General features: G+C 68.9%; 217 protein-coding genes and 1 pseudogene (1 of these 218 running past the window's edge). 127 read left to right on the forward strand and 91 right to left on the reverse strand.

The window, feature by feature from the left end:
• Positions 1-113: 113 nt before the first annotated feature.
• Positions 114-1,505, forward strand: coding sequence for an MFS transporter (locus H4W30_RS19425; protein WP_192744165.1), 1,392 nt, complete (start codon positions 114-116; stop codon positions 1,503-1,505).
• Between the two features lie 59 nt (positions 1,506-1,564).
• On the opposite strand, the gene H4W30_RS19430 is transcribed toward H4W30_RS19425, so the two are convergent.
• Entirely contained in the window at positions 1,565-5,857 is a 4,293-nt protein-coding gene (locus tag H4W30_RS19430; protein ID WP_192744166.1) for a GH92 family glycosyl hydrolase, read from the reverse strand.
• A gap of 215 nt (positions 5,858-6,072) precedes the next feature.
• Here H4W30_RS19430 and H4W30_RS19435 point away from each other — a divergent pair, with 215 nt between their 5' ends.
• Positions 6,073-7,701, forward strand: coding sequence for a tannase/feruloyl esterase family alpha/beta hydrolase (locus H4W30_RS19435; protein WP_192746715.1), 1,629 nt, complete (start codon positions 6,073-6,075; stop codon positions 7,699-7,701).
• A 63-nt stretch (positions 7,702-7,764) separates the two neighbouring features.
• Here H4W30_RS19435 and H4W30_RS19440 read toward each other — a convergent pair whose 3' ends face one another.
• From H4W30_RS19440 to H4W30_RS19455, 4 genes are all read right to left on the reverse strand, one after another.
• The gene (locus H4W30_RS19440) at positions 7,765-8,427 is read right to left on the reverse strand and encodes an ABC transporter ATP-binding protein (protein WP_192744167.1); all 663 of its coding nucleotides are present in this window, start codon (positions 8,425-8,427) and stop codon (positions 7,765-7,767) included.
• Positions 8,427-9,119, reverse strand: a complete 693-nt coding sequence (locus H4W30_RS19445; protein ID WP_192744168.1) for an ABC transporter ATP-binding protein — start codon at positions 9,117-9,119, stop codon at positions 8,427-8,429. Before H4W30_RS19445 ends, H4W30_RS19440 begins: the two co-directional genes overlap by 1 nt.
• Complete coding sequence (locus H4W30_RS19450; protein WP_192744169.1) at positions 9,112-11,688, reverse strand: FtsX-like permease family protein; 2,577 nt, start codon at positions 11,686-11,688, stop codon at positions 9,112-9,114. The genes H4W30_RS19445 and H4W30_RS19450 overlap by 8 nt, the downstream gene beginning before the upstream one ends.
• Before the next feature lie 147 nt (positions 11,689-11,835).
• On the reverse strand, positions 11,836-15,018 hold the full coding sequence (locus H4W30_RS19455) for a BTAD domain-containing putative transcriptional regulator (protein ID WP_192744170.1): 3,183 nt from the start codon (positions 15,016-15,018) through the stop codon (positions 11,836-11,838).
• A gap of 95 nt (positions 15,019-15,113) precedes the next feature.
• Between H4W30_RS19455 and H4W30_RS19460 the strand changes: the two genes are divergently transcribed.
• Both H4W30_RS19460 and H4W30_RS19465 read left to right on the forward strand, forming a co-directional pair.
• Positions 15,114-15,989: an NAD(P)-dependent oxidoreductase gene (locus tag H4W30_RS19460; RefSeq protein WP_192744171.1), complete on the forward strand. Its 876-nt coding sequence runs from the start codon at positions 15,114-15,116 to the stop codon at positions 15,987-15,989.
• An 11-nt stretch (positions 15,990-16,000) separates the two neighbouring features.
• A complete protein-coding gene (locus H4W30_RS19465) occupies positions 16,001-16,861 on the forward strand; it encodes an NAD(P)-dependent oxidoreductase (protein ID WP_192744172.1) in 861 nt (286 codons plus the stop codon).
• Positions 16,862-17,189: 328 nt separating this feature from the next.
• Here the strand turns inward: H4W30_RS19465 and H4W30_RS19470 are convergent, their stop codons facing one another.
• Positions 17,190-18,071, reverse strand: coding sequence for a LysR family transcriptional regulator (locus tag H4W30_RS19470; protein WP_192744173.1), 882 nt, complete (start codon positions 18,069-18,071; stop codon positions 17,190-17,192).
• Between the two features lie 79 nt (positions 18,072-18,150).
• Here H4W30_RS19470 and H4W30_RS19475 point away from each other — a divergent pair, with 79 nt between their 5' ends.
• Together H4W30_RS19475 and H4W30_RS19480 are read left to right on the forward strand one after the other, a co-directional pair.
• Positions 18,151-19,053: an EamA family transporter gene (locus tag H4W30_RS19475; RefSeq protein WP_192744174.1), complete on the forward strand. Its 903-nt coding sequence runs from the start codon at positions 18,151-18,153 to the stop codon at positions 19,051-19,053.
• Positions 19,050-19,670: an NAD(P)-dependent oxidoreductase gene (locus H4W30_RS19480; protein WP_192744175.1), complete on the forward strand. Its 621-nt coding sequence runs from the start codon at positions 19,050-19,052 to the stop codon at positions 19,668-19,670. The genes H4W30_RS19475 and H4W30_RS19480 overlap by 4 nt, the downstream gene beginning before the upstream one ends.
• Here the strand turns inward: H4W30_RS19480 and H4W30_RS19485 are convergent.
• Positions 19,664-19,909 carry a hypothetical protein gene (locus H4W30_RS19485; RefSeq protein ID WP_225949772.1) on the reverse strand — a complete coding sequence of 82 codons (246 nt, stop codon included), beginning with the start codon at positions 19,907-19,909 and terminating at the stop codon, positions 19,664-19,666. The genes H4W30_RS19480 and H4W30_RS19485 overlap by 7 nt on opposite strands.
• 61 nt (positions 19,910-19,970) lie before the next feature.
• On the opposite strand from H4W30_RS19485, the gene H4W30_RS19490 reads away from it, so the two are divergent.
• From H4W30_RS19490 to rraA, 3 genes are all read left to right on the forward strand, one after another.
• On the forward strand, positions 19,971-20,570 hold the full coding sequence (locus tag H4W30_RS19490; protein ID WP_192744176.1) for a TetR/AcrR family transcriptional regulator: 600 nt from the start codon (positions 19,971-19,973) through the stop codon (positions 20,568-20,570).
• A 100-nt stretch (positions 20,571-20,670) separates the two neighbouring features.
• A complete protein-coding gene (locus H4W30_RS19495; RefSeq protein WP_192744177.1) occupies positions 20,671-21,039 on the forward strand; it encodes a hypothetical protein in 369 nt (122 codons plus the stop codon).
• Positions 21,036-21,521 (forward strand): ribonuclease E activity regulator RraA, encoded by a 486-nt coding sequence (rraA, locus tag H4W30_RS19500; protein ID WP_192744178.1) that lies wholly within the window; start codon positions 21,036-21,038, stop codon positions 21,519-21,521. The genes H4W30_RS19495 and rraA overlap by 4 nt, the downstream gene beginning before the upstream one ends.
• A gap of 7 nt (positions 21,522-21,528) precedes the next feature.
• Here rraA and H4W30_RS19505 read toward each other — a convergent pair whose 3' ends face one another.
• A complete protein-coding gene (locus tag H4W30_RS19505; RefSeq protein ID WP_192744179.1) occupies positions 21,529-22,422 on the reverse strand; it encodes an NADP-dependent oxidoreductase in 894 nt (297 codons plus the stop codon).
• Between the two features lie 70 nt (positions 22,423-22,492).
• On the opposite strand from H4W30_RS19505, the gene H4W30_RS19510 reads away from it, so the two are divergent.
• Both H4W30_RS19510 and H4W30_RS19515 read left to right on the forward strand, forming a co-directional pair.
• On the forward strand, positions 22,493-23,071 hold the full coding sequence (locus H4W30_RS19510) for a TetR/AcrR family transcriptional regulator (RefSeq protein WP_192744180.1): 579 nt from the start codon (positions 22,493-22,495) through the stop codon (positions 23,069-23,071).
• A gap of 73 nt (positions 23,072-23,144) precedes the next feature.
• Positions 23,145-23,984, forward strand: coding sequence for an MBL fold metallo-hydrolase (locus H4W30_RS19515; RefSeq protein ID WP_192744181.1), 840 nt, complete (start codon positions 23,145-23,147; stop codon positions 23,982-23,984).
• On the opposite strand, the gene H4W30_RS19520 is transcribed toward H4W30_RS19515, so the two are convergent.
• The 4 genes from H4W30_RS19520 to cmtR are packed head-to-tail and all read right to left on the reverse strand — an operon-like array spanning position 23,952 to position 26,040.
• Entirely contained in the window at positions 23,952-24,398 is a 447-nt protein-coding gene (locus tag H4W30_RS19520) for an LppU/SCO3897 family protein (RefSeq protein ID WP_192744182.1), read from the reverse strand. The genes H4W30_RS19515 and H4W30_RS19520 overlap by 33 nt on opposite strands.
• Positions 24,399-24,441: 43 nt before the next feature.
• Complete coding sequence (locus H4W30_RS19525; protein ID WP_192744183.1) at positions 24,442-25,053, reverse strand: class I SAM-dependent methyltransferase; 612 nt, start codon at positions 25,051-25,053, stop codon at positions 24,442-24,444.
• 10 nt (positions 25,054-25,063) lie between these two features.
• The gene (locus H4W30_RS19530) at positions 25,064-25,717 is read right to left on the reverse strand and encodes a cation transporter (protein WP_192744184.1); all 654 of its coding nucleotides are present in this window, start codon (positions 25,715-25,717) and stop codon (positions 25,064-25,066) included.
• Positions 25,714-26,040 (reverse strand): Cd(II)/Pb(II)-sensing metalloregulatory transcriptional regulator CmtR, encoded by a 327-nt coding sequence (gene cmtR, locus H4W30_RS19535; protein ID WP_192744185.1) that lies wholly within the window; start codon positions 26,038-26,040, stop codon positions 25,714-25,716. The genes H4W30_RS19530 and cmtR overlap by 4 nt, the downstream gene beginning before the upstream one ends.
• Positions 26,041-26,494: 454 nt before the next feature.
• On the opposite strand from cmtR, the gene H4W30_RS19540 reads away from it, so the two are divergent.
• From H4W30_RS19540 to H4W30_RS19555, 4 genes are read left to right on the forward strand one after another with little or no spacing between them, the layout of a single operon-like run.
• Positions 26,495-27,916, forward strand: coding sequence for a family 2B encapsulin nanocompartment shell protein (locus H4W30_RS19540; RefSeq protein WP_192744186.1), 1,422 nt, complete (start codon positions 26,495-26,497; stop codon positions 27,914-27,916).
• Positions 27,913-29,301 carry a family 2B encapsulin nanocompartment shell protein gene (locus H4W30_RS19545; RefSeq protein ID WP_192744187.1) on the forward strand — a complete coding sequence of 463 codons (1,389 nt, stop codon included), beginning with the start codon at positions 27,913-27,915 and terminating at the stop codon, positions 29,299-29,301. Before H4W30_RS19540 ends, H4W30_RS19545 begins: the two co-directional genes overlap by 4 nt.
• A gap of 38 nt (positions 29,302-29,339) precedes the next feature.
• On the forward strand, positions 29,340-30,203 hold the full coding sequence (locus tag H4W30_RS19550) for a geranyl diphosphate 2-C-methyltransferase (protein ID WP_192744188.1): 864 nt from the start codon (positions 29,340-29,342) through the stop codon (positions 30,201-30,203).
• A 26-nt stretch (positions 30,204-30,229) separates the two neighbouring features.
• Positions 30,230-31,360, forward strand: a complete 1,131-nt coding sequence (locus H4W30_RS19555; RefSeq protein WP_192744189.1) for a family 2 encapsulin nanocompartment cargo protein terpene cyclase — start codon at positions 30,230-30,232, stop codon at positions 31,358-31,360.
• A 21-nt stretch (positions 31,361-31,381) separates the two neighbouring features.
• On the opposite strand, the gene ligA is transcribed toward H4W30_RS19555, so the two are convergent.
• The 3 genes from ligA to H4W30_RS19570 form a co-directional block, all read right to left on the reverse strand.
• Positions 31,382-33,373 carry an NAD-dependent DNA ligase LigA gene (ligA, locus tag H4W30_RS19560; protein WP_192744190.1) on the reverse strand — a complete coding sequence of 664 codons (1,992 nt, stop codon included), beginning with the start codon at positions 33,371-33,373 and terminating at the stop codon, positions 31,382-31,384.
• Between the two features lie 54 nt (positions 33,374-33,427).
• The gene (locus tag H4W30_RS19565) at positions 33,428-34,525 is read right to left on the reverse strand and encodes a calcium:proton antiporter (RefSeq protein WP_192744191.1); all 1,098 of its coding nucleotides are present in this window, start codon (positions 34,523-34,525) and stop codon (positions 33,428-33,430) included.
• Positions 34,526-34,677: 152 nt separating this feature from the next.
• Positions 34,678-34,929 (reverse strand): hypothetical protein, encoded by a 252-nt coding sequence (locus tag H4W30_RS19570; protein WP_192744192.1) that lies wholly within the window; start codon positions 34,927-34,929, stop codon positions 34,678-34,680.
• A gap of 334 nt (positions 34,930-35,263) precedes the next feature.
• Here H4W30_RS19570 and H4W30_RS19575 point away from each other — a divergent pair, with 334 nt between their 5' ends.
• Positions 35,264-35,695 carry a hypothetical protein gene (locus tag H4W30_RS19575; protein ID WP_318780624.1) on the forward strand — a complete coding sequence of 144 codons (432 nt, stop codon included), beginning with the start codon at positions 35,264-35,266 and terminating at the stop codon, positions 35,693-35,695.
• A 230-nt stretch (positions 35,696-35,925) separates the two neighbouring features.
• On the opposite strand, the gene H4W30_RS19580 is transcribed toward H4W30_RS19575, so the two are convergent.
• From H4W30_RS19580 to H4W30_RS19590, 3 genes are all read right to left on the reverse strand, one after another.
• Positions 35,926-37,389, reverse strand: coding sequence for a trypsin-like serine protease (locus H4W30_RS19580; RefSeq protein ID WP_318780625.1), 1,464 nt, complete (start codon positions 37,387-37,389; stop codon positions 35,926-35,928).
• Positions 37,390-37,513: 124 nt separating this feature from the next.
• The gene (locus tag H4W30_RS19585; protein WP_225949774.1) at positions 37,514-37,915 is read right to left on the reverse strand and encodes a hypothetical protein; all 402 of its coding nucleotides are present in this window, start codon (positions 37,913-37,915) and stop codon (positions 37,514-37,516) included.
• Between the two features lie 518 nt (positions 37,916-38,433).
• Complete coding sequence (locus H4W30_RS19590) at positions 38,434-39,474, reverse strand: DUF2891 domain-containing protein (RefSeq protein WP_192744194.1); 1,041 nt, start codon at positions 39,472-39,474, stop codon at positions 38,434-38,436.
• Positions 39,475-39,511: 37 nt separating this feature from the next.
• On the opposite strand from H4W30_RS19590, the gene H4W30_RS19595 reads away from it, so the two are divergent.
• Positions 39,512-40,195, forward strand: coding sequence for a class I SAM-dependent methyltransferase (locus tag H4W30_RS19595; protein WP_192744195.1), 684 nt, complete (start codon positions 39,512-39,514; stop codon positions 40,193-40,195).
• Positions 40,196-40,200: 5 nt separating this feature from the next.
• Here H4W30_RS19595 and H4W30_RS19600 read toward each other — a convergent pair whose 3' ends face one another.
• Positions 40,201-40,662 carry a nuclear transport factor 2 family protein gene (locus H4W30_RS19600; RefSeq protein WP_192744196.1) on the reverse strand — a complete coding sequence of 154 codons (462 nt, stop codon included), beginning with the start codon at positions 40,660-40,662 and terminating at the stop codon, positions 40,201-40,203.
• Positions 40,663-40,750: 88 nt separating this feature from the next.
• On the opposite strand from H4W30_RS19600, the gene H4W30_RS19605 reads away from it, so the two are divergent.
• A complete protein-coding gene (locus tag H4W30_RS19605) occupies positions 40,751-41,317 on the forward strand; it encodes a TetR/AcrR family transcriptional regulator (RefSeq protein ID WP_192744197.1) in 567 nt (188 codons plus the stop codon).
• Between the two features lie 17 nt (positions 41,318-41,334).
• Here H4W30_RS19605 and H4W30_RS19610 read toward each other — a convergent pair whose 3' ends face one another.
• A complete protein-coding gene (locus H4W30_RS19610; RefSeq protein ID WP_318780626.1) occupies positions 41,335-41,859 on the reverse strand; it encodes an SMI1/KNR4 family protein in 525 nt (174 codons plus the stop codon).
• A gap of 9 nt (positions 41,860-41,868) precedes the next feature.
• Entirely contained in the window at positions 41,869-42,606 is a 738-nt protein-coding gene (gene aztA, locus H4W30_RS19615) for a zinc ABC transporter ATP-binding protein AztA (RefSeq protein WP_192744198.1), read from the reverse strand.
• A gap of 48 nt (positions 42,607-42,654) precedes the next feature.
• On the opposite strand from aztA, the gene aztB reads away from it, so the two are divergent.
• From aztB to aztD, 4 genes are read left to right on the forward strand one after another with little or no spacing between them, the layout of a single operon-like run.
• Positions 42,655-43,506: a zinc ABC transporter permease AztB gene (aztB, locus tag H4W30_RS19620; RefSeq protein ID WP_192744199.1), complete on the forward strand. Its 852-nt coding sequence runs from the start codon at positions 42,655-42,657 to the stop codon at positions 43,504-43,506.
• Entirely contained in the window at positions 43,503-44,699 is a 1,197-nt protein-coding gene (locus H4W30_RS19625) for a hypothetical protein (RefSeq protein ID WP_192744200.1), read from the forward strand. Before aztB ends, H4W30_RS19625 begins: the two co-directional genes overlap by 4 nt.
• On the forward strand, positions 44,696-45,595 hold the full coding sequence (gene aztC, locus H4W30_RS19630) for a zinc ABC transporter substrate-binding protein AztC (RefSeq protein WP_192744201.1): 900 nt from the start codon (positions 44,696-44,698) through the stop codon (positions 45,593-45,595). The genes H4W30_RS19625 and aztC overlap by 4 nt, the downstream gene beginning before the upstream one ends.
• 27 nt (positions 45,596-45,622) lie before the next feature.
• Positions 45,623-46,795, forward strand: coding sequence for a zinc metallochaperone AztD (gene aztD, locus H4W30_RS19635; RefSeq protein ID WP_192744202.1), 1,173 nt, complete (start codon positions 45,623-45,625; stop codon positions 46,793-46,795).
• Positions 46,796-46,983: 188 nt separating this feature from the next.
• Here the strand turns inward: aztD and H4W30_RS19640 are convergent, their stop codons facing one another.
• Positions 46,984-47,619 carry a response regulator gene (locus H4W30_RS19640; protein ID WP_192744203.1) on the reverse strand — a complete coding sequence of 212 codons (636 nt, stop codon included), beginning with the start codon at positions 47,617-47,619 and terminating at the stop codon, positions 46,984-46,986.
• Complete coding sequence (locus H4W30_RS19645) at positions 47,616-48,782, reverse strand: sensor histidine kinase (RefSeq protein ID WP_192744204.1); 1,167 nt, start codon at positions 48,780-48,782, stop codon at positions 47,616-47,618. Before H4W30_RS19645 ends, H4W30_RS19640 begins: the two co-directional genes overlap by 4 nt.
• A 171-nt stretch (positions 48,783-48,953) precedes the next feature.
• Between H4W30_RS19645 and H4W30_RS19650 the strand changes: the two genes are divergently transcribed.
• The 4 genes from H4W30_RS19650 (at position 48,954) to H4W30_RS19665 (ending at position 51,891) form a co-directional block, all read left to right on the forward strand.
• Complete coding sequence (locus H4W30_RS19650) at positions 48,954-50,036, forward strand: ABC transporter permease (RefSeq protein WP_192744205.1); 1,083 nt, start codon at positions 48,954-48,956, stop codon at positions 50,034-50,036.
• Complete coding sequence (locus H4W30_RS19655) at positions 50,033-50,716, forward strand: ABC transporter ATP-binding protein (RefSeq protein WP_192744206.1); 684 nt, start codon at positions 50,033-50,035, stop codon at positions 50,714-50,716. The genes H4W30_RS19650 and H4W30_RS19655 overlap by 4 nt, the downstream gene beginning before the upstream one ends.
• Before the next feature lie 80 nt (positions 50,717-50,796).
• On the forward strand, positions 50,797-51,603 hold the full coding sequence (gene map, locus H4W30_RS19660) for a type I methionyl aminopeptidase (protein ID WP_192744207.1): 807 nt from the start codon (positions 50,797-50,799) through the stop codon (positions 51,601-51,603).
• 138 nt (positions 51,604-51,741) lie between these two features.
• Positions 51,742-51,891 carry a hypothetical protein gene (locus tag H4W30_RS19665; protein WP_185927105.1) on the forward strand — a complete coding sequence of 50 codons (150 nt, stop codon included), beginning with the start codon at positions 51,742-51,744 and terminating at the stop codon, positions 51,889-51,891.
• 14 nt (positions 51,892-51,905) lie between these two features.
• Here H4W30_RS19665 and H4W30_RS19670 read toward each other — a convergent pair whose 3' ends face one another.
• The gene (locus tag H4W30_RS19670; RefSeq protein ID WP_192744208.1) at positions 51,906-52,583 is read right to left on the reverse strand and encodes a hypothetical protein; all 678 of its coding nucleotides are present in this window, start codon (positions 52,581-52,583) and stop codon (positions 51,906-51,908) included.
• Positions 52,584-52,826: 243 nt separating this feature from the next.
• On the opposite strand from H4W30_RS19670, the gene H4W30_RS19675 reads away from it, so the two are divergent.
• On the forward strand, positions 52,827-53,192 hold the full coding sequence (locus tag H4W30_RS19675) for an ArsR/SmtB family transcription factor (protein ID WP_192744209.1): 366 nt from the start codon (positions 52,827-52,829) through the stop codon (positions 53,190-53,192).
• Between the two features lie 423 nt (positions 53,193-53,615).
• Here the strand turns inward: H4W30_RS19675 and H4W30_RS19680 are convergent, their stop codons facing one another.
• Positions 53,616-54,590 carry a GlxA family transcriptional regulator gene (locus H4W30_RS19680; protein ID WP_192744210.1) on the reverse strand — a complete coding sequence of 325 codons (975 nt, stop codon included), beginning with the start codon at positions 54,588-54,590 and terminating at the stop codon, positions 53,616-53,618.
• Positions 54,591-54,709: 119 nt separating this feature from the next.
• On the opposite strand from H4W30_RS19680, the gene H4W30_RS19685 reads away from it, so the two are divergent.
• Both H4W30_RS19685 and H4W30_RS19690 read left to right on the forward strand, forming a co-directional pair.
• Complete coding sequence (locus H4W30_RS19685) at positions 54,710-55,300, forward strand: isochorismatase family protein (RefSeq protein WP_192744211.1); 591 nt, start codon at positions 54,710-54,712, stop codon at positions 55,298-55,300.
• Between the two features lie 231 nt (positions 55,301-55,531).
• Positions 55,532-57,271, forward strand: coding sequence for a pyruvate dehydrogenase (locus tag H4W30_RS19690; protein WP_192744212.1), 1,740 nt, complete (start codon positions 55,532-55,534; stop codon positions 57,269-57,271).
• A 10-nt stretch (positions 57,272-57,281) separates the two neighbouring features.
• Here the strand turns inward: H4W30_RS19690 and H4W30_RS19695 are convergent, their stop codons facing one another.
• Positions 57,282-58,478: an epoxide hydrolase family protein gene (locus H4W30_RS19695; protein WP_192744213.1), complete on the reverse strand. Its 1,197-nt coding sequence runs from the start codon at positions 58,476-58,478 to the stop codon at positions 57,282-57,284.
• The gene (locus H4W30_RS19700) at positions 58,475-58,927 is read right to left on the reverse strand and encodes a nuclear transport factor 2 family protein (protein WP_192744214.1); all 453 of its coding nucleotides are present in this window, start codon (positions 58,925-58,927) and stop codon (positions 58,475-58,477) included. Before H4W30_RS19700 ends, H4W30_RS19695 begins: the two co-directional genes overlap by 4 nt.
• 127 nt (positions 58,928-59,054) lie before the next feature.
• Here H4W30_RS19700 and H4W30_RS19705 point away from each other — a divergent pair, with 127 nt between their 5' ends.
• Positions 59,055-60,017 carry a quinone oxidoreductase family protein gene (locus tag H4W30_RS19705; RefSeq protein WP_192744215.1) on the forward strand — a complete coding sequence of 321 codons (963 nt, stop codon included), beginning with the start codon at positions 59,055-59,057 and terminating at the stop codon, positions 60,015-60,017.
• 47 nt (positions 60,018-60,064) lie between these two features.
• Positions 60,065-60,646 (forward strand): TetR/AcrR family transcriptional regulator, encoded by a 582-nt coding sequence (locus H4W30_RS19710; protein WP_192744216.1) that lies wholly within the window; start codon positions 60,065-60,067, stop codon positions 60,644-60,646.
• 19 nt (positions 60,647-60,665) lie between these two features.
• Here H4W30_RS19710 and H4W30_RS19715 read toward each other — a convergent pair whose 3' ends face one another.
• Complete coding sequence (locus H4W30_RS19715; RefSeq protein ID WP_192744217.1) at positions 60,666-61,241, reverse strand: TetR/AcrR family transcriptional regulator; 576 nt, start codon at positions 61,239-61,241, stop codon at positions 60,666-60,668.
• A gap of 224 nt (positions 61,242-61,465) precedes the next feature.
• Here H4W30_RS19715 and H4W30_RS19720 point away from each other — a divergent pair, with 224 nt between their 5' ends.
• The 4 genes from H4W30_RS19720 to H4W30_RS19735 all read left to right on the forward strand — a co-directional run bounded on the left by H4W30_RS19720 (position 61,466) and on the right by H4W30_RS19735 (position 65,343).
• On the forward strand, positions 61,466-61,918 hold the full coding sequence (locus H4W30_RS19720; protein ID WP_192744218.1) for a (2Fe-2S)-binding protein: 453 nt from the start codon (positions 61,466-61,468) through the stop codon (positions 61,916-61,918).
• A complete protein-coding gene (locus H4W30_RS19725) occupies positions 61,905-62,867 on the forward strand; it encodes an FAD binding domain-containing protein (RefSeq protein WP_192744219.1) in 963 nt (320 codons plus the stop codon). Before H4W30_RS19720 ends, H4W30_RS19725 begins: the two co-directional genes overlap by 14 nt.
• Positions 62,864-65,038, forward strand: coding sequence for a xanthine dehydrogenase family protein molybdopterin-binding subunit (locus tag H4W30_RS19730; protein WP_192744220.1), 2,175 nt, complete (start codon positions 62,864-62,866; stop codon positions 65,036-65,038). The genes H4W30_RS19725 and H4W30_RS19730 overlap by 4 nt, the downstream gene beginning before the upstream one ends.
• A 74-nt stretch (positions 65,039-65,112) precedes the next feature.
• Positions 65,113-65,343 carry a hypothetical protein gene (locus tag H4W30_RS19735; protein WP_192744221.1) on the forward strand — a complete coding sequence of 77 codons (231 nt, stop codon included), beginning with the start codon at positions 65,113-65,115 and terminating at the stop codon, positions 65,341-65,343.
• A gap of 74 nt (positions 65,344-65,417) precedes the next feature.
• On the opposite strand, the gene H4W30_RS19740 is transcribed toward H4W30_RS19735, so the two are convergent.
• The 5 genes from H4W30_RS19740 to H4W30_RS19760 all read right to left on the reverse strand — a co-directional run bounded on the left by H4W30_RS19740 (position 65,418) and on the right by H4W30_RS19760 (position 69,486).
• Entirely contained in the window at positions 65,418-65,852 is a 435-nt protein-coding gene (locus tag H4W30_RS19740; protein WP_192744222.1) for a DUF6389 family protein, read from the reverse strand.
• Between the two features lie 31 nt (positions 65,853-65,883).
• Entirely contained in the window at positions 65,884-66,330 is a 447-nt protein-coding gene (locus H4W30_RS19745) for a GreA/GreB family elongation factor (RefSeq protein ID WP_192744223.1), read from the reverse strand.
• 90 nt (positions 66,331-66,420) lie between these two features.
• Positions 66,421-66,591 (reverse strand): hypothetical protein, encoded by a 171-nt coding sequence (locus H4W30_RS19750; RefSeq protein ID WP_192744224.1) that lies wholly within the window; start codon positions 66,589-66,591, stop codon positions 66,421-66,423.
• Entirely contained in the window at positions 66,591-67,853 is a 1,263-nt protein-coding gene (locus tag H4W30_RS19755; protein ID WP_192744225.1) for an NAD(P)/FAD-dependent oxidoreductase, read from the reverse strand. The genes H4W30_RS19750 and H4W30_RS19755 overlap by 1 nt, the downstream gene beginning before the upstream one ends.
• Before the next feature lie 109 nt (positions 67,854-67,962).
• Positions 67,963-69,486 (reverse strand): PucR family transcriptional regulator, encoded by a 1,524-nt coding sequence (locus tag H4W30_RS19760; RefSeq protein ID WP_192744226.1) that lies wholly within the window; start codon positions 69,484-69,486, stop codon positions 67,963-67,965.
• A gap of 174 nt (positions 69,487-69,660) precedes the next feature.
• On the opposite strand from H4W30_RS19760, the gene H4W30_RS19765 reads away from it, so the two are divergent.
• The 3 genes from H4W30_RS19765 to H4W30_RS19775 all read left to right on the forward strand — a co-directional run bounded on the left by H4W30_RS19765 (position 69,661) and on the right by H4W30_RS19775 (position 74,272).
• Entirely contained in the window at positions 69,661-71,229 is a 1,569-nt protein-coding gene (locus tag H4W30_RS19765; protein ID WP_192744227.1) for a discoidin domain-containing protein, read from the forward strand.
• Positions 71,230-71,663: 434 nt separating this feature from the next.
• Positions 71,664-73,223 (forward strand): discoidin domain-containing protein, encoded by a 1,560-nt coding sequence (locus tag H4W30_RS19770; protein ID WP_318780627.1) that lies wholly within the window; start codon positions 71,664-71,666, stop codon positions 73,221-73,223.
• A 17-nt stretch (positions 73,224-73,240) separates the two neighbouring features.
• Entirely contained in the window at positions 73,241-74,272 is a 1,032-nt protein-coding gene (locus H4W30_RS19775) for a TolB-like translocation protein (RefSeq protein WP_192744228.1), read from the forward strand.
• On the opposite strand, the gene H4W30_RS19780 is transcribed toward H4W30_RS19775, so the two are convergent.
• The gene (locus tag H4W30_RS19780; protein WP_192744229.1) at positions 74,253-75,242 is read right to left on the reverse strand and encodes an Lrp/AsnC family transcriptional regulator; all 990 of its coding nucleotides are present in this window, start codon (positions 75,240-75,242) and stop codon (positions 74,253-74,255) included. The two genes, H4W30_RS19775 and H4W30_RS19780, sit on opposite strands and share 20 nt — an antisense overlap.
• Before the next feature lie 160 nt (positions 75,243-75,402).
• Between H4W30_RS19780 and H4W30_RS19785 the strand changes: the two genes are divergently transcribed.
• The 6 genes from H4W30_RS19785 to H4W30_RS19810 all read left to right on the forward strand — a co-directional run bounded on the left by H4W30_RS19785 (position 75,403) and on the right by H4W30_RS19810 (position 81,157).
• On the forward strand, positions 75,403-76,911 hold the full coding sequence (locus tag H4W30_RS19785; RefSeq protein WP_192746721.1) for an AbgT family transporter: 1,509 nt from the start codon (positions 75,403-75,405) through the stop codon (positions 76,909-76,911).
• Positions 76,912-76,961: 50 nt separating this feature from the next.
• Positions 76,962-78,056: a M20 family metallopeptidase gene (locus H4W30_RS19790; protein WP_192746722.1), complete on the forward strand. Its 1,095-nt coding sequence runs from the start codon at positions 76,962-76,964 to the stop codon at positions 78,054-78,056.
• Positions 78,057-78,145: 89 nt separating this feature from the next.
• A complete protein-coding gene (locus H4W30_RS19795) occupies positions 78,146-78,802 on the forward strand; it encodes a phosphoribosyltransferase (protein ID WP_192744230.1) in 657 nt (218 codons plus the stop codon).
• 73 nt (positions 78,803-78,875) lie between these two features.
• Positions 78,876-79,823, forward strand: coding sequence for a universal stress protein (locus H4W30_RS19800; RefSeq protein ID WP_225949778.1), 948 nt, complete (start codon positions 78,876-78,878; stop codon positions 79,821-79,823).
• A 96-nt stretch (positions 79,824-79,919) separates the two neighbouring features.
• Positions 79,920-80,861, forward strand: a complete 942-nt coding sequence (locus tag H4W30_RS19805; protein WP_192744231.1) for a glycoside hydrolase family 43 protein — start codon at positions 79,920-79,922, stop codon at positions 80,859-80,861.
• Between the two features lie 62 nt (positions 80,862-80,923).
• Positions 80,924-81,157, forward strand: coding sequence for a DUF6480 family protein (locus H4W30_RS19810; protein ID WP_192744232.1), 234 nt, complete (start codon positions 80,924-80,926; stop codon positions 81,155-81,157).
• Here H4W30_RS19810 and H4W30_RS19815 read toward each other — a convergent pair.
• Both H4W30_RS19815 and H4W30_RS19820 read right to left on the reverse strand, forming a co-directional pair.
• Positions 81,144-81,872, reverse strand: a complete 729-nt coding sequence (locus tag H4W30_RS19815; protein ID WP_192744233.1) for a dienelactone hydrolase family protein — start codon at positions 81,870-81,872, stop codon at positions 81,144-81,146. The genes H4W30_RS19810 and H4W30_RS19815 overlap by 14 nt on opposite strands.
• Before the next feature lie 10 nt (positions 81,873-81,882).
• On the reverse strand, positions 81,883-83,226 hold the full coding sequence (locus H4W30_RS19820; RefSeq protein WP_192744234.1) for an MFS transporter: 1,344 nt from the start codon (positions 83,224-83,226) through the stop codon (positions 81,883-81,885).
• A gap of 564 nt (positions 83,227-83,790) precedes the next feature.
• On the opposite strand from H4W30_RS19820, the gene H4W30_RS19825 reads away from it, so the two are divergent.
• The 12 genes from H4W30_RS19825 (at position 83,791) to H4W30_RS19880 (ending at position 93,334) form a co-directional block, all read left to right on the forward strand.
• The gene (locus H4W30_RS19825) at positions 83,791-84,285 is read left to right on the forward strand and encodes a YbaB/EbfC family nucleoid-associated protein (RefSeq protein ID WP_192744235.1); all 495 of its coding nucleotides are present in this window, start codon (positions 83,791-83,793) and stop codon (positions 84,283-84,285) included.
• An 18-nt stretch (positions 84,286-84,303) separates the two neighbouring features.
• Positions 84,304-84,615: a type VII secretion target gene (locus tag H4W30_RS19830; protein WP_192744236.1), complete on the forward strand. Its 312-nt coding sequence runs from the start codon at positions 84,304-84,306 to the stop codon at positions 84,613-84,615.
• On the forward strand, positions 84,612-85,856 hold the full coding sequence (locus H4W30_RS44530) for a CdiA C-terminal domain-containing protein (RefSeq protein ID WP_192744237.1): 1,245 nt from the start codon (positions 84,612-84,614) through the stop codon (positions 85,854-85,856). The genes H4W30_RS19830 and H4W30_RS44530 overlap by 4 nt, the downstream gene beginning before the upstream one ends.
• Before the next feature lie 26 nt (positions 85,857-85,882).
• A complete protein-coding gene (locus H4W30_RS19840; RefSeq protein ID WP_192744238.1) occupies positions 85,883-86,365 on the forward strand; it encodes a SitI3 family protein in 483 nt (160 codons plus the stop codon).
• 95 nt (positions 86,366-86,460) lie between these two features.
• On the forward strand, positions 86,461-87,930 hold the full coding sequence (locus tag H4W30_RS19845) for a 2-hydroxymuconic semialdehyde dehydrogenase (protein ID WP_192744239.1): 1,470 nt from the start codon (positions 86,461-86,463) through the stop codon (positions 87,928-87,930).
• Positions 87,927-88,712: a 2-keto-4-pentenoate hydratase gene (locus H4W30_RS19850; RefSeq protein ID WP_192744240.1), complete on the forward strand. Its 786-nt coding sequence runs from the start codon at positions 87,927-87,929 to the stop codon at positions 88,710-88,712. Before H4W30_RS19845 ends, H4W30_RS19850 begins: the two co-directional genes overlap by 4 nt.
• The gene (locus tag H4W30_RS19855) at positions 88,709-89,638 is read left to right on the forward strand and encodes an acetaldehyde dehydrogenase (acetylating) (protein ID WP_192744241.1); all 930 of its coding nucleotides are present in this window, start codon (positions 88,709-88,711) and stop codon (positions 89,636-89,638) included. The genes H4W30_RS19850 and H4W30_RS19855 overlap by 4 nt, the downstream gene beginning before the upstream one ends.
• Complete coding sequence (gene dmpG / locus H4W30_RS19860; RefSeq protein WP_192744242.1) at positions 89,638-90,645, forward strand: 4-hydroxy-2-oxovalerate aldolase; 1,008 nt, start codon at positions 89,638-89,640, stop codon at positions 90,643-90,645. Before H4W30_RS19855 ends, dmpG begins: the two co-directional genes overlap by 1 nt.
• Complete coding sequence (locus H4W30_RS19865) at positions 90,642-91,400, forward strand: 2-keto-4-pentenoate hydratase (RefSeq protein ID WP_192744243.1); 759 nt, start codon at positions 90,642-90,644, stop codon at positions 91,398-91,400. Before dmpG ends, H4W30_RS19865 begins: the two co-directional genes overlap by 4 nt.
• Positions 91,397-91,825: a RidA family protein gene (locus tag H4W30_RS19870; protein ID WP_192744244.1), complete on the forward strand. Its 429-nt coding sequence runs from the start codon at positions 91,397-91,399 to the stop codon at positions 91,823-91,825. The genes H4W30_RS19865 and H4W30_RS19870 overlap by 4 nt, the downstream gene beginning before the upstream one ends.
• Positions 91,822-92,343: a 3-hydroxyanthranilate 3,4-dioxygenase gene (locus tag H4W30_RS19875; protein ID WP_192744245.1), complete on the forward strand. Its 522-nt coding sequence runs from the start codon at positions 91,822-91,824 to the stop codon at positions 92,341-92,343. Before H4W30_RS19870 ends, H4W30_RS19875 begins: the two co-directional genes overlap by 4 nt.
• Position 92,344: 1 nt before the next feature.
• Positions 92,345-93,334 carry an amidohydrolase family protein gene (locus H4W30_RS19880; RefSeq protein ID WP_192744246.1) on the forward strand — a complete coding sequence of 330 codons (990 nt, stop codon included), beginning with the start codon at positions 92,345-92,347 and terminating at the stop codon, positions 93,332-93,334.
• On the opposite strand, the gene H4W30_RS19885 is transcribed toward H4W30_RS19880, so the two are convergent.
• Entirely contained in the window at positions 93,331-94,254 is a 924-nt protein-coding gene (locus tag H4W30_RS19885) for a LysR substrate-binding domain-containing protein (protein WP_126733025.1), read from the reverse strand. The two genes, H4W30_RS19880 and H4W30_RS19885, sit on opposite strands and share 4 nt — an antisense overlap.
• Positions 94,255-94,280: 26 nt before the next feature.
• On the opposite strand from H4W30_RS19885, the gene H4W30_RS19890 reads away from it, so the two are divergent.
• From H4W30_RS19890 to yicI, 5 genes are all read left to right on the forward strand, one after another.
• A complete protein-coding gene (locus tag H4W30_RS19890) occupies positions 94,281-95,456 on the forward strand; it encodes a carboxylesterase family protein (RefSeq protein WP_192744247.1) in 1,176 nt (391 codons plus the stop codon).
• Between the two features lie 285 nt (positions 95,457-95,741).
• A complete protein-coding gene (locus tag H4W30_RS19895; RefSeq protein ID WP_192744248.1) occupies positions 95,742-97,019 on the forward strand; it encodes an ABC transporter substrate-binding protein in 1,278 nt (425 codons plus the stop codon).
• Positions 97,016-97,900: a carbohydrate ABC transporter permease gene (locus tag H4W30_RS19900; protein ID WP_192744249.1), complete on the forward strand. Its 885-nt coding sequence runs from the start codon at positions 97,016-97,018 to the stop codon at positions 97,898-97,900. Before H4W30_RS19895 ends, H4W30_RS19900 begins: the two co-directional genes overlap by 4 nt.
• Positions 97,897-98,709: a carbohydrate ABC transporter permease gene (locus tag H4W30_RS19905; protein ID WP_318780628.1), complete on the forward strand. Its 813-nt coding sequence runs from the start codon at positions 97,897-97,899 to the stop codon at positions 98,707-98,709. Before H4W30_RS19900 ends, H4W30_RS19905 begins: the two co-directional genes overlap by 4 nt.
• Positions 98,706-100,991, forward strand: coding sequence for an alpha-xylosidase (yicI, locus tag H4W30_RS19910; RefSeq protein ID WP_192744250.1), 2,286 nt, complete (start codon positions 98,706-98,708; stop codon positions 100,989-100,991). The genes H4W30_RS19905 and yicI overlap by 4 nt, the downstream gene beginning before the upstream one ends.
• A 91-nt stretch (positions 100,992-101,082) precedes the next feature.
• Here the strand turns inward: yicI and H4W30_RS19915 are convergent, their stop codons facing one another.
• A complete protein-coding gene (locus tag H4W30_RS19915; RefSeq protein WP_192744251.1) occupies positions 101,083-102,093 on the reverse strand; it encodes a LacI family DNA-binding transcriptional regulator in 1,011 nt (336 codons plus the stop codon).
• Entirely contained in the window at positions 102,093-104,321 is a 2,229-nt protein-coding gene (locus tag H4W30_RS19920) for a glycoside hydrolase family 3 C-terminal domain-containing protein (RefSeq protein WP_192744252.1), read from the reverse strand. The genes H4W30_RS19915 and H4W30_RS19920 overlap by 1 nt, the downstream gene beginning before the upstream one ends.
• Before the next feature lie 215 nt (positions 104,322-104,536).
• On the opposite strand from H4W30_RS19920, the gene H4W30_RS19925 reads away from it, so the two are divergent.
• Genes H4W30_RS19925 through H4W30_RS19935 form a run of 3 tightly spaced genes read left to right on the forward strand, consistent with a single transcriptional unit; the run spans position 104,537 to position 108,501 of the window.
• On the forward strand, positions 104,537-107,524 hold the full coding sequence (locus tag H4W30_RS19925) for a glycoside hydrolase family 3 protein (RefSeq protein WP_225949780.1): 2,988 nt from the start codon (positions 104,537-104,539) through the stop codon (positions 107,522-107,524).
• Between the two features lie 38 nt (positions 107,525-107,562).
• A complete protein-coding gene (locus H4W30_RS19930) occupies positions 107,563-108,258 on the forward strand; it encodes a glycoside hydrolase family 12 protein (protein WP_192744253.1) in 696 nt (231 codons plus the stop codon).
• Positions 108,259-108,276: 18 nt separating this feature from the next.
• Positions 108,277-108,501 (forward strand): hypothetical protein, encoded by a 225-nt coding sequence (locus H4W30_RS19935; protein ID WP_192744254.1) that lies wholly within the window; start codon positions 108,277-108,279, stop codon positions 108,499-108,501.
• On the opposite strand, the gene H4W30_RS19940 is transcribed toward H4W30_RS19935, so the two are convergent.
• On the reverse strand, positions 108,491-108,784 hold the full coding sequence (locus H4W30_RS19940) for a hypothetical protein (protein WP_192744255.1): 294 nt from the start codon (positions 108,782-108,784) through the stop codon (positions 108,491-108,493). The genes H4W30_RS19935 and H4W30_RS19940 overlap by 11 nt on opposite strands.
• A gap of 178 nt (positions 108,785-108,962) precedes the next feature.
• Between H4W30_RS19940 and H4W30_RS19945 the strand changes: the two genes are divergently transcribed.
• From H4W30_RS19945 to H4W30_RS19960, 4 genes are all read left to right on the forward strand, one after another.
• Positions 108,963-110,678, forward strand: coding sequence for a cation:proton antiporter (locus H4W30_RS19945; protein ID WP_192744256.1), 1,716 nt, complete (start codon positions 108,963-108,965; stop codon positions 110,676-110,678).
• 415 nt (positions 110,679-111,093) lie between these two features.
• Positions 111,094-119,406, forward strand: coding sequence for a SpvB/TcaC N-terminal domain-containing protein (locus H4W30_RS19950; RefSeq protein WP_225949781.1), 8,313 nt, complete (start codon positions 111,094-111,096; stop codon positions 119,404-119,406).
• Between the two features lie 625 nt (positions 119,407-120,031).
• The gene (locus H4W30_RS19955; RefSeq protein WP_192744257.1) at positions 120,032-120,343 is read left to right on the forward strand and encodes an ArsR/SmtB family transcription factor; all 312 of its coding nucleotides are present in this window, start codon (positions 120,032-120,034) and stop codon (positions 120,341-120,343) included.
• Between the two features lie 3 nt (positions 120,344-120,346).
• The gene (locus tag H4W30_RS19960) at positions 120,347-121,228 is read left to right on the forward strand and encodes an SRPBCC domain-containing protein (protein WP_318780629.1); all 882 of its coding nucleotides are present in this window, start codon (positions 120,347-120,349) and stop codon (positions 121,226-121,228) included.
• A 74-nt stretch (positions 121,229-121,302) separates the two neighbouring features.
• Here the strand turns inward: H4W30_RS19960 and H4W30_RS19965 are convergent, their stop codons facing one another.
• Both H4W30_RS19965 and H4W30_RS19970 read right to left on the reverse strand, forming a co-directional pair.
• Positions 121,303-122,118, reverse strand: a complete 816-nt coding sequence (locus H4W30_RS19965; protein ID WP_192744258.1) for a hypothetical protein — start codon at positions 122,116-122,118, stop codon at positions 121,303-121,305.
• Entirely contained in the window at positions 122,115-122,507 is a 393-nt protein-coding gene (locus tag H4W30_RS19970; RefSeq protein ID WP_192744259.1) for a hypothetical protein, read from the reverse strand. The genes H4W30_RS19965 and H4W30_RS19970 overlap by 4 nt, the downstream gene beginning before the upstream one ends.
• Before the next feature lie 199 nt (positions 122,508-122,706).
• On the opposite strand from H4W30_RS19970, the gene H4W30_RS19975 reads away from it, so the two are divergent.
• Positions 122,707-128,262, forward strand: a complete 5,556-nt coding sequence (locus H4W30_RS19975; protein ID WP_192744260.1) for a CHAT domain-containing protein — start codon at positions 122,707-122,709, stop codon at positions 128,260-128,262.
• Between the two features lie 95 nt (positions 128,263-128,357).
• Here H4W30_RS19975 and H4W30_RS19980 read toward each other — a convergent pair whose 3' ends face one another.
• Complete coding sequence (locus H4W30_RS19980) at positions 128,358-129,752, reverse strand: KamA family radical SAM protein (RefSeq protein WP_192744261.1); 1,395 nt, start codon at positions 129,750-129,752, stop codon at positions 128,358-128,360.
• Positions 129,753-129,894: 142 nt separating this feature from the next.
• Between H4W30_RS19980 and H4W30_RS19985 the strand changes: the two genes are divergently transcribed.
• The 3 genes from H4W30_RS19985 to H4W30_RS19995 are packed head-to-tail and all read left to right on the forward strand — an operon-like array spanning position 129,895 to position 133,901.
• A complete protein-coding gene (locus tag H4W30_RS19985) occupies positions 129,895-131,505 on the forward strand; it encodes an amidohydrolase (RefSeq protein WP_192744262.1) in 1,611 nt (536 codons plus the stop codon).
• A 9-nt stretch (positions 131,506-131,514) separates the two neighbouring features.
• Positions 131,515-133,107, forward strand: a complete 1,593-nt coding sequence (lnt, locus tag H4W30_RS19990) for an apolipoprotein N-acyltransferase (RefSeq protein ID WP_192744263.1) — start codon at positions 131,515-131,517, stop codon at positions 133,105-133,107.
• A 26-nt stretch (positions 133,108-133,133) separates the two neighbouring features.
• Positions 133,134-133,901, forward strand: a complete 768-nt coding sequence (locus H4W30_RS19995) for a polyprenol monophosphomannose synthase (RefSeq protein ID WP_126733016.1) — start codon at positions 133,134-133,136, stop codon at positions 133,899-133,901.
• On the opposite strand, the gene H4W30_RS20000 is transcribed toward H4W30_RS19995, so the two are convergent.
• Entirely contained in the window at positions 133,855-134,652 is a 798-nt protein-coding gene (locus tag H4W30_RS20000) for a DeoR/GlpR family DNA-binding transcription regulator (protein ID WP_126733147.1), read from the reverse strand. The two genes, H4W30_RS19995 and H4W30_RS20000, sit on opposite strands and share 47 nt — an antisense overlap.
• A gap of 51 nt (positions 134,653-134,703) precedes the next feature.
• Here H4W30_RS20000 and H4W30_RS20005 point away from each other — a divergent pair, with 51 nt between their 5' ends.
• The 3 genes from H4W30_RS20005 to H4W30_RS20015 all read left to right on the forward strand — a co-directional run bounded on the left by H4W30_RS20005 (position 134,704) and on the right by H4W30_RS20015 (position 137,243).
• A complete protein-coding gene (locus tag H4W30_RS20005) occupies positions 134,704-135,078 on the forward strand; it encodes a DUF4406 domain-containing protein (protein WP_225949782.1) in 375 nt (124 codons plus the stop codon).
• 44 nt (positions 135,079-135,122) lie between these two features.
• Positions 135,123-136,388, forward strand: coding sequence for an RNA polymerase subunit sigma-70 (locus H4W30_RS20010; protein ID WP_192744264.1), 1,266 nt, complete (start codon positions 135,123-135,125; stop codon positions 136,386-136,388).
• 69 nt (positions 136,389-136,457) lie between these two features.
• On the forward strand, positions 136,458-137,243 hold the full coding sequence (locus H4W30_RS20015; RefSeq protein ID WP_192744265.1) for an SDR family NAD(P)-dependent oxidoreductase: 786 nt from the start codon (positions 136,458-136,460) through the stop codon (positions 137,241-137,243).
• Here H4W30_RS20015 and H4W30_RS20020 read toward each other — a convergent pair.
• A complete protein-coding gene (locus tag H4W30_RS20020) occupies positions 137,136-138,128 on the reverse strand; it encodes a LysR family transcriptional regulator (protein WP_192744266.1) in 993 nt (330 codons plus the stop codon). The genes H4W30_RS20015 and H4W30_RS20020 overlap by 108 nt on opposite strands.
• Before the next feature lie 73 nt (positions 138,129-138,201).
• Between H4W30_RS20020 and dapA the strand changes: the two genes are divergently transcribed.
• A complete protein-coding gene (dapA, locus tag H4W30_RS20025; protein WP_192744267.1) occupies positions 138,202-139,095 on the forward strand; it encodes a 4-hydroxy-tetrahydrodipicolinate synthase in 894 nt (297 codons plus the stop codon).
• 357 nt (positions 139,096-139,452) lie between these two features.
• Here dapA and H4W30_RS20030 read toward each other — a convergent pair whose 3' ends face one another.
• From H4W30_RS20030 to H4W30_RS20040, 3 genes are all read right to left on the reverse strand, one after another.
• Positions 139,453-139,800: an RNA polymerase-binding protein RbpA gene (locus H4W30_RS20030; protein ID WP_005151365.1), complete on the reverse strand. Its 348-nt coding sequence runs from the start codon at positions 139,798-139,800 to the stop codon at positions 139,453-139,455.
• A 226-nt stretch (positions 139,801-140,026) separates the two neighbouring features.
• Complete coding sequence (locus H4W30_RS20035; RefSeq protein WP_126733012.1) at positions 140,027-140,785, reverse strand: thymidine kinase; 759 nt, start codon at positions 140,783-140,785, stop codon at positions 140,027-140,029.
• Positions 140,786-140,815: 30 nt separating this feature from the next.
• Positions 140,816-142,216 carry an MFS transporter gene (locus tag H4W30_RS20040; RefSeq protein ID WP_192744268.1) on the reverse strand — a complete coding sequence of 467 codons (1,401 nt, stop codon included), beginning with the start codon at positions 142,214-142,216 and terminating at the stop codon, positions 140,816-140,818.
• Between the two features lie 270 nt (positions 142,217-142,486).
• Between H4W30_RS20040 and H4W30_RS20045 the strand changes: the two genes are divergently transcribed.
• Positions 142,487-143,161 carry a transglycosylase family protein gene (locus H4W30_RS20045; RefSeq protein WP_192744269.1) on the forward strand — a complete coding sequence of 225 codons (675 nt, stop codon included), beginning with the start codon at positions 142,487-142,489 and terminating at the stop codon, positions 143,159-143,161.
• A gap of 58 nt (positions 143,162-143,219) precedes the next feature.
• On the opposite strand, the gene H4W30_RS20050 is transcribed toward H4W30_RS20045, so the two are convergent.
• Positions 143,220-143,999: a glycerophosphodiester phosphodiesterase gene (locus H4W30_RS20050; RefSeq protein WP_192744270.1), complete on the reverse strand. Its 780-nt coding sequence runs from the start codon at positions 143,997-143,999 to the stop codon at positions 143,220-143,222.
• A 66-nt stretch (positions 144,000-144,065) separates the two neighbouring features.
• Between H4W30_RS20050 and H4W30_RS20055 the strand changes: the two genes are divergently transcribed.
• Positions 144,066-144,449 (forward strand): hypothetical protein, encoded by a 384-nt coding sequence (locus H4W30_RS20055; protein WP_192744271.1) that lies wholly within the window; start codon positions 144,066-144,068, stop codon positions 144,447-144,449.
• Between the two features lies 1 nt (position 144,450).
• Here H4W30_RS20055 and H4W30_RS20060 read toward each other — a convergent pair whose 3' ends face one another.
• A complete protein-coding gene (locus H4W30_RS20060) occupies positions 144,451-145,431 on the reverse strand; it encodes a tyrosine-type recombinase/integrase (protein WP_034320667.1) in 981 nt (326 codons plus the stop codon).
• 778 nt (positions 145,432-146,209) lie between these two features.
• Here H4W30_RS20060 and H4W30_RS20065 point away from each other — a divergent pair.
• From H4W30_RS20065 to H4W30_RS20085, 5 genes are all read left to right on the forward strand, one after another.
• Positions 146,210-146,536 (forward strand): ArsR/SmtB family transcription factor, encoded by a 327-nt coding sequence (locus tag H4W30_RS20065; protein ID WP_192744272.1) that lies wholly within the window; start codon positions 146,210-146,212, stop codon positions 146,534-146,536.
• Entirely contained in the window at positions 146,533-147,015 is a 483-nt protein-coding gene (locus H4W30_RS20070) for an SRPBCC family protein (RefSeq protein ID WP_192744273.1), read from the forward strand. The genes H4W30_RS20065 and H4W30_RS20070 overlap by 4 nt, the downstream gene beginning before the upstream one ends.
• Positions 147,015-147,476, forward strand: a complete 462-nt coding sequence (locus H4W30_RS20075; RefSeq protein WP_192744274.1) for a pyridoxamine 5'-phosphate oxidase family protein — start codon at positions 147,015-147,017, stop codon at positions 147,474-147,476. Before H4W30_RS20070 ends, H4W30_RS20075 begins: the two co-directional genes overlap by 1 nt.
• 57 nt (positions 147,477-147,533) lie before the next feature.
• The gene (locus tag H4W30_RS20080) at positions 147,534-148,031 is read left to right on the forward strand and encodes a DUF4303 domain-containing protein (protein ID WP_225949785.1); all 498 of its coding nucleotides are present in this window, start codon (positions 147,534-147,536) and stop codon (positions 148,029-148,031) included.
• Positions 148,032-148,117: 86 nt separating this feature from the next.
• The gene (locus tag H4W30_RS20085) at positions 148,118-148,555 is read left to right on the forward strand and encodes a VOC family protein (protein ID WP_192744276.1); all 438 of its coding nucleotides are present in this window, start codon (positions 148,118-148,120) and stop codon (positions 148,553-148,555) included.
• Here the strand turns inward: H4W30_RS20085 and H4W30_RS20090 are convergent.
• Positions 148,521-148,892, reverse strand: coding sequence for a winged helix-turn-helix transcriptional regulator (locus H4W30_RS20090; protein ID WP_192744277.1), 372 nt, complete (start codon positions 148,890-148,892; stop codon positions 148,521-148,523). The genes H4W30_RS20085 and H4W30_RS20090 overlap by 35 nt on opposite strands.
• A gap of 89 nt (positions 148,893-148,981) precedes the next feature.
• On the opposite strand from H4W30_RS20090, the gene H4W30_RS20095 reads away from it, so the two are divergent.
• Entirely contained in the window at positions 148,982-149,821 is an 840-nt protein-coding gene (locus H4W30_RS20095; RefSeq protein ID WP_192744278.1) for an SDR family oxidoreductase, read from the forward strand.
• Positions 149,822-149,871: 50 nt separating this feature from the next.
• Entirely contained in the window at positions 149,872-150,693 is an 822-nt protein-coding gene (locus H4W30_RS20100) for a class I SAM-dependent methyltransferase (RefSeq protein WP_225949786.1), read from the forward strand.
• A 1-nt stretch (position 150,694) separates the two neighbouring features.
• Here the strand turns inward: H4W30_RS20100 and H4W30_RS20105 are convergent, their stop codons facing one another.
• Genes H4W30_RS20105 through H4W30_RS20120 form a run of 4 tightly spaced genes read right to left on the reverse strand, consistent with a single transcriptional unit; the run spans position 150,695 to position 153,387 of the window.
• A complete protein-coding gene (locus H4W30_RS20105) occupies positions 150,695-151,336 on the reverse strand; it encodes a class I SAM-dependent DNA methyltransferase (RefSeq protein ID WP_192744279.1) in 642 nt (213 codons plus the stop codon).
• A gap of 10 nt (positions 151,337-151,346) precedes the next feature.
• Entirely contained in the window at positions 151,347-152,105 is a 759-nt protein-coding gene (locus H4W30_RS20110; RefSeq protein WP_192744280.1) for a putative protein N(5)-glutamine methyltransferase, read from the reverse strand.
• Positions 152,102-152,869: an NAD(P)-binding domain-containing protein gene (locus H4W30_RS20115; RefSeq protein WP_192744281.1), complete on the reverse strand. Its 768-nt coding sequence runs from the start codon at positions 152,867-152,869 to the stop codon at positions 152,102-152,104. Before H4W30_RS20115 ends, H4W30_RS20110 begins: the two co-directional genes overlap by 4 nt.
• Positions 152,870-152,871: 2 nt before the next feature.
• Positions 152,872-153,387: a DinB family protein gene (locus H4W30_RS20120; RefSeq protein WP_192744282.1), complete on the reverse strand. Its 516-nt coding sequence runs from the start codon at positions 153,385-153,387 to the stop codon at positions 152,872-152,874.
• Between the two features lie 144 nt (positions 153,388-153,531).
• On the opposite strand from H4W30_RS20120, the gene H4W30_RS20125 reads away from it, so the two are divergent.
• From H4W30_RS20125 to H4W30_RS20150, 6 genes are all read left to right on the forward strand, one after another.
• Positions 153,532-154,065: an RNA polymerase sigma factor gene (locus H4W30_RS20125; protein ID WP_192744283.1), complete on the forward strand. Its 534-nt coding sequence runs from the start codon at positions 153,532-153,534 to the stop codon at positions 154,063-154,065.
• Positions 154,066-154,085: 20 nt separating this feature from the next.
• Positions 154,086-154,544, forward strand: coding sequence for a peroxiredoxin family protein (locus tag H4W30_RS20130; protein WP_192744284.1), 459 nt, complete (start codon positions 154,086-154,088; stop codon positions 154,542-154,544).
• Positions 154,545-154,576: 32 nt separating this feature from the next.
• Entirely contained in the window at positions 154,577-155,182 is a 606-nt protein-coding gene (locus H4W30_RS20135; RefSeq protein ID WP_192744285.1) for a TetR/AcrR family transcriptional regulator, read from the forward strand.
• A complete protein-coding gene (locus tag H4W30_RS20140; protein WP_192744286.1) occupies positions 155,166-156,785 on the forward strand; it encodes an acyl-CoA dehydrogenase family protein in 1,620 nt (539 codons plus the stop codon). The genes H4W30_RS20135 and H4W30_RS20140 overlap by 17 nt, the downstream gene beginning before the upstream one ends.
• A 339-nt stretch (positions 156,786-157,124) precedes the next feature.
• A complete protein-coding gene (locus H4W30_RS20145) occupies positions 157,125-157,556 on the forward strand; it encodes a hypothetical protein (RefSeq protein ID WP_192744287.1) in 432 nt (143 codons plus the stop codon).
• A gap of 444 nt (positions 157,557-158,000) precedes the next feature.
• A complete protein-coding gene (locus tag H4W30_RS20150; protein WP_192744288.1) occupies positions 158,001-158,648 on the forward strand; it encodes a DUF4865 family protein in 648 nt (215 codons plus the stop codon).
• Here the strand turns inward: H4W30_RS20150 and H4W30_RS20155 are convergent.
• Together H4W30_RS20155 and H4W30_RS20160 are read right to left on the reverse strand one after the other, a co-directional pair.
• Entirely contained in the window at positions 158,585-159,745 is a 1,161-nt protein-coding gene (locus tag H4W30_RS20155) for an SWIM zinc finger family protein (RefSeq protein ID WP_192744289.1), read from the reverse strand. The two genes, H4W30_RS20150 and H4W30_RS20155, sit on opposite strands and share 64 nt — an antisense overlap.
• The gene (locus H4W30_RS20160; RefSeq protein WP_192744290.1) at positions 159,742-162,459 is read right to left on the reverse strand and encodes a DEAD/DEAH box helicase; all 2,718 of its coding nucleotides are present in this window, start codon (positions 162,457-162,459) and stop codon (positions 159,742-159,744) included. Before H4W30_RS20160 ends, H4W30_RS20155 begins: the two co-directional genes overlap by 4 nt.
• Before the next feature lie 68 nt (positions 162,460-162,527).
• Between H4W30_RS20160 and H4W30_RS20165 the strand changes: the two genes are divergently transcribed.
• The gene (locus tag H4W30_RS20165; protein ID WP_192744291.1) at positions 162,528-163,322 is read left to right on the forward strand and encodes a TetR/AcrR family transcriptional regulator; all 795 of its coding nucleotides are present in this window, start codon (positions 162,528-162,530) and stop codon (positions 163,320-163,322) included.
• Positions 163,323-163,533: 211 nt separating this feature from the next.
• Here the strand turns inward: H4W30_RS20165 and H4W30_RS20170 are convergent, their stop codons facing one another.
• The 5 genes from H4W30_RS20170 to H4W30_RS20190 are packed head-to-tail and all read right to left on the reverse strand — an operon-like array spanning position 163,534 to position 167,015.
• Positions 163,534-163,764: a hypothetical protein gene (locus tag H4W30_RS20170; RefSeq protein WP_192744292.1), complete on the reverse strand. Its 231-nt coding sequence runs from the start codon at positions 163,762-163,764 to the stop codon at positions 163,534-163,536.
• A gap of 5 nt (positions 163,765-163,769) precedes the next feature.
• Positions 163,770-164,309, reverse strand: a complete 540-nt coding sequence (locus H4W30_RS20175; RefSeq protein WP_192744293.1) for a hypothetical protein — start codon at positions 164,307-164,309, stop codon at positions 163,770-163,772.
• Positions 164,293-165,693 (reverse strand): WXG100 family type VII secretion target, encoded by a 1,401-nt coding sequence (locus H4W30_RS20180; protein WP_192744294.1) that lies wholly within the window; start codon positions 165,691-165,693, stop codon positions 164,293-164,295. The genes H4W30_RS20175 and H4W30_RS20180 overlap by 17 nt, the downstream gene beginning before the upstream one ends.
• Complete coding sequence (locus H4W30_RS20185) at positions 165,690-165,977, reverse strand: hypothetical protein (protein ID WP_192744295.1); 288 nt, start codon at positions 165,975-165,977, stop codon at positions 165,690-165,692. Before H4W30_RS20185 ends, H4W30_RS20180 begins: the two co-directional genes overlap by 4 nt.
• A gap of 12 nt (positions 165,978-165,989) precedes the next feature.
• Positions 165,990-167,015 carry a coiled-coil domain-containing protein gene (locus H4W30_RS20190; RefSeq protein ID WP_192744296.1) on the reverse strand — a complete coding sequence of 342 codons (1,026 nt, stop codon included), beginning with the start codon at positions 167,013-167,015 and terminating at the stop codon, positions 165,990-165,992.
• 74 nt (positions 167,016-167,089) lie between these two features.
• On the opposite strand from H4W30_RS20190, the gene H4W30_RS20195 reads away from it, so the two are divergent.
• From H4W30_RS20195 to H4W30_RS20205, 3 genes are all read left to right on the forward strand, one after another.
• The gene (locus tag H4W30_RS20195) at positions 167,090-168,223 is read left to right on the forward strand and encodes a glycosyltransferase (RefSeq protein ID WP_192744297.1); all 1,134 of its coding nucleotides are present in this window, start codon (positions 167,090-167,092) and stop codon (positions 168,221-168,223) included.
• Positions 168,220-169,446 carry an RNA polymerase sigma factor gene (locus H4W30_RS20200; protein WP_192744298.1) on the forward strand — a complete coding sequence of 409 codons (1,227 nt, stop codon included), beginning with the start codon at positions 168,220-168,222 and terminating at the stop codon, positions 169,444-169,446. Before H4W30_RS20195 ends, H4W30_RS20200 begins: the two co-directional genes overlap by 4 nt.
• A gap of 72 nt (positions 169,447-169,518) precedes the next feature.
• Positions 169,519-170,292, forward strand: a complete 774-nt coding sequence (locus H4W30_RS20205) for an alpha/beta fold hydrolase (RefSeq protein ID WP_192744299.1) — start codon at positions 169,519-169,521, stop codon at positions 170,290-170,292.
• Positions 170,293-170,298: 6 nt separating this feature from the next.
• On the opposite strand, the gene H4W30_RS20210 is transcribed toward H4W30_RS20205, so the two are convergent.
• Both H4W30_RS20210 and H4W30_RS20215 read right to left on the reverse strand, forming a co-directional pair.
• Complete coding sequence (locus tag H4W30_RS20210) at positions 170,299-170,790, reverse strand: anthrone oxygenase family protein (RefSeq protein ID WP_192744300.1); 492 nt, start codon at positions 170,788-170,790, stop codon at positions 170,299-170,301.
• A gap of 32 nt (positions 170,791-170,822) precedes the next feature.
• Complete coding sequence (locus tag H4W30_RS20215; protein ID WP_192744301.1) at positions 170,823-171,650, reverse strand: Rossmann-fold NAD(P)-binding domain-containing protein; 828 nt, start codon at positions 171,648-171,650, stop codon at positions 170,823-170,825.
• An 80-nt stretch (positions 171,651-171,730) separates the two neighbouring features.
• Here H4W30_RS20215 and H4W30_RS20220 point away from each other — a divergent pair, with 80 nt between their 5' ends.
• A complete protein-coding gene (locus H4W30_RS20220) occupies positions 171,731-172,669 on the forward strand; it encodes an AraC family transcriptional regulator (protein WP_192744302.1) in 939 nt (312 codons plus the stop codon).
• Here the strand turns inward: H4W30_RS20220 and H4W30_RS20225 are convergent.
• Positions 172,648-173,601, reverse strand: coding sequence for a helix-turn-helix transcriptional regulator (locus tag H4W30_RS20225; protein ID WP_192744303.1), 954 nt, complete (start codon positions 173,599-173,601; stop codon positions 172,648-172,650). The two genes, H4W30_RS20220 and H4W30_RS20225, sit on opposite strands and share 22 nt — an antisense overlap.
• 115 nt (positions 173,602-173,716) lie before the next feature.
• On the opposite strand from H4W30_RS20225, the gene H4W30_RS20230 reads away from it, so the two are divergent.
• A complete protein-coding gene (locus H4W30_RS20230; RefSeq protein ID WP_192744304.1) occupies positions 173,717-174,355 on the forward strand; it encodes an SDR family NAD(P)-dependent oxidoreductase in 639 nt (212 codons plus the stop codon).
• A gap of 5 nt (positions 174,356-174,360) precedes the next feature.
• Here the strand turns inward: H4W30_RS20230 and H4W30_RS20235 are convergent, their stop codons facing one another.
• Complete coding sequence (locus H4W30_RS20235) at positions 174,361-175,164, reverse strand: pentapeptide repeat-containing protein (protein WP_192744305.1); 804 nt, start codon at positions 175,162-175,164, stop codon at positions 174,361-174,363.
• Between the two features lie 262 nt (positions 175,165-175,426).
• Here H4W30_RS20235 and H4W30_RS20240 point away from each other — a divergent pair, with 262 nt between their 5' ends.
• Positions 175,427-176,608 (forward strand): S8 family peptidase, encoded by a 1,182-nt coding sequence (locus H4W30_RS20240; RefSeq protein WP_318780630.1) that lies wholly within the window; start codon positions 175,427-175,429, stop codon positions 176,606-176,608.
• 170 nt (positions 176,609-176,778) lie between these two features.
• Here H4W30_RS20240 and H4W30_RS20245 read toward each other — a convergent pair whose 3' ends face one another.
• Positions 176,779-177,645 carry an SGNH/GDSL hydrolase family protein gene (locus tag H4W30_RS20245; RefSeq protein ID WP_318780631.1) on the reverse strand — a complete coding sequence of 289 codons (867 nt, stop codon included), beginning with the start codon at positions 177,643-177,645 and terminating at the stop codon, positions 176,779-176,781.
• Between the two features lie 110 nt (positions 177,646-177,755).
• On the opposite strand from H4W30_RS20245, the gene H4W30_RS20250 reads away from it, so the two are divergent.
• Positions 177,756-178,988, forward strand: coding sequence for a helix-turn-helix domain-containing protein (locus tag H4W30_RS20250; protein ID WP_192744306.1), 1,233 nt, complete (start codon positions 177,756-177,758; stop codon positions 178,986-178,988).
• Here H4W30_RS20250 and H4W30_RS20255 read toward each other — a convergent pair.
• The gene (locus H4W30_RS20255) at positions 178,938-179,774 is read right to left on the reverse strand and encodes a helix-turn-helix transcriptional regulator (protein ID WP_192744307.1); all 837 of its coding nucleotides are present in this window, start codon (positions 179,772-179,774) and stop codon (positions 178,938-178,940) included. The two genes, H4W30_RS20250 and H4W30_RS20255, sit on opposite strands and share 51 nt — an antisense overlap.
• 85 nt (positions 179,775-179,859) lie before the next feature.
• Here H4W30_RS20255 and H4W30_RS20260 point away from each other — a divergent pair, with 85 nt between their 5' ends.
• Positions 179,860-180,639 (forward strand): SDR family NAD(P)-dependent oxidoreductase, encoded by a 780-nt coding sequence (locus tag H4W30_RS20260; RefSeq protein WP_192744308.1) that lies wholly within the window; start codon positions 179,860-179,862, stop codon positions 180,637-180,639.
• A 99-nt stretch (positions 180,640-180,738) separates the two neighbouring features.
• Positions 180,739-182,385: a WXG100 family type VII secretion target gene (locus H4W30_RS20265; RefSeq protein ID WP_192744309.1), complete on the forward strand. Its 1,647-nt coding sequence runs from the start codon at positions 180,739-180,741 to the stop codon at positions 182,383-182,385.
• 9 nt (positions 182,386-182,394) lie between these two features.
• On the opposite strand, the gene H4W30_RS44535 is transcribed toward H4W30_RS20265, so the two are convergent.
• Both H4W30_RS44535 and H4W30_RS20275 read right to left on the reverse strand, forming a co-directional pair.
• Positions 182,395-183,000, reverse strand: coding sequence for a GNAT family N-acetyltransferase (locus H4W30_RS44535; protein ID WP_192744310.1), 606 nt, complete (start codon positions 182,998-183,000; stop codon positions 182,395-182,397).
• Between the two features lie 266 nt (positions 183,001-183,266).
• Entirely contained in the window at positions 183,267-184,172 is a 906-nt protein-coding gene (locus H4W30_RS20275; protein ID WP_192744311.1) for an NADP-dependent oxidoreductase, read from the reverse strand.
• Between the two features lie 93 nt (positions 184,173-184,265).
• Here H4W30_RS20275 and H4W30_RS20280 point away from each other — a divergent pair, with 93 nt between their 5' ends.
• Positions 184,266-185,225 carry an AraC family transcriptional regulator gene (locus H4W30_RS20280; protein ID WP_192744312.1) on the forward strand — a complete coding sequence of 320 codons (960 nt, stop codon included), beginning with the start codon at positions 184,266-184,268 and terminating at the stop codon, positions 185,223-185,225.
• Here the strand turns inward: H4W30_RS20280 and H4W30_RS20285 are convergent.
• Complete coding sequence (locus tag H4W30_RS20285) at positions 185,179-185,757, reverse strand: TetR/AcrR family transcriptional regulator (protein ID WP_192744313.1); 579 nt, start codon at positions 185,755-185,757, stop codon at positions 185,179-185,181. The genes H4W30_RS20280 and H4W30_RS20285 overlap by 47 nt on opposite strands.
• Positions 185,758-185,840: 83 nt before the next feature.
• On the opposite strand from H4W30_RS20285, the gene H4W30_RS20290 reads away from it, so the two are divergent.
• Positions 185,841-186,722 (forward strand): SDR family oxidoreductase, encoded by an 882-nt coding sequence (locus tag H4W30_RS20290; protein ID WP_192744314.1) that lies wholly within the window; start codon positions 185,841-185,843, stop codon positions 186,720-186,722.
• Here H4W30_RS20290 and H4W30_RS20295 read toward each other — a convergent pair.
• Both H4W30_RS20295 and H4W30_RS20300 read right to left on the reverse strand, forming a co-directional pair.
• On the reverse strand, positions 186,719-187,411 hold the full coding sequence (locus tag H4W30_RS20295) for a class I SAM-dependent methyltransferase (RefSeq protein ID WP_192744315.1): 693 nt from the start codon (positions 187,409-187,411) through the stop codon (positions 186,719-186,721). The two genes, H4W30_RS20290 and H4W30_RS20295, sit on opposite strands and share 4 nt — an antisense overlap.
• Complete coding sequence (locus H4W30_RS20300; RefSeq protein WP_192744316.1) at positions 187,411-187,977, reverse strand: CGNR zinc finger domain-containing protein; 567 nt, start codon at positions 187,975-187,977, stop codon at positions 187,411-187,413. Before H4W30_RS20300 ends, H4W30_RS20295 begins: the two co-directional genes overlap by 1 nt.
• 62 nt (positions 187,978-188,039) lie before the next feature.
• Between H4W30_RS20300 and H4W30_RS20305 the strand changes: the two genes are divergently transcribed.
• Positions 188,040-189,185, forward strand: a complete 1,146-nt coding sequence (locus tag H4W30_RS20305; protein WP_192744317.1) for an epoxide hydrolase family protein — start codon at positions 188,040-188,042, stop codon at positions 189,183-189,185.
• Here the strand turns inward: H4W30_RS20305 and H4W30_RS20310 are convergent.
• The 3 genes from H4W30_RS20310 to H4W30_RS20320 are packed head-to-tail and all read right to left on the reverse strand — an operon-like array spanning position 189,133 to position 191,035.
• Positions 189,133-189,477: a hypothetical protein gene (locus H4W30_RS20310; RefSeq protein ID WP_192744318.1), complete on the reverse strand. Its 345-nt coding sequence runs from the start codon at positions 189,475-189,477 to the stop codon at positions 189,133-189,135. The genes H4W30_RS20305 and H4W30_RS20310 overlap by 53 nt on opposite strands.
• Positions 189,474-190,265, reverse strand: coding sequence for a dienelactone hydrolase family protein (locus H4W30_RS20315; RefSeq protein WP_225949790.1), 792 nt, complete (start codon positions 190,263-190,265; stop codon positions 189,474-189,476). Before H4W30_RS20315 ends, H4W30_RS20310 begins: the two co-directional genes overlap by 4 nt.
• Before the next feature lie 2 nt (positions 190,266-190,267).
• Positions 190,268-191,035 carry an MBL fold metallo-hydrolase gene (locus H4W30_RS20320; protein WP_192744319.1) on the reverse strand — a complete coding sequence of 256 codons (768 nt, stop codon included), beginning with the start codon at positions 191,033-191,035 and terminating at the stop codon, positions 190,268-190,270.
• Positions 191,036-191,133: 98 nt separating this feature from the next.
• On the opposite strand from H4W30_RS20320, the gene H4W30_RS20325 reads away from it, so the two are divergent.
• Positions 191,134-191,724 carry a CGNR zinc finger domain-containing protein gene (locus tag H4W30_RS20325; protein WP_192744320.1) on the forward strand — a complete coding sequence of 197 codons (591 nt, stop codon included), beginning with the start codon at positions 191,134-191,136 and terminating at the stop codon, positions 191,722-191,724.
• On the opposite strand, the gene H4W30_RS20330 is transcribed toward H4W30_RS20325, so the two are convergent.
• Both H4W30_RS20330 and H4W30_RS20335 read right to left on the reverse strand, forming a co-directional pair.
• Complete coding sequence (locus tag H4W30_RS20330) at positions 191,715-192,848, reverse strand: FAD-dependent oxidoreductase (protein ID WP_192744321.1); 1,134 nt, start codon at positions 192,846-192,848, stop codon at positions 191,715-191,717. The two genes, H4W30_RS20325 and H4W30_RS20330, sit on opposite strands and share 10 nt — an antisense overlap.
• Positions 192,845-193,519, reverse strand: coding sequence for a TetR/AcrR family transcriptional regulator (locus tag H4W30_RS20335; protein ID WP_192744322.1), 675 nt, complete (start codon positions 193,517-193,519; stop codon positions 192,845-192,847). The genes H4W30_RS20330 and H4W30_RS20335 overlap by 4 nt, the downstream gene beginning before the upstream one ends.
• A 185-nt stretch (positions 193,520-193,704) precedes the next feature.
• Here H4W30_RS20335 and rox point away from each other — a divergent pair, with 185 nt between their 5' ends.
• Complete coding sequence (gene rox, locus H4W30_RS20340) at positions 193,705-195,132, forward strand: rifampin monooxygenase (protein ID WP_192744323.1); 1,428 nt, start codon at positions 193,705-193,707, stop codon at positions 195,130-195,132.
• 68 nt (positions 195,133-195,200) lie between these two features.
• Positions 195,201-195,272, forward strand: a pseudogene (locus H4W30_RS44730) (VOC family protein); the annotation flags it as partial.
• A 241-nt stretch (positions 195,273-195,513) separates the two neighbouring features.
• Here H4W30_RS44730 and H4W30_RS20345 read toward each other — a convergent pair.
• Positions 195,514-195,960, reverse strand: a complete 447-nt coding sequence (locus H4W30_RS20345) for an Lrp/AsnC family transcriptional regulator (RefSeq protein ID WP_192744324.1) — start codon at positions 195,958-195,960, stop codon at positions 195,514-195,516.
• Positions 195,961-196,053: 93 nt separating this feature from the next.
• On the opposite strand from H4W30_RS20345, the gene H4W30_RS20350 reads away from it, so the two are divergent.
• The 3 genes from H4W30_RS20350 to H4W30_RS20360 all read left to right on the forward strand — a co-directional run bounded on the left by H4W30_RS20350 (position 196,054) and on the right by H4W30_RS20360 (position 198,822).
• On the forward strand, positions 196,054-196,923 hold the full coding sequence (locus H4W30_RS20350; RefSeq protein WP_192744325.1) for an LLM class flavin-dependent oxidoreductase: 870 nt from the start codon (positions 196,054-196,056) through the stop codon (positions 196,921-196,923).
• Positions 196,920-197,348 carry a nucleoside deaminase gene (locus tag H4W30_RS20355; RefSeq protein ID WP_126732953.1) on the forward strand — a complete coding sequence of 143 codons (429 nt, stop codon included), beginning with the start codon at positions 196,920-196,922 and terminating at the stop codon, positions 197,346-197,348. Before H4W30_RS20350 ends, H4W30_RS20355 begins: the two co-directional genes overlap by 4 nt.
• 349 nt (positions 197,349-197,697) lie before the next feature.
• Positions 197,698-198,822, forward strand: coding sequence for a tyrosine-type recombinase/integrase (locus H4W30_RS20360; RefSeq protein ID WP_192744326.1), 1,125 nt, complete (start codon positions 197,698-197,700; stop codon positions 198,820-198,822).
• Here H4W30_RS20360 and H4W30_RS20365 read toward each other — a convergent pair.
• Entirely contained in the window at positions 198,813-198,986 is a 174-nt protein-coding gene (locus tag H4W30_RS20365; protein ID WP_192744327.1) for a hypothetical protein, read from the reverse strand. The two genes, H4W30_RS20360 and H4W30_RS20365, sit on opposite strands and share 10 nt — an antisense overlap.
• Before the next feature lie 25 nt (positions 198,987-199,011).
• Here H4W30_RS20365 and H4W30_RS20370 point away from each other — a divergent pair, with 25 nt between their 5' ends.
• The 3 genes from H4W30_RS20370 to H4W30_RS20380 all read left to right on the forward strand — a co-directional run bounded on the left by H4W30_RS20370 (position 199,012) and on the right by H4W30_RS20380 (position 201,314).
• The gene (locus tag H4W30_RS20370; RefSeq protein WP_192744328.1) at positions 199,012-199,524 is read left to right on the forward strand and encodes a CGNR zinc finger domain-containing protein; all 513 of its coding nucleotides are present in this window, start codon (positions 199,012-199,014) and stop codon (positions 199,522-199,524) included.
• 113 nt (positions 199,525-199,637) lie between these two features.
• Positions 199,638-200,441 carry an SDR family oxidoreductase gene (locus H4W30_RS20375; RefSeq protein WP_192744329.1) on the forward strand — a complete coding sequence of 268 codons (804 nt, stop codon included), beginning with the start codon at positions 199,638-199,640 and terminating at the stop codon, positions 200,439-200,441.
• Between the two features lie 21 nt (positions 200,442-200,462).
• Positions 200,463-201,314, forward strand: a complete 852-nt coding sequence (locus tag H4W30_RS20380) for a helix-turn-helix transcriptional regulator (RefSeq protein WP_192744330.1) — start codon at positions 200,463-200,465, stop codon at positions 201,312-201,314.
• Here H4W30_RS20380 and H4W30_RS20385 read toward each other — a convergent pair.
• Positions 201,311-202,531 carry a hypothetical protein gene (locus tag H4W30_RS20385; RefSeq protein ID WP_318780632.1) on the reverse strand — a complete coding sequence of 407 codons (1,221 nt, stop codon included), beginning with the start codon at positions 202,529-202,531 and terminating at the stop codon, positions 201,311-201,313. The two genes, H4W30_RS20380 and H4W30_RS20385, sit on opposite strands and share 4 nt — an antisense overlap.
• 152 nt (positions 202,532-202,683) lie before the next feature.
• Here H4W30_RS20385 and H4W30_RS20390 point away from each other — a divergent pair, with 152 nt between their 5' ends.
• Positions 202,684-203,439, forward strand: coding sequence for an SDR family oxidoreductase (locus tag H4W30_RS20390; protein WP_192744332.1), 756 nt, complete (start codon positions 202,684-202,686; stop codon positions 203,437-203,439).
• Positions 203,440-203,490: 51 nt separating this feature from the next.
• On the forward strand, positions 203,491-204,366 hold the full coding sequence (locus H4W30_RS20395) for a LysR family transcriptional regulator (RefSeq protein ID WP_192744333.1): 876 nt from the start codon (positions 203,491-203,493) through the stop codon (positions 204,364-204,366).
• Here the strand turns inward: H4W30_RS20395 and H4W30_RS20400 are convergent.
• The gene (locus H4W30_RS20400) at positions 204,363-204,827 is read right to left on the reverse strand and encodes a MarR family winged helix-turn-helix transcriptional regulator (RefSeq protein ID WP_192744334.1); all 465 of its coding nucleotides are present in this window, start codon (positions 204,825-204,827) and stop codon (positions 204,363-204,365) included. The two genes, H4W30_RS20395 and H4W30_RS20400, sit on opposite strands and share 4 nt — an antisense overlap.
• A 92-nt stretch (positions 204,828-204,919) precedes the next feature.
• Between H4W30_RS20400 and H4W30_RS20405 the strand changes: the two genes are divergently transcribed.
• Positions 204,920-206,005, forward strand: a complete 1,086-nt coding sequence (locus tag H4W30_RS20405) for an epoxide hydrolase family protein (RefSeq protein WP_318780633.1) — start codon at positions 204,920-204,922, stop codon at positions 206,003-206,005.
• A 106-nt stretch (positions 206,006-206,111) separates the two neighbouring features.
• Here the strand turns inward: H4W30_RS20405 and H4W30_RS20410 are convergent, their stop codons facing one another.
• Positions 206,112-206,819: a GntR family transcriptional regulator gene (locus tag H4W30_RS20410; protein WP_192744335.1), complete on the reverse strand. Its 708-nt coding sequence runs from the start codon at positions 206,817-206,819 to the stop codon at positions 206,112-206,114.
• A gap of 127 nt (positions 206,820-206,946) precedes the next feature.
• On the opposite strand from H4W30_RS20410, the gene H4W30_RS20415 reads away from it, so the two are divergent.
• Genes H4W30_RS20415 through H4W30_RS20450 form a run of 8 tightly spaced genes read left to right on the forward strand, consistent with a single transcriptional unit; the run spans position 206,947 to position 213,479 of the window.
• A complete protein-coding gene (locus H4W30_RS20415) occupies positions 206,947-207,918 on the forward strand; it encodes a phosphoglycerate dehydrogenase (RefSeq protein WP_192744336.1) in 972 nt (323 codons plus the stop codon).
• A complete protein-coding gene (locus H4W30_RS20420; protein ID WP_192744337.1) occupies positions 207,915-208,712 on the forward strand; it encodes a hydroxypyruvate isomerase family protein in 798 nt (265 codons plus the stop codon). Before H4W30_RS20415 ends, H4W30_RS20420 begins: the two co-directional genes overlap by 4 nt.
• Positions 208,709-209,317 (forward strand): hypothetical protein, encoded by a 609-nt coding sequence (locus H4W30_RS20425; protein WP_192744338.1) that lies wholly within the window; start codon positions 208,709-208,711, stop codon positions 209,315-209,317. Before H4W30_RS20420 ends, H4W30_RS20425 begins: the two co-directional genes overlap by 4 nt.
• Positions 209,314-210,549, forward strand: a complete 1,236-nt coding sequence (gene otnK / locus H4W30_RS20430; RefSeq protein ID WP_192744339.1) for a 3-oxo-tetronate kinase — start codon at positions 209,314-209,316, stop codon at positions 210,547-210,549. Before H4W30_RS20425 ends, otnK begins: the two co-directional genes overlap by 4 nt.
• On the forward strand, positions 210,546-211,193 hold the full coding sequence (otnC, locus tag H4W30_RS20435) for a 3-oxo-tetronate 4-phosphate decarboxylase (RefSeq protein WP_192744340.1): 648 nt from the start codon (positions 210,546-210,548) through the stop codon (positions 211,191-211,193). Before otnK ends, otnC begins: the two co-directional genes overlap by 4 nt.
• Entirely contained in the window at positions 211,190-211,888 is a 699-nt protein-coding gene (locus H4W30_RS20440) for a molybdate ABC transporter substrate-binding protein (protein ID WP_192744341.1), read from the forward strand. The genes otnC and H4W30_RS20440 overlap by 4 nt, the downstream gene beginning before the upstream one ends.
• Positions 211,885-213,234 carry a TRAP transporter large permease subunit gene (locus H4W30_RS20445; RefSeq protein ID WP_192744342.1) on the forward strand — a complete coding sequence of 450 codons (1,350 nt, stop codon included), beginning with the start codon at positions 211,885-211,887 and terminating at the stop codon, positions 213,232-213,234. Before H4W30_RS20440 ends, H4W30_RS20445 begins: the two co-directional genes overlap by 4 nt.
• 5 nt (positions 213,235-213,239) lie before the next feature.
• Positions 213,240-213,479 carry a hypothetical protein gene (locus H4W30_RS20450; protein ID WP_192744343.1) on the forward strand — a complete coding sequence of 80 codons (240 nt, stop codon included), beginning with the start codon at positions 213,240-213,242 and terminating at the stop codon, positions 213,477-213,479.
• An 87-nt stretch (positions 213,480-213,566) separates the two neighbouring features.
• Here H4W30_RS20450 and H4W30_RS20455 read toward each other — a convergent pair whose 3' ends face one another.
• Positions 213,567-214,292, reverse strand: coding sequence for a TetR family transcriptional regulator (locus H4W30_RS20455; protein ID WP_192744344.1), 726 nt, complete (start codon positions 214,290-214,292; stop codon positions 213,567-213,569).
• A gap of 86 nt (positions 214,293-214,378) precedes the next feature.
• On the opposite strand from H4W30_RS20455, the gene H4W30_RS20460 reads away from it, so the two are divergent.
• A complete protein-coding gene (locus tag H4W30_RS20460; RefSeq protein ID WP_192744345.1) occupies positions 214,379-214,834 on the forward strand; it encodes a glycogen operon protein GlgX in 456 nt (151 codons plus the stop codon).
• Positions 214,835-214,844: 10 nt separating this feature from the next.
• On the opposite strand, the gene H4W30_RS20465 is transcribed toward H4W30_RS20460, so the two are convergent.
• The 7 genes from H4W30_RS20465 to H4W30_RS20495 form a co-directional block, all read right to left on the reverse strand.
• On the reverse strand, positions 214,845-215,567 hold the full coding sequence (locus H4W30_RS20465; protein ID WP_192744346.1) for a VanZ family protein: 723 nt from the start codon (positions 215,565-215,567) through the stop codon (positions 214,845-214,847).
• 124 nt (positions 215,568-215,691) lie between these two features.
• A complete protein-coding gene (locus tag H4W30_RS20470) occupies positions 215,692-216,297 on the reverse strand; it encodes a TetR/AcrR family transcriptional regulator (protein WP_192744347.1) in 606 nt (201 codons plus the stop codon).
• A gap of 27 nt (positions 216,298-216,324) precedes the next feature.
• Positions 216,325-217,368 (reverse strand): hypothetical protein, encoded by a 1,044-nt coding sequence (locus tag H4W30_RS20475; RefSeq protein ID WP_192744348.1) that lies wholly within the window; start codon positions 217,366-217,368, stop codon positions 216,325-216,327.
• Positions 217,365-218,843 (reverse strand): FAD-dependent oxidoreductase, encoded by a 1,479-nt coding sequence (locus H4W30_RS20480; protein ID WP_192744349.1) that lies wholly within the window; start codon positions 218,841-218,843, stop codon positions 217,365-217,367. Before H4W30_RS20480 ends, H4W30_RS20475 begins: the two co-directional genes overlap by 4 nt.
• 207 nt (positions 218,844-219,050) lie before the next feature.
• Positions 219,051-223,409 carry a cation-translocating P-type ATPase gene (locus H4W30_RS20485; protein WP_192744350.1) on the reverse strand — a complete coding sequence of 1,453 codons (4,359 nt, stop codon included), beginning with the start codon at positions 223,407-223,409 and terminating at the stop codon, positions 219,051-219,053.
• 79 nt (positions 223,410-223,488) lie between these two features.
• A complete protein-coding gene (locus tag H4W30_RS20490) occupies positions 223,489-224,151 on the reverse strand; it encodes a hypothetical protein (protein ID WP_192744351.1) in 663 nt (220 codons plus the stop codon).
• Positions 224,152-224,153: 2 nt separating this feature from the next.
• Entirely contained in the window at positions 224,154-224,876 is a 723-nt protein-coding gene (locus H4W30_RS20495; RefSeq protein WP_192744352.1) for a helix-turn-helix domain-containing protein, read from the reverse strand.
• 113 nt (positions 224,877-224,989) lie between these two features.
• Here H4W30_RS20495 and H4W30_RS20500 point away from each other — a divergent pair, with 113 nt between their 5' ends.
• Positions 224,990-226,480, forward strand: coding sequence for an alpha/beta hydrolase (locus tag H4W30_RS20500; protein ID WP_225949792.1), 1,491 nt, complete (start codon positions 224,990-224,992; stop codon positions 226,478-226,480).
• A gap of 47 nt (positions 226,481-226,527) precedes the next feature.
• A protein-coding gene (locus H4W30_RS20505) for an SGNH/GDSL hydrolase family protein (protein ID WP_192744353.1) crosses the window boundary here: on the forward strand, positions 226,528-226,913 show its 5' portion. The gene runs 373 nt beyond the window's last position; the window shows 386 of its 759 coding nt (coding positions 1-386); it begins with the start codon at positions 226,528-226,530; its stop codon lies off the right edge, out of view.

Genomic DNA, 226,913 nt, shown 5'->3' on the forward strand with positions numbered 1-226,913 from the left:
CGAGTGCAGTAGGCTCGAGGCATCGGGGTAGAAACGTGCTCTCCTCGACTGGGCACGCGCATACGCGGTATCGAATGAACCGTCACTCCTTCTTTCCGAAGGAGTAGACCCCTTTGCGTACCCACGCTCTCACCGAGAAATGGCCCGCGCTGGCCGGGCTCTCGGCCGTCTTCCTGGTCGAGATGCTCGACAACTCGATCCTCAACGTCGCGCTACCGACCATCGCCCGTGAACTCTCCGCCTCCACGACCACCCTGCAATGGGTGACCGGCGCCTACTCCGTCGTGTTCGGCGGCCTGATGCTGGCCTTCGGCGCGCTGGCCGACCGGGTGGGCAGGCGCAAGATCATGCTCACCGGGCTCGTCCTGCTCGGCGCGGCGAGCCTGGCCACGTTGTTCGTCACCGCCGCCTGGCAGCTCATCGCCGTCCGGGCGCTCATGGGTGTCGCGGCCGCGATGACCACCCCGGGATCACTCGCCCTCGCGTTCCGCCTGTTCGACGAAGACGTACTGCGCATCCGCGCCACCACACTGATCTCGACCGTCGGTCTGATCGGTCTCGCCGTCGGGCCCACCGCCGGAGGGCTCGCGCTCGCCGTCGCGCCGTGGCAGGCGCTGCTGCTGGTGAACGTGCCGGTCGCCGCGCTCGCGTTCCTCGGTATCCGGGCCGGTATCCCCGCCGACGATCCCGCCGGCCTGCACCGCGATCCGATCGACGTCGCCGGCGCGGTGCTGGGAACCGGGACGATCGTCCTCGCGCTGCTCGCCCCGACGCTCTTCGTCGAAGCGGGCACGGCCTCGGGTCTGCCCTGGGGCGCCACCGTGGCCGCACTCGCCGCCGGAACCTGCTTCGTCCTCCGCGAGAAGACCGCCCGACACCCCTTGCTCGACCTGAAACTCATTGCCCGCCCGCTCGTGTCCAGCGGCCTGGCGCTCAAAGCCGCGGCGGGACTGGCGACCGCTGGGCTGAGCTATCTCGTGACGCTGCACCTCCAGTTCGGTCTCGGCTGGACGCCCGCGCAAGCCGCGTTGGGGATGCTGCCGCAGGTCGTCGTCCTCCTCGCCGGTGGCGCCCTCATCGGTCCGCTGATCACGCGCGTCGGCCTCACCAAGGCCGCCTGGGTCAGCGCCGCCGCGGTTGTGTGCGGGCTCGCGGTCTACACCGTGTTCGGCGGGCTCGGCTACGTCTGGATCGCTGTCGCGCTCGCCCTCGTCGCGGCGGGGATGCGCGTGGTCGGTGTCGTGGCGGGCACCAACGTCATGCGCGGCCTGCCCTCGAACCGGACCACCATCGGAGCCGCACTCGTCGACACCGCCAGCGAGGTCACGACCGGGATCGGTATCGCGCTCAGCGGCACCATCCTCGCGCTGGTCTTCCCCGGCGCGCTGACCGCGGCCCTGCATTCAGCCGACTTCCTGACGGCGACCACCTACGCGGGCCTCGCCCTCACCCTGCTCTCCGCGGCATTGGTCGGTTTCGGCATCCTGCGCGCCCGAAGCGCGTGAAGGCCCCCTTCCCTCGGCTCAGCCGAGGGAAGGGGGCCTTCACGCGCTTACCCGGAGGACTACAGCTTCGCGCACTGCCCGGCGGCCGGGCCGCGGACGGTGTTCTGCAGGTCGTAGTCCGTCGGAGCAGGGGAGTTGGCCGCGCACGCCAGAGGTCCGCCGATCGTGCTGGCAGTCAGCACCGGCCCCTTGTTGCCCGTCAACGCCACCGGCCCGCCGATCTCGGTCAGCTCGATCGAGACCGTCCCGGTCGTCCCGGTGATCGCCACCGGGCCGCCCACCTTCGTCCGGTCCAGCAAGACCTGCGCCGCGCCGTTCGCCGTCAGCGGACCGGAGATCGAACCGCCGCGGACGATCAGACTCGCCCCCGCCGACACCGACACCGGACCGGAGATCGTCGCACCGTCCACACAGGTCACCCCGTTCCGCACGGTCAGCGGCCCCTTGCGCTCGCCGGTGATCGTCTCCGTGCACGCCGCGTCGGGCTTGCCCAGCACCTCGAACTCCGACAGCGACGCCTCGCCACCCGTGGTCGCGGTGACCTCGAGCCGGTAGTAGGCGTAATGCGCCGGATTCGCGATCTTGAACGCCCTGGTCTGCTGACGCCACTGGAACGTCTGGTCGGTCCGCTGATCCGCGACCGCCCACGTCTTCCCGTCGTAGGAGCCCTTCAGCACCCAGCTCTTCGCGTCACCCGCGCCCTTGCCCGAAGTCAGCGTGTAGAACGAACCCGCCTCGTTCGTCGAGGGCACCTGGTACTGGATCGGCGCCTTGACCTTCGCCTCGGTCCGCGACGTGTTGTCGAAGAACGCGGCGTCCCCGCCGGAGACCGGCTTGGTGAGGTCGTGCACCGGGGTCGGCACCGCGTCGCCCTTGGTGATCGACTTCGGCGCGTCGTCCGGGCCGGTGCCCCACGACGACGGGTTCGGACCCATGTCGAAGTCGAGCGTCCCACCTCCTCCGATCGCCGAATGCGGCAGCGACGTCGACGTCTGCGCCTTGCCGTTGACCTTCAGGCCCTGCACGTAGACGTTCTTCGCGCTGTTCTTCGGCGCGTTGACCACGATCTTCTTGCCGCCGGGCAGGTTCACGGTCGCCTTGGTGAACAGCGGCGAGCCGATCGCGTAGTCCGAGCTGCCGACCTGCAGCGGGTAGAAGCCCAGCATGCCGAACAGCCACCAGGCCGACTGCTCGCCGTTGTCCTCGTCACCGCCGTAGCCCTGGCCGAGCTCACTGCCGACGTACAACCTGGCCAGCGCCTCGCGGACCTTCGCCTGCGTCTTCGACGGCTGACCCGCGTAGTCGTACATGTAGAGCGTGTGATGCGCGGCCTGGTTCGAATGCGCGTACATGCCCATCCGCACGTCCCGCGCCTCGGTCATCTCGTGGATGACGCCGGGGTAGGTGCCGAATTTGAGGCCCTGCTCCGGCTTGGCGAAGAACTCGTCCAATTTGGACGCCAGCCCCGCCTTGCCGCCGAAGAGGTTCGCCAGGCCCTGTCCGTCCTGCGGGACCGAGAACCGCATGCCGTAGGCGTTGGTCTCGGTGTAGTCGATACCCCAGACCTCCGGGTCGAACTCCTCCTTGCTCCGGGTGAACTTGCCCGCCGCGTCACGCCCCTGGAAGAAGCCGACACTCGGGTCGAACACGTTCACGTACTGGGTGGCCCGCTCGGTGAAGTACCCGTAGTTGTCCAGGTACTCCTGCTTGCGCGGATCGTTCGCCGGAGCCTCGTCGTGGAGTTTCTTCGACATGTTCGCGATCGCGTTGTCGTTGACGTAACCCTCGATCGCCCACGAGAACCCGTGGTCCGCGGTGTTCGGCGCGTACCCGAGGAACGTGCCCTCGTCGATACCCTTGCGGCCGACCGCGCCGTTCGGCGGGGTCACCGTGGCGTTCTTGATCGCCGAGTCGTAGGCCGACTGGACGTCGAAACCCTTGACTCCCTTGAGATAGGCGTCCGCGAACGCGGCGTCCGAGCTGGTCCCGGTCATCAGGTCCGCGTACCCGGGGGAGGACCAGCGCGAGATCCAGCCGCCGTCACGGTACTGCTGCACGAAACCGTCGACGAGCCTGCCCGCGGTGTCCGGGCTGAGCAGCGAATACGCCGACCACACCGTGCGATAGGTGTCCCAGAACCCGTTGTTGACGTAGAACTCGCCGTCGACCAGTTTCGCCCCGGTCTGCGTCGGCGTGTCCGGACCGGCCTTGGGCGACACCGGGCTCGCGTACTTCTTCACCGGCTTCTCGACGGTGCCGACGTTCTCGAAACCCGAGTTCGGGTACAGGAACAGGCGGTAGAGGTTGGAGTACAGCGTGATCAGCTGGTCCTTCGAGGCACCTTCGACCTCGATGACCTTGAGCTTCTCGTCCCACGCGTTCTGCGCGGCGCCGGCGACGGATTCGAGCGTCGCGTTCGGAGCGAGCTCCTGCTCCATGTTCTTCTTCGCCTGGTCCACGCTGATCAGCGACGTCGCGATCCGCATGTTCACCGTCTTGTCGGCACCCGCGTCGAACTTCAGGTACCCGAGGACGTTGTCCCGCTTCTGATCACCCGAACCGGTCGACAGCTTCGAACCCGCGGTCACCGGCTTGTCGAACGTGGCGTAGACGAACATCCGCGTCGCACCGGCCGACAGCCCGCTCTTCACGTCGCTGTACCCGGTGATCGACCGGCCCGCCGGGTCGAGGGTCAGCCCGCCGTTGTTGTTGACGTTGTCGAAGATCAGGTTCGAGTCCGCCCCGGGGAACTTGAAGCGGTACAACGCCGCGTGATCGGTCGGCGCGACCTCGGCCTTGATCCCGTTCTCGAAGTCGACGCCGTAGTAATGCGCCCGCGCGGTCTCGTTGGAGTGCTTGAACGGCAGCTTCCGCGCCTCACGGTCCGGATTCGGCACGCCGGACGCGGTCGAGGGCAGGAACTGGAAGGTCTGCCGGTCCGCCATCCACGGACTCGGCGCGTGGCTCGCGGAGAACGCCTGCAGCGCGGGGAGGTTCTGCTCGTTGTTGCGCGAGTGGTACGAGTACATCCAGCTCAACGTGCCCGCGTCGGTCGTCGGGATCCAGAAGTTGAACCCGTGCGGGACCGCGGTCGCGGGCATGTTGTTGCCGCGCGAGAACGACCCGTTCGACAGCGAGCCGCGCGTGGTCAGCACGTTGTCGGACGGGCGAAGGCTCGCCGGCGGCGTCGGCGTCGCCGAGACCTTGATGTCGTCCAGCCAGCCCTGCAGCGAACCGGGCCCGTCGGCGTTGTCGTAGCCGACCAGGATCCGGTCGACCGTCTTGCCCTTGGCGACCACGCCGATCTGCGAGCGCACCAGGTTCCACTGGTTGGTGTAGAGCACCTTGCTCGCGCCCTGGCCCTGCGGGGAGAGCCCGAAACCGTACTGGTCGACCGCGCCGAGCTGGCTCAGGTAGGTGCCGTCGGTGAACGCCAGATCCACCGCGACGTTCGTGCTCGGGTACTTGAGGTCGCCGCGGATGAACTCCGGCTGCACCTTGTACGACAGCTCCGAGGTCGCCGCCACCGGGATGTCGACGTCGAAGATCTTGTTGTACGACCAGCCGTGCCCCTGCGCCTTGTGGCTGCCGGAGTAGCGGAACGCGCGCAGGCCGGTGAACCCGACCCGGTTCTTGCTGGTGTAACCGCTGCCCGGACCGCTGTCGGTGAAGCTGCGCATGTTCGGCAACGCCGGCGGGGCCGGGTCCTCGTTGGCCAGCAGCAGCTCCGAGAGCTGCAGGATCGGGCCACCGTTGTTCTTGGTGATCTCGAGCCGGAAGAACTTGTACGCGGCGCTCGCGGCGGCGAGGCGGTACTCCTTCTTCTGGAACGGCTCGCTGAACTTCTGGCCGGTCTGCCTGTCCAGATCGGTCCAGGACTTGCCGTCGGCGGAACCCTGGAGCGTCCAGTCCTGCGGGTTGCGGTTGTCGAAGTCGTTCGCCGAGGACAACGCGTACCGGGTGATCGACGTCGGCTCGGACAGCGTGACCTGCGCCCAGCCGGTCGGGGTCCAGGCCAGCCACTTGGTGTCGGTCGACCCGTCGACCAGGTTCCCCACCCCCTCGTTCGGGGTGTTCTCGCTGTTCGCGGTGACCTCGGTGACCTTGCCGCGGATGTCACCGGGGATGGTGGTGGCGTTCGCGCCGTCGACACCGAACGCCTTCGGCTTGCCGGACGGATCGACGTCGACGGTGTCGCTCCACGTCGGCTGCGGTTCACCTTGCTCGAAGGACGAGTAGAAATCCGGTGGGGCCTCTTCGGCCGCGGCGGTGGCGGGGAGGGCTACCAGCCCGGACGCCACGACCGTGGCACTCAGAAGGCTGCAGACCCAGGGTCTGACGCTTCGGGGCATCGTTGCACCAATGCTTTCTCGCAGGGGGACCGGTGACGCCAAGAGAGAAAAACTCGGTTGTGACATCGATGTCAAGACACTCGGACAAACCTGGCCCGAACTGGACAACCCGGATGCCCGCAAACCCGGTGGACAACCGATGGGGCCAGGGCCAGAGTGAAGACACGACTGAAGCCGATCCGGGAAACTGGGGTGGGGAAATGCGGCGGTTGCCCATGCTCGGCGTGGCAGCGCTCATCACGGCAAGCTCGATACTCACGGCACCGGCGGCCACCGCCGGCGAAACCACCTTCCGTCCGGTGCGCACCTGCGCCGACCTGGTGCGGACCTACGACGTCCCCGGCGCGGTCACGCACGTCGAAACCGCGACCGTGGTGCCCGCGACGGCGACCGAACCGGAGAACTGCGACGTCCGCGGCTACGTCGAACCGGCGGTGCGGTTCCAGCTGCGGCTGCCGACCAAGACCTACGCGGGGCGGTACCTGCAGTTCGGCTGCGGCGGCTTCTGCGGGGTGGTGACCACGCCGCCGTTCGCCGACTGCGGCCTCCCGCACGGCGGTGACGTCGCTGTCGCGGCCACCGACGACGGGCACGTCGGCAAGACCCCGGCCATCGTCGACGACGGCAAGTGGGCCGAAAACGATCAGGCCGCGCGCGACGACTTCGCCTTCCGCGCGCCGCACGTGGTCTCGAAGGCGTCCAAGCGTCTGATCACCCAGTTCTACGGTGCTCCGCCGAAGAAGTCGTACTTCAGCGGCTGCTCCGACGGCGGTCGCGAGGCGCTTCTGCTCGCGCAGCGCTATCCCCGTGACTTCGAAGGCATCGTCGCGGGCGCGCCGGCCGGATACTGGGGGCCGCTGCTCGGTGTCTACCAGACCTGGCTCGCCAAGGTGAACACCGGCGCCGACGGCAAGCCGATCCTGACCGAAGACAAACTGCCGGCCCTGCACGCCGCCGCACTGTCCACTTGCGACAAGTCCGACGGGCTCGGCGACGGCGCCATCGACGATCCGCGCACCTGCCGCTTCGACCCGGCCACGATCGCCTGCCCGCCGGGCACCGACAACGCGGGCTGCCTCACCGCCGCGCAGGTCGAAGCCACCAAGAAGATCTACGCCCCGCCGACCGACGAACGCGGCCGCAAACTGTACCCGGGCGGCCAGACCGTCGGCTCCGAACTGTCCTGGTACGGCTGGATCATCCCGTCGCCGGAAACCGGCGGCATCCCGTTCGCCCACGCGCTCGCCGACAACTACCTGAAGTACATGGCCTACCCGATCGGGACACCGCATTCGTCGGTCGAGAAGTTCGGCTTCACCGCCCGTGAATTCGACAGGCTGACCCCGGAAGGCGTCCGCTCCAACGCGATGTCGACGGATCTGCGCGAATTCCGGCGCGCGGGCGGGAAACTCGTGATCTGGCACGGCTGGGCGGACCAGGCGATCCCCGCCGCGGGCAGCATCGACTACTACGAACGGCTCACCCGCGCCAACGGCGGCCCCGCCGCGACACGGGACTGGGCGCGGCTGTTCATGGTGCCCGGCCTCTACCACTGCGCGACCGGCGACAAGCTGACCGAATACGACCCGCTGAAGGAACTCGTCTCCTGGGTCGAGCGCGGCACCGCGCCGGACCGGACGATCGCCACCGGCCGCGACGCCGACGGCAAGGTCTTCCGCACGCGGCCGGTGTTCCCGTACCCGCTGCAGGCGAAGTACGACGGCACCGGAAGCGTCGACGACGCGGCGAACTTCGTGCCTGTCCCGCCTGCGCGGCCCTCGCACGATCTTGTGAACTGGGCGGGGAACGGGCTGTACGGGAAGGCGGGGCCGGTCGCTCCCTGAGAGGTGTCGTGGCGCGTCTCGTGAGTGGTAAAGACGGTTAGAACCGTCCTTACCACTCACGAGTCAGGAAAGGACGCCGTCCAGCAGCCGTACCCGCCGGTCCGCGATCCGGTGCACCTCGTCGTCGTGCGTCGCCACGATGACCGCCGCGCCCTCTTCGGCGCAGCGCCGCAGCAGCCGAAGCACGCGCGGCGTGCTCCCGGCGTCCAGGTGCGCCGTCGGCTCGTCGGTGAGCAGGACCCGGGGCCGCCCGCTGACGGCCCTGGCGAGCGCGACCCGTTGCTGCTGCCCAAAGGAGACCTCGAGCGGGTAGCGGTCCCCGAGGTCGCCGATCCCGAGTTCCTCCAGCAGCTCCGAAACCCGAGCGTGGATGTCCTTCGCGCTGGGCTTGGGGACGTCGGACCGGAGCCGCAGCGGCAGCGCCACGTTCTCCGCGATGGTCAGTTCGTTCGCGAGACCGAGCGCCTGCGGCAGGACGGCGCAGGTGTGCCACGGCGGCGCCCCCGCTATCGGGACGCCGTCCAGCAGGACACTGCCGGAATCGGGCGAGTCGAAACCGCACAGCAGCGCCAGCAGCGCGCTCTTTCCGGAACCCGACCGGCCGGACACGGTGACCAGTTCGCCCGGGGCCACCCGGAGTTCGAGCCCGCGCAGGACTTCGACGTCCCCGCTGGGATGGGGGAACCGGCGGCGCAACCCGACGGCCTCGAGGGCGGGTTCCGCCATCACGGCACGACCTCCCGTTCTTCGACGTCTTCCAGTCTGCCCTTGTGCATCCGCGCGACCCGGCTGCCGAGTTCGATGAGCCGGTCGTCGTGCGACGCGACGATGACGGCGAAATCCTGACCCGCCAGGTACTTCAGGGTGTCGAGCACCCGGTCGGCGGAGCCTTCGTCCAATTGGGACGTCGGCTCGTCGGCGAGCACGACGGTCGAGCGGCGGGCGAGGGTGCAGCCGAACGCGAGACGTTGCTGCTGCCCGCCCGACAGCGCGGAGATCCGCCAGCTGCCGGTCCCGCCGAGCCCCAGCTGTTCGAGGATGTCGTCGGGCAGGCATTCGGTCCCGGCCGATTCCGCCGCCGCGCGGAGATTGTCCGCGACGCTCAGATACGCGAGCAGGTTGTCGGTCGGGTTCTGGAACACCAGGCCGAGGTGGGTCCGCCGCAGTGCCCGCCGGTCGCGGTGCCGCAGCTTGCCGGTTTCGCTGCCCTGGAACGAGATCGTGCCCCGCACGGGCTGTTCGAAGAGGCCCAGAGTCCGCAGCAGGGTGGATTTGCCGGAGCCGGACGGGCCCGCCAGCACGGTGATCCCGCGCGCCGGGATGTCGAAGGTGACGTCTTCGACGCCGGTGACCGTGCCCGCCGGCGTCTGGTAGTCGACGCCGATCCCGCGCAGCCGGAAGATCGGTTTTTCAGGCACGGATCAACTCCGCGGTCCGGGCGGTGCGCACCGAGCGCATCGCGATCCAGCCCGCCAGCGCCACGACGAGCACACCGACGGCGAGCACGGTCAGGGCGAGCGGGGTCGGGTCGGGCAGCGCCGACTGAGGCGGGAGGAACGTCGCCGGATCGAACCGCGGCACCGAAAGCCCCGCGACCGAGACACCGCATACGACGCCGATGACCACGGCGAGCCCGCTGAGGGTGCCCAGTTCCATCAGATGACTCGCCAGCAGGGCCCGTGGCCGCATCCCCATCCGCAGCACCAGGGCCCCGGCGAGCGCGTTCTGCCGTCGCCGGACTTCGACGGCGACCAGCAGCGACAGCACGGCCACCACGCCGAGTACGGCCCCGAGCAGGGCCATGAACGAGAACGTCCACGACACCACGTAGAAGGGGAGCGCGTCGAGCGCGGACTCGCGGGTGACGCGGTTGACCGCGGTCATCACCCCCACGGAGGCCAGCGCTTCGGTCACCTGCGTCATCGACGAGCTGGAAAGCACGCTCCACTTCGGCACGGTGCGCAACTGCGCCTCGGTGAGCGATTCCCGTGAGATCACGTACCCGGCCTTGGTGCCGATGATCGGGAACATCGGCAGCTCACCGATCGCCTCGGCGTCGGCGAGACCGGCGGGCAGCTTGGTCTTCTGGGCGGTGTCGTGTCCGATCCGGATCGCCGGGACCCCGGCGCCCTGGCTCGACAGGCCGGTCATCAACCGGTCGACCTCGGCGCCGTCGAGCGGGCCGAGCGTGGCGGCCTGCCGGAAGGTCCGCGGGTCCACGACCAGGACGACGTTGCCGGTGCCGGTCAGCTCGCCGACGATCGTGGTGCTGCCGTCCAGCGAGGCGGGCAGCGCGACCTTCCCGGTGCCGACGACGCTTTCGGTGTCGACCCTGGTCTCGGCCCCCACGAAGATGGCGGACTTCGTCTGCAGGGCCTCTTCCTGACCGCGCGCGATGCCGATGCCGGTGGCCAACGTGCCGATGGCGAGCGTGCCGATCACGAGCACACCGGTGACCGGCGCGCGGGCACTGGCGAGCCGCCGGATGGCCAGCTGCAATGCGGGCCGGGACCACAGCCGCGCGCGATGCGACGCGTGCAGGGCGAGCCAGGCCAGCCGTGCGGCGACGAGCCCGACCGTCAGCACGACGAACACCGGATACGTGAGCGCGAGCGGGTCGACCTGGGGGAGCGGATTGCCGATCCGTGACCCCTTGCTGTAGTCGACGAGCCGGTTCCAGCCGAGCAGGGCGACACCGGCGGTGAGCAGTTCCCACGGGAAGAAGGCCAGGAACTTCACCTTCTTGCGCCGTCCGGAGCGGACCCGGCCGAGTTCGAACTCCCGATGGGTGCGGACGGAGATCACCCCGGCCAGCAGCGCCAGCGAGACGAGCAGGATCGCGGCCGCGACGAGCGATCCCCAGAACGTCGCGCCGTCGTCCAGTTCACCCGGTGGCCCGTAAAGCCCGAGCAGTAGCCGGGCGAGCACCGCGCCCGCCGCGCCACCGGCGACGATCGGGAGCCCGAGTTCGGCGACCGCGAGCAGCCCCAGCGCCCCGGGGCCGCTGCCCCGCGCGGACAGCAACCTCAGCTGCGGGTGCCGCCGCTGATACCACTGCAACGCGACCGTGCCGATCCCCGCACAGCCGACGAGGATGCTGATGGCCGCGAGCGGCAGGATCGAGATCAGGACGTTCGATTCCGCCTGCTTGCTGATCTGGACCGAGCGCTCGAACGGCAGCGACCCGACGATCGCGTCCCCGAGGCCGCGGGAGCCCAGATCCGCCTTGACCGCGGCGATGAGGGCCTTCCCCCGTTCCTCCAGGTCCTCGGCCTCGCTCACCGTCTTGGGCGGAGCCTCGTAGAACGACATGTGCAACGTCTTGATCATCGGGATGCCCAGCGCGCGGACCGTGTCGTCGAAGGTCTTCCCGTCGTTGGCGAACATGACCGAGTCGAGCGGGTCGTTGGCGAGCCTGCTGACGACGGCGTTCCGCTGCTGCGAGCACCACCAGCGCGGTGCCGGGTCGGGAAGGTCGCGGTACAGCCCGGTCACCGGAGGTATCGGCGTGCCCTGGATGCTCGGCGTGGCCCCGACCTTGATGTTCTCCGCCCCGGCGACGACGGTGCCCAGCAGGAAACCGGCACCCGCGGACCCGCTCGTCACGTCGAGATGGCCCTGCGCCGCCTGGTCGCGATGGGCGAGGACGACCTTGTAGTTGGGATCGCCGTTGAACTCGGTGCCGAAGAGATACGGCGTGTAGCGGGAGGTGACCGGGGCGGGGAAGCCGTGCGCCGGGGCGTTCCGGCGGACCGAGTCGACGACCTGCGGTGCCACCGCGGCGGGCACGTTGTCCTTGCTGAAGACCGGCCCGTAGTAGTCCGGGCACACGATGCCGGACTGGTACGTGACGGCCGCGCCACCCGAGGCCGATGCCTGCAGGATGGCGGCGGTGCCGAGAAAACAGGCCAGCAAGGCCGTCACCGCGGCGATGATCAAAGTCAGGGGACTGGTCAGTGCCGCTTTCGGAGCCGCTCGCCACGGCATTGTCACCCTGGGCCCGCCGGGAGCCCCCCACCTCACCCGCATGGATACGCACGCTACCGGTCACGGCGCTCCGGCGACAGGAAGGAATCACTGTTTGTTGCTGACGTGAAGTAAGGCCTGGTCCATTGTGGTGACACGGGTGCGTGTTCACTGACTGTCCGTCACCAATTGGTCGATCGGTGTCGTCTCACCCGCCTCACTCTCCGCCGAGAATGCGGTTTCTCCGAGTGCCGTGACGATCACGCCGCTGATCCTGTCGACGTCGACGCGTTCGGCCTTCGGGAGGGGAGCACCTACCGAGCGCCGCGCGGCCACCGCGGCACCGAGCAGCCGCGCGGCCAGCCGATACGAGCCGGCGGCCGCCTCGGCGCCGGCCAGACCCTCGAGACCGAGGGCGATCGCACGAGGGTCCTCGCTGTGGCGAGCGATCGCGAGACCGTCCAGGTGGAGCCGTTTCGCCGCCGCCGCGTCTCCGCGTTGCTCGGCGATGAATCCGAGTTCGGCGAGGATCAGGGTGCTGCCCGCTTCGGACTCCACCCGGCGATGCCAGTCCAATATGGACAGCAGCCGCCGCTCGGCCTCGTCGAACCGCCCCTGGCGCCGTGCGCCGAGCGCGAGACCTGTCTCGGCGTAGACCTCACCCGGTTTGAAGCTGTACTCGACGGCCAGCGTCCTGGCTCGCTCGTGGAACTCCTTCGCTTTTTCGAAGTCGCCAGTGAGCAGCGCCGTCCGGCCCAGCCACGACAGTTGGTAGGAGACCTCCGGCCACAGCTCCAATTCCTCCGCGCGGCGAAGGCTTTCCCGATGGACGCGGGCCGCGTGGTCGTAGTCCCCGGCGATCGAAGCCAGCATTCCGATCACGAAAGAGGCCTGCAACCAGCCCCAGCGTTCGCCGAGTCCGTCGAAAATGGCGGCGCTCTGCGCGGCGATCCGGCCGCCTCCGGTGAGGTCGCCGCCGGCGATCAGGTGGGCCGCCCGGTCGCTCAGCGCGGCGGCGGCGCTCCAGTCGTCACCGATGTCGCGGGCGGTCTCCAGCGCGCCGAGCGTGAACTTCTCCGCCCGGCACAGGTCGCCGACCGTGGACCACGCATAGCCGAGGAACCACAACGCCCGCGCCCGCACGAGAGGATCGGCGATACCCCACACGGTCTCGTCCGCCGCACCGCCGGTGCCGTCGAGCACGGCGATCCCGGTGCGCCAGGCGAGCGCCCGCGCGTACTCGTCTCCGGTGCCGGAATCGGTGCCGAGCACGAGGTCCAGCGAGCGCCGGGCCTCGGTGAGCCGTCCACGGAGGAACCAGAACCACGACGTCGCATTCACCAGCCGCAACGCGAGCCGATGCTCTCCTTGCCGTAGCAGCGTTTCCAGCGCGCGCCGGGTGTTGGCGCCTTCGGCGTCCAGCCTGTCGAGCCAGCGCCGCTGCTCTTTCCCGCGCAGGCCTGTGTCCCCGCGTTCGGCCAGCTCGATGTGGAAACGAGCATGCCGCAAGTGCAGGTCGTCGAGTTCGCCTGCCTGCTCGGCGTGACCCAAGGCGTACGCGGACACGGACTCCAGCAGCCGGAACCGCGGTTCACCCGACCGGCCTGGCCTGCTGACCACCAGCGACCTGTCGACCAGCCGGGACACGAGGTCCAGTACGTCACCGGCGGCGATCTCGCCGCCCGCGCAGACCGACTCGGCCGCGTCGAGCCCGCAGCCCTCGGCGTGGACGGCGAGCCTGCGCAGCACTATCTGCTCGGGCTCGCTCAACAGGCTCCAGCTCCAGTCGATCATCGCCCGGAGCGTCTGCTGGCGGCGCGGCCCGCCTCGTCTGCCCGAAGACAGCAGGGCGAACCGGTCGTCGAGGCGGGCGAGGAGTTCGTGCACGCCCAGCGTCCGGACCCGGGTGGCGGCGAGTTCGAGCGCCAACGGGATGCCGTCGAGCGTGCGGCAGATCCGCGCGACCACCGCCGCGTTCTCCGCGTCGAGCGCGAACCCCGGCGCGGCCGCCGCGGCACGGGCGGCGAACAGCCGGACGGCACTCGACTCCCGGACGGCGGCGAAATCCGGCAGATCGGGCAGCTCCAGCGGCGGTACCGCCCAGACGTTCTCTCCCGGCAACCCGAGCGGCTCCTGGCTGGTGGCGAGCACACGCAGCCGTGGCGCCGTCGCGAGCAGCTTCTCCACCAGCGCGGCGACCGGTTCGACGACCTGCTCACAGTTGTCCAGGACGAGCAGGATCTCCTTGTCCCGCAAGGCATCGGCCAGCGACTGGGTCAGCGGTCCGGCCGACTTCGCGTCCTCCCGGAGATCCAGCACGGCCGCCAGGACGACGGCGACGTGATCCTCGGGCGGGCACGTCGCGCACTCGACGTTGTCCAGCCCCGCCAGCTCGACGAGCCAGGTGCCGTCACCCATCGCGATCTTCGACGCCGCCTCGATGGCGAGCCTGGTCTTGCCCACACCGCCAGGCCCGGTCAGGGTGACCAGCCGGGCGTCGGTGACGAGCGCTCCGACCTCCTTGACCGCCGTCGTCCGGCCGATCAGCTCGGTCACCGCCTCGGGCAGATTGCCCCGTACCGGCGTGGCGGCGCGGACCGGCTCGATGTCCGGACTGCGGGTGAGGACGGCCTGGTGCACCGCCGCGAGCTCCGGACCCGGTTCGAGACCGGATTCGTCACGCAGGCGGGCACGCAGTTCGGCGTAAGTTTCGAGGGCTTCGCTGTGCCGCCCGGCCGCGTACAACGCGCGCATCAACAGCCCGCGGAGCCGCTCTCGCAGCGGATGCCGCGAGACCAGACCGGCCAGCTCCCCGGTGAGGACGCCGTGCTCTCCGAGTGCCAGCCTGGCTTCGGCTCGCTCCTCTTCGGCGAGCAGCCTCTCCTCCTCCAGCCGCTGAGCAGCGGCGACGGCGAACGGCTCGTCCTCGAATCCGGCGTACGCGGGCCCTCGCCACAAGGCCAGCGCGTCCGCCAGCAGAGCGGCACGGGCGCGCGGGTCGACGGTGTCGCGGGCACGGGCGGTGAGCGCGCGGAATCGATGGACGTCCAGGTCACCCGGCTCGACGGCGAGGACGTATCCGGCGGGTTGGTGCGTCACGAGATCCCGCGCGCCTGGCTCGGCGCGATCCAGCGCGCGGCGCAGCTGGGAGACCTTCGTCTGCAGGGTGTTGCCCGGATTGCCCGGCGGATGCTCGCCCCACAGGTCGTCGGTCAACGACGACACCGACGCCGCCCTGCCGTCGCGGCTGAGCAGCCCGGCGAGCAGCAGGCGGACCTTCGCCTCGGGCACGACGACGGGCTCGCCCGCGGTCGTCCACACGGCGAGTGGTCCCAGCACTCCGAATCGCACGAAACCGACGTTAGCGCGGACCACCGACAGGATCGTGCGCGAGGCCGTGCGCGGACCCGCAGCGATCCGTGCGCGGCCCGCGTCACGGTGGTCCCATGAGCGAACACGGCAAGACCCCGGTGACGGTACTGGGGCTGGGCGCGATGGGAACCGCGCTCACAGAGGCACTACTGGCCGCGGGCCATCCGGTCACGGTGTGGAACCGGACCGCGGGCCGCGCCGAGGCGGTGGCGGCGAAGGGAGCTTCGGTCGCTTCGACCGTCTCGGAGGCTCTCGCGGCGAACCAGATCGTGATCGCCTGCCTGCTCGACTACGACTCGGTCCACGAGGTCCTCGACCCGGTGGCTTCCGAGCTCAAAGGACGGCAGCTGATCAACCTGACCAACGGCACCCCCGGCCAGGCGCGCGAAATGAGTGCCTGGGCCGAGGAACTGGGCGCGGAGTACCTGGACGGCGGAATCATGGCCGTCCCGCCGATGATCGGCACTCCCGCGGCGTTCATCTTCTACAGCGGTTCGGGCACGGTCTACGGCCGGGCACGCACCGCGCTCGACACCTTCGGCGGCGCCAACTACCTCGGCGCCGACCCCGGGCTGGCGCCACTGCACGACATCGCGCTGCTCAGCGGGATGTACGGCTTCTTCATCGGCGTCATCCAGGCATACGCGCTCGTCGGCTCGGCGGGGGTCAAGGCGCGGGAATTCGCGCCACTGCTCCGCGCCTGGATCGACGCGATGGGCGGCTTCCTGGAGCGCTCCGCCGAACAGATCGACGACGGCGACTACGTGACCGACGTCGTGTCGAACATCGGGATGCAGGCAGCCGCCTACCCGAATCTGGCGCAGGCGGCGAAGGACCAGGGCATCAGCGCCGAGCTGCTCACGCCGCTGCAGTCGCTGATGGACCGGCGAGTCGCCGACGGACGCGGCGCCGAAGACCTGATCGGCGTCATCGAACTCCTCAAGAAGTAAAGGAAAACACAATGATCACACTGATCGGGCTCGGCCCGATGGGACAGGCCATGGTCCGCGTACTCCTGGAGAACGGCCACGGAGTGACCGTCTGGAACCGCACGGCCGCCCGCGCGGACGACGTCGTCGCCGCGGGTGCCGTGCGCGCCGGGACCCCCGCGGAAGCGGTGGCGGCCTCGGAGCTGGTGTTGCTGAGCCTCACCGACTACGCCGCGATGTACGACATCCTTGGCAAGGCCGAGGATGCCTTGGCGGGCAAGGTGATCGTCAACCTCAGCTCGGACACCCCGGAGAAGACCCGCGAAGCCGCGGACTGGGTCAAGGCCAGGGGCGGGCAGTTCGTCGCCGGTGGCGTGATGGTGCCCGCCGAACTGGTGGGCAAGGACGAGGCGTACGTCTTCTACAGCGGCCCGGCCGACGTCTTCGAGAAGCACCGCGAAACGCTGGCGCTGATCGGGCGACCGGACTTCCTCGGTGAGGACGTCCGGCTGGCGCAGCTGTTCTACCAGGCGCAGCTCGACATCTTCCTGACCTCGCTTTCGGTGTTCCTGCACGCGAGCGCGCTGGTCCGCTCGGCAGGCGTGCCCGCGCAGAAGTTCGTCCCGTACGCCAAGGACAACTTCAAGATGATGGATTTCTACCTGGACGCCGCGGCCGAACAGATCGAGAAGGGCGAGCACCCCGGGGACGACGCCAACGTGACCATGATGGGCGCGACGGCCGACCACATCGTCCAGGCGAGCCGGGACGCCGGGATCGATGTGCTCCTGCCGGAGGCGATCAAGTCGCACTACGACCAGGCGATCGCCGCCGGGCACGGACGTAGCTCGTGGACCAGCCTCTACGAGATCATCAAGGCGGACCAGAAGTAAGTGCCGTTGCTCGTGAGTGGTGAGGACGGTTCTAGCCGAGGGTGTCTTTTGTACCTGCTGGCTTCGGGCCGCCGTTGACCCCCGGGCCCGGTCTGTAGGGGTCTGGAGCCGGTGTCGCGAAAGCCACTTTCGGGACGTCAGACGTCTCGAAAGTGGCTTTCGCGACCTGATCACCAGGCCTGGCCACGGCCGACGTTGCGAAAGCCACTTTCGCAACGTCGAAGGTTGCGAAAGTGGCTTTCGCAACCCCCGGCAAGCCCAGCACCCGGCGGTACCGAGTGGGTCTGGTCTCGTGAGTGGTGAGGACGGTTAGAACCGTCCTCACCACTCACGAGGTCTTGTACTCGACGCCCAGTACCTCTAGAAAGGCCTTCGCCGCCGGAGTGACCGCGAAGCGGTTCCAGACGAGATGCTCGATCCGCGCGGGCGCGTCCCGCACCGGCACGGTGACCACGTCGGTCAGGTTCGGCACGAACTTCGACGGCAGCAGCGCCACCCCCAATCCCTGATGGATGAGCCGCGCCATGAAGTCGGCGGCCGTCACCTCGAAGGCGACTTCCCTGGTCACTCCCGCGGCGGCGAAGGCCTGGTCCGTCTGTGCCCGTCCCGCGGAGCCTGCCGGGAAATCGACGAACACCTCCGACGAGAGCCGCTTCAAGTCCACTTCGGACTCGACGGCGAGAGGATGCCCCGGAGCCACGACGGCGATCAGATCGTCCCGGCCCATTTCGCACGTTGCCACGCCGTCCGGCCGGTCGGTCACCGGAAGGCCGAGGAACGCGACCTCGATGGCGCCGTCCTTGATCTGCTCCACCAGCTGCTCGCTCGCCCCGACCCGCAGCCCGATCCGGACGTGCGGATACCGGCTACGGAAGGTCTGCAGCGCGGCCGGGACGTCGACCGCCGCGACGGTCGGGATGACGCCGACGGTGAGCCGCCCGCGGATCTCGCCGACGGCCGCCGCGACCTCCGACCCGGCCCGTTCGGCGGCCTCGAGACATTGCCGGGCCGCGGGGAGGAACGCCTCGCCGGCGGCGGTGAGCCGTACCCGGCGGCTCGTGCGCTCGAACAGCCGCGCGCCGAGTTCCCGTTCCAGCCGCGCGATCTGGTGACTCAGCGCCGACTGCACGACCAGACACCGTTGCGCGGCACGCGTGAAGCTGTTCGTCTCCGCGACGGCCACGACGTACCGCATCTGCTGAAGCTCCATTGATCCATCTTGAATCACGATGGATCAAGTGACAAACATGTGTTGGACTCATTGATCGTTGGCGCCGAAGCTGGGAAGCGTGAAAACGCTGACGACCACACCGCTCGCCGCGGGTCTCACCGGAACCGCGCTGACCGCTTTCGCCCCCATGGTCTGGGGGACGACCTACGTGGTCACGACCGAACTCCTTCCGCCTGGACATCCGCTGTTCGCGGGCCTCATGCGCGCCTTGCCCGCCGGACTGATCGCGCTCGCCATCACCCGCACCCTCCCGCGCGGCACCTGGTGGCTGAAGGCCGCCGCGCTCGGCGTCCTCAACATCGGGATGTTCTTCCCCCTGCTGTTCGTCGCCGCCGAACGCCTGCCCGGCGGAGTCGCGGCCACGCTCGGTGCCGCCCAGCCGTTGCTCGTCGCGATCCTCGCCGTGGCGGTACTGCGCCAGAGCCCGTCCGCGTGGCGCTTCGCCTGGGGGATCGTCGGGATCGTGGGTGTGGGCCTGGTCGTGATCGGGCCCGCGGCCGGCTTCGACCTCGTCGGCGTCGTCGCCGGGATCGGTGGTGCGGGCACCATGGCACTCGGCGTCACGCTCACCAAACGATGGGGACGTCCCGCCGACGTCGGGCCGACCGCGTTCGCGTCGTGGCAGCTCACCGCGGGCGGGTTGTTCCTGGTGCCGGTGACCTTCCTGTTCGAAGGCGCGCCGCCCGCCATCGACCTGAACGCGGCCGTCGGCTACCTCTGGCTCGGTCTGATCGGCGGTCTGCTCGCCTACGTGCTGTGGTTCCGCGGCATCACGTCCCTGCCGGTCACCTCGGTCGCGGTCCTCGGCCTGTTGTCGCCGATGGTCGCGGCGGTGCTCGGCGCCGTGCTGCTCGGTCAGTCGCTCGGCCCCATCCAGCTCGCCGGTTTCGCACTCGCGCTGGCCTCGATCGTCGCCGGCCAGATCACCCCGAAGAGCAAGCGGGACGGTGGCGTCCGATGAAGATCGCCGTTGTCGGAGCGTCGGGAATGACAGGTTCCCGGGTCGTCGCCGAGTCCGTTTCCCGCGGGCATCACGTCACCGCCGTCTTTCGCCGCACCCCACCGGACTTCTCGCATCCCGACGTGGAGGTGGTGCTCGGCGACGTCACCGATACCGGTCACATGCGCGCGGTGTTCGGTGGGGTCGACGCCGTCGTGGGCGCGACGAGACCCGCGCCCGGTGCCGAAGACACGGTCGCCGCCACGGTCACGGCGCTACTCGACGCCGCGGCGGGCAAACGCGTCCTGGTCGTCGGCGGCGCCGGGCCGTTGCGGTCGCCGTCCGGCGGGCTGGTGATCGACGACCCGGCGTTCGTGCCGGCGGCGTGGCGGGCCATCGCCTCGGCCAGCATGAGCCAACTTCGGGCGTGCGAGACCCACGCGGGCGACTGGGTGTACCTCAGTCCGCCCGCGATGCTCGAACCCGGCGTCCGGACCGGGAACTACCGGCGGGGAACGACGACCATCCTCACCGCCGAGGACGGGTCGTCCGGGATTTCGGCGGAGGACCTGGCCGTCGCGATCGTGGACGAACTCGAGAATCCGAGCCGGGACCGGCATTTCACCGTCGCCTACTGAGACTTGAGCCGCCACTTCAGCTCGGGCGGATCACCGGGCGACGGCGTCTCCGGGCTCCGTTCGGCCTCGATCTGGATCTCGATGTTGGTCTTGTGCGAGATCGGATCCCAGATCTCCTCGATCGGCGCCAGCAGCGATTGGCTGACGCCTGCCCGACGGGCACGCGCGGCGTACCACGCGAACCCGGCCAGGAAGAGGGGAAGGCTGAGGAACGCGGCCACGGGTGCCAGGAACTCCATGCGCCCGACGATACAGTAACGTCGTGTATCCAGAAACGATCTGTTACTGAACGGGCGGGCGATGACCAGGCTGACACGAGCCGAACAGCAACGGCGTACCCACGAACACCTGCTGGAGGCCGGTCGCCAGGTGTTCCTGCGGCGCGGTTTCCTGGCGGCGACGGTCGAGGAGATCGCGGCCGACGCCGGGTACACCCGCGGCGCCGTCTACAAGCACTTCGGCGGCAAGGAAGGGCTGTGGCTGGCGATCATCGAAGCCACCGCCGAAGGACACCTCGCGGAGCTGAGGAAGACCCTCTCCCTCGCCACCGGCAGGGAAGACGTGATCGCGGCGCTGGCCCCGGTCGACGTGGCGGACAAGGATGCCGCCAGATGGAGCGCGGCGGCCGCGGAAGTGCTCGCCGCGACGGCGCAGCAGCCCGAAACCGCCGCCCTCGTCGCCGCCATCCAGCGGCGGCACGACGACGAGGTCGTCTCCCTGCTCGCCGAGCACACCCGGCGGCTCCGCCTCGAACCCGCCTTGCCGCTCCACGAGGCCGTCGTGATGCTGGGCGCGCTGGGCATCGGGCTCGCCCTGCGCCAGGCGGTCGCACCGGCCGCCGACCCCGCCGCGATCCTCACGCACGTGCTGGACTCGGTGTTCCCGCCCGAGGCAACGTGACGGCAGGTCCGGACGTACTCCCGGTGACACCGGGGCGGGGTTCGATGCTGTGGGCCGGTCGGGCGCAGCACCCGCGAAGGGGTTTCCCGAGTACAGGGTGATGATCACCGCCATCGGGATGGTCGCCGTCCTGATCGTCTTCGGGCACCCGGGCTCGGCGTTGCCCTTCCACGCCGACATGTTGCTCGCGTTCGGCGTTTTTCTGGTCACCACTCAGCGAATCATCTTCGTCGCGAGCCGGCCCAACGGCACCGAATTCCGCTGGGTCTGGCTGCGTTACGTCCAGCTTCCGCCGAAGGTCAAAGCCGGGAAAGCAGGCGGCGGCGCGATCACTTTCGGCGGTTGTGTGGGGCCGCCGTCAGCTCCGGTCCTGGAGCTGAGGGCCATCGCCGATACCGCGAATGTGGCGAACCTGATCCTTCAGGCACAGCACCGGGCCGCCGGAAGGACCTACACTCAGGCGCCGTGATCGATTCCTTCACCACCGCCGACCTCGTGGACGACCACGGCGACCGGCTTCGCGTCTGCGACACCCAGTTCCGCCAGTTCGGCGGGCACCGGAAGTTCTCGGGTCCGATCCGCACCGTCTCCTGTCACGAGGACAACGGCCTCGTCAAGAAGCTCCTGGCCACCCCCGGTGAGGGCGCAGTCCTGGTGGTCGACGGCGGCGGCTCGCTGCACAGCGCGCTCACCGGCGACATGATCGCGAAGTCCGCCGTCGACAACGGTTGGGCGGTCATCGTCGTCAACGGCGCGGTGCGCGACAGCGCCGAGCTAGCCGGGCTCCCGCTCGGAGTGAAGGCGCTCGGCACCAACCCGCGCAAGAGTTCCAAGGCGGGCGCCGGCGCCGTCGACGTCCCGGTCGGTTTCGGGGGAGTGACGTTCACTCCTGGAGACACGCTTTACGCCGATGACGACGGCGTCGTGATCCTTCCCTCGACCGGATCCTGAACCGAGCTCAGACGACGATGACCCGGCGGCCGCGCGTGTGCCCGGCGCGGCTGTCGGCATGCGCGACCGCGGCGTCGGCGAGCGGATAGGCCTTCTCGACCGGGATGTGCAGCTTCCCCCGCGCGATGAGGTCGACGGCCTCGGCCAGCGCATCCGGCACGCTCCCGGCCACGCCGGAGAAGCGGACGCCGAATTCGGGCGCGCCGAGATCGGCGATGGAGACGACCTTCCCCGGATCCCCGGTGAGCTCGACCAGTTCGGCGATCACCCCGGATCCGGCCAGGTCAAGAGCGGCGTCGACCCGGCCGAACCGCCGCACCCGCTCCACCCAGCCCTCGCCGTAGGTCGTGGCGAGCGCGCCCAGGCCGCGCAGGTAGTCCTGGTTCGCGGCACCCGCCGTGCCGATCACCTCGATGCCGCGTTCGCGGGCGATCTGCAGCACCGCCGACCCGACCCCGCCGGACGCGCCGCTGACCAGCAGTCTCTCGCCGGGCCGTACCCCGACTTCGTGGATCAGCCGCAACGCGGTCTCGACTACGGAGGGGTATCCCGCCGCCTCTTCGAAGGACAGGCCGTCCGGCATCACGGCCCAGGCCGTCAGCACGGCTAACTCGGCATAGGTGCTCGCGCCCTCGCCGAACACGAAGTCGCCGACGTCGACTCCGACGACACCTTCGCCGACCTCGTCCACGATTCCGGCGGCGTCGAGGCCCACGCCGGACGGCAACACGGTCGGATGCGCGCCGAGGACCTGGCCTTCACGGATCCTCCAGTCGACGGGGTTCACCCCTGCGGCCCGCACCGCGATGCGCACCTGGCCTGGGCCGGGGTACGGGTCTTCGGCGTCGACGAGCTGCAGGACTTCCGGACCACCGAACTCGGTGAAGATCACTTTCTTCATGCGATCGACCGTAACACTAACGGTTAGCCTTTTGGAACTGTTGTGGTTTTGGATCTGATAGCGTCCCCGCATGACCGTGCCGACCGGACGTCGTGAGCGGAAGAAGGCCGCCACCCGTCAGAAGATCGCCGATACCGCGCTGCGGCTTTTCCTGGAACGCGGGTACGACGCGGTGGGCATCCGCGAGGTGGCCGCGGAAGCCGACGTCGCCGTCACGACGCTCTTCTCCCATTTCGCCTCGAAAGAGGCCTTGGTGTTCGAGCAGGACGCGAACTTCGAGCAGGGCCTCGCGCGGGCGGTCACCGATAGGGCGCCGCACGAGCCGCTCATTCCCGCGCTGTGTCGCGAGGTTCACGCGATGGTGCGCCATTGCACGGCAGACGGCGCCGCCCCGATCTGGCGCATGATCGACGAGTCGCCCGTGCTGCGGGAGTACGAGGATTCGATGCGCCTGCGCCACGCGGAGACGTTGGCGGCGGCCATCGCGGCGGATCCGGAGTCGTCGCGGTCCGCGACAGCCTGCCGGACCATCGCGAGATTCGTACTGGACGCCTACTCGCTCGGCCGGGAGGCCGCCGATCCGGAGGCCGCGGTGAACGAGATCTTCCGGATGATCGAAGCGGCCTGGGAAGCCACCGGCCCCGCCTAGTGCTTGCAATCTGCCACCAGCCGGGACTACCGTCTCCGCAAAGCGGTTGCAAATCACAATCGGAGGGATCGCCGTGCTGACACAGGTCGCGGAGGGTGTGCTGGTCCACCAGAGCGCGTTGCTCGAGAACAACGCGGTCGTCGTGGAGGGCGCGGACGGTGTGCTGCTCGTCGACCCCGGGCTCACGGGCGACGAACTGGCCTGCCTCGCGCACGACCTGGCCGATTCGGGCCGCCCGGTGGTGGCGGGTTTCGCGACGCATCCCGATTGGGATCACGTGCTCTGGCACGCCGAGCTGGGTGACGCACCCCGCTACGGCACCGCCCGTTGCGCGGAGTATCTGCGGGATCTGCGATCGAAGCCGGACTGGAAGACCGGCGTCGCCGAGGGGCTGCCACCGGAAATCGCCGGTGAGGTGCCGCTGGACCTGTTCGGCCTGATCACCGGCCTGCCCGCCGGGACCACCCGGATTCCCTGGGACGGCCCGCGAATCCGGATCGTCGAACACCCGGCCCACGCCCCCGGTCATGCGGCGCTGATGATCGAGGAACGCAGCGTGCTCGTCGCCGGCGACATGCTTTCCGACGTCCTGGTCCCGATGTTCGACGACGACGGCGATCCGGTCGAGGACTACCTCGCCGGGCTTCGGGTGATCGAAGACGTGGCGGCCGACGCCGACGTCGTCGTGCCCGGCCACGGGTCCGTCGGCGGAGCGGGTGCGGTGCGGGCGCGGATCGACCTGGACCGGGCGTACGTGCACGCATTGCGGGACGGCCGGGCTCCGGACGACCCGCGAATCGGCCCGTCCGCGAAGCCTGGTTGGGAATGGGTGAGCGATCTGCACGCCGGGCACTCCCAAAGCCTCGCCCGGAGACGGGCATCAGCCTCTCGGCATGACACACAGCTCCCGTGACTCCCCGGACTTGAAGTCGTAGACGACGGGATTGCCGTACTCGTAGCCGGGCACGGAGTTGCAGTCCGAGCCGGACGCGGACGCGAGCTGGGCGATCACCGAGTAGTTGGCCGAGCTGTCCGAACAGTGGACCCGGACGGCGCTGGCGCTGAACGCGCCGTTGCTGCCGGCGTCTTCGTCGGCCGAGAGGCAATCACCGGCCTGTGCGGAGAACGGGTCGGGGTCGACCGGGGGGACACTGGCACCGGACGAGCCGCCGCTCGTGGTGATCGCCACGGTCACCGCGATCGCCCCGCCGGTGACGATGACCGCCGCCGCGGCGATCCCGACGATCAGCCCGGTCTTCGGGGCCTTCTTCGGCGGCGCGACGGGATACTGCTGCCAGATCGGCGACTGTTGCTGGGGGTAGGTCACGCCATCAGGATCGGCCTCGCCGATGAAATTCCGATGACACGCTTCACTTGCGGGCGACGAGCCGTTCCACGAGCCCGAGCTTGAACCGTTCCCGGTGCTCCACGGCCAAGCCGAGACCGTCGATCTTCTCGAGCGGGCGGCGAAGGAAGTGTTCACCCGCCATCGGCACGGTGATCTTCTCGGCGATCCATTGCAGACCGCGGACCGCGCGCGACGAGCTCGCGATGTGGTCGAGCAGGATGAGCTTGCCTCCTGGCCGGAGCACCCTGGCCATCTCCCGTAGCGCCTTGCCGTCGTCTGGGATGGCGCAGAGCCCGAGTGTGCAGACCACCGTGTCGAAGGAATCGGCGTTGAAGGGCAGGTGGTGGGCATCGGCCCGCCGTAGCGTCACCGGGCGGCCGAGACGTTCGGCGCGAGCTCGGGCGATGGAGAGCATGCCGTCACTGAGGTCGATGCCGGTGAGCGTGACGCCGTCGGCATAGAGCGGCAGGTTCAGGCCGGTCCCCACGGCGACTTCGAGGACTTCGCCGGTGGCCCGGCCGCAGGCCCACGCACGGGAATCGCCGAAGAGCTTCCGGTCCAGGAACTGCATCTCCCGGTCGTAGTTGCGGGATTTGGTGTCCCAGTAACGGTTCCATCGGGCGGGCCGGGTCATGACGCTCCTTTCAGCAGCAGTGCTCACCGCGCCAGGCCTCACGGCCTTCCTTGATCGCGACGGCGGCGATGACGAGCGCGACCAGCGGATCCGCCCAGTACCAGCCGAAGAGGCTGTTGAGCAGCAGCCCGACGAGCAGCACACCGGAAAGATAGGTGCAGAGCAAGGTCTGCTTCGAGTCGGCGACGGCACTCGCGGAGCCGAGTTCGCGCCCGGCGCGACGCTGGGCGTAGGACAGGAACGGCATCACGAGGAGTGAGACCGCCGCGAGCACGATGCCGACGGGGGAGTGCTCGGCGGGGTCGGCGCCGAACAGGGTGCGGACCGCTTCGACGGTGACGTACGCGGCCAGCGCGAAGAAGGACACCGCGATGACCTTGAGCGCGGTGCGTTCGCGGGCTTCGGGGTCCTTCCCGGAGAACTGCCAGGCGACCGCGGTGGCCGAGGCGACCTCGATGACCGAGTCCAGGCCGAAACCGATCAGGGCCGTCGACGAGGCGATGGTGCCCGCCGAGATGGCGACGACCGCCTCGATGACGTTGTAGGTGATCGTGGCGGCGACGAGGAGCCGGACCCGCCGGGAAAGCACGGCACGGCGCTCCGGGGCCACTGTGGACTTCGCGGTGCAGCAGCCGTCCGCGCAGGAATCGCTCTCCACGCTCACCGGAGCACCTCGTCCATACAGGGCTCGGCGGTGTCGACCGCCAGCACGACCTGGACGAGTTCCCGCAGGGCGCGGGCGAGGTGCGCGTCCGCCAGCGAGTAGCGGACCTGCCTGCCTTCGTAGGTGGCCACGACCAGTCCGCAACCTCGCAGGCAGGCGAGATGGTTCGACACGTTCGAGCGGCTCAGCCCGAGTTGCCCGGCCAGAAGCCCGGGATAGCTCACGCCATCGAGCAGGGCGACCAGGATGCGGCACCGGTTCGGGTCGGCGAGGGCGCGGCCGAGCCGGGCGAGCGCGGCGCCCTGGGTCTCACATGTCAGCACAGCCAGGACAGTACAGCGAACGCTGACATGTCAGCAAGGGCTGAACCATTGACCCGACGGAGTGTCCGGACGCGACCCTCTGTTTCGTCGCGGTCTGTCAAGCCATCGCCGAACACGGGCACCGGAGCGACCCGAAAGAGTCCGGTGTGGCCACTCCAACGGTCGCACCCCGGGCACGCGGGGGAGTCCCGGCGCGCCCCGGCATGACACCTCAGCGCAATTGCTGGCCCGATTGCGTGGCCACGGGAAAACGTCGAGTCACGTTTCCGAAAGGTTTCCCATACAAAGGGAATTCGGCATTCGGGTGGCCTTGTCGCATTACCTGAAAGTGCGCTTGTGTGGGAAAAACCCCTTGCTATGTTGATCGTGCGGGGCCGCACTTCGGGGCATGACCGGCGCGCCGCGAATTGTGGATCTTGTTTGTTCACACGACTATCGAAGGGTGGACCTTGCTGTGACCGTGACCGAATCGGACACTTCCGCCGAAGGTGTCCAGGGGCCGGAAAATCCGCAGCTGAGTTTGGGCAGGGCCGCCGCGCGCAACCTGGCGACGACCACCAAATCCGTTCCGCAGATGCAGGGAATTTCGTCCCGGTGGCTGCTGAAATCGCTCGAATGGGTTCAGGTGAACGGCGGTGCCTACCGGGTCAACCGGCGGCTGAATTACGCGGTCGGTGACGGACGGGTGACCTTCTCGAAGGCGGGCGCCGAGGTGAGCGTGATCCCGGCGGAACTGGGAGAACTGAAGCCGCTCAAGGGATATGACGACGAAGAGGTGCTCGCCGAACTCGCCAGCCGATTCGAACAGCAAGAAGTGGCGGCCGGCGACGTACTGGTCGAATTCGGGCACCGGGCCGACCGGGTCTACCTCATCGCACACGGCAAGATCACCAAGACCGGCCCCGGTCACTACGGTGACGAGACCGCGCTCGGCGTGGTCAAGGACGGTGACTACTTCGGCGCGCAGACCCTCGTCTCCGACGACGGCATCTGGGAATTCACCGCCAAGGCGACCACCGCCTGCACCGTGCTCACTCTGACCCGCCAGGACTTCGAGCGCGTACTGGAACAGTCCGAATCGCTGCAGGCGCAGATCGAGCAGGCCGCACAGGACTCCGGACGCGCCAACGACTTCGGCGAGGCCGAGATCGACATCTCCTCCGGGCACGACGGCGAGCCGCTGCTGCCGGGCACGTTCGTCGACTACGAGACTTCGCCGCGCGAATACGAACTGAGCGTCGCCCAGACGGTGCTCCGGGTCCACAGCCGGGTGTCCGATCTCTACAACCAGCCGATGGACCAGACCGAGCAGCAGTTGCGCCTGACCATCGAAGCGCTGCGTGAGCGGCAAGAGCACGAAATGATCAACAACAAGGACTTCGGCCTGCTCCACAACGCCGACTTCACCCAGCGCATCGCGACGCGCACCGGTCCGCCCACTCCGGACGATTTCGACGACCTGCTCGCGCTGGTGTGGAAGGAACCCGGCTTCTTCCTCGCGCATCCGCGCACGATCGCCGCGTTCAGCCGCGAATGCAGCAAACGAGGGATCTACCCGACCGGCGTCGATCTTGGCGGGCACAAGGTCCCGTCCTGGCGCGGCGTGCCGATCCTGCCCTGCAACAAGATCCCGGTCAGCCAGACCAGCACCAGTTCCGTCCTGCTGATCCGCACCGGCGAGAAGAACCAGGGCGTCGTCGGCCTGCGGCAGATCGGCCTGCCGGACGAATACGAGCCTGGCCTGAACGTCCGGTTCATGGGGATCTCGGAGCAGGCGATCATCTCCTACCTCGTCAGCACCTACTACTCCGCGGCCGTCCTCGTTCCGGACGCGCTCGCCGTCCTCGAAGCCGCCGAACTCGGCCGCGAAGGATGACCGCCACGACGCCGGAGGCCGACCGGCGGCTCAGTCTCGGCCCCGCCGCCGCGCGCAACCTGGCGACGACCACCAAAACGCGGCCGCAGATGCAGAGCATCACGCCGCGCTGGCTGCTGAAGATGCTGCCCTGGGTCGAGGCGTCCGGCGGCACCTTCCGGGTGAACCGGCGGCTGACCTACGCGATCGGCGACGGGCGGGTGAGCTTCACGAACGTCGGCACCGAGGTCCGGGTCGTCCCGCAGGAACTCGCCGAGTTGGCCCTGCTGCGGGGTTTCGACGACGAGGACACGCTGACCGCGCTCGCCGACCGGTTCGTGCAGCACGAGTACCAGCCGGGCGAGACCATCGTCAGCCACGGGTCTCCGCTCGACGAGGTGGTGCTGGTCGCGCACGGCAAGATCGCCAAGGTGGTGCCCGGGGAGTACGGTGCCGAGGCCTCGGTCGGCAGCATGGCCGACGGCGACCACTTCGGTGACGAAATGCTCGCCGGTATCGACCGGAACTGGCCGTTCACCGCCAAGGCCGTCACCCCGGTCATCGTGCTGACCCTGCGCGCGGAAGACTTCGCCGACCTCAACGGCCGGTCCGAGGCGATGCGCCGCCACGTCCAGGACATGCTGGCGCACAAGGGAAAGCCGCAGAACGCCAAGGGCGAGGCCGAGATCGGGATGTCGTCAGGGCACGACGGCGAGCCGCTGCTGCCGGGCACGTTCGTCGACTACGAGATCTCGCCGCGCGAATACGACCTCGCCGTCGCGCAGACGGCGCTGCGGGTGCACACCCGGGTCACCGATCTCTACAACGGGCCGATGAACCAGTTCGACGAGCAGCTCCGGCTGACCGTGGCGGCGCTGCGCGAGCGGCAGGAGCACGACCTGATCAACAACCGCGAGTTCGGGCTGCTGCACAACGCCGACCTCAAATCGCGGTTCCAAACGCGGTCGGGTCCGCCGACCCCCGACGACATGGACGAACTCGTCAGCCGTCGCCGCAAGACGAAGTTCTTCCTCGCCCATCCGAAGGCGATCGCCGCGTTCGGCAGGGAATGCACCCGTCGCGGCCTGTATCCGGAGGGCACCACGGTCGACGGCAAGATCGTCGGCGCGTGGCGCGGGGTGCCGCTGCTGCCCTGCGACAAGATCCCGATCACCGAGCGGGGCACGTCCTCGATCCTCGCCATGCGGACCGGTGTCGAGGACAACGGTGTGATCGGGCTGCACCAGACCGGCCTGCCCGACGAGTACGAGCCGGGCCTGAACGTGCGCTTCGACGGCATCAACGAACAGGCCGTCGCCTCCTACCTGGTCAGCACCTACTACTCGGCCGCCGTGCTCGTTCCGGACGCCCTCGGTGTCCTGGAGAACGTCGAGGTCGCGCGGTGACCACAACGAACAACAACGCTCCAGAAAGGACCACACACGTGACCATCGCCCGCACTCCCGCTCCTGCCAAGGTGCTGCGCACCGAGTACCAGAAGTCGGTGGCGTCGTACTGGAACAAGGAGAAGGATCCGGTCAACCTGCGGCTGGGCGATGTGGACGGGCTCTATCACCACCACTACGGGGTCGGCGAAGTCGACTGGTCGGTGCTGGAGGGTCCCGAGAACACCCGCGACGAGCGGATCATCGCCGAAATGCACCGCTTGGAGACCGCGCAGGCGGACGTCCTGCTCGATCACCTCGGCGACGTGAAGCCGGATGACCGGCTCCTCGACGCCGGCTGCGGACGCGGCGGGACCAGCATCATGGCCAACGCGCGTTTCGGCTGCCACGTCGACGGCATCTCGATCTCGGAGAAGCAGGTCGAGTTCGCCAATCACCAGGCGGAGATCAGGGGCGTCGCCGACCGGGTGCGCTACCACTTCCGCAACATGCTCGACACCGGCTTCGAAACCGGCTCCCGCAAGGCGATCTGGAACAACGAGAGCACGATGTACGTCGACCTCCACGAACTCTTCGCCGAGCACGCGCGGCAGCTGGAGTTCGGCGGGCGGTACGTCACCATCACCGGTTGCTACAACGACGTGACCGGCGGCCGGTCCAAGGCCGTCGCGCAGATCGACCAGCACTACACCTGCAACATCCACCCGCGCAGTGAGTACTTCAAGGCCATGACGGCGAACGACCTGGTGCCGATCTCGGTCGTGGATCTGACTCCGGACACGATCCCGTACTGGGAGCTGCGGGCGAAGTCGTCGGTGGCGACCGGGATCGAAGGGCCGTTCCTGGACGCCTACCGCGAAGGCAGCTTCCACTACCTGCTGATCGCCGCGGACCGCGTCTGATCCCGCGAGACCATCGGAGCGAAGCGATGACCGAACAGGGTGCGCTCGCCACACTGCTGGCCGGTCCGAGCGGCCTGGGCACGTCCGCCGCCCGGCTGGCGGCCCGGCTGACCGCTGTTCCTCAGGAGGCTCCGCCGCCTGAGGAACCCGCTCTCGACCCGGCGTACGCCTACCGGCCGTGGGGTGACGGGTCGGCGCCGCCGTTGTACTGCCCCGTCACCGAACGGATCAACGACCCGCTCGCCGAGGAGGTCGACCGGCGGCTCGTCCGGTGGGCGGGGGAGTGCGGGTTCGACGAGGAGGAGTGCGAGCAGATCGGGAAGGCGGGCTTCGGCAGGCTGGTCATGCTCGCCCACCCGGACTGCGAGGATCCCGACAGGCTGCTGATCTCCGCGCGGCTCAACGCCGCGTGGTGGGCGGCCGACGACCTCTACGCCGACGACACCTCCCTCGGTGCCGTACCGGCCGAGCTGCCGCCGAAGCTCGCGCTGGCGATGGCGGCCATGGACCCGGTGCCGTCGTTGGGTGAATTCAGTCGCGATCTCGACGAAACACTGCGGAACGACCGGGTTCTCGTGGCGCTGGGCTCGGCGACGGACTTCCTGCGGCGATCCGGGACCGCCGCGCAGGTCCAGCGCGTCTGCTACTCGACCTTCGCGATGTTCGTGAGCTGGACCGCCTACGCCGCGTGGCGCCACAGCGGGAAATACCCGCCGGCGTGGGAATACCTCGCGGCACGGCAGCACGACAGCTTCTACACCTCGATGACGTTGATCGACGTCCTCGGTGGTTACGAGCTGACCTCGAACCTGTACTACGACCCTCGGGTCCGGGAGGCGGCGATCCAAGCGGGGACGGCGTCCGTGCTGGTCAACGACGTGCACTCGGTCACCAAGGATCTGGAGGACGAGTCACCGCCCTGCAACGCGGTCCTGCTGATCGCCGACGACCGGAAATGCTCGATCGAGGAGGCCACGGCGATCACCGTCGAATTGCACAACGACGTCGTCCGGGACTTCCAGTCCGCGCACGAGAAGCTCAGCGCGGTCCCTTCCGCCGAACTGCAACGGTTCCTACGCGGGTTGCGAGGGTGGATGGGCGGCGGTTTCGAATGGCACTCGACGAGTCCCCGGTACCGGACAAAACCCAGCGTTTAGTCCTCTGAATGCGGACGGAGGTCAAACGACCCCGGCCTCGATCAACTGACCCCAGATCACACTCTGGTCCACGACCTCGACTTCGAGTTTTTCGGCCTTGGTGAGCTTGCTCGCCCCGACGTCGGCGCCGGTGATCAGCATGTCCGTGTTCGCCGAGACCGAAGACGCGATGGTCGCGCCCGCCCGTTCGCACAGCCGCTGGAAGGTCGGGCGCGGCACCTTCTCGCCGGAGCGGGGGTCGCTGATCGAGCCCGTGACCACGACCGTCTTGCCCTCCAGCGGCGCACCGGCCGAGACGACCGGCGGCAGGTCTTCTTCGCGTACGTCCAGCGAGACTCCGACCTCCCGCAGCCGCTCGAGCTCGGGACGAAGCCGGGTGAGGTGCTCGATCAGGGACGCGGCGACCTTGGGACCGATGTCCTCCACGGCGACGAGGCCTTCCTCGCCGGCGTCGGCGACGGCTTCCAGCGAACCGAACCCTGCCCGGCACAGGCGCGCGGCGGTGCCCTCGGAGGCCATCGGGATCGCGAGCCCGATCAGCGCCCGGCGCAGTCCGACGGCCCGGCTCGCGTCGATCGACTCGATCATGCGGGTGGCTGAGATCTCGCCGATGCGGTCGAACTCCAGCAGCTTTTCCTTGGTGAGCCGGTAGAAGTCCGACGGGTGCTCGAGAATCCCGGCCTCGGCGAGCCGCTCGATCCAGACCCCGCCGATCGCGTCGATGTCCGCAGCCGCGCGCGACGACCAGTGGATCAGCCGCCGGACGGTCTGGGCGGGGCAGGCGACGTTGGTGCAGAACAGTTCCCGGCTGTTGCCCTGTTCGGTCAACGGTTCTTCGCACGACGGGCAGACCGACGGCGGCACGATCTCCCGTTCCTCGCCGGTGCGTTTGGCCGCGTCGAGAACGCCCGCCACGAACGGGATCACGTCGCCCGCGCGGCGTACCAGCACCGTGTCGCCGATCTTGATGCCGCGGGCCTTGATCACCTCTTGGTTGGCCAGCGTCGCCCGGGTGACGGTGCCCCCGCCGACGAACACCGGCTCCAGCCAAGCGACGGGCGCGATCTTGCCGGTCTTGCCGACGTCCCAGACGACATCGGCGAGCACGGTCGTCTTCTCCTCGGCGGCGAATTTGAACGCCAGCGCGCCGCGCGGTGAGCTGGACCTGGTGCCGGCCGCGGCGTACGCGTCGCGATCCGCCAGGCGCAGCACGGCGCCGTCGAGGTCGTAGTCGAGCTCGTTGCGCTGCTGCTCGATGGTCGTGATGACCGCCTGGGCCGCCTCGGCGTCCTCGCAGTGACGCATGTCGGCCGCGGCGAAGCCGAGCGTCCGGAGCGCGCCGTCGAGATCGGTTTCCGCGCTTTCCGGTTCGGTGGAGAGGTCGAAGGCGAAGAACTGGAGACGCCGCTCGGCGACGGTGGCCGGATCCTTGGCGCGCAGGGTGCCGGCGGCGGCGTTGCGCGGGTTGATCAGCGGCTTGTCCGGGTGGACCTTGTTGTAGGCGGCGAAAGTCGAACGCAGCATGACCGCCTCGCCGCGGACCTCGACCCGGCCGGGCGCGTCGACCTTGTCCGGGACGCCGTCGGTCAGCGCCCGGACCAGCATGGTCACGTCGTCGCCCGTGGTCCCGTCGCCGCGGGTGACCGCCCTGGCGAGCCTGCCGTTCTCGTAGACCAGCGCCAGCGACAGGCCGTCGAGCTTCGGCATGACGACCACCGGCTGACCAGGGAACCGGGCGAAGAACGCCTCGACCTGCTCGGGTTTCGTCGCCTTCTCCAGCGACAACATCGGGCGCGAGTGCCGGATGGGCGAGTGCAGGATGGCGGGCGCGCCGACCTGCTCGAGCGGGTTCGGATCCGGGGCCAGCTCGGGGTTCGCCTCGATGAGCCCGCGCAATTCGTCTTCGATCGCGTCGTAGTCGGCGTCGGCGACCTTCGGCGAGCCACGGTAGTAGGCGTCGCGAAGGACGACGATCTGATCGGCGAGTTCTTGGATGCGGTCCCGAGCGTTCACGGGGCAGAGATTACCCGGGACCACCGACAGAACACCGTCCGAAGAGGACTCGTGTCACGGGCTGACGGCGAGCACCAGGAACGCGGCCAGCAGGACCAGGTGCACCCCGCCCTGCAGCCGCGTCGCGCGGCCGGGGACGACGGTGAGCACGCTGACCGCGATCGTCAGCGCCAGCAGCACGATGTGCGTGGCGCCGAGGCCCAGCATCAGCGGGCCGTCCAGCCAGATCGACGCCAGTGCGATGGTCGGGATGGTGAGCCCGATGCTCGCGATCGCCGAACCGTAGGCGAGGTTCAGGCTGGTCTGCATCCGGTCGCGTCGTGCGGCCCTGGTCGCGGCCAGGGTCTCGGGCAGCAGCACCAGCATGGCGATCACGACGCCGACGAACGACTGCGGGAAACCCGCGGCGCGGACCCCCGCTTCGATCGCGGGCGACTCGACCTTCGCCAGGCCGACGACCGCAACCAAGGCGACCAGCAGCAGCCCGAGGCTGGTCAGCGCGGCCTTGTTGGTCGGCGGCTCGGCGTGTACCTCTTCCTTGACCGCGCCCTCGCTGTCCACCGGCAGGAAGAAGTCGCGGTGACGCACGGTCTGCGTGAGCACGAAAAGCCCGTAGAGCAGCAGCGACGCGACAGCTGCGAAGGTGAGCTGCGTGCCGTTGAAGGCCGGACCGGGGGTGCTCGTGGTGAACGTCGGCAGCACGAGGGTGACCGAAGCGAGTGTCGCCACGGTGGCGAGCGCGCCGCCACTGCCTTCGGGGTTGAAGTGCGTCTCGCCGTAGCGGCGGGCGCCGACCATGAGCGAGATGCCGGCGATGCCGTTCATCGTGATCATCACCGCGGCGAACACGGTGTCGCGGGCGAGGGTCCCGGCCTCGGGGCCGCCGGAGGACATCATCGTCACGATCAGCGCGACTTCGATGACCGTGACCGCGATCGCCAGCACCAGGGAGCCGAAGGGTTCCCCGACGCGATGCGCGACCACCTCGGCGTGGTGCACCGCCGCCAGCACCGTGCCGCCGAGCGCGAGCGCGACGATGACCACGGGCACCGGGCCCAGGTCGCGGCCCCAGCTCAGCGCCAGCACGACTATGGCGAGGACCGGCATGACGGTGGTCCAGGACACCGGGAATCGTCTGCGCGAAGCGGCCATGCCGTCACCTTCGCACACTCTGCGTGACGTCGCCCCTTCGTGGGGGTCGTGGGTGACGAAGTCCTCGGCGGATGCACACCGGGGCCGTCACCTTCGACCCTGCGCCGATCGGCTTCGACGGTCCCTTCGGCGGCCATAAGGCCAGCGGACCATCACGAAGGGCGAACGACGGGGATCTTGACGGTGATCCGCTCGTCCGCGGCCACGATCCGCTGAAGGCGGAACCGGCAGAGGGCGTGGAACATCTCGCCCAGCTCTTCGGGATCGATACGGCCTTCGAGGTCACGTTTGCTCGCGTTGAGCACCCGGCTGATCACGGCCGCGGGCACGCGGCCACCGAATTCGCCCATCAGCCAGACACCGATTTCGCCGATCTCGTCCGTGATCGTGCGCTGCGCGGTCATCGGCCGTACCTCTTCGCGTCGGAGGGTCACGACACTCCGACGGGTGACCGGAACACCCATGACGGGATCCTCGCGAGATTGCTCTGCTCGGCCTAACCGCGCGGCGTCGGTTGCACCGAACCGTGCAGCGGGCCGGACCGATCTCCGGGAGAACCCCGATGTGACCGGCAACCGGGTGTGCCAGCCTCGAAGCTGACCATTGTGGACAGTCAGGGAGGAGGGCGCACGCGTAGTGGCCCCGGCAAGTGATGAAGAGACCACACGATGGATAGCGGAGCTGACGGCGCTCTGTGAGCTTTACCGGTCCGCGGAGATCGCGGGATCGACGGAGGCGGTGTCACACGCGGGGTGGCACACCGGAGCCCGGATCGGGACGAGTACCGCGGACGGGCGGATGCTGGCCTACCACGATTCGGGTGTCGAGGCGGAATGCGTCTTCCGGGAGGGAGAGCGCACGCTGTTCAACATCATGAGCACCGGTTACGGGCGCGACACCGGCGAGCGCGGGTTCGCCGTGTGGAGCAGACGGCCGGGCGTGCTCGGAGCGATCGACCCCGGAGTGACGCGGCTGGAGGTGACCGATGCGGACGGCGATGTCGTCCAGGCCGCGATCGTGGCGCACACCTTCGCGGTGGACGTGGATCTCGGCCCGGTGCCCCAGACGATCGACGAGATTTTCGCCCCATGGGAGCCGCCGGAGCTGACGGTCCGGGTGTACGGCGAGGGCGACTCGCTGCGGTACGAAGGTCCTCTGCTGACCGCGTGAAAGTAGATTCGAGAAGCGGCAACGCCCGGGCTGCCCGCCGTGCTTGAACAGCGAACTCGCGTGATTGAAGGCGTAACTCGCGTGATTGGAGCCGCATCACGCGAGTTACGCCTCCAAGCACGCATGATGCGACCTCACGCACGCGAGTTACGCCTTCAATCACGCGAGTTACGGCCCAACGTGTAGGCGCCCTTCGCCACGGCGAAGGGCGCCTACACGTACCTGCGAGGTCAGCCGTTCGGAGTCGTGATCACCGCGAACGTGGAGCCCTGACTGGCGATCCGTTCGCTGAGGTCGGTCGTGATCGTCTCGATCGGCGCGTAGTTGTTCAGCTCACCGGCCTGGCAGGGGCCCGATCGGGACTGCTGGTTGCCGACCAGGATGCCCAATGCCGCGTGGTCGGCCTGGCTGAACAGCGGTCCGCCGCTGTCACCCGGACGGGCGCAGAGGTCGGTGTTGATGCCGACGTCCGTGGACAGGACGCGTCCGCAGCGGGTCCCGACGAGGTAGCCGGCGCCCGCGCCGCTGTCGACGGAATCGGGGTAGTTCACCGCACTCGACGCCGTCCCGGAGGCGCAGACGACATACCCGGCCTTGATGTCGGCGAGCTTGCGAGCACTGGTGATGTACTCGTCGACCGAGGTGGCCTGCGCGCCGCACGGGGTGTCACCGTTGCTGTCCATACCGCCGTTGCGGCAGTACTTCAGCACGCGGTTGCGGCCGGTCTGGCCTTCGAGCCACTGCGTCGCCGCCGCGTCGTTCACGTACGGCAGTGCCGCGTAGTCGTACGGGTAGGAGCTCTTCTCGATGCCGTGCTGCTGCAGCACGTCGTTGCCGTTGTGCTGCGTCGGCGTGTTGTTGGTCTTGGTCCGCATGCAATGTCCAGCCGTGAGCACCCAGCCCTTGCCGGGGAAACCGCCGCCGGTCGACCGCAGGTTGAAGCCGCTGGTGCAACCACCCCAGGTGCCGTTGTCGCGCTTCATGTCCAGCCGGAGGCCGCCGCGCATCGGGCCGTAGTTCGTGCAGTAGAGCGGATGACAGAAACCCAGATCCACGTTCGCCGTGGACAGCGCGTTCGGGTTCTTCAGCACGCGCGAGACGACCATGCCGGATTCCGCTGCCGCGGCCTGGTGCGCGGCGTTCGTTTCGGCGGCCGCGGCCCGGACGGCCGCCTTCTCCTGCGCCACCCAGTCGCGTTCCCAAAGCACGACACGGTTTTCGGACTCGCTCACCGAAGGCAGGTACACCGCGTCCGGACCGGCGCCGACCTTGGCCGCGACGCGTTCCTTCGCCGCCGTGAGCTGCTGCAACGAATGCTGCACCTGTTGCGTGCGAACGGCGGAGCGGGCGGGCATCGCCTTCAGATACGGCTCGGCCGCCGAGGGCTTGGTCATCGCCACGACCAGTTGCCCCTTGTCCTGGTCGAGCCACATGCCGCCGTACTCCGCGCCGCGGTCGCGGCGGAGCAGTTCGTCCAGTTTCCGGCTGTCGGTCTGGAGTTCCAGACGCCGCAACGCCTCCTGTTCGCTCACTCGGTAGTTCTCGACCAGATAACGCGTCGACTCCCGCACCGAAGCGGGGTCGAGCGAGGTGTGGAACGACTGCACGGTTTCGGCCGTCGCCGGACTGCCCAGTGCCATGGTCGCTGCCAGCACCGAAGCGGCCAGCGCCCCCAGTCTTCTAGCTCTCCGCACGAGATCTCCTCACATGTCGGGCGTTCGCGATCATTCAACCGGACGCCGCCACACGCGTGGGGAGATTTTCCGACAATGCCGGGCGCCCCGTGCCCGCGATGCGGCGGGCACGGGGCGCGATTCGTCACAGACTGGGCTCTCGGCGCTGTTTTCCTTGGCGGGACTTGACGATCCAGGCGCAGAAGAGCGTCAGGAGACCGACACTGGTCCCCGCCGAAACCCCGATTTGCGGGGTGCTGATCCTGACGACGCCGACGACGATTCCGCCACCGATCGTCAGCAGGAGACACATCCGCAGGGTCGGGGCCCAGCCGGCGAGGACCGCCATCGCCAGGCAGAGCCAGCTGTCGCGCGCCTGCTCCTTGCGATGGCGTCCCGGTGTCCTCAGGAGCGGCCGCGCCGTGCGGATCATTTCCGCGGACGTCGCGACTCGCCGAACCGGCCTTTCGGCGTGTTCGATGACGACTTTGACCCGTTGGGGCGGCTCGTTGTCTGGTGTCTTCGTGTTGTCGGGCTGTAAGGTCACGACCGTCCTGTCCTTGTTCTAGCGAGCGGGCGAATGGACATCCGCGTGGCCTCCTGTGACAGCAGGGGGCCACGCGTGCGTTACCGGTTCTTGACCGGTGCGGCTGAGGACATCTTGGCGAAAGCAGACTGTGACCGTTCAGTAGTACTGCGTGTGTCTCGATGAACGGTATGCACGCGTCGCTCAACGGTCTGGGTGACCACGAAAACTACTAAAAGTAGTGGGTGGGACCGAATGGACCAGTGCCGCCGGGAGGCCTTCGCGGCCCGGCATCTTGCCTTCCCGGTGTCATCGGGGCATTTACAACGGCAAGGAAGTCCGCAGGTGGAGGCCAACGTCGATGCGATCGCGCGTGGCGCTCTCGCATTGTGCGAAATGCTGATCGCAACTGCCGGGTACGGTCGAACTTCGCCCAAGGTCGACGAGATTCGAGCATCCATGCTCACGGTGGGTTCACTCGAACAGGCGGGTGCTCACCCGTAGTCGCCTCGCTCGGCTCACCAACAGCGAGTGACCGCTCAGCCGAGCAGGAGGAGCGCGTAGTAGGCAAGGAAGTGTTCGACCATGTAGGCGCCGCCGGTGGTCTGAGCGAGCGAAGCGTGGGTATGAGCGTGTGTGGCTTCGAGGGCGGCACGAATCCGGTCGTCCTGGTCGGGGAGTGCGGCCGCGATGCGGTGCCAGCACCACGCCCGGTGCAGGTTGAGACCGTGCAGATGGGCGAGTTGTCCGTCGGAGGTGTCCGTCACGGTCGCCGGGGTGAAGAGGGGCGTGGGTTTCCGTTCCGCGATACCAGGAAGAAAGGCGTCCAGCCAATCCGCGAACTCGGCCGCGGGCATCAGGCGGGACATGAGCTCGGCCTCGGCGAGGGCGGGGGACAGGAAGTCGGCTCCTGACGGTTCCCAGGAGCCGGGGTAATCGCGGTCGGATCCGAACCAGCGCCAAGCCGTCTCGATGAGGAGGCGGTGCAGCCGCGGGTCGCCGTGGTCAGCGAGGTACTCCGCGTACGGAAGAGCGCGGGACAACCCGAACGCGCCGTTGTCATGCACCCCGTACCGGATCGGGTAGGTGGCACGGGGAAGCCAGTCGAGGTAGCGGTTCACGAAGACCGCGCTCAAGCGGTGCAATCCCGCTGACCAACGCGTGGCGTCCGGATCGTCCCAGGTGGCGACTTCGCAGGTGAGTTCCAGCAGTGCCGACCAGCCGTACGGGCGCTGGGTGTTGCGCTGCTCCTCAGGGGCGAAGTACGAGATCTCGCCTGAGAGCGCTTCGGTGGTCAGGTGCTCACCGAGAAGGGTGCGGATCTCCTCGGCGGGCACGAGTTCGGGGTGATGACGGAGCAAACGCACGAGGACCCAGAACATCTCCACGCAGGAATGCCAGTCGAAACTGCCGTAGAAGCACGGATGCGACAGTTTCGGCGAGCGGATGGGCACGCCTTCGAGGTGCCAGTGACTCTCGTGGTGCGGATATTCGCGTACGACGTTCGTCAACGCCGTCCTGGCGAGCGCGCCGGCATTCGACTTCAGCAGCCGGCCGCGTTCGGTATCCCATTCTGTCATCGGACCGCCCCCTCACTCACGAGGTTACGATGCGGGAGTGGACGAACGACCGATCACCACGGCGCAGCGCAACTTCCGGCGGGTCGCCGAAGAGCTGGAAAGCATGGGGACCCAGGATCGTTTCACCTACATCTTCCGCTCCCGGCTGTGGAGTTCCTCCTCGGTCTCCGGGCCCGGTTCGGAGTCGGTCCAGACGCGGGAATTGAGCGACCGGCTGCCCGCCCTCCTCGAACGTTTTGGGGTGCGCACCCTGCTCGACCTGCCGTGCGGCGACTACGGCTGGCTCAGTGAAGTGGGCCTGGATCTCGACCGGTACATCGGTGCCGACATCGTTCCCGACCTGATCGAGATGAACGCCGAACGGTTCCGGGACGACCCGGTCCACGAGTTCCGGGTACTCGATCTGACCGGTGATCCGCTACCGTCTGCCGACCTCGTGTTGTGCCGGGATTGCCTGGTCCATCTGAGTTTCGCCGATATCGGGCGGGCCCTGCGCAATCTGCGGCGGAGCGGTTCCCGGTACCTGCTGACCACGACCTTCACCGAACTGCGGACCAACACCGACATCGTGACCGGCGACTGGCGGCCGCTGAATCTGTGCCGGGAGCCGTTCGGGTTCCCGGAGCCGCTGGCCGTGCTGGTCGAGGGGTGTACCGAGGAGGGCGGCGCCTACGCGGACAAGTCCTTGGGCTTGTGGGAGATCTCCGCGATCACGGACTGAACGGCTCACCGAAGCGGGAAGTCGGCGCCGTGCTCCTCCTGTGGTCGAGGGCCGTGGATGCGCCGGTCGCTCTCGGAGATGGCGACGTCGTTGATGCTCGCTTCGCGACGGCTCATGAGACCGTGCTCGTCGAACTCCCACAGTTCGTTGCCGTAGCTGCGCCACGATCGACCGGCCCGGTCGTGCCATTCGTACTGGAAGCGGACGGCGATCCGGTCGTCGGTGAACGTCCAAAGGTTCTTGCGCAGCGCGTAATCCAGTTCCCGTTCCCACTTCCCGGTCAGGAACGCGACGATCTCCTCGCGGCCTCGGACGAAGGTCTCCCGGTTCCGCCACACCGAATCCGGCGTGTACGCCAACGTCACCTTTAGGGGGTCGCGGGTGTTCCAGGCATCCTCTGCCGCTTGGACTTTCCGCAGTGCCGTCTCGCGGGTGAACGGTGGGCAGGGCGGGCGTACTTCGGTCATCGTCGAACCTCCGCAGGTGGAGAACGTGCGTTCTCTACGTCTGGCGCCTACGATAGGGAACGACCGTTCTCAACGTCAAGGAGACCCGATGCCGGCCGCCGTCACCGAGGAGCAGAACCGCGTGGATCGCGAAGCCCTGCTCGATGCCGCCGAGAAACTCTTCTACGAGAACGGCATCCAGGCGGTCGGCATGGACCAGGTCCGCGCGGCGTCCGGCCTCTCGCTCAAGCGCATCTACCGGTTCTTCGAAGCCAAGGAAGATCTCGTGGTGGCGATGCTCAGACGGCGTGATGCGCGCTGGCGGGGCAGCCTGGCCGCCCATGTGGAGCGGCTCGCGGATCCCCGCGAGCGGGTGCTCTCGATCTTCGACTGGCTTGCGGAGTGGTTCGCCGAACCGGGCTTCCGCGGCTGCGCCTGGATCAACGCCCACGGCGAACTCGGCTCGTCGTCCGAGGCGGTCCTGGCGGAGGTGCGAGCACACAAGCAGGCGTTTCGCGAGCAGATCGACACCTGGGTGCGGGCCGCGGGCGGGTCGGTGACCGAACCGGTCTACCTGCTCGCCGAAGGGGCCATCGTGACGGCGGGGATCAGCGGTGATCCGGCGCCTGCGCGTCAGGCGCGTGAGGCGGTCGCGGCACTACTCGGGCGCGCGTGACCACGAGGTTTCGCGGGTCAGGACCGGCTTAGCCGCTCGTCGATCTCGTCGAGGATTTCGGCCACGCTCGCCCAGTCGGACCGGTAGATCCCTTCGCTGGCGTACCACTCCATCACGCAGCCGTGGTGCTCGCCTGTCCGCAGATCTACGCACAGCAGGCCTCCGTCGATGGCCCGGCCGATGGGGAGGTTCGCCGTGCAGTACGGGAATCCGTCCTGGCCCGCCTGCTTGCGGTGCGTTCCTTCCGGGGCGCAGCAACCAGGGTCCGGGTACTGTGACTGCCTGGCGTACTCCTCCTCGGCTCGCGCCACCGACAGCGGCAGGTAGCCCTTCGGGATCAGGTCTCCGGCTCCGTGCACGCGCTCGTCGTCGACGCCGTCCATGAGGGCCCACCAGGTGAGCAGCTCAGGCGGGAGTTCTAGGCCGACGCGATCTCGCAGGCGCGCGACGTGCGCGGCCGGCGCCGGTGGCCGGATTTCCCGCGCGGTGGCGGGTGCGTGTTCGGACAGCAAGGTGATGATGCGCCGCCAGGTCGCTTCCACCGGTGCACCCTAGCGAGAATCGGCGCGATCAGGTGACTGGAGGCGGGTCGGCAGGCCCCAGGCCTCCGCAACGCGTTCCGGGGTCAGCACCGACGCCGGTTCGCCTTCGCCGACGAGCCGGCCGTTCTGGAGCAGCAGGCAGTGATCGGCCCGGCCCGCCACCTCCAGATCGTGGGTGACGCGCAGGACGGTCGTGCCTTCGGCGAGGGTGGCGCGCAGGGCTTCTTCGATCAGGCCGCGGGCGTGCAGGTCGAGCCCGGCCGATGGCTCGTCGAGCAGCAGTAGCCCGGCTTGCTGAGCCAGCCCCTGCGCGACCAGTGCCCGCTGGCGTTGCCCGCCGGACAACGTGCCGATCAACCGGTCCGCGATCGACGTGATCTCCAGTAGCTCCAGGCATTCCGCGACGATCTTACGGTCCATCTTGGACAGTCGTCGCCAGTGCCCGCGGTGCGCCCAGCGTCCCATCGTGACGGTGGCGCGGACGGTGATCGGCAGCGACCGCGACACCTCGCTCTGCTGGGTCACGTAGGCGACGCGTCCAGGGTTCCGCCGGGTCACCGAGCCGGTGGTCGGCGGGAGCACGCCCGCGACGAGGTTCAGCAGCGACGACTTCCCCGCTCCGTTCGCGCCGGCGATGGCGGTGAGCCGCGCCGACGGGACCTGGGCGGTGATCCCGCGCAGCACCTCGCGGGAGCCGTAGTGGGCGTGCGCGCGGTCGATGGTGAGCGCCGCTGTGTCCGGGGTCATCGACACCTCTTTCAGATAATGACAATCATTACCACTATAGTGTGACGCGTGGAGTGGTTGCTGATCCCCTTCGAGGTGTCGTTCGTGCAGCGTGCGCTGGTGGCGGGAGTGCTCGTTTCGGCGGTGTGCGCCGTCGTGGGCACCTGGGTGGTGTTGCGCGGCATGGCGTTCATCGGCGATGCGATGTCGCACGGCATGTTGCCCGGCGTGGCGATCGCCTCGCTGACCAGCGTGAACCTGCTGATCGGCGCGGCGATCAGCGCCGGGGTGATGGCGCTCGGCGTGACCGCGCTCGGCCGTTCGCGCCGGTTGTCCGAGGACACCACGATCGGGCTGCTCTTCGTCGGCATGCTCGCGAGCGGCGTGATCATCGTGTCCCACTCCCGGTCGTTCGCGGTCGATCTCACCGGCTTCCTGTTCGGCGACGTGCTCGCCGTCGGATCGGGTGACCTGGTGGGCCTCGCGATCACCCTTCTGGTCGTGGGGGCGGTGGCGCTGGCGGGGCACCGTTCGTTCACCGCGCTCACCTTCGACGTCCGCAAAGCGCACACACTGGGGCTTCGGCCACGCCTGGCCAACGCGGTGCTGCTCGGGCTGGTCACGTTGACGATCGTCGCGTCGTTCCGCGTCGTGGGGACGTTGCTGGTGTTCGGGCTGCTCATCGCCCCCGCCGCGGCGGCGCTCTTCTGGTCGCGGCGGATCACCACGATCATGCTCATCGCGGCGTTGCTCGGCATCGCCGCCACGGTCGGCGGCCTGCTCGTGTCCTGGCATTGGGGCACCGCGGCGGGCGCGACCATCGCCGCCGGCGCGGTCCTCCTGTTCTTCCTTTCCGCGTTCCTGTCCTTCGTACGACAGCGATTCCGTTCCCTGACACCGGAGATCGAGAGCTCACGATGAAACTGAAAGCAGTGACGGTCGTCGTCGCGGCGCTGACCCTGGCGGCGTGCGGCTCTGAGCAGCCGAAGGAGGTGACCCCGGAAGTCCCGCACGGCTACGTCGAAGGCGCCGAAGAGGCAGCCGAAGCGCAGTCGCGGCTGATCGTCGCCGACACGGACACCGGCGCCGTACGCGTCGTCGACCTGATCACCGAAGAGGTGCACGAGGTCGGGCGAGTCGACGGCGTGCGAACCGTGACCGGTGACGGCCGCTTCGGCTACCTGACCGCTCACGACGGCACGACCCGGGTGATCGACAGCGGCTCGTGGATGGTCGACCACGGTGACCACGTCCACTACTACCGGGCGAAGGTCCGGGATGTCGGCGTCGCACCCGGCAAGGAACCCCTCGCGGCCTACAGTGATCCCGCCGTCACCGCACTGTCCTATTCGGATGGTTCGGCGACGTTGCTGGACCGTGCCGCGCTCGACAAGGGTTCCGTGGCCGAGCTGGGGAAGATCACGCGTGAGCCGCACGCCGGTGTGGCGATCCCGTACGGCGGGCACATCATCGCCACGGTGGCCGACACCGGAAAACCGCTCGCCCGCGGCGTGCGCGTCCACGACCGCCAGGGCAAGGCCGTGGCGGAGATCGACCAGCCGTGCCCCGACTTGCAGGGGCAGGCCGTGACCAGACGCGGAGTCGTCTTCGGCTGCGCGGACGGCGCCTTGCTGGTGACCGAGAAGGACGGCGCGTTCGCCGGGGCGAAGATCCCGTACCCGCGCGCTGTCACCGCGCAGGAACGCGCCAACGCCTTCTTCCACCGGCCCGGAAGCTCCACGCTCGCGGCACGGGCGGGGGAGTCCGCGGTGTGGTCACTGGACGTCGGGCGCCGTAGCTGGCAGCACGTCGAGACCGGCCCGGTCGCCGCGGTGAACGCCGTCGGGGAGGGCGGCCCGCTACTGGTCCTCGCCCGGGACGGAAAGCTTCGCTCCTTCGACGGCGCCGGCAAGGAACAGACGGCGATCCCGCTCCTGACCCCGGAGGCGACCGCCGCCGGCGTTCCGTCGATCCAGGTCGATTCCACCCGAGCCTACGTCAACAATCCGCTCTCGGCCGAGGTGTACGAAATCGACTACAACGACAACCTCCGGCGCGCCAGGACCCTGAAGGTCGGCGGCAAGGCGGGCCACATCGTGGAGACCGGCCGATGAGGCGCCGCGTACTCGCCCTGTTCGTGGTGGCGCTGCTGGCGGCGGCCGGCTGTTCCGGGACCGGCGGGGGCGGCAAGTCGATCGTCGTCACGACGAACATCCTCGGCGACATCACTCGTGCCGTGGTCGGCGATCAGGCCGAGGTGACGGTGTTGATGAAGCCGAACGCGGACCCGCATTCCTTCGGTATCTCCGCGCAGCAGGCGGCCCAGGTCGAACGTGCCGGTCTGATCGTCTACAACGGACTCGGGCTCGAAGAGGGAATCCTGCGCACCGTCCGCACCGCGGAGGAAAGCGGCGTACCGGCGTTGCCCGCTGGGGAGCGGGCGAACCCGATCAGTTACGCCGACAACAAGCCCGATCCCCACTTCTGGACGGATCCGGCACGGGTGCGCGACGCGGTGAAGGCGATCGCCGACGAAGTCGTCGCCCATGTCGACGGGGTCGACGAAGCGGTGATCCGCGCCAACGCCGAACGCTATCGCGGGGAGATCGAGGCGCTCGACAGGATGATGGCCGAGAAGTTCGGCGGGATTCCGCCGGAACGCCGGAAACTGGTCACGAATCACCACGTGTTCGGGTACCTGGCCCAGCGGTTCGGGTTCCAGGTCGTCGGCGCGGTGATCCCCGGCGGAACCACGCTCGCCTCACCGAGCTCCTCGGATCTGAAGGCCCTCGCCGACACCGTCCGCGCGGCGGGAGTGCCGGTGATCTTCGCCGATTCCTCGCAACCGGACCGGCTCGCCCGGGTCTTGGCCGAGCAGGCCGGGCTGCACGTCCAGGTGGCCCCGTTGTTCTCGGAATCGCTCAGTGAACCAGGCCAGGGCGCGGCCACCTATCTGGAAATGATGCGCGCCAACACCGAATCGATCACCACCGGTTTGACCCGTTCCTGACCGGAACAGACGAAAGGCACAGGAAAAATGGCACGGAAGACCCGATATCTCGCGCTGATGGCGACGACGGCGAGCACGCTCGCGCTCGCCGCCTGCGGGACCGAACAGCCGGCGGCGGAGCCCGCGAAGGACGCGGCTCCGGCATCGGTCGTCGCCGATCCGCTGGCCGTCACCTACGACGGCGGGATCGTCCTGCTCGACGGGAAGACCTTGAAGGTGGCGAAGAACCTCCCGCTGGAGGGCTTCAACCGCCTCAACCCCGCCGGGAACGACCGGCACCTCCTGGTCTCGACCTCCACCGGATTCCGGGTCCTCGACGCCGTCGGCGCCGTGCTCACGGACAACGAGGTGAAGGCGGCCAAGCCGGGGCACGTCGTCCGGCACGCCGGAAAGACGGTGCTGTTCGCCGACGGAACCGGTGAAGTGACCGTCTTCGACCCGAAGACGATCGGCACCGCGGCGCTCCCCGCGCCGAAGTACAAGACGCCCGAAGCACATCACGGCGTGGCCGTCGAACTCGCGAACGGCGAACTGCTCACCACCGTCGGCGACAAGGACAAGCGGTCCGGGATCGTGGTGCTGGACAAGGACAAGAAGGAGATCGCGCGTAACGAGCAGTGCCCCGGCGTGCACGGCGAAGCCGCCGCGCGCGGTGAAGCGGTCGTGGTCGGATGCCAGACCGGTGCGCTGATCTACCGCAACGGCGTCATCACCAAGGTGACCAGCCCGGATCCGTATGGTCGCATCGGCAACCAGGCGGGCTCGGACGTCTCGCCGATCACCTTGGGCGACTACAAGGTCGACGAAGCGGCCGAGCTCGAACGCCCGAGCCGGATCTCGCTGATCGACACCGAGAAGGCCACGCTCAAACACGTCGACATCGGGACCAGCTACACCTTCCGGTCGCTGGCCCGCGGGCCTCAGGGGGAGGCCCTGGTGCTGGGCACCGACGGCCAGATCCACGTGATCGACCCGGTGAGCGGTGCGGTGCAGCGGAAGATCGCCGTCATCGGCACCTGGCAGGAGCCGATCGAGTGGCAGCAGCCGCGCCCGGCGATCTTCGTCCGGGGCGGAACCGCCTACGTCACCGATCCCGGAAAGAAGGAGATCCACTCGGTGGACCTCGCGTCCGGGACCAAGACCGCGACCGGGACGATTCCGGGAGCGCCGAACGAGGTCAGCGGAGTCCTCGGCCACTGAGCTTTTGGCCGGGCTGACTCCGCCTCCCAGTACGTGAAGGACCCCTTCCTTGCGCCTGGCGCAAGGAAGGGGTCCTTCATGTACTTCGGGAAGGTGTGAAGGTCGAGTTTCCTCGGCTGAGCCGAGGGAAGGGGGCCTTCACGCGCAGCCGCTGTGACTGCTCACGGACAGCCGGTCAGCCCTGCCGGTCAGCGCCGGATCAGCCCGAGGTCCGTCGCGGTGGCGACGGCGGCGGTGCGCGAATCGACGCCGAGTTTGGTGTAGCTGCGGGCCAGATGGGATTTCACCGTGCCCTCGGTCAGGTGCAGCCGGTCCGCGATGGCCCGGTTGGACAGGCCGTCCGCGACCAGGACCAGGACTTCGATCTCGCGCAGCGTCAGTGCGGTGGCGGGCATCCTCATCCGGTTCATGAGCCGGTCGGCGACGGTCGGGGCGAGCGTGGTGCGCCCGGCGGCGGCGGTCCGCACGGCGGCGGCCAGATCCTCGGGAGGTGCGTCCTTGAGGAGATAGCCGGTGGCGCCCGCTTCGATGGCGGGCAACGTGTCCGCGTCGGTGTCGTAGGTGGTGACGATGAGGACGCGGGGAGCGTCCGGCCGCGCGGTGATCGCCGCGGTGGCCTCGGCGCCGGTCATTCCGGAGCCGAAACGCAGATCCATCAGCACGACGTCGATATCGCCTTCGGCGGCCCGGGCCACCGCTTCCTCGGCGGTCGCGGCTTCGGCCGAGACCACGAGACCTGGTTCGGTTTCCAGTACGGCACGCAGACCGGCCCGGACGATGGGGTGGTCGTCGGCAAGCAGGAGCCGGATCGGGGGTTCGGTCACGGGCTTTCCTTGGGCAGTCGCGCGGACACGGTGGTGCCGTGGCCGGGGGAGGACTCGACGGTGAGGATTCCGTTCAGCGCTTCGATCCGGGTGCGCATCGCGGTGAGCCCGAAGCCGCTGTGTTCCGGATCGAAGCCGACACCGTCGTCGACCACGGCGAGGGTGACGTGCTCGCCGCCGTAGCTCAAGGTGACTTCGGCGGTGGACGCGTCGGCGTGCCGGACGGTGTTCGCCAGGGCCGCCTGGCCGATGCGCAGCAGCGCGACCTCGTGCGCGGTCGGCAGGGGAACGACGTCGCCGTCGACATGGAAGCGTGCGGTGATCCGGTGCCGGGCGCTGGTGGTGGCGCACAGTCGATCCAGCGCGTCGGCCAGCGTGGTGTCGTCGAGCGCGGGAGGGGACAGGGCGACGACGAACCGGCGGGCTTCGGCGAGGTTGTCGGCGGCGGCCTGACGAGCCTGTTCGACGTAGCGGGCGGCGTTCCCCGCGGTATCGGGCAGCGTCCTTTCCGCTGCACGCAACAGAAGTTGGATGCTCGACAGTCCCTGAGCGAGGGTGTCGTGGATTTCGTGGGCCAGCCGCTCCCGCTCGGCGAGCACTCCCGCCTCGTGCTGGGCTTCGGCCAGGTCGGCGCGGGTGGCGGTGAGCTCCTCGATCAGGTCCCGGCGTCGTTCGCTTTCGCGGTACAGCGCCTGATAACCCCAGACGACGGCGACCGCGACGGCGGCGCCGAGTGCCGGGCCGATCGCCGCCGCCGGAACGAAGGCACCCTGGTGGGCGGTGAACGCGGTGATCGCCGCGAGCGCGGTCACGAACACCGCGACCAGCCCCTGACGGCGCGGCAGCAGATGCAACTGCAGGAAGTACAGCGGGAAGGCGACCCAGACACCGTCGGCGGTCAGCACCAACAGCACCAGCCACACGACCCCCACCGCGACCAGCCACCACAGGGCGGCCCGCCGGGACGTCCGGACGCGAGGCAGAAGCGGGCCAGCCGCGTACACCACGGCGCACGTCACCGCCGCCGCGACGATCGCTCCCGCTCCGGCTGAGCCGTCCGCCACCGCCCGCACGGCGGCCAGAGCGAGCAGGGCGACGAGCAGCAGATGCAGACACCAGGTCAGCACCCGGCTGGTCGGGGTCAAAGCGGGCGCGGCGGTCACAGTGCGTCCAGATTACGGAGCGGGATCGGCGCGCGCCTCTATCCAAAGGTAGAGGCGGCGTGCCGTCTTCCGGCGGGCGAAGTGCCATCTCCGGCCGGATGCCGGCGCGGTCACCGGCGGCGATGGTGGAGAGGTAGCCAGCCCACCGCCCCGAGAGGACAGACCCGAGCCGTGTTCGTCGCCTGGAGAGATCTGAGATTCGCCAAAGGACGGTTCGCCCTGATGGGTGCCGTCGTCGTGCTGATCACCCTGCTGGTCGGCCTGTTGTCCGGGCTCACCGCGGGGCTGGGCGAGCAGAACATCTCCGCGATCACCGGCCTGCCCGCGGACAAGATCGTCTTCGCGGCCCCCGGTGCCGGGCAGAGCCTCTCCTACGCCAATTCCGCTGTCACCGAAACACAACGACGGCAGTGGGCCGAGACGCCGGGCGTCACCGCGGCCGAGCCGCTGGGCATAGCCACCACCAAGGCCACCGCGGGCGGCCGAAGCGCCGGGATCTCCGTTTTCGGGGTCCGGCCCGGTTCGGTGCTCGCCCCGGAGAGCGCGAAGATCACCGGCGACTCGGTGGTGCTGTCAACGTCCGCTGCCGACGATTTGAACGTCCGGAGCGGGGACACCATCACCGTGACTGGGAACCCGCTGACGGTCGCGGCCGTGGCGGGAGACGCCTGGTTCAGCCACACGCCGGTGATCTGGGCAAACCTCGACGTCTGGGCGAAGACGGCGCCACCCACCGGCGGCGAGCCGAGCGCGACGGTGCTCGCGCTGACCACCACGGCCGACGCCGATCTCGCCGCCACCGACCTCGCCGCCGGCACGACGACGGTCTCCAAGAGCGACTCGCTGTCCGCGATCGGTTCGTACACGTCCGAAAACGGTTCGCTGCAACTGATGCGTGGCTTCCTGTTCGCCATCTCCGCCCTCGTGATCGGCGCCTTCTTCACCGTGTGGACCATCCAGCGCAGCGGTGACATCGCCGTCCTCAAGGCGTTGGGGGCTAGTACCGCCTTCCTGTTGAAGGACGCGCTCGGCCAGGCCATCGTCCTTCTCGTCGGCGGCACCGCCATCGGAACCGGCTTGGCCGTCGGGCTCGGCACGGCGGTCGCCGGCTCCGCCGTGCCCTTCCTGCTGACTCCGGCCACCGTGCTCGTGCCGTCCGCCGTGATGATCCTGCTCGGCGCGCTGGGCGCGGCGCTTTCCGTCCGTCGCATCACTTCCGTCGACCCGCTGAACGCACTGGGGAGTGCCCGATGAGCCTGAACCTGACCGGCGTCACCCTCACCTATCCCGACGGCGACACCCGCCTCACCGCACTCGACGACGTCACGCTTGACGTCCCGCCCGGCACGATCACCGCCGTCGCGGGGCCCTCCGGCTCCGGGAAGTCCAGCCTGCTCGCCGTCGCGGCGACCCTCATCACCCCGGACCGGGGGACCGTCACCGTCGACGGCACCACGACCACCGGCCTGACCCGCGGCGAACTCGCCGAACTCCGCCGCCGCAAGATCGGGATCGTCTTCCAGCAGCCGAATCTGCTGCCCGCCCTCACAGCCGCCGAACAGCTTCAGGTCATGGCCCGGATCGACGGCCGCTCCGCGGGCGGGGCACGCGGTGTGGCCATGGACCTGCTGGACGCCGTCGGGCTCGCGGCGCAGGCGGGACGCCGCCCACACCAGCTTTCCGGTGGTCAACGACAGCGGGTGAACATCGCGCGCGCGTTGATGAACGAACCGATCGTGCTGCTGATCGACGAACCGACGAGCGCCCTCGACCACGACCGCGGCGCCGCGGTCATCGAGCTGATCGCCGGCCTCACGCGTGAGCGGTCGACCGCCACCGTCCTGGTCACGCACGATCGGTTGCATCTCGCCGCGGTGGACCGGATCGTCGAAGTGCACGACGGACGGCTGGGCAGCCCTTCTCCGGTCGGCTGATGGGAGTCAGTTGGTATTATTATACCGCCACCTGCTAGGGTTCCGGTATAATAATACCAACCCTGGGACGCGAGGATCCGATGATCGAACTGAAGACGCCCGCCGAGATCGAGCGGATGCACGTGACCGGGCGTTTCGTCGCCGAAGTGCTCACCGAGGTCGGCGACCTCGCGGACGTGGGCGTCAACCTGATGGACCTGGAACACCACGTACGCGGCATGATCCAGCGACGCGGCGCGGAGTCCTGCTACTGGGACTACGCGCCGTCCTTCGGCAAAGGCCCGTTCCGCAACGTCATCTGCCTGGCGGTCAACGACGCCGTCCTGCACGGCCTGCCCCACGACTACACGCTGCGCGACGGTGACGTGCTCACCGCGGACCTCGCCGTGAAGATCGACGGCTGGGCGGCCGACTCGGCGCGCACGGTCATCGTCGGGACGCCCGCGGAGGAGGACCTGCGGATCGTCCGTGCCACCGAGGAAGCGCTGGAGGCGGCGATCGAGGCCGCGCGTCCCGGCAACCGTCTCGGCGACATCTCCGCGGCCATCTGGGCGGTCGCCCGCTCCTACGGCTACCCGGTGAACACCGAGTTCGGCGGCCACGGCATCGGCCGCACCATGCACGAGGAGCTCCACATTCCCAACAAAGGCAAGGCCGGTCGTGGCCTGAAGCTCCAGCCGGGGCTCACCGTCGCGCTCGAACCCTGGTTCGCCCGCACGACCGACCGGATCGTCTTCGACGACGACGGCTGGACCATCCGCTCGGCCGACGGTTCACGCACGGCCCATTCCGAGCACACGGTTGCCATCACCGATGGCGCTCCACTGGTGCTCACCAGGCGTGAGCACGAGATCTCCGGCGCTCGTGTGTCTGCGAAGGACTCCTGAGTCCGTCCGGCACCGCGACGTCCGCGTCCGGTGACTTCAGTGACGTTCGACCGAAAACTCCGAATACGGCCCGTCATCACGGCACGGCCGTTAGTGTGAACGGTCGCTGTAGTCATCACCCTTGAGGAGTAGCGGTTCATGATCGCCGAGAGCGCGAACCAGCAGAGCGTGACCTTCCCGCAGGAAGCCACGCCGATCTTCGACCTGGTCGCGAAGATGGTGGCGCGGACGCAGACCGAGGACGAGCACGACTTCGACCGCGAAGCCGGTCTCGCGACCTCGGTGTAGCTTCCCGCCGAGGGTCATTCAGGCGGCGCGCCCGTGTGAGCACGGAGTTCCGCGGCCGTGCGGCGGGCGTGGGCCAGTCCGTCGAGGATCCATTGCGGTGGCTGCCGGTCGTTGGTCGCGATCCGCTCGTAGGCGGCGACCAGCCTTTCCGCGATCTTCAGCCGGGCGTCCGCGGCCGTCGGCTCCCGCGCGGCTTCGTCGTCGCCCTGGTCGGCCGGGATCGCGACCAGGGCGAGGTGCCCGGCCGGCGAACGGGCCGGTTCCGGCGCGGACTCGCCGGCGTCTGGTCGCTGTTCCGGAGTCGGCAGTCTGCGCAGGCGGAAGGCCGTCCGCTCGGTGTGCTCGGGCACGCCGTCACGGCGCGAGTCCTGTGACGGAAAGGGATCCGCGCGGAATCGTGCGACCGAAGGCCAGTATCGGGTCCGCACGGACCTCGGTGTCGCTCCATCGAGCCGGTACGCGATCTCCTGCCAGGTCTTCCCGTCGAGCCGTGCGGCGACCACCGCCGCTTCGAGGATCTGCTGTGCCATCCCGATCAGACCGGAATGATCCCGCGTCGAGCACGCGTCCTGCTCCGCGTCGGCGTCGACCCGGGCGGCGTTCGCGGCGAGATCGGCCAGTTCCGCCGCGTGGGCGGCGAGAGCGAGGTGAGCCCGGGTGGCGGCGGTGGGGATGGAGTGGCGGGTGGTCACCGTCCGCACCTCGTGGCGGGCCGGGGGATCGACAGGAGGCTCGCGGAATCCCGCATGCCGTGACTCACAGGTGTTCTCACCTTCTCTGATATGCAGACTTGCATAAATATGCAATTTATGGACGCTTTTATGCCCTGATCGGGTGCGGTCCTGCCCGAACGGTGCGGGCCGAGGTTCGGCGACTCCGGAAATCGGGCACGATCAGGTTGCGCGGACGGCGGGACCCGCGGGGAAGGGATGCCGATGAACAGTCCCCTGTATCAGGCGACGGCGGAGCTCTTCAAGACATTGGGGCACCCCGTCCGGATCCGCGTGCTCGAACTTCTCAGCGAGCGGGAGCACCACGTCTCGGAGCTGCTCGCCGACCTCGGTATCGAGCCCGCCAACCTGTCTCAGCAGCTCGCCGTCCTGCGGCGCGCGAACCTGGTGGTGCCGCGCAAGGAAGGTACGACCGTCTCCTACTCCCTGACCAGTCCGTCGGTCGCCGAACTGCTCGCCGTCGCTCGCGGGATCCTCACCGGGGTCATCACCGGCCAGCTGGGATTGCTCGACGATCTGCAGAATTCCGCCGGTGTTCCCGGTGACGCGCATTCATCTGAAACAGGCTGAGAATCGGCGGCGAGCTATTCAGAACGTTCACAGTGTCGGATGATCGTCATTTGTTTTCCTCGCCGGCATCCACGCGCGGCTCGCTCGATTCGGAATTGTCCTCGCGGGGGAGCGTGCCATTTCCGGCGGCTGCCCTTCTCGTCTCTTCGACCAGAGAGTCGAAGATGGGGGTTCCGCACAGCTCCACATGGTCCTCCGTCGTCCCGGTCTTCGTGCCCGGTCATCTTGCCCCGGAACGGCTTCTTCGATCCAGTTCCGCCGGACAATGCACTCGATTGAGCTCACCCTCGGGGGTGAGCTATTCACCGACGCGAAATGGCGAGTGCGGGATACGGCTCTTTCCGGGCGCGCACGCAGTCCCGCCGGTTCGCGGAAATGATTATTCCACTTTCCCGTGCGCGGCGGGAAAAGGATTTCTCCCGGCTACCGCGGTCCGCGTGCCGGACCCGTGGCGGAGAACTCGACCCGGTAGCGCGTCGGTGTCGTGCCCAGCGCGGTGGCGAAGTGCTCGCGAAGACGGGCAGGCGTGCCGAACCCGGACTGCGCGGCGACCGCGTCGATGCCGAGCCCGGTCGTCTCGAGAAGTTGGCGTGCCCGCGCGAGGCGTTGTGCGACAAGCCAGCTGTGGACCGTGGTCCCCGTGCGGGCGCGGAACGAGCGGGTGAAGGTGCTGCGGCTCATATGCGCCCTTGTGGCGAGGTCGTCGATGCTGTGCCGCGCGTCCAGGCGGGACTGTACCCAGTTCATCACGGTGGTGAGCGGATCCTCGTCCGCGGCGGGTACGGGAAGTTCGATGAACTGGGCCTGGCCGCCGGGACGATGCGGCGCGGCGACGATCCGGCGGGCGACGCCGTTGGCGACGACCTGCCCGGCCGTGCGGGCGAGGAGGTGAAGGCAGGTGTCGATCCCGGCGGTCGCGCCCGCGCCGGTCACGATGTCGCCTTCGTCGACGTACAGCTCTTCGGGGCGCAGCTCCACCGAAGGAAAGCGCCTCCGGAAGGTTTCGACCCATTTCCAGTGGGTCGTCGCGGCGCGCCCGTCGAGGATGCCGGCGTCCGCGAGGGCGAAGGCTCCCAGGCAGAGCCCGACGACGATGGCTCCGCGTTCGTGCGCGGCTCGCAGCGCGGCGGCCACGGGTGCAGGCGTCGAGGTTTCCGGGTCGGACCACCACGGCACGACGACGATGTCGGCCTCCGCGAGCGCGCCGAGGCCGGCGGGCACGTCGATCGAATAACCGGCGCTCGTGGCGAGCCTGCCCGCTTCGACGGCGGCGACCGTGATCGGCCACGGTTCCATGTCGGCCGCCGGGGATTCGGGTCCCCACACCAGGGACGGCACGGCGAGATGGAACGGGCTGATCCCTGGGAACGCCAGGACGGCCACACTCGGAGCGCTCATCGATCCCTCCCGCGAATATCGGCCGATCCCGGCCACAGCTGACCCGAATCCGTATCTCACCATCGAATCGGGTCAGCGATCATGGTAACCATACCGACCGGATAGCGAAGGAACACACGATGACCAGCACCACGCTCCGCGAAATCAGCACCTTGCCGACGACCCCCGCGACGCTCTCGGACGCGACCGTGATCCTCGTCGACTACCAGAACACCTACACCCGCGGCGTGATGGAACTCGACGGCTGGGAGGCGGCGCTCGACGAAGCGGCCACCTTGCTGGCGCGCGCTCGCGCCGAGGGCGCGACGGTCATCCACGTCATGCACGACGGCGGCGAGGGCAGCCCGTACGACCTCCGGCAGGACCTCGGCCGGATCCACGAGCGTGTCGCCCCCGGCCCGGGTGAGGAGGTCGTGGTGAAGACCGCGCCGAACTCCTTCGTCGGGACCCGCCTGGGGGAACTGGTGGATGCCGCCGGGCACAAAGACGTCGTGGTGGCCGGGTTCATGACCCATATGTGCGTCACGTTCACCGCGGAAGGCGTGTTCCTGCGCGGGAACAACCCGACCGTGGTGGCCGCGGCCTGCGCCACGCGCCCGCTTCCGTCCGTCGCCGGTCCGGTGACCGCCGTGGACCAGCACCGCGCGGCGCTCGCCACGATCGGTGATCTCTACGCGGTCGTCGTCGGTTCCTCGGCAGAGCTCGGCTAGAACGGGCGGTCCTTGATCGCCCCGCAGCCCGAATCCACGTAGATACCTAAGCCGCCCTTGGTTGCTCGAGGGGTAGGGCAAAGGTGGCGTGGGTCGGCACCAGTGCCTTCACCTCGCCGGCGCCTCGCCCACGAGCACGACACGTTTGACTTACCTCAATAGAACCTGCGGGGTTGGGCTCGCACGTGGATCATGAGGGTGGTCCGCCGCCGAAGCATCGAAGGGGTCCCGATGGCCAAGCCCAACGTCGCCGAGCAGTTCGTCCAGGTCCTGGTGCAGGCCGGGGTGGAACGGATCTACGGCGTGGTCGGGGACAGCCTCAACCCCGTCGTCGACGCCATCCGCCGCACCCCGGGCATCGAGTGGGTCCATGTCCGCAACGAGGAGGCCGGTGCCTTCGCCGCGGCCGCCGAGGCCCAGCTGACCGGACGGCTCGCGGTGTGCGCGGGTAGCTGCGGACCCGGCAACACCCATCTGGTGCAAGGGCTTTACGACGCGCACCGCACCGGTGCGCCGGTGCTCGCGCTCGCCTCGCACATCCCGTCCGGCCAGATCGGGACCGGGTTCTTCCAGGAGACCCATCCCGAGCGGCTGTTCGTCGACTGCAGCGGCTATTGCGAACAGATCAGCAGGCCCGCTCAGATGCCCAGGGTGCTGCGGATCGCCATGCAGCATGCGTTGTCCCGCGGCGAGGTTTCGGTACTGGTGTTGCCGGGCGACGTCGCGCACCTCGACGCCGTCGCGCCCACCGGCACCGGTACGCCGGTCACCGAGCACGGGACGGTCATGCCGCCGGAACCCCAGGTGGCCCGGCTCGCCGAGCTGATCAACGACGCCGAGACCGTCACCTTGTTCGCCGGCGCCGGGGTGCGCGGCGCGCACGCGGAGGTGATGGAGCTGGCCGGGACCGTGCAGGCACCGGTCGGGCACAGCCTGCGTGGCAAGGAATGGATCCAGTACGACAATCCCTACGACGTCGGGATGAGCGGGCTGCTCGGCTACGGCGCCTGTTACCGTGCCATGCACGATGCGGATCTGCTGGTCCTGCTGGGCACCGATTTCCCTTACGACTCCTTCCTTCCTCAGGCAAGGACCGTGCAGATCGACCACGACGCGACCCGCCTCGGCAGGCGCACCCCACTGGAACTGGCGGTGCACGGCGACATGCGGGAGACCCTCCGGGCCGTGCAGCCGCTCCTGCGGCGCAAGACCGACCGGACGTTCCTGGACCGCATGCTGCGTGATCACTGCAAAACACTGGAGCAGGTCGTCGACGCCTATACGCGCAATGTCGAACGGCACGTGCCCATCCATCCGGAGTTCGCCGCGGATCTTCTCGACGAACTCGCCGCGGACGACGCGATCTTCACCGTGGACACCGGCATGTGCAATGTCTGGGCGGCCAGGTACCTCACTCCCAACGGCCGCCGCCGGGTCATCGGGTCGTTCCTGCACGGCACGATGGCCAACGCGCTGCCGCACGCCATCGGCGCGCAGTTCGCCTATCCGGGTCGTCAGGTCGTGTCGATGTCCGGTGACGGAGGGCTGGGCATGCTGCTCGGCGAACTGCTCACCGTGGCCTTGCACGACCTGCCGGTCAAGATCGTGACGTTCAACAACTCCTCGCTGGGCATGGTGAAGCTGGAGATGCTGGTGGACGGCCTGCCCGACTACCAGACCGACCACCGTCCGGTCGACTTCGCCGCCATCGCCAGTGGCGCGGGCCTGCGCGCGGAGCGGGTCACCGACCCGACCCGGCTACGCGCGGCCCTCAAGGAAGCGCTGAGCCATGACGGGCCCGCGTTGGTGGATGTCGTGACGGACCCGAACGCGCTGTCGGTCCCGCCGCATATCACCGCCGGTCAGCTCGGCGGGTTCGCCTTGGCCGCGAGCAAGGTCGTCCTCGAGGGCGGGGTCGGCCGGATGATCGACCTGGCCCGGGCCAACCTCCGGAACATTCCCCGGCCGTGAGACCGCCCACTCAGCGCAGCGGGCGGAAGGTGGCGCGCAGGTCTTCGATCCAGGCTTCCGGGTTTTCCCACGGCCCGAAGTGGCCACCTTTCTCGTGGACGTTCACCTGCCGCACGTCCGCGTAGACGGGACCGGCCGCTTCCTTGAACGCGGCGACGCGGCGTTCGCGGTCGTGGGCTCCCGGCGGCGCGGCGTCGCCGAGGTGGAAGGTGAACCCGGCAGGCGCCTCGACCGCCGGCGTCCGGTCGTGCGAGGGCCGCCACGGATGCCGGTTGACGTTCTTGTAGGCGCGGATCGACGAGCCGATGGCCTGGTTGACCCAGTAGATCGTCGCGTTGGTGAGGATGTGGTCGACCGGATAGGAGTCCTCGAAGACCCCGTTCTGGTCGCTCCACTTCTTCCACCGCTTGAGGATCCACGCGAGCATCCCGATCGGGGAGTCGTTCAGGCCGTGCGTGATCGTCTGCGCGTCGAGCATATGCGTCGCGACATGGGAAACGTACGTGTCGACGAAGTTGACCATGTCGGGCAGGCCGTCGATCGGCGCACCGCCGGTGAGATCCCAGTGGCGCTCGCCCTGGAAGATCGTCAGCGGCATCTCGTTGCCGAGGTGAATGCCGTGGAGCGAGCCGGCGTATTTGTGGCCGAGCTGAGCTCCGACCAGCGCGCCGTAATCGGCCGCGCCGACCCCGAATCGCCGGTGGCCGAGCACATCGGTCATCAGCGTGTGGAACCGGTCGGCCATGCTGACGAAGTTCTCCTTGCCGTTCGTCAGCGGAGTGGAGAACGCGAAGCCGGGCAACGAAGGGACGATGACGTCGAAGGCGTCCGCGGGGTCGCCGCCGTGCGAGGCCGGGTCGGCGAGCGGGCGGATGACCTTGCTCCAGTCCCAGAAGGTCCATGGCCAGCCGTGCATGAGCAGCAGCGGGATCGGAGCGGGGCTCTTCCCCGGCTCGCGGATGAAGTGCACCGGAGTGCCGTCGACGTCGACGCGATGGTGCGAGTATTCGTTCAAGCGGGCTTCGACGCCCCGCCAATCGAAACCGTCGGCCCAGTACTCCACGATCGGTTTGAGATAAGCGGTACTCAGCCCGAAGGCCTCGTCTTCGTTGTCCAGGTCGGGCGCGAACCTGGTCGCTTTCAGCCGCCTCCGGAGGTCGTCGAGGACGTCCTGCTCGACATCGATGACGAAGGGTTCGAGGGTCATGATCGGTTCTCCTTGTGCGGGTCGGTCCAATCCAGGCGGAGCCTGGTGATGCGGAGTTCGGTGATGAGCCAGCGGCCGTCCGACCGGGTGAAGCGCACCCGGTAGTGGCCGTAGCCGTGCATTTCGCCGTCGTGTGGCGTGGTGACGATGTCCTCCATGGCCCAGACACCGGCCGCCGAATCCGGCGACTCGATGTCGATCTCGCTGGAGAACAGGTGGTGAATCAGCACGGAATCGGCGTGGTTGCGGGACTTGAGCCGGTCGGCGATCTCGGCGCGGCCGGTCATCCGCGCCTGGATCGATCCGTCCACTGTGGAGGCGACGAACGGCGCGTCGGGCGTGAACAGGGCCGCGAGGTCGTCCCATCGATGGTGGTCGGCGCGGTAGACGTAGCGAGCCATCACGCGTCGCACGTCCTCCACCGCCACCAGCCGGGCGAGGTCGTCCATCGGCTTTCCTTCGTTCGGGGAAGTTGACCCGGCCGAGGATGCCGACGAAAAAATGTACCGGCAAGTACAGTCTTCGGGCATGGCTTCTGTACTTGCCGGTACATTTTTTCGGACCTACGTTGCCCTCATGCACGCGATCCACATCAGCGAATACGGCGGCCCGGAAGTCATGACCTGGACGGAGTTCCCGGACCCGGTGCCGAACGACGGCGAGGTCGCCGTACGACTGGGGGTGGCCGGGGTGAACTTCATGGACACCGGCGCCCGCAAGATGCCGCTGCCCACTTGGTCGGTCCCGACCGTGCTGGGTGTCGAAGGTATGGGCATCGTCACGGCGCTGGGGCCGGGCGTCGACGACTTCGCCGTCGGCGACCGCGTCGCGTGGCGCTACCACAAGGGCACCTACGCCGAGCGGCTCGCCATCCCGGCGCGGTCGCTGGTGCGGGTGCCCGACGACATCGACGACGAAACCGCGGCCGCCATCCTGATGCAAGGCTTGACCGCGAACCATTTCACGACGGAGACGTACGCGATCCAGCCGGGCGACACGGCCGTCGTGCACTCGGCCGCGGGCGGGGTCGGGGTCATCCTGACCCAGCTGATCAAGACTCGCGGCGGCACCGTGATCGGGCTGGTGTCACGCGAGGAGAAGATCCCGGTGGCGAAGAAGGCCGGCGCGGACCATGTGCTGGTGTCCGCCGAGAGTGGCTTCGAGCGACAGGTTCGAGAGCTGACCGGCGGCGAAGGCGCGCAGGTCGTGTACGACGGAGGCGGATCGGCGACGTTCCATTCGTCCCAGCTGGCGCTGCGCCGCCACGGCGTGCACGCCTACTACGGGGTGGTGAACGGCAATCCCACGTTCCACCCGGCGGATCTGCCGAACAGCATCCTGTTGTCCTATCCGTCCGTCGTCGACCACGTGCCCACTCGCGAGGCGCTGGTGCGGCGGGCGAACGAGCTGTTCGAGTTCATCAGGAAGGGCCAGGTGACGCCGTACATCGGCGGTCGCTACGCCCTCGCCGACGCGGCGCAGGCGCACCGGGATATCGAGTCCCGTCGCACTTCGGGAAAGCTGCTGCTGATGCCGTGATGCCAACAAGGGACAATGGACCGCCGAGTACATTCCGGGAGGCTTTCGTGCTCACGAAGAAGGGCGCCGCGACGCGGCAGCGGATCATCGAAGCCGCGGCGGACGAGATCCGTGAGCACGGCGTCGCCGCGGCGACCCTCGACGATATCTGCCGCCGTAGCGGAACCGGCAAGAGTCAGTTGTTCCACTACTTCCCGGAGGGCAAGGAACAACTGCTCCTCGCCGTGGCCGAATGGGAAGCCGGGCAGGTGATCGAGGATCAGCAGCCCTATCTCGGGCGGTTGACCTCGTGGGAGGCGTGGGGGAAATGGCGTGACGTGGTGGTCCGGCGCTACCGGCGGCAGGGGGTGCACTGCCCGCTCGGTGTGCTGATCACCGAGATCGGCAGGCACACTCCCGCCGCGCAGGCGGTCACGAAGCAACTGCTGGAGCAATGGCAACGTCAAATCCAGGCCGGCATCGAGGAAATGCGGGACAGCGGGGACATCCGCCATGACGTCGACCCGGTCCGCGCCGCGGCCGCGTTGATCACCGCGATCCAGGGCGGGGTGACGATCCTGATGTCCACCGGCTCCGCGGATCATCTCGAGGCGGCGCTCGACCTGTACCTGGACTACTTGCGCGGTTGACGCCGTCCACTGTGGATGGTCAGGCTCGGCCGGTGCCCATCCCGCGCCAGAGCAGGTCGAGAAGGCTCGCGACGTCACGCCGCCATTCGCTTTTCGGGTCGAGGTAGAGCAGACCGCCGAGGCCGCGCAAGATGGTCTCGGGTGCCAGATCCGCGCGGACGGTGCCCGCGTCCACGTTGGCCTGCAGCAAGGTGGAGACAGCTCGGACCATGTCCTGATAGGCCCCCGCCGGCAGCTCTCCGCGTGAGGCGCCCGCAGCGCGCAAGGCGTCGGCCAGGCCGCGTTTGGTCATCATGTAGTGCGCCAGGTGGTCGGTCGTCCAGACCCGGAACGCCTGCTCCGGTGGGTACTTCTCGAGCAGGCTCGGCACGATCTCGACGAGCTGGCGCACCTCGCGCCGGTACACCGCCAGGATGAGGGCCTCCGGCGTGGGGAAGTGTCGGTACACCGTGCCGACGCCGACCTCGGCCTGTTTCGCGATGGCGTTGAACGAGACTTCACCGGAGCACGCCAGCGACTTCGCGGCGGTGGCGAGGATGCGCTCGTGGTTGCGCCGGGTGTCCGCACGCCGGGGATTGACCGAACCCGTCGTCATCTACCCCTCCTGTCCGCCGCTCCGGTTCTCCGCTGAATGTAGCCGAGAGGATCGGGAAACCTGGAGCGACTCCGGGAGCGGGCACGACCTTGCCGGGCGGATCGTGATCCGCTAACTTGAAATTCGAAGCGGATGAATATCCGCTTCAGCTATCGCGAACGGACTCCCACCCCCTCAACCTACGCGTCCGGGCCCGGCCCGGGCGATCTGCGGAAAGAGATCCAGTGGACATCTCACTCGAAGTCAACGGCAGGACGGAACATCTCGGTGTCGATCCCGGGGTGACCCTGCTGGACGCTCTGCGGGAGCGGCTCGCCGTCACGGGCCCGAAGAAGGGGTGCGACAGAGGGCAGTGCGGCGCCTGCACGGTGCACGTCGGCGGACGGCCGGTGCTGTCCTGCCTGACCTTGGCCGCCACCGTGAAGCAGCCGGTGACCACGGTCGAAGCACTGTCCACAGAGGACGGATTGCATCCGGTTCAGCAGGCGTTCGTCGATCAGGATGCCCTGCAGTGCGGATTCTGCACGTCCGGGCAGATCATGTCGGCCGTCGCCGCCGTCGAGCAAGGCGTCGAGGACGTCCGGGAGTTCATGTCCGGCAACCTCTGCCGCTGCGCGGCGTACCCGAACATCGTGGCCGCGGTCGAGCAGGCGAGGAGGGCCGATGCGTCCCTTTGAGCTGCTCGCCCCCGAGACCGTCGAAGGCGCGGTCGGCTCGCCGGGCACGTTCCTGGCAGGCGGGACCACCCTCGTCGACCTGATGAAACTCGAAGTCCTGACACCGCGGCAGGTGCTGGACATCAACGCGGTACCGCTGCGCGGCATCGACACCACCGACGGGCTCCGCTTCGGCGCGCTGGAGCGGATGGCCGACATCGCCGGACATCCCGGGGTGTACCCGGCGATCTCCCGTGCGCTGCTGCTCAGCGCCTCCCAGCAGATCCGGAACATGGCCAGCATCGGCGGAAACCTCATGCAGCGCACGCGCTGCTCGTACTTCCGCGACGTCGCCACGCCGTGCAACCGGCGAGTACCCGGCAGCGGCTGCCCGGCGATCTCCGGCGCCAACCGGATGCACGCCGTGCTGGGCACGAGTGATTCGTGCGTGGCGACCCACGCCAGCGACGTCGCCGTCGCACTGGTCGCCCTCGACGCGCGGCTCCACCTGGTCAGCGAGACCGGGAGCCGCACCGTCGAGCTGGGCTCCTTCTACCGCACGCCCGGCGACACCCCCGAGGTCGAGAACGACCTGCGGCCCGGCGAACTGATCGCCGAGGTCGAGGTACCGCGGCTGGACTGGGCGTCGAACTCCACCTACGTCAAGGTGCGGGACAGGCAGTCCTACGAGTTCGCGCTGTGCTCCGCGGCGGTCGCGCTGCGGGTGGAGGACTCCCGCGTCGTCGACGCCCGGGTCGCGGCCGGTGGAGTGGCCACCGTGCCGTGGCGGCTGCCCGCGGTCGAGGAGGCCTTGCGGGGTGCGCCCGCGACGGTCGCCGCCTTCGAAGAAGCCGCGGCACTCGCCGCCGAGGGCGCGCGTCCGCTGTCCGGGAACGGCTTCAAGCCTTCGTTGCTGCGGCGGACCATCGTCCGCGCGCTGCTCGAACTGAGCGAGGGGAGCCGCTCATGACCAGCCGGGTGGACGGGCCGCTGAAGGTCACCGGCCGGGCCGAGTACGGGGCGGACCACACCTTCCCCGGACTGGTCCACGGCTATGTCGTGCTCAGCACGATCGCCCATGGCGAGATCGACACGATGGACGTCACGGCGGCGAAGGGCGCACCCGGCGTGCTCGGCGTGTACACGCCCTTCGATCCGCTGGAGCTGCGCACGCCGGCCACGCCGTTCCTGGGTGAGACCTGGGTTCCCTTGCAGGACAAGGAAATCACCTACTACGGGCAGCCGATCGGCTTCGTGGTCGCCGAGACCTACGAGCAGGCGCGCGACGCGGCGATGCTGGTCGAGGTCTCCTACCTGACCCGGCCCGCGCTGACTTCGTTCGAGGAGGGCCTCGCGTCGGCCGAGGACGCACCGGAATCGCGAGGCGTGCCGTCGACCCTGGCCGTCCTCGCCGAAGGTGTCGAGTCCATCGAGGACGCGCTCGCCGAGAGCCCGGTGGTCGTCGAAGCCACGTACACCACCGCGCCTCAGCACCACGCCGCGATGGAACCGCATTCCGCGGTCGCGGTGTGGGGGCCCGACGGCCTGACCGTCTACAGCGGCAACCAGGGTTCCGACATCCAGGCGGCGGAACTCGCGATGGCGCTGGACATGGAGCCGTCCCAGGTGCACGCGGTGAATCCCTTCGTCGGCGGTGCGTTCGGGGGCAAAGGCCGGACCGCCACCCCGGCGTTCCTCGCCGCGGCGGCCGCCAAGGTGCTGGGCAAGCCGGTGAAGGCCGTGCTCAGCCGGGAGCAGGTCTTCACCGCGACCGCCGGCCGCGCCGCGACGGTGCAGAAGATCGCCCTCGGCGCGGAGCACGACGGCACGCTGAACGCGCTGCGGCACGACTCGTGGTGCAGCACGCCCATGGACCGGTCGTTCGTCGAGCCGACGTCACACGGCACGTCGCGCGAGTGGTACGCCACCCGGAACCTGGCCATCAGCCAGAAGATCGTGCCGCTCAACCTCCCGCCGACCACCTTCATGCGGGCGCCCGGCGAAGCACCGGGGTCCTTCGCGCTGGAGAGCGCGATCGACGAACTGGCGGTCGCGCTGGGCATGGACCCGATCGAGCTGCGGCAGCGGAACAATTCGACCGCTCCGCCCGGCAAGGATCTGCAGTGGTCGAGCAAGCACCTCGACGAGTGCTTCCGCGTCGGCGCGGCCAGGTTCGGCTGGGCGGATCGCGCACCCCAGGGGCGCACGGACGGCGACTGGCTCGTCGGCATGGGCACGGCCACCGCCATGTTCCCCGCCCTGCGGCTCCCGGCCACGGTCGGGATCACCCTGATGCCCGACGACACGGCCGTCGTCGCGACCAGCGGGGCGGACCCCGGGACGGGCCTGCTGACCGTGCTTTCCTTGGTGGGCGGGGAGTCTCTGGACATCCCGCCGGATCGGGTGGTGCCGCGGCTGGGCGACTCCAGCCTCCCGCCCGGAGGCATGTCCGGCGGTTCCACGGCGACCGCGAGCGCGGGCACGGCCATCATGATCGCCGCGGTCAAGGCGATCGACGAGCTGCTCGCACTGGCGTCCGCTCCCGGCGCGCCGTTCGAAGGCATGGAGGTCGCCTACGCGGACGGTCGCGTGCAGGCCGGGGAGCGGACGATGACCTTCGGCGAGCTGTTGCGGACACTCGACCGCCCGTCGTTGTCCGTGACCGGTTCTTCGGCGCCCGGCGAGGAGTTGACGAAACATTCGTTCAGCTCGTTCGGTGCGCAGTTCTGCGAAGTCCGCGTGCACAAGTGGACGCGTGAGATCCGGGTGTCCCGCATGCTCGGGGTGTTCGACGCCGGCCGGATCATCAACCCGGTGGCGGCTCGGAGCCAGATCCTCGGCGGCATGATCTGGGGTGTTTCGGCCGCGCTGCACGAGGGGCTGGAGGTCGAGGAGAACGGGCGGTACGCCAACGGTGATCTCGCGAGCTACCTGATCCCGGTGAACGCGGACATCCCCGAGGTCGACGTCCACTTCGTCGAGTACCCGGACACGCTGCACAACTCGGTCGGCGCGAAGGGGCTGGGCGAGATCGGCATCGTCGGGATGGCGGCGGCGGTCGCGAACGCCGTCCACAACGCCACCGGCATCCGGGTCCGGCACATTCCCATCCTGATCGAGGATCTTCTCAACGAGGCCTAGGAGATCGTGGAGATTCGGGACACATGCCGTCCCGAATCTCCACGATCGCACCCGCCGTGCGGCATCATGCCGGCATGAGCGGCTTCGGAAAGTGGAATCTCGGCATCGGCGCCGTCCTGATGGGCGCGGCCGTGCTGTGTTCCGTGCTGGACCTGATCTCCGCCGCGGTGATCACCGGCATCCTCGGCCTGCTCGGTCTGTGCGTCGCGGGGTACGACCTGATCGACGGCTGGTCGGAACGCGCCGACCTGCGCCGCCGGGAGGCTCGCGTCCTCCGCGAACGTGAAGGTCGCCAAGACCGCTGAAGTGCCGCTACCGGGGCCCGCCCAGGCAGGTTCGAGCGAGCAGACTGCTCGTCTCCTCGGCGCCGTCACATCGGTCATGTCCGCGGTATCTGGGCGGCCGCGCCGTAGCCGTCCGGGGACGACACCGCCACCGGAATCGCCGTCGGCCGGTCGAACGTCCGGGTCCAGACCGAGTCGATCCACTCGGCGACCGTGCCCACGATGACGTCCGCCGACATCCCGCGCGGGAGTGGCGGCACGTCGGGCTCCCAGCCGGTTTCGTGATGGACGACGCCGAACAAGTGACGTTGGTCGTCGATCGGCTTGTTGAGGACGTAGGAATCCGGGCCGTCGAACCGGGCCCAGACGTCGAAGGTACCCTCGCCGTCCTGGTCGGGGAAGACCTCGATCTCTAGGCTCTCGACGTTGTCACCGATCGCCTCGACTATCGTCCTCAGCCGCGTGGCGACGTCCTCGGAACGCGTGTCGAGGACGTCGCCAAGCCGGCGGCGGTACTCGTCTTGGTCCACACAGGACAATCTACGGAAGCGAGGACGAGCGTCAGTGCGCGGATTCCCGATGGCGCCCGTAGGGCTTGGCGTCGAGAAGGGTGACGCGCACGGCCCCGCCGCTGGGTACGCGGTACTCCCGCCTGTCGCCGGGTTGCGCGCCGTGGAGCGCGCGGCCGAGCGGCGAATCGGGGGAGTAGACCTCGAGTTCGCCGTGGCCTGCCTCGTCCCGCGTGCCGAGCAGGAAGGTCTCGGTGTCGCCGTCGTCGTACCGGATGGTGAGCACCATGCCGGGCTCGGCGATCCCGTCGTCGGGAGGATCCTGCCCGACGACGGCGCCGCGCAGCATGTCCTCGATCTGCCGGATCCGTGCCTGCCGGTGGGTCTTGTGCGCGAATTCGTCGTCGCCGTACCGGTCGTCGGTGCCGGGGCGGCGCAACGTCGCGAGCTCGCGCACCAGCCGCTCGTGCGCTTCCTTGGTCAGCCAAGGGCCTGACATGGTGGTGATCGCCTTTCGGTGGGTACGTCTGTGGGGGCCGGGCGCGGAAAGGACCCAGCCCCCACAGACCTTCGATGAGTCCCGCTTCGGTCAGCGGGTCTCGGGTTCACGAGACCGCCGCTGGAAGGCGCCCGCGTCGGTGGCGAATCCGATCGCGGCCTTCAACAGCAGGTCCTTCTCCGCGCGCAGCAGCGCGTTCTCGGCGCGGAGCCGGTCCACTTCGGACTGTTCGTCGGCCGGCGTTCCGTTGTCCGGAGCCATCAGCGAAGGGGGTCGAAGGGACGCAGGGCCTCCGGCTGCTTGCAGGTGGTGATGTGCTCGGCCAGTAGCCGTCCGGTGATCGGGCCGTGGGTCAGCCCCCACATCCCGTGCCCGCCCGCCACGTAGAGCCCGGGGGTGCTCGTCGCGCCGATCACGTGCCGCCCGTCGGTGGTGACCGGACGGGAGCCGACCCACTCGTCGGTGCGCCGCTCCCAGTCCAGTCCGGTGAGGAAGGGTCGCGCCGACGCGATGATCGACGCGATCCGGGCCGGATCCAGTGGTGCGTCCGGCTTCCGGAACTCCATCGTCCCGGCCACGCGGAGACCGCCCCGATACGGCGTGCACGCCACGCGGATGTCCGGCAGGTACAGCGGGCCCGGCACCGGGCGGTCGGTCGGCACGGTGAAGGAGTAGCCGCGTCCAGCGCGGACAGGGACCTTGACTCCCCACTTCCGGCCCAGATCACCCAGCCAGGCCCCGGTCGCCAGCACGACCGCGTTGGCGTTCACCGTCTGGCCCGTCGTCGAGCGCACGCTCAGCGCGTGGCGGTACGCCCGCAGCGAAGCGACCTCGAATTTGTGGCGGATGGTGCCGCCCCGGCCGACCACCGCACGCGCCAGCGACTCGACGAACCGGCCCGGGTCCACGTAGCGCTGCCCGTCGATCCGGACGGCGGCGCCGAGCCGGGACGTGGCCTGGGGAAACCGGTCGGCCAGTTCGGCCGCAGTGAGCCGTGTCCAGGAGATGTCCTGCCCGGTCTCACCGATGTGCCGCAGTTCGGTGATCAGGCCCGCGGCCTGGTCCGCGGTCTCGAACGCCGCGGTGATCGGCGCTTCGATGGTCGGCGCGTCCACCCCGTTCGCGGTGAGGACGTCGAAGGCTTCCAGGCACTCGTCGTTCAGGGGCGAGTTCGCCTCGACGGCGCGGGTCCACGAGCGTCCGGTGCAGTTCGCGGCGAACCGGGCGAGGAACGACCACAGCCGCGGATCGGGGGACGGCGGGACGTGCAGCGGGGCCTGCCGGTCCAGCAGGGTCCGCAGTCCGTAGCGCAGGACGCCGGGTTCGTTGAGCGGGATCGCGAGGCCGGGGGAGAGCCAGCCGGCATTGCCCCACGACGCGCCCGCCGCGATGCCTTCGCGATCGAGCACGGTGACTCCGACGCCGCGTTCCTGCAGGAACCACGCGGTCGACAGGCCGACCACGCCGGCTCCGATCACGATCGCCGAACGCGGGCCGCCGTCGATCCGGTCGAGCTCGCCCATGAATTCCTCCGCTGCACGAGTGGTGCTGTCGCGGTCAGGATGGCTCGGATCCGGGCGGTGGAGATTGTCCGGTTCCGACAATCCGGGCGGGCCGGTTTGGCCGGAACGGTCAAGGGGCCGGTTCGGACACGGCCAGTTCGATGATCATCGCCAGCCGTTTCGCGGGCTGATCGAGGCGGAGTTCGGTCACTTCAGCCATCTTCCGGAGCCGGTAGCGGATCGTGTTGGGATGCACTTCCAGCCGCTCGGCGGCCTCGGCGAGATCCCCCTGCGCTTCGAGCCAGGCGCGCAGCGTCGCGACGTAGCTGGTGGCGTTGGCGCTGTCGTGCCGCCGCAGCTCGGTGATCGGCCCGCGCGCGGGTGCCCTGCCGGACGCCGCGGCGGCCCGCAGCCGTTGCACGAGGATGTCGTCCCAGGCCTCGTCGTAGGCGATCGCGGATTCCGTGCCCGGCCGTACGGCGTGCAACGCGAGACATTCGTCGGCTTCCAGCCTGCTGGCGGGCAGTTCCGCCGAGGCCGCACCCGCGCCGATCCCGGCCAGCATCGTCACCTGCCTGGGCAGCGCCTCGCGGATCGAACGCACCCATGCCCTGGCCGCCTCGACGTCGTCCCCCGGCAGGACCGTGTAGACGGTGTTGCTGAACAGCGTGCTGCGGCCCGGCCGTGACCAGCCGAAACCGGTCGTCGCCCGCTCGAACGCGAGCAGGAGCGCGGCGTGGCGCTCGTCGCCGATATGGGCCTGGAGCGCGATCACCCGGAACCGGCCGGGAGGCAGGCCGAGCCTGCTGAGCACGGCGGCCGCGTCGGGCGTTCCCTCCACCAGCCGGATCACGAGATCGGATTCGACCTGCCGCTCCAGGTCCGCGCTCGCCCGGGAGCGCAGGAGGTGCAGGCCGACCGTGCGCGAACTGTCCCGCAGGACCGCTCGCCTGGCGTCGGTCAGCGGCCGGTCGCATTCCACCCAGATCGAGCCCAGCAGCTCCCGGCCCGCGCGGACGGCGACCACCATGCGCCCGGTCAGCCCGTGCTCGGGATCGGCGTCGACGAACAAGGGCTCGTCGGATTCCGCGAGATGCGCGAACACGCCTCGCCGTTCGAACAGCTCGCGGACCGGTTCCGGGACACGCCTGCCGAGGATCGTCTCCAGCCGTGCCCGGTCGGCCAGGTGCTGACGGCTGGAGTAGGCGAGGACCCGGGAGAGCCGGTCCTCGATGGTCACCGCGCTGCCGAGCGCGTCCGCCAGGCTGTCGGCCAGCGCGAACAGGTCGGTCGGACCGCGGCCGGACTCGGTCTCGCGGCCTTCCAGGACGAGCCCGTAGACGACGCCCGCGAGCTGGCCCCAGGACACGTCCGGGTCCACCAGCAGCACGGCGACGGCGTCGCTCTCGGCGCGTTCGTCCGGCGCCGATCCGCGGACGAGGACGACCGAGGCGTGCGCCGCGACGGCCAGGTCGACGGCCGTCGCGATCGAGTCCGTCCCGACGGCGAGGAAGACGTCGCCGCGCAGGTCGCGGGGGTCCGCGGCGTCGTGCATCACCACATCGCGCAAGGCCACCTCGCGCGACACCGGGCAGCACCACAGCCGCGCCCCGTATCCACCGAGGACGTTCACGAGCCGATCCAGCGTCACCATGGCCGCGACCCTGCCATCAAATGGTGCCGGACACGACGCGTTCACCCGTTGACTGTGAGTTTAAGAACCTTTTACACTGCGATCGTTAGGAAACTTACTTAACTAAAGCGACTCCGGCCGACCCTCGCCGCTCACCGCCGGTACTCGCCGACTCCGCAACGTCGAGGAGTTCGCATGAAACGGAGAACACCCCTGGCCGGTGTCGCGGTGGCGACGCTGGCCCTGCTGGGGCAGACCTTGATCTCTTCGGGTACCGCGGCGCAAGCGGAATCACTGCTGTCCGCGGGTAAACCGACCTCGACCTCGTCGGTCGAGGGCGCCGAGTTCGGCGGCGCCAACGCCGTCGACGGCAACGCCACGACCCGCTGGGCGAGCGAGGAGATGGTCGATCCGCAGTGGATCGCCGTCGACCTCGGCGCCACGTCGACCGTCACCAAGGTCAAACTGAACTGGGAAGTCGCCTACGCCAAGACCTACAAGATCCAGGGCTCGGCCGACGGCAGGACCTGGACCGACATCAAGTCCGTCGTCGGCGGCGACGGCGGTATCGACGAGCACCTCGGCCTCAACGCCACCGCGCGCCACATCCGAATCCATGGCACGGCTCGCGGCACGAGCTACGGCTACTCGTTGTGGGAGCTGGAGATCTACGGCGACCGCGTCGGCGGCGGGGACACGCAAGCGCCGACGGCGCCCACGGGTCTCGCCGCGAAAGCCACCACGACGGACAGCGTCACCCTCGGCTGGACCGCGTCCACCGACAACGTCGGGGTCACCGAGTACGAGGTGCTTCGCGACGGCAACGTCGTCGGGACCACGGCGACGACCACCTACACCGACAGCGGCCTGGCGTCCGGAGTGGAGTTCGGTTACTCCGTGCGGGCGCGGGACGCGGCGGGCAACGTCTCCGCGGCGAGCCCGGTGATCAGGGCGGCGACCCAGCCCGGCGGCACCGGCCCCGTCACCCTCGCGCTCGCGGGTGACATCGCCAACCCGGAGCTGTTCTCCACGCACCAGGGGACCGCGAACCAGGTCGCCAGGATCAATCCGAAGTACGTGCTGACGGTCGGCGACAACCAGTACCACAAGGGCACCATCTCCGAATACCGCTCCCACTACGACAAGACGTGGGGCAAGTTCAAGAGCATCACCAAACCCACGACGGGCAACCACGAATGGGACGACCAGCTCCGGGGCTACAAGGAGTACTTCGGCGCGATCGCGTACCCGCAGGGTTTGCCGTACTACAGCTACGACATCGGTGACTTCCACTTCGTCGCGATGGACTCGAACCCGATCTACACCGGCGGTGGTTCCGACCAGGTGACCTGGCTGCGCAACGACCTGGCGAAGAACACGAAGTCCTGCGTCATCGGCTATTGGCACCACCCGCGCTTCAACTCGGGGAACTCCGGGGACAAGAAGCAGATGGCGCCACTGTGGAACGAAATGGCCAGGGCGAAGGCGGACATGGTGATCACCGGTCACGACCACCATTACGAGCGGACGAAGCCGCTGGACGTCAACGGCCACATCGACGAGGCCAACGGCGTGCGGTCGGTCATCGCCGGCATCGGTGGCGACTACCTCTACACGGACTACAAGGCTCGTGAAGGGGTGGAGAAGATCCTCGCCAAGCACGGGGTGATGAAGCTGATGCTGAACGGGAAGTCCTACTCCTGGGAAATCCACGACACCAACGGGAATGTGCTCGACAAGGCGGGACCGTACACCTGCCGCTGACGGCCGCGGTCCGGTGCCGTGCGCGGCACCGGACCCGGTGTCGTGAGTGGCGTTCGGGTTATGGGAGGTAAGGCAAAGGTGGCGTGATATCCGAGGCATGTCGCGAAAGCCACTTTCGCGACGCCTGATGTCCCGAAAGTGGCTTTCGCGACACAGCCGCCGCCGTGTAGTCCTGGACAGATTTGATGTCCTGAAGGTCACCGTTGAGACATCCAACGTCCCCAAGGTGACCTTCAGGACGCCCCGCCCGACAAGACACGTTTGACCTTCGGCTCAAAGAGAACGCTCATCAGCACTCACGACCCCCGCACAAAGCGTCCAAAACGGACACTACTGACTGGCCGCCGACTCACTCATCGGTAGCCGTTGGTCAAGACATGACACATTGCTTGCCCCTCAACATGAACACGACGTAGGTCCATCCAGGAGTACAGGTGAATCGATTGGTGAAGCCGGGCACCGCCGCGATCGTGGCGATCGTCCTGCTCGCTCAGCCCGTGACGGCTTCCGGCGCCACGGCGGAATCCTTGCTGTCGGTCAACAAACGGACCACGACCTCCACTGTGGAGAGTGAGGGTTTCAGCGGCGCGCTCGCCGTCGACGGCGATTCGACCACCCGCTGGGCGAGCCTGGAGGGCGATCCACAGTGGATCGCGGTCGACCTCGGCGGTCCGGCGGACATCAGCCGGATCAAGGTCTTGTGGGAATCCGCCCACGCGAAGGACTACCAGGTCCAAGCGTCCGACGACGGCCAGAACTGGCGGGACGTGAAGACCGTCGTGGGCAGCGACGGTGGCCTCGACGAGTTCACCGGGCTGAACACCTCCGCCAGACACGTCCGGATCTTCGGTACGGCACGGGCGACCGTCTACGGGTACTCGCTGTGGGAGCTGGAGGTCTACGGAGTTCGCACCGGCGACGGCGACATCCAGCCGCCGTCGGTGCCGACCGGGCTCCGGCAGGCGTCGTCCACCACGGAGAGCATCACGCTCGGCTGGACCGCGTCGAGCGACAACGTGGGCGTCACGGAGTACGAGGTCCTGCGCAACGGCAACGTCATCGGCCGGTCCGCGACGACTTCCTACACCGACACGTCCCTGGCGTCGGGCTTCGACTTCCAGTACGCGGTGCGGGCGAGGGACGCGGCGGGGAACCTGTCCGGATCGACGATGCCGGTGAGGGCGTCCACCCGGCCGACGGCGTCCGACGGCATCGTCATCGCGCTCGCCGGCGACATCGCCAAGGCCGAGCTGCCGTCCGAGCACCAGCGGACGGCGGAGCTGGTGCGCAAGATCAACCCCCGGTACGTGCTGACCGTCGGCGACAACCAATACGACGACGGCACCATCGAGGAGTTCCGGACCTACTACGACAAGACCTGGGGCAGGTTCAAGAAGATCACCAAACCCACGCCGGGTAACCACGAGTGGAACAACGAGCTGGCGGGATACAAGCAGTACTTCGGGAAGATCGCGACGCCGAAGGGAAAGCCGTACTACAGCTTCGACGTCGGCGCGTTCCATTTCGTCGCGCTCGATTCGGACCCGGTGTACAACGGCGGCGGTGCCGAGCAGGTGGCGTGGTTGCGCAAAGACCTGGCGAAAACGAAGAAGTCCTGTATCGCCGGGTACTGGCACCATCCGCGCTTCAACTCTGGGAATTCCGGCGACGCCAAGAGCATCGCGCCGTTGTGGAACGAGCTGGCCAGGGCGAAGGCGGACGTCGTGTTCGCCGGGCACGATCACCATTACGAGCGGACGAAGCCGCTGGACGTCGACGGGCATGTCGACGAGGCCAACGGCGTGCGGTCGGTCATCGCCGGCATCGGTGGCGACAGCCTCTATCTCGATTACAAGGCCCGTGAAGGTGTCGAGAAGATCCTGGGCAAGCACGGGGTGATGAAGCTGGTGCTCAAGGGAAAGACCTATTCCTGGGAGATCATCGGCACCAACGGGGAACTGCTCGACAAAGCGGGTCCGTACACCTGCCGGTGACGAGGAAAGGGGACGGAGTGAAGCTCCCGGTGAAGTTCATCATGGCGCTGGCGGGTGTCGCCGCGCTCGCCGCCGCCTCGGTGGTGTACGTGGTGCAGGCCAAGGCGAACAGCCCCGAGCGGCGGACGGCCGACGCGGCGGTCGCGGTCGATTCCTCGGGGCCTGTCGGGCTGGGGGAGCCGGGGAGGCTGCTGTTCCGCAACGGCGCGCCGGGGCCGGGGTACGGCAACGTCGCGTCGGTCCCCGTCTTCGAACCCGGCGGTCCGCGGCGGATCAGTTCGCTCGGCTGCGAACGGTTCTACACGGCGGTGGACGGCGGACTGTGCCTCGCGAAGGAACCCACGCCGCTGCCGGGCGCGGTCGCCAAATTCGTCGACTCCGCGCTCGGCGAGGTCAAACGCGTCGACGTCCCCGGCATCCCCAACCGCGCGAAGCTCTCACCCGGTGGCCGGATGGGGAGCTGGACCACCTTCGTCACCGGTGACTCGTACTCGACACCCGGGACCTTCTCGACGCGCACGGCCATCATGGATCGCGAACGGAACGAGCTGTCGAGCAACATCGAGGGCATCCCCTTGCGGATCGGGGACGCGGTCCACCGGGGCGAGGACGTCAACTACTGGGGCGTCACGTTCGCCACCGACGAGCGGACGTTCTTCGCCACGGTCTCCACCGGCGGGCGGACCTATCTCGTGGAGGGCGACAACGAGGCGTGGAAGGCTCGCACCCTGCGGGAGAACGCGGAATGCCCGTCGTTGTCGCCGGACGGCACGAAACTCGCGTTCAAGAAACGCGTGGCCGACGGCGACGTCCGGCCATGGCGGGAGCATGTGCTGGACCTGACCACGATGCGGGAGACGCCGCTCGCGGAGGCGCGCAGCATCGACGACCAGGTGGTCTGGCTCGACGACGGCACGATCGCCTACGGCCTGCCGCGCGCGGACGGCAAGGAGAGCGACATCTGGTCCGTGCCCGCCGACGGCACCGGAGCGCCGCGTCTGCTGGTTCCCCTGGCGTCGTCGCCGTCCGTCACGACGGCTCGTCGATGACGGCGAATCTCCCGTCCTCCCGGTACAGCCAGTACCGGCGCAGCATGCGCAACACCACCGAGACCTGCAGTGCGGTGATCCCGGGCAAGGGGGCGAGGTCCCTGGTGAGGAAGTCGGCCATTTCGTCCTCGTTCCGGAACACGCCCTGGTGGATGACCGAAGCGGTGCCGGCGACGATCGACACGTACCGCGCCGACGGATGCCGGGCCAGCTCCCCGGCCACGGCCTGGATGGCGCCCGGGGTGATGGTCAGCGCGATGACCGCCTCCAGTTCGTAGCCGAGCTGCGCGGGTTCCACCTCGACGCGTGGCCGGACGATGCCGCGCCGCAACGTCGACTGGATCAGCCGGTAGGCGGTGGACTGGCTGAGGCCGAGGATCCGGCCCGCTTCGGCCGCGGTGATCCGCCCGTTCCCGGCCAGCAGCCCGATGAGCCGCCGCTCGTCGGCGCCCACCTCGCCGGCGTCGAATCCGTCCGGTACCACCTGATCGCGGGACAAGATCTTCTGCTGGTCTTCGCTCAGCCGGTGCAGCCGCCAGGAGTCGGCCCTCGTCAACGCCCGCAGCACCAGCTCCGAATGTGTCCCTGCCACGCCCGGCACCCCTGGGATGCGCTCGGCGAGCAGTTCGCGCGCCTCGGCGCGATCCGGAACGTGCACGGCCAGGTAGACGTCCGACCGGCCCGCCGTCTCCGCCGCGAGCTGGACCTCGGGAAACCGTGCGAGCGCCTTCGCCGCCGAGCCGGACGCACCCGGTTCGGTCGTGACCCAGACGTGCCGCGGGTTCCCGCGCGCCCTCGCCGTCCACTCGACCTGGCCGATCACCCGGAGGATCCGCTGTTCCTCGAGCCGAAGCAGCCGTCGTCCCACCGTGCTGGCGGAGACGTCGAGCGCCTCGGCGAGCGTGGCGACCGAGGCACGCGGGGCGATCTGGAGCGCCGCGATCAGATCCAGCTCGGGTTCGGTCAGCATGTGGTGAATGTATCAGTCATCTGGTGTGCTCTGGTGACTGATACATGCGTAATTCAGTTCAGGGTTGCACTATTCGGTCGCTTGAGTTTGTAATGGGCCCTCCGATCAGGAAGGAGCCGCGCCGGTGAGTTCCAGCCAGGCCAGAACGACCTCACGTCCGATGAACCTCCTGCTGCGCGTGCTCGACGGCGTCGAGCGGCTCGGAAACAAGCTGCCGCATCCGTTCTGGCTGTTCGTCATCCTGAGCGGCGTGCTGGCGCTCGCCAGCTGGGGGCTCAGCGCGGCCGACGTGTCGGCGGTGAACCCGGCGTCGGGCAAGACCGTCGAGGCGAAGAACCTGCTGTCCGCCGACGGCGTGCGGATGATGGTGACCGACGCGGTCAAGAGCTACACGTCGTTCCCGCCGCTGGGCACGATCCTCGTGGTGATGCTCGGCGTGGCGGTCGCCGAACGCTCCGGTCTGCTCGCGGCCGTGCTGCGGTCCGGTGTTTCGAAGGTCTCGCCGCGATGGGTGACCTTCGCGCTGGCGTTCACCGGAATGGTGTCCCACGTCGCGTCCGACGCGGCCTATGTGGTGCTGATCCCCTTGGGCGCCTTGGCTTTCCGCGCGGTGGGACGGAGCCCGATCCTGGGCATCGTGGTCGCGTTCGTGTCGATCTCCGCCGGGTACGACGCCAGCCCGCTCATCACGCCGACCGACGCGATCCTGTCCGGCCTGACCACGGCGGCGGCGCAGACGATCGATCCGGCCTATTCGGTCACCCCGCTGGCCAACTACTTCTTCTCGCTCGCCTCGTCGGTCGTGCTGGCCGCCGTGATCACGCTCGTGACCGAGAAGGTCCTCGCGCGGCGCGCCGAGGCGATGCCCGTCGACGAAGACGCGGAGGAGGACGATCTCGGCTCGCTCCAGCTCAGCCGCCAGGAACGGCGTGGCCTGCTCGCCGCGCTCATCGCGCTGGCCGTCTTCGTGGTCGCCCTGGTGCTTGCGGTGCTGCCCGCGTCGTCGCCGTTGCGCGGCAAGGGCGGAAGCATCATCGAGTCACCCTTGCTGACGTCCATCTCGATCTTCCTCGCACTCGGCTTCCTGGCCGCGGGCTGGGCCTACGGCAAGGTCGCCGGGACGGTGACCAGCAGCCGCGACATCCCGGGGTTCATGGCACACGGATTCCGCGAGATGGCGCCGATCCTGGTGCTGTTCTTCGCCATCTCACAGTTCCTGGCCTACTTCAAGTGGACCGGTATCGGCGAGATCACCGCGATCAACGGCGCCGGCCTGCTCAAATCCGCCGGCGTCTCCGGGCCGGTCATCATGCTGGGCATCCTCGTCGTGGTGACCCTGGTGAACCTGATCGTCACCAGCGGCTCGGCGCAGTGGGCGCTGATCGGCCCGGTGTTCGTGCCGATGCTGATGTTGCTGGACATCCCGCCGGAGACCACGCAGGCGCTGTATCGCATCGCGGACTCGTGCACGAACGCGATCACCCCGATGAGCCCGTACTTCGTGATGGCGCTGGGCTTCCTGCAGCGCTACCGGCGTTCGGCGGGGATCGGGACGCTGTTCTCGATGACGGTCCCGCTCTCGTTCGCCCTGCTGGTGGTGTGGACGTTGCTGTTCTTCGTGTTCTGGGTGTTCGGCATCCCGCTCGGCCCCGGCGCCCCCGTTCGGTAGAAAGGATTCTCTTGTCACACACGGAATGGTCCCGCCAGGCACTGCCCGCCATGCTCGACGATCTGCGGACGATCGTCGAACTGGAGACGCACAGCTACGACAAGCCGATGCTGGACAAAGGCATCGACACCATCCGGGCCTGGGCCTTCGACCGCCTCGGCGAGCCCGATACCGAAGCCCGCCACACCGACACGGTCCGCGGCGACGTGCTCGAACTGGGCTATGCGGGGACGGCGCCGGGAACGGTACTGCTGCTGAGTCACTACGACACGGTGTGGCCGACCGGCACGCTCACCGGCTGGCCGTACACCGACGAGGACGGCCGCGTCACCGGGCCGGGCGCGTTCGACATGAAACTCGGTCTGGTGCAGTCGGTCTGGGCCCTGCGAGGCCTCCGCGAGCTCGGCCTGCCGCATCCGTCGGTCAAGTTCCTCTTCAACGGCGACGAGGAGATCGGCAGCCCCCACTCCCGGCCGTACATCGAAGCGGCCAGTGAAGGCGCGCTGGCCACCCTCGTCTTCGAGGCGTCGCTGGACGGCAAGCTGAAGACCGCGCGCAAGGGGGTCGGCCTGTTCGACGTGACCGCCACCGGCGTCGAAGGTCATGCGGGCCTGGACCCGTACGCGGGTGCGAGCGCGATCCACGCCCTCGCCGAGATCGTCGGGCAGCTGGCGTCCGCGGGCTCACGCGAACTCGGGACCACGGTCAACGTCGGCACCATCTCCGGCGGCACCGGTCGTAACGTCACCGCGGGCAGCGCCGGCTGCGGCGTCGACGTCCGCGTCGCCGAACCGTCCGAAATGGACCGGATCGACAAGGTGTTCGCCGGTCTGGAAGCCGCCGACCCCCGCGTGACCGTCTCGGTGGAAGGGGAGTGGAACCGGCCGCCGATGACACCGAACGACCCGTCACGGGCGCTGTTCGCGACCGCGCGGAAGGTGGCCGCCGACGAGGGCTGGCAGCTGGAGGAGACCGCGGTGGGAGGTGCGAGCGACGGCAACTTCGTGTCCGCGCTGGGCCGTCCGGTGCTCGACGGGCTCGGCGCCGTCGGAGGCGGCGCGCACGCGCGCGACGAGCACATCCTCACGAGGCACATCCCGGAACGGACGGCGCTGGCGATCGGGCTGATCTCGGCACTCGCCTGACGAGCGGTTTGCCCGGTCGGCTCTGGGGTACGCCCTGGGCAGGAGGTGTTCGTCGCCTGCCCCTGCGGCTCCGGTGGCAGGCCGAGGTCATGTCTTCGGTCACGTATCGCGCGTTCGCCGACCGGCGGATGGCGGGCCGGCAGCTGGCCCGCGCGATCGGGCGGCCCGATTGGCCTGATCTGCTGGTGCTCGGCCTGGCGAGGGGTGGGGTGCCGGTAGCCGCCGAAGTCGCTCGCGAACTCGGTGCACCGCTGGGTGTGGCCGTGTCCCGCAAGATCGGCGCGCCCGGCCATCCGGAGTTCGGAGTGGGCGCGGTGACGGCGGACGGGCCGCCCTACTACGACATGGACACACTGCACAGGCTCGGGCTGAGACCGGCCGACCTGGAGCAGACGTGCGAAGCCGAGCGAGCGGAGGCGCGCCGCCGGCTCGACCGCTATCACGGCGGCCGGGTCGCGGTCGCGGCTCGCGGCCGTGAGGTCCTGCTGGTGGACGACGGGCTCGCCACCGGTGTCACGGCGACGGCCGCGCTGCGCGCCCTGCGTCGGGCGGAGCCGCGCCGGTTGGTGTTCGCCACTCCCGTGTGCGCCGTGCGGGCGCCCGAGCTGCTGCGCGACGAGGCGGACGACGTCCTCTGTCTGATCGAGCCAGCGCAGTTCAGAGCGGTCGGCCAGTGGTACCAGGACTTCTCGCAGACCAGCGACGAGGAAGTCGTCGCGCTGCTCCAGGCGGCCGCGCCTTCTTGAGCGAGGTTTCGGCGACCGCCGAACGTGGTATTCATGGCAGTGTCGCCGTCGCTCGGACAGGACGTGAACAGTGATGACATCACCGGAATCCACAATGGACAAGGGAGCGGTCGTCGCGGGTTACGACGGCTCCGAAGAAGCACGGAGGGCCGTGCGCTGGGCCGCGGGGGAGGCCGCCGCCCGCGGCTGCGGGCTGGTCATCGCCCACGTCGTCGGGTTCCCGCCCGTACCCGAGGCGCTCCCGGGTGGCGGTGCGTGGCCGCGACCGGGGTTCCTCGAAGCAGGTCAGGAAACGGCGCAGCGGCACGCCGAGGCCATGCTCGGCGACATCGCCCAGGACTGCCGCCGAGCCTGGCCGGGGCTGCCCGTCTCGACGCGGCTGTTGTCCGGCCGCGCACCCGACGAGCTGGCCCGCGCCGCGGAGAACGCGGAGCTGCTGGTCATCGGGTCGTCGGGGCTCACCGCGCTGCCCAGGCTCCTGGTCGGCTCGACGGCCAACGAACTCCTGCACGACTACCACCGGCCGATCGTGGTCGTGCGCGCCGGCGACGTACCGGCGGAGGGAAAGGTCGTGGTCGGTGTCGACGGGTCCGAGACCAGCAGGGAAGCCATCGGGTTCGCCTACGACTTCGCCGACCGGCACGACCGCGCGCTGGTGGCCCTGCACGTCTGGTCCGATCTCCCGCTCGAAGCCATGGCGGTGACGCCTACCGAGCACGACAGGGAACTCATCGAGGAACGGGGAAAGCCCCTGCTCGACGAATCGCTGGCCGGATATCGGGAACGGTATCCCGACGTTCCCGTCCAGCGGGTGATTGCGGTCGACCGGCCCGCCCACGCCCTGGCGGAGCAAGCCGAGGGTGCCGCGCTGCTCGTCGTCGGCAGTCACGGACGCGGGCCGCTGCGCCGAGCTCTGCTGGGCTCGGTCAGCCGCGCCATGGTCCACCACGCGCCGTGTCCCGTCGCCGTAGTCCGTCACCACAAGGAACGCCACGCCGGCTACCCGAAGACGCGCGGATGAATCCCGCCGGACCGGGTGAACGATCGAATACACGCTTCCCGGTGGCATGGCGCCGGCGACGCTGCGGGCCGCGTCGTCCCGTCCACAGAATCGGTCATGAAGTTCATGCATTGCCTCGTGACCCTCGCCATGGTCATGGCGACGACACACGTCACCTCGCCTCCGGCGTTCGCCATCGGCACGCCGAGACTGCTCATCGGCCAGGACTTCCCGGATCCCGACGTCATCAAGACCGACTCGGGCTACCTCGCCTTCTCCACGAGCACCGGCGCGACGAAAATGCCGTACGCGCACGCTCCGGCGCCGGAAGGTCCGTGGCGGATGGCCGGCGACGCGCTCGCGGCCGCACCCAAGTGGGCGAAACCCGACGGTGGGTTCTGGGCTCCCGACGTGACCCGGCTGACCGACGGTACGTTCCTGCTCTACTTTTCCGCGGCGGTGGCTCCCGGCGGGGAGATGTGCATCGGCGTCGCGACCGCCGCGAAGGCCGAAGGGCCGTACACACCGGCCGGTGACGGTCCACTGATCTGCGTCCCCGGCGACGGCGGCGACATCGACCCGCAGACCTTTGTGGACAGTGACGGCTCGAGGTACCTGCTCTACAAGAGCGACGGCGCGGCCATCGGTCCTCCGGCCGCGATCTGGTCGCAGAAGATGCGCGCGGATGGGCGCACACCGGACGGCCCGCGGATCGAGCTTTTGCGCGCCGATCTCGCGTCGGAGAACGCCGTCGTCGAGGCACCGTCGGTGGTGAAGACGCCGGGCAAGTACCTGCTGTTCTACTCCGCCGACACGTTCCAGAGTTCCGGCTACCACACGGGCTACGCGTCCGCGCCCGCGCTGAGCGGACCGTTCGTGAAAGCCGGTGCGCCGATCCTGTCCACCGATCTGCTCGGCGGCAAGGTCGACGCACCGGGTGGGGCCGACGTCGTCGACGGTCATATCCACTTCCATGGCTGGCTCGGAGGTGGCCGCACCGCCCGCGGGATGTTCCAGCTGCCCATCACGTTCCCGAACGATGTTCCCCAGCTCGGCTGACAGGGGTTTCGCCGCCGTCGTTCGGGTACCCAGGCGGGAGACCGACCGAAGGAGCACCGGCGATGACAGCGCAGCCGCCCGACCCCGAACCCGAACAGACCAGCCGCGAACCAGGAGGGGGCGTCAGGCCGGGCGACACGCCGCCCGACTCGGCTCAGACCTCCGGGCTCTCGCACCCGCAGCCGATGCCCTCCAAGGCGATGCCGGTCGCCTGGCTGATCTTCATCGGCGTTCTCGTCGTCCTGGCGAGCGGATTCGTCGTCGCGCTGGCGCTGGGATGGCTCAAGCTGGGCTGACCACGGGCAGGCATTCGTCGAGCAGGCCGACGACGTCGCGCCACGCCCGCTCCGCGTGCCGCGCGTGATAGCCGACGCCAGGAAGCACGGCTTGATCCACCGGCGGGTGGTGGAAGGCGTGCTGCGCGCCGCCGTAGACCACGAGCCGCCAGTCGACGCCGGCCTCCTGCATTTCGGTGGTGAACGCCTCCCGTTGCGCGGGCGGCATGATCGGGTCTTCCGAGCCGACCCCGGCCCAGACCGGGCAGCGGATCCGTGCCGCTTCGCCCGGACGGCCCGTGGTCACCGCGTTGATCGTGCCGATCGCGCGCAGGTCGACGCCGTCCCGGCCGAGTTCCAGCGCGATCGCGCCGCCGGTGCCGTATCCGATGGCGGCGATCCGGTCCGGATCGGTCCGCGGCTCCGACCGCAGTACGTCGAGGGCCGCGTGGCCGATCTCCCGCATCCGGTCCGGATCGGCGAGCAGGGGCATCACGTACGCCAGCATCTCCTCGGGGTCCGAGAACCAGCGCCCGCCGTTGAAATCGAAGGCCAGCGCCACGTACCCCAACTCGGCGAGGGCGTCGGCTCGGCGACGCTGGAAATCGTTCAGTCCCGTCCCTTCCGGCCCGATCAGGACCGCGGGACGGCGGTCGGTACCGCACGGGAGCGCCAGGCGCCCGACCATCGTCAATCCGTCCGCGGGGTATTCGACCGTGCGTGTGGTGACCGGCATGAACCGGACTCTAATGATCGTCGAGCCCGGCTGGGCGGGTGTTCACGGACAGCGGAACCGCGTCACGCTCGCGCGGTCCGTCCACTGTGGACTGAGCGGGGACCAGGCGGAAGAGGGCCATCGCGCTGATCATGCTCACGCCGCAGATCCCGGCCAGATACCAGGTGATGCCGGTGGTCGAACCAGTGGCGTTGAGCACCGCGGTGGCGATCATCGGAGCGAGCCCGCCGCCGAGGATCGCGCCGCCCTGCAGCAGCAGCGACATACCGGAGAACCGGACGTTGACCGGGAAGGTGTCCGCGATGATCGCGCCCTGCACGCAGTGGGTGATCGGGACGACCAGGCCCATACCCGCCAGTGCGAGCATCGTGAGCCCGGTGTTGCCGCTGTTCAGCAACGGGAAGAACGCGAGACACCACAGCAGGAGCGCGGCCGAGCCGGCGACGAACATGGTGCGCCTGCCGTGGCGGTCGGCGATGCGGGTCCAGATCGGGATGGTGGCGAACCACAGCACCGCCGATCCGGTCACCGACAGGATCAGGAACTGCCGGTCGTAGTGGAGGTTCTGAGTTCCGTAGGACAGGGTGAAGACCATGAAGACGTAGGCGACCGCCGAGTTCGCCACGCCGACCAGCAAGGTCAGCGCGAGCCTGCCGAAGCCGACCTTGAAGGCCTCGCCGAGCGGGAACCGGACCACCTTGTCGTTCCGGGCAACCTGCGTGAACGACGGTGATTCGGTGATCTTCAGCCGGATCATCAGTCCGATCGCGACCAGCACGACGCTCAGGAGGAACGGGATCCGCCAGCCCCACGCGGCGAACGCGTCGGCGGGCATCAGCGCGCTGCTGCCGAGGAACAGCAGATTCGCCAGTACCAGCCCGGCCGGGGTGCCCATCTGCGGGAACCCGGCGTACCGGTTCCGTTGATCGGCGGGCGCGTGTTCCATCGACATCAGGGTCGCTCCCGCGCCTTCGCCGCCGAGCCCGATGCCCTGCACGATCCGCATCGCGACCAGCAGGATCGGCGCCCAGATGCCGATCGCCTCGAAGTTCGGGATCAACCCGATCAACGTGGAGCCGACACCCATCAGCATCAGCGACACCACCAGCGTGGACTTGCGGCCGATCCGGTCGCCGAAGTGACCGAACACCAGACCGCCGAGCGGGCGGGCGATGAACCCGACGGCGAAGGTGCTGAACGCGGCGAGGGTGCCGACCGTGGGGCTCAGCGAGGGAAAGAACTGTTTGTTGAAGATCAGCGCGGACGCGGTGCCGTAGAGAAAGAAGTCGTACCACTCGAGGGTGGTCCCGGCGAGCGTGGCGGCGGCGATCCTGCGGGGCGCGGGTGCGTTCATCTGCGAAAACCCAATCGACTCGGGCGACAGCCGATCGCGGCTGCTGGCGATTGGGCAGAAGCCTTACACCGTGAGGCATAGGCCACAAATGCCGAATTGCCGGTCTGCCATGCCCGAACCGGTATACCTGAGCCATGGTTGACTCCGACGCGAGCGCCGAGGCTGGAGGAGTCCCCTGTGGCATTGGAAAGTCTGCCGTTCTGGTGCGCGGAGCACTTGGGGCCGAAGGGTTCCTCGTCCCTGGCCGCTCACGCCGAGCAGTTCCCGCCCGGCGGTGAGTCGCTGCCCGTCGACTCACCGGGCGTCGCCGTGCGTTACGCGGCGGCGTTCGCCAGGTTGATGGCCGGACTGGCGACCTGGTCGTCCCACCGCCGTTGCCGAATCCGCGCCGGAGGCGTGGGCGGTGCACAGTCCGGGGTGGCAGCCGGAGGAGGCTGCGCTGGTGGGAGCGGCGAGTGGCGTGTTCCCGAAGGCCGGGGACGCAGTCCGCTGTCGGGCGAATCTGGCCGATATTCACTTGTTCCGACCAATTCGGTTCAGGGTGAATCCCGGTAGGGTCCACGCATGGGCTCGGAACTTCCCGACGATCTGTTCCGCGGCGACCCCGTCGAGATCGAGCGCGGTCTGGACGACTGGGTGGCCGAATTCGAGCGCAACGCCGCCCGCTATCAGGAGTTGCAACACCGGGTCGAGGACGTTCGGGTGTCCGCGAGCAGTCCCGGCGGAGTCGTCACCGTCACGGTGGACGCGAACGGCTCGGTCGTCGACGCGAAGTTCACCGAACGTGTCCATCGCACTTCGCCTGAAGAGCTCGGAGCTCAGCTGATGGGGGCCATCAACCGCGCAAAGGCCGAGATCGCCGGCCGGGTGCGTGAGGTCGCCGACGACACGCTCGGTGCGGAAGCCGGTGCGAGCGCGGACCGGATCGTGGATTACTACCAAGAGCGATTTCCTTCGACTGGGGAGTCAGCAGAGGCTTTACCTCGGGTCGACCGCGGGGAGGCCGATGACGGGGAGGGGGACTTCGGTGGAGGTTCCATCTACGACCGGAGGCGATGACCGTCTCGCGGTGAGACCGTGACCGGCTTCCAGGTGGCGGGCGGCGATCTGCGCGCCCACGCCGCCAAGGCGGAGGCCCACGGGGCGAAGATCGGCCAAGCGGTCGACGCGGCCGGCCAGGTGATGACCGACGACGCCTACGGGCTCATCTGCCAGTTCCTTCCCCCCTTGTTCAACGAGCTGGAGGAGGCAGCGAGCGCCGCGCTGAAGGCGGCCCAAGGCGGGCTGGGGGAAACCGCGGAGAACCTGCGAACGGCCGCGGACCGGTACGAGAGCCAGGACGGGGTAGCGAAGCTGAAGTTCGACGGCTTCTCCGGAGAGCTGGAGTGACCGAGAATCCGCTGGTGGCGCCGGTCGAAGATTCGACCGAGTGGTACACCGGCATCGGTATCGCCGAGTCGATCAGCGATTTGGTGCAGGGCATCGAGAGCGGGAACTGGGTCGACATCGGCCTCGGCGCGGTCACCACCGGCCTGGAGGCGCTGAGCATCGTGATGGACCCCATCGGCTCGGTGGCGTCCAACCTGGTCTCGTTCATCATCGAGCATGTGGAACCGCTGCAGGACGCGCTGGACAAGCTCGCCGGCAACGCGGACGTCGTCGCCTCGCAGGCGCAGACCTGGCAGAACATCGCCAAGGCGGTTCGCGAAGAGGGCACCGCGTACGGCACCGAAGCCACGATCGACACCGAAAGCTGGGTCGGCAAAGCAGGCGACGCGTATCGAGTCCGCGCCGCGACCACGGCCACCCTGATCGGTGCCGCGGCACAAGCGGCAGACGGCCTGGGCAGCGCGGTGCGGATGGCGGGCATGGTGGTCGGCGTCGTCCGGGAGACGGTTCGGGACCTGATCGCCGACCTGGTCGGGCGACTGGTGGTATGGGCCGCCGAGGCCCTGACGATCGTGGGCGCTCCCGCCGCCGCGGCGCAGGCGGCCACCGCCGCGGCCAAGTGGGCGGCCCGGATCGCCCAGATCATCAAGAAGCTGGTGCGCACGCTGCAGAACCTGGTTCCGCTGCTGCGCAAGCTCAAAGGGTTTCTCGACCAGATCCGCAAGAAGATGGACGACCTCCGCAAGGGTGGTGGCGGCGGGAACAAGCCTCCGAAAGAGCCCGGTAAGCCGACCGGCCACGGCGGCGACCACACCGAGCCTTCCGGGCAACCCGATCCGAACGCCGAGCCCGAGGGGCACCCGACCCGGATTCGGGAACAGGACGACGCCGAGACCAAGCGATCCCTGCAGCGGGAGAACGAATCGGCGACCACCCTGGCGAAGGCGGGGTACAAGGTCGAGCAGAACCCGGACGTCCCGGGTGACAAGAACCCGGACTACAAGATCGAGGGCGAGGTCTTCGACAACTACGCCCCCAAGACCGCCAACGCGCGCAACATCGCTTCGGAAATCCAGGGCAAGATCGACAAGGAGCAGACCGAGCGGGTGGTGCTCAACCTGGCCGACAGCAACGTCGATCCCGAGAAGCTGCGCGCCCAATTGCGTGACTGGCCTATCGAAGGCCTCAAGGAGATCAAGGTGATCGACAAGAACGGCAACGTGATTAACTTCTATCCCTGACGCCTCAGGCAGCAAGGACGACTCAGATGGCCATCTCGTACAGCCTCGAACTGGCGACGCGATCTTCGAGCGAGACCGTCGCCCGCGAGATTCGTGACGTGGCAAGGGAATTGGGGTTGTTCGACCCGGAGGTCACCGCGGACAAGGTGCTCGAACAGGGCGTGGCCACCAAGGTCGGCACCTGGATTCGCGTGGTCGGGACCAAGCCACGGCCGTGGAACCCGGTGAGCGCGGACCTCGGCTTCACGCCCACCGTGTCGATCGCCTTCCAGCTCGACAAAGAAGGCGACATCAGCAGACAGCAGGACGATGTGATCCGGCTGGTGTCCGGCCTGTTCGCCCGGGTCAGCGGCGACGCCGTCCTCCATCATCAGTTCGAGGCCATCTGGCTTCTGCGCCGCGACGGTGTGCTGACGGTGAGCGAGCAGCAGGACATTTGGCCGCCGCGCCGTCTGGCCGCCCTTTCACAGCCGTTCCAGCGCCAGACCCACACCTTCGCCGAAGTGTGACCTGCGGCACCGCTCCGTCGATATGCGCGTTCAGGTATAGCTGACGAACAGATTCGCATTTGTTCCGCATGGCGCGGCCGGACAGAGTGAACGGCATGACGCAGCCAGTGCGGTGGATCCGCAACTTCGTGGACGGTGAGTTCGCCGAGCCGGACGGGCCGGGGTTCCCGGCGGTCGATCCGGCGACGGGCGCGGAGTTCGCCCGGGTGCACGAGGCCGGTCGGGAGTTGGTGCACCGCGCGGTCACCGGCGCCCGTGCGGCGTTGCACAACGGCTGGGCGGACACTCCGGTGCGGGAGCGGACCGCGTTGCTGCGCCGGGCGGCCGACCGGATCGAGGCCCGGTTCGAGGAGTTCGTCGCGGCCGAGGTCGCGGACACCGGAAAGCCCGTCACCCAGGCTCGCGAACTGGACGTGGCCCGCGCGGTGGCGAACTTCCGGACGTTCGCCGACGTGATCGCGGCGGCCGGCCAGGAATCGTTCGTCACCGATCTGCCCGGCGGGGCGCAGGCGCTGAACTACGCGGTGCGCAAACCGCTCGGCGTGGTCGCGGTGATCGTGCCGTGGAACCTGCCGCTGCTGTTGCTGACCTGGAAGGTCGCCCCCGCGCTCGGCTGCGGCAACGCGGTCGTGGTCAAGCCGAGCGACCAGACTCCGTCCACCGCGACCCTGTTGGCCGAAGTGCTGGCCGAGGTCGGCCTGCCCGCGGGCGCCTACAACGTGGTGCACGGGTTCGGCGGCGACTCGGCGGGGCAATACCTCACCGAACATCCCGGCATCGACGGCGTGACGTTCACCGGCTCGTCGGCCACCGGTACCCAGGTGATGCGCACGGTCGCGCCCCGGGTCCGGCCGGTGTCGTTCGAACTCGGCGGGAAGAACGCCGCGATCGTGTTCGATGACGCCGACCTCGACGAGACACTCGCCGGGCTGACCAGGTCCGTGTTCGCGAACACCGGGCAGGTGTGTCTGTGCACCGAGCGGGTGTACGTGCAGCGTTCGGTGTTCGACGACGTGGCGGCCGGTCTGGTGGAGCAAGCGCGCGGGCTGCGGCTCGGCGACCCCCTGACGGAGCGGACCACCACCGGCCCGCTCATCTCGCCGGAGCACCGGCGCAAGGTGCTGGACTACCTCGCGCTGGCCGAGGAGGCCGGCGCCAAAACCCTGACCGGCGGTGGGATTCCCGAGCTCGGCCCGGAACTCGACGGCGGCTCGTGGCTGGAGCCGACCCTGTGGACCGGCCTGACCAACAAGGACCGGCCGGTGCGCGAGGAGATCTTCGGCCCGGTCGCCGCGCTGATCCCGTTCGACACCGAGGACGAGGCGATCTCGCTGGCCAACGACACCGAATACGGGCTGGCTTCCTCGGTGTGGACCCAGGACCTGCGCCGGGGACACCGCGTGGCGCAGGCCATGCACGTCGGCATGTCCTGGGTGAACACCTGGTTCCTGCGCGACCTGCGCTCGCCGTTCGGCGGGATGGGGCTTTCCGGGATCGGCCGGGAGGGTGGCGCGTCTTCGCTGCACTTCTACACCGAGCCGACGAATGTGTGCGTGCGGCTGTGACCGCGCCGATCGAGGCGGCCGCCGCCCGGCTCGCGACCGCGGCGAGCACCGCGACCCCTTGCCCGCCGGTACGGGAATTCCTTGGCACGATCGACGCGGCCTACGCGGTGCAACGAAGGCTGCGTGACCAGCGGGTCGAGGCAGGCGCCAGGGTGGCCGGGGCGAAGATCGGGCTGACCGCGCCGTCGGTGCAGCGTCAGTTCGGCGTGTATCAGCCGGACTTCGGCGTGCTCTTCGACGACATGCTGTACGCGCACACCGAACCCGTCCCGTACCGGCGGTTCCTGCAACCGCGAGCGGAGGGCGAGATCGCGTTCGTCCTCGGCCGCGATCTGGACGTGCCGGGTGCATCGGTCGCGGACGTGTTGCGCGCGACGGAGTTCGTGCTGCCCGCGATCGAGATCGTCGACTCGCGCATCGGCGCCTGGGATCTCTCCATTGTGGACACGGTGGCGGACAACGCGTCCAGCGGCGCGGTGGTACTGGGCTGCACCCCGTTCTCGCTGACCGGCCGGGATCTCGCCGCGACCGGGATGACGTTGGAGCTGGACGGCGAGCCGGTTTCGTTCGGCGCGGGGCACGCCTGTCTCGGCTCGCCGGTGGCCGCGGTCGCCTGGCTTGCCCGGGAGCTGGCCGCTCGCGAGCAGCCGTTGCGGGCGGGCGACGTGGTGATGTCCGGGGCGCTCGGCCCGATGGTGCCGGTCACGGGAGCCGGCCGGTTCCGGCTGCGGCTGGACGGACTCGGCGAGGTCGACGCGGTGATCGAGGAGGAGATTCAGTGACAGCAACGGTTCCGGTCGCCGTCATCGGCTCCGGCAATATCGGCACCGATCTGATGATCAAGGTGCTACGGTTGTCGAAGACGTTGCGGATGGCCGCGATGGCGGGTATCGACCCGGCGTCGGACGGGCTGGCCAGGGCGGCCAGGCTCAAGGTGGCCACCACCCACGACGGTATCGACGGCCTCGCCGCACTGCCGGAGTTCGCTGATGTGCGAGTGATCTTCGATGCGACGTCGGCCGGTGCGCACCGACGGCACGCCGAGGTGGCCGAGGCACACGGCAAGCTGATGATCGACCTGACCCCGGCAGCCCTCGGCCCGTTCGTGGTGCCGCCGGTGAACCTGGACGAGCATCTCGCCGCACCGAACGTGAACATGGTGACCTGCGGCGGACAGGCCACCATCCCGATCGTGGCCGCGGTGTCCTCGGTCGCCCCGGTCGCGTACGCCGAGATCGTCGCGTCGATCTCGTCCCGCTCGGCGGGGCCGGGCACCAGGGCGAACATCGACGAGTTCACCGAGACCACCGCGGCCGCGATCCGCGAGGTCGGCGGCGCCGCGATGGGCAAGGCGATCATCGTGCTGAACCCGGCCGACCCGCCGATCGTCATGCGGGACACGGTCTACTGCCTGGTCGAGGGCGAGCCGGACCGGGAGAAGATCGCCGCGTCGGTCGGGCAGATGGCCGACCGGGTGCGGGAGTACGTGCCGGGCTACAAGCTGAAACAGGAAGTGCAGTTCGACCGGGTGTCCCGGCAGTGGGTGCCCGAACTCGGCCGGGAGATCTCCGGGCTCAAGGTCTCGGTGTTCCTCGAAGTGCTCGGCGCGGCCCACTATCTGCCCGACTACGCGGGGAATCTCGACATCATGACCTCGGCGGCGCTGCGCACGGCCGAGCGGATCGCCGAACTGAGGGGATGGCTCTGATGAAGGTCTACCTCCAGGACGTGACCCTGCGCGACGGCATGCACGCGATGGGGCACGCGTACACAGTGGACCAGGTCCGGCGGATCGTGTCCGCTGTGGACAAAGCCGGGGTGGCCGCGATCGAGGTCGCGCACGGCGACGGGATCGGCGGGTCCAGCGCGACCTACGGATTCGGCGCGCACACCGACGAAGAGTGGATCACCGCCGCCGCGGAGGTGATCGAGAACGCCACGCTGACCACGTTGCTGCTGCCCGGTATCGGCACCATCGGACAGCTGCGCCGCGCCCGCGACCTCGGGGTGCGCAGCGTGCGGATCGCCACCCACTGCACCGAGGCCGACGTGGCAGCGCAGCACATCGCCTGGGCTCGCGAGCAGGGCATGGACGTGTCCGGATTCCTGATGATGAGCCACCTCTCCACTCCGGCCGCGCTCGCCGAACAGGCCAGGCTGATGGAGTCCTACGGCGCGCACTGCGTGTACGTCACCGATTCCGGCGGGCGGTTGACGATGAGCGGGGTCGCCAAGCGGATCGACGCGTACCGGCAGGTGCTCGACGAGCGAACCGAGATCGGCATCCACGCGCACGAGAACCTCTCCCTGTCGGTGGCGAACAGCGTGACCGCGGTCGAGCACGGCGCCTACCGGGTGGACGTCGCGCTGGCCGGGCAGGGCGCGGGAGCGGGCAACTGCCCGGCCGAGCCGTTCGTCGCGGTCGCCGACCTGCTCGGCTGGGAGCACGGGGCGGACCTGTTCGCATTGCAGGACGCGGCGGACGACCTGGTCCGCCCGCTGCGGGAGCGGCCGGTCCAGGTGGACCGCGAGACGCTGACTCTCGGTTACGCCGGGGTGTACTCGAGCTTCCTGCTGCACGCCGAGCGCGCGGCCGCCCGCTACGGACTGGACACCCGGCGGATTCTCACCGAGGTCGGCAGGCGGAAGCTGGTCGGCGGGCAGGAGGACATGATCGTGGACATCGCACTCGACCTGGTACGGAGCGGCACATGATGGCCATCGCGGCGCTCGCCGAGCGCCTGGACACCGCGCAGACGTCGCGGGTGGACACGCCGAGCCTCGCCGACGACCACGAGATCGACATCGCCGACGCGTACGCGATCCAGGCCGAGCTGGTGGCCCGCCGGGAGGCGCGTGGCGAGCGGGTGGTCGGGGTCAAGCTGGGGCTGACCAGCAAGGCGAAGATGGCGCAGATGGGCGTGTCCGAGGTGATCGCCGGCAGGCTCACCGACGCGATGCGGGTCGCCGATGGAGGCGAGGTCTCGCTGGCGGGCTTCATCCATCCCAAGGTGGAGCCGGAGGTCGCGTACCGGCTGGCCCGCGACATCGATCTCGCCGACCCGGCGTTCGACGTGGAGGCCGCGGTGGACGCGATGGCCCCGGCGATCGAGATCATCGACTCCCGGTACCGGGACTTCCGGTTCACGCACACCGATGTGGTCGCGGACAACACCTCGGCCGCCGGGTTCGTGCTCGGCCCGTGGCGCGCGTTCGGGGAGGCGGCGAACCGGGCGGTGAGGCTGCGCTCCGGGGATCGCGAGGTGATCGGCTCGACGTCGGCGATCCTCGGCGATCCGGTGCGCGCGCTGCACGCGCTGGTCGAGCTGTGCCGGAAACGGGCCATCCCGTTGCGGGCCGGGCAGGTCGTGCTGGCCGGGGCGGCGACCGAAGCGGTGCCGTTCGTGCCCGGCGTCGCCGAGGCGGATATCGCCGGGCTCGGCCGGGTTTCGGTGCGGGGGCTGGCATGAGCGGGCGGGTGATCTCCGGGCTGGCCAAACCGAGGGGCCGCTTCCCGCATGTGAAGGTCGCGGGAGACCTGGTTTTCGTGTCCGGTACCAGCTCCCGACGTCCGGACAACACGTTCGCCGGGGTCGAGGTGGACGAACTCGGCACCACGAACCTGGACATCCGCGCGCAGACCCGCGCGGTGATCGAGAACATCCGCGGCATCCTGCACGAGGTCGGCGCCGACCTCACCGACATCACGCAGATCACCACGTTCCTGGTTTCGATGAACGATTTCGGCGGCTACAACGAGATCTACGGCGAGTACTTCGACGAAACGGGTCCCGCCCGCACCACGGTCGCCGTGCATCAGCTGCCGCATCCGCATCTGCTGATCGAAATCCAGGCGATCGCCCAGCTACCGAAAGACACGGAGGTTCCGCGATGACCGGCATTCCCGAGGTCGTCAATTTCCAGGCCTGGATCGCCGAGCACGAGCATCTGCTCAAGCCGCCGGTGAACAACCGGACCATGGCACTGGGCAAGGATTTCATCGTGCAGATCGTCGGTGGGCCGAACCAGCGCACCGACTTCCACGTCGACCCCTACGAGGAATGGTTCTACCAGCTCAAGGGCAACATGCACGTCAACATCATGACCGGCGAAGGTCAGAAGACCGTGCGTATCTCCGAGGGCGACACGTGGCTGCTGCCGGGCGACATCCCGCACTCGCCGCAGCGCCCGGAAGCCGACTCGATCGGCCTGGTCATCGAACGTGTCCGCGAAGAGGGCACGCTGGAGAAGTTCCAGTGGTACTGCCTCGAATGCGACGCCCTGGTGCACGAGGTGGAACTCCAGGTGCGCGACATCGTCGAGGATCTGCCGCCGGTCTTCACCGCGTTCTACGGCGACGAACAGGCCCGCACCTGCGACGGCTGCGGCGCCCTCCACCCTGGGAAGGGCTGAGATGACCGGCCTGATCGACATCCACACGCATTACGTGCCGAACGGCTGGCCGGATCTGCGCGCGGACGCCGGGCCGGACGCGCCGTGGCTGCGTGCGGAGACCGAGTCCGAGGCGATGATCATGATGGGGGAGAAGGAGTTCCGCCGGATCGGCGCGGACTGCTGGAACGCGGAGACCCGGCTGCTGGACATGGACGCCGACGGCGTGCACACCCAGGTGGTCTCCCCGACGCCCGCCTTCTTCAACTACGGCCGGACCGCCGAGCAGGCGGGCCGGATCGCCCGGATCTTCAACGACCTGGCGCTGGAGATCGTCGCGCCGGCGCCGGACCGGCTGATTCCGTTCTGCCAGGTCCCGTTGCAGGACACCGACGCGGCGTGCCGTGAACTGGAACGCTGCCTTGCCGCGGGGCATCGCGGGGTGGAGATCGGCAACCACGTCGGTGACCAGGACCTCGACAGCGCCGGGGTGGAGACCTTCCTGCAGCACTGCGCGTCTCTCGGGGTTCCGGTGTTCGTGCACCCGTGGGACATGGCCGATTCACCCCGGCTGGATCGGTGGATGGCGCGGTGGCTGACCGCGATGCCCGCCGAAACGCATCTGTCGATCTTGGCGCTGGTGCTCGGCGGCGTCTTCGACCGGATCGACCCGAGCCTGAAGATCTGCTTCGCCCACGGCGGCGGGTCGTTCGCGTTCTGGCTCGGCCGGATGGAGAACGCCTGGCATCGGCGCAACGACGTCATCGGCACCTCGGAGTTCCCGCCGTCGCATTACCTCGACCGGTTCCACGTCGACTCGGTGGTCTTCGACGAGCGGGCGCTGCGGCTGCTCGTGGACACGCTCGGCGCCGAGCGGGTGATGGTCGGCAGCGACTACCCGTACCCGCTCGGCGAACGTCCGGTCGGCGAGGTGGTGCGCAAGAGCGCCTTCCTGAGCGAGACCGAGCGGCGGCTGATCACCCGTGAAAACGCCGAGCGGTTCCTGTCCTAATGCGACATTCCGGTGGCGACGTCGGTCAGGCTGCGGATCAGCGCGTCCACCGACGGGCTGAGCGTGCGCTGGGCGGGCAGGGTGAGCCCGACGCTGTGCCCGATGGGTTCCAGCGCCAGCGAGACCCTGGTGATCCTCGGATCGTCCTTGGTGATCAGGCTCGGCAGCGCGGCGATCACGTCGGTCTCCAGCAGCAACTGCCGCACGGTGAGGAACGAGGTGGTCTCCACCCGGTTCGCGGGCAGCGGGAAGCCGTTGCGCGTGAACAACTGCTCCAGCTCGCGGCGCAGCGCGGTCTCCGCGCCGGGCAGGATCCACGGATACTCCGCGAGATCGGCGAGCTCGACGCCGGTCGCGCCCGCCAGCGGATGCGCGTTGCGCACCACCAGATCCACCGACTCGTCGTACAGCTTGCGCCGTTCGATCCGCTCGTCCGAAGGCGCTGTCAGCCTGCCGATGATCAGGTCGACCCGGCCCGCCTCCAGCTCGACCAGCAGGGCTTCGGGAGAACCCTCCCGGACGACGATGGTCAGGTACGGCCGCTCGGTCTTGATCGCCGCGATCGCGCGCGGCAGCAGCATGTTCGACCCCGCGAGGTGCGTGCCGACCACCACCGTGCCGCGTTCGGCGTCGGCCAGCTCGGCGACGTGCCGCCCGGCCTGTTCGAGCTGGGCGAGCACCGCGCGGGCATGCCCGGTGAACGCCTCGCCGAACACGGTCGGGGTGATGCCGCGCGGGCCGCGTTCGAACAACCGCACGTCGAGGATCTCTTCGAGTTCGTGCAGACTTCGGGTCGCCACCGGCTGCGTCACGTGCAGTTCGGCGGCGGCCCCGACCACGGTGCCCTGCCTGGCCAGCGCGTCGAGCAGGACGAGGTGGCGGAACTTCAGTCGGCCGTCCAGCAGGCGAGGCAAGATCACCCGCCGATCCTACCCGCGAGGTGCGTATGACCACGATTGTCCGAACCGGACCGATCCGCTATGCCACAGCGGCACGGTTCGCCCTGCCTGTCGCCGTTTCGGAGCGGACGGCGTCCAGCGGGGAGATCAGCCCGCAACCGCCGTCCCGGCTGGACCGCGTGATGGGGCCGCCGCGCGATCGCCTCCCGCAGGGCGAGGACTGTCTCAACCTGACGGTCACCACTCCGGGCCTGGATGACGGACGGAGGCCGGTGCTGGTGTGGTTGCACGGCGGCGGCTTCTCCAGTGGTGGCGGCTTGTTCGACTGGTACGACGGCGGCGCGCTGGCGGCCGAAGGCGACATGGTGGTGGTCGGCGTCAACTACCGGCTCGGCGCGCTCGGCTACCTGTACCTGGACGGCGTCAGCCCCGGCAACCTCGGGCTGGCCGACCAGCTCGAAGCGCTGCGCTGGGTGCGGGCCAACATCGCGGCCTACGGCGGCGACCCGGACAACGTGACGGTCGCCGGGCAGTCGGCGGGCGGCATCTCCATCCGGCTCCTGATGGACCTGCCCGAGGCGCGCGGCCTGTTCCGGCGGGCGATCCTGCAGAGCGCGCCGCTCGGCCTCGCCACCCGGCGGCCCGAGCACGCGGCGAAACTCGGCCAGGTGTTCGCCGATGCGCTCGGTACCGACCTGCACACCGCCGGCATCACGGAAATCCTGGCCGCGCACAAGGAGACCGCGCTGACGAACCTGCGGCTCACCGGCGACCCGATGGAACCGGCGTTCGTTCCGGTGGACACGCTGGACAAGGCGTCCTTCGCGGACAACGTGCGCGACCTCGACGTGCTGTACGGCTGGAACGCCGACGACATGACCGCGTTCCCCGGCGCCGCGGGCACCGACGAGATCTACGTCGAACCGCTGGCCGCTTTCGGCGACCGCTTGCGCTCGGCCCGCGCCAACGTCTGGTCGTACCGGCTCGACTGGCGGCCCGAAGGGTCGGAATTCGGCGCCACCCACTGCCTGGAACTGCCGCTGCTGCTCGGCACCCAGCAGGCCTGGCAGGACAGCCCGATGCTCGGCAAGGTGCCGTGGCCCGAGGTCGACGCCTTCGGCGCCGCCCTCCGCGCAGTCTGGGCGACCTTCGCCCGCGCCGGCACCCTCGACCCCACGCCGGTCGCGGACCACCCCATCACGTTCAACGCCGAACACGCGTGATTGAAGGCGTAACTCGCGTGATTGGAAGCGTAACTCGCGAGTTACGCCTCGAAGCACGCGAGTTACGCCTCCAGACACGCGAGTTACGCCTCCAAGCACACGCACAGGTCTGCTGAAAAGGCCCTGACAGTAGAGGTGGGAGCGCGCCCGGTCAAGACGTTGTGCTGACCGGGCGCGCGGTCCTATCGTGTCCATCGAAGCGCTTCGACAGTTCGGGTCACCGCGGATTCCGAAGGAGGCCACGATGGCCGGCGGGTATCACCGACTTCTCTGGAGGGACCTCTGATGTCGAAGCGAGTACTGGCCGCCGCGATGGTCGCTGTGCTGGCCGTCGCGGGCTGCGGGTCCGGATCCGGCAGTGGTGACCCGAAAACCCTGAAGTTGTGGCACTACGAGGCACCGGACAGCGCGATGGGCGTGGCCTGGGCCGAGGCGATCAAGCAGTTCGAGGCGAGCCATCCCGGTGTCAAGGTCGCCTTCGAGGAGAAGGGGTTCGAGCAGATCCAGAAGACGGCGCCGATGGTGCTCAATTCGGGCGACGCGCCGGACATCCTGGAGTACAACAAGGGGAACGCCACCGCGGGACTGCTGTCCAAGCAGGGACTGCTGACCGACATCAGCGAAGAGGTCAGCAAACGCGGCTGGGACAAGCAGCTCACTCCGGCGCTCCAGACCACCGCTCGTTACGACGAGAACGGCGTGATGGGATCCGGCAACTGGTACGGCGTCCCGAACTATGCCGAGTACGTGAAGATCTTCTACAACAAGGACATGTTCGCCCAGCAGGGTCTCGAAGAGCCGCGGACCATCGAACAGCTGACCGCGGCCATGGCCAAATTCGCCGGTGCCGGGGTCACCCCGCTGGCCGTCGGCGGCTCGGAGTACCCGGCGCATCAGGTCCTGTACCAGCTCACCCTCACCAAGGCCGACCGCGGCTGGGTGGACCGCTACCAGCGCTACACCGGCAAGGTGGACTTCCACGATGCCGCGTGGACCTACGGCGCGACAACCTTCGCCGACTGGGTGCGGAAGGGCTACGTCAGCAAGGATGCCGCCGGCGTCGACGCCGAGGCCATGGGCATGTCGTTCATGCAGGGCAAGTATCCGATCATGATCAGCGGCAGCTGGTGGTACGGCAGGCTGGTGCAGAGCATCAAGGACTTCCAGTGGGGTTCCGTGCCGTGGCCGGGGATGACCTCGGGGTCGGCGGGCAACATGTGGGTCATCCCCAAGGGAGCGAAGAACCGCGACCTCGCACTGGACTTCATCGCGATCACGATGTCCCAGCCCATCCAGGACAAGCTCCGTGAGGCAGGCGGTGTCCCGGTGGTGAACAGCCCCACGCCGCCGGCCGAGCCACGGCTTAAGGATCTGGTGGAGGACTTCACCACTCTGTCCACACAGGACAAGCTGGCGTTCTATCCGGACTGGCCCGCGCCCGGGTACTACGACGTCCACGTCTCGGCGACGCAGAAGCTCATCACCTCGAGCGCCCAGCCGTCGCAGGTGCTCGACGAGCTCGCCAAGCCGTACGAGGAGAATCTGGCGAACGTGGGCAAATGACCAGGGGACGGGGAAACTACCTGCTCTTCCTGATCCCCGGCGCGCTGCTGCTGATCGCGGTGATCCTGGTGCCGTTCGCGATGAACATCGGCATCAGCTTCACCCAGTGGTCCGGCGCCGGCGATCCGAAGTGGACAGGACTGGAGAACTACCGGCGGTTGTTCGCGGACGACGTCTTCTGGGCGTCGTTCCGCCACAACCTCGGGCTGGTGGTGGCGATGGCCGTCGTGCCGACCGTGGCCGGGCTGGTGATCGCGGCCGCGCTGTTCGATTTCGTGGCCAAACGGTTCGGGACGCGGGCGGCCAGCGTGCTGCGAGCCTGCGTCTACCTGCCCCAGGTGCTGCCGATCGCGGTCGCCGGCATCGTCTGGAGCTGGATACTCGCGCCCGAGGGCGCGGTGAACGAACTCCTCTCCGCCGTCGGGCTCGGCTCGCTCGCCCAGAACTGGCTGGGCGACCCGGATCTCGCGCTGTGGAGCGTGATGGGCGTGATGGTGTGGATCCAGGTCGGCTATCCGGTGGTGATCTTCATGGCCGGGATGCAGCGTGCCGACCCCTCACTGCACGAGGCGGCGGAGCTGGACGGGGCGTCGTGGTGGGGCCGGTTCTGGCATGTGACCGTGCCACAGCTGCGGCCCGAGGTCTTCGTGGTCCTGCTGACCTGCACGATCGCCGCGCTGAAGGTGTTCGGGCCGATCTACGTGCTGACCAGGGGAGGCCCGGGAGGGTCCACCAACGTGCCCTCGTACTACTCGTTCCAGAACTTCTTCGAGAAGACGCAGGTCGGCTACGGCGCGGCGATCGCGACCGTGCTCACGGTGCTGATCCTCGTGCTCACCACGGTGTTCCTCCGGGCCCAGAAGCGGGGTGAGCAGGCGTGAAACGGCATCTGACGCTCTGGTCGTTGATCGTTCTCGCGGTCGTGATGCTGGCGCCGTTCCTGGTCGTGGCGCTGAACGCGCTGAAAACCCCGGCCGAATACGCGGCGGACGGCCCATTGTCCTTTCCGGACGGGGTGTACCTGCAAGGGCTGATCGACTTCTGGGTCCGGGTCGGGTTCGGGCAGAAACTGCTCAACAGCGTCGTGATCAGCGGTTCGGTCGCGGTGCTCGCGGTGGTGATCTCGGTGCTGAACGCCTACGCGCTGGGCATCGGGCGCGTCCGCGGCCGGACGTGGATCCTGGTCGCCTTCCTCATCGCGAACACGCTGCCGCAGGAAGCGCTGGCGTACCCGCTGTACTTCCTCGCCAACGAAACCGGTCTCTACGACACTCAGCTCGGCGTGATCATCATCTTCACGATCATCCAGGCCGCGTTCGGCACCTATCTGCTGTCCTCGACGTACGTCGGGTTCCCGCACGAACTGCTCGAGGCCGCCTATCTCGACGGCGCGAACAAATGGCAGACCCTGGTGCGCGTCGTGGTGCCGATCAGCAGGCCGACCCTCGGCGTGCTGTTCGTGTTCTTCTTCATCTGGACGTGGAACGAGTTCTTCCTGCCGCTGATCCTGCTCATCTCCAACGACACCCAGACCGTCCCGGTCGCGCTGGGTGTGCTGCAGGGCCAGCGGATGATGGACGCGACCGTGACCAGTGCCTCGGCGTTGCTCGGGGTCATCCCGGCGATCGCCTTCTTCCTGATCTTCCAGCGGACGTTGACACGTGGCATCACGGCAGGGGCGGTCAAATGAAGTTCAGCAACGGCTATTGGCTGCTGCGCGACGGGGTACAGGCGGCGCATCCGGTGGAGGTGTACGACCTCACCGCGGGGGACGGGCGGATCGTGGTGCACGCGCCGACCCATCGCATCCGCCATCGCGGCGACCTGTTGAAGGGGCCGGTGGCGACGGTCGGGTTCTCCTCGCCGATGCCGGACGTGATCGGGGTGAGCGTCACGCATTTCGAGGGCGGGCTGCTGCGAGAACCCCGCTTCGAGCTGGCGACCGTCGACGAGGAGGCGAAGGTCTCCGAGGACGGGCACACGCTCACCGCGGGCGCGTTGTCGGTCCGGCTGCATCGCGGCGACGGGTGGAAGGTCGACTTCCTCGCGGACGGCAAGACGCTCACCACCAGCGGGGCCAAGGGCATGGGCTTCATGAGCCTCGACGGCGAGCACCATGTCCGCGACCAGCTGGACCTTTCCGTGGGGACGCAGGTCTACGGGCTCGGTGAACGGTTCGGGCCCTTGGTGCGCAACGGGCAGGTCGTCGACATCTGGAACGCCGACGCCGGCACGAGCAGCGAACAGGCCTACAAGAACGTCCCGTTCTATCTGACCAACGCCGGTTACGGCGTGTTCGTCGACCATCCGGGGCATGTGTCCTTCGAGGTCGCCTCCGAAGCGGTGTCGCGGGTGCAGTTCAGCGTCGTCGGCCAGTCCCTGGAGTACTACGTGATCTACGGCCCGAGCCCGAAGGAGATTCTGCGCAAGTACACGGCGCTGACCGGCAGACCGGCGCTCCCGCCCGCGTGGTCCTTCGGGCTGTGGCTGTCGACGTCGTTCACCACCTCCTATGACGAGGAGACCGTCTCGGGATTCGTCGACGGCATGATCGAACGCGATCTGCCGCTGAGCGTGTTCCATTTCGACTGCTTCTGGATGCGCGAATTCAACTGGTGCGACTTCGAATGGGATCCGCGGACCTTCCCGGACCCCGTCGGCATGCTGGAGCGGCTGAAGGCGCGGGACCTGCGGATCTCGGTGTGGATCAACCCGTACGTGGCGCAACGGTCGCCGCTGTTCGCGGAAGGTGTCGAGGGCGGATACCTGCTGCGGAAACCGAACGGCGACGTGTGGCAGTGGGATCTCTGGCAGCCGGGAATGGCGCTGGTCGACTTCACCAACCCCGCGGCGCGCACGTGGTACGCGTCCAAATTGGACGCTCTGCTCGAACAAGGCGTGGACTGTTTCAAGACCGACTTCGGCGAGCGGGTGCCGACGGACGTCGTCTACTTCGACGGGTCGGACCCCGAGCGCATGCACAACTACTACACCTATCTCTACAACAAGACGGTGTTCGACGTGCTCCGCGAACGGCGCGGGGAGGGTGAAGCGGTCGTGTTCGCGCGCTCGGCGACCGCCGGGTCGCAGCAGTTCCCGGTGCATTGGGGCGGCGACTGCGAGTCGACGTACGAGTCGATGGCCGAGAGCCTGCGTGGCGGCCTTTCCCTGGGCCTGTCCGGTTTCGGGTACTGGAGCCACGACATCGGCGGCTTCGAGGGCACCCCGGATCCGGCGCTGTTCAAACGCTGGATCGCGTTCGGGATGCTGTCCTCGCACAGCAGGTTGCACGGCAGTTCGTCCTACCGGGTGCCCTGGCTGTTCGACGAGGAGGCCGTCGACGTCCTGCGGGTGTTCTCCAAGCTCAAGGCACGGCTGATGCCGTACCTGTGGCAAGCGGCGGAACAGGCGGCGGCCGAGGGCACTCCGATGATGCGGGCGATGGCGCTGGAGTTCCCCGCCGATCCGGCGTGCGCCCACCTCGAGCGGCAGTACATGCTCGGCGACTCGCTCCTGGTGGCACCGGTGTTCTCGGACGAGGGCGAAGTGACCTACTACGTCCCGGACGGCGTGTGGACCGACTTCTTCACCGGCGACGAGATCCAGGGGCCGCGGTGGGTGACCACGGTCTGCGACATGCTCACCGTCCCGCTGCTCGTGCGCCCCAACACCGTCCTGCCGCTGGGTGCCGTCGACGACCGGCCGGATTACGACTACGCCGACGGCGTCACGCTACAGCTGTACCGGCTCGAAGACGGCGCCAGGATCACCACCACCGTCGGTGGCTCGACGTTCCGCACGCGCAGGGAGGGCGAGCGCGTCCACATCGACGTCGACTCCGCGCCTGATGGCTGGCAGGTGACCTTTCCCGCGGGTCACGAGACGATCGTGGCGACGGGAGGCGCGTTGACGATCCGCGGCGCTGTCTCCCCGGCGGAAGGCCGCGCTGGGGCATCTGGGGCGCCCGCCTGAGTGTCGCGAAAGCCACTTTCGGGACACCAGACGTCCCGAAAGTGGCTTTCGCGACCCCTGCCGGCGGTAGGCGACCACCTTGGGTTACCCCTCAATGAGAAGGTGCCGGGCCCGTGCTGCCCCGTTCGGTCAGCCGGGGTGACAGCAGCCGGACCTCGGCCTGGCCTCCGTCGTCGAGGCGGCGCATCGCCATCTCGACGGCAAGACTGCCGAGTTCCGCGGCGGGGATGGCGATCGACGTGAGCTGGATCGACTGTGCCTCGGCCATGTCCTCCGGGCATACGGCTAGTACCGAGATGTCCTGAGGTACCTGCTTGCCGCGGCGGTTCAGTTCGGACAGCAACGGGCCGAGGATGGCCTCGTTGTGCACGACCAGCCCGGTGACGCCGGGATGTCGGGCGAACACGTCGTCGAGGCAGGCACGTAGCGCGTCGTAGGAAGGCGCGCACGGGAACGAGCCGGCGCGCACCTTGCGTTTCGTGGCCGTCTGGCGGAACCCGCGCAGGAAGCGTCCCGCGTAGCTCGTGCCGCGTTTGTAGACCGCCGGGGAAGGGCCGATCAGCGCGATCTCGCGATGACCGAGATCGGCCAGATGCGTGACGCTCGCGGAGCCGGCGGCGGTGAAGTCGAGGTCGACGCAGGTCAGGTCGCCGGGGTCGGAGGGGACGCCGATCAGCACCACCGGCCGGTGCAAGGATCTCAGCACCGGTAGGCGGGGCTCGGAGGTCTCGACGTCCATGACGATCAGCGCGTCCGCGATGGCGGACGCGGCGATCCGGCGCAGTCCGTCCGGGCCTTCGTTCTTGGTCAGCAGGAGCACGTCGTGGTCGTACGTGCGTGCCTCGGTGACGGTGGCCGCGACGAACTGCATGACCACCGGGACGTTCAGGTCCGTCCGCAGCGGGACGACGAGCGCCAGCACGTTGGTGCGGCTGCTGGCCAGCGCGCGGGCGCCCGCGTTCGGGTGGTAGCCGAGTTCGGTGATGCTGTGCTGGACCCGGCGGCGGGTGTCCTCCGAGATCGAACGCCGCCCGGACAGCACATAGGACACGGTGCTGGGGGAGACCCCGGCCGCCCGGGCGACGTCTGCGATGGTGACCATCAGCCGATGATAGTGCCCGTCGAATCGATTCGACGGGCTCCGTCCTTGCTCAGCTCGATCAATCGGGGCAAGGCGTCGGTGGGCAGCGAGACACCGCGGTAGGCCATGAGTTTGGTGAACTGGCGCATCGGCATCGAAGCGACCATGCGCATCCAGTCCGCGCTGCTCTCAGCCCGGTCGCCCTCGCCGGCGAGCAACTCACCGAGCTCCGGACCCACGATCGGGTGACCGAACCACTCCTCGACCGTCGAGTCGATCGACAGGACCGGGATGATGACGTCGCCGGCCAGCGTGATGGCCGCTTCGGCGACGATCCGCGCGGCGCTCTCACCGATTTGGACGGTGTAGCCGCCGGGTGAGACCACCCAACGGCTCAGTCCGATGTCGTACCAGGCGAAAGCGCGGCGATCGAGGGTGAGCTCGACCCGCCGGGTCTCGCCCGGTTCGAGGGAGATCTTGGTGAACGCGCGGAGCTCCCGTGCCGGGCTGCGAACGGGAGCGGCGTCGGTGGCAACGTAGACCTGGACGACGTGTTTGCCGGCGCGGGTTCCGGTGTTGGTGACGTTCACCGCGACCGTGGCGGTGTCGTCGCCCGTCGCCGTGACCGTCAGGCCGGCGGTCTCGAAGGTCGTGTAGGACAGGCCGTGGCCGAATGGGTAGCGGACCGCGACCTCGGCAGTTTCGTAGTAGCGATAGCCGACCATGACCCCCTCGCCATACCGGACGTGGCCCGCCTCGCCAGGGAAGTTGAGATAGCTGGGGTTGTCCTGCAAACGCAACGGAATGCTCTCGGCGAGATGCCCCGACGGGCTGGTGACTCCGAAGAGGAGATCGGCGAGCGCACTGCCGCCGGCTTGCCCCAGGAGCCAGCCGTCGAGGATGGCGTCGACGTCGTCGTGCCATCCCTCCAGCGACACCACGCCGCCGTGGGAAAGGACGACCACGGTGCGACTGCTTGCCGCCGCGACCGCCTTGATGAGCTCGACCTGCGCCGCGGGGAGATCGATGGTGTCCCGGTCGAAGCCCTCGGATTCGTCCCGTTCGCCCAGACCCGCGAAGATCACCGCGACGTCGGCCTCACGAGCGATCTCGACGGCGTTGTCGGCCAGTCCGCTCGCGTAGGTCACGGATTCCCCGAGTGCGCGGATCGCGTCTAGCGCGGTGTCGACCCGGGTCGGATTGACGTGAGAGCTGCCGCCGCCCTGGAAACGGGGATTCGCGGCGAACTCGCCGACGACCGCCACCGCCGACCGCGTCGTCAGGGGCAACGTGTCGCGGTCGTTCTTCAGCAGGACGGCGCAGTCGGCGGCGACCTCTTTCGCCAGCCGGTGTTGCTCGTCGGGATCGATGTGGCCACCCGCAGGCGTCGTCCGGTCGACGAGGGCGAGAAGGCGGCGGACACTCCGGTCGACGACGCCTTCGTCCAATTCCCCGCTTCGGACGGCCGCCACGATCTCGGCGTCGCCGCTGCCGCCGGTGCCCGGCATCTCCAGGTCCAGCCCGGCCGCGAGCGCGGCGACCCGGTCGTTCACCGCACCCCAGTCCGACACGACCGCACCGTCGAAACCCCATTCGTCACGCAGAACATCGGTGAGCAGACGGCGGTTCTGGGCGGCGTAGACGCCATTCACCCGGTTGTACGAGCACATCACCGTCGCCGGCTGTGCTTCGGTCACGACCCGCTCGAACGCCGGGAAGTAGATCTCGCGCAGGGTCCGTTCGTCGACCTCCGCACTGACCCGCATCCGGTCGGTCTCCTGGTTGTTGGCCGCGAAATGCTTCAGCGACGCGCCCACGCCTTCGGCCTGCATGGCCCGCACGTAGGCGCTGGCGAGCACCCCGCTCAGCAACGGGTCTTCGGAGTAGTACTCGAAGTTGCGGCCGCACAACGGGGACCGTTTGATGTTCACGCCGGGGCCGAGCACCACCGACACCCCGGCCGCGCGGGCTTCCCTGCCGATGGCGGCACCGATCCGCGCGGCGACGTCGGGATCCCAACTGGAACCCACTGCGACCGACGGCGGGAAGCAGGTGGCGGACACGCTGTCGTGCACGCCGAGATTGTCGGCCTCGCTGTCCTGCCGCCGGAGGCCGTGCGGGCCGTCGGACAGCATGATCGACGGGATCCCCGCGGCCTCGATCGCCTCGGTGTGCCAGAAGTCGCGGCCGGACAGCAGCGAGGCCTTCTGTTCGAGCGTGAGGCCGGTGGGTTCGTTCTGCGAGGTCAACGGGATTCCTTCCGCTGGGAACTGTCCACTGTGTTCGAGACTGCCAGACGGACGAGAACATTGTCTCGCCGTGTCCTGTCCGCTAACATCGCCGTAACGCGACTGTCGAATCGTTTCGACAATCGAATCTCTCGCTCGATCACCACCGCTCGAACCCCTCCGAATATCGCCGCCCGTTTCGTCGAAGCGCTTCGATTACTCGCGATGGAGTCTTCATGAGCAGAGCCGCTCGCCAAGTCCGCCCGCGCCGGCTGGGCATGTTCACCATGACGGTCGCCCTGATGCTGGGTCTCGCCTCACCCGCGGTCGCGGACGAGCTGGACGCCCTTCCGTTCCGAGATCCTGGCCTTCCGCTGACCACGCGGGTGGACGATCTGGTGCGCCGGCTGACCCTCCCGGAGAAGGTGTCGTTGCTGCACCAGTTCCAGCCGGCGATCCCGCGGCTGGGCATCCCCGAATTCAAGACGGGAACCGAGGCGCTCCACGGCCTCGGCTGGACGACGGAGCGCACGAACGGCGCCGTGGTGACCGCGAACGCGACGGTCTTCCCCCAGGCGATCGGGCTCGCTTCGACCTGGGACCCGGCGTTGATCAAGCAGGTCGGCGCGGTCGTCGGTGACGAAGCGCGGGGCTACCACTCGCAGGATCCCGGATTCTGGGGTCTCCAGCTGTGGGCGCCGGTGGTGAACCTGCTGCGTGATCCGCGATGGGGGCGCAACGAGGAGGGCTACTCCGAAGATCCCCTGCTGACCGGGGCGATCTCGACGGCGTACGGCAAGGGGATGAGCGGTGATCATCCTCAATACCTCAAGACCGCACCGGTGCTGAAGCACTATTTGGCCAACAACAACGAGATCCGCCGCGACACCACGTCGTCCAACCTGCGCCCGCGAGTGTTGCGGGAGTACGACGAGCAGGCGTTCCGGCCGGCCATCGCGGCCGACGCGGCGACCGGTGTGATGGGGTCGTACAACCTCGTCAACGGGCGGCCCGCGACGGTGAACCCCGACCTGAACGACGTCGTGCGGACCTGGACCGGCAAGACGCTCTACAACGTCAGCGACGCCTCCGCCCCGTACAACCTGACAGGTTCCGAGAAGTACTACGCGACCAACGAGGAAGGCTTCGCGGCCACCCTCAAGGCCGGTCTCGACGGCTTCACCGTCGACAACCAGAACCCCGGCCCGACCATCAAGATCATCACGTCCGCGCTGGCGAAGGGGTTGCTCGCCGAGGCCGACATCGACAGGGCGGTGAAGCACGTCCTGAGCGTCCGCTTCCGGCTCGGCGACTTCGACCCGGACGGCGGCCCGTACGCCAGGATCGGCAAAGACGTGGTCAACAGCCCGGCGCATCGGCAGCTCGCCCGCAAGACGGCGGGCGAAGCCATGGTGCTGCTGAAGAACGACCGCGGCGCCCTGCCGCTGGACCCGAAGCGCGGAGTGGCGGTCATCGGGCCGCTGGGCAAGACCCTGTACACCGACTGGTACTCCGGCGGACTGCCGTACAAGGTCACCCCGGCGGACGGGATCCGCGCGCGGCTCGGCGGCGGGGCACAGGTCACCGACACCGAGGCCGTGGACAGGATCGCCTTGCGCGATGCCGCCACCGGCAAATACCTCGGCGGCGGCGCGGGCGATGCGGGAGCGGTGCTCAAGACGGGCGCCACCATTGCCGGGGCCACGGAGCAGTTCGACGCCTTCGAGTGGGGCGACGGTGTGCTGACCTTGCGCAGCGTGGCGAACGGGAAGTACGTCGAGCGGCAGAACCTCGCCGACGCCACCAGCCCGTTCCTCAACCAGGCACCGCAGCCGCGGGACTGGTTCGTCCAGCAGCAGTTCAAACTCGAGGACGCCGGTGACGGCACGGTCGTGATCAGGTACGCCGGTTACGAACTCCCGAACGACTGGGACGGGCCGAACAGCTACCTCACCGTCGCCGCCGACGGCACGCTGACCCTGGGCTCGCCGAACGCGGCGGGAGCGACGAAGTTCCGCAAGGAGCGGATCACGTCCGGGATCGACAGCGCGGTGCAGGTGGCACGATCGGCCGAAACGGCGGTCGTGGTCGTGGGCAGCATGCCGTTCATCAACGGCAGGGAAGACCACGATCGCACCTCGACGGCGCTGGCGGGAAGCCAGAGCGAGCTGATCAAGGCCGTGCGCGCGGCGAATCCGAACACCGTCGTGGTGGTCGAGAACAGCTATCCCACGACCTTGAACTGGGAGCAGGAGAACATCCCGGCGATCGTGTGGACCTCGCACGCCGGCCAGGAGACCGGCAACGCCCTGGCCGACGTGCTGTACGGCGACGTCAACCCGGCGGGCCGTCTCACCCAGACGTGGTACCGCTCGGACGCCGAGCTCCCGGACATCCTCGACTACGACATCATGAAACGCGGCAGCACCTATCAGTACTTCACCGGTGATCCGCTCTACGCCTTCGGTCACGGCCTGTCGTACACGAACTTCCGCTACAACGACCTGCGGCTCGGCAAACCGGGTCCACAAGGGACGTTCGAAGCGACGGTGAAGGTGACCAATACCGGGAAACGTGCCGGTGACGAGGTGGTGCAGCTCTACACCCATCAGCTCGTCTCCCGGGACAAGCAGCCGAATCAGCGCCTCCGCGACTTCGAGCGGGTGCGCCTGGAGCCGGGGCAGACCAAGACGGTGCGCCTGTCGGTGCCCGACCTCCGGCACTGGGACGTCACCCGGGGGAGATGGGTGCTGGAATCGTCCGTCCACGAGGTGATGGTCGGTGCGTCCGCCGGTGACATCCGGCTACGCTCGGCGCTGCCCGTACGTGGCGAGCAGATCCCGCCGCGCGATCTGTCCCGGGACACCAGGGCGATCGACTTCGACGACTACTCGGGTGTCGAACTGGTCGACGAGAGCAAAGCCCGCGGGGACGCGGTCGGTGTCGGCGCGGGAGACTGGCTGCGCTTCAGCGACGTGGACTTCCGTGCCGGGGTGCGGACGTTCACCGCCAGAACGGCTCGTGCCGAACCTGGAACGTCCACTGTGGAAATCCGGCTCGGCGGCCCGCACGGCAGACTCATCGGAACCGCGCGGATCGCCAGTACCGGCGACAAGTACACGTACTCGACCACCAGCGCGACGGTGTCCGGACCGAGTGGGCGGCACGACGTCTATCTCGTCTTCACCTCCGATTCGAGAATCAGCACGTTCTCTCTGCGATAGCGGTCCATTTGGTGAAAAGACACGGAAGGAACCCGGCTATGCGTAGGCAAGCACGATCCTTGATGAGCGGTGTCGTCGTGGCGTTGGTCGCCGTCCTGGCGTTGGGAGGGACGGCGCAGGCCGCCACCTGGAGCTCTTCGGACAAGTGGGGGACCTGGTCGAACGGCGGCTACACCGTCCGCAACAACGTCTGGGGCGGCGGCGCGGGACCGCAGTCGATCTGGGCGAACTCCTACAGCAACTTCGGCGTCTGGGCGGACCATCCGAACACCGGTGGGGTGAAGTCGTATCCGCATTCGGCGAAGAACGTCGGCCGCCAGCTGAGCGGACTGCGGAGCCTTTCCAGCAGTTTCAACGTCTCCCGGCCGGGTGGCGGCGCCTACGCGACGGCGTACGACATCTGGGCGAACAACAACGCCTACGAGATCATGCTCTGGATGAACAAGCAGGGCGCCGTGGGCGCGATCGGTTCGAAGGAGACCACGGTGTCGGTCGGCGGCCACACCTGGGACGTCTACCGGGGGAGCAACGGTGCCAACGCGGTGTTCTCGTTCCTGCGTACCTCCAACACGAACGCGGGTTCGGTCGATGTGCTCGCCGTGCTGAACTGGATCAAGAATCGCGGGTGGTACGGCGATGTGACGGTCGGTGAGGTGCAGTTCGGTTTCGAGATCACGTCGTCGAGCGGCGGGATGAACTTCTCGGCGAACAGTTATTCGGTTTCGGCCTCCTGACCGGTTGCCGGTGGCGGCGTGTTCGTCCGGCGTGGTGACTTTCGGGACATACCCGGCAGCGCTGGCACCGTCGGCCTGCCGGAAAACCACTACACGCTGCTCACCGAGCCCGCGTTGCATGATTGGCTGACCGAGCCTTGCCAGATCGGCCAGGCGCCGCCGATCTCCAGCAGCGCGATGGACCGGACGATCGTGCCCGCAGCCTGGCGAGACGATCACGGTGCCGCTGCCGTCATGTCCTGAAGGTGCCCTTGACGACCTTCATCGTCTCCAAGGGCACCTTCAGGACATGCGGTTCCAGGTCGGCCCATCTCTTCGGGAACCGTTGAGCCTCGTTCACTTCTTCACACCGGGTTCGAGGAGAGGTCAGCGCACGGCGGGCCCGGTCGGTCAGCTCCTGGATCAGCTCCGTCATCGCCGCGGCGTACCGAGCGCGCCGCGTCGGCCGGCTGTCCGTCGTGACGCCGTGCAGGATGTGGGTGCGGAGCCCGCCGCGGACTCGGACGTACAGCAGCCGGTCGGTCATGCGTTGTGGTGCCGGCGGTAGCCGTGTTCAGCGAATACCTCGGCGCGAGGCCCGGCCAGGCGGGGTCGTGATCCGAGATCACGATGACCCGCCTTAGTGGTCCGACTTGCGGGTGCGGCGCCGTCGTGTCACCAATGGACACGTTCGGAGTGCCGCGAACGCGAGAGGACACGTGCCGGTGAACCTGACTCTCGTCGCCGTGCTCGGCGTCGTCATCATCGTGGTGGTGGCCACGTTCTCCGAACGGATGAACCTGGCCGCTCCGCTGAGTCTCGTGGTGGCCGGGATCGGGCTGAGCTTCCTGCCGGGTGTCCCGCATCCGGAGGTCGAACCCGAGCTGATCCTGGCCGGGGTGCTCCCGCCGCTGCTGTATTCGGCGGCGGTGAACATGCCGATGGTCGACTTCCGGCGGAACATCCGGCCGATCACCGGCCTCGCGGTCCTGCTCGTGGTGGGGACGACGCTGGGGGCGGGCTGGCTGTTCCACTGGCTGGTGCCGGGGATCGGGTGGCCTGCCGCGTTCGCGCTGGGCGCGGTCATCAGCCCCACCGACGCCGTCGCGGCGACGTCCGTGGGACGGCGGCTCGGTCTGCCACCGCGGCTGCTGACCGTGCTCGAAGGCGAAGGGCTGGTCAACGACGCCTCGGCGCTCGTGCTGCTGCGGTCCGCCGTCGCCGCGGTCGCCGGGTCGGTGTCCGTCTGGGGCATCGTGGGCGAGTTCGTCTTCTCCGTCGTCGTGGCGGTCGGGATCGGGATCCTGGTCGGGATCGTCAACGTCCGGGCGCGGGCCTTGCTGGGCAACGCCGTGCTGAACACCGCCATCTCGTTCGTGGTCCCGTTCATCGCCTTCCTGCCCGCGGAGGAGGCCGGTGCCTCGGGCGTGCTCGCCGTCGTCGTCGCCGGGTTGGTGACCGGTCATCTCGCCCCGCGGCATCTGCGCGCGACGGACCGTCTCGCCGAGACCGTCAACTGGCGAACCGCGGCCTTCCTGCTGGAGAGCGGGATGTTCCTGCTCATGGGGCTCAGCGTGAAAACCCTCATCGACGAGGTGCACGAGGACGGTTCGAGCGTCTGGCGCGCGCTCGTCATCGGCCTGGCCGCGTCGGCGCTCGTCATCGTCGCGCGCGTGGTCTTCGTCGGGCCGCTGGTCGCCGGCCTGTACCGCGAGCAGCGCAAAGCCGCGCGTTTCAAACCACGGCTGGAAACGACACAGGCGGTGCTGCGGGGCGACGAGTCGAATCCCGCCGTCACCGAGCGACTGGACAAGGCGTCACCGAGACGGGTGGCGCATTTCCGGAAACGGCTCGATCGTGCCGCCGCCGACGTCGAGTTCCGGCTCACCGAGACCCTGGGCTGGCGCGGTGGCGTGGTGCTCGGCTGGGCGGGGATGCGCGGCGCCATCACCCTCGCGGCGGCGCAGACCCTTCCGCAGGACACCCCGGATCGTGCCCTTCTGGTCCTGATCGCCTACGTGGTTGCGACCACGACGCTGCTGGTGCAGGGAATGACGCTCCCGGCGGTGATCCGTGCGGCGCGGGTGCCCGCGGAGGATCCGGACCGGGCGCGTCAGGAGTACGTCCGGCTCATGACCGAGCTCGCCGACGCGGCGAAGTCCGTCTTGGACGATCCGGCCGAGGGACCGTTCAGCGAGGCGGTCCTGGACCGGGTGCGTTCGGACGTGCGCGTCCCGGGCAAGGCGCCAGTCGGCCGCTCGGCTTCGGACGTCCAGCAATACCTGCAGCTGCGCCTGCGTGTCCTCACCGAGCAGTCCGAACGGCTTCAGCGGGCCCGGTCGAGTGGCGGATACAGCTCGGAGACGTTGAGCCGGGCGCAGACCGCCCTCGACGTGGAGATGGCCCGCCTCGAGCAGCTGGCGGACAAACCGGCTTCCTGAGCCCTTCCTCCTGTCGAACGTCCTGCGCGGCCATCTTCGCGCGCTGTCGCCGACGGCCGTGCCGGTACCGCCGGTCAGCAGGCCCGGCGACACAGATGTCGTGCTGGTAGACGCTCTGCACGCCGTCTTATCCACACCTGGACGCAAACCTCCCGGCCGCCACTGTCGTAGGTGCCGTAGCTGAGCAGCGCTTCCCGGGCGTTTCATCGAAATTTAATGACCCGCCGATAGCGTCCGTCGAAGATCGAAGTCTTTTTTTGCGGGGATCACGCCTGGCCCCAGCGGAATTCGTCCGAACGCACTAGTTCGTTTCGATCGTACTTCTTTCGTACATGCGTCACCGCTCGATCCCTTGCGCGACAGGGATTGCCGGGTCCAAGTAACCGAATTCGCTGATCCAGAGGGGGTCGGGGGCATGTCTGCCTTCGTGTGGGCTCGTCCGGTTCGTCATCGCCACAAGGCCGTGGTGGTGCTGTTGTTCCTGGCTTTGGTGGCGATGATGGTCCCGAGTGCGGGCCCGCCCGCCTCGATGCGTGTGGCTGGGCAGGCGTCAGGTGCGGATGGCGCGGTGGCCGCTCCGGAGCATCCCGAGGGGACGGCGTTCGATCCGAATCAGATCAAGGACATCAAAGCCGCCGATCCGGGGGCCGGCGTGAACCTGATCGCGCCCCCGTCGGCGAACAGCTCCGGCGATGCGCGGATGTCCTACCCGCTGGAGGTGCCCAAGGGACGGGCGGGCCTGGAGCCGAAGCTGGCGGTGGCGTACAGCTCCGGAGGTGCGAACGGCTGGCTGGGTGTCGGGTGGGACGTCACCATGCCGGCGATCACGGTCGACACCCGCTGGGGAGTACCGCGGTATGACGCGGCTCTGGAGACCGAGACCTATCTCCTGAACGGTGAGCAGCTCACACCGGTCGCCCATCGGGGCGAGTTGCAGAAGAGGTCGGCGGAGAAGGTGTTCCACGCCCGCTTGGAGAGCCGGTTCGATCGGATCGTGCGCCACGGGGACAATCCAGCCGGTTACTGGTGGGAGGTCACCGACAAGGCGGGCACGCGCACGGTGTTCGGCGGGGCCGAGACCACCACGCTGACCGATGCCGCGGGACACGTGGCGATGTGGGCGGCACGCGAGGTCCGCGACACCAACGACAACGTGATGCGCTACCACTACGCCCGGGTGCAAGACGGCGGCACCGAGAAGTCGACGGTGCCGGGCAGTGCTCTGTATCCGCGGCGGATCACCTACACCGGCCACGGCGCGACCGAGGGCAAATACTCGGTGACGTTCCTGCGTGACCGGGACCGGGGTGAGCCGCGCCGCGGCGACGTACAGATCGACGCTCGTGGCGGGTTCAAGAAGGTGACCGCCGATCTGCTGCGGCGGGTCGAGGTCAAGCTGGACGACCAGCTGGTCCGTGCCTACGAGCTGAACTACCGAACCGGTGCCTACGCGAAGACCCTCCTCGCCTCGGTGTCGCAGTTCGGTGAGGACGACAAGCTGTTCAACACCCACTCGTTCGACTATTTCGACGAGGTGCGCGACCAGGCGGGCAACTACACCGGGTTCGCCGGCGCCGCGGGGTGGTCGGTCCCGGATGACGACCTGGGCGTGAACATCCGTGAAGGTGAGGCGAGTGCGATCTCGGCGAACACCTCCGTCGGGTTCGGCGCGCACTTGTTCGCCGGCTACAACGTGCAGGGACTGCCGGTCAAGCAGGGTGGCGTCGGGCTGAAGGTCGGGTTCAACGCCGGTCAGTCCGATGGCCTGTCGGCGCTGGTGGACGTGAACGGCGACAACCTGCCGGACAAGGTTTTCCGCAAGAACAACGAAGTGCACTACCGCCCCAATCTGAGCACCCCCGGAGGTGAACCGAAGTTCGGTGACACGCCGATCAGGTTGCGCGACCTCCCGGGGATCTCGACCGAGCGGACGTTGTCGGGCACGATCGGTGTCGAGGCATTCGTCCTCGCTATCGCCGCGCAGTTGGACTTCGTTGGGACCACGACCACATCGGACCGGTTCTTCAGCGACGTCAACGGTGACGGCATCACCGACCTGGTCAACAACGGCGGCGTGTTGTTCGGCTATCTGGACGCCAATGGGCAGCCCGCCTACAGCCCGGATTCCGCCCGCACCCCGGCGCCGGTCGGCGGCGGGGCGGTGACCGGCGAGATCGTCGGTGACCAGACAGCGCAGTTCAACCAGCAGGTCGACAACTCGCCGCTGCTGGACTCGGTGCGCCGCTGGGTCGCGCCGTTCGACGGCACCGTCCGCGTCGACGGCCGGGTGCAATTGACCGTGGACCCGTCGCCCGCGCGCGCCGCGTACACCAAAGCCGACGGTGTGCGGGTCACCATCCAGGCCAAGGACACCGAACTCTGGGCGCAGCGAATCGGCCCGGACGACCACACGGAGTTCACCCCGGCCAATGTGTCGGCGGTCGCGGTGAAGAAGGGCGACGCACTGTACTTCCGCACACAGTCCATTCTGGACGGAAAGTACGACACGGTGGCGTGGGATCCGACGATCACCTACACCGACCTGGCGGCCGGTACGGACGTGAACGGGATGGCGAATACCGTGTTCCGCGCGTCGGCGGACTTCACGCTCGGCGGCCGCTCGTCGCAGGTGATGGTGCCGGTGACCGGCAAGCTCCGGCTGACCGGCGACGTGGTCAAGAGCAAGGTGACCTCGGACGACGTGGCCGTGGTGATCACGAAGGGCAACGGGGTACACGCGCCGGCGGAGGTGTTTCGCAAGGTCCTGCCTGCCGGGTCGACCGGGACCACCACGATCGACATGAGCCTCCCGGTGAGCCAGTTCGAGAAGATGTCATGGCATATCAAGACCGACTCCTCGATCGACGTTTCCGCGGTGTCCTGGGTACCGAAAGCGCACTACACGGAGGCGCCGGGGGTGGAGTCGCTTGTCGACGACAAGGGGCAGCCGAGCCTGGTGATCAGCCCGCCGTTCGACGTGGACATGTATCCCGCGGATACCCTCAAGGCGCCGCAGCAGACCTACAAGGTGACCAAGACCGGCAAGCTGCGGGTCCGGCCGGGTGTGAAGCTCAACTTCGGCTTTCCCGGAGCGACCAAGATCGCGTTCACCGTCAAGAAGCGCGGCGGCCAGCTGCTGGGGAAGCGGGTCGTCGACATCGTCAACGGGCAGTACGGCTCGCCCGGCCAGGACCTGGACGTGGTCGTCCCGGTCACCGAGGGCGACGAGCTGTATTTCGACCACTCCACAACGGATCCCTACCTGTTCGGCTTGATCGCCGAACAGTCCGCGAAGGTCACCTATGACCTCTCTTCCCCGTGGCCGACGTTCAGCCCGGCGCCGAGCGCCGCACACGGCTCCGCTCAGCAGGGTGCGTTCCCGCAGCCTTACCGCGGCTGGGGCGTGATCGGGTACCAGGCCAACCGCGATCGCGCCACCCAGCCCATCAAGCAGGCCGAACTCGCGATCGACCAGAGCTTCAAGGACGCCCTTCCCCGGGAACCCAAGGAAGCCGACATCGCGGGTTTCGCCGCGAACCCCCGGATCACCATGCCCCGGCTGGCGATCTTCGCTCCGAACCCGGCCAAAGGCGGTTGGGCCGCGCAGGACGAGTCGTCCTGGTTCACCTCCACCATGGCGACCAGTTCCCGGCTCGGCGCGGACACCATCGACGTGGTCACCGATGCCGATGTCGCCGGTGACCGCACCGTGATGCGTCGTGGCGTGACGGGTCAGGTGTCCGGCACGCTGTCCGCCGGCCCGTTCGGGGGCACGGTCGTCGGTGGGATCACCGCGGGTTCCGTCGACTACGTCGACCTCAACGGTGACCGCTTTCCCGATGTCGTCGGCGCCAAGGAGATCCAGTTCACCGACATGAACGGCGGGCTCGGTGCTCGACGTGGCACGCTCGGTGGCAACGTCCGCGAGTCAGACAACGTGTCCGGCAACGTGTCCTACTCCGCCGGCAGTGAGGCCGCGACACTGGCCAGTGCGCAGGGCCTGGCCGCTCCGGAGGCAGGCAGCAGCAACAACACCGCCACCTCCGGCCCGGTCCAACCGGCCCTCGGGATCGGTGGCAGCCTCGGCGGCGGCGAGTCCGACACCCGCGTCGACCTCGTCGACATCAACGGCGACGGTCTGCCGGACAAGGTCTTCGCCAACGGCGACGCCCAGCTCAACCTCGGCTACACCTTCGCCGCCAGGGAAGCCTGGTCAGCGGGACCGATCAACGACGCCTCCACCCGCAACCTCGGCGTCAACCTCGGTTTCAACGTCGACAACTACGGCTTCGCCGGGGGACTGTCCGCCGAACTGGGCACTTCTTTCACCAACGCGAGCATGCTCGACGTCAACGGCGACGGTCTCACCGACCGCGTCTTCACCGATGGCGCCAATCCGATCAAGGTGGCCATCAACACCGGCACCGGATTCACCGCGCCCACTCCGTTCCGCGGCGGTTTCACCGACATCGCCGTCGACAAGAACGCGACCCTCGGTGCGGGTGCCTACTTCACGTTCCCAATCCCCACCCCGGTCGGCACATTCGTGTTCAACCCCGGCGTCAACGCCTCCACGAGCATCAGCCGTGCCGAGATCGGCCTGCGTGACATCAACGGCGACGGCCTGGCCGACCATGTCAAATCCACCCGGGACAACGAGCTGCTGGTCGCGGTGAACAAAACCGGCCGTACGAACCTGCTCCGCACGGTGACGCGGCCGTTGGGTGGGAAGATCGATCTGGACTACACCCGTACCGGTAACACGCAGGCGACGCCGGAGTCCCGCTGGGTGCTGTCCCGCACCAGCGTGTCCGACGGTCACCGCGGTGACGGAGCCGATACCCAGCTCACCACCTATCGCTACGAACAAGGGAAGTACGACCGGCTCGAACGCGAGTTCCACGGCTTCGGCAAGGTCGTCACCGAACAGCGTGACCCTGGCGCTGCCGAGGCGCTCTATCGCTCGACCACTGACGAATACCGCACCGACGGTCCGTACACCCGCGGGTTGCTCGCTCGCACCCGCAGCACCGACGGTGCGGGACGGCCGTTCACCGAAACCGTCAACACCTATCAGCTACGCGACTCCGCACCGGGCAGCGTGTTCGCAGCTCTGTCCCGGGTGGACAAACGCTTTTACGAAGGTGCCGAGAAACCTGGCAAGTCCACCTACACCGAAATGTCGTACGACGACTTCGGCAACTTGATCCGCTCGTTCGATGCCGCCGACGAAGGCGTCGCCGAAGACATGGAGACCACCTACGGCTACACCGCGTCCGACCCGGCTTGCCGGGCGCGCAACCTGGTCGGCACCGCGAATCTGCTCGAACAGCGCGGCGGCGCCGGCCTGTCGCGGCACAGTGAATCCACAGTGGACTGCGTGACGGGTGCGGTACGGCAGGTCCGCGCGTACCTCACCGACACCACCTCGGCCGACACCGATCTGGAGTACTACCCGGACGGGAACCTCAAAGCGGTCACCAAACCGGCAGGCGAGTCCGGTCAGCGGTACCGCCTGGAGTACGGCTACGACACGCTCGTCGGCGTCCACGTCGAGTCTATTGTGGACAGCTTCGGGCTGCGGTCGGGCGCGACGCACAACTTCAAGTACGGGCAACCGGACCGCACCACCGACCAGAACGGCCAACAGGTGCTGCGCGCCTACGACAGCGTGGGCCGGTTGGACACCGTCACCGGACCGTACGAGATCGGGTCGGGCAAGGTCACGATCGACTTCGAATATCACCCCGAAGCCACCGTTCCGTACGCCACCACGCGTCACCTCGACCGTGATGCCACGGGTGTCCGTGAGGACACCATCGACACCGTCACCTTCACCGACGGTCTCAAACGCGTTTTGCAGACCAAGAAGGACGCGTCGGTCGCGAACAACCCCGGTGACACCCCCGACCAGGTCATGACCGTCTCCGGCCGCACCAAGGTCGATTTCGCCGGCCGCGTGGTGGAGCAGTATCGCCCCGTGACCGAGCCCAAGGGTGGGGGCAACACCACGTTCAATGCCGCCTTCGACACCGTGGCGCCTACCCGATCCTCGTTCGACGTGCTGGACCGGCCGGTCAAGACGGTCGCACCGGACGAGGTCACGACCGCCATGGCCTATGGATTCGGACCCGACCGTGCCGGTGTCACCCGGTTCGAAACCATCGCGACGGACGGCAACGGCAAACAGAAGCGCAGCTACGCCGATCTGCGCGAGAAGACCACCGCGGTCAAGGAGTTCAACCCGGCCGGTGGACAACCGGTGATCTGGACCAGCTACGGCTATGACGCGCTCGGGCGGATCACGACCGTGGTGGACGACAAGAACAACACCACCCGCTCCGAGTACGACGCCCTCGGCCGCCGGACGGTGCTCGACAGCCCCGATGCTGGCCGCACCGAGACTCGCTTCGACCTGGCGGGCAACCCGATGGCGAAGATCACCGCCGGCGGCAAGCAGATCGAGTACGACTACGACCACAGCCGCCTCACCGCGGTTCGTTACCCGACCTTCCCGGCCAACAACGTCTCCTACACCTATGGCGCATCCGGCGCGCCGGACAACGGCGCCGGGAGGATCACCGAGATCCGCGATGCGGCCGGGACCCTCACTCGTGGTTATGGCCCGTTGGGCGAGACCACCCGGGAGACCCGCACCATCAAGATCACCGGGCAGGCGGACCGCAGCTACACCACCGGATGGCGCTTCGACGCCTTCAACCGTGTGCTGGAGATGACCTATCCGGACGGCGAGCTGCTCCGCTACGACTACGACACCGGCGGCCAGGTCACCCGCGCCAACGGAACCAAGAACGGAACCGACTACGTCTACCTTGGTCGCCTCGACTATGACAAGTTCGGCCAGAAGGTGCTGCAGCAGGCCGGTAACGGGGTGCGCACCACCTACACCTACGACCAGGCAGACCGCAGGCTCGCCACTCTGAAGTCGAAGACGCCGGGTGCCACCGAGTTCCAGAACCTCGGCTACACCTACGACAACGTCGGCAACATCACGAAGCTGATCAACAGCACGGCACAGAATCCGACGATCGGCGGTCCGAGCAGCCAGACCTTCGGCTACGACGACCTGTACCAGCTCACCTCCGCCAGCGGCCAGTACACGACCAAGAGCAACCAGCAGGACAAGTACGCCCTGGCGCTGAGCTACGACTCCATCCACAACACCACAGGCAAGACCCAGCACCACGAGATCACCGGCACCACCACTCAGGCGGCGTCGCTGAACCGCGGGCTGAGTCCTGTGTCGCCGGTCGGTGGCGGCGGAGGAAGCCCGGCGTCGCTGGGTCCGCTGTCCACCGGACCGATCGAGGCTGCTGGAAGCTACGACTACAAGTACGACTACGGGAGCGGAAAACCCCACGCCCCGAGCAAGGTCGGTCCGATCACTCAGGCCTACGATGCGAGCGGAAACCTCACCGACACGGTGAACACCGCCTCGGACGGCAAACGACGCCAGTACGTTTGGGACGAGGAGAACCGGCTCGCCTGCAACCAGGACACCACCACGGCGACAGTCCCTCAAACCCCGGAAGGCTGCCAGGACGCCACAGTCGGCTACACCTACGACGCGGCCGGTGAACGCGTCATCAAACAGGGCGACGGCCTGTCGCTTTACCCCAACCGTGGTTACAGCGAACGTAACGGGATCGGCTTCAAGCACATCTTCATCGGCGACAGCCGCCTCACCACCAAGACCGTCGCGGCCGGCGACCCCGAAAACACCCAGTCCTACTTCCACACCGACCACCTCGGCTCCTCCGGGTACGTCACCGACAGGCAAGGCAACGTCACCGAACACCTCGAGTACATGCCGTTCGGCGAAACCTGGGTGGAGGAACAGGCAGGCCAGAGCGATACGCCGTACAAGTTCACCGGCAAGGAGCTCGACGAAGAGACCGGCCTCTACTACCACGGTGCTCGCTACTACAACCCGAGAACGCAACTCTGGGCGAGCGCGGATCCGGCCCTGCCTGAGTACCTGGACTCCAACGTCGCGGGTGGCATCACCAACCCCCGCAACCTCGCCACCCACACCTACGTGCACAACAACCCGGTCATCCTGACTGACCCCACCGGGAAGAGTCCTTCCGAGCGCACCCCGGGAGTCGGGCCACTCGACGACACTGAAATGACCAGAATTAATCATCAGTTCAGGGACGAATTTCCACTACTCAACGGGCCGCCGAAAACGACATACTACAAAATCCCGGTTACCGTTGCGGAAAAGGCGTTGATCGAGGGGTTGTCCAACGAAAAGAAGGGCAGATATGTTGAGATCTACTTTGAGGCCATAAACACGACAAAGGCACTTTTCGGAGAATCGTATGACTATGGAAACGGTGAAGATGCTACGCAGGACGGAGCCATCGGAAACGCGTTTCAGCATGCGTACTGGAGTGCCCTGCTGACGGTATACTTCGGTGAGGCGGATGCGAAGAAGTTCACCGACGCTCACGAGATGGAGGAGGGAAACGCCGACAATCGGGGGTTGATGGACTTGCACAACAACTGGATAGGCCGGACCATCGGCAAGGGATTCAGTCACGAGCAGTTCGTCAAAATAGCCCCCGGCGGCAGAGGAGTCTATACGGATTACTCGGCTCTCAGCGGCGCGGTCAGGGCCGCGGTCGAAATGGGACGAACGATCATGATGGTCGACCCGGAAAATGGAAACAGTCCACTCGTATGGACGGGGACAAAGGCTTAGTCATCGACTTCTGCCAGGTTGGTGCGCCCATCAACGGGGTGCACCAACCTGGTCCTTTGGCTTACTCGGGCATCGGCAGCCGGAGCGTCTGAGGTGCAGCTGCCCGACGGCGCCGGCGTCCTACGTGCCCGTCCCGGTCAGCCCCGCAACCTATGCCGACATCGGCCGACGCCCTCGGCGATACGTTCGCGGCCACCACTGGTCGGTTGTCCGATCCCGCCAGGTCATCCGCGCCACCATTCCCCGTCAAGGCGATCCCGTGGGCGATCGTGATACCTGACGGTGCCTTGACGCCCATGATGCAGCGGGAATCACCGACTGGTTCACGATCGGCGCCATAGATGGCTCCGCGGGCGGCACGGAGGCACCGGCTGACGAAAACACCCACGAAACCGGCGACGGCGCGGACCTGCTCGTCGAGGTCACCTATCTCCTCCGAGCGTTGATGTACCGGTCTCACACGACGCGACTCGCCGAGCTCGCTGTAGCCGGGTCTCGGTCCGAGGTGGAGTCCGCTCGGGCGGGCCACGGAGATGGCCGTCCGCCTGAACAACTGAACCGTCGCGTCGAGCCCACGTGACAGGCGTACCGAGCACGCATATGCCACTTCGGCTATATTGCTGTCATGGCATCTACCTTCGCCGTGCTGGCGGATCCGAGTCGCCGGGAGATCCTCGACCTGCTGCGTGAACGCGAGCAGCCGGTCGGCGACCTCGTCGACCGGCTGACGCTGACCCAGCCGACCGTGTCTAAGCACCTCAAGGTGCTGCGCGAGGCCGGCCTGGTCGAGGTGCGTACGGACGCCCAGCGCCGCTGGTACCGCGTCAACCCGGGCCCGCTGGCGGAGGTCGAGGCCTGGCTCGCGCCCTACCGCGCGATGTGGGAGAAGAGCCTGGAAGCGCTCGAACGCCGGCTCGACGAGATCGAAGGGGACTGACCCGTGGACGCGGAACTGCAGATGATCGAGGGCAAGCCAGTGCTGCGCTTCGAGCGCCGGTTGCGGCACTCACCGGAGAAGGTGTGGCGGGTGGTCACCGAACCGGCCGAGATGAAGCACTGGTTCCCGGCCGAGGTCACGATCGACGGCCGCACCCTGCGCTTCACCTTTCCGGACGCCGCCCCGATCGACGCCGACGGCGGCGAGGGCGAACTGCTCGAGTCCGACCCGCCGAAGGTCTTCGCCTTCCGCTGGGCGAACGACGTGCTGCGCTTCGAGATTCTCCCGCAGGCGGACGGCTGCCTGCTGGTGTTCACCGCCGTGGTCTCGTCGAAGCTCTCCGCCGGCCGCGACGTCCCCGGCTGGATCACCTGCCTGGACGCCCTGGTCGCCCACGCCGACGGCACCGAGTTCAAGCCACCCACCGAATGGCTCTCGCGCATCGAGCACTACATCGCGAAGTTCGGCCTCGACGAGGGCACCGACGACCCCGATGGCATCCACTTCGCCCGCGACCTCGTCTGGACCCCGCTCGACGACGTCTGGACCCTCCTCACCGAAGGCATCACCGGCACCGTTCCCACCCGCGCCGCCCACCCCGGCATCACCCCTGGCAGGCTCACCCGCTCCGAAGCACCCCACCTGCTGGAGTACGAGTGGCTCCAGGACGGCATTCCACAGGGCGTCGTGCGCTGGGAGTTCCAACACGAACACCTGCAGGGCACCACCGTGACCCTTTTCCAAGAAAACGCACACGGTCCCGAATCCCTCGCCGCCTGGCACGTGCACATGGAACTCTTCTTCGCCGCCACCCAGGGCGACATCCGCTGCCCCTGGCCCGCCGCCCGCGAGGAGGAGCTCGCCAAGCGCTACGCCGAGCAGTGATCCACTGTCCAATATGGACATCTCGCGCGGACTGTGCACTCGGTGGGCCTTCGGCTGAAACCGTCCGGCGGTGGTCAGTCGCCCTTGGCCAGCCGGTCGTTGACCCGGCGGGCGAGATCGCCGGTGAAGCCCGCGGCCGGCATGGTGTGGCCGAGAGCGGTGACGATCGTGTCGAGATGGGTGTCCACGGTGCCTTCGATCAACGTGGTGAGTGTCGCGGTGGTGGATCGGGCCCGGCTCCACCCCACTGCGATGGTGCCGATTCCGGCCAGCACTGCGGGATACCAATAGATCCCGAGGCCGAGGTACAGCACGCCCCAGCCGACGAGCCTGGTGGCCGACCTGAACTGGGATTCGGCCGCCTGCACTGGAGTGCGGACCGTTTCCGGGACCAGTAACCACAAGCGCGGCCACACCAAACCCAGATCGAGTCCGTGGTACTGCCCGGCGATCCGGGCGTTCAGCAGCCGGAACCGCTCGCCGATCCAGGCCGGATGCCGTGGCCGGTAGGCGGCTACCGGGTCCACCCCCGCCCTGGCCGCCGCTCGATCGAAGAGCCTGCCGCGTACGGCAACCAACCCCCGTGCGAGCCAGGCAGCAGGCCCGCGCCACGGTCTGGTCCAGACCGCCTCGGCCAGGCTGCCGACCGCCTGCGCGGCCATGGCCGTCGCCGTGGCGCCGGCCAGCACGAAGACCGCCGTCGCCGCGACCGGCACGCGCGGCGCCTCCCGCACGATCCAGCCGGTCACCGAGACAAGGTCGAACGCGGAACGGTGGCCCAGCCGGACCGCGCACACCGCCGCGGCGACGAACAGCGCCCCCGGCAGCACGAGGGTCGCGACCCATCGCTCGGCGAGTTTGCCGCTCAGAGACGATAAGAAGGGGTTCACGGCGTCGCGCCCGTCGGCAGCATCGGCTCGTTGTCGAACAAGGCGCAGACGGGCGGGTGCCCGTTGTCGTCCCGATGGTCGTGGCGCATGCACAACCCGCGCGGGCAGCCGTACTCGCCGCGTCCGGTCCGCGGCAGGCGAGGGCTCCGCGTGCTGGGATACACGGGCATGCAGTCGGGAGTGCCCGCGTTCCTGGTCGGCTCCGCCGCCGACTCGGCATCGAGCAGGTCGAACTGCCGGCACGCGTCCAACGCCGAACCACCCGCGCGCACGCGGGAGGCGGCGCGTTCCAGCCGGTCGGTCCACCGGCCGGCGATGGCGGCCTGGCGCAGATCCGGCATGGCGGTGCACCACAGAACGAGCGCTTGTCCCTCGTCGAACGCCGCCACTTCGCCCCTCCCTTGTGCCATCCTGAATCGTCTACCGCACCGTAGTGGGTGGCGAGGGGGAGGAGTCGGCATTTCGCTCTTGGAACGTATCCGACGTTGCCTGGAAACAAACGAATCCGACGAGGTCACCACACCCGAGGCCGTGGCGGACGCCGCTCGCTTGGTCGTGCCCGCCATCGGAAGCAGCTTGCCTCCCGAGATGCTTCGAGAACTCGGAATGCTGCACTGGCTGCGGCATTGCGCCCTGCCGCCGGGCGGTATCGGGCCTGACATCCAGATCTGTACGGAACTGTTCGCCCCGCTTGCCGAATCCTTCCCCGGTGTGGTGCCACCACCGGTGCTCGGCTGGCTGCAGGAAAACCGCTATCCGGGATTGACGCCCGCGGAACTCGGACCGTTCTACGCGTCGGTGATCACCGACGCCGCTTTGACGGCCGCGGATCCCGGCTTGACAGACCTGGGGATAGCCGCGTGTCGAGCCGCCGTCGACGCCGGCGGTGAGGCCGACCGTCCGGCGCATCTGTTCAACCTGATGACGCTGCTGAACCAGCGCTTCGAATGGACGGCCGCCGAGGCGGATCTGGACGATGCGGTAGCGGCGGGCCGGGCGGCTCTCGAGTCGGCCGAGCACCCGATCGCTTCGGCGGTCCGGTTTCCCCTCGGGCTCGCTCTGCTCACCCGGTTCGGCATCCGAGGGCGGGAACGGGACCTCACCGACAGCACGGTGCTCCTGCGCGATGTGGCGTCGTCTCTGCCGTCCGGTGACCCGGACCGCGTGGCCTGTCTGTCGCAGCTCGCCTTGGCATTGGAGACCCATTGCAATATCGGCGGTCCGCTCGCCGTGGTCGAGGAGTACGTCGAGGTGACCCGGGAGGTCCTCGCAAGCTGCGCTTCGGACGACCCGGCATTCGGTGAAGCACTTCTGTTGCGAGGCAGTGCCCTGCGGGTCAGGTTCGTCCGTACGGGCGATGCCACCGACATCGCGGAAAGTGTCCGGTACCTGCGGGAGGCGCTGGGGAAGCTCCCCGAGGGCTCCGAGTCGCATGTCCCCGCGTTGCTCAATCTCGCAAGCTCGCTCCAGACCCGGTTCTCGTACGCTTCGGCGTTCACCACACCTGATGGTCCCGACAAGGCCGATCTGGCCGAAGCCATCACCCTGGCCAGGAAGGCCGACGCGGCCGTCGGAGAAGGCCACCCGCTGAGGTGGGCGGTCGAGGCCACGCTGACGACCGTGCTCCGAGCCGATGACGCGGGCCATGCCGAGGTGACACGGGCGGCAAGAGCGGCCCTGGCGGCTCTGCCCGCGGCCAGCCCGCTTCGGGGGACCGCGCTGCTGTCCCTCGGTGAGGCACTTCGCCGCCAGTACCGGGCCTCCGGTGATCAGGAGGTCCTCCGGGAAGCCGTGGACGTCCTTCGTGAGGCGAAGACGGCCGGCGCGGGCGGCCCCCTCGGCCGGGCGCCGATGCTCACGGCCCTGTCGATGGTGCTGTACGAGGCGGTCAAGCTGGCGGACACCGACGGCGAGATCGATGACGGTGAGCTCGACGAGGCCATCGAGACAACGAGAGCGGCCGCGCAGGGCATCCCCGATGACACGGTGATTCGCGGCCAGCAGCTCTGGCAGCTGGCGGAACTGCTGCGGTGGCGCTTCCTGCGCACAGGCCAGGCCGCGAATCTCGACGAACGGATCGAGACGCTGCGGGCGACGGTGCCGCTGGCCCCCGACGCCTCCGCGTCGATGCAGTGTTTGTCCGCGCTCGCGGACGCACTCAGCCTCCGGTACAGCCGGAATCCGGACCTCGCCGACCTCGACGAGTCCGTCGCCGCGTTGTGCCGGGTCGTCGAGACCCTGCCCGCGGACGACCCCCGACTGCCCGACCTGCAGGCGGACGCCGCGTTGGCGCATCTGCAACGCTTCGACGCCAGGGGCGAGCCTGCCGACGGCGAGACTGCGACCCGGCTGATCCGCTCGGCGCTCGCCGCTACCGGGTCGGGCGACTCGAGTCGCTATCGAATACTCGGCGTTCTTGCCGCGATCCTCAGCTCGACAGCCACCTCCGAGCGCGACCCCGAGAAGCTGACCGAAGCCATAGAAGCCTGCCACGCGGCAACACCACCCGGCGCGGTTCCGAAGGTGTCGGTCACCCTCACCCTGGGCAACGCGCTCCTAGCCCGCTACGAGAACACCGGTGCCGAAGCGGACCTGGAGGCGGCGGCCACGACCTTGCGGTCCGCTTTGGCGCACGCGACCGGGATGAACCGGCTCATGCTCGTGAACAACCTCGTCCAGGTGCTTCGCATCCGCTTTTTCCGCCACGGCGACAAAAGCGCACTGACCGAGGCGATCGACAGGGGGAAGGCGGCAGTACGGGAAAACCCTGATGCGTTGCTGCTGGCGGGTAATGTCGCGGCCGCACAGACCGACCGGTACGAATGGGCCCGCGAGTCCGCCGATCTCACCGAGGCCGTCGACGCACTGCGGTCGGTGCTCGGCCGGGCCCGGCCGGATAGTCCGGATCTGCCGACGCTCCGGTTCTATCTCGGCTATGCCCTCCGGGCTCGTTTTCAGGCCACGGCCTCGATCGTGGATCTGGACGAGGCGATCGCGGTGTTGCGGCCGAGCCTCGCGTCGGCCGGATCGCGCGACCAGAAGGTTCAAGCCGGCATGATGCTCGGAATCGCGCTGTCGCTTCGCGGGCAGTGGTCGAACGACCAGGTCGCGCTCGCCGAGGCGAGCGAATTGCTGCGGGTCGCGGCTGACGGGCTGCCCGTGGCGAGCCCCGGCCGGAACACGGCCGGGATCTTCTTGGCGAGCACGCTGCGCCTGCGGTTTCTCAACTCCGGAGAAGAGACTCTGCTCGCCGAAGCGATCGAGATCGGCAGGGAGATCGTCCCGCGCACCCAGGACGAGGAGACCAACCGGGCGTACGCACTGATCACGCTGGGCACCTTGCTGGCCCTGCGGTTCGAGCGGACCGGCGACGTCGGGGTGGTGACCGAGTCGATCGAGGTGCTGCGCCGCGGGGTGGCCGCCGCGGGCTCGAACAACGCGATAACGGCGAACGCGTTGTCCGAGCTGGCGCACGCATTGCGTGGCCGGTACAGCATCCTGGCGGAGTCCGCCGATCTGGACGAGGCCATCGAGGCCGCGGAGCGCGCCACGACCCTGCCGGGCACGACACCGGCCGAACGGAGTGCCCAGTTCGCCGCACTGGCCGTCGGCCTGCTGACCAGATCGCTGGCCACCGGCGATCTCGACGACCTCGACGCAGCCGTCGACCTGGGGCGCGAGGCCGCCCGCGCGCCCAACTGGCACGTCGCTTCGGCGGTCAACCTGATGACGCTGGGACTGGCACTGTGGTCCCGCTTCGATCGGACCGGAACGGTTTCCGACCTCAACGCCGCCATCGACGCGTTGTTCGAGGCGGCGGAGGATGCCCATCCCGGGCACATCATGCGGCCCGTCATGCTGACCAACCTGTCCAACGCGCTACGGACGCGGGCCGGTCTGCTCGGCTCGGCCGCCGACCTCGACGCCGCCGTGGACGCCGGGCGGTCGGCCGTCGCGTCCGCGCCGGCGGACCATCCGGCGGTGTCGATGTGCCTGATGAACCTCGGGACCGCGCTGCACATCCGGTACCTGGAAAAGCAGGACACCGCGGACCTCGACGCCGCGGTCGCGGCCTTGACCGAGGCGGTGGACCGCAGCACGCCTCAGAGCCCGAACCGGAGAGAGATCCTGCTGAACCTGGCGGGACTGCTGCGTACCCGCCGTGACCGGCGTCCGAGCCGGGACGCATTGGACCGGGCCGTCGCACTCGTCCGGGAGGCGATCGCGATCACCGGCGGCGCGCACTCGATGTACCCGCTGTGCGTCCTCAGCCTCTCGACCGTGCTGCACACCCGGTACGACCGCGGTGGGGACGATGCGGACGCGGTCGAATCGATCGAGTCGGCCAGACGGGCGATAGACAGCATGACCGCCGGTGACCCGCGAGTCGCGGTGGCCTGGGTGACGCTGGGAAGGCTGCACGAGCACAGGCGCGTCGAAGGCCGGCGTGACGTCGATGCCGCGGTCGCCGCCTACCGAAGGGCGGTCGAATCTCCCGGTGCCGCACCGACGTATCGGGCGGCCGCGGCCAGGTTGTGGGCCGAGTCGGCCGTGCGGCACCGCGATTGGGCCTCCGCTACGGAGGCCTTCGGCGTCGCTGTCGCGCTGCTGCCCCATGTGGCCTGGCACGGCATCGAACGCGACGCGCGCGAGCGCAGGCTGACGGTGTGGGAAGGCCTGGCCAGGGCGGCCGCCGCCGCGGCGCTGGAGGCCGGTGACCCCGGCCGTGCTGTGGAACTGCTCGAGCAGGGCCGCTCCGTGTTGTGGTCTCAGGCACTGCAGACCAAGGACGACCTGTCGATGCTGCGGGAACGTGACCTCGCGTTGCACGATCGCCTGCGCGCCGTGGCGACGAAGCTGGCGGCCACGACCGCGCCCGACATTCAGGAGGCCTCCGCCACCACCGATCCGTGGAGCGACCCGAGCCAGCGTATGCAGTCCGACCGGATCAAGCTGGCCGAGGACTGGGACCGGTTACTTGCCGAAGCACGCGCCTTGCCCGGACTGGAATACCTACTGCGGATCCCGCCGCTGGCCACCCTCCGCGAGGGCCTGCCCGACGGTCCCGTCGTCCTGCTCAACGTCGACGAAGCCCGATGTGACGCCTTGATCGTGCACCGGGACCGCGACGTCGACCACGTCCCGCTGCCTGATCTGTCGTACGTGGAGGCCGGACGACGGGGAGAGGAGTACCTGCGGGCGTTGAAGCTGCTGGAAAACCCCGGCGGACCCGGCGACCTCGCCACGACCGGCGCCAAGCAAACGGTGCACGCGACCCTGGAATGGTTGTGGGACACCGTCGTCGATCCGGTGCTGACCCGATTGGGCTACACCGGGCACGATGAGCCCTTCCCACGACTGTGGTGGTGCCCGACCGGATCACTGACCCTGCTCCCGCTGCACGCCGCCGGTTACCACGACCCGGCCGACACTCCCGCCGGACGCACGGTGATCGACCGCGCGGTGTCGTCCTACACACCGACGCTGCGCGCGCTGGCGAAGGCGAACACCGCGAGCGCCATCAAGCCCGCCGACCGACGAATCCTCGTGGTCAGCATGCCGGAGACCCCGCCGGTGCCCGGTAACCCGGACATGTCCCCTCTGCCCGGCGCCCGGGCGGAAGCCGAGTTCATTTCTCGTGTGCCCTCCCTCAACGGCACGTTGCGGGTCGCCGAGACCGCCACCCACGCCGCGACAACCGCCGACCTGCGCACCCACGCCTACGCACATTTCGCCTGCCACGGCGGGCAAAACCTGCAACAACCGTCGACCGGCAGCCTCTACCTGTGGGACAGACCACTGACCGTGCTCGAGGTCGCCGAACTGGATCTCGAGCACGCCGAACTGGCCTACCTGTCGGCCTGCAGTACGGCGATCGGTGGCACGAATCTGCCCGACGAGGCCATCCACCTCGCCGCGGCACTCCAGCTCGCGGGTTACCGGCAGGTGATCGCGACCCTGTGGACCATCACCGACCGGACCGCGGCGGAGGTGACCGAAAGGATGTACACCGGACTGCTCGGACCTTCGGGTCTGCGTCTCGACGACACCGCGCTCCTGCTCCACCGCACCGTGCGCGCCTTGCGCGACTCGGCCCCTCGCAACCCGGCCATCTGGGCCCCGTATGTCCACTTCGGACCGTGACCGAACTGGTTCTGACCAGCACGAAACGCCTACGCGGCAGAGGGGGCGTTCAAAGCTCGCACGTGAGCCTGAACGCCCCCTCGTGAGCTGGCCGGTCAGGACTGCCGGGGCTGCTCGCGCCACCAGCGCTGACCGGCTTCGGGCAGCGTGGAGATCGGGTCGTAGTACGGGTACCGGCGCTGCAAGGCCTCCGGGTCCTCGTGCTCGATCCCGGTCCGGTAGTTCTTGGTCCAGTACGAGATCCCGAGCTCGCGGTCGTACTCGGCGAGCTGGTGCACCCAGCGCTTCCCGACATAAGGCACGTCGCAGACGATCCGCGGCGTCGCGTAGCCGGGCAGGTAGCCCATGATCGCGTGCTGCAGTTCCTGTGCCTCGTGCACGGAGACCCGCCAGTGCTCGGCGTTCGGGATCATGTCGCACATGTAGAAGTAGTACGGCAGGATGTTCGCCTCGCCCTGCAGCGCGAAACACAGGTCCAGCAGGTCGGCCGGGGTCGCGTTGACGCCCTTCATCAGCACACCCTGGTTGCGCACGTCGCGGACGCCGACGTCGAGCGCGGTCCTGGCGGCCTCGGCGACCAGCGGGGTCACCGACTGGGCGTGGTTGACGTGGGTGTGGATCGCGAGGTTGACGCCGCGGCGTTGCGCGGTGCCGGCGACGCGTTCGAGGCCTTCGACGACCTTCGGCTGGATCCAGTGCTGCGGCAGGGCGGCGAGCGCCTTGGTCGCGAGCCGGATGTCGCGGACGGTGTCGATGTCCATCAGCCGCATGAGGAACGACTCCAGCTGCGGCCACGGCACGTTGGCGACGTCACCGCCGGAGACCACGACGTCCCGCACGCCCGGGGTCTTCTTCAGGTACTCGATCATCGCGTCCTGGCGGTCGACCGGTTTGAGCGAGAGCTTGTGCTTCTCGATCTGCTCGGTGGAGTTGCCGACCAGGTCCATCCGGGTGCAGTGCCCGCAGTACTGGGGGCAGGTGGAGATCATCTCGGCGAGGACCTTGGTGGGGTAGCGGTGCGTCAGCCCCTCCACCACCCACATCTCGGCCTCGTGCAGGGAGTCCCGTTCGGAATGCGGGTGGCTCGGCCACTCGGTGTCGCGGTCGCTGCGCACCGGCAGCATGTAGCGGCGGATCGGGTCGGCGTACCAGGCTTCGGTCACCTTCGCCGGGTCGGTGCCCGCGTTGGGCGCCATCGTGTTGATCATCTGCGGGGGCAGCAGCATCGACATCGTGGCCATCTCGCGCTGGTCGGCGAGCATGTCCTCGTAGAAGCGCTCCTCGAGCAGGTCGCCCATCAGGGCGCGCAGTTGCTTGGCGTTGCGGATGCAGTGCACTCGCTGCCACTGCGCGTCACGCCACTCTGCCTCGGTCACGTCGTGCCAGCCGGGGAAGCGGCGCCAGTCGGGTTCGATCAGCTCGACCCGGGTGTAGTCGTAGGGCTGATCGTAGGCGGCCACCGGCGAGGTCGGTTCCTGGATCGCAGTCACTTGTACTCCTCGTCGTCGGAAACGCGTGAAAATATCCTGTCACATCGTTCGGACGACGTAAATATTCCTGTCATGCGTGGTGTGTCGAAATCTCGCCGACCCGCTGGTCGCGCGGTCGCGCGCACGCTGCAAACTCGGGAGCGTGACGAACGCGCGAACCACGCTCCTGCTCGGCGGGCGTATCTACAGCCCCTCGGCCCCCGACGCCACCGCGATGGCGATCACCGACGGCACCGTCGTCTGGGTGGGGCAGGACGGCCCGGCCAGGGCCCTGCATCCCGACGCCGAACTGGTCGACCTCGACGGAGCCTTCGTCGCCCCCGCGTTCGTCGACGCGCACGTCCACGCCACCGCGACCGGCCTTCACCTCACCGGGCTGAACCTCGCGAACGTCCGCGGCGCCGGCGAGCTGCTCTCCGCGGTCCGTGATGCCGTCCGTCCCGGCCAGGTGCTCGTCGCGCACGGGTGGGACGAATCCCGCTGGACCGACGGCAGGCTGCCCAGCCGCGCGGAGATCGACGAAGCCTCGAACGGGGCGCCGGTGTACCTGAGCCGGGTCGACGTCCACTCGGCGCTCGTCTCCAGCGCACTCGTCGCGCTCGCCTCCGGTGTGCACGAGGCGCCGGGCTGGTCGGCCGACGGCCCGCTGACCCGCGACGCCCACCATCTCGTGCGTGCGGCGATGCGCGAGGCGATCACGCCGCAGCAGCGCCGCGACGCCCAGCGCGCCTTCCTCGCCGAAGCCGCAGCACGGGGTGTCGTGAGCGTCCACGAATGCGCGGGCCCGGACATCTCCGGCGCCGAAGACCTCACCGACCTGCTCGCGCTCGCCTCCGAACCGGGACTGCCGGAGGTCGTCGGCTACTGGGGCGAACGCGGCGGCATCGACACCGCCCGCGCGCTCGGCGCCAGGGGAGTCGCGGGCGACCTGTTCGTCGACGGCGCGCTCGGCTCCCGCACCGCCGCCCTGCACGAGCCGTACGCCGACGCCCACGGCACCTCCGGGACGCTCTACCTCGACGCCCCCGCCATCGCCGAACACATCAGCGCCTGCACCGAGGCCGAGCTCCAGGCCGGTTTCCACGTCATCGGCGACGCCGCCGTCGCCGAGGTCGTCGAAGGTTTCCGGCTCGCGGAGAAGACCGTCGGACGCCGAGCGCTGGCCGCCCGCCACCACCGGCTCGAACACGTCGAGATGATCGACGTCGACCAGGCGAAGGCGCTGGCCGGCTGGGGTGTGGTCGCGTCGGTCCAGCCGCAGTTCGACGCGGAATGGGGCGGCCCGCACGGCATGTACACCGACCGCCTCGGCGCGGACCGGGCCCCGAAGCTCAACCCCTTCGCCGCCATGGCCGCCGAGGGCCTTCTGCTCGCCTTCGGCTCCGACGCCCCGGTCACGCCGGTCGACCCGTGGGCCACCGTCCGCGCCGGGACCTATCACCGCACGCCGGGATCGGGCTTGTCCGCCCGCGCGTCCTTCACCGCCCACACCCGTGCGGGACACCGCGCCGCCGGGGTCAACGACGGTGTCACCGGCAGCCTGGTCCCGGGCGCTCCCGCGCACTACGCGGTCTGGGACGCCGAAGACCTCGTCGTCGCGACACCGGACTCGCGTGTGCAGCGCTGGTCGACCGACCCACGTGCGGGTGTGCCCCCGCTACCGAACCTCGCGGAGGGGGCGACGCTGCCCCGTTGTCTGCGTACGGTCCGTGGCGGGCAGGTCATCCACGATCTGTTCACCCGCACGGCCTAGGGTTCAGGAGTGTCCACGACCGTGACCGACCCGGACCCCGAAGCGGCGCCCCGGAAGCGCTTCTCCCGCGCCTGGCTCGTGCGTTTCCTCGTCGCCGCGGCGTCGGGATTCGCGCTGTACCTCAGTTTCGCTCCGCGTCCGCTGTGGTGGCTCGCGCCGCTGGCGTTCACCGGCTTCGCCCTGGTGGTGCACGGACGGAGGTTCCGGGGCGCGTTCGGTTACGGGTTCGTGTTCGGGATGGGGTTCTTCCTCCCGCTGCTGACGTGGCTGCTGGACTTCCTCGGTCCAGGCTTCGGGCCGTGGCCGTGGCTCGGGCTGGCGATGGCGCTGTCGGTGTACCTGGGTTTCGGCGGAGCTTTCGCCACCGTGGTGTGGAGGCTGCCGCTCGGACCGCTGTGGGCGGCGCTGGTGATCATCGCGCTGGAGACACCGCGCACCTGGTTCCCCTTCGGCGGCTTCCCGTGGGGTCGCGTCGCGTTCAGCCAGCCTGAGGGTGTCTTCGTCTCACTGGCCTCGATCGGCGGCGCTCCGCTGGTCGGTCTCGCCGTCGTGGCGACCGGTTTCGGCCTCGCGGCGCTGTGCCTGAGGCTGAAGGGCGCCGACTCACGGCGCTCCCTGGTTGCCGCGTCGGCGCTGACGTTGGTGCCCGTGGTGGCGGGGCTCGCGGTGTGGCCGACGATCGGCATCGAAGCCCAGGATGGCGAGCTCACCGTCGCCACCGTGCAGGGCAACGCCCCGGACATCGGCCTGGCGCTGGAAGGCCGTCGCGACGAACTCCGGAACAACCACCTCGCCGAGAGTGCCCGCCTGCTGGACAAGCTCAAGGCGAGCAACACCAAGGTCGATCTGCTCGTCTGGCCCGAGACCGCGATGGCCATGCGCACCGGCGATCCCGGCGTCGATCAGATGGTCCGCGACTACGGCACGCAGGCGATCATCGGCGCCCTGGTCCGGCTGCCCGACGGGAGCGCGCAGAACTCGGCGCTCGTCTGGGATCCGGTCACCGGGCCCGGTCAGCGCTACGCCAAGCAGCAGCTCGTCCCGTTCGGTGAGTACGTCCCGGCCCGTGAGCTCGCGAAGCTGGTGACCCCGTTCGTCGACAGCGTGGCGAACATGACACCGGGTGACGGCGCCAACGCCGCCCTGTCGGTCGCGGGCACCAAGGTCGGCGTCTTCATCTGCTACGAGACCGCGTTCGACTACCCGGCGCGGGAGTCGGTGGCCAACGGTGCGGAACTGCTCGTCGTGCCGACCAACAACGCCTGGTACGGGCCTGGGGAGATGAGCTATCAGCAGCTGGCGATGTCGCGGCTGCGGGCGGTCGAGCATGGGCGCGCGGTGATCGTTTCCGCCACCAGTGGCGTGAGCGCGATCGTCGCGCCGGATGGTTCGATCACGGCCTCTACCAGCTTGTTCACCGCAGATTCCCTGGTGGGGCGCGTACCGCTCAGGCAGCAGACTACGCTGTCGGATCTACTCGGTGTAACGACGGAGTACGGGCTGCTCGCCCTGGCGATCGCCGGGGTTACCGGCGGGTACGTGCTGCGTTTCCGCACCCGGCGCGCGAGCGCCGCCAAGGCAACGAGGGAAGCGGCGGGCTGACCCGCCGGAACACGGAGGAAAAGCGGATGGCGCAGGCGCCACGGGGGGCCCAGGGAATCGACCCGGTGCTGGTGGTGGTCCCGACGTACAACGAGCGGGAGAACATCGGCCCGATCCTGGAGCGCCTGCTCGAAGCACTCCCGGAGGTCAACGCCCTCGTCGTGGACGACGGCAGCCCGGACGGGACCGGTGACGTCGCCGACGAGCTCGCGAAGGCCGACGAGCGGATCCACGTCATGCACCGGACCGAGAAGGCCGGCTTGGGCGCCGCGTACGTCGCGGGTTTCCGCTGGGGTCTCGCCCGTGACTACGCCACCATCGTCGAGATGGACGCCGACGGCTCGCACGCGCCGGAGGATCTGCCGCGGGTGCTGGCCGCGCTCGAGGACGCCGATCTGTCCATCGGCTCCCGGTACGTTCCCGGTGGCAGCACGGTGAACTGGCCGTTCCAGCGCAAGGCGCTGTCCTGGATGGCGAACTTCTACGCGAGGGTCGCGCTCGGCACGAAGATCAAGGACATCACCGCGGGTTTCCGCGCGTACCGCCGCACGGTGCTGGAGAAGCTCCCGCTCGACGAGATCGCCTCGCGCGGCTACTGCTTCCAGATCGACCTGGCGTTCCGCACGGCGCTCGCCGGGTTCGAGGTGGTCGAGGTGCCGATCACCTTCACCGAACGCGAGGTCGGCCAGTCGAAGATGAGCGGTTCGGTCGTGCGCGAGGCGATCGTCTTGGTCGGGCTGTGGGGGCTCAAGCGTCGCTGGCAGCAGCTTCGCGGGCTGGCCAAGAAGGGCTGACCCCCAGCACGCTCACGCCGAGCTTCCCCAGCTCTTTCACCGTCGGCTCGTCCGGGGCAGCGTCGGTGATCACGCCGGCGACGTCGGACAGGGGGAGCACGGTGAACGGCGAGGCCGCGCCGATCTTCTCCGAACTGGCCAGCACGTAGGTGTCGGCGGCCCGTTTGGCGAGGGTGCGTTTCATCGCGGCCTCGTCGGAGTCGCCGGTGGTGAGCCCGGTCTCGGGATGCACGCCGGTGACGCCGAGGAAGAACAGGTCGGCGTTGATGCCCTCGGCCGCCTCGGCCGCGGCCGCCCCGCAGGTGACGGCGGAGTGCTTGAAGAGCCGTCCGCCGATGAGGAACACCTCGACCTTCGGATGCGTCACGAGCGCGGCCGCGACCGTGGGGCTGTGGGTGACGATGGTCGCTTCGAGGTCGACGGGGAGCGCCTTCGCCAGCGCGAGCGCGGTCGTGCCGCCGTCGAGGATGACCGTCGATCCCAGCCGGATCAACGCTGCTGCACGTTTCGCGATCCTTTCCTTGCCCGCGACGCTGACCGCCATGCGCGTCGCGTAGTCCGCGGTGGCAGGGGAAACCGGCAGGGCTCCGCCGTAGACCCGCTGACAGAGCCCGGCGTCCGCGAGTTCTCGCAGGTCACGACGGATACTGTCCTCCGAGATGCCGAGCTCGGCGGCGAGGTCCTTGGCCACGATGCGGCCTTCGGTCTTCAGTCGTTCCAGCAGCAGGTCACGTCGTTGCGCAGCCAACATGTGCACGTTCCTCCTTGTTCCTGCCGATTGTTGCACACTATGCTCCGCCGCATGAGTAAACCTTTGATGATCCTCATCGCCGGACCGTTCCGCTCGGGCACGGGCGACGACCCCGAACTCCTCGCCCGCAATCTCGCCCGGCTCGAAGAGGTGGCCTGGCCGATCTTCCGCAGCGGGCACGTGCCGATGATCGGCGAGTGGGTCGCGCTTCCGGTGCTGCGCGGCGCCGGCGGGAAGACCGTCGCCGACCCGATCGCGAAGGAGATCATGTATCCGACGGCCGATCGCTTGCTGCACCACTGCGACGCCGTTCTGCGGCTGCCGGGCGATTCCGCCGGGGCCGATCAGGACGTCGCCATCGCGCTCTCCCGCGGGCTCGCGGTCTATCACCGTGTCGAGGACATCCCGGGCTATCAAGCCGCATAATGCGTAACTCGACCGAGCGTGACGTTTCTGGGGGAAGGTGAGCCGTGACCGGTCAGGTCTGCGGGATGTGCGAAAGCCCGTTGCCGGCGAAGGCGGGTTCCCGCGGACGCGCGGCCCTCTACTGTTCGGCCGCGTGCCGCCAGCGGGCCTACCGGTCACGGCGCGACCCCACCCCCGACGTGGACGCCCTCATCGCCGAGGTCGGCCGCGTCGCCAACCGGCTGGCGCCCCGCCCGGCGGAAGCCCTCCTCACCGATCTCACGTCGCTCACCGCGGACGTGGGCAGGCTGCGGCGCATCGCTCAATTGGCGCTGCGGACCGAAGAAGAAAACGTCACACCGGCGCCCGTGACGGAAACCGTGGACGAGGTCGACTTCGCCGGGAGGATCGAGCAGCACCAACGAGAACTGCGCGTGCACTGCTACCGCATGGTCGGGTCCTACGACGACGCGGAAGACCTGGTCCAGGAAACCTTCCTCCGGGCCTGGCGCGGCCGCGGGGGCTTCGAAGGCCGGTCGAGTTTCCGCGCCTGGCTCTACCGGATCGCCACCAATACCTGCCTGGACTTTTTGCGGCGTAACAAGAGGGTCCCGCGTCCGTACGACCCACTTCCCGACGTCGAACAGGGCGAACCGCCCCAGTTCATGCCCTGGTTGCAACCGTTCCCGGACGACTCCGCGGAGATCGCCGAGACCAGGGAGACGATGGAACTCGTCTTCCTGGCCGCGATCCAGCACCTCCCGCCGAAGCAACGGGCCGTGGTGATCCTCAACGACGTCCTCGGCTGGAAGGCCGCGGAGACCGCCGACCTGCTGGAAACCAGCGTCGCGTCGGTCACCAGCGCCCTCCAGCGCGCACGCCCCACGCTGCGCGAACGGCTTCCGGACCGCCGCGCCGACTGGGCGCGGACCGCCCAGGTGACCGAGGAGGAGCAAGCGATCCTGCGGCGCTACATGGCCGCCGCCACCGGCAACGGCGACAGCCGCGTGATGGCCGAGCTGCTGCGAGAAGACGTGCTGGTCACGATGCCGCCGAACCCGCTGTGGTTCTCCGGCCGCGACGTCTTCCTCGACTTCGTCGCCCAGTCCCTCGACCCCGCGTCACCGACCTACTTCGGCGCATGGAAACACCTTCCGACCAGCGCGAACCGACTCCCCGCAGCGGCGGGCTACGTCCGGCGGCCGGGCACCCGGGTCTACCGCGCGCAGGTGCTCGACGTCCTTCGGATCGAGGACGGGAAAGTCGTGGAGATCACCGCCTTCGAACCACATCTGTTCCCCGCGTTCGGCTTGCCGCTGACCCTCACCTGAGGACCGATGAGATCCCCGTGCCTTCCGCGTCTCAACGGTCGAACCCGACAACGCGGAAGGAACACCCTCATGAGCCTCCAGAACAAGAACGCGGTCATCTACGGCGCCGGCGGATCGATCGGCGGCGGTGTCGCCAAGGAGTTCGCCGCGCGCGGTGCCCGCGTCTTCCTCACCGGCCGCCACGAACCGGCGCTGACGAAGCTCGCCGACGAGATCAAGGAGACCGGAGGACTGGCCGAGGTCTCCGTCGTCGACGGCCTCGACGAAACCGCCGTCGACGAGCACGCGGCGTCCGTCGTGGCCGAGGCGGGCAGCATCGACATCTCCCTGAACCTCGTCCCGCGCGGCGACGTCCAGGGCATCCCGCTCGTGGAGATGTCGGTCGAGGACTACGTCCGCCCGATCACCACCGGCATCACGACCAACTTCATCACCGCCCGCGCGGCCGCCCGGCACATGGTCGCGCAGGGCTCCGGCGTCATCCTCGCCCTCGACAGCGGCTCCGCGCAGGGCAGCCCGATGATGGGCGCGACCGGCTCGATCGACGCTGCGCTGGACACCTACATCCGCAACCTCGCCGTCGAAATCGGACCGCACGGTGTCCGCGCGCTCGGAATCTGGGTCGCGGGGATCCCGGAGACCTTCACCCCCGAGAAGCTCTCCGCCGTCAACAACCAGCTGCCCGCGAGCCCGGAGATGGTGCAGAACGTCCTCGACGGCCTCAAGGAGGCCCGGATGACCAAACGGTCACCGCGTCTCGCCGAGGTCGCCCGCACGCTGGCGTTCCTCGCCTCCGACGACGCCATGGGGATCACCGGGACCTTCGTCAACGTGACCAGCATGTTCCCCAGCTGACCGGAGTTCGGCGAGGACGGCCCGGATCGCCGGGCTCGCCTCGGCGCTGCGGCGCCACGCCGCGTGCACCTCGCGCGTCGGCGGGCGCCGCAACGGCCGGACGACGAGCCCATCGGCCAAGGGCGGGCGCGCCAGCCGCGGGATCAACGCGAGGACCTCGCCCGAGGCGACCAGCGACAACTGCGTCGAGAAGTCGTCCACCAGATGCCGGACGTCGGGCTCCTCGGGCAGCCCGGCGAACAGGCGCCGGAACCACTGGTGGCAGACCGTGCCCGGCGGACTGGTGACCCACGCGTGCCCGGCCAGGTCGGCGCCGTCGAGCGGCGGCTCGGCCCGGGCCAGCGGATGGGTCCCGGCCATGACGACGTCGCCGAGGTCGGTGTGCACCAGGCGCTGCGACAGGGCGGGGGAGAGCGGAACGGGCAGGCCGTCGGCGTCGTGCAGGAGAGCGAGGTCCGCGGTTCCGGCGTCGACACTGTGCAACGCCTGGTCGGGGTCCTGCTCGGTGATGTGCAGCCGGAGATCGGGGTAGCGCTCCAGCAACCGCGGGTGAACCGGGGCGAGGAGACCGCGGATACCCGTCGAGAACGCGGCCACCCGCAGAACGCCGCGAGGCGCGCCCTCCGCCACCGACTGGGCGGCCTCGGCACAGCGTTCGAGCGCCTGGAACACCTCCAGAGAGGAGTCGACCACGGCCTGACCTGCCGGAGTGAGCACGACTCCGCGTCCAGCCGGAGCAAGCACCGGCATCCCGATCTGGCGCTCCAGCCGTTTGATCTGCTGCGACACCGCGGACGCCGTGAACCCCAGTTCCTCCGCTGCCCGCGCCAACGTCCCCAGCGCAGCCACCGACCGCAGCGCCCGCAGGGCTCCCACCTCGATCATGAAGCCAGGCTACGCAATATCGACCAGAAACCATCGCTGGACCGCAGGTATTGGCGCCGACAGGATCGACCGCATGACCGAGACCCTCTTCGGCTCCAACCTCGTCGCCATGGTCACCCCGATGGAACCCGGCGGCGCACTCAGCGAACCCGGCCTCACCGGCCTGGTCGACCACCTGCTCGGCACCGGTTGCGACGGCATCGTCGTCGGCGGGACCACCGGCGAAGCCCCGACCCTGACCGACACCGAAACCGCCCGGCTCATCCGCACCGTGGCGACCCACGCCGGGAACCGGGCCCGCGTGATCGCCGGCGTCGGCACCTACGACACCGTCACCTGCATCCGGCGCGCGAAGGAAGCCGAGGCGGCCGGTGCCGACGCGCTCCTGCTCGTCTGCCCCTACTACTCCAGGCCGACGCAGGCCGGGATCGTGGCGCACTGCCTGGCGGTGGCCGACGCCACCGAGCTGCCCGTGATGCTCTACGACGTCCCGGCCCGCACCGGGACGGCCATGGACGCGGCGACCCTGATCGAGCTCGCCCGGCACCCCGGGATCCGCGCCGTGAAGGACGCCAAAGGCGACCTGTTCGAGGCGATGTCCGTCATGGCGCGCACCCGGCTGGCCTACTACTGCGGCATCGACGAACTCAACCTGCCGTACCTCGCCGCGGGCGCCACCGGCCTGGTCAGCGTCGTGGGCAACGCCTACGCCGACCGGAACGCCGAACTCATCGCCGCCGTACGCGGGGGAGACCTCGACACCGCGCGGACCGTCAACGCCGCGCTGCTTCACTTGGCCGACGCGGTCATGCGCACCTCGCAGGGAGCGATCATGGCCAAGGCCGCGCTGACCGAGCTCGGTGTCATCCCGCACGCGACGGTCCGGCTCCCGCTGCTCGAATCGCCACCCGAGCACCTGCTGCGGCTCCGCGCCGCCTTGGCACCCTCGGGTCTCGTGAGTGGCTAGGACGGTTAGAACCGTCCTAACCACTCACGAGGCGTGCGGTGGCGCCGCACTCGCGTGCTTGAAGGCGTAACTCGCGTCATCAGCGGCGTAACTCACGAGTGTCGCTTCCAGACACGCGAGTTACGCGCCCGATCACGCAAGTTACGCCTTGACGCACGCCGCGCACCTGTGTTTCCCGTTCCGTGAAGGCCTCCTTGAAGGACTCTGGGTCCCTCAAGGAGGCCTTCACGGACTTCGGACCAGTTGGCTCTAACCGTCCTAAACACTCACAAGAGCCCGGACACGGCGAAGCCCCCGCGGAGGGAGGTCGCGGGGGCTTCGCCGGTTCGTGGTGGGGCTAGCTACTTGTGCCGTGCGTCAGGCGGACCGGGTGGTCCTGCGTCCCTTCAGCTCGGCGAGACGTTCGTTGAGCAGATCTTCGAGCTCCGGGATCGAACGGCGCTCCAGGAGCATGTCCCAGTGCGTCCTCGGGGGCTTGACCTTCTTCTGCTCCGGCTGCCCGCCGTCCACGATCTCGGACTCGCTGCCGTGCAGCCTGCACTCCCACACCGAAGGGATCTCGGCGTCGTCGGAGAAGGGCACCTCGAACTCGTGGTTCTTGGGGCAGGCGTAGCGCACGGTGCGCCGAGGCGCGAGGTCGTGGTTGCGGTCGGTCTCGTAGCTGACCGCTCCCAGCCGGCTTCCACGGAGAACACGGTCGGCCATGATGGGGGTCCTTTCAGTCAGCTCCGGGTGGAGCCAGGGTGATGCTCACCCTATGCAACGACGATGAGGGCCAGAGGATTCCCTGGACAGCATGTCCTTGCTCACGATGAGCTGTGTCACCCGGTGGCAACAGCTTCTCCTAGTAGGAGTGGTTTCGCGCTCTGGCGTGACGTCAATACGGCCATCTTGGTGCGGATATCCCCCAGATGGGCTAGTAGTACGCCTGTCACGTCAACCGTAACTGACCGTGTTGGGCCGAGGTGGGGCCCAGGTCGCCCAGTCGAAAGTGGCGACGGCACAATACCTGATAACGGACCGTGTTCGGTTCGCCCTCAGAACGTGATGTCGATGAAGATTCAACGACCATCTGCTCGGTATCCGCCACCACCACGGTGTCCCCGGCCCGCAGCACCTCACCGTCGGACACCCGCGCGTTGAACCGCCCCGTCTGCCCGCACCAGCACAGCACCTCGACCTGAACCGGCTGCAACTCGTCCGCCAGCTCGAACAACCGCGCCGCGCCGGGGAACAACATGCTCCGGAAATCCGTCGCGATCCCGAAGCAGTACACGTCGATCTGGACGTCATCGGCCAGTTCGGCCAGCTGATCCACCTGATCGGGCGACAGGAACTGCGCCTCGTCGACGATCAGGTAATCCACATGCCGCCCGGCCGCCCACTGCTCACGCACCAGCAACCGCAGGTCGGTCTCGTTCCCCACCTCGGTCGCCTTGCGCGTCAACCCGATCCGGCTCGTGATCTGCGGCTCCCCGGAGCGGTCATGACGCACCAGCACCATCCCGCGACGACCCTGCCGCGCATGGTTGTGGTCGATCTGCAACGCCAGCGTCGACTTCCCGCAGTCCATCGGCCCGTAACAGAACTTCAACTTCCCGACGACCGGCACACCCCGCCGTGAACCCGCCACCGGCACCGACGACAACGCGTCCGTGGGATCCGGGCCACTCTCCTTCAGTACGGTCACGACGCCCGACCCTATCGGCACGCTCCGCCCTCACAGCACCGCCGGTGGTCGGTTACCCGCCGCCTCGATCGCCCGGCGCACCGGCACCAGCCACACGAACACGAAACCGAGCACGAAGAAGATCACCAGCGCGATGATCGCGTACCGGAACGAGCCGGTGATCTGCCCGACCGCCGCGAACAACAGCGGGCCGAGCCACGACGTCCCCCGCTCACCGACCACGTACAACGAGAAGTACTGCGCGTCCTTGCCCTCCGGGATCATCTGCCCGAACAACGACCGCGACAACGCGTTCGTCCCGCCCAGCACCAGCCCGATCCCGACCGCCACCGCATAGAACTGCAACGGCTGACCGGCCTCGATGAAGAACGCGAAGCACAACACGGCGACCCAAGCCACCAGACTGCCCAGAATCGTCTTCTTCGCCCCGATCCGCGCCGCGATCGCACCGTGGATCATCGCCCCGGCGTACGCCAGGAACTGGATCACCAGGATCGTGACGATGAGCACCTGGGTGCTGTACTTCAGCTCGTCCTTGCCGTACTGCGCCGACACCGCCACCACCGTCGTGATGCCGTCGGTGAAGACCAGATAGCTCCCGAGGAACGCCAGCGTCAGGGGATAGGCCCGCGCGTCCTTGATCGTCCGCTTCAGCTCCTTGAACCCGGCCGTCAACACCGACAGGCCCCGCTCACCCGACTTCGGCACGTGAGTCTGGGGGAGCGCCCGCACCGCCGGGATCGTGAACACCGCCCACCAGATCCCCGACGTCAGGAAGCAGATCCGGACGGCGAGCGACTCGCTCACCCCGAAAGCGTCGTGCCCGAGGAAGAACCCGAGCTGCAGCGCCAGCGCCAGACCACCGCCGAGGTACCCGAAAGCCCAACCCTTCGACGACACCGCGTCCCGCTCGTCAGGCTCCGCGATGTCCACCAGGAACGAGTAGTAGACGACCAGCGCACCGCCGTAACCGATGTTGGCCAGGATGAACGTCCAGACCCCGACCTCCCAGTTCGTCCCCGCGATGAAGAACATCAGCGCCGACGCCACCGCGCCCAGGAACGCGAACCCGCCGAGGATCCGCCGCTTGTGCCTGCTCCGGTCCGCGATCGCGCCGGCGATCGGCAGCACCAGCACCTGCGTCACCGTCGCGATCGACAGCAGATACCCCCACAACGAACCCGCGGGGAACTGGAGCCCGAACAACGAGACGTCGCAGTTCTGCAGCGTGCTCGAAGCTCCACTCGAATCGGTGCACGCCCTGTCCCCGTTAAGGGTGAAATTCGTCTTCGCGTCCGCCGACGCGATCTCGCTCAAAAAGAGCGCTCCGAAGACGGTGATCACCGACGAATAGAACGGCGAATTGGCCCAGTCGTAGAGGTACCAAGCCCGCCACACCCGCTTGCGTTCACGGGTCACGGCCACCGTCATGCACTGCTCCTGAGGTCGAGAACGTCGAGGTCAGCGGGAGACTACTGGTGATCACACCCCCCTGTCCGGCACGAGTCCGGACCGTGTTCGTTTCGACGCGGGACGAACCCTTCCCGGACACCTTCGGCACCGTCGTCGGCGTGTCGCTGCCACGATCCCCGTGTGTTTCGTGTGAGGCTGGTGAGCGATCTGTGACTCTTGTGAAGCACGGGACTGATACTTACTGTTCCGCTCATGAGGACCCATCGCCTTCGCACAGCACACCGCGTAGTGGCGAGAACGCTCCTGCTCGCCCTCGCCGTGACGGGCCTGCAGATCGCCACCACCGGATCCGCCGCCGCGGATCCCCACGGCTCCCACTGGGCCAAGCTCCGCATGTGTGAATCGAGCGGGCGCTACAACATCAACACCGGCAACGGCTACTACGGCGCCTACCAGTTCGACCTGCCCACCTGGCGCAGCGTCGGCGGCCAAGGGCGCCCCGACCAGGCCGCCCCCCGCGAGCAGGACTACCGGGCCCTCTACCTCTACCGCATGCGCGGCTGGCAACCCTGGGAATGCGCCGGCAAACTCGGCTTCCGCAACGACAGCGACGGCCGCAGCAAACGCGTCCCGTCCTATGCCGACTCCGCCTACATCGGCGGGGGAGGACAACCCGCCCCGCCGCCCGCGCCCAAACCGAAGCCCACCCCGCCCGCGCCGCCCGGGGGACCCAAACCCGCCTGGCCCGGCGTCGTCTACGCCTACGGCGACTGCGCGCCACCACTGAAGCAGTTCCAGCTGCGGATGAACGCCTTCGGCTACGGCTTCACCGGAACAGGCTGCTACTACGACAAAACCCGCGAAGCCGTCCTCGCCCTCCAGCGAGCCAACGGCATCAACGACTCAGGACGGCTCGGCCCCAAGACCTGGGACGCCGCCTGGAACGGCAAAGCACCCCGATGACGCCCCGCGTTTAGTCCTCTGAATGCGTTATGAGCGGATTCAGAGGACTAAACGCGGATCAGGAAGGCCAAGCGCCGCGTTCCCGAAGCACCTCACGCAGCAGATCCGGCCGGTCCGTCACGATCCCGTGCACCCCCAGATCCAGCAACAGCCGCATCTCCGCCGGATCGTCCACCGTCCACGTGTGCACCTCGAACCCGCCGCGCGTCGCCTGCCGCAGGAACGCCCGGTCCACCACCTTCAACCGCCCCTGCCGCACCGGCACCTGCGCCATCGCACCCCGCGACAACGCCCGCAACGACACCAGCGGCAAGAACCCGTTCGCCCACATCACCGCCACCGCACGCGGCCCCATCGCGGTCACCAGCTTCGGCCCCGCCAGCTTCCGGATCCGCGCCAGCCGCGCGTCGGAGAACGACGCCGCGGCCACCCGGTCGTACGCCCCGGTCCGCTCGATCGCCCGCACGAACGGCGCCACCGCCTCGTTCGACTTCACATCGATGTTGAACCGCGCCTCCGGCAACTCCTCGAGGACGTCCTCCAGTCGCGACAACGGCGCACGACCACCGACCTTGACCGTCCGCAGCTGGGCCCACGTCTGCCGCGAGATCAACCCCGCGCCGTCCGTCGTCCGATCCAACGACGCGTCGTGATGAACCACCACCACACCATCCGACGTCGCGTGCACGTCCGTCTCCAGATAGCGATAACCCTCCGTCACCGCCTGCTGGAAGGCGGGCAACGAATTCTCCAGTCCTTCCAGGTCACCGAGGTGCCAGCCCCGATGGGCGAAGGCACGCGGTAGCGGGTCGGCGAGGTACGGGAACAGTGTCGGCACCCCACTAGTGTGCACTTCGGCCGTGGCCCCGGCATGATCGCCGGGTGGCCAGCTAGGGTCTGATCCGTGAGGGAAGTGGCCGAACACCCGAAGACGTCCGCCGAAGAGGTGTCCGAGCTACGCCGCGCCGGAGCACCCAAACACTGCGGATGGTGCGGCCGACGGCTCGAACAAAGCGGCAACGTCGGCAGGCGCCGCCGCTACTGCGGGCAATCCTGCCGCCAGCGCGCCTACGAACGCCGCACCGCCCTCCAACGCAGCGGACTCCCCGAAGACGCCGTCGTCCTCTCCGACACCGAGATCGCCACCCTGCAGGACAGGCTCTTCCAACTCCGCTGCGCCGCCGAAGACGTCGTCACCGCGGCCGACGACGGCGCATCCGTCGCCGAACTCCGTAGCCTCGCAGGCGAAATCGCCCAAGCCGCCAAGGACCTCGAGCAACTCCGCTGAGCTACACGATCCCGTCCAGCGCGCGATACGTCCGGTTGCTCGCGGCCGCCGCACGCTGCTCACGCCCCGTCGCCTCGATGTAGTTCTGACTGGTGGCGAGGCTCGCGTGCCCCAGCAGCGCCATGATCTCCGACGCCGTCGCGCCGTCCTCCGCCAGCCGAGTCGCGAAGGTGTGCCGCAACGCGTGGAGATTCGCCCCGACCGGCACGCGGTCGTGCAGGCCGGCCCACCGGTAGCAGGATTTGACGAGGTACTCCAGTGCGCCGCGGCCGATCGGCTCGCCCGCGCGATCACGGAGGAGGGGAGTGGAGGGCCCGAACCGCTGCTGCGGAAACCGGCGGCGACAGGAGGCCAGGTACTCCTCGATGATCTTCTCCATGATCGGCTGCACCGGGATCGACCGGTCGCGGCTTCCCTTGCCATGGACGTGCAACCGCATCTCGCCCTGACGGCCGACCAGCGAACGCGCGGTCAGCGCCCGCATCTCCGCGGCGCGCAGCCCGGCGACGAGCCCCAGCGCGATCACCAGGACGTCCCGCTCTGGCCACGGATCCCTCGTGCGACGCGAGCCGTCGGCGGCGGCCGCGAGCAACTGTTCCGGGGTTTCCTCGCCCCGCAACGGTTTCGGCGTCAGCGGAGGCGCCTTCGGCCGGGCGACCGCGCCCATCGGATTGCCCGCGAGAAGACCGTCGGACACACAGAAGGTGAGGAACTGATTCCAGGTCGACCAGGCGCGGAGCACCGAACTCTTCGCGTGGGTGTCCGCGAAGGCACCGAAGGCATTGCGGAGCGCCTGCGCGGTGAGCATCTCGACAGTGAGCTCGTCAGGGGAGCGGCCCAGCTCGCGGAGCAGGAGTGCGGTGATGCCGGCGAGGTCGCGGCGGTAGGCGTCGGTGGTGTGAGGAGAATCCTTACGGGGACGACGTGCGGCGAAAAAGGCTTGCTGTGCCTCGGAAACCCTCATGAACATCTTGTACCGCATGGCACCGACAGTCTTACACTCGGTTATATTCCGTTTCATGCATAATAGTGATTATGCATGAAACAGAGTGATGGGTCCGGAAACCCCTTGCGGGGGATCTCGGTTCCCTCGCCGCCCTTCAGGGTGTCATGCCAGGCCGCCCTTGGCGCTCTCGCGTTCCGAACGACTCGTTGCATGACAACTGGGCGAGGCTGTGGGCCGAGTCGCCGCCAGGCTGGCCGGCTCGAAGTGATCCATCCGCGCAGGACGTCTCCTGTGATCACCCGCAGCCCTGCAGCCCCATATTGATTCGTCACAGTGACGTATTGAGGCTGGGTGATCGGACATCCGTTTCGCGTCCCCGGGGGCGCCTTGGGTCGACACGGGAGATCCGCGGCCTCGAAGTCCTGGGGAGCTGAAGGGCGCCACGCTCGCATCTGACGCGACGAGGGACGCCGCCGCGGCATGACATGCAACGAAGGACGCTTTCAGTCCAGCTCAGGGCCCCTCTCGACCATCGTTATCCAGGTCGGCCAAAGTGCCGATAATGTACATTATGTCAAGTAAGTCTCTACGCAGGTGCCGCAGCCCCTCGCCCGCAAAAGCCTCATGCCCGACTCCTCGGCGGCACTAGGCCGTCGTGAGCGGATATCGACAGGTTCACGGCCCTGACTCACCAACTCGTCGCGCAGACTCGGATCCGCTACGTCCCGACCGATCGGCACGAGATACGCAGGCTCACGGGTCGAGACCGCTCGCCCGTTGCCATCGAAGCTCCGTAAGTCTAGGCTTACGGTTCGTGGGCACTTACCGAATATCCGACGCCACGTGGAGCGCGTTCGGGGATCCGAGCCGGCGCGCGATCATCGAATGCCTGGCCGACCGGCCGCAGTCCGTCCGTGAACTCGCCGACCAGCTGCCGATCAGCCGGCCGGCGGTCTCCCAGCATCTCAAGGCCCTCAAAGTCGCAGGGTTGGTCACCGATCGCCCTGTCGGGACGAAGCGCATCTACCAGCTCGACGCGACAGCCGTGGGCGCGTTGCGCGATCAGCTCGACACCTACTGGAGCCGTGCGCTGTCCGCTTACAAGGACGCCGTCGAACAGCCCGAAGGAGACAAGCAATGACCCAGGCAGCGAACCCGGTGGTGCACAAGGAGATCGTCGTGAACGCCCCGATCGAACGGGCCTTCATCGTCTTCACCGAGCGATTCGGCGACTTCAAGCCACCCGAACACAATCTTCTTCAGGTCGAGATCGTCGAGACCGTGTTCGAACCCCACGTGGGTGGCCACATCTTCGACCGCGGGGTGGACGGCAGCGAGTGCCGGTGGGCTCGAATCCTCACCTACGATCCCCCGCACCGGGTCGTCTTCAGCTGGGACATCAGCCCTCAATGGCAGATCGAACGCGACCACGAGCACACGAGCGAGGTCGAGGTCCGCTTCATCGCCGAAGCCGCGCAGCGCACGCGGGTGGAACTCGCACACCGCAAGCTGGATCGCCACGGACCGGACTGGAACGCCGTCAGCGACGGCGTCGGAGGCGACGCCGGCTGGCCGCTGTACCTGGCCCGCTATGCCCAGCTGCTGACCGAGGGCCGCTGATGGCGACCACGATGCCACCCGCTCGAAAGCCCTTACAACGCAAGAGCGATGTGCTCGAGTTGCTGCGCTCGGAAACCACCGCGTGGTTGGCCACGGGCGATACCGGCGGCCCACATCTGGTCCCGCTCCTGTTCCATCACAACGGCGAGGTGCTCACCTTCGCGACCTTCGCGAACAGCCGGACGGTGACCAACGTGGCCGCGACCGGACGAGCACGGGCAGCCATCGGCCGGCACTACGACGTGGTCATGATCGACGGCTCGATGGAAATCATCGAGCCCGACGCGATCGACCCGGCCATCGCCGACCCGTTCGCTTCACTGCTGCGCGGTGGCCCTGACCCGAGGCATACCCCCGGATTCGTCTACCTCCAGCTCACTCCGACTCGGTTGCAGGCATGGCGCTCGTTCGACGAGCTCCGCGGCCGGACCCTGATGCGCTCCGGCCAGTGGCTGATCTGACCACGGGCGCGCGGCCTGGTGTGGTTCGATCCCCTGGTGATTCCTACCGAGGCTGAATTGGCCGACGCGTTGACCACGGCCGCTCGGGCGGCTGTCACCGACCTGTTCCGCGACAACCCTGGCCACACGTTCTACTACGTCACGCTCACCACGCCCGGTGAGGCGTTCGGCCCGGCGTTGTCGGCATGGTCGCACGAGGCGCTCGCTCAGCGGCCGGACGCCGACGACGTCCGTTACTCCTACGCCGATTCCCCGTTTTCGATCGTGGGCGAGGAACACCTGAAGCCGGTCCGCGAGATGTTCGCCGCTCGGCCGGAGGTGTTCGACATCGCCGACGACGACGCGTCCGAGGCGGAGTTCGAGCTTCGGCTGCGCGCGATGGAGACCGCGCTGCGCCGGCTGGCCGACGAAGGGCTGTTCGGTGTCGGTGAGGCTCGCGCGAACGTGCTGGTTCTGGTCGAGGTCGTTCCTGACGACGAGGACAACGTGGCCCGGGCTCGTCGGCTGAACCCGGCCGGGCCGGCGCTGGATGCTTGGCTGGCCTATTGGGGCTGATTCCTGTCGCGAATACCCGACACAGGATGTCGTGTATTCGGTGGAATGCTCGCGATCCACCGATACGAAGGGGAAAGCGAATTCAGATGGGGTCTCGACTCAATCCGTACATCAGGTACAACGGGAACGCACGGCAGGCGATGGAGTTCTACCACCGGGTCCTCGGCGGCAAGCTGGAGATCGGCACCATCGCGGACTTCGGTTCACCGGACTCCCCTGACGCCGACAAGGTCATGCACGCCGAGCTCGTCACTCCGCACGGGTACACGTTGATGGCGTGTGACGTCGATGGCCAGATCGAGGACGTGCCTCACTCCCCTGGCAACAACGTCGCGGTCTACCTCGGTGGTGACGGCGAGCTTCGCGGTCAGTTCGAGAAGTTGTCCGTCGGCGGGACCGTGACCATGCCTCTGGAGAAGCAGGTGTGGGGTGACGAGGCCGGCGCGCTCGTGGACAGGTTCGGGATCACCTGGATGGTCAACATCAACGCTACTTCCCGTCGGGAGGGACCAGGCGCCGGGTGATCCGGTCGAACAGTTCCACCAGTGGCTCGCTCACGTCCCGGCCGAACTCCGTCAGACCGTAGGTGACCTGTGGTGGCGTCGTGGGTTCGACCTGGCGCCAGATCAGGCCGTCCTGGACGAGAGCGCGCAGGGACTGGGCGAGCATCTTCTCGCTGATCCCCTGGATGCTCTCGCGTAGCTCGTAAAAGCGGAGATCGTTGCGCTGCAAGGAGATCAGCACCCAGATCCCCCATCGGCTGGTGACGTGGCCGACCACGTCGCTGGCGGCGCAGTCGGTGTGAAGCACCTCATACCGCGGCTCCGTGTCGGCCGGTTTGAACTGCGCGCCTCCTGCCATGGGAGGAGCTTACCTCCGGGTATGTACTTACGAAAAGTAAGCCGCACTCCTTAGCGTCGCCACGTCGAGATCGAACGAAGGAGCTGTTCATGATCGTGGTGACCGGAGCGACCGGGAACATCGGCAGGCCGTTGACCCAGGTACTGGCCGAGGCGGGCGAACAGGTGACGGCGGTGTCGCGGCACGCTGCGGCGGCACCGGCCGGTGGCAGGCATGTGGTGGCCGATCTGGCCGAGCCTGCCGGGCTCGACCAGGCGTTGGCCGGAGCGAAGGCGTTGTTCCTGTTGCTTTCCGGCGATCTGCATGCCGTCGGGGCGAACCCTGCGGACATCGTCGGCCGGGCGGCGGCCGCCGGGGTTCGGCGGATCGTGCTGCTGTCCTCGCTGGGTGTGGCGACGCGACCGTTCGGTACGACGCGGATCGCGATGCGCGCGTTGGAGGACGTGGTGCGGGAGTCCGGTTTGGACTGGGCCGTCCTGCGGCCGGGTGGTTTCGCCTCGAATGCCTTGTGGTGGGCGGAGTCGGTCCGTTCGCGGCAGGTGGTCGCGGCGCCGTTCGGTGACACCGGGGTGCCGATCGTCGATCCGGCGGATATCGCGGAGGTCGCGGCCGCATGTCTTCTGGACGAGCGGCACCTCGGTGAGGTCTACGAGCTGACCGGTCCGGAGGTGATCTCGCCGCGCGAGCAGGCCGAGGTGCTCGCCGCCGCGCTGGGTACGCCGGTGCACTTTCGGGAACTCACCCGCGCCGAGGCGAAGGCGGGTATGGCGCTGAGCATGCCGGCGGAGCTCGCGGACGACACGTTGGACATCCTCAGCTCCCCGACGCCGGCGGAACTGCGGGTGAGCCCGGATGTGCACCGGGTTCTGGGCCGTGCACCGCGATCGTTCGCCGATTGGGCAGCGAGGAATGTCGCCGCGTTCCGCTGAGGGGTTCGCGCTAGGGTCGTCCTCCGGAGACGAACCTGGGGGTTGCCGAAATGCGTGTCGATCCGTCCAACGAGCGGATGTTGCAGGCGTGGGACGGTGATGACGGCGCTCTGTGGGCGAAGCGCGCGCAGCGTTTCGACGACGGTGTCGCCGCTTATCGCGACACGTTCTTCGACGCGGCGTGCATCCGGCCGGCGGACGACGTCCTCGATGTCGGTTGCGGTGCGGGTCAGACGACGCGGGACGCGGCGCGGTTCGCCAGCGGCGGTTCCGCGCTCGGGGTGGACCTCTCCGGGGAGATGCTCGCTCTCGCTCGTCGGCTCGCGGAGGAGGAACGCGTTCGCAATGCCTCTTTCGAACAGGTGGATGCGCAGATCCATCCGTTCGGCGAGGCGCGGTTCGATGTGGTGATCAGCAGGCACGGCTCGATGTTCTTCGGTACTCCCCTGGCGGCGTTCGCCAACCTGGCCAGGGCGACCCGGCCTGGTGGGCGTCTGGTGCTGCTGACGTGGCGACCGTTGCGGCTCAACGAGTGGATCACCACGTTCCGGACGATCTTCGCGGCCGGTCGTGCGGTGCCGTCGTCGGATCTCGCGCTGAGCGACCCGGCCGAGACCGAAGGGTTGCTGGTCTCGGCCGGGTACTCCGACGTCCGGTGCACCGCGGTGGACAAGCCGATGTACTTCGGCCGGGACGTGGACGACGCGGCCGACTTCATCGTCGAGCAGCATGGCGGCCGGTTGAGCGACCTGGACGAGGCCACGCGTACCGCGGCCGTGGCCGCCTTGCGGGCTGACCTCGCCGAGCACCAGACCGACCGAGGCGTTTTCTACGGCTCGGCGGCCTGGCTCGTCGAGGCCCGGCGTCCTTGAGCTACTGCTTGCGGGCGATCAGGTAGGCCTGTTGCGTGCTTTCGAACTCCTCGGACGGTTCGCGGACGAGGGTGGAGACCACGCTGAACTTCGCCTCCCCCAGCTGCTCGGTGATCTTCTCGGGCGACAGGCGGTAGGCGTCGCAGGAGATGTCGTGCCCGTACGCGTGCTCGATGTGGCGTACTTCGTCGCCGACCTGGAAGGCCACGAGCAGGTGGCCGCCCGGGGCCATGATCCGGTGGAAGTCGGCGAAGATCTCCGGTAGCCGCTCGCGTGGCGTGTGGATGATCGAGTACCAGGCGACGACGCCGGCCAAGGCACCGTCCTCAATGGACAATCCGGGCATCTCCCCGACGTGGAAGTCCAGGTGGGGATACCACTTGCGGGCGACGGCGACCATTTCCGGCGAGAGGTCGACGCCGTGGATGTCGAGCCCCAGCCGGTGGAGGTGTTCGGTGATGCGGCCGGGGCCACAGCCGATTTCGGCGACGCGGCCGCCGCCGGCGGCCTGGACGAGCTCGGTGTACGCGCCGAGCACGGCGCGGTCCCAGGTGGATCCGGCGAGGTGGTCGCGGAGGAGTTCAGCGTAGTCGGCCGCGACCGTGTCGTAGGCGGTGCGGGTCGTTTGGAGGTAGTCGGTCACGGCGGCGACCCTAGACCCGGGCACCGACAACAATCGTCGCGTACAGCTCGTCGTCGGTGATCACTTCGGGGGTCAATCCGTTGTGTGCCATGGCTTCCGCGGTCCAGGCGGCCTGGCTTTCGCCGGTTTCGATCAGCAGGTGCCCGCCCGGTGCGAGCCATTGTGCGGCCTCGGCGGCGACGCGGCGGTGGACGTCGACACCGTCGTGCCCGCCGTCGAGGGCGACGCGGGGTTCGTGGTCGCGCGCTTCGGGCGGCATCATCGCGATGGCGTCGGTCGGGACGTACGGGGCGTTGACGACCAGGATGTCGACGTGGCCTCGTAGCGTCGCGGGAAGCGGTGTGTAGAGGTCGCCCTCGAAGACCTCTCCCCCGGCTTGGGCGACGTTGAGGCGGGCGCAGCGGACGGCGGCGGGCTCGATGTCGGCCGCGTAGAGCCGGATGTCGCCGAGTTCGGCGGCGATGGCCGCGCCGAGCGCTCCGGTGCCGCAGCAGAGGTCGAGGACGACGGCTCCTGGTCCGGCGAGGGTGGTGGCGTGGCGGACGAGGAGTTCGGAGCGTTGCCGTGGCACGAAGACGCCGGGTTCGACGGTGATGCGGAGTCCGTGGAATTCGGCCCAGCCGAGGATGACTTCGAGTGGTTCGCCGTCGACGCGGCGCTGGATCATGGTGTCGAGTTCGCCGGGTGTGCGGGCTTCGGCGGTGATGAGGCGGGCTTCGTCTTCGGCGAAGACGCATCCGGCGGCCCGGAGCCTGTCGATGACGGTCACTGGTCTCGCAGTCTGGTGAGGATTCCGTCGAGGGCCTGGCGGACGGTGTCGGGGACGCCGTTGGTGCGCAGGTCGGTGAGGAATTGTTCGTTGAGTCCACCGGGGGTCATGTGCTTGCCGGTGAGGGTTTCGAGGGAGCCGCCCTGCTGGACGAGGGCGTGTCCGAGCTGGCCGAAGATGTGCCGGGTGAAGGTGGTCGCCGTGGTGTCTTCGATGCCTTGGTCGGTCATCCAGGCGGCGATGGTGCCGAGGTAGTCGAGGTGGGCGGCGAAGGTGGCCGTGGCGCCGCTGAAGACGTCGAGGTCCTTCTCCGCGGCGGGGACGACGCTGCCGCCGATGCTGTCGAAGAGGGCGCGGGCTTCGGGGTTGTCTGGGTACATCGCGGTGAGGCTTTGGCGGCGGGCGGCCGGGGGCAGCGGGATGCTCCGGACGACTTCGCGGGCGGGGGCGGCCCAGTCGCGCAGGTTGTCGAGGGGGACGCCGGCGAGGGCGCTGATCAGGACGTGGTCGGGCCGGAAGGTGAGGTCGCGGAGGACTTCTTCGGCGATCGGCGGGCGGACGGCGAGGATGATCGTCGTGGCGCTGTCGACGACCGCTTGGTTGCTGTCGCGGACTTCGACGTTGGCGAAGCGTGCCGAGAGTTCTTGGCCGACGCTGCGGCTGCGGGGTGAGAGGAAGATCGAGGGCGGGTCGGTGATGTCCTTGCTGAGGCCCTCGACGATGGCGGCGGTGATCTCGCCCGCGCCGACGAATCCGTAGTTCATGGTCAGGCTCCCGTGCGGCCGTCGACGCGTTCGCGGATGAGGTCGGCGTGGCCGTTGTGGCGGGCGTATTCGCCGATCATGTGGAGGTACAGCATGCGCAGCGAGAACGGGTTCCCGCCGAGGTCGAAGGTGTCGTCGAGGGATCCTTCGGCGGCGGCTTCGCCGGCGAGGCGGATCTCTTCGAGGAGGATGTCGTACGCCTCTTCGGCCTTGGCGGCGTCGAGGACTTCGAAGTCGTGGTCCTTGCCGAGGGCGGGGTCGTAGAGGGGTTCGATGTCCTGTGCGGCGTAGCGCAGGCGGAACCAGAAGCGTTCGACCTTGGCGAGGTGCCGGATGAGGCCGAGGAGGGTCATGTTCGACGGCGGGACCGACGCCGTGGCGAGTTGTTCTCCGGTGAGGCCGGCGAGTTTGTGGAGGAAGGTACTGCGGTGCCAGGCCAGCAGGGAGGGCAGGAGGGTCCGTTCGTCGGCGGCGGTGTCGCCGGACGGCCGGGTGACCTCGGGGGCGGTCCATGTCATAGCGGCGATCATGCCATCGGGTGACGTGGGGTTCGTGGTGCGCCCGCTGGGGTGAGCGGGGTCACGTGAAGGCCGCTGAATCCTTTCGCGGGTGTCGTGGCTCTTGTAGGGGCCGGGACAAGCCCGGCGCAGGAGGAGGTTGTCGTGGAGGCCGAGTGGCCGAGGGAGTCGTTGATCGTGGCGGCGCAGGGCGGGGACGCGTCCGCCATCGCCGCCCTGGTCTCGGGTTCCCATCCGCATGTTCAGCGGTTCGCGCGGTCGCTGTGTGCTTCTCCGGAGGACGCGGAGGATTCGGCGCAGGAGGCGCTGATCATCCTGTACCGGAAGATCGGCACCTTGCGGGCCACGGGTGCGCTCGCGTCGTGGATGTTCCGGATCGTGCGCAACGAATGCCTTCGGCGGGCCCGCCGGGCGTGGCGTGGCGGGGCGCCGGCGGAGTCCGTCGCGATGGTCTCGGCCGAGGAGGACGCGTTGGATCGGCTGGAGGCGCAGCGGGTGGCGGCGGCGATCGCCGAGTTGCCGGCGGACCAGCGTCGCGTCTTGATCATGCGTGACATCCAGGGCCATTCGGGCCGGGTGGTCGCGGACGCGCTCGGTTTGAGCACGGCCGCGATGAAGTCCCGGCTACATCGCGCGCGGGCGACGGTCCGTGCACTTCTCGACAACCCCGCTTCCTGACCTTCCGTTGAGGAGTTTTCATGCTCGAAATCGGTTCCACGGTCCCTGACGTCGCGCTGGAGGACACGACAGGGCAGGTCGTGCGGCTTTCGGAGTTCCGCGGTACGGCGAGCGTGCTGATCTACTTCATGCGCTCGACCACGTGTCCTGTGTGCACCGGCCATGTGAAGGACCTCGCGGCGCGGTCCGGGGAGCTGGCGGCCGCGGGTGTGCGGGTGCTGGTGGCGGTTCCCGAGGGCCGGGCGGAGGCCAAGGCGTGGAGGGCGAAGCGCGGGTTGTCGCTTCGGGTGGTCTCTGGCCGGGACGGCACGCCACATGAGGCGTTCGGATTGACGAAGAAGATGCTGCAGCAGTCGGGCAGTGTGCTGATCGACCGGGACGGAGTGGTCCGGCACGCCCATGCGGCGACCATGCCGACGAGTGCCTACGACAAGAAGGGCATCGCCAAGGCGGTGGAGGAGCTCGCCAGGGTGCGTTGACTGAAGGTGTGAATCAGTGCTTCACTTCTTGGGTGCCGTATCGCCGTACACCGAAGGTCCAGGAGCGTCTGGACGCCCAGCGCGACGCCGTCCTCGCCGCCGCCATGGAGCAATTGGCCGAGCGCGGATACGCGGGGTGCTCGGTGTCGGCGGTCGCCGAGCGGGCCGGAGTGGCGGTCGGGAGCGTGTACCGCCACTACCCCACCAAGGCCGCCCTGGTCGTGGAGTTGTTCCGCAAGGTCGTCACGCGTGAGGTCGAAGCGGTGCGCGAGGTGTCGGAGCGGCCCGGTTCGCCGGCCGAGCGGATCGTGGCGATCTTCGACACCTTCGCCAGCCGGGCGCTGAAGACGCCGCGGATGGCGTACGCGCTGCTGGCCGAGCCCGTCGACGCGCCGATCGAGGCCGAGCGGCTGGTTTTCCGGCGTGCCTTCCGTGACGTCGTGGCCCAGCTCGTGGCCGACGGTGTCCGGTCCGGGGTGCTGCCCGCCCAGGACGCGGACGTCACGGCGGCGGCGCTCGTCGGCGCGGCCGCCGAGGTGCTGATCGGCCCGTTGACCACCGGCAGTGCGGACGAGGTGTCCGGGCTGCGCACTTTCGTCCTGCGTTCCTTGGGAGGTTCCGATGCCGGTCACTCATGAGGTCACCAATCAGGTCCCGCCGTTGGCGGACTACGACGCCGCCGCCGATCCGGCCTTGCTGGAGGGGCTGGAACGGGCGGGCGCCGGTTGGGCGGTGGCCGAGGTGCACGCCCTCGGCAGGCTCGCCGGGAGCGAGCACGTTCAGGAGTGGGGCAGGCTGGTCAACGAGAACGAGCCGGTGCTGCGGACGCACGACCGGGTCGGGAACCGGATCGACGAGGTCGAGTTCCACCCGCACTGGCACGATCTCATGGACGTCGCGGTGTCTTATGGGCTGCACGCGGCACCATGGCGGGATTCCCGGCCGGGCGCGCACGCGGCACGGGCGGCGAAGATGTACGTCTGGGGTCAGGTCGACGCGGGACACACGTGCCCGATTTCGATGACGTACGCGGCGGTTCCGGCGTTGCGGTTCAATCCGGAGCTGTCCGCGCGGTACGAGCCGCTGCTGGCGGCGACGGAGTACGACTTCGGGTTGCGTGAGCCGAGTTCGAAGCGCGGGCTCATCGCCGGCATGTCGATGACGGAGAAGCAGGGCGGTTCCGACGTCCGGGCGAACACGACCACGGCGCGTCCGCTCGGGGACGGCAGCTACGTGATCGTCGGGCACAAGTGGTTCACCTCGGCGCCGATGTCGGACATGTTCCTGACGTTGGCCCAGGCGCCCGGCGGGCTGTCGTGTTTCCTGCTCCCCCGGGTCCTGCCGGACGGCACCCGCAACGGGATCCGGTTGCAGCGGCTGAAGGACAAGCTGGGCAACCGGTCCAACGCGTCGTCGGAGATCGAGTACGACGACGCGATCGGCTGGCTGATCGGCGAGGAAGGCCGCGGGGTGCGCACCATCATCGAGATGGTGAACAACACCCGGCTGGACTGCGCGGTCGGGAGCGCGTCGGGCATGCGGTACGGCGCCGTGCGGGCGGTCCACCACGCGCGGCATCGTCGGGCCTTCGGGGCGAATCTGGTGGATCAGCCGCTGATGGGCAACGTGCTGGCCGATCTCGTCGTGGAATCCGAGGCGGCCACGACGGTCGGGATGCGGCTCGCGTCGGCGACCGACCGGCCGGACGACGAGCAGGAGCAGGCGTTCCGGCGGCTGGGCCTGGCGGTGACGAAGTACTGGGTGTGCAAGCGCGGCCCGTCGCACGCGGTGGAGGCGCTGGAATGCCTGGGCGGCAACGGGTACGTCGAGGAGTCGGGGATGCCGCGGCTCTATCGCGAGGCTCCGCTGATGTCGATCTGGGAGGGTTCGGGCAACGTCGCGGCGCTCGACGCGCTGCGCGCGATGGCCAAGCAACCGGAGTCGGTGGCGGCGTATTTCACGGAAGTCGAGCAGGCGTCCGGCGCCGACACGCGGCTGGACGACGCGGTGGGCAGGCTGCGCAAGGAGCTGTCGGATCTGTCGGACATCGAGTACCGGGCGCGACGGCTGGTCGAGTCGATGGCGCTCGTGCTCCAGGGTTCACTGCTGGTGCGGCACGGGACGCCGGCGGTGGCCGACGCGTTCTGCGCGTCGCGGCTCGGCGGCGACTGGGGTGTCGCGTTCGGGACGCTTCCGTCCGGAGTGGACACGCGGGCGATCATCGCCCGTGCGGAGGTCTGAGCGCCTCGGCATTCCACGATGACAGCTGACGTCAGATGACCCGAAATCCACACGGTGCCGCGCCACCGGCCCGATCCCTTGCCTGCTCTGAAGGTAGGGAAGGAGGCCTTCACGGCCCGCCGAGTTCCGAGTGCCGTGTAGCTCTGTGGGTCCTTGCCCAAGTCGGCGGTTTCACCGTCGCTTTTCGAGCGTTTCGGACTCTCGGTACCCGCATGACCACGTGCTGCACCGGTCCGGCCCGTTCCCCCGGTCGGACCGCCGCCGAGCACTGCGAACAGCCGCAGGATTGCGGAATTCGGGTGCATGCAAGGGCTCGCGCTTCGGCTACGTTCCTCGGTCATGGTCGATCGCCGAAGATGCCTGGCCCTGGTCCCCTTGGCGCTGTTCGCCGCCGGTTGCGCGGCGGCCGAGCCGACGCCGCTCTTCGCCGCGGCGAGTTCGACGCCTTCCGCGGGGAGCGGGCCGATGATGGAGGCGGCGGCCCCGTCCGGAACGCCGTTCGTCGCGGCGGACGGACGGAATCTGAAGGCCTGCGCCGATGGGGAGTGCGAGGTGCTGGTCCGGACCGGCGACCAGGTCCCCAACGACGGCGGCGCCGGCCCGCTCGCGGTCACGGTGCAGGCCGGGAAGGTGGGTCTCGCTCCGGCTTCCGGCGGGATGGGCGGGGCCGTGTCGGGTCCGCCGGGAATGGTCCACCAGATCAACCGGCAGGTGATCGCCGTCGTCACGGTGCAAGGCGACGAGGGGATCGTCCGGCTCAACCGGAAATAGCCGCTCAGCAGCCGGTTCGCGTCGGCGCACGCCACCTCATGTCGGATCACCGCCGTCGTGGACGGTGCCGGTGAACCACGTCGCGAAGGCGCGGTAGTTCCACACCTCGCGCAGACGGTTGTCGGAGTAGGCATCGACGCCGCGACGTAATACCACCAGCGGATTGAGGGACTCGACTCCCCATGTGCATCAGCAGTCACAACAGCTACGCGTTAAGGCCCCCTTCCCTCGGCTCAGCCGAGGAAACTCGACCTTCACACCTTCCCGAAGTACATGAAGGACCCCTTCGTTGCGCCTAGGTACAGGAAGGGGTCCTTCATGTACTTCGGGCGAGCAAGGGCACAGGTACGAACCGGCGGTTTCGCGTGATCCGACGGACACGCGTGACTGCGCTGCCTACCGATTTGGCCGGCCGCGATCCCTGTACCTACTAGTATGTACGGCATGCATGCGATGCAGTACGAGATCACCCTCCCCGCCGACTACGACATGGGCGTCATCCGCGAGCGCGTCGCCACGCGCGGGCATCTGCTCGACGACTTCGGCGGCCTGGGGCTGAAGGTCTACGGGATCCGCGAGCGCGGCGTCGACGGCTCGACGCTGAACCAGTACTCGCCCTTCTACCTGTGGCACGACGAGGCCGGGATGAACGCCTTCCTGTTCGGCGGCCCGTTCAGCGGCATCGTCGAATCCTTCGGGCGTCCCGCCGTGCAGCACTGGACCGTGCTCGGATTCGAGGAGGGACCCACGTTCGGCTCGGCGCCGGTCGCGGCGGGAAAGCACGTCGTGCGGATCCCCGACGAGACCGACCCGGTCGCCTTCCTCGGCGAGGCCCTCGACGGGCTGCGCGAGCACCTGCGGCGGGACGGCGCGCATTCGGGCGCGCTGGCCGTCGATCCGCGGACGTGGCAGGTCGTCCGCTACACCCTGTGGACCGGTCAAGCGCCTGAAACGGACGAAGTCCGGTATCGGATCCTCCACCTGTCCTCGCCGCACCTGGATCAGCTGCGGCGAGGACTGCAGTGGGATCAGCCGAGCAACGCGGCGAACAACGCACCGGGATCGGCTTCGGGCGGACCGGCGGGCCACTGATCGCGGTACGGGTACCAGAGCCCGTCCTTGCCCAGCCGCACCTGCACGCCGGTTCCGTGGACGGTGCAGTGGTTCCGTTCGACGTCCAGCCCCTCGCCGGGGTCGTCCACGACCTCGGCGAAGGCGGCCCGAGCCCGCCCCATCGCCTGTGGCGGCGGGGTCCACGTGGTCTCCAGGACCTCGAGACCAGTGCGGCCACCGTTCCGCCAGGCGAGCACCGCGCGGTCGAAGTCCTCACCACTCTCCGCCGGGCGCAGCCTGTCGGCGACCTCCGGACGAGTGGCGGCCAGACGGACGGCGTCCTGCTTACGGGTGAGCTTCGGCTGCGACGCGAGCAGCGCACCGGCCGTCTGGCTCGCGTTGGCGATCAGCAGGGCGAAGGTCTCGGCCGGGATATCGGGCGCGCCCGGCACGGTCGGGCCCCCGGTGGGCGCGAACCCGTCGAGATCCGGCAACGGACCCGGCTCGTCGGCGTACGCGCGCTCGGCGTCGATGCCGTCGTCCCCCGTGCGCACGAACCGCGGGGCGTTGCGCCGCTGCAATTCGTCGAGTAGTTCCCGCTCCCCCTTGCCGCGCATCAGCAACAGCACGAAGGGATCCGCGTCGAGCAGCCACGAGGCCTGGAACGACAGCGCCGCGGCGTGACGGCACGGCAGCTCCCAGCCGGGGCAGTCGCAGTCCGGGTCGAGGTCACCGATCCCGGGCAGCAGATGCACCCCGGCGTCGTCGGCGGCCTCGACGAGGTCGTGCGGCATGTCCCGGTCCAGCAACGCGGCGAGATGCCCGGCACTCGAGGCGACCCGGTCGAGGAACCGGTCCCATTCGTCGGCGGTCAGCTCCGCGAGCCGGACCTCCGTGCGGTACTGGCCCTCCTGGTCGTCGACCACGGCGGCGATCCGCCCGGGGCTGACAGTGATCGGACCGACCCGGCCCGCCGCGGCGTACTTGCGGCCCTGTTTGAGCTGTTGGAGGTCGAGCGCGGTGTCCTCCATCGCGCTGATCCACGCGCGGCCCCACCACAAGCGGGCGAATTGGCCACGTCCGCCTTGGGCGCCGAAGGCGGGGAAACCGCGAACGCGGTCGTCTGGCGTGCTCATCGGCGGCTCCTCAACTCGACCAGGTCGGCCAGCTCGGCGTCGGTCAGTTCGGTCAGCGCGGCCTCGCCGCCGGCGAGTACCGCGTCGGCGAGCGCGCGCTTCTCCCGCAGCATCGCCGCGATGCGGTCCTCGACCGTGCCCTCGGCGATGAGCCGGTGCACCTGCACCGGCCTGGTCTGCCCGATCCGGTACGCGCGGTCGGTCGCCTGGTCCTCCACCGCGGGGTTCCACCAGCGGTCGTAGTGCACGACGTGATCGGCGCGGGTCAGGTTGAGCCCGGTCCCCGCCGCCTTGAGCGACAACAGGAACACCGGCACCTCACCGGCCTGGAACCGGCGCACGAGCTCCTCGCGTTTGGGCACCGGGGTGCCGCCGTGCAACAGCTGCGTGCCGATCCCGCGCTGCGCGAGATGGCGTTCCAGGAGCCGTGCCATGGCGACGTACTGGGTGAACACCAGCACCGACCCGTCCTCGGCGAGGATGGTGCCCAGGAGCTCGTCGAGCAGTTCGAGTTTGCCCGACCGCCCGTCCAGCACCGCCTCCGGCGGCTCCTTGAGGTACTGCGCGGGATGGTTGCAGATCTGCTTGAGCCCGGTGAGCAGCTTGACGATCCGGCCGCGGCGCGCGATGCCCTCGCTCCCAGCGATCTCGGCCATCAGCTCGCGCACCGTCGCCTCGTACAGGGCCGCCTGCTCGGCGGTGAGTGTCACCGGCCGGTCGGTCTCGGTCTTGGGCGGCAGCTCCGGCGCGATCCCCGGATCGGATTTGCGGCGGCGCAACAGGAACGGCCGGACCAGTCGAGAGAGGCTCTCCGCGGTCTCCGGATCTTTCCCGGACTCGACCGGTTTCGCCCACACCCGGCGGAAGTCGGCCATGGTCCCGAGCAGTCCCGGCGTCGTCCAGTCCAGGATCGCCCACAGCTCGGCGAGGTTGTTCTCCACCGGGGTGCCCGTCAGCGCCACCCGCGCAGACGACGTCAGCGTCCGCAACGCCTTCGCCGTCCCGGAGCGGTGGTTCTTGACGTGCTGCGCCTCGTCGGCGACCAGCAGTCCCCAATGGACGGCGCCCAGCGGTTCCGGATCGACGCGCAGGGTGCCGTACGTCGTGAGCACGAAGCCGCCGCCGAGGTCGTCGAGCGAGCGTTCGGTGCCGTGGAACCGGCGCACCGGGACACCGGGGGCGAACTTGGTGATCTCCCGTTCCCAGTTCCCCAGCAACGATGCCGGGCAGACGACTAGCGTGGGCCCGTCGGCGCGATGCAGATGCAGCGAGATCAGCGTGATCGTCTTGCCGAGACCCATGTCGTCGGCCAGGCAGCCGCCGAGCCCGATGGACGTCATGGCGGTGAGCCACTGCAGGCCGCGCATCTGGTAGTCGCGCAGGGTCGCGGCCAGTCCGCGCGGGGGCGCCTGCGGCTCCGGTGGCGCGAGCAATCGTTCCCGCAACGCGGCGAGCCAGCCGTCGGTGAGGACGTCGACGCGTTCGCCGTCGACCTCGGCCGTCCCGCTCAAGGCGGCGCCGAGCGCGTCGATCGGCGTGAGCGGCTTCAGCGCGCGATCCCGCGCCTTCGCCGCCAGCGCCGGGTCGACGAGGACCCACTGATCACGCAACCGAACGACGGGGCGGTGCGCCTCGGCCAACGCGTCCATCTCGGCCGCGGTGAGCGGTGCGCCGCCGAGCGCGAGCTGCCAGTCGAACTGCAGCAGGGTGCCGCCGGCGAAGAACGACGGAAGGTCGGCGGGCGGCGCGTCACCGCCGCCGACGACGGCCTTCGCACTCAGGTCACGGGCGAGATCGGCGGGCCAGTGCACGTCGATGCCCGCCGTGGCCAGCAGGGGCGCGGCGGTGGTGAGCAGTTCGGTGATGTCGGCGTCGCCGAGCCCGACCTCGTCGGGCACCGCGGCGCCGAGCAGGGGTTCCAGCGGTGGCCACAGGTGCGCCGCGCGGCGCAGGGCCAGCATGACGTCGATCCGCGCTCGCGGGCCGAACCGGTCGTCGCCTGCCCAGAGCGCGGCGGCGTCGATCAGGACGCCGGGGTCGGCGAGACTGTGCACCTGGACGACCCCGCTGAACCGGCCGCTCGTGAAGTCGTCGTCCGGTGCCTCGATCCGCACCGAGACCCGGACCCCGGAGTCCAGCCCGGCAGCGACCTCGGCCGCCCAGTCACGCAACTGCGGGACACGATGAGCGGACGCGGCGGCGAAGGCCTTGACGCCCGCCGCCTGCGCGGCCGCGGGCGTGCGGGGAAGGGTGTCGGCCACCGCATCGAGGAACGCGCGCAGCAATGGATACCGCGCGGGGAGCAGGTTTCCCTCATCCGGGATCGCCCTCGCCCTGGCCGGCATCGCCTCGGACAACTCGCGTAGCCAAGCGGCGTCGGCGGGTTCCAGCGGGCCCGCGCGCCACGCGTCCACATCGGACTCCGTGAGCCCGGGCAGCAGCCTTCCCGCCTCGGCGAGCTTCAACGCCGCCGCGGCCGCGGTGCTCCAGAACCGCGCGGAGGGATCGTCGCTCTCACGAAGCCGCAGGAGTGCGGGGAGCGCCTCGGCCATTGGAAGCCGTACGCACGGCACCGTGACGACCTCGGGCAGGGCGACTGTCACCTCCCCGGTCCCCGGCGTGTTCCCGTCCGCGTTCCAGAAGACGAATCCGCTGGTCCGAGGAGGATTGTTCGGTTCGAAAACGACACTGCCGAAACCGTCGTGAGACGCCACTCAACCCCAATCTCTGTACGGTGTACAGTTCAGGATAACACAACTCTGTACACTGTAGAGAGAACGTGATGACGGACGCGGACCACACCGGCACGGGCGATCCACGGCGGACCATCGAACTGCTCTGGGGCGTACGCGAGAAACCTCGTCGCGGCCCCAAACCGAAGCTCACCGTCGAGGAGATCGTCACCGCCTCGATCGAGCTCGCCGACACCGAGGGCATCACCGCGCTGTCGGTGCGCCGGGGCGCGGAGAAGCTCGGCGTTTCCCCCATGACGATCTACACCTACATCCCCGGCCGCGCCGAACTGCTCGACCTGATGATCGACCGCGTCCACGGCGAACTGACCGATCCGCCGGAGAGCCACGACTGGCGGGTCACGATGACGACGCTCGCCGAGGACGCGTGGGAGATGTACCACCGGCATCCGTGGATGCTCCAGCTCACCACCGGCCGCCTCCCCCTCGGCCCGCACACCTTCGCCAAACACGAACGCGAACTGAAGGCCGTCGACGCGATCGGCCTCACCGACCTGGAAATGGACGCCGTGGTCGCCATGGTCAACGGCTTCGTCCAGGGCATCGCACGCGGCTCGGTCGAATCGGCGAGTCTCGTGCGGCGATCCGGGCTGACGGACATGGAGTGGTGGACGGCCAGCGCGCCAGTGCTCGCGGAGATCCCCGAAGCCGACGCCGGGCTGTTCCCGCTCGCGGCGCGGATCGGGCAGGCCGCCGGGGAGACGCACGGTGCGGCGAGCGCGCCGCTGCACACCTTCCGGTTCGGGCTGGCGCGGATCCTGGACGGCGTCGAGCAGCTGGTGAACGGCGACTCCGGTGCTTCGGGGGTCGAACTGCCCTCCTGAACGCCTCGTGAGTGTTAGGACGGTTAGAGCCAACCGTGTCTTGAGTACCTGCCGGACTGGGAACACAGGTGCGCGGCGTGCGTCAAGGCGTAACTCGCGTGATCAGGCGCGTAACTCGCGTGCCTGGAAGCGACACTCGTGAGTTACGCCGCTGATCACGCGAGTTACGCCTTCAAGCACGCGAGTGCGGCGCCACCGCACGCCTCGCGCGTTACTGGCCGCGTCGTCGCAGTAAGCGGTAGACCAGCCACAGCGCCAGCGCGACCGGCGTCAGGACCGCCGTGAACAGGATCCCCCCGAACATCCCGTAGCCGTGCGGGTCGAAGGACAAGCCGGTCGCGCTGAGCACCACGCGGGCCACAAGCAGCACGATCACCGCGGCGACGCAGACGAACGCGCCGAGCACGACGCGTCGTAACACCGTCCGCGATGTGCTCTCCATATCGGTCACTTCGGGTCGGGAGTGCAGACGGTCAGGAACGACTTCCGGTTCTCCCGCTCGACGCCCGCCGCGTCGAGCCAGCCGCTCCGGCCGAACAGGTAGGTCCCGGCCGGATGCTGGGCCGATTCCCGCAGCACCTGGGCGACGTCGGCCTTGGCGCCGTTCGCTTTCGGGCCGTCGACGGCGACGCTGATCGAACCCGCCTTGGTCCAGTCGTACCCGGCGGGCAGCGGTGTCCGCACCTGGAGCGGGCTCTCGGTGTCCGGAAAGGACACCCCGAGCAGGTCCAGGCGCTCGACCCGCACCCCCGGCTCGGGCGCGGCCCACACCTGCTCGGTGCTCGCCTGGGTGCCGGAGTCGAACGTCAGCCGCAGGCCGGTGACGCCCTCGCACGGAGTGCCGGTCCACAGTTTCAGGACGCCGTCGTCCACGCGGAACCCGGCCTCCGGTGGCAGCGACGGCGCGAACTGCGCCTTGGTGTCGCACGCCGCGGTCACCGCCACAACGAGCAAGACGGCGCAGGCCCGCCTAGTGATATCCGCCATCGGTGAGTCCCGCGTCTTCCTCGGTTTCGTTGCCGCCGGTGATCTGCTCCCACGCGTAGGAAGCGAGGAAGCCGGCATAGCCTTCGCGCGCCCATTGCTGGGAGTGGCGCTCCTCGTGGTGCAGCAACCGGTCCAAGTCGAGCGAACCCTGGGACGCGCCGTCGTCGTCCTCGTACCAGGCGTGCCCCGACTTCGCGACCTCTCGTAGTTGCTGCGCCGGATCCTTCGCGTCGTCGATGTTCAGCATGAACGTGTCGCCCCAGGCGGTGCCGCCCTGCTGGCTGAACTGGTCCTGGATGAGGTTCCCGCCGAGGCCCATCATCATGCCGTTCGGGGTGGTCACCAGCCGCCCGCCGTTGCCGTGCACGAAGCCGACGTCGTCGTCGTAGCTCCAGGAGTTCTCCCGTTGCCGCTCGGTGATCCGCCGCAGCTCCTCGGATCCGTACGGCGTCGGCGCGAAGTCGGTCTTCTCGCCTTCGGTCCCGTAGTCGGTGCCCGCGTTCATGATGTAGGTCATCCGGACCGCCTTGGCGGCGTCGTCCCCGCTGATGTCGGTCGGCATCAGGAAGTACGACTTGAACGTCCCGTCGCCGTCCTCGTCCTCGCGGATCTCTTCCATACCGTCGAGGACCTTGAAGTCCTCGGGTGTGATGTCGTGTTCGTCGGCGATCTTCTTGATGGTGTCGATCGATACGCCCCGGCGTACGGCGTTCTCGAGCCACTGCCGGTAGTGCCCGGACGCGGGTGGCCCGGACAGCAGTCCTGCCTCGCGCAGGGACTGCTCCATCTCGATCACCTTGGCGTCGATCTCCCCGCTCTTCTTGGCTCCCGCGAGGGTGGTCGCTCCGTCGTCGCTGACCTTGCCGTCCTGCGCGAGCTGCATCACGCGGGCGAGGGCGGCGTCGATGTTGTTCGCCGCCGTGAGGATCGCCTTGGTTTCCTGCTCCAGCTGCTTCTTGATGGTTTCGCGGTGCCGCCGGGACTCGGCGTACTCTTCGGCCTCGAACCGCGACTTCGGGGGCGGGTCGGCGGGCTTGTCATCCACGAGCGCCCCGTCGGCGGCGATGCGGAACTGGTAGGTGTGGGCGAGGGAGTCGTTGTTGGCGACCCTGCTCTTGAGGGCGGTCACCTCGTCCGACGCGTTCTGCAGGGCGGTTTCGACGGCGGACAGTTCCGCGACCAGGACCTCGGCCTTGTTCCGCGTGTCGCCCAGCGAACCGCGCGCGCTCTCACCGGCCGGGCCGCGCCAGTCGGGCAGTTTCCGGGCGTCGTCGAGTTCGTCCTGCAATCCGATGAGCTTGTCCCGCCGGCCGGCCAGGTTGGTGGCCGCCGTGTCGAGTGCTTCGGCGTCCCATTTGCGGACGTCGTCGTAGCCGATCGTCATCCTCCGAAAGCCTCCTTCGCGGAGTTCTCGTTTTCGGAGTAGGTGTTCGCGGCCTTCGTGATCGAGTCGCTCCAGCCGTCGATCTCGCCGGCCCACCCTTTCCCGCGCTCGGTGAACGTCGACGCCAGCGTGGGCGCGTTCTTCGCGGCCTCACCGCCCGGCAGGGCCGTCGCTATCGCTTCCAGGCCACTGCCCGGTTCCACGGCCCTGGCCTGGTCCGCGGCGGACCCCGCCGCCTTGGCCGCGCTCCGCAGCTGACCGATCTCGACCTCGTACCCGCTCACAGCCGCTGGACTCTACTTGAGCTCCGGGGCCTCCACAGGCGTTTTGGGCGATTCTTCGACGACCGGAGGACGGGCGAGCTCGGCCAGTTGCCGGACGACGTCGTCGTACCGCGCCTGATCCGCGACGGCACGGGCCTGCGCGCGCTCCAGTTCTTCGGACAGCGCCGTCGCCCGGGCTTCGGCGAGACTTCTGGCAGTGTGCTCCTGTGCGAGTTCGGCTCGGACGCGGTCGAGCTCGCCCCGGAGCCCGGCCGATTCCTCCCGCGCGGCGGCACAGTCCTTTTCGGACACCGTCGCCCTGGCCTTCGCCTCGTCGAGCCGGTCCAGCAGGGCTTCGAGCTCCGCGACCGCACGGGCGAGTGCCGTGTCGCGCTCGCCCAGCTCCGCCGCCAACCGGGTCTTCTCCTCTCGGACGGCGGCGAAGTCCTCCCGCAGCGTCCGGAGGTCGGAGACCAGCGCGTCGCGGGCGCGTTCGGCCGCCACGGTCGCGGCTTCCGCGGCGCCACGGGCCCGTTCGTGCGCGGCGACTTCGGCCCACGAACGCTGGCGGGTCTCCTCGGCGTCCTTCAAGGCCTGCTCGGCGGTGCGTTCCGCTTTGGCCTTGGCCATCTTGTCGTCGCGGGACGCGGCCAGGGCGGTCGCGCGGGCGGTGTCGGCCTTGGCCGCGGCCTGCTGCGCGTCCTCGGCTTCGCGCCGGGCCGCGGCCGCGTCGGTTTCGGCTTCGGTGACCCGCCCCAGCGCGGCCTCGGCGGCGGTGTCGAATCGCGAGCGCATGGCGTCCAGCAGTTCCACCAGCGACGCCGCGGCCGGGGTGAACTCGTCGGCGATCCGGCGGACCTCCAGCAACGGATCGGCCACGCTCGCCACGGCGGCCGCCCGCCGGGCACGCGACGCGGCGTCGGCGTGGGTCTTGCTGCAGTAGGCCGAGGGCCTGCCGCCCTTGCGTTTCCCGTCGGCGTCCACCGCGGGCGGGGGCAAGGGATTCTCGCAGCCTTCCAGCGCGCACAGCCGGACCTCGTCGGCGTCCGTATCGATCACCGCAGCAGGGTAGCGCTGCCCGCCCGGGCGAAAAGCGAGGCAACGCCGGTAAGACCGCCGATAGGGTCGATCGCATGCGTGTCCTGCTCACCTTCGCCGGCGGCAACGGTCACTTCCGGCCGCTGCTCCCCCTCGCCCGCGCACTCACCGACGCGGGCCACACGATCGGGTTCACCGGCGAGCCGTTCATGGTCCCGATCGTCGAAGCGACGGGATTCACCGCGTTCCCGTCGGGGCCGAATCTCGGAAGTGACGGCCGTCGTCGGCCGTTGCTGCCCGTCGACAGGGACCGCGAGGACGCCGACCTTCGTGACGGGTTCGTCCGTCGCACGGCACCCCTGCGCGCGAAGGACGTCTTGGCGCTCTGCGAAGACTGGACACCGGATCTGCTGGTCTGCGACGAAGCCGACCACGGCGCGATGATCGCGGCCGAGAAACTCGGTCTCCCCCACGCGACCGTCCTGGTCACCGCGGCGGGCGTCCTCATCCGTCCCGGACTCGTCGACGACGCGCTCAACGAGGTCCGCGCCGCCCACGGGCTTCCCCCGCAGCGGGATCTCGCAATGGCCTACCGCCATCTCGTGCTCTCACCGTTCCCCGCGAGCTTCCGCGATCCACGGTTTCCGCTGCCGCCGACCGCGCAGCCGTTCCACGATCCCGTTCCCGGTCGTGGGCCGATGCCGGACTGGTACGTCGAGGGCCGCAAGACGGTCTACTTCACCCTCGGCACGATCTTCAACACCGAATCCGGTGACCTGTTCGCCCGGGCGCTGGCCGGTCTGCGGGAGGTCGACGCGACCTGTGTGGTGACCGTCGGGAACCTCATCGACCCCGCCGAGTTCGCCCCTCAGCCGGAGCACATCCACCTCACGAGATACCTGCCGCAGGACGACGTCCTCCCGTACTGCGACGCGGCGCTCACCCACGGCGGTTCGGGCAGTCTGCTGGGTGCGATCGCCCACGGGCTGCCGATGGTGGTGCTGCCGATGGGCGCCGATCAGCCCCACAACGGCGACCGGGTCACCGAACTCGGACTCGGCACCGTCCTCGACGTCCTCGAAGCCACACCGGAAGACATCCGCGACGCTGTGACCACGGTGCTGAGGGAACCGTCCTACCGGGAGGCGGCCGCGCGGCTGCGCGACGAGGTCACCACGTACCCGCCGCCGGAGAAGATCGTCCCGCTCCTGGAGGGTCTGCCCCGGTGATGACCGAACTCGACGCCGCGATCACCCGGGCGTTCCGCGAGGAGTCGGGACAGGTGATCGCCACCCTGATCCGGGTCACCGGAGACTGGGATCTGGCCGAGGAATGCGTCCAGGAGGCGTTCGCACTCGCGTTGCGGACCTGGCCCCGCGACGGCGTCCCGGCGAAACCCGGCGCGTGGCTGACCACGGCGGCCCGCAACCAGGCCACCGACCGGATCCGGCGGGAGGCGGTCGGTGCGGCGAAACTGCGGGAAGCGGCCGCGCTGGACGTTCCCGCCGAGCCGGAGTGGGACGAGAGCGGCGTCCACGACGACAGGCTCCGGCTGATCTTCACCTGTTGCCACCCCGCACTGTCGATGGAAGGCCAGATCGCGCTCGCGCTGCGGACCTTGGCCGGGCTCACCACCGCCGAGATCGCCCGTGCGTTCCTCGTCACCGAGGCGACGATGTCTCAGCGGCTGGTCCGGGTGAAACGGAAGATCCGCACCGCGGGCATCCCGTACCGGGTGCCACCCGCGGAGCTGCTGCCGGAACGCACGGCCGCGGTACTGGGGATGCTGTACCTGCTGTTCAACGAGGGCTATTCGGCCAGTGCCGGCACCGATCTGCTCCGGCCGGACCTGTCCGCGGAAGCCATCCGGCTCGCCCGAATCCTCGCGGACCTGATGCCCGGCGAACCCGAGGTTCTCGGGCTGCTGGCCTTGCTGCTCCTGCACGACGCCCGCCGTTCCACGCGCGTCGACGATGAAGGCACCCTCGTCTCGCTCGAAGACCAGGACCGCCGCCGCTGGAACACCGCCGAGATCGCCGAGGGCACCGAACTGCTGGAGTCCGCGCTCCGCCGCGGCGTCCCCGGGCAGTACCAGATCCAGGCCGCCATCGCCGCCTGCCACGCGACCGCGGCCCACGCGGCCGAGACCGACTGGTCGCAGATCGCCGCCCTCTACGGGGAACTGCTGCGTTTCGTGCCCTCGCCGGTCGTCGAGCTGAACCGCGCGGTCGCCGTCGCCATGGCCGAAGGTCCCGACGCCGGGCTCGTGCTGGTCGACAAGCTCGCCGGCAGTCTTCCGGGCTACCACCTGCTTCCCGCGACCCGTGCGGACCTGCTGCGGCGCCTCGGCCGCCTCGAGGAGGCCGCCGGCGCCTACCGCGAGGCGCTGGCGCTCGCCGGTACCGACGTCGAGCGCGCCTATCTGTCTGGCAAACTCGCCGAAATCTCCTGACGCCAAGTTGTCTGTCCCCGGCGACGCCGTTCGTCGGTGGGACGACAAGTCACGAAAGGAAGGGGTCATCCGATGGCCGTTCTCGACGTTCCCGGCGCCCGGCTGCACCACACCGTCACCGGCACCGGTCCGGCACTGCTGTGCATCCCCGGTGGTGCGGCGGATTCCGGCATGTTCGCGCCGATCGCGGGCCTGCTCGCGGAGCACTACACGGTGATCACCTACGACCCGCGCGGGATTTCCCGCAGCACCCTCGACGATCCCGCCGAGGAGCAGAGGATCGAGGTCCACACCGACGACGCGCTCCGGCTGCTCGACAGTGTGAGTCCCGAACCCGCGGTGATCTTCGCGTCCAGCGGCGGCTGCATGCAGGCTTTCGAGCTCGTCGTCCGCCAGCCCGGGCGGGTCCGGACGCTCGTCGTTCACGAACCGCCGCTGACGAGCCTGCTGGACGAGCAGCCCGACGTCGATCCCGGCGAGCTGCTGAACATCCACCGCGAGCACGGCATCGAGGCGGCGATGGCGAAGTTCCTCGCCGATGCCGGTTTCGAGGCGGGCGAGGGTGCTCTCCCGCCGGAGATGCGGAAGAACTTCGAGTTCTTCATCGTCCACCTGATGACGATGATCGGGAACTACACCCCGGACTACGCGGCGCTGAAGGCGTCGGACACCCGGATCGTCGTCGGCGTCGGCAAGGAGTCGGCCGGCCAGCCCGCCCACGAGGGCGCGGTGCTCGCCGCCGGCCGTCTCGGGGTGGAACCGGTCTACTTCCCCGGCGACCACGGAGGTTTCGCCGCCGAGGCCGCCGCGTTCGCACCACAGCTCCTGGAGGTTCTCCGCGCCTGACCCCGGTCAGGCGCGGACGTGCACGATCAGTCCGCCCACCAGAGCGCCGAAGCCGCCGATAGCGGCCAAGGTCCGGATCAGGTTCCACCGTTCCCAAACACCCTCGAACTTCGCCCGCAGCGCCTCGAAGTCGGTGTCGTCACCGGCGAAACCGGCTTCGAGCGCGTTGTTCAACGGCACGTTGACCGCCATCGTCACGATCAGCATCACCAGCAGGAGGACGAACCCCGCGATGAGCCACGGCAGCGCGGACCGCAGCTCCGACCGGAAGTGCAGCGCCGCAGCCGCCGCGGCGAGCAACGGCGCGCCGCCGAAGCTGATCGCGAACCAGCCGTTGAGGATGGCGATGTTGATCTCCCGCATCCCGGTCACGTAGGTCCGGGCGTCGGCCCGGCCCAGTCCCGGCATGACCGAGCACGTGTAGGCGTAGAACAAGCCCGCGATCAACCCCGCCGTGATGACGGCCGCGATCAGGACGATCTCGCTCAGCGTCGCCATTCCTGTCGCCTCCCTTCCGATTCCCGCTCGTTTCACTGATTCCAGACCCCGGTGGCCCCGGCTTTCGCGGCGTAAACGGAGAAGTCGGTCGCGGGCCTGCCCAGCACCTTCTCGACGTCACCGGTGAGGGATTCGTTCCGGCCGTCGAGGACCCGGGTGAACAGGTCGGTCAGGCCGTCGATCTCTTCCTCCGGCACACCCTGTTCGGCTGCTCCCGCGGCGAACTCCGCCGGGGAAACCGGAACGTACTGGATCTCCCGCCCCGAAGCCTTGCCGATTTCCGCCGCCGCGTCCGCGAAACCCAGCAATCGGGGCCCGGTCAGCTCGTACACCTCGCCGTCGTGCCCGTCGGTGGTCAGCGCGGTCACCACGACGTCGACGATGTCCTCGACGTCGATGAACGGCTCGGTCACCTGCCCGGCGGGCAGCACGATCTCCCCGGCGAGCACCGGTTCCAGCAGGAAGTGCTCGCTGAAGTTCTGCGCGAACCAGCTGGCCCGCACGACCGTCCACTCGGCACCGGAGTCCCGCACTCCCTGTTCGCTGACCACGGCCTCCTCCTCGCCGCGGCCGGACAGCAGGACAAGCCGCCGGACGCCGTGGTCGACGGCCAGCTTCGAGAAGTCGCGGATCGCTTCGGCGGCACCGGGGAAAGCGAGGTCGGGGTAGTAGGTCAGGTAAGCCGCGCCGACTCCGGTGACGGCCGCCTGCCAGGTCGAGCGGTCGTTCCAGTCGAACCCGGGCCGCGACGCCTTGCGGACCTCGATGCCCCGTTCGGTCAGGCGCTGCGCCACCCGGCTCCCCGTCTTGCCGGTAGCGCCGAGGACCAGGACCGTCTCGTTGTTCTTCGTCTCTGTCATGCCTCTAGTCAAGCGCCGAAGAATGAGACGGAACATAGTTCAGAGGCTCTATTTCATAATTCATCGTCTACACTCCGAGCATGGATCCCCTCGCCGGTCTGCTCGACGGACCCCGCGCCCGCGGCGCGTTCCTGCTGAAGTCGGTCATGACCCCGCCGTGGTCGCTGCGGATCGAGGACGAGGCACCGCTGACGGTGATGGCGCAGGTCCGCGGGGAGTCCTGGGTCGTGCCCGAGCACGGGGACGCGGTCCGCCTCGGCACCGGCGACATCGCCATCGCGCGCGGCCCAGACCCGTACCTCGTCGCGGACGACCCGGCCACGCCACCGCAGGCGATGATCCTGCCGGGACAGGAATGCCTGACCCCCGACGGACAGCACCTCACCGAGCTGTCCGATCTCGGCGTCCGCACCTGGGGCAGCGACCCGGACGGTCCCGTCGTCCTGCTCACCGGCACCTATCCGCTGGAAGGCGAAATCAGCAAACGGCTCCTCAACGCGCTGCCGTCACTGCTGGTCGTGCGGGACGCGGAATGGGACAACCCGCTCGTGCCGCTGCTCGCCGCCGAGATCGTCAAGGACACGCCCGGCCAGGAAGCCGTCCTGGACCGGGTGCTCGATCTTCTCCTGGTCGCCGCGCTGCGGACCTGGTTCGACCGGCCCGGCGCCGAAGCGCCCGCCTGGTATCGCGCGCACAGCGACCCGGTCGTCGGGCGAGCGCTGAAACTGTTGCAGCACAAGCCCTCCGAACCGTGGACCGTGGCGAGCCTCGCGGCCGACACCGGGGTTTCCCGTGCCGCGTTCGCCCGCCGGTTCACCGCCGCGGTGGGCGAACCGCCGATGGCGTACCTCGCGAGCTGGCGGATCGCGCTCGCCGCGGATCTCCTGCGCCAGCATCCGGACGTCACGATCGGCGCGGTCGCTCGCCAGGTCGGCTACGGCAGTTCGTTCGCGCTCAGCACCGCGTTCAAACGCGAACACGGCGTCAGCCCGCAGGGCTACCGCGCCGGCGTCGCGTAACGCTCGACCAGCTCGGCGCCGATCCGTGCGAGTTCCGCCTGGACCGACGGCGGTCCCAGCACTTCGATCATCGAGCCCCAGCCCGCGAGCTGCTGGGCGATCATCCACGCCACCGGCGCCGACACCGTCACCCGCACGCGGCCGTCGTCGAGCTTCTCCTCCACAGTGGACTGCCGTCCGAAGTGGTCCTGGAGGATCGGCAGATGCCGCTCTGAGATGAGCACGGTCGCGTCCAGCCCCGAACGGCGTTCCTCGACCCGGTCCACGACCTGCTCCCACGCCCTCGACAGCTCGAAGTCGTCCGGGCGACCGGCCGGGAGGTCGGTGACCTCGGCGCCGGACATGCGGTCGACCCGGAAGGTGCGCTGGCCCTTCTCAGTGCCCGCGATGAGGTACCAGACGTCGTCCTTGTCCACGAGCCCCCACGGATCCACGACCCGCTCGACCGGTTGCGCGCCCTTCTTCGCGTAGCCGAAGCGGACCTTGCGGCGCCGGACGATCCCGGCCTGCAGCACGTCGAGCAGCTCGGGCCGTTCCTTCTCGCGCTCACCCCAGCGCGAAGGGTCGATGACGACCGCGTCCGCGGCGGCCTGCGCGTCGGCGCGGAAGGTGTCGGGGAGGGCCCGGACCAGCTTCCGCAGCGCCGATTTGACCTCGGGCGAGATCGACGCGGCGGGGCCCGCGAGCAGGAACAGCGCCTGCGCCTCCGACGCCGACAGTCCGCTGAGGTCGGTCCGCGCGCCGCCGACCAGCGACCATCCACCGCCACGGCCGGGCTGCGGGTACACCGGCACGCCCGCGGCGGACAACGCCTCCAGGTCACGCCGGGCGGTGGCGACCGAGATCTCGAGTTCTTCGGCCAGTTCGGCAGCCGTGACGCGGCCACGAGCCTGCATCAGCAGGAGGGTGGCCACCAGGCGATCGGCACGCATGCGCCCAGTCTCGCAGGCAAACCGCTCACCCGGTGAACACTTTGCGGCCCGGACTTGACCTTCACATCGATGTCAGCCCCTACGGTCACCGCATCCCGTTCAGAAGGAGAAGCACATGGCAGGCGCAGTGATCATCGGCGCGGGGCCGGGTATCGGCCGCTCGGTCGCGCACCGGTTCGCGCGGGAAGGGCTACCGGTCACCCTCATCGCCCGCACCTCGGCGACGCTCGCCCCGCTGGCCGCCGAGATCGGCGCCGCGCTGGCCCTCACCGCCGACGTCACCGACGAAAAGTCCCTCAGGTCCGCTCTCGACACCGCCGCGTGCGAGCACGGCGAACCCGACGTCGTGGTCTACAACGCGGCGATCATCCAGGCCGACGCCCCCGGGGAGCTTTCCGTCGAACGGCATCTCGTGGCGTGGTCGGTCAACGTCGTCGGAGCCATCACCACCGCGGCCCATGTCGCGCCGGGGATGGCCGAACGCGGTTCAGGCACCATCATCGTGACCGGCGGGATGCCTGAAGCCGTACCCGCCTACACGAGTCTCTCACTCGGCAAGGCCGGTGTGCGGGCGCTGGTTTCCCTGCTGGACACACAATTCGGTCCTTCGGGAGTGCACGTCGCCACGGTGACCGTCGCCGGTCCCGTCGCGAAAGGGACCGCGTTCGACCCCGACGACATCGCCGAGCACTACTGGCGGCTGCACACCCAGCCACGGGACGCCTGGCAGCAGGAAATCGTCCACAAAGGATAGAACGGCTACCAGTGCGCCGGGTGGGTGAGCGACTCCGGCAGCTTCGTCGTCGCGTCGCCCTTCGCCGCGTCCAGCTGGGACTGGATGAGGAAGAGCGCGTCGCGGAAGTCCGTGCCGCGGACGTCGGCGTCCCGCAGGTCCGCGCCGGTGACGTCGGCCTGCCGGAGATCGGCTCCCCGCAGGTCCGCGCCGATCAGCAAGGCGCCGCGCAGCAGCGCGCCGCGCAGGTTCGCGCCCTTGAGCTTCGCGCCGATGAGGTCCGCGCCGCGCCGGTCCTTCTTCTTGCCCGGCACCTCGGCGCGGGCGAGTTCGCTGGCGCGGACCAGCAGCCCGTTCACCGCCGCCCGATGCGTGGGAACGTCCAGCTTCCTCAGCACGCCGGGCGTGTCCAGTGTCATCCGCTCGGTCCGGTCGATCATCTCGGCGAGGTCGTCGCGGATCGGCGCGGACGTCGGCAGTGACGCGGCCTCGGTGAGGTAGTAGAGCAGTTCCTGCAGATCCCGCATGACCGGGAAGACCGCGAACATCGACTTCGCCGTCTTCGGGGCCTTCCGCCAGTCCTCGCCGTCGAAGGTGACCTGGGAGACCTTTTGGCCCGCGCCGAAGCAGTCATAGACCGTGCAGCCGGTGAAGCCCTTCTTGCGGAGCTTGTCGTGGATGCCGCACCGGGAATCCTCGCGCAGGTTCGGGCAGGCCTGCCCGGCCGGTTTGGTGATCGCGAAATCGGCCGACGCCGCGAAGGCCGGAACGACACAGCACAGGCCGAAGCAGTTCTCGCAGTCGGCTCGCAGGCTGGAAAGGGCTGGCACGGTGGTTCGGACTCCAGAGGTTCGGCAAGGTGTTCCAGCCACAGGGTACGGAGAGCACTTTCCGTGCAGGGCACCCGCCGCCAATGGCCGCCAGACGAAGGTCGGGTGCTGCCCCGTTCAGTCGATATCGGACATCTCGGCCGCTCAATAGCCTCGATTTTCGTGGGATCCGGCAGGTGCCGTCCCATGCGGTCGTGCCGGACCGCCTTTCCGCCGCTGTGGTCCTGACCGGCCGGTCCCCTGCGAACGACAGGACGAACACATGCGAGAGACGAGACAAGCGCGTTGGCTGTCGCGTGCCGGAATGGTGAGCGCGGTCGCCGTGGCGATCAGCGTGACCGCTGCTCCCGCCCAAGCCGCCGAAGGACGGATCCTCGCCGCCGGATCCGCCGAAGCGATCCCGAACAGCTACATCGTCACGCTGAAGGACACCGGCGTCGTGGGCGCGCTGGCGAACCGCTTCGGCGCGAAGGTGGAGCAGGTCTACAGCAGCTCGCTCAAGGGCTTTTCCGCGACGCTGTCGGAGCGGCAGGCCAAGCGGCTCGCCGCCGACCCGTCGGTGGCGTCCGTCGAGCAGAACCAGGTGGTCCGCGCGGACGCGACCCAGACCAACCCGCCGTCCTGGGGTCTCGACCGCGTCGACCAGCGCAATCTGCCGCTGGACAAGAAGTACAGCTACACCAGCACCGGCGCGGGCGTGAACGTCTACGTCATCGACACCGGCGTGCGGATCAGCCACCAGACCTTCGGCGGCCGCGCCCGCAACGGCTACGACTTCGTCGACAACGACGCCGTCGCCCAGGACGGCAACGGCCACGGCACCCACGTCGCCGGCACCATCGCCGGATCGCAGTACGGCATCGCCAAGGGCGCGACGGTCTACGGCGTCCGCGTGCTCAACAACTCCGGCAGTGGCACCACCGCCGGGGTCATCGCGGGTATCGACTGGGTCACCAAGAACCACGTCAAACCGGCCGCGGCCAACATGAGCCTCGGCGGCGGCGCCTCCAGCACGCTCGACGACGCCGTCCGCCGGTCGATCGCCGCGGGCGTCACCTACGGCGTGGCCGCCGGGAATTCCAACTCGAACGCCTCGGGCTTCTCCCCCGCCCGCGTGACCCAGGCGATCACCGTCGGCTCGGCCACCGAGACCGATGCGCGCTCCAGCTTCTCCAACTACGGCAGCGTCGTGGACATCTTCGCGCCGGGCACGAACATCACCTCGGCGTGGAACACCAACGACACCGCGACGAGGACCATCAGCGGCACGTCGATGGCGACCCCGCACGTGGTCGGCGTCGCGGCCCGGTTCCTGCAGAACAACAAGAGCGCCACGCCCGCGCAGGTGGCCACCGCGCTGATCAACGCGGCGACCCCCGGCAAGGTGACCAACCCGGGCTCCGGTTCCCCGAACCGGCTCCTGTACTGGGCGCCGACCGCCTGAAGTACGTGAAGGACCCCTTCCTTGCGCCTGGCGCAAGGAAGGGGTCCTTCACGTACTGGGCAAGGTGTGAAGGTCGAGTTTCCTCGGCTGAGCCGAGGGAAGGGGTCCTTCACGCGCACCTGCCGTGACTACTGGTGTGGCGATCACGAGGTCCGTGGGAGGCGTTGCGCTTACAGCACCTTCCGGATGCTCGGCACCACGGCGGCGAGCCCGGCCGCGTTCGGGTGCAACGGGGCGAAGCTGTTGTTCACCACCGAAGGGATCAGTCCCTCGATCCACTTGACGCCGATCGGCTGGCAGGCGTCGTGACCGATGCTCGGCGTCCGGATGTCGACGTACTTCGCCCCGTGCGCGGCGGACTGCTCGGCCATCCGCGTGTTGAGCCGGTCGATGTTGGCCTGGATGTAGTCGGCGTCCTGCGGCAGCACCGGGACGAGCGGCCAGCACCCACCCGGCTTGATCCCGGTCGGGTAGCCCACCATGACGATCTCCGCGTGCGGCGCGCGCTGGCGGATCTGGTCGATGACCGTGCCGTAGGTCGCGGCGAACGCGTCGATCCTGGTGGCGTACTTGTCCACCCCGCCGGCGGTGTTGGCCGCCTTGCACGAGGCACCCACCGGGAGCAGGTTCACGCACGACGTCGCCAGCCCGACCAGGCCCACGTCGTTGCCGCCGATCCCGACGGTCACCAGTGTCGTGTCGGCCGAGAGCGCGTCGTACTGCGGCGGGTTGGTGCCGGAGACGATGCCCTTCTGCGGGTTGCTGAAATGCGACGTGGTCGCCGCGCCGCAGGTGACGTCGCGCAGTTCGTCGACGTCGAGCTGCTTCGCGAGCAGTCCGGCGTAGTTGATCGCCGACCGGGCGCAGGTGAGCAGATCGGACTGCGGCAGGACCACCGAGCCCGCCGAGAACGAGTCGCCCATCGCGACGTACACCTGCCGTTCCGCCGTGGCGAGGGCCGGTGTCCCGATGCCGACGAGGGTCAGTGCGGTGCCCGCCACCGCGGCGATCCGGGCGAGTCTTCCCCAGCGTGTCACTGCCGCCTCCTGCATGCGTCGTCGAATGCCGCGATCAGCGTCCGCCGAGCCGGGGAGAACCACTAGAACGGAGGCGCGCGTTCTTGATCGGGGTTTTGTAGGTTTCCTCTATGACGAAGGCGTCGGCGCAGCCCTGGCGCAGGCTGGACGCTTCGGTGCTGACGCGGCTGGAGCCGGACACCGACGCGATCGCGTCCGCCGCGATGGACCAGGTCCGCGCCGGGCTGCGGACCCCGCTGGACGGCCGGACGGCCGCGAACCTCCAGGTCACCCTCGACGTCGCCCTGCACGCCTTCTTCAGCGAGATCGGGCATCCCGACATCACCACCGACCGGGAGGTCTACCGGGCGCAGGGGCGGGCCCAGCACACCGCCGGCCGCAGCCTCGAAGAGATGCTCGGCTTCTACCAATCGGCGGCGCTGGGTGTCTGGCGGCAGCTCACTTCGGCGGCGCCGGCGGTGGACCTGCCGACCAAGGCGATCGTCGAACTCGGTGAAGCGCTGTTCGCCTTCATCGCGGAACTCTCCGCGGCGGCCGCCGACGGATACGCCGAAGCACGCTCGCAGGCGGCACGGGCAGGACAGGCACGGCGCGACCGGCTCCTCGGTCTCCTGCTCGCCGAACCGGCCGCCACCCGCGACCAGCTCGACGACGCGGCGAACCAGGCCGCGTGGGTACTGCCCGGCCGGCTCGTCATCGCCGTCACCAGCGCCGATGTCGCGCCGCAGCTGCTCGACCGGATGCCGGGGCGAGTGCTGATCGGCCGTCACCACGACCTGACCGCGGTGGTCATGCCCGCCGACCGGCTCGAGTGGTACCTCGGCCGCTTGCGGGACCTGCTCGGGGGCGACCAGGCCGGGGTCGGCCCGGTCGTGCCGCTTCGCTCGGCCGCGCTCAGCGCCCGCCGGGCGAGCGCGCTGTGGCGGCTGACCCGCACCGGCGCGCTCGGCGACAGTCCGCTGGTCCACACCGTCGACCACCGCATCGATCTGCTGCTGACCACCGATCCCGAACTCGCCGCCGAGTTCGCGAAGGACGTCCTCGCGCCGCTGGCCGGACTGCCGGAACCGGCGAGGCAACGGCTCACCACGACCCTCGCGGCGTGGCTCGCGCGGCCGGACCAGCCGCAGGCGATCGGTGTCGAACTGCACGTCCACGTCCAGACCGTCCGGTACCGGATCCGGCAGCTGCGGACGCTCTTCGGCGGCACGATCGACGATCCCGCCGGGCGGTTCGCGCTGGCGATCGCGCTGAGGATCGATCCGCTGGTATCGAGGGAACCTACAAAGCGGTCAGAGCGGGGCGTCCATCCGCTGCGTCCCGACGACGGACAGCAGGCGTAACGCGTTCTCCGACGGCGTTCCGGGGTCGGCGGTGTAGATCACGACCTGCTGGTCGCGGTCGGTGATGTCGAGGACGTCGCAGTTCACGCTGACCGGGCCGACCACCGGATGCCGGAAGGTCTTGCACGGGGCGGGCGAGGCGCACACGTCGTGCGCGGCCCACAGCCGGGCGAATTCCTCGCTGCCGTCGAGGAGTTCCCGGATCAGCCCGGCGACCTCGGGATCGTCGGGATAGCGGCCCGCGGCGGCCCGGAGATTGCGGACCGCGCTCGCGGAGAACTCGTCCACATCGGACACCCCGTAAAGCCGCTGCCCGAGGAAGGCGCGGCGCACCAGGTTGCGGTCCCGTGGTGGCAGGGCGGAGAAGTCCTCCATCAACGCGGCGGCGAGGTCGTTCCAGGCGAGTACGTCGTAGGTCGCCGACAGCACGATCGCCGCCGCCTGCGGAAGCCGGTGCAACAGCGCGAGAATGCTCGGCCGGACCTCCCTGGACGGGCCGGGCGGTGGTCCCGGCGGCGCACCGGCGAGGTGGTGCAGGTGATCGCGTTCCACATCGGACAACCGGAGTGCTCTGGTCAGCCCGGCGAGCACTTCGCGAGAGGGCCGCGGGCCACGGGCCTGTTCCAGCCGGGTGTAGTACTCGGTCGAGATGAACGCCAGCTGCGCCACTTCCTCGCGCCGCAGCCCGGGGGTGCGGCGGCGGTGCCCGGCAGGGAGGCCGACGTCCGCGGGGGTGATCCGCTCGCGTCTGGTGCGCAGGAAGTCCGCGAGTTGTCGTCTGTCCACCACTCCAGTGTGGACGATGCCGGGACGTCAGCCAGGTACCGCCGGTGCCTGGATACGCGCTGACGGCGGCGGAACTCTCGGTGCCATGACCACTACAACGACTGTTCCGGGCCTGCTCGACGGCAAGGTCGCCTTCATCACCGGTGCCGGTCGCGGTATCGGCGCCGCCGCCGCACGGCTGTTCGCCAGGGAAGGCGCCCGTGTCGTCCTCGCCGCCCGCACCGAGTCCCAGCTGAAGACCGTGGCCGAAGAGATCCGCGCGGACGGCGGCGTCGCGGACCACGTGGTGTGCGACCTCGGCGACGCGTCGAGCGTCCGCGCGGCCGTCGGCCGTGCCGTGGACCTGCACGGCAGGCTCGACGTCGCGTTCAACAACGGCGCGACGAACGTGCCGCCCGGCCCGATGGACCAGGTGACCGAGGCCGATTTCGACCACATTTACGCGGTGAACCTCAAGGGTCCGTGGCTGGCGATGGTCGCCGAGATCGAGGCGATCCGGGCCACGGCGAAGACCGGGGCCATCGTCAACAACACCAGCGTCGGCAGCCTGATGTCCAACCCGGAACTCCCTGCGTACGGGGCGATGAAACGCGGCGTCAACAGCCTCACCGCCTCGGCGGCCACCACCTACGGCCCGGAAGGCATCCGCATCAACGCCGTCGCCCCCGGCACGACGCTGACCGAGATGTTCAACGAGTGGGTCGCGAGCTCGCCGGACATCCTCGACCGGCTCAACGCGAATACCCCGTTGGGCCGGATGGCCGAACCCCGGGAGATCGCCGAGGCGGCCGCGTGGTTGCTGAGCGACCGCGCCTCGTACGTGACCGGCACGGTCCTGCGGGTGGACGGCGGCATGCTGGCCTGACTGGCAACGGGGTGGGTGATGCGGGGGAACCGGTGTCCACGTGGCGGCGTCTGAACGCGCACGACCCACCCTGACCAGGGGTTGCCCGAGGAGAAGCCGATGCCGTTCCTGGATCCCGAACCGCTCTACGCCAAGCTCACCTCGGGCGACGCGGCGGGTATCGCCGAGGTCGGCGCCTCCATCGCCGACGCCAAGACGTCGTTGCAGACCGTCGCGAACGGGATCTCCGACGGCGCGCTGCGGGCTGCACGGTCCTGGCGTGGCACGGCGGCCGCCGAGTTCGTCGGCAAGGCGAAAGCGTCCTCGCGGGTCGTCGCCGAGGTGTACGGCGAACTCCAGACCGCGGAGGCGGCCGTCAAGGGCGCCGCGAAGGCGTACTCCGCGCTGCGGACGTCGGCCGACGCCGCCATCAAGCCCTGGCGCGAACTTGGCCTGAGCGACCTGCTCGAAGCGCCGGAAATCGCGATGAAGACCATCCGGGCGCTGACCGTGGCCCAGCAGACCTACGAAAGCAGGCTCACCGCGCTGGCGGCCACGACCGACGGCGGCGGCGAGGGCTGGGACAGCGAGGGCAACGCCGACATCAGCGGCGTCGATCCCGGGGAGCCGTGGACCTCCCAGGGCTTGGCCTACGACGGCGAGAACCTGCTGGTGGGCTCGTACCACGACGGCGACGGGGACGGCTCCGGCGACAGCCCGATCGGGCCAGGACTGACCCCGAGCCGGCTGACCTACGTCGACTACGAGACCGGCGTCGAGACGGGGAACGTCTACCTCAACGGCAACGGCGACGTCGGCGCGCCCACCCACACCGGCGGTGTCGCGACGGACGGTGAGCACGTCTGGGTGTCGTCCAACGGCTACGTGTACGTCTACGACAAGGCCGCACTCGACGCCGCGCAGGACAGCGGCAAACCGGTCGACGCCGTCGACGTGGTCCCGACGCCCGCCCACAGCTACGTCACCTACGCCCAGGGCAAGCTCTTCGTGGGCGACTACGGGAACAACCGGCTCTACGAAGTCCCGCTCGGCCCGGACGGCTCACCCCAGCCGGACAAGGCCGGAGATCCGATCGAGACACCGAACAACGTCCAGGGTGTCGTGGTCCGCGACGACGAGTTCATCTTCTCCTCGTCCGATGGGCACAGCGGCAAGTTCTACCGGCAGGACCGGACCCCGGAGTGGTACGACTTCAACGATCGCGAGGAGATCGAGCTGCGGGGCGGCGAGCCGGGCAACGAAGACGGCTACGACTCGCACGGTGTCGAGGAGGCCGTCGAAATCGACGGCGAGATCGTGCTGGCGCACGAATCCGGCGCCTACGGCTACCAGAAGAACCCGGGTTCGAAGTGGGACGAGCCCGAGCTGACCAGGATCTCCCTGGAGGAGCTGGGCCTCGACCCGGACGGCGCGCTCTCCCCCGGCGACGCCGGATACGAAACCGATCCCGATTCGCTGGTCGGCGCGGCGGGCGTCCTGGACGGGGCGACGTCGACGTTGAGCACGGCGGCGGGCGCGATGTCGCGGCTGCAACTGGTGTCGCACCTGCTCGGCGAGGTTCCGGCCGCCGCCGCTTTCAGCGACACGCTGACCAAGCGCATCAGCGCCGCCGGGGATCGGCTCACGGCGGGCGTCGACACGGTCGGCGGCATCGCCGACAGCCTGGTCACGGGCGCGGACACATACCGGCGCATCGAGGACGGGATCCGCGAAGGGCTGAACAAGCTCGGCAACGTCCTCCCCTAGCCCCGATTCTCAGCGCGGATCCCTGCGCATGCACCACGTGAGGGGACCGTTGCCGGGAAGCCGGACCTCGGCCGTGACCTCGAAGCCGAGGCGCTGGTAGAAGCGCAGGTTCGCCTCGCCGCACGTATCCAGGAACGCCGGATGACCAGTGCGCTCGGCCTCCTGGATACCGGGCATCAGCACCGCGCTCCCGAGGCCTTGCCCTTGGGCGTCGGGAGCGGTTCCCACGGCGTCCAGGAACCATCCCGGCGTCTTGGATCGGTGCGGGGCTAGGGCCGCCTCCGCGGCCTCGGCCGCGGCCGCCCGATCGCCGCTGAGTTCGCTGAGCATCGGCCCCACTTCGGCGAACGCCGGCGAGCGGTCCTGGCCCGGAACGCTCCACACAGCCACGGCGCGGCCTCCGTCGGCGACCCAGACGCGGCCGTACACCATGCCGATCCGGGTCAGGCACAGCTCCTGAGCCCGCCTGATCCGGTCCTCATGCCCGTCCGCGGCGATCACGTGCCTGGTGAAGGGGTAGTCGGCGAAGGCGCGCGCGAGGGTGTCGACAGCGGTGGGGACATCGGCGTCGGTGATGGGGCGTACGGAAGCGGTGTTCTGGAGCGGCGTGGTCACCGGGCGATCTTGACCACGAGGCCGCCCCCTTGGCAACGCATTTGACCGGTCGCCCGAGCGCCGAGAATCTGTCCGTTTTGCTCGTTAACGCGGTACGTGTAACTGGTTTCGCGCAAGCAACGCGCGAAACCAACGCAGAACGGACACACCGTGATAATGCCCCTTATGACTGAGTGCCCCTCGAAGAGAGGGCGAAATGCACCATCCGGAGACACCAGGCGGTCCGAAATAGGCGCCCAGCGGCGATCTGAGAGCGTTTTGCCTGGTCAGGGCACTGGTAGAACGACGACCTTGCCCCGAATGTCACCCGCTTCGCTTCTGCGGTGCAGGGAGGCGAGGTCGGTGAGCCGGTGCCGTTCCGCGACCTCGACGGTGAGCGTGCCGTTGTCGACCAAGGCCACCAGTTCGGCGAGCTGGGCAGGGTCGTTACGGGCGACGACACGCTCGGCGATCGGCGTCTCGAACTCGTTGGTGACCGAGACGATCCGGCCACCGGGCCGGACGAGCGCGGCCAGCGCCGCGCTCCGCGGCTCGTCGAGACCGACGAGATTCAGGACGACATCGACCTGACCTTCGAGCGCGTCCCCGAGCGACGAGGTGGTGTAGTCGACGATCAGGTCCGCGCCGTGCCGTAGGACCGCTTGCCTGCTGCGCGGACTGGCGGTGGCGGCCACGTGCGCGCCGGCGCGCTTCGCGAGTTGGACGACGAAGCCGCCGATGCCGCCGCCCGCGCCGTTGACCAGAAGCCGTTCGCCCGGGACGAGGCGTGCGCGCTCGACCGCCTGCCACGCTGTCAACCCGGCGAGCGGCAGGGCGGCCGCGTCGGCGAGAGGGATGGCGGTGGGCGCGGTGACCAGCGCCGCGGCGTCTGCCACCGCGAACTCCGCGGCCGCGCCGTCGATCCAGCCGATGACCTGGTCCCCGACCGCGTGCGTGCGCACTCCCTCACCGAGTTCGACGATCGTGCCGGCGACATCCCAGCCCAGGGTGAGCGGCAGGGTGACGGGCACCAGGTCGCGGAGTGCGCCGGAGCGCAGGGCCACCTCGGTCGGATTGAAGGAGGTGGCGGCGACCTCGATCAGTACCTCGCCCGCCGCGGGGACGGGTCGTGCGATCTCCTCGATGCGGATGACGGCCGGGTCTCCGTGCTGATGAATCCGTGCGGCTTTCATGTTCTCGACCGTAGGGACGTCTGACGAGACGAACCATGTGCGAAACCCGCCTATTTCCTTCGCGATCGTCTTCGGACGCGTAGGGTCGCCGCCGTGGACGTGTTGAGCGACGTGCTGTCGGTGGTGCGCGCCGGCCGTCCGAGGTCGGCTCTCGTGTCGTGGCAAGGTTCCTGGGCGCAGGAGTTCTCACCGGTGCCCGGCGCCGTCGGCTTTCGTGTGGTGGTGCGGGGCGGTTGCGTCCTCGTCCCGGCCGGTGCCGAGCCGGTGCGGCTCGTCGCGGGTGACGTCGTGCTCCTGCCGCACGGACGAGGGCACGTGCTGGCCGACAGCCCGGCTACACCGCCGGCCGCGCGGGCCTGCGATCCGCCCACCGAGGACCGCCCGCTCGCGCTCGCTGACATGCCGGAAGCCGCGACCGTCACCCTGTGCGGCGCGTACGAACTCGCCCCCGAGGGCGGGCACCCGTTGCTGCAGGACCTGCCCGAGGTGATCCACCTCGACACCCGCGCCGGCGGCCTCTCCGAGCTCAGGACCGTCGTGGACATGCTCGGCGCCGAAGCGGCGCGACCGCGGCTCGGCACGGACGCCGCCATTCCCGCACTTCTGGACATGCTGTTGCTCTATGCCCTGCGGGCCTGGTTCGACGACGCCCGGACCGGCTCCGGCACCGGTTGGGCGACGGCGTTGCGGGATCCGGCCGTCGCGGCCGCGCTGCACGCCATCCACCGGAAACCGGCGCATCCCTGGACGGTCGCGTCGCTCGCCGCGCTCGCGGGGCTGTCCCGGGCCCCGTTCGCCAGAAGGTTCACCGAACTGGTCGGGCGGCCACCGATGCGCTACCTGACCTGGTGGCGGATGACAACGGCGGCCCGGCTGCTGCGCGAGTCCGACGCGCCGCTCGGTTCCATCGCGGATGCCGTCGGCTATCAGTCGGAATTCGCGCTCGCCGTGGCGTTCAAACGCCAGTACGAGACGCCGCCCGGCAGGTACCGGCGGTCGTTTGCTCTCAGCCCAGAGACGCGCTCGCGGCGCGCAGTTCGTCGAGGGCCTTGAGCAGATAGGCGGCGAAGTCGTCCTCGGGAGCGCGGTCGCCTTCGGACCATTCGGCGTATCCCCGTTTGAAGGCGAGAACGCCGAGCTCGCTGGCGAGGGCGGCGGTGGGATCGGGTACGCCGCGGGCGACCAGGGCGTCGGTCATGGCCGCTGCGAGGCTGACGCTCTTGAGGGCGTCCCGTTCCTGGAGTTCGGCGCTCGCGGCGACGGCGGCCTTCAATCGCGGGGCGATCTCGCGGCTCATCGGGCCCATCGCGGTAGACGCGCGTACGAGACCGGCGGCGACCGCTTCGAGCGGGCTAGCCTCGGCGGGCGCCTCGGCGATTCCTTCGGTCAGGAGCCGGCTCAGCGTTTCCTGTCCGGCGACCAGCAGTTCGCGTTTGTCGGGGAAGTGCCGGAAGAAGGTGCTCTTCGTGACCCCGGCCCGCTCGGCGATCTGCACGACCGTCGTGGCGTCGTAACCCTGCTCGGTGAACAGGTCGACGGCGGCCACGACGAGGCGTTCACGCGCGTCCGGCTCCCAGCGACCCATGAGGCCATCCTAAGTGATGGGACTCTTGTCCCGTCACTCTGGTACGGTGACGGGACAAGAGTCCCATCACTTGCGGGAGAATCATGCACGTCTTCGTCACCGGCGGCACCGGCCTGATCGGGTCCGCCGTGGTCACCGAGCTTCTCGGCAACGGCCACACCGTCCTCGCCCTCGCCCGTTCCGAGGCCTCGGCTCAGGCCGCTTCGGCAGCCGGCGCCGAGCCGATCCGGGGCGGCCTGGCCGATCTGGACGTCCTACGAGCCGCCTCTGCCCAGGCCGATGGAGTGATCCACCTGGCCTTCGCCAACGACTTCAGCAGCCCCGAAGCCCTCGCGAACGCCGTCGCCGAGGAAAGTGCGGCCCTGGCCGCCGTCGGTGAGGCGCTCGTCGGCACCGGCCGACCCTTCGTGACGTGTTCGGGCACGCCCGCCACGACTGGCCGCGCCTCCACCGAGAGCGACCCGATTCCGGCCGACGGCCCGGTGGGCGGCCGCGGCCGCGCGGTCACCGGTGTCCTGGAGCTGGCTTCACGCGGAGTGCGGAGCTCGGCCGTCCGCCTGCCGCGGACCGTCCACCATGACGGCATGGGCGGGTTCGCCGGTGTACTGACCGGGATCGCGCGGCAGAGCGGGGTGTCCGGTTACCCCGGCGATGGCACCCAGCGCTGGCCTGCCGTGCACGCCCTCGACGCCGCGGTCCTGTTCAGGCTCGCGCTGGAGAAGGCCGAAGCCGGCACCGCCTGGCACGCCGTGGCCGACGAGGGCGACCAGGTGCGTGACATCGCCGCGGTCATCGGCGGGCGTCTGGGGCTGCCCGTCGAGTCGGTTCCGGTGGAGACCTACGGCCCCCTCGGCGTCATCTTCGCGGCCGATCAGCCGTCGTCCAGCGCCCACACCCGCCGAGTGCTGGGCTGGAGTCCCCGGCATCTGGGCCTGCTGAAGGATCTGGAGAACATCCAGCCCTAGACGGCCTCTAGGACGAAGAACAGGAAGCTCAGAAAGGCGGTCTTGCCCGCGAGCTCGTCGGCGAAGCGCTCGTGCGCGCCCGGCGCCGGAGGGGGCTCGCTGACCACCGCGGTCCGGAAGCCCGCCGCGGTGAACGCGTCGGTCATCGCGTGCAGCGGCCGATGCCAGTAGGTCAGCACGGCTTTCCGGCCGTCGAAGGTGTACTCGTCGGACCATTTGGCGGTCTGGAAGTAGTCGGCGCCGGGATGGACCAGTTTGAAGATGAGCGGGTGGTTGACCGCCATGATCAGCCTGCCGCCGGGTTTCAGGACGCGCCGGATCTCGGCCAGCGGCGCGGCCCAGTCTTCGAGGTAGTGCAGGACGAGAGACGCGATGACGTCGTCGAAGGCGCCGTCGGGAAAGGGCAGCGGGGCGCCGATGTCGGCGACCTGGAGGGCCGCGTCGTCCCCGAGCCGCCGTCGGGCCAGCTCCAGCATCTTGGCGCTGGAGTCGAAGCCGGTCATGATCGCGCCTCGCTCGCGCAGTGCCTCGAACAGGGGGCCGGCGCCGCAGCCGGCGTCGAGGATCCGCCTGCCGGCCACGTCTCCCGCGAGGTCCAGGATCGCGGGTCGCGTGTAGTAGGCGTTGAGCAGGCTGTTCTCGGTCTCGGCCGCGTAGGCCTCGGCGAACGCGTCGTAATCGTTTTCCATCAGGGATCCGATCCGGAATTCTTGCGGTGACTGGCGTTGAATCGCGCCTTCTTCTGGCGGTTTCCGCACGTGTTCATGTCGCACCATCGGCGGGTGCGGCTTTGGCTGGCGTCGAAGAAGGCGGCCCGGCAGGTCGGCGACGCGCACAAGGCGAATCGTCCATCACGTTCGCCCGCGATGAGGCTGATCGCGTCGGCGGCGATCACGCTGAGAGCGTCTTCCACGCGGGAAACCCGCCATCGCCGCTCCCCCGTGGGCGTCAGGACGGCCACCGGTCGTCCCCGGGCGCTGTGCTCGTTGATGACCCGGACGGCGGGCGCCGGGAGGGCTTCCTGGAGCGCGGTCGCTGTCGCGGCGGCGTGGATCGCTTCTCTCAGTTCCCGGGTGAGGTCCAGTTCGGCGGTGGTGCAGGACTCCACGGCGAGGCCGCTCACGGCCAGCCAGTCGACGAGCCGTTGCGGCGTGGGGATGCGCTCCACGGCGTCGCCATGACGCTCCGTCAGCGTCGCCGTGAAGCTGGTCGCCAGCACGCTACCTAGGCGGAAGTCGGGAAAGCCAGCAGGCATGGAACCACCTTAGCCGGTACCGTGGAACCGTCTTAGCCGGTTCCACGATGGCAGGAGGTCTCATGACCAACGAGGTGCGAGCATTCGAAACCCGGGCGACGGAGGCCGAACTCGAGGAGTTGCGTGCGCGATTGGCCGCGGCGCGGCTACCGGAAGCCGAGACGGTCCCTCGCTGGGGACAGGGCGTTCCGCTCGCCGACCTCGTCGACGTCGTGGACTACTGGCGCACGGGGTACGACTGGCGGTCGTTCGAAGAGCGCCTCGACCGGATCGGCCAGTTCCGCACCATCATCGACGGTCTGGGGATCCACTTCCTGCACCGCCGGTCCGCGCGCGCGGACGCCACTCCCCTGATCGTGACGCACGGCTGGCCGGGCAGTGTCGCCGAGTTCGTCGACGTGATCGAAGAGCTCGCGGATCCGGAGGACGCGGACGCTCCGGCGTTCCACGTCGTGGCCCCGTCGTTGCCGGGATTCGGGTACAGCGACCGGCCCGCCACCACAGGGTGGGGCACCGAGAAGACCGCGGCCGCGTGGGTGGAGCTGATGGGAAGGCTGGGCTACGAAAGGTTCCTGGCCCACGGCGGCGACTGGGGAGGCAATGTCACCACGGTTCTCGGCGGCAGGTTCCCGTCGCACGTACTCGGCATCCACACGACGTTCGCACAGGGCCTGCCGGGGTCGTCCCTGGACGGGCTGACCGCGGTCGAGCGCGAGTGGGCCGAGCAGACCCGTGATTTCTGGGGCCGTCGCGCGGCTTATGCGAAACAGCAGGCGACGCGGCCACAGACCATCGGCTACTCACTCGTCGATTCGCCGGTCGGGTTGCTCGCCTGGATCCTCGACAAGTTCGCCGAGTGGTCGGACACCGAGGACAGCCCGTTCGAGACGATCTCCCGGGACCGCGTCCTCGACGACGTGACCCTGTACTGGCTGACGCGGACCGGCGCGTCGGCGGCCCGCATCTACTACGAAAGCCACGATTCGCTGGATCCCGGGCTCCGGGTCGACGTCCCGTCGGCGATCACCATGTATCCCCGCGACATCGAGAAATGCCCGCGCCCCTTGGCGCAGGAGCGGTACCGGCGGATCGTCCGGTGGAACTCCCCCGAATCAGGCGGCCATTTCCCGTCGCTGGAGGTTCCCGGATATTTCGTCAACGACCTGCGGGAAGGCCTCGCGGCGGTACTGGCCGCAGACCGTCATTGAGGGGGCTCAGGGGGACGAAGCGCTCGCCGTCGAAGACCATCTCGAGCGGCGGACGTCGCGTGGCCGGCTGCCAGCCGGCGCGAAAGGCGTCGCGAATGGCGCGGCGGACCTGCGTCCGCGTCGGCAGGAAATCGTGGTGGTACGGGTCGAGAACGAGTATCTGCCCGTCGGTCCCGTCTTCCTTGACGCGGATCGCGCGCGTCGTCGTTTCCCAGTCGGCGTCGAGGTGCCAGAGGAACGATTGGCCGTTCCGCAGCGAGACTCGACGGGTGTCCTTCTCGGGCCAGGTCATCCCAGTGTGCTGCCGAGAAGGGCGAGCAGTCGTTCCCAGTGGCACCGAGATCCGGCTTCGTCGAAGGCATCGGTGTCGGACATGGTGAAGCCGTGGACGGTGCCGGGGTAGACCTCGCAGCTATAGCCGACGCCCGCCGCGTCGAACGCCTGGCTGATCTCGGTGATCGCCTCGGGTGTCATGTCGTTCTCGGCCAGTCCGAGGTGGACTTTCGCGGTGAGGCCGGGGATCTGCCGGTGCGGGCTGTCGGGTTCGCCGGTGACCAGGGCCCCGGGGTGGAAACCGGCGACGGCGGCGACGCGATCGGGGTGGGCGGTCGCGGTGCGCATCGCGAGGACGGCGCCCAGGCAGTAGCCGATCGTGGCGACCGGACCGCCGCTGACCTCGGGGCGGGAGGTGAGGAAGTCGAGGTACGCGGCGGCGTCGCTCAGGGCGCGTTCGGTGGTGTGCTCTTCGATGAGCGGCATGATCTGTTCGAAGAGCGCAGGCCGGTTTTCGGTGGTGATGTGCTCGGGCAGATCGAACACGGGTGCCGGGCGGTAGCGGTGGAAGACGTTCGGGACGAGTACGCAGTAGCCGTGTCCGGCCAGTTCGCGGGCCATGTCCCACAGGGCGGGGCGTGGCCCGAACGCGTCCGGGTACATGAGGACACCCGGACGCGTTCCGCCGCCGTCGGGGAAGGCGGCGAAGGCGTCGGACGCGCCGTCCGGGGTGGGAATGCTCAGCGTGGTGGCGGGAATGGCGGTGCTCCTCGTCTCGTCGGTGTGATTCCGAACGTAGACGATCAAGCTCAGCTCAGCCGCAGCCGATCGGCCAGTCCGGCCGCGGTGAACGCGGCGACGAGGTCTTCGCGGCCTTCGGTGAAGTGGTCCCAGCTGTCGATGTGCACGGGGACGACCGTGCGGGCGCCGAGGATCCGCGTCGCTGCCGCGGCCAGCGCGCTGTCGAGGACGAGCAGGGCGCCGTCGAAGAGCGGCTTCAGCCGCGGAGCCCCGGCGAAGAGCACGGCGGTGTCGACCGGGCCGAATCGGTCGGCGACCTGCCGGACGGCGTCGAGCGAGGCGTTGTCGCCGCTGACGTAGACCGTCGGCAGGCCCTGGCCGGTGAGGACGAAGCCGACGACGTCGCCGGTGATCTTCTCCGAGCCTTCCGGACCATGGAGCGCGGGCGCGCCGGTCACGGTCACGACACCTCCGCCGGGCCGGTCGAGCTCGACCGTTTCCCAGGTCCCCAGCCCTTTCGCGGTGCCGCCGAGCCTGCCCGCGCCACTGGGCGTGGTGAGTGTCAGGGGCACGTCCGCCAGCAGCTTCCGGCCGGTGTGGTCGAGGTTGTCGGGGTGCTCGTCGTGAGAGAGCAGGACGGCGTCGATGCGGCCGAGGTCCGCGGGGTCCACCGAGGCCGGCGCGGTCTTGGTGAGGCCGGGTCTCCCGTCGGGCCGCCCGTAGTAGCCGGGCTCGTCGAAGGTCGGGTCGGTCAGGAACCGCAGGCCGCCGTAGTCGATCACCGCGGTCGGGCCGCCGGAGACCTGGATCGAGAGCTGTTCGCCGAGCTGATGCATCGATTCTCCTCACGGATAATGATTTCGTCTTCCGTGAGAACACTAGCCAGTTCTCACGGAAGAGTGCAACCATTTCCGTGAGGATCTACCATGGGTACGTGGACGACACCGCTGCCCTTCCCCCTGCTCCGGGTGCCGAGCAGTACGTCGCGCTGGCGCTGGCCAACACGACGATCGCGTTGCCGGGCGGCCAGTACGTCGACCTTCTCGGCACGCCGGCCGCCGCGACGGAGTGGCTCGCCGAGCAGGGGCTCGCCCCGGTGGATGCCGGTCTGCAGGAGATGTGCGCGGGCCTGGTCCGGTCGTTGCGTGAGCAGGTGCGGGTGCTGCTCGCGTCGAGGTCGTGCTCGGATCCGGCTCCGCAAAGCGCCCTCAACGCCGTCAACGAAGCGCTGAGCAAGGCGCCCACCGCGGAACTCCTGCGCTGGGACCCGGCCCGCGGGCTGTACCGCACCGCGTCGCATCCGATCACCCAGATCGTCGAGCACGCGTTGGCGACTCTCGCCGCCAACGCCGCGGATCTGCTGACCGGGCCGGACGCGGAGCGGATCGCCGCCTGTGGGTCGCCGCCGTGCACGCGGTTCTTCCTGCGCAACGGCCGGCGCCAGTGGTGTTCGGTGCGTTGCGGCGACCGCGCTCGCGCCGCCCGTGCCTATGCCAGGCGCTCGCAGCCGGCGGGTCAGCGATAGGACGCGAACTGGTCCAGCAAGGGCTTCGGCGAGTCTTCGGCGAAACACAGGGCGAGGCTTTCGGCGGATTCGGCGGCCGAAGCCGCACTACGCGGGAACAGGGCCGCCTCGTACGCACCGAGGGCGGCTTCGACGTCACCGGGATGCGCGGCGAGCGCCAGGCCGAGTTCGGCGCCGTCGAGCATCGCGAGGTTGGCGCCCTCTCCGGCGAACGGTGACATCAGGTGGGCGGCGTCCCCGAGCAGGGTGACGCCGGGGACCCGATCCCAGCGGTGACCGATCGGCAGCGCGTGGATCGGCCGCGGGGTCAGCTCGCCGTCGGCGTCGGTGACCAGCGCCCGTAGTCCCGCGTCCCAGCCGTCGAAGTGGTCCAGGATGGCCGTTTTGGCGACGGCGGTGTCGGTGAAGTCGAGGGTGGAGATCCAATTTTCGGCGGTCTTCAGCGCGACGTAGACGTGGAGGCTGCCGGTGGTGTCGTGATGCGCCAGGAACCCTTTGCCCGCACCGAGTGCGAAGAACATGCCGCCACCGACGAGTGCCGCGCTCGCCGGATGGCGGCGCTCGGCGTCGTTCAGATGCACCTCGACGAAGGAGACGCCCTCATAGGCCGGTTCGGCGGCGGACACCAGTGGCCGGACCTTGGACCACGCGCCGTCGGCACCGATCAGCAGGTCCGTGGTGAACTTCGTGCCGTCGGCCAGGGCGACTTCGTGCCTGCCGCCGCCGAGCGGGTGGGCGCCGGCGACCTTCGCGCCCCAGCGCACGGTGCCTTCGGGCAGGGAGCCGAGCAGCAGGTCACGCAGATCGCCTCGGGCCACTTCCGGTCGTCCGCCCTCACCTTCGTCGGACTCCTCGTGATGCACCACCGCGTGCCGGTCGAGGATGCGCACGGCCTCGCCGCCGGGATGCACGATCTCCCGGAATTGGTCGTGCAGACCGGCGGCCCGCAACGCCGCCTGCCCGGAGTCGACGTGGATGTCGAGCATTCCGCCCTGCGTGCGCGCGGACGGCGAGGCGTCCAGGTCGAAGACCGCGGCCTCGACGCCGTTCACGTGCAGGACCCTGGCCGAAGTGAGTCCGCCGAGTCCGGCACCGATGATCGCGATGGGGTGGTGTGTGGTCATGCCTGGTTCCTTTCGGCGGGGAGGCCGGTGTGGGTGATTCCGGTGATCAGCACCCGCAGTCCCCACGCCATCCGTTGTTCGGGCGTTCCGGTGAGCAGGTCGTCCGCGTGGGCGGCGATCTGGGGGTGGGTCGTGTCGTCCGCGTCCCGCACGGCGCGGGCCAGCGCGTCCCATTCCTCCGGTGACTCCTCGTCGGCGTGTTCGGCCGCGGTCGCCGTCGCGTGCTGCAGGAGGATGTCGATCCCCCATGCGCGCCGTTCGGGCGCCACGTCACCCTCGGCGAGGAGAGCGAGCAGGCTTTCGCACAGCGCGAGGTAGTTCTCGCCGCTCGGGCGGGCCACCAGCGCGGACAGGGCCAGTCCGGGGTACTCGAGCAACGTCGCGGTGTAGGCCGTGAGCAGCCGTTCGAGCCGGTCACGCCAGTCGCCGTCGGACGGCGGCGGGGCGATCGTGCCGAGGAGTTCGTCCAGGATCGCCGCGTGCAGCTCGGCGGTGTTGCGGACGTAGACGTAGAGCGAGGCCGCGCCGGTGTCGAGTTCCTGCGCGAGACGGCGCATCGTGACCTTCCGGAGGCCTTCCTCGCGCAGGATCGCGACCGCGGTGGCGACGATGCCGTCGCGGGTCAACGCGGGTTTGGCCGGTCGTTCCCGGCGGCTCTTCTCGGGTGCCATACGACCATGGTACCGAACATGTTCGTTACGAACATGTTCGGCAGGTCTCGAAACGACAATGGCAGGGAGATCGACTCTCCCTGCCACTTCCAACGTATAACGCACCAGGGGGCTTGCGGCAAGACCCCGGTGGTGCCGCAGAATCCTCCGCCGTACCGGCTCTAGCTCGACAAACAGGGGGACTCTTGATCGACGTGATCATCGCCGGCGGCGGGCCGACCGGCATGATGCTCGGCGCCGAACTGAGGCTGCACGGGGTCCGTGTGGTCGTCCTGGAGAAGGATCCGGAGCCGACCAAGGTCGTCCGCTCCATGGGCCTGCACGCACGCAGCATCGAGGTGATGGACCAGCGTGGCCTGCTGGAGCGGTTTCTCGAGAACGGGACGAAGTACCCGCTCGGCGGCTCGTTCGCGGGCATCGTCAAGTCACCGCCGTCGCTGGACGGCGCGCACGCCTACATCCTCGGCATCCCGCAGACCGTCACCGACCGTCTGCTGGCCGACCACGCCGCCGAGGTGGGCGTCGAGATCCGGCGTGGCCACGAACTGGTCGGCCTGAGCCAGGACGACGACGGCGTGGACGTCGAACTGGCCGACGGCACGAGGTTGCGCTCGCGGTATCTCGTCGGCTGCGACGGCGGCCGCAGCACGGTGCGCAAGCTCCTCGGGATCGGCTTTCCCGGAGAGCCCGCCACCGCCGAGACCCTGCTGGGCGAAATGGAGGTGACCGAGGACTGGGAAACGGTGCTCGCGGTGATGACCGAGGTCCGCAAGACCCAGCTGCGGTTCGGTCTCTCCCCCATCGGCGACGGCGTGTACCGGGTCGGCGTTCCCGCCGAGGGCCTGGCCGAGGACCCGCGAATCCCGCCGACCTTCGACGAGATCAAACGCCAGCTCAAAGCCGTCGCGGGCAGTGATTTCGGCGTGCACTCACCGCGCTGGCTCTCCCGCTTCGGCGACGCCACCCGCCTGGCCGAGCACTACCGGGCCGGACGCGCGTTCCTGGCGGGCGACGCGGCGCACATCCATCCACCGGTCGGCGGGCAGGGGCTCAACCTCGGCGTCCAGGACGCCTTCAACCTCGGCTGGAAACTGGCGGCCGCGGTCAACGGCTGGGCGCCGGAGGACCTGCTGGACACCTACCACACCGAACGGCATCCGGTGGCCGCCGCGGTGCTGGACAACACCCGCGCGCAGATGCAGCTGATGTCGCTCGATCCGGGCTCGCAGGCGGTCCGTCGGCTGCTGGCGGAACTGATGGAGTTCGAGAACGTGAGCCGGTTCCTGACCGAGAAGATCACCGCGACCGCGATCCGCTACGACTTCGGCGAAGGACACGAGCTCCTCGGCCGCCGGATGCCGGATCTGGAACTCGGGCAGGGACATCTCTACGGGCTGACCCGCGGCGGCCGGGGTCTGCTGCTCGACCGGACCGGCGCGTTGTCGGTCCGGGGCTGGTCGGACCGGGTCGACCACGTCGTCGACGCGAGCGAAGCACTGGACGTGCCGGCCGTGCTGCTGCGGCCGGACGGTCACGTGGCGTGGGTGGGCGAAGACCAGCAAGAGCTCGTCGGTGCCGTGCGCCGGTGGTTCGGAGAGGGCGAAGTCCTTTAGCGCGCCGTGGGCCGCGGTTCTTGGCTGAGGGCGTTCCGGATCCGCTGCCACGACAGGAGTTGAGGACCATGGCCGGACGGGTGGTGCACTTCGAGATTCCGCTCGAGGACGGCGACCGCGCACGCGGCTTCTACCGGGAGGTCTTCGGCTGGAAGGCCGACACGATGCCGGAGTTGGACTACACGATGGTCGCTTCGGGGCCGACCACCGAGACCGGCATGCCCGCCGGGCCGGGCTTCATCGAGAAGCAGGGCGGCGCGACCCGCGTCGGCCGGACCGCGGTCGGCGACATGGGATTCGCCGCGTACTTCAAGGACCCGAAGGCAACGTCATGGGGCTCTGGGAGACCGCGTGATCCCGCAGGGCCCGTGGCCGGTGTGGTCACGGGCCCTGCGGACCCCGGTACGGCAGCGTCTGGTTGTAGACGATGTTGGTGTTCGTGCTCCCGAAGAGCGCGAGCTCGTTGACGATCTCCTCCAGCCGTCCCATCGACGGGGCCGCGATCTTCAGCGAGTAGCAGTCGTCACCGGTCGTGCGAAGGCATTCGAGGATCTCGGTGCGCTCGGCCAGGAGCTTGTGCAACGGCGCGTGTTTGCTGCCCGGGTACTTCAGCCGCACCACCGCCAGCACCACGTACCCGGCCTTTTCCAGATCGACGTCCGCGCGATACCCGGTGATCACCCCGGCCGACTCCAGCCGCTTGACCCGTTCCGTGGTCGCCGACGCGCTCAAGCTGACCCGCTTCCCCAGCTCGGTGAGCGGCAGGCGCCCGTCCTTCTGGAGCTCGACCAGGATCGCCCAGTCCGTCGCGTCGAGAGTCTCGGCCATCCGGCGAGAATACCGGCAGATCCACGGCGGAAACGGCCATACGCCGGGAAAGATCCCTTCCCGGCATTCGGGCCCCGCCGATAGCCTTGACCTGTGCGAATAGGTGTCAACGTCCCGAATTTCGGACCGGGGACCGACCCCGGGATCCTCCGCGGCTGGGCCACCACGGTCGAAGGCCTCGGCTACGACCTGCTCATGGTGTCCGACCACGTCGTCGTCACCCCCGACGTCGCCGAGCAGTACCCGGCCCCGTTCTACGAACCGTTCACGACGCTGTCGTGGCTCGCCGGCGTGACCGACCGGATCCGGCTGGGCACCACCGTGCTCATCGTCCCGTACCGGCATCCCCTGCTCATCGCCCGCATGGCCGCGAACCTGAACCAGCTCAGCGGTGGACGGCTCGTGCTCGGTGTCGCGTCCGGGTGGGCCCGGCAAGAGTTCGAAGCGCTCGATGTCCCGTTCGAGCAGCGGGGACGGCTGACCGACGGCCACCTCGACTCCGTCCGGAAGGCGTGGGCCGACGACGCCGACTACCGCGCCGGTGACATCCCGATCTGGGTCGGCGGCAACAGCGATGCCGGGATCCGCCGCGCCGTCCGGCTCGGGGACGCCTGGCATCCGCTGCGGGCCACCCTCCCCTGGCTCACCGAAGCGCTCACCAGGGTCAAGACCTTCGCCGACGCCCATGACCGGCCGGTCCCCGCATTCGCGCCGCGGATCCTGCTCAACCTCACCGAACGCCCGGTCACCGGGCCCGATCGCGCGGCTGGGGAAGGCACGATCGAGCAGATCATCGAGGACCTGGAGCGCCTTCGGCACCTCGGCGCCGAGACGGTCGTGCTCGACCCGTTCTCCGGCGACCCCGACGAGACCCTCCGCCCGGAAGCCGCCTGGCAGGCATTGGCGACCGTGGCCGCACACTGGGAACTTGGCCGCTACCGAACCGAACAGGACCGACGATGACCGAAGAAGACGAGAAGTTCCTCCGCCGCGCCATCGAACTGGCCGCGAAGTCCCGTAAGGACGGAGACCCGCCCTTCGGCTCGCTGCTCGTCGGCTCCGACGGCACGGTGCTGGCCGAAGACCACAACACCACGGTGTCGCAATCGGACATCAGCCTGCATCCGGAGCTGAAACTCGCCGTGTGGGCCGCCCGCGAACTCGAACCCGCCGTCGCCGCGGCGACCACCATGTACACCAGCTGCCAGCCGTGCGGGATGTGCCAGGGCGCCATCGAACGCTCCGGCCTCGGCCGGGTCGTGTTCGCCCTCTCCGGCGAACAGGTCACCGCCCTGAAGCCGCCCGCCGCCGCACCGCCCGTCCGGCTGGAGGGACCGGCGCTGTACGACGAGGCCCGGGTCCCGGTGGAGGGCTACTACACCTCGTGAGTGGCGGTTCGGGTTCTAGCCGAGGGTGTCTTAGGTACCTACTGGCTTCCGGCCGTCGTTGACTTCCGGGCCCGGTCGGTGAGGGCCTGGGGGGCTGGAGCCGGTGTCGCGAAAGCCACTTTCGCAACCTTCAACGTTGCGAAAGTGGCTTTCGCAACCCCGGCCAAGCCCAGCACCCGGCGGTACCGAGCGCCTCGGGTGCTTGAAGGCGTAACTCGCGTGATCAGCGGCGTAACTCGCGAGTGTCGCTTCCAGACACGCGAGTTACGCGCCCGATCACGCGAGTTACGCCTTTGCACACGCCGCGCTCCTGCGTTCCCAGTCCGTGAAGGCCTCTAGGATGATCACGATGTCCGCCGAACTCGTGCCCACCGCGCCGGAACCACCGTCCCGGCTTCCGGAGACCAGGCCCGAGAACCGGCGGCAGATCCTCGCCGAAGCCGTCGCGCTGCTGCCCGCGCTCCCCCCGGCCGACCCGCTCGACCGGTACGCGATCCGCCACATCACCACGCTCTGGCTCGAGACCGACAAGACCGACCACACCCGCCGCGCCTACTACGCCGACCTGTCGGCCTGGCTCGGCTGGTGTGCCCGCACCGGGCTCGACCCGCTCATGGCGCGCCGTGCCGACGTCGACGCCTGGAAGAACACCCTCACCGTCACCGGGAAGGACGGCCTTCCCCGGCCCGCCGCCGACTCCACCGTCGCGCGCACCCTCGCCGGCATCTCCAGCTGGTACCGGTACCTGCAGTCCAACGACATCGCCGACCGCAACCCGGTGTCCGCGGTCAACCGGCCCAAGACCGGCAAGACCCCGCCGCTGCCCGCGCTCGGCGGCGAGTCGACGGCGAAACTGTTGAACCACATGGAGAAGCGAGCCCGCGCGAACGACACCGAACCGTCCTGGCGCGACGCCGCCGTCGTCGCGATCCTGTTCTACACCGGCCTGCGCGTCTCCGGTCTCACCACCGCCACCGTGCAGGACCTCGACACCGACTCCGGGCACACGATCCTGCGCTACACGGCCAAAGGCGGCCACCGCGACTTCGTCCCGCTCGTCCCCGCCGCCCAGCACCCGCTGCGCCGCTACCTCGAACTGCGCGCGGCACGCACCGGCGTCCGCCCCGACGAACTGACCGGCCCGTTGCTGGCGACCATGCCCCACCGCTATGACAGCACCAAAACCGGCGGAAAACCCCTGGCACAGCGGGATGTCTGGTTCCTCCTGCGGGCACAGGCCCGCGCCGCCGGGCTCGCCGAAGCGAACACCATCTCCCCGCACACCGCGCGGCGCACCACCGGAACCCTGCTGCTGGCCAACGACGTCCCGGTGCAGAAGGTCCAGGACCTGTTGGGGCACGCCGACATCCGCACCACCCGCGACCGCTACGACGCGCATCGCCACAAGCTGGAGACCTCTCCCGTGCACGCGCTCGCGCAACTGCTCGCCGACGCGCGCCACCGTCAGAGCTGAGACTTCGTCGCCCCGATCACCACACCGTCGACGCGCGCGAGCCAGCTCCCGCACAGGCACCGGACGTACTCCAGCCTCCCCTGGGAGACCCGCTGGGACGTCGTCGCGCTTCCAGGCAGTTCGGCCAGCGGCCATCCGCACCGCGGGCACTTGTTCGCTTCCATGCCCCGATCGTGCTGTAATGAGTCAATGCACTTCAACCCTTACGGCGGAGCGGCGGCGCAGATCGCCGCCGACCTGGTCAACCTCGGCGACGCCGCCGACCCGGCCACGCTGACCGCGATCTTCCGCGACCGCATGACCGTCGCCGCCGTGAAGGACCACGAATCGGCCGAGATCATCGCCTGGACCAAGCGACTCCGGGACGTCTTCGAAGCCGGCCCGGCCACCCGCGTCGACCTGGTCAACGCGCTGCTCCACGACTCCGCGTCGAAGCCCTACATCTCCACCCACGACGGCAAGGCACCCCACCTGCACTACGTCGACGCACACGCCGGCACCGCATCCCGCGTCCGGGCCTACACCGCGGGCGGACTCGCGCATCTCGTCTGCGACGCCCCGGACCGCTTCGGCGTCTGCTCACGCGAAGGCTGCGAGACGGTCTACGTCGACGTCTCCCGCAACGGCCGCCGCCGTTTCTGCTCCACCCGCTGCGCCACCCGGGTCCACGTCGCCGACCACCGGAACCGGCAAGCGAGCTAGGTCCGGCGCACCAGACAAAGGAGCCCTCGCAGTACCTGGATCACCAGGGTCTCCCAGCCGCCCGAAACGCCTGTCAACCTCGTCGAATCGCCCTTGCCGATGACAGGAGACCCATGGCGGACAACCGATTCACCCCTCACCCGGAACTGTTCGATCTGAGCGGGAAGCTCGCCCTCGTCACCGGCGGCACCCAGGGCATCGGGACGATGATCGCGCGCGGCCTCCTCCAGGCGGGCGCCCGCGTCGTCATCAGCTCACGAAAGGCGGACGCCTGCGCGGAGGCGCAACGTCTGTTGTCCGAATTCGGCGACGTCCGAGCGATCCCCGCCGACCTGTCCAGGCACGACGAGTGCCGCCGCCTCGCCGATCTGGTCACTGCCGACTCGGATCACCTGGACATCCTGGTCAACAACGCGGGAGCGATGTGGCGAGAGCCGCTGGAGACGTTCCCGGACGAGGCATGGGACTCGGTGCTCGACCTCAACCTCAAAGCGCCGTTCTGGCTGGTGCAGGCGCTGCTACCCGCACTGCGCAGGGCGGGCACCGCCGACGATCCCGCCCGGGTCATCAACATCGGCAGTATCGCCGCCATCCACGTCGCCGAATCGCCCAACTACTCCTACGCCGGCAGCAAGGCCGCACTCCATCAACTCACCAGGGTGCTCGCCCGGGAACTGGGCCCACACCACGTCACGGTGAACGCGGTGGCCCCAGGGCCGTTCCCCTCACAGATGATGGCGGCCACGCTCGATGCCCTCGGCGACACGATCGCGGCGAAGGCCCCTCTGCGCCGGCTCGGCCGCGACGACGACATGGCCGGTGTCGCCGTCTTCCTCGCCAGCCGGGCGGGGTCCTACCTCACGGGCACCGTCATCCCGGTGGACGGCGGCATCGCGACGACCGCATCGGGGACCTGAGCGTCCGCCTACGGTGGGAGGATGGCCACGATGGATCCACGCGCCGACATCCGCGAGTTTCTCAGCTCCCGGCGCGCCCGCATCACACCCGCGCAGGCAGGCCTGACCGCGTATGGCGGCAACCGGCGGGTCAAAGGACTTCGCCGCGAAGAAGTAGCACTACTGGCCGGGGTCTCGGTCGACTACTACGTGCGCCTGGAGCGCGGCGGCCTCGCCGGCGCTTCCGACGGCGTGCTCGAGGCGCTGGCCTCCGCCTTGCAACTCGACGAGGCGGAACGCCGGCATCTGTTCCACCTCGCGCGCCGATCCGGCACCCCACGCCGGCGTAGGACCACCGCGACGGTGCGCTCCACGCTGCAGCAGGTGCTCGACGCCATCTCCGACGCCCCCGCCTGGATCGGAAACGGCCGTTACGACGTGCTCGCCACGAATCAACTCGCTCGCGCGCTGTATTCACCGGTACTGGCCGATCCGCGACAGCCCGCGAACACGGCGCGATTCGTCTACCTCGACCCCGACGCGGCCCGAGAATTCTTCATCGACTACGACCACGTCGCCGACGCCGTCGCCACCAAGCTACGCATGGAAGCCGGCCGCAATCCCCACGATGAGGAACTCATCTCCCTGGTCGGCGAACTGTCGACGCGCAGCGAGCCGTTCCGGCGTCGCTGGGCATCTCAAGACGTGCGACTGCACCGCTCCGGCCGCAAGCGCGTGAACCACCCGATCGTGGGCCGGCTCGACTTGGACGTCGAACCCTTGGAACTCGCCGCCGAACCCAGCCTGCACCTGAACGTCTACACCGCACCCGCGGGCACACCGACCGCCGACAACCTGGCGCTCCTGGCGTCGTGGGCGGCATCGAACCACTAGATCGCGTACCGCCACGCCGTCAACGCGTGCGCCGAGAACCACGCGCCCAGCACCACCCACGCCACCGCGGCCGCCACCGCCGTCACCGTCCGCCGCTTCGACAACCCGATCGCGATCGGCACCAGCACGGGGAAGGCGGGCAGGATGAACCGGATCTTCGCGTCCGGCAGCCCCCGCGTGCCGATCGCCAGCAACAGCACCCCGGCCCCGTACAGCGTCAACGGCCACGGCACCCGGATCAACGCCGCCACCACCGCCAACGCCACCGCACCCAGCAGCAACAACACCGTCAGCGTGCTGAACACCGACTCGTCCCCGGTCAACCGCGCCACCACCGAATCCACGGTCTCCGCACCGAAGTCGAACTCGGTGTTCCAGCCCCGCAACTCGATGTCCTGCCAGCCGGTCCAGCTGCCCGTCCGGTACGCGACGAACCCCAGATACCCGGCGACCCCCAACGGAGCCACCACCGCACCCGCCAACGCCCACCAGCGCTCCTCGCTCCGCCGGAAGACCGCAATCAACGCCGCCACCACGACCACCGCGACCAGCACCACCGCCGTCGACCTCGACAAGCCCGCCGCGAAAGCGCACAGACCCGCCAGCATCCAGCGCCGCTCCAGCACCCCCACCAGCGACCACACCGCGAACGCGCAGAACACCGCTTCCGTGTAGGCCATCGAGAACACGATCGCCATCGGCGCCCCGGCCCACAACGCCACCAGCAGCAACCCCGTCCGGTCACCCCGCTCCGGCGAAACCGCCCGCCCGATCCGGATCAACCCGCACGCCAGCACCAGACCGCCCAGCACCGACACCGTCAACGCCGCCGTCACCACATCCGGCCCGAACCACATCACCGCACCGACGAGCTTCGGATACAACGGGAAGAACGCCATCGGCGCGTCCGAATACGGCTGCCGCGCCGCGTCCAGCGTCCCCGGCAGATCCGCATACCCGTGCACCGCCAGCCGCAGATACCACTGCCCGTCCCACGCCGTCAGCCGATCGGTCAGCGTGGCACCCCGCCGGGCGGCCAGCAGATCGAGCAGCTGGACACTCGCCGTCCGGATCACCAGATACAGCAGGATCGCCCGCGGATAGGGCGACGTGGCGAGTCTGTCGAGGAGCCCCTCGAACACACGCGCCGGACGCCCCTGCCGGGGTCCCTTCCCGGGAGCGGCGGGCTGATCAAGGTCGTCGACTTCTCGGAGCACGCTCAGAGTGTCCACAATGCCGGGTCAGCTCGCCGTTCGGTCCCGGAGATTCCCCGGCCCCGCGCAGGTGGGGAAGCCCACAACCCAGGCTCGTGACCCCACCTCGATCTTGTGTTTCCCAGCCACCGCCCCCGGCTCCTACGTTCGAAGTCATGAGCGAACAGAACCTCAAGGACACCGTCGCGATCATCGCCGGCGGAGCGAAGAACCTCGGCGGGCTCCTCTCCACCACCCTCGGCGAAGCAGGCGCCAAAATCGTCGTCCACTACCACGGCGACACCTCCGCGGCCGACGCCGACAAGACCGTCGAAGCCATCCGCGGCGCCGGCTCCGAAGCCACCGCCGTCCAAGGCGACCTCACCCAGGTCGCCGACGTCCGCCGCCTCTTCGACACCGCCGTCGACACCTTCGGCCACGCCGACATCGCGATCAACACCACCGGCATGGTCCTGCGCAAACCGATCGTCGAAACCACCGAAGAGGACTACGACCGCATGTTCGCGGTCAACGCCAAAGCCGCCTACTTCTTCATCCAGGAAGCCGGACGACGCCTCTCCGACAACGGCAAGATCATCAGCCTCGGCACATCCCTGCTGGCCGCCTTCACCGACGGCTACTCCACCTACGCCGGCGGCAAAGCCCCGCTCGAACACTTCACCAGGGCCGCCGCCAAGGAGTTCGCCGACCGCGGCATCTCGGTCAACGTCGTCGCACCCGGCCCCATGGACACCCCGTTCTTCTACCCGCAGGAAACCCCCGAACGGGTCGAGTTCCACAAATCCCAGGCCATGGGCGGACGACTCACGAAGATCGAGGACATCGTGCCGATCATCCGGTTCCTGGCCACCGACGGCGCCTGGTTCACCGGCCAGACGATGTTCCCCAACGGCGGCTACACCACCCGCTGACCCTTACCCTGGCCACGACGCCGTAGACCGGACACGAAGGGGAACCCCTGGGTGGGCCTGGACCTGTACAAGCTGAACCACCTCATCGCCGTCGCCGAAGAAGGCAGCTTCACCCGCGCGGCGACCCGGCTGCACCTGAGCCAGCAGGCGCTGTCGACCTCGGTGCGCACGCTCGAGCGGGAAGTCGGCGTCCCCCTGCTCGAGCGGAGCGCCACCGGCGTCACCGTGCTCCCCGCCGGACAGGCACTGATCGCCGACGCCCACCTCCTGCACGGCATCGCCGACTCCGCCGTCCGGCGCGCCAGGCGCATCGGCCGCAGCGAACCGGAACGACTCCGCGTCGGCCACACCCCCGCCGTCACCGGCGACGAGGTCACCGCCCTCCTGCGCAAACACCAGACCGACCCCGACCTGATCATCGACGTCAACCAGCGCTACCCCGACGAACTCGTCGCACAGCTGCTCGGCGGACAACTGGACCTCGGCCTCGGCCGCGCGCTGACCCTCGCGCACGGCCTGGCCGGGACCACCCTGATCCGGCGGCGGCTCAACGTCGCGGTCGCCACCGGGCACCGGCTCGCCGACCGCGAATACCTCGCGTTGACCGACCTCGACGGCGAGGAGATCACCGTCTGGGGACACCCCGGCCGCTCCGGATACACCGACCTGCTCGTCAACCTCTGCCGCGACGCGGGATTCGAACCCCGTGTCCGCCGCAACCCGATCCAGGGGACGCCACCGGTCACCGCCGTCCTCGACACCGAAGGCGTCGCGTTCGTGACCGCGCCACCAGGACCGGCGGCGGGCGGCGCCGTCCACGTCCGGGAACTCCGGCCCGCCGTGCACGTCCCCCTGCAAGCCCTCTGGCCGCAGCACAGCACTTCCGACGCACGCCAAGCGTTCCTGGCTTCCGCACAGGGGTTCTAGGCTTCGCCACTTCGCCGGTCGTGATGCTCCAGCAGCTTCGACAGCAGCGCGGTCAACCGCTTCCGCTCGTCGGCCGATAGCGGAGCCAGCAGTTCGTCCTGCCGTCCGGCCAGCTGTTTCTCCAGCCGCCGTAACTGCCGCCTCCCCGCGGTGGTCAGCGAGATGACGTTACGCCGCCGATCGGCCGGATCCGGGGCACGCTCGACCAGTTCACGCTCGGCGAGCTCGTTGATCGTCGCGACCATCTCGCTCACGTGGATACCGCTCCGACGGCCCAGCATCGCCTGGCTGGCCGGCCCGAACTCGTCCAGCGTCGCCAGCACGCGGTAGTGGTAGCCGCGGGCGTCGACGGCGGAGAACCCGTCGGTCACCAGCCGATGCGCGTGGTTCGCGGTCTGCGTGAGCAACCAGCTGGGCAGCTTCCGCCAGCCGCCGGGCGGCTCCTCCGAGAGGTTCTCCATGTGACGAGTCTAACGAATCGTTGGGTGCCCGAACGATTTCGGTATCGTTGGGTCGCCAAACGTTTAGTGACCCAACGAATTGAGGAGCAGACGTGACGATCCAGCCCTTCCACATTGACATCCCCCAGGCCGACCTCGACGACCTCGCCGACCGGCTGGCCCGCACCCGCTGGCCCAACGAGGTCGCCGACGCGGGCCTCGACTATGGATTCCCGCTCGCCCGCCTCCAGGAACTCGCCGAATACTGGCGAACCGGGTACGACTGGCGCGCCCACGAGGCCGAACTCAACGAGCTTCCGCACTTCACCACCGAGATCGATGACCAGAACATCCACTTCGTCCACGTCCGCTCGGAGAACCCGGACGCGCTCGCGCTGGTCCTCACCCATGGCTGGCCCGGTTCGTTCCTGGAGTTCCTCGACCTGATCGAGCCGCTCTCGCGCGACTTCCACCTGGTGATCCCTTCAATCCCGGGCTACGGCTTCTCCGGCCCGACCCACGACCGCGGCTGGAGCGCCGACCGGATCGCCCGTGCGTGGGCGGAACTGATGCGCCGCCTCGGGTACGAACGCTACGGCGCCCAAGGCGGCGACTTCGGCTCCGGGATTTCGACGGCACTCGGCGCGGTGGCACCGGAGCACGTCATCGGGGTGCACGTGAACTACCTGCCGACCCGGCCGGATCCGGACGCGGGTATCGAACTGCCCGAACAGGACGAAGCCCGCCTGGAGAAGGTGAAGCGGCTCATGGCGAATCGTCCGCCGTATCAGGCGCTACAGGCGGCGACCCCGCAGACCATCGGCTACGCGTTGACCGACTCGCCCGTCGGCCAGCTCGCCTGGATCGCCGAGCGCTTCGCACAGTGGACGGACCCACGTACGCCGGTCAGCGACGACCGGATGCTCACGGACATCTCGCTGTACTGGCTGACCGCGACCGCGGGTTCGTCCGCGCGACTTCACCACGACGCCGGAAGAGGGAACACTCCTTGCCGGGTACCGCTCGGCGTCGCGGTGCTCCCGTGTGACATCACGCAGTCGGTGCGGCCATTGGCCGAGCGGCTGTACGACATCAGGCACTGGTCGGAGTTCGAACGTGGTGGCCACTTCGCCGCGATGGAGGTTCCGGATCTGCTCGCCGCGGACATCCGCGAGTTCTTCCTCGGCCTTGCCAAGTGACGACAGAACGGCCCCGAGTCTGCTCGACTCGGGGCTTTCTTTTCTTAGTTGAGCAAAGAATTTTTAGCTTCGCCCAGATGTATAGGTCGTTATACATCTTGAATGATCAGCGATGCGCCGGGACGTCGGCCGCCTCGACCGTCCTCCGGTCTTCCAGGACGCGCTGCTTCGCGTTCTCGATATGCCTGCGCATCGCCGTGGCCGCTTGGTCGGCCTCCCCCGCCACCAAGGCGTCGTAGACGACGCGGTGCTCCTCCGCCGCCAACCCGGGCGCTCCCCCGGCGGAGCCGAGCTTGGCGAAGAACCGGAATCTCTGCACCTGGCCACCGAGTGACCGGTAGGCCTTCTCCAGGAACGGATTGTCCGCTTGCGCGGCGATGAGCAGGTGGAACCGCTCGTCGATCGTCCAGTACGCGCTGAAGGCCGCCGTATCGGGCGATGTGGCCGCCCGCGCGAGGTCGTCGACACTTTTCAAGACCTCATCGAGGAACTCGGGGGTCGTCCGCCGGGCGGCTTCGAAGGCGAGCGCGGGTTCGAGGACCAGGCGGGCGTCCATCAGCTTGACCAGTTCGAACTCGGTGAGCAGCGGGGCCACCCGGTAGCCCTTGAGTGCCTCGCGGCGGACGAGTCCGGTGTGTTCCAACCGCGCCAGCGCCTCTCGGAGCGGCGTCTGGCTGACGTCGAGTTCCCGTGACAGCGCACCGATGTTGACCGGTTCACCCGCGGTCCATCGGCCGTCGGTGAACTGGCCAAGCAGCACCTCGTACATCCGGTCGGCGAGCGGCTGCCGTCCGGACTTCCGCGGGGAAGTCATGTGTCCCTCCTTCGTCGCCTCACGATATCCCGCGCGGCCGGAAGCCTTGATCTTGCATGACTATACTATTGACACGAATCCTATAGTATTTTCACAGGATGCCTTCCGAACAGGAGAAACGAACCGGATGACCATGCGCGTACTCGTCACGACCTCGTATCTGAAGCCCGGCGGCGAGGTCGACAAGCTGCTCTCGGACGCGGGTTTCGCCACCGTCTTCACCACTCCCGCGCAGCGCGAGGTCACCGGCACTCCCCTGGCGGACCTCGTCCGCGACGCGGACGGCATCGTCGCGGGCACCGACGCCTTCACCGCCGACGTCATCAAGGCGGCGACCCGGCTCAAGGTCTTCGGCCGCTGCGGTGCCGGCTACGACAACATCGACCTCGACGTGGCGACCCGCCGCGGCGTGGCCGTCACGTACACCCCCGGCGCCAACCGCCGGTCGGTCGCCGAGCACGTCCTCGCGCTCATGCTCAACTGCGCCCGCCTGATCCCCCAGAACATCGCGGGCGTCCGGGCGGGGCAATGGGAGCAGCGCAGCGGACGGGAACTCGACGGCGCCGTGCTCGGCCTGATCGGACTGGGGTCGATCGGCAAGACCGTGGCGCGGCTGGGGCTGGCACTCGGGATGCGGGTGGTCGCCCACGATCCGTACCCGGACGACGAGTTCCTGGCGGAAACCGGCGTCGAAGCCCGGAGCTTCGACGAGGTACTGGCGGAGGCCGACTTCCTCAGCCTGCACATCTTCCTCGACGACTCCACCCGTCACCTGATCGACGCGTCCGCGCTGCGGAAGGTCAAGCCCGGTGCCTTTCTGATCAACACCGCCCGGGGAGAAGTCGTGGACGAGGACGCCCTCGCCGACGCGCTGGAGAACGGGACACTGGCCGGCGCCGCCCTGGACGTCCTCGCGAAGGAGCCCTTGCCGCTCGACAGCAAGCTGCGCGCCCTCGACAACGTCGTGATCACCGCCCACATCGGAGCCGCGACGGAACAGGCCCGGTCCCGCTCCAGCCTGATGGCCGCTCGGCAAGTGATCGACGCTCTCCAGGGCCGCACCCCCGGCAACCTCGTCAATCCCGGATACCGCCGATGATCCTCCACAATGGACTCCGGCTCGACGCCAACCTCAAGTGGCTTTTCACGGAGCTGCCGTTCGAACAGCGCTTCGACGCGGCCGCGGCGGCCGGCTTCACCGCCGTCGAGTACGCCTCGCCGTACCTCTTCCCCGTCGCCACGCTGGTCCGGCGGCTCGCCGACGCCGGCCTGACTCAGATCCTCGTCAACTCCCCGACCGGCGGACCCGGCTCCCCCGAACGGCTCGGCTACGCGTGCCTGCCGGGCCGCGCGGCCGAGTTCCGCGCGGGAGTGGAGCTCGGCCTCGAGTACGCCGTGGCACTGAACAGTTCGTTCCTGCACCTGCCCGCCGGAATCCGGCCGTCGGACGTCTCCCGTGACCGTGCCTTCGCGCAGTACGTCGCGAACATCGCGTGGGCGGCGGACAAGGCACGTGGTACCGGCGTCCGGCTCCTGCTGGAGGCACAGAACAAGCAGGACGCCCCGGGCTTCGTCCTCGACGACCAGGAACACGCGGCAGCGGTGGCCGACGCGATCGACCAGCCCCACGTTCGGCTGCTGCTCGACGTCTACCACGCCGCCATCGACGAGAAGGACGTCGTCACGGCGGTGCGGAAGTTCCTGCCACGGGCAGCCCATCTCCAGATCGCCGACTCACCCGGCCGGGCCGAACCCGGTACCGGCCGCATCCCCTGGGCCGACATCTTCGACACCCTCCGATCCGAGGGATACGACGGCTGGATCGGCTGCGAGTACCGGCCGGCCGCCGGCACCGAAGCCGGACTGAGCTGGACCAAGGAGCAGATCCGATGAGCCCGCGCATCGCGTTGATCAGCGCCACACCGGCCGCGATCCCACCCGCCGTCAGCGCGTTGGAGTCGGGGTTCCCGCAGGCCCGGCCCTGGAACATCCTCGACGACCGGCTGCTGGCGGACGGCGGCGAGGACGGTCGCACACCCGCCTTGGACGACCGGATGCGACGTCTCATCGAGTACGCCGTCGCCGGTGGCGCCGATGGAGTCCTGCTCACCTGCTCGCTCTACGGCGAGATTACGAAGCAGGTCGAAGCACCAGTCCCGCTCCTCGCCCCCGACGAAGCGGCTTTCGACGACGCGCTCGCCGGCGGGCACGACCGGATCCTCGTGGTCGCCTCCTTGGCCGCTGCATTGAGCGACTCGACGGCACGCTTCGAACAGGCGGCCCGCGACAAGGGGGTCGATGTCGAGGTCGGTGGACTCCTCGCGCCCGGCCGGCTCGTCGAAAGCTGCCAGGCGCAAGGCCGAGGCTGGGATCTCGTCCTCCTCGCCCAGTACTCGCTCGCCCCGGCCGCCGACGAGCTGTCCTCCGCACTCGGCGTACCGGTCGTGTCCGGGCCCCGCAGCGCCGCAGCGAGGCTGAAGGCGGTGATCGGCGGATGACCGGCGTGCTCGGCGCGATCGCCGACGACTTCACCGGCGCGACCGACGTCGCCGTCGCGTTCCGGCGGGGCGGGCTGCACACGCTGTTGTTCTTCGGCGTCCCATCCGGAAACGAGGTGACACCACCGCACGACGCGATCGTGATCGCACTCAAGAGCCGCGCCATCCCGGCCGAGGAGGCGGTCGCGAAATCCCTGGAAGCGTTACGGTGGCTACAAAACCGGAAAGCCGACCAGATCTACTTCAAGTACTGCTCCACTTTCGACTCGACGACGCACGGCAACATCGGCCCGGTTCTCGACGCGTTGTCGCAGACCCTGTCACCCGCCAGGGTCATGACGACACCCAGTTCGCCGGAGCACGGGCGAACGCAGTACCAGGGCCACCTCTTCGTCGGTGACACGCTGCTGGCCGAATCGCCCATGCGCGACCATCCCGCGACCCCGATGACGGACTCGCACCTGCCTCGCCTGCTGCGGGCGCAGACCACCACACCGGTTTCGCTGCTCACTCACGACGTCGTCCGTCGCGGCGAGCCCGCTGTCCGTGAAGCGTTCGACGGAAAGACCGGCTACGTGCTCGTCGACGCGCTCACCGAGGACGACCTCCGCCTGCTGGGCAAGGTCGTGGTGAAGTCCCCACTCGTCGCGGGCGCGGCGGGTCTCGCGGCCGGTGTCGCCGCCGCGCGAGCCTCCACCACTCCTTCGTCGACCGAGCCACCCACGCCCTCCGGCCCGGCCGCCGTACTGGCCGGAAGCTGCTCGGCACGAACACTGGAGCAGGTCGCCGTCATGAAGCGGCTCGGGCGTCCCACACACCGACTCGACCCCGTGGCGACGCCGGATCCGGAGGCGCTCGCGGCGGAAGCACTCGCCTGGTACGACTCCCTGACCGAGCCCGGACCGCTCGTCTACTCGTCGTCGAGCCCGGCGGAGCTGCACCGTACGCACCAGGAACTGGGCGTTACGCGGTCCGCCGGAATCCTCGAGAAGGCGACCGGGCTCATCGCTGTCGGTCTCGTGGAGCGCGGAGTGCGCAGGCTCGTGGCCGCGGGCGGCGAGACGTCCGGCGCGGTGGTCACCGCGCTCGATGTCCACGGCGGCGTCATCGGGACCGAAGCCGCTCCCGGGGTGCCGTGGATCCATCCCATCGGGGACCGCCGGCCCGCTCTGCTGCTCAAGTCGGGCAACTTCGGCGATCCCGACCTCCTCGCGACGGCGTCGCTCTCATGAGCACCGACCGGCTCCCCCGCGAACGCGTCGTCGCCGCGGCCAGGTCCCTGTACGACCGCGGTCTCACCCACGGCCGCACGGGCAACCTCTCGTTGCGCCACGGCGAGCAGATCCTCGTCACGCCGACCGGCGCCTGCCTCGGCACCGTGCGCCCCGGCGACCTGTCGGTCATCGACGCGGACGGAAACCACCTCGCCGGACCTCCGCCCTCGAAGGAGGCCTTCTTCCACGCGACCGTGCTGCGACAGCGGCCGGCCGACAACGCGGTCGTGCACACCCATTCGACGTATTCCGCCGCCGTCTCGTGCCTCGACGATCTCGACCCGGACGACGCCATTCCGCCACTGACCGCGTACTTCGCGATGCGGGTCGGCCGCCTCCCGCTGCTCCCCTACCACCCGCCAGGAGACCCCGGTGTCGCCGAGCCGATCGCCCGCGCCGCCGCCGTCCATCCGGCATTCCTGCTCGCCAACCACGGCCCGGTGGTCGCTGGGGCGAACCTCGACATCGCACTGGACACGCTCGAAGAACTCGAGCACACCGCGGAGCTCTTCCTGCTCCTGCGTGGCCACTCCACGCGACCGCTGACCGATCGTCAGCGCGACGCCCTCCACTCCCCACCCGCCCGAAGGGATACCCCATGATCAGCCTCTTCAGCGCCCTCTCCGTCAAGAAGGCGCTCGACGACGTACTGCTGCACGCGTTCACGACCCGCCACGCGGTAGACGTCGAAGTCACTTTCGACCCCACCACGATCCTGGTCGAGAAGATCGGCGCGGGCGCCGAACCGGACGTCGTGATCGCCGTGTCCAGCGCCTTCGCCGGGCTCGAGGCCACCGGCGCCGTCATCCCCGAATCCCGCGTCGTACTGGCGAAGAGTGGTATCGGCATCGCCACCGCGCCGGAACTCGTCGACCCCGACATAGCCACGGTCGACGCACTCCGCGCGACCCTCACCTCGGCTCGCTCCGTCGCCTACTCCCGTAGCGGAGCGAGTGGCATCTACTTCGCCCGGCTGCTCGAAGAACTGGGCATCGCCGACGAGGTGAACAAACGAGCCACCGTGGTGGAGAAGGGCTTCACCGCACTCGCTGTCACCGACGGCCGCGCCGACCTCGCGGTGCAGCAGATCAGCGAGCTGAAGTTCGTCCCCCAGGCCCGAGTCGTCGGCCCGCTCCCCGACGGCGCCCAGCACTACAGCGAACTCTCGGCCGCGCTCGGCCGCACCGCCCCGCCCGAAGCCGCGGCTTTGCTGCGGTTCCTGTCCAGCGCGGAGGCCATGGCCGCCTACCGCGACGCCGGCCTCGTCACCGAGGGCTCACCACGGACCAGCGCGTGAACGCGATCCTGGCGCTGGTCGCGTTCATCGCCGCCATCGTCGTGTGGAACGCGATCTTCAAACGCAACATCGGCGAAGCGATGGTCGTCGGCTTCCTTGTCACCGCCGCCTTCGCGGGCGCAGACTTCTTCGCCGTGGCCTGGGAAAGCCTGATCGACGGGCTCAAGTCGGAGATCACCTTCGCCGCTCTCGCGTTCGTCTTCGTCAGCGAACTGCTGACCAGGACCGGACTCGTCCAGCGGATGGTCGACATCCTCAGTTCCTTCCTCGGGCGCAGGCGAGGGGGATCCGCCTATGCCGCCACGGTCGCCTCCGGACTGTTCGGCGCGGTCGCCCACAACGGTGCCGCGATCGTCGCGACCGTCGGATCGATCACCATCCCCTGGATGAAACGGTCGAAGGCCAGCGGCGAGACCGCCGCCCTGGTCCTGTCCGGGAACGCCGGTGTCGGCGCCACCTTTCCCTTCAGTGGCGCGTTCTTCATCCTCCTCGCCGCCCCGACCGTGCTGCCGGTGCTCAGCGCGGGCGACATCGTCGCGACGGTCTTCGTCACCGGCGCCTGGATGGTGGGGATGCGGCTGATCATGGCCTACGTGATCGTGAAACGCCGTGGCGTGCAAGCGATGGAGCCGCAGGACATCCATCCGCTGCGTGCGTCGTTCAAGGTCGGCTGGCCGTCGCTGATCGTCCTCGGTTCGATCGCCGTCCCGATCCTGCTCACCGCCCCGCCGACCGCGGACTTCGTCTCGGACCGCATCGGTATCGACGCCCCGGACGCGATCCCGCTGCTCATCTGGCTGCCGATCGTCATGCTGCTGGTCGGCCTGCTCGTCGAGCGGAGACTGCTGCCCAAGGGGCGGGCGCAGTGGCGGGACCTGTTCGGCGCGGTCGGCCCCAAACTCGGCCTGGTCGGGGTCACGATGATCTCCGCTTTCGCCGCCTCGAACGTGTTGAAGACGCTCGGCCTGGACGATCAGCTCAAGCCCTATCTGGAGGGCCTCACCGGCGTCTCCCCGCTGGTGGCGGCCATCGTGGTCGGCGTCGTCATCGTGGTCGTCGCCGGGCCGCTCAACACGACGTCGACGGTCGCCGCCGTGGGCCCGGTGGCGTTCGCCGCGTTGACCGCGGCCGGCATCCCACCCCACGTCGCCTTCGCGGCGATCCTCGTGTGGGCGTCGTCGGAAGGGTGCTCCCCACCCGGCGCCGCGCCGCTCTACGTCGCGGCGGGCATCGCCGAGATCAACCCGGTGCGGATCTTCGTCCCGGTCGTCCTCTACTACCTGTTGCCCACCCTGTTGTTCGGCGTGCTGATGGCCGTCGGCCTGCTATGGCTTCCTGGAGCGTGATCGCCGTGTACCGGATACTGCTGGCCGCGACCCGCGTCTGCCTGTTCGCGTTCCTCTCCGGCGGCTTCGTGGTCGTCGCCGGCCAAACACTCGGCATCGTCGTCGGTTCCGGCCCGCTCGTATCGGCGTTCGGCACCGACGTCGCCGACCATGTCTGTGTCGTCGCCGGGATCTCGGGAATCCTCGCGTTTTTGTTGCTCTATACGAGAGAAGGGCGAGAAAAGGGTTCTGACGTCGAAGAATGACGTACGCCGCCCCGACGTATAGAGCGTTATACGTCGGGGTGCGACTCACCGGCGGATCGACTCATGAAATGGCACTCAGTGCCACGATCAGGATTCATTCAAGGCGGCGTTGACCTTGGCGATCACGTCGTGCAGAGGGGTCGCCGTGGTCATCACCGCGACCATGGTCGCCTCGGGCGCGGCGTCCTGGACCTTGAACGCGTCGATCACCAGCGCGAAGGCCTCGGCCGCACTGGCGGCGATGTCGTCCCGGCCGCCGCTGCGCAGCCAGCGCCGGAGCACGTGGTTGTTGGCGGCCGCGATCGCCGCGGCGGCCACGGCCGCCCGCAGGCTCGCCGTCTCGTCGCCCTGCTCGGTGAAACGCGCTCGCAGGTAGCGGGCGAGTACGCGCTGATAGCGGTCGACGGTCGCGACTTCCTTGTCCCGCAACGAAGGCACCGTCCGCGTCAGCGTGAACCGCTTGAGCGACACGTCGAGCTCCGCGGCGTAGGAGTCGAGGACCAGGCCGACGGCGGCGCAGGCCACTTCGACGGGATCACGATCCGGATCCGCGGCGGCGAACGTCTCCTCCATCTCCGCCACGATCTCGTCGTGGTTGGCGAAGAGCACGTCGTCCTTGGCGTCGAAGTACCGGAAGAACGTCCGCCGGCCCACCCCCGCCGCGGCCGCGATCTCGTCCACCGTGGTGGCCTCATAGCCCTTGGCCACGAACAGGTCCACCGCCGCCGCAGCGAGCGCACGGCGCAGACGGCGCCTCCCGTCGGGAGTCGCGCCTGCTCTGGTCACCGGCGCTCGACGCGGCGAATCGGTCATAGCGGGACGGTAGCAGCACTTGCTAGTGGCACTGAGTGCCGTTACGCTGTGCGGAGTCCTCATCCCCCGCTCGGAAGGCGCCGACGATGTCGCTGGACCACCAAGTACTCCCGGTCGAGTCACGTTCGATCCGCCCTCGGGGCGACGCCTTCTACGGCCGGCTCTTCGGCTGGTCGCTCAAATGGCGCGGGCCGCAGCCGTTCTTGGTGCTGGAAGGCGGGATCTGCGCCGTGACCCTGCCCAAGATCAACGCCGCCCAGGTCCTCGGCAGGCTCGCCGAGACCGGATGCGACGGCCCCGCCCTGGCGGTACTGACGCAGCAGGGCCCGCGGGTGGCCATCCTCGCGGAGACCGACGGGCTGATCCCGTCCCGGGAATCCCTCCCGCAGCACGTCGAAGTACTCGCCTGGGGCACACTGCTCCCGCTTCCCACCGACTCCGGGCGAGCCGAGGCCCACGCGGAATGGCTCTCGGCGCCGGATCCCCGGCAGCGGTGGCTTCCCAGCCTGGACGCGGTCCTCGCGGGCGTCCGCCCGAGGTAGCGCACGCGGTTCATGCCGCCACCTCCGCCTGAGCGGAGACGAACAGGGCTCCACCGTCCGATTCGGACAGTGTGATCTCGAGGGTCGCCCCTTCCGCCAGCGGCGGCAGATCGCTCAAGGTCACGCGGCCGATCAGCCGTTGTCCACGACGCGCGTTCACCGCGCCGGGACGCCGGACCTCGATTCCCGAACGGTGCCACACACGAACGCTGCCTGCCGCCCGGCTACGCAACCGGCTTCCGCACCAGGCCGCGAGCGCGGCTCCCGCCGTGTTGCACAGCACGTCGTCCAGCGAACCCACCCGTCCGGCGCCCTGCCAGACCTGAAGGCATTCGATCGACACGGACATGGCGAACGCCGCCAGGACGATCCTCGGCACCGGCTTCGCCCAGTCGAAGCGCATCGGCGCCAGTACCGCGAGCGGCGCCAGCAGCAAGACGTTGCCCGCCAGCTGGAACAGGGCGACGTCCGGGCGGTCGTCGAACACGGGCAGCACGTCGCCCAGCAGGTGGAGACTCACCGGCGAACCGTGGCCCGCCATCGGCACCGGCACGAAGACGACCGTGATCACCGCGAAAAGCGATGCCAGCAAAGCGAAATCCAGCGCGATCAGGTACCGGCGACGCCGGTTTCCCCGACGGCGCGCGACGAATTCGGCGACGACCGCACCGGCCGCGGCGGCGAGCAGCGACCACGGTGCGGCGTCGAAGAATGCCTGCCACCACCATCCCATGCACTCCCCTTTCGCCGATGATCGTCTTCGGCGAGGGTGGCAGCATCGCGAAGACCAGACAAGAACCCTGGCTATTGTCGGTGAATAACTACCATCCGCGTTGATACTTCACGGAGTTCGGTTGTCACGGTCGTGCGGTCAGCGCCGGACCGATCCAGCGGCGGACGAGGGCCCGCAACCGCTCGTCGGTATGCGGCGGCGTCGAGGGGTACTGCAGGAACGACAGGAACAGCCGCATCAGCATTTCGGCGAGTCCTTCGAAGTCCTCGTCGGTCGTCACACCCACCTCGGCCCAGTCGACCGGCACGTTCCGGAGGATCCGCGCGCCGAGCGCGAACGACTGCGACGAAGTGACCGCCACGGTGAAGACGTCGGCCTCGCCCGCTTTCAGGAGCAGCCCCAGGTACGGCTCGTCGGGGACCGCGCGGACGCCGAACACCACGGATTCCACCGCGACCTCGGCGGGGTCGCCGAACGTGGCCAGATGCCGTTCCATCCGCCGGGCGAACTCTTCGACCCGGTCCAGCGCGACCGCGCCGAGGATGTCGGCGAGGCTCGGGAAGTAGCGGTAGACGGTCTGCCGGGTGACGCCCGCTTCCGCGGCGACATCGGAGAGGCTGGTCTTGGCGAGGCCGACCCGGTCGATGCAGGCGGTCGCCGCCTCGACGATCCGGCGGCGTGCCTCGCGTTCGGTCCCGGGCGGATTGCCCCGCCATCCGTGGTGCCCCATACGTCTCATCTTCCCCGACGGGGAATCTCAGACGGTGGCAGGTGCAGCACGGCGCACGCGGTACAGCGTGGCGAGCATCAGGCCGGCGGCCACGAAGCAGGCCAGTACGTAGAGACCACTCCCCGGCGTCATGCCGTTTTCGATGACGGCGCCCAGCCAGAACACGGCCATCGCACCCAGGTAGACGGCGGGGTAGAACCGGGCGAATGGTGTCAGCTGTTCTCCGGTGCCTCGATGCCGGACGAAGATCCAGATTCCCGCCACCCACAGCAGCGCCAGCTCGACCGCGAGGATCCACGCTTGCGCGGTCACATTGCCGACGAAAAGGCTCGACGGGAGCCCGGCGATCACCATGCTCAGAGGGGTGAGGACACCTGCCACCACGATGCGGGCCACCAGCGACCATCTGCGCCTCGGACCACTGGCGAGCCGCACCACCAGATAGGTCATGGCGCCCATCGACACGGAGGCGAAGAGCAGCATGCTGGTCATGGGGACGGAATCCAGCGCCGAGTGATTGACGATCCGGTTGTTCCCGTTCCAGGCCCACCACTTCAGCTGCGGGCCGAGGTGGTCGAAGACCTCGTAGAACACCTGGCAGGCGAAGGCGACCGCCACCGATCCCGCCAGCGCGCCGCGTGCGCGGAAGATCCCCAGTGACCGGACGAGTTCGTAGGCGAGCTGGCTGACCATCGGGTAGAACGCCACGATGTAGAGCGGCAACCGGTCCCACATGAACTGCACGGTGAACCGGTTGTGGGCGAAGATGAACCCGTACTGCCGCTCGAGGCCGAACCATTCCGGGAAGTACAGGGGAGGTTCGATGACGAAGAGGTAGACCAGCGAAGCGCACCACAGCGCGAGATTGGCCGAGTCGCCCTGGCGATGACGGCGGACAGCGTGCACCAGCGCGAACACGGCTCCGCCGAGGACGAGCAGTTCCAGCAGCGGCATCGTCCAGTGTCCCGCTGTCCAAGGTGGACGGACCGAGAGCCAGGCGGACACGTCGTGGCAGTCGAAGCCGAGGTCGCGGGTGACCCCTTCCGCGTCCGCCCCGCATACGGCGCTCATCGGGCGACCGCCGGTTCGGCGGCGCCACCTTCCGGTGAATAGTCCGTGACCGGCGGCTCGGCGCGGGCGTCGAAGTCGAACGGGATCCGGTGCCGCCCCAGCGCCGCCCGGATCCGGTAGCGCACGAGGCCCGCGATCACCCGCGGGTTGGTCATCATGTCGCGCAACGACTCGTCGAGGTTGAACACCTTCGCGAAATGTTCGTCGACCACGTCGTCTTCGCGGGCGGCGCCGACGATGAGCCTGAACGCCGGGCCGGACACCGCCGAGAGCAGGCGTCGCTTCCACTCCCCCGCCTTTTCGGTGCCGACCGCGCAGGCGTACCCCTGGTCCCTCGCCATCGCCAGGCTCCACGGCACGTTGAGCAGCTTGCGCTGGGCCGCGAGGAATCGTGCGGAGAAGTCGGTGTCGAGACGTTCGGCACGGGCGAGGTGCTCGCGCAGCAGGAGCGCCGAGCCGGCGGCGGAACTGATGCCCTGCGCGTAGAAGGGGTTGAACGCGCAGATCGAGTCGCCGACGAACGCCAGCCGCTCCGGCGGGGTGCGGAGCCGGTCGTAGCGGCGCCATTTGTTGCCGGTCGACCGCGTGAGGTGGACCTCGGACGTCGGGGTGGAGCGGTCCATCGCGGCCGCGAACAGCGGCGCCCGCACCCGGCGGGCCGACTCGACGAACGCTTCGGTGGTGCGCGGCATTTCGATGCCCCACGAACCCATGCACGCGATGACCCGGTTGCCCTCGATCGGGAAGAAGTTGACCAGGAACTCGTGCTCGTCCGGATGCGGGCCCTTGTCGGGGGTCGGCATGATCACCAGATGCCGCCACCACCAGGACGGCGGCCGCTCCTCGGGCGACGGCAGGTCGTACCAGCGTGAGGTGTAGGTGACTTTGGCGTCCAGGGTCCGCACTTCGGGTTCCGGCCAGCCCGCCGCCACCAGCCAGGCGCCGACGGAGGAACCGCGGCCCATCGCGTCCACCACGAAGTCGGCGTCGAGGTGCTCCTCGCCGTCGCGCGTCGAGAAGCCGACGCCCGTGACGGCCCCGTCCCGGGTCGTCAGCCCGCTGACCGCGACGCCCTCGCGGATCACGACGTTGGTCAGGCCGCGGACCTTGTCCCGCAACACGCGCTCGATGAGGATCCGGGAGCTGTAGATCATCGTCATCGCGCTGCGTTTCCGCGCCGACCAGCCCTTCCCGTCGAGGTAGGCGGCGTCCATCGACGGCATGAGATGCAGCCCGCCGGCGGCGATGAGGTCGTCCTCGAATCCAGGGAACAGCGCCCCGATCGCGCGGCGGCCCGAGTTCAGGAGGAAATGCGGATGTTTGCTCTGCGGTACCCCGCGCCGGTGTTCGGCCTCGGCCGGAAGCTCGTCGCGTTCGAGCACCAGCACGCGATCGAAGTACGGGGCGAGCGCGCCCGCGGTGCAGAGTCCGGCGGCGCTGCCACCGAGAACGATGGCGGTCTTGCCGAGTCGCATACGACCAACTCCCAGCGTCATTCATACACTTTGACAACGCCTGTATGAATGTATGAACGAGGCCGAGGGCTGTCAAGATGCCGACGGATGTGCCTGAAGGCGGATCACGCGTGCTTGAAGGCGTAACTCGCGTGATTGGAGCCGTAACTCGCGTGTTCGGGCCGGATCAGCGAGTTACGGCTTCAAGCACGCGAGTTACGGCTTCGATCACGCGTGTTCGGGCGAAGGCTCGACCCCTCGGGGTCCGAGCAGGAGACCGCCGACACTCGCCGCACCGGCGCTGCCGAGAGCGATCCCCCAGCCGACCGGCCCGAGCGGCGTGCACCCGAAGAACTGGCTGACCCCGGGGGTCTGGACGAGTATCGCCAGCAGGGCGGCGGAGCCCAGGCCTGCGGCGAGGACGGTCCTGTCCCGGCCGCCGACGGCCAGCGTCTGTCCGAGCTGGGTGCCGATCAGGGAGACGAGCGCGATCGTGCTCGCCTGGCGTCGCCTGCCGGTCATCCGCGCGAGGGTCCACGCGGTGGACGCCCCGAGCGTCGTGGTCACCGCGCGCGTGGTGATGTCGCGCCGGAGCGCGTTCCCGAGCGACGCGCTGGGACCCTCCCGCAGCAACTCCGGTACCGACTCGCTGTCCGGCCTGCTCAACGCGATCGCCAGCGCGGGCGCGAGGTCGGTGAGCAGGTTCATCAGCAGCAACTGGCGGGCGGTGAGCGGTGAACGTCCGGTGACGACCGAGCCGAGCACGGTGAAGGCGATCTCCCCCAGGTTCCCGCCGAGCAGGATGCCGAGCGCTTCGCGGACCGACGCCCACATCGCCCGGCCTTCCACCAGCGCGGCGACGATCGTCTCCAGCCGGTCGTCGGTCACCACGAGGTCCGCGGCCGCCCTCGCCGCGGCCGTGCCCCGCTGCCCGAGCGCGATCCCGACGTCGGCGAGCCGGATGGCGGGCGCGTCGTTCGCACCGTCGCCGGTCATCGCGACGACCCGGCCGCCGCGCTGGTAGGTCTGGATGATCCGGACCTTCTGCGCCGGGCTGCACCGGGCGATCACGTCGACGTCGGCGAGTTCCCGATCGAGCTCTTCGTCATCGAGTTCCTCGATCCGCGCGCCGGTGAGCACCTTGGTGTCGCCGTTGCGTCCGGAGATCTCCTCCGAGACGGCCTCGCCGGTGGCCGGATGATCGCCGGTGATCATCACCGTGCGGACTCCGGCCTCGCGCAACCGATCCGCCGCGGGCGCGGCGCTGTCCCGCACCGGATCCGCCAGCGCGACGAAGCCGAGGAACCGGAGATCGGTGACGTCGTCCTCGGAGAGGTCCTTTGTGGACACAGGGCGTTCCGCGACGGCCAGGACTCGGTGCCCGGCCGCGGCCAGGCGCCCGGCCCGTTTCTCCAGCCTGCCGCGGACACCCGCGCCCATCGGCCGGTCGCCGTGCCGGGTGCATCGCGGAAGGACGGTCTCCGGTGCGCCCTTGACGCACACCACGTGCCGCTCGCCGAGTTTCCCGTTGGTCGCGTGGAATCCCCGCGACGGCTCGAACGGGACCGCGCCGGTCTTCTGCCAGCCGCCGGCGTCCACACCCGCGGTGAGGCCGCCCTCGAGAACGGCTTGATCCGTGTGATGCGGCAGTTCCTCGGGGTTCTCCGCCCGGGGCGTCGCGCGGACGGCCGCGGCCAGCACCGCCCGGTGGCTCTTCCGCAGCCGGCTCACCGAAGCGGTGGTCCTGCCGTCGTCGATCCGGTTGACGCTGAGCTTGCCTTCGGTGAGGGTGCCGGTCTTGTCGAAACAGAGGACGTCGACCCGCCCGAGCGCTTCGATGGTGCGCGGATTGCGGACGAGCGCGCCGTTTTCGGCGAGTCGCCGGGCGGCTGCCAGCTGGGCCGCGTTCACCAGGAACGGCAGGCCTTCCGGCACCGACGCGACCGCGAGGTTCACCGCCGCCCCGACACTTTGCCGCAGCGGTACGCCGCGGATGAGTCCGGCGCCCGCGACGGCGGCCGCCGAGCCGACCGCCACCGGCAGGGCCTGCTTGGTGAGCGACGCGAGCCGCGCTTCGACGCCGGTCTCGGGCGCGGCGCCTCGTGCGGCGGCCATCCCCCGCCCGACCTCGGTCTCGTCTCCCGTCGCCACGACGACGGCGGTCACCTTGCCCGCGGCGACCGTGGTGCCCTCGTACAACATCGACGCCCGCTCGGCGAGCTCCGCCGCCACGACCGGCGCCGAGGCCTTCGGCACCGGCAACGACTCGCCGGTCAGCGAGGACTCGTCGAGCTCAGCACCGGTCGCGTCGAGCACCCGGCAGTCCGCCGGCACGACGTCACCGGACCGCAGCGACACGACGTCGCCCCGCACCAGCGCGTCGGCGACGATCTGCCGCTCGGCACCGTCGCGCACGACCGTGGTCACGGTCGCGGACCGTTCGAAGAGCCCGGCCAGTGCGCGGTCGGTGTGCACCTGCTGCACGCTGCCGATCAACGCGGACACTCCGACGATCCCGGCGACCAGCGCGGCGTCGACCGGCGACCCCACCGCGGCCGAAACCGCCGCTCCTCCGGCCAGCACCGGGGTGAGTGGGTTGGCGAGCTCGGCCATGAACGCCTTCGCGATGCTCGTGCCGGCGCTGCCGTGGCCGCCCGCACGATCGGCGGGCGCGCGTCGTCGGGCATCGCGCTCGTCCAGGCCGCGGGGACCCGAACCGAGCCGGTCGAGCACGACGTCCGCGGGCATCAGATGCCACGGCGGCGCGACGCGGCCCGAGGAGGGTGCCTTTCGCTCGCCGGTGAGGGTGCGAGCACGCCAGACCCCGTCACCGAAAGCCATGAGCGCCCCGGCGTTCACCGCGCGAAGGCCGCTCGCGGCGGGCCTGCGCCGGGCGCTGAGCGCGGTCACGCCGCCGATTCCGCTGGCCGCGGTCGCGAGCATCGTCGAATCCCGGACGACCGCCCTCGCGGCGGTGATCGCCTCGACGAGCAGGACGGCCGTGCCGATGTCGCGGCCGATCAGCACATGTGCGCCCCAAGGCGGCGGCGTCCCGTCCTCGTGCACGCCGACTCCGCAGTCCGACGCCCCCAGCGCCCGGCGATCGTCGGAGACCAGCATGACCACACGTCCGCACGCCTGGAGTTCGCGGACGGCGTCGAACACCGCCCCACCGTCGGTCTGGATCACCCGGAGGCCGGCGGCCTCGGCCGCGGAAGCCACCGCGTCGACGTCGGGCGAGCGCTCCTGAGCTACGGCGAGCAGCCCGGCCGCCCGCCCGTCACGGACCAGCCCCAGCACCAGGTGGGCGCCCTGGTCCAGCATCCGCTGCCGGTCGGGGAAACCGGTGACGTCCAGTTCGTCGACCGGGCCGAGCGTCCACTCGCCGTCCCGCCGCACCACCTCGGGCTTCTCCGGGTCGAACAAGGCGAAGGCGGCCGCCGTCAGGTCCACCTGGTCACCATCGGGCACGGGGACCAGATCGCTGAGGACGTTCGCGCCCGCGCCGAACGCCGTGGTGTCGATGACGATCGTGTCGAGCAGGTCGAGCCCGCGCAGCGCGGACCGGTCCATCACCAGCGCACCGCGCCTGGCGAGAACTTGGCCCAGCTGGGCGGAGAACGCGGCCGCGCCATGGGACGGGGCCTTGGGCAGCGCGGAGATCCCGACGGCGGCGGCGCGCCTCGGCCCGACGAACGGCAGGGCCGCCGCGGCGGCCGCGGCGCCGGCGGCGATGGACCGGCGCGCGTGCCGATCGGCGGCGCTTTCCGGAAGCGGCCACGGCCGTTCGCTCACCACCGAGTCGGCGCCGGCGTGCTCGCGCTGTCCGACCAGCCTGGACTCTGCCGCGCACCAGGCCCGCTGGTGCGCCTTGGCCTCCCGCCATTGGGTGCCGCGGAGCATGATGTCCAGTACCGTTCCCTCGCTGCGGGCCGCGAGACCGTGGGCCAGCGCCGCGCCGATGGAGGTCGCCGAGTCCGCCCTCTCTCGTCCGCGCAGCTTCCGGTCCGCCAGGTCACGCAGCCGCGGGTGCAGGTCGACGAGTGACGCCAGTGCCGCGGCCTCCGTCGGCAGCGGAGCCCACGGCATGATCTTCGAAGCCACCGACAGCACCAGTCCCGCGGCGTCGGCGGCGAGGGTGGACGGCAGCCGGGTCGCCGTGGTGCCGTCCGCCGGATGGTGCAGTTCGTCTTCCTCGACCCGCTCGGCTTCGGAAGCGGGCTCCGCCTCCGCCCGTTCGACCGCGCGGATCAGCTCCAGACGCCGCGGTCCGGGATCCTCGACCGCGACGACCACCCGGGACGTCGGGGCGTTCACCTGCACCCAGCGCACGCCCGGGATCTCCGCCAAGGCTTGTTCCACCCGCCGGGCGACGCGGGCGCCGTCCGGGCCTTTCACGCCGTGCGCCTCGATGTAGAGCCTGCCGGGACACGACCAGACCGCCCGCCGCGGTCCGCGTCCCGGGATCCCTTCCAGCGGCAGGAGGGCCAGCCCGGCCAGCCCCCGGGCGACCCGCCCCAGCGTCCGCGACGGTTTGGGGAAGGCGACACCCAGCACGTCCACGGTCTCCAGGTCCGTCCGCCGCATGCGGCATCCTCCTCGCGCTCGGTGCCTTGTGGGTCTCACCGAGTACCCGCGTGCCGGAGCGTCGAATCCCCTTTCCGCCTCAAGAGGTGACGGAGTCGATCAACCGGTTGTACCGCAGTCTCAGCGCGCGTTCGAGGGCGGAGAAGAAACCCGCCACCGTGAGGGTGACCTTCACCCATGAGGGCAGCAGCACCGGCGACGTGAACGTACCGACGTGCTCGGCGACGACGGGGATCTTCGTGACGGCCTCCGCGCCCTGGAGCAGGCCGACGGCGAGCGCGATCAGGAGGATCACGAGCGAGACCACGCCGACGGCGGCGCTGGTACGGGGAAACCGCCGTCCGAAACTCGCCCGCAATCCTTCCTGCGAACGAGGGTGAGGACGCAGCGACCGCTCGCCGCCGTGGTCGGGGACGAAGTGCATGCGTTTCAGCCCGACCGCGCTGGTCGCCACCTCGATGACACCTCCCGGCACGGGGAACGCCGCGGGAAGGTTGGACCGGAAGAGCTGGACACCGTCCCGGTACAGCGCGGCGGGGCTTCTCCCGACCGCGTCTTCGTGCTGTTTCCGGGTTTTGGCGTCGGCCAGGTAGCGGACGTCGACCGCGTAGACGTGTGCTTCGAGATCGAGGAAGAACAGCGAACGGGAGAAGAGCTGCCATCGGCGGTACTCGGCCAGCGCGGATCCGTCCCCGGCCCTGACCCTGGAGAGCTGCCACCGCCGGGTGAGTTTCTTGACCATGGTCAGGACGTCGCTTCCGGTGGGTTGAGGTCGAGCATGGCGTTCACGCGCTGCAGGACGTCCAGCTGCGCCGGGTTGTACAGATCGACCACGCCGTGGAGGACGACCGGCTTGGTGAGGGCCTTCCACGTCTTCGCGTCCAGCAATCCGGGCCGGGCTTCGTACTGCTCGCGGGCGATCGGCGCGAGGGACTCGGCGATGCGCTGCCGGGTCGCGTCGTCGGCGTCCGCGGGCAGTTCGTCGAAGTCGGTCTGGACGGCGGGCCGGGACGCCGGTTGGAGCGAGTGCAGCGTGGCCATCGTGGCCGGGTCCAGCACGGTCGAAAAGATCATCATCAGCGAGCGTTCCTCCTCCGGCATTCCCTCGACGTTGCCGTCGTAGCCGGGTGGCAGGTCCACCAGGCTGCGACGGCGCAGGATCAGGGCGAGTTCGTCGCGCATCCGCTGCTGCCGCTCGATACTCGCCCGCAGTTCCTCGTCCAGGGCGCGCAGCGTCTGCTCCGTGTGCTCGTCCGAGCCCGCCATCGCCGGGATTTCGGACAGCGGCACCCCCAGGTCCACCAGGCGCCGGATCCGCAGCAACCGGATCAAATGCTCGACCCGGTACCGCTTGTAACCGTTGTGCGCTCGTTCGGGCTCGTCGAGCAACCCGATCCGGTGGTAGTAGCGGACGGTCTTCAGCGTCGTGCCGGCCAGTTCCGCCAGCTCCCGTGTGCTCCAGGACATCTCCCGCATTGGACACCGTGCCCCGAGGGCACAGTCAAGCGGCTTGACCATGCCCCGAGGGCACGGTCTCGAATACGGCCCGTCGGTGATCACACCAAGTTCGGGGAGAGACGATGAGACGGAAACGAATTCTGGGACTGGCGGTGATCTTCGGCCTCATGGCGCCGCTGTTCACTGCGCCCGCCGGAGCGGCCGAACCCGCGCGGGGCCTGGCGTGGGCCGCGTGTCCCGAGGACGTGAAGGTGCCCGCGGACATCGTGCTGCAGTGCGCCACCGTGCCGGTGCCACTGGATTACCGGACGCCGGAGGGCGGGCGGATCGACATCATGATCTCCCGCCTGGCCAGCACGAAACCCGCGGCGCGGCGGGGCGTGCTCATGCTGAACCCCGGCGGCCCGGGCGGGCCAGGGCTGTCGTTCCCCGCGGATCTGGCCTCGCACGGCATGCCCGCGAGCGTCCTGGACGGCTACGACGTGATCGGGATGGACACCAGGGGCATCGGGCACTCGACTCCGGTGAGCTGCGGATTCACCGCGGAGCAGGAGTACCTGGGCAACATCCCGCCGTACGCGGTGGACGAGGCGGCCGTCGCCGAACAGGCGAAGATCGCGAAGGGGGTGGCCGCACAGTGCGCCGCCAACGACAAGGACGGCAGGCTGCGGCACATTTCGACGGCGAACATGGCGAGGGACCTCGACCGGATCCGGGCCGCGCTCGGCGAGGAGAAGACCAGTTTCCTGGGGTATTCGTACGGCTCCGCGCTCGGTGCGGCGTACGCGTCGATGTTCCCGGAGAGGTCCGACCGGGTGGTGCTCGACAGCAACATCGGCGACACCCACCTCGATCGTGACGGGCTGCGCCGATTCGGGCTCGGCGCCGAGGAGACCTTCCCGGACTTCGCGAAGTGGGTGGCGGCGCGGCACGAGTCGTACGGCCTCGGCCGCACCGCCGCCGATGTGCGCAGGACGTACTTCGAGCTCGCGGAGAAGCTCGACAAGACCGCGGTGAACGGCCTCGACGGCCGTTTGTTCCGACTGGCCACCTTCGCGGGGCTTTACGGGAAGACGCGGTACGGGCAGACGGCACAGTGGTCGCAGTCGGTCCGTGACGGCGACAAGGCCGCGGCGGAACGCGTCGCCACCGAAGCGAAGCGCCTGTCCCTGGCTGCCACGCCGGCGCCGGCGGACAACATGTGGTCGGTGTTCCTCGCTGTGACGTGCAACGACGTCGCGTGGCCATCGGACGTGCGTACCTACCAGCGCGGCGTGGCCGAAGACCGGGAGCGGTACCCGCTCTTCGGCGCCGCCGGCGCGAACATCTCGCCGTGCGCGTTCTGGCCCTACGCACCGGCCGAACCGCCGGTGGCGGTCAAGGACAAGGGACCGGAGAACGTGCTGGTCGTCCAGAACCGGCGAGACCCCGCGACCCCGCTGCGGGGCGGGCAGCTGCTCGACGAGAAGTTCGGTGCCCGGTCGCGGCTGGTGACCGTGGACGCCAGTGGTCACGGCGTATACGTCCTCGGTGGCAACGCCTGCGCGCTGAACACCACCACGAACTTCCTGCTGTCCGGGAAGCTGCCGAAACGCGACGTGTTCTGCTCCTGAGCAGGGGCTGAATCGGCCGGCCGCGTTCGCCTGGGTAACATCCGGGTATGAGCAAGCGCTTAGTCAGTCTCGGGGATTCCTTCACCGAGGGTGTCGGCGACGAAGACCCGTCGTCGCCCAACGGCGTCCGCGGCTGGGCCGATCGCGTCGCGAGCACCCTCGCGGCCAACCACAAGGACTTCCGTTACGCCAACCTCGCGATCCGCGGCAAGCTCCTCGGGCAGGTCATCACCGAGCAGCTCGACCCTGCGCTCGCGCTGAACCCGGATCTCGTGACGCTGTACGCCGGCGGCAACGACCTGATGCGGCCGAAGGTCGACATCGACGCCCTCCTCGACGACTACGACGTCGCCGTCGGCAAGGTCGTGGCCACCGGCGCGCGGGTCGTCCTCTTCACGGGGGTCGACGGGGTCGAAGACGCGTTGTTCCGCAG

This window comes from Amycolatopsis roodepoortensis, assembly GCF_014873915.1.
GTDB lineage: Bacteria > Actinomycetota > Actinomycetes > Mycobacteriales > Pseudonocardiaceae > Amycolatopsis > Amycolatopsis roodepoortensis.

Coding starts and splice junctions, on each gene's coding strand:
- H4W30_RS20075 (WP_192744274.1), top strand. CDS start 147,015: ATGGCGACCACGATGCCACCCGCTCGAAAGCCCTTACAACGCAAGAGC.
- H4W30_RS19780 (WP_192744229.1), bottom strand. CDS start 75,242: ATGCTGACCGAACCCGAGCTGGATCTGATCGCGGCGCTCCAGATCGCC.
- H4W30_RS19745 (WP_192744223.1), bottom strand. CDS start 66,330: ATGTCAGGCCCTTGGCTGACCAAGGAAGCGCACGAGCGGCTGGTGCGC.
- H4W30_RS19685 (WP_192744211.1), top strand. CDS start 54,710: ATGACCAGCACCACGCTCCGCGAAATCAGCACCTTGCCGACGACCCCC.
- H4W30_RS20260 (WP_192744308.1), top strand. CDS start 179,860: ATGACCACTACAACGACTGTTCCGGGCCTGCTCGACGGCAAGGTCGCC.
- H4W30_RS20195 (WP_192744297.1), top strand. CDS start 167,090: ATGCGTGTCCTGCTCACCTTCGCCGGCGGCAACGGTCACTTCCGGCCG.
- H4W30_RS19845 (WP_192744239.1), top strand. CDS start 86,461: ATGACGCAGCCAGTGCGGTGGATCCGCAACTTCGTGGACGGTGAGTTC.
- H4W30_RS19680 (WP_192744210.1), bottom strand. CDS start 54,590: ATGAGCGCTCCGAGTGTGGCCGTCCTGGCGTTCCCAGGGATCAGCCCG.
- H4W30_RS19460 (WP_192744171.1), top strand. CDS start 15,114: ATGAGCGAACACGGCAAGACCCCGGTGACGGTACTGGGGCTGGGCGCG.
- H4W30_RS20290 (WP_192744314.1), top strand. CDS start 185,841: ATGCACGTCTTCGTCACCGGCGGCACCGGCCTGATCGGGTCCGCCGTG.
- H4W30_RS20170 (WP_192744292.1), bottom strand. CDS start 163,764: ATGGAGAGCACATCGCGGACGGTGTTACGACGCGTCGTGCTCGGCGCG.
- H4W30_RS20130 (WP_192744284.1), top strand. CDS start 154,086: ATGCTCGAAATCGGTTCCACGGTCCCTGACGTCGCGCTGGAGGACACG.
- H4W30_RS20355 (WP_126732953.1), top strand. CDS start 196,920: ATGACCGAAGAAGACGAGAAGTTCCTCCGCCGCGCCATCGAACTGGCC.
- H4W30_RS19490 (WP_192744176.1), top strand. CDS start 19,971: ATGACCAGGCTGACACGAGCCGAACAGCAACGGCGTACCCACGAACAC.
- H4W30_RS20180 (WP_192744294.1), bottom strand. CDS start 165,693: ATGACGATCGGCTACGACGACGTCCGCAAATGGGACGCCGAAGCACTC.
- H4W30_RS20375 (WP_192744329.1), top strand. CDS start 199,638: ATGGCGGACAACCGATTCACCCCTCACCCGGAACTGTTCGATCTGAGC.
- H4W30_RS20365 (WP_192744327.1), bottom strand. CDS start 198,986: ATGGAAGCGAACAAGTGCCCGCGGTGCGGATGGCCGCTGGCCGAACTG.
- H4W30_RS19730 (WP_192744220.1), top strand. CDS start 62,864: ATGACCAGCCGGGTGGACGGGCCGCTGAAGGTCACCGGCCGGGCCGAG.
- H4W30_RS19895 (WP_192744248.1), top strand. CDS start 95,742: ATGTCGAAGCGAGTACTGGCCGCCGCGATGGTCGCTGTGCTGGCCGTC.
- H4W30_RS20155 (WP_192744289.1), bottom strand. CDS start 159,745: ATGAGCACGCCAGACGACCGCGTTCGCGGTTTCCCCGCCTTCGGCGCC.
- H4W30_RS20295 (WP_192744315.1), bottom strand. CDS start 187,411: ATGGAAAACGATTACGACGCGTTCGCCGAGGCCTACGCGGCCGAGACC.
- H4W30_RS20390 (WP_192744332.1), top strand. CDS start 202,684: ATGAGCGAACAGAACCTCAAGGACACCGTCGCGATCATCGCCGGCGGA.
- H4W30_RS20320 (WP_192744319.1), bottom strand. CDS start 191,035: ATGCATCAGCTCGGCGAACAGCTCTCGATCCAGGTCTCCGGCGGCCCG.
- H4W30_RS19665 (WP_185927105.1), top strand. CDS start 51,742: ATGATCGCCGAGAGCGCGAACCAGCAGAGCGTGACCTTCCCGCAGGAA.
- aztD (WP_192744202.1), top strand. CDS start 45,623: ATGGCACGGAAGACCCGATATCTCGCGCTGATGGCGACGACGGCGAGC.
- H4W30_RS20120 (WP_192744282.1), bottom strand. CDS start 153,387: ATGACATGGACCGCCCCCGAGGTCACCCGGCCGTCCGGCGACACCGCC.
- H4W30_RS20500 (WP_225949792.1), top strand. CDS start 224,990: ATGAGACGGAAACGAATTCTGGGACTGGCGGTGATCTTCGGCCTCATG.
- H4W30_RS20085 (WP_192744276.1), top strand. CDS start 148,118: ATGGGGTCTCGACTCAATCCGTACATCAGGTACAACGGGAACGCACGG.
- H4W30_RS19875 (WP_192744245.1), top strand. CDS start 91,822: ATGACCGGCATTCCCGAGGTCGTCAATTTCCAGGCCTGGATCGCCGAG.
- H4W30_RS20140 (WP_192744286.1), top strand. CDS start 155,166: ATGCCGGTCACTCATGAGGTCACCAATCAGGTCCCGCCGTTGGCGGAC.
- H4W30_RS20205 (WP_192744299.1), top strand. CDS start 169,519: ATGGCCGTTCTCGACGTTCCCGGCGCCCGGCTGCACCACACCGTCACC.
- H4W30_RS19995 (WP_126733016.1), top strand. CDS start 133,134: ATGGCGCAGGCGCCACGGGGGGCCCAGGGAATCGACCCGGTGCTGGTG.
- H4W30_RS20370 (WP_192744328.1), top strand. CDS start 199,012: ATGCACTTCAACCCTTACGGCGGAGCGGCGGCGCAGATCGCCGCCGAC.
- H4W30_RS20440 (WP_192744341.1), top strand. CDS start 211,190: ATGATCAGCCTCTTCAGCGCCCTCTCCGTCAAGAAGGCGCTCGACGAC.
- aztC (WP_192744201.1), top strand. CDS start 44,696: ATGAGGCGCCGCGTACTCGCCCTGTTCGTGGTGGCGCTGCTGGCGGCG.
- H4W30_RS20495 (WP_192744352.1), bottom strand. CDS start 224,876: ATGTCCTGGAGCACACGGGAGCTGGCGGAACTGGCCGGCACGACGCTG.
- H4W30_RS19525 (WP_192744183.1), bottom strand. CDS start 25,053: ATGACCCGGCCCGCCCGATGGAACCGTTACTGGGACACCAAATCCCGC.
- H4W30_RS19510 (WP_192744180.1), top strand. CDS start 22,493: ATGACCGTGCCGACCGGACGTCGTGAGCGGAAGAAGGCCGCCACCCGT.
- H4W30_RS20465 (WP_192744346.1), bottom strand. CDS start 215,567: ATGGGATGGTGGTGGCAGGCATTCTTCGACGCCGCACCGTGGTCGCTG.
- H4W30_RS19690 (WP_192744212.1), top strand. CDS start 55,532: ATGGCCAAGCCCAACGTCGCCGAGCAGTTCGTCCAGGTCCTGGTGCAG.
- H4W30_RS20475 (WP_192744348.1), bottom strand. CDS start 217,368: ATGAGCGCCGTATGCGGGGCGGACGCGGAAGGGGTCACCCGCGACCTC.
- H4W30_RS20100 (WP_225949786.1), top strand. CDS start 149,872: ATGCGTGTCGATCCGTCCAACGAGCGGATGTTGCAGGCGTGGGACGGT.
- H4W30_RS19605 (WP_192744197.1), top strand. CDS start 40,751: ATGCCGGCCGCCGTCACCGAGGAGCAGAACCGCGTGGATCGCGAAGCC.
- otnC (WP_192744340.1), top strand. CDS start 210,546: ATGAGCACCGACCGGCTCCCCCGCGAACGCGTCGTCGCCGCGGCCAGG.
- H4W30_RS19890 (WP_192744247.1), top strand. CDS start 94,281: ATGACCACGATTGTCCGAACCGGACCGATCCGCTATGCCACAGCGGCA.
- H4W30_RS19590 (WP_192744194.1), bottom strand. CDS start 39,474: ATGACAGAATGGGATACCGAACGCGGCCGGCTGCTGAAGTCGAATGCC.
- H4W30_RS20115 (WP_192744281.1), bottom strand. CDS start 152,869: ATGAACTACGGATTCGTCGGCGCGGGCGAGATCACCGCCGCCATCGTC.
- H4W30_RS19950 (WP_225949781.1), top strand. CDS start 111,094: ATGTCTGCCTTCGTGTGGGCTCGTCCGGTTCGTCATCGCCACAAGGCC.
- H4W30_RS20005 (WP_225949782.1), top strand. CDS start 134,704: ATGAGTAAACCTTTGATGATCCTCATCGCCGGACCGTTCCGCTCGGGC.
- H4W30_RS19715 (WP_192744217.1), bottom strand. CDS start 61,241: ATGACGACGGGTTCGGTCAATCCCCGGCGTGCGGACACCCGGCGCAAC.
- H4W30_RS20345 (WP_192744324.1), bottom strand. CDS start 195,960: ATGGCCGAGACTCTCGACGCGACGGACTGGGCGATCCTGGTCGAGCTC.
- H4W30_RS19480 (WP_192744175.1), top strand. CDS start 19,050: ATGAAGATCGCCGTTGTCGGAGCGTCGGGAATGACAGGTTCCCGGGTC.
- H4W30_RS20250 (WP_192744306.1), top strand. CDS start 177,756: ATGACGAAGGCGTCGGCGCAGCCCTGGCGCAGGCTGGACGCTTCGGTG.
- H4W30_RS20095 (WP_192744278.1), top strand. CDS start 148,982: ATGATCGTGGTGACCGGAGCGACCGGGAACATCGGCAGGCCGTTGACC.
- H4W30_RS19955 (WP_192744257.1), top strand. CDS start 120,032: ATGGCATCTACCTTCGCCGTGCTGGCGGATCCGAGTCGCCGGGAGATC.
- H4W30_RS19975 (WP_192744260.1), top strand. CDS start 122,707: ATGCTTCGAGAACTCGGAATGCTGCACTGGCTGCGGCATTGCGCCCTG.
- H4W30_RS19695 (WP_192744213.1), bottom strand. CDS start 58,478: ATGACCCTCGAACCCTTCGTCATCGATGTCGAGCAGGACGTCCTCGAC.
- yicI (WP_192744250.1), top strand. CDS start 98,706: ATGAAGTTCAGCAACGGCTATTGGCTGCTGCGCGACGGGGTACAGGCG.
- H4W30_RS19825 (WP_192744235.1), top strand. CDS start 83,791: ATGGGCTCGGAACTTCCCGACGATCTGTTCCGCGGCGACCCCGTCGAG.
- H4W30_RS19705 (WP_192744215.1), top strand. CDS start 59,055: ATGCACGCGATCCACATCAGCGAATACGGCGGCCCGGAAGTCATGACC.
- H4W30_RS19570 (WP_192744192.1), bottom strand. CDS start 34,929: ATGACCGCGCAGCGCACGATCACGGACGAGATCGGCGAAATCGGTGTC.
- H4W30_RS20470 (WP_192744347.1), bottom strand. CDS start 216,297: ATGGGGCACCACGGATGGCGGGGCAATCCGCCCGGGACCGAACGCGAG.
- H4W30_RS20230 (WP_192744304.1), top strand. CDS start 173,717: ATGGCAGGCGCAGTGATCATCGGCGCGGGGCCGGGTATCGGCCGCTCG.
- H4W30_RS19940 (WP_192744255.1), bottom strand. CDS start 108,784: ATGACCGACCGGCTGCTGTACGTCCGAGTCCGCGGCGGGCTCCGCACC.
- H4W30_RS19465 (WP_192744172.1), top strand. CDS start 16,001: ATGATCACACTGATCGGGCTCGGCCCGATGGGACAGGCCATGGTCCGC.
- H4W30_RS19880 (WP_192744246.1), top strand. CDS start 92,345: ATGACCGGCCTGATCGACATCCACACGCATTACGTGCCGAACGGCTGG.
- H4W30_RS20000 (WP_126733147.1), bottom strand. CDS start 134,652: ATGTTGGCTGCGCAACGACGTGACCTGCTGCTGGAACGACTGAAGACC.
- otnK (WP_192744339.1), top strand. CDS start 209,314: ATGACCGGCGTGCTCGGCGCGATCGCCGACGACTTCACCGGCGCGACC.
- H4W30_RS19555 (WP_192744189.1), top strand. CDS start 30,230: ATGACCGAACAGGGTGCGCTCGCCACACTGCTGGCCGGTCCGAGCGGC.
- H4W30_RS19625 (WP_192744200.1), top strand. CDS start 43,503: ATGAAACTGAAAGCAGTGACGGTCGTCGTCGCGGCGCTGACCCTGGCG.
- H4W30_RS20145 (WP_192744287.1), top strand. CDS start 157,125: ATGGTCGATCGCCGAAGATGCCTGGCCCTGGTCCCCTTGGCGCTGTTC.
- H4W30_RS20425 (WP_192744338.1), top strand. CDS start 208,709: ATGAGCCCGCGCATCGCGTTGATCAGCGCCACACCGGCCGCGATCCCA.
- H4W30_RS19930 (WP_192744253.1), top strand. CDS start 107,563: ATGCGTAGGCAAGCACGATCCTTGATGAGCGGTGTCGTCGTGGCGTTG.
- H4W30_RS20380 (WP_192744330.1), top strand. CDS start 200,463: ATGGCCACGATGGATCCACGCGCCGACATCCGCGAGTTTCTCAGCTCC.
- H4W30_RS19805 (WP_192744231.1), top strand. CDS start 79,920: ATGAAGTTCATGCATTGCCTCGTGACCCTCGCCATGGTCATGGCGACG.
- H4W30_RS19760 (WP_192744226.1), bottom strand. CDS start 69,486: ATGGTGACGCTGGATCGGCTCGTGAACGTCCTCGGTGGATACGGGGCG.
- H4W30_RS20225 (WP_192744303.1), bottom strand. CDS start 173,601: ATGCGTGCCGATCGCCTGGTGGCCACCCTCCTGCTGATGCAGGCTCGT.
- dapA (WP_192744267.1), top strand. CDS start 138,202: ATGACCGAGACCCTCTTCGGCTCCAACCTCGTCGCCATGGTCACCCCG.
- H4W30_RS20265 (WP_192744309.1), top strand. CDS start 180,739: ATGCCGTTCCTGGATCCCGAACCGCTCTACGCCAAGCTCACCTCGGGC.
- H4W30_RS20040 (WP_192744268.1), bottom strand. CDS start 142,216: ATGACGGTGGCCGTGACCCGTGAACGCAAGCGGGTGTGGCGGGCTTGG.
- H4W30_RS19785 (WP_192746721.1), top strand. CDS start 75,403: ATGAACCTCCTGCTGCGCGTGCTCGACGGCGTCGAGCGGCTCGGAAAC.
- H4W30_RS20015 (WP_192744265.1), top strand. CDS start 136,458: ATGAGCCTCCAGAACAAGAACGCGGTCATCTACGGCGCCGGCGGATCG.
- H4W30_RS20300 (WP_192744316.1), bottom strand. CDS start 187,977: ATGCCTGCTGGCTTTCCCGACTTCCGCCTAGGTAGCGTGCTGGCGACC.
- H4W30_RS20310 (WP_192744318.1), bottom strand. CDS start 189,477: ATGACCTGGCCCGAGAAGGACACCCGTCGAGTCTCGCTGCGGAACGGC.
- H4W30_RS19505 (WP_192744179.1), bottom strand. CDS start 22,422: ATGAAGAAAGTGATCTTCACCGAGTTCGGTGGTCCGGAAGTCCTGCAG.
- H4W30_RS19735 (WP_192744221.1), top strand. CDS start 65,113: ATGAGCGGCTTCGGAAAGTGGAATCTCGGCATCGGCGCCGTCCTGATG.
- H4W30_RS19435 (WP_192746715.1), top strand. CDS start 6,073: ATGCTCGGCGTGGCAGCGCTCATCACGGCAAGCTCGATACTCACGGCA.
- H4W30_RS19430 (WP_192744166.1), bottom strand. CDS start 5,857: ATGCCCCGAAGCGTCAGACCCTGGGTCTGCAGCCTTCTGAGTGCCACG.
- H4W30_RS20480 (WP_192744349.1), bottom strand. CDS start 218,843: ATGCGACTCGGCAAGACCGCCATCGTTCTCGGTGGCAGCGCCGCCGGA.
- H4W30_RS19565 (WP_192744191.1), bottom strand. CDS start 34,525: ATGGCCGCTTCGCGCAGACGATTCCCGGTGTCCTGGACCACCGTCATG.
- H4W30_RS19790 (WP_192746722.1), top strand. CDS start 76,962: ATGCTCGACGATCTGCGGACGATCGTCGAACTGGAGACGCACAGCTAC.
- H4W30_RS20030 (WP_005151365.1), bottom strand. CDS start 139,800: ATGGCCGACCGTGTTCTCCGTGGAAGCCGGCTGGGAGCGGTCAGCTAC.
- H4W30_RS19840 (WP_192744238.1), top strand. CDS start 85,883: ATGGCCATCTCGTACAGCCTCGAACTGGCGACGCGATCTTCGAGCGAG.
- H4W30_RS19815 (WP_192744233.1), bottom strand. CDS start 81,872: ATGCCGGTCACCACACGCACGGTCGAATACCCCGCGGACGGATTGACG.
- H4W30_RS19800 (WP_225949778.1), top strand. CDS start 78,876: ATGACATCACCGGAATCCACAATGGACAAGGGAGCGGTCGTCGCGGGT.
- H4W30_RS20485 (WP_192744350.1), bottom strand. CDS start 223,409: ATGCGGCGGACGGACCTGGAGACCGTGGACGTGCTGGGTGTCGCCTTC.
- H4W30_RS19495 (WP_192744177.1), top strand. CDS start 20,671: ATGATCACCGCCATCGGGATGGTCGCCGTCCTGATCGTCTTCGGGCAC.
- H4W30_RS19915 (WP_192744251.1), bottom strand. CDS start 102,093: ATGGTCACCATCGCAGACGTCGCCCGGGCGGCCGGGGTCTCCCCCAGC.
- H4W30_RS19700 (WP_192744214.1), bottom strand. CDS start 58,927: ATGGACGACCTCGCCCGGCTGGTGGCGGTGGAGGACGTGCGACGCGTG.
- H4W30_RS19600 (WP_192744196.1), bottom strand. CDS start 40,662: ATGACCGAAGTACGCCCGCCCTGCCCACCGTTCACCCGCGAGACGGCA.
- H4W30_RS20275 (WP_192744311.1), bottom strand. CDS start 184,172: ATGAAAGCCGCACGGATTCATCAGCACGGAGACCCGGCCGTCATCCGC.
- H4W30_RS20490 (WP_192744351.1), bottom strand. CDS start 224,151: ATGGTCAAGAAACTCACCCGGCGGTGGCAGCTCTCCAGGGTCAGGGCC.
- H4W30_RS20410 (WP_192744335.1), bottom strand. CDS start 206,819: ATGACTTCCCCGCGGAAGTCCGGACGGCAGCCGCTCGCCGACCGGATG.
- H4W30_RS20215 (WP_192744301.1), bottom strand. CDS start 171,650: ATGACAGAGACGAAGAACAACGAGACGGTCCTGGTCCTCGGCGCTACC.
- H4W30_RS20210 (WP_192744300.1), bottom strand. CDS start 170,790: ATGGCGACGCTGAGCGAGATCGTCCTGATCGCGGCCGTCATCACGGCG.
- H4W30_RS20240 (WP_318780630.1), top strand. CDS start 175,427: ATGCGAGAGACGAGACAAGCGCGTTGGCTGTCGCGTGCCGGAATGGTG.
- H4W30_RS19450 (WP_192744169.1), bottom strand. CDS start 11,688: ATGCCGTGGCGAGCGGCTCCGAAAGCGGCACTGACCAGTCCCCTGACT.
- H4W30_RS19925 (WP_225949780.1), top strand. CDS start 104,537: ATGAGCAGAGCCGCTCGCCAAGTCCGCCCGCGCCGGCTGGGCATGTTC.
- H4W30_RS20285 (WP_192744313.1), bottom strand. CDS start 185,757: ATGGGTCGCTGGGAGCCGGACGCGCGTGAACGCCTCGTCGTGGCCGCC.
- H4W30_RS20415 (WP_192744336.1), top strand. CDS start 206,947: ATGACCATGCGCGTACTCGTCACGACCTCGTATCTGAAGCCCGGCGGC.
- H4W30_RS19545 (WP_192744187.1), top strand. CDS start 27,913: ATGACCGCCACGACGCCGGAGGCCGACCGGCGGCTCAGTCTCGGCCCC.
- H4W30_RS19795 (WP_192744230.1), top strand. CDS start 78,146: ATGTCTTCGGTCACGTATCGCGCGTTCGCCGACCGGCGGATGGCGGGC.
- H4W30_RS19655 (WP_192744206.1), top strand. CDS start 50,033: ATGAGCCTGAACCTGACCGGCGTCACCCTCACCTATCCCGACGGCGAC.
- H4W30_RS19485 (WP_225949772.1), bottom strand. CDS start 19,909: ATGGAGTTCCTGGCACCCGTGGCCGCGTTCCTCAGCCTTCCCCTCTTC.
- H4W30_RS20220 (WP_192744302.1), top strand. CDS start 171,731: ATGGATCCCCTCGCCGGTCTGCTCGACGGACCCCGCGCCCGCGGCGCG.
- H4W30_RS20455 (WP_192744344.1), bottom strand. CDS start 214,292: ATGACCGATTCGCCGCGTCGAGCGCCGGTGACCAGAGCAGGCGCGACT.
- H4W30_RS19440 (WP_192744167.1), bottom strand. CDS start 8,427: ATGGCGGAACCCGCCCTCGAGGCCGTCGGGTTGCGCCGCCGGTTCCCC.
- H4W30_RS19755 (WP_192744225.1), bottom strand. CDS start 67,853: ATGGGCGAGCTCGACCGGATCGACGGCGGCCCGCGTTCGGCGATCGTG.
- H4W30_RS20305 (WP_192744317.1), top strand. CDS start 188,040: ATGACCAACGAGGTGCGAGCATTCGAAACCCGGGCGACGGAGGCCGAA.
- H4W30_RS19725 (WP_192744219.1), top strand. CDS start 61,905: ATGCGTCCCTTTGAGCTGCTCGCCCCCGAGACCGTCGAAGGCGCGGTC.
- H4W30_RS20175 (WP_192744293.1), bottom strand. CDS start 164,309: ATGGCGGATATCACTAGGCGGGCCTGCGCCGTCTTGCTCGTTGTGGCG.
- H4W30_RS20400 (WP_192744334.1), bottom strand. CDS start 204,827: ATGGAGAACCTCTCGGAGGAGCCGCCCGGCGGCTGGCGGAAGCTGCCC.
- H4W30_RS19765 (WP_192744227.1), top strand. CDS start 69,661: ATGAAACGGAGAACACCCCTGGCCGGTGTCGCGGTGGCGACGCTGGCC.
- H4W30_RS20060 (WP_034320667.1), bottom strand. CDS start 145,431: ATGCGGTACAAGATGTTCATGAGGGTTTCCGAGGCACAGCAAGCCTTT.
- H4W30_RS20090 (WP_192744277.1), bottom strand. CDS start 148,892: ATGGCAGGAGGCGCGCAGTTCAAACCGGCCGACACGGAGCCGCGGTAT.
- H4W30_RS19470 (WP_192744173.1), bottom strand. CDS start 18,071: ATGGAGCTTCAGCAGATGCGGTACGTCGTGGCCGTCGCGGAGACGAAC.
- H4W30_RS19870 (WP_192744244.1), top strand. CDS start 91,397: ATGAGCGGGCGGGTGATCTCCGGGCTGGCCAAACCGAGGGGCCGCTTC.
- H4W30_RS20150 (WP_192744288.1), top strand. CDS start 158,001: ATGCATGCGATGCAGTACGAGATCACCCTCCCCGCCGACTACGACATG.
- H4W30_RS19900 (WP_192744249.1), top strand. CDS start 97,016: ATGACCAGGGGACGGGGAAACTACCTGCTCTTCCTGATCCCCGGCGCG.
- H4W30_RS20335 (WP_192744322.1), bottom strand. CDS start 193,519: ATGGCACCCGAGAAGAGCCGCCGGGAACGACCGGCCAAACCCGCGTTG.
- dmpG (WP_192744242.1), top strand. CDS start 89,638: ATGAAGGTCTACCTCCAGGACGTGACCCTGCGCGACGGCATGCACGCG.
- H4W30_RS19810 (WP_192744232.1), top strand. CDS start 80,924: ATGACAGCGCAGCCGCCCGACCCCGAACCCGAACAGACCAGCCGCGAA.
- H4W30_RS20330 (WP_192744321.1), bottom strand. CDS start 192,848: ATGACCACACACCACCCCATCGCGATCATCGGTGCCGGACTCGGCGGA.
- H4W30_RS20165 (WP_192744291.1), top strand. CDS start 162,528: ATGACGGACGCGGACCACACCGGCACGGGCGATCCACGGCGGACCATC.
- H4W30_RS20460 (WP_192744345.1), top strand. CDS start 214,379: ATGTCGCTGGACCACCAAGTACTCCCGGTCGAGTCACGTTCGATCCGC.
- H4W30_RS20020 (WP_192744266.1), bottom strand. CDS start 138,128: ATGATCGAGGTGGGAGCCCTGCGGGCGCTGCGGTCGGTGGCTGCGCTG.
- H4W30_RS19675 (WP_192744209.1), top strand. CDS start 52,827: ATGAACAGTCCCCTGTATCAGGCGACGGCGGAGCTCTTCAAGACATTG.
- H4W30_RS20360 (WP_192744326.1), top strand. CDS start 197,698: ATGTCCGCCGAACTCGTGCCCACCGCGCCGGAACCACCGTCCCGGCTT.
- H4W30_RS19820 (WP_192744234.1), bottom strand. CDS start 83,226: ATGAACGCACCCGCGCCCCGCAGGATCGCCGCCGCCACGCTCGCCGGG.
- H4W30_RS20420 (WP_192744337.1), top strand. CDS start 207,915: ATGATCCTCCACAATGGACTCCGGCTCGACGCCAACCTCAAGTGGCTT.
- H4W30_RS19750 (WP_192744224.1), bottom strand. CDS start 66,591: ATGGCTCCGGACAACGGAACGCCGGCCGACGAACAGTCCGAAGTGGAC.
- H4W30_RS19865 (WP_192744243.1), top strand. CDS start 90,642: ATGATGGCCATCGCGGCGCTCGCCGAGCGCCTGGACACCGCGCAGACG.
- H4W30_RS20070 (WP_192744273.1), top strand. CDS start 146,533: ATGACCCAGGCAGCGAACCCGGTGGTGCACAAGGAGATCGTCGTGAAC.
- aztA (WP_192744198.1), bottom strand. CDS start 42,606: ATGACCCCGGACACAGCGGCGCTCACCATCGACCGCGCGCACGCCCAC.
- map (WP_192744207.1), top strand. CDS start 50,797: ATGATCGAACTGAAGACGCCCGCCGAGATCGAGCGGATGCACGTGACC.